The sequence below is a fragment of the Rhodococcus sp. PML026 genome, assembly GCF_000963615.1.
Classification (GTDB): Bacteria; Actinomycetota; Actinomycetes; order Mycobacteriales; family Mycobacteriaceae; genus Rhodococcoides; species Rhodococcoides fascians.
The window spans coordinates 1-227,638 of sequence record NZ_KQ031365.1; the positions used below are offsets into that span (position 1 = coordinate 1).

The 227,638-nt window shown below is 65.0% G+C and carries 232 protein-coding genes, 2 pseudogenes and 2 riboswitches (1 of these 236 cut by a window edge); of the genes and pseudogenes, 151 read left to right on the plus strand and 83 right to left on the minus strand.

All coding sequences use genetic code 11. From position 1 onward, the window contains the following. Positions 1-948: IS110 family RNA-guided transposase (locus tag VF34_RS00005; RefSeq protein ID WP_045840621.1), on the plus strand; the 948-nt coding region annotated here is incomplete at its 5' end. A gap of 35 nt (positions 949-983) precedes the next feature. On the opposite strand, the gene VF34_RS00010 is transcribed toward VF34_RS00005, so the two are convergent. Further along, entirely contained in the window at positions 984-2,369 is a 1,386-nt protein-coding gene (locus VF34_RS00010; protein ID WP_032364954.1) for an FAD-dependent oxidoreductase, read from the minus strand. A 304-nt stretch (positions 2,370-2,673) separates the two neighbouring features. On the opposite strand from VF34_RS00010, the gene VF34_RS00015 reads away from it, so the two are divergent. The 4 genes from VF34_RS00015 (at position 2,674) to VF34_RS00030 (ending at position 5,824) form a co-directional block, all read left to right on the plus strand. After that, complete coding sequence (locus VF34_RS00015; protein WP_032374699.1) at positions 2,674-3,537, plus strand: TauD/TfdA dioxygenase family protein; 864 nt, start codon at positions 2,674-2,676, stop codon at positions 3,535-3,537. 80 nt (positions 3,538-3,617) lie between these two features. After that, positions 3,618-4,145 carry an Rv0361 family membrane protein gene (locus VF34_RS00020; protein WP_032374700.1) on the plus strand — a complete coding sequence of 176 codons (528 nt, stop codon included), beginning with the start codon at positions 3,618-3,620 and terminating at the stop codon, positions 4,143-4,145. A 45-nt stretch (positions 4,146-4,190) separates the two neighbouring features. After that, entirely contained in the window at positions 4,191-4,604 is a 414-nt protein-coding gene (locus VF34_RS00025) for a rhodanese-like domain-containing protein (protein WP_032371475.1), read from the plus strand. Continuing rightward, positions 4,601-5,824 carry an O-succinylhomoserine sulfhydrylase gene (locus tag VF34_RS00030; RefSeq protein WP_032364984.1) on the plus strand — a complete coding sequence of 408 codons (1,224 nt, stop codon included), beginning with the start codon at positions 4,601-4,603 and terminating at the stop codon, positions 5,822-5,824. The genes VF34_RS00025 and VF34_RS00030 overlap by 4 nt, the downstream gene beginning before the upstream one ends. A 5-nt stretch (positions 5,825-5,829) precedes the next feature. Here VF34_RS00030 and VF34_RS00035 read toward each other — a convergent pair whose 3' ends face one another. From VF34_RS00035 to VF34_RS00050, 4 genes are all read right to left on the minus strand, one after another. Beyond that, on the minus strand, positions 5,830-6,903 hold the full coding sequence (locus tag VF34_RS00035; protein WP_032374701.1) for an isochorismate synthase: 1,074 nt from the start codon (positions 6,901-6,903) through the stop codon (positions 5,830-5,832). Continuing rightward, positions 6,903-7,661 (minus strand): HAD-IIA family hydrolase, encoded by a 759-nt coding sequence (locus VF34_RS00040; protein WP_068053998.1) that lies wholly within the window; start codon positions 7,659-7,661, stop codon positions 6,903-6,905. The genes VF34_RS00035 and VF34_RS00040 overlap by 1 nt, the downstream gene beginning before the upstream one ends. A gap of 90 nt (positions 7,662-7,751) precedes the next feature. Then, positions 7,752-8,093, minus strand: coding sequence for a WhiB family transcriptional regulator (locus tag VF34_RS00045; RefSeq protein WP_370878629.1), 342 nt, complete (start codon positions 8,091-8,093; stop codon positions 7,752-7,754). A 100-nt stretch (positions 8,094-8,193) separates the two neighbouring features. Then, positions 8,194-8,595, minus strand: coding sequence for a hypothetical protein (locus tag VF34_RS00050; RefSeq protein WP_032374702.1), 402 nt, complete (start codon positions 8,593-8,595; stop codon positions 8,194-8,196). A 156-nt stretch (positions 8,596-8,751) separates the two neighbouring features. Beyond that, positions 8,752-8,845, plus strand: a riboswitch (SAM riboswitch). A gap of 213 nt (positions 8,846-9,058) precedes the next feature. On the opposite strand from VF34_RS00050, the gene VF34_RS00055 reads away from it, so the two are divergent. The 4 genes from VF34_RS00055 (at position 9,059) to VF34_RS00070 (ending at position 12,323) form a co-directional block, all read left to right on the plus strand. Further along, on the plus strand, positions 9,059-9,919 hold the full coding sequence (locus VF34_RS00055) for an amino acid ABC transporter permease (protein WP_371828125.1): 861 nt from the start codon (positions 9,059-9,061) through the stop codon (positions 9,917-9,919). Further along, positions 9,916-10,713 carry an amino acid ABC transporter ATP-binding protein gene (locus VF34_RS00060; RefSeq protein ID WP_032371471.1) on the plus strand — a complete coding sequence of 266 codons (798 nt, stop codon included), beginning with the start codon at positions 9,916-9,918 and terminating at the stop codon, positions 10,711-10,713. The genes VF34_RS00055 and VF34_RS00060 overlap by 4 nt, the downstream gene beginning before the upstream one ends. A 42-nt stretch (positions 10,714-10,755) precedes the next feature. Further along, positions 10,756-11,730, plus strand: coding sequence for an ABC transporter substrate-binding protein (locus VF34_RS00065; protein WP_032374704.1), 975 nt, complete (start codon positions 10,756-10,758; stop codon positions 11,728-11,730). Between the two features lie 68 nt (positions 11,731-11,798). Continuing rightward, positions 11,799-12,323 carry a GNAT family N-acetyltransferase gene (locus VF34_RS00070; protein ID WP_045840623.1) on the plus strand — a complete coding sequence of 175 codons (525 nt, stop codon included), beginning with the start codon at positions 11,799-11,801 and terminating at the stop codon, positions 12,321-12,323. Positions 12,324-12,391: 68 nt separating this feature from the next. Here the strand turns inward: VF34_RS00070 and VF34_RS00075 are convergent, their stop codons facing one another. Next, positions 12,392-12,724 carry a TfoX/Sxy family protein gene (locus tag VF34_RS00075; protein WP_032374705.1) on the minus strand — a complete coding sequence of 111 codons (333 nt, stop codon included), beginning with the start codon at positions 12,722-12,724 and terminating at the stop codon, positions 12,392-12,394. 146 nt (positions 12,725-12,870) lie between these two features. Next, on the minus strand, positions 12,871-14,733 hold the full coding sequence (locus VF34_RS00080; RefSeq protein WP_052063073.1) for an HNH endonuclease signature motif containing protein: 1,863 nt from the start codon (positions 14,731-14,733) through the stop codon (positions 12,871-12,873). Positions 14,734-15,103: 370 nt separating this feature from the next. Between VF34_RS00080 and VF34_RS00085 the strand changes: the two genes are divergently transcribed. From VF34_RS00085 to VF34_RS00130, 10 genes are all read left to right on the plus strand, one after another. Next, positions 15,104-15,610 (plus strand): hypothetical protein, encoded by a 507-nt coding sequence (locus VF34_RS00085; RefSeq protein ID WP_155289598.1) that lies wholly within the window; start codon positions 15,104-15,106, stop codon positions 15,608-15,610. 103 nt (positions 15,611-15,713) lie between these two features. Further along, positions 15,714-15,807, plus strand: a riboswitch (SAM riboswitch). Between the two features lie 220 nt (positions 15,808-16,027). Continuing rightward, positions 16,028-17,638, plus strand: a complete 1,611-nt coding sequence (locus VF34_RS00090; protein WP_032374707.1) for an ABC transporter substrate-binding protein — start codon at positions 16,028-16,030, stop codon at positions 17,636-17,638. Then, on the plus strand, positions 17,635-18,615 hold the full coding sequence (locus VF34_RS00095; RefSeq protein ID WP_032366702.1) for an ABC transporter permease: 981 nt from the start codon (positions 17,635-17,637) through the stop codon (positions 18,613-18,615). The genes VF34_RS00090 and VF34_RS00095 overlap by 4 nt, the downstream gene beginning before the upstream one ends. After that, the gene (locus VF34_RS00100) at positions 18,608-19,504 is read left to right on the plus strand and encodes an ABC transporter permease (RefSeq protein WP_032366701.1); all 897 of its coding nucleotides are present in this window, start codon (positions 18,608-18,610) and stop codon (positions 19,502-19,504) included. Before VF34_RS00095 ends, VF34_RS00100 begins: the two co-directional genes overlap by 8 nt. Next, complete coding sequence (locus VF34_RS00105) at positions 19,501-21,099, plus strand: dipeptide ABC transporter ATP-binding protein (protein ID WP_032374708.1); 1,599 nt, start codon at positions 19,501-19,503, stop codon at positions 21,097-21,099. Before VF34_RS00100 ends, VF34_RS00105 begins: the two co-directional genes overlap by 4 nt. After that, positions 21,092-22,171: an LLM class flavin-dependent oxidoreductase gene (locus tag VF34_RS00110; protein WP_032374709.1), complete on the plus strand. Its 1,080-nt coding sequence runs from the start codon at positions 21,092-21,094 to the stop codon at positions 22,169-22,171. Before VF34_RS00105 ends, VF34_RS00110 begins: the two co-directional genes overlap by 8 nt. Before the next feature lie 2 nt (positions 22,172-22,173). Beyond that, positions 22,174-23,538, plus strand: coding sequence for an NtaA/DmoA family FMN-dependent monooxygenase (locus tag VF34_RS00115; protein ID WP_032374733.1), 1,365 nt, complete (start codon positions 22,174-22,176; stop codon positions 23,536-23,538). Next, positions 23,535-24,275 carry a DUF1684 domain-containing protein gene (locus VF34_RS00120; protein WP_230595351.1) on the plus strand — a complete coding sequence of 247 codons (741 nt, stop codon included), beginning with the start codon at positions 23,535-23,537 and terminating at the stop codon, positions 24,273-24,275. The genes VF34_RS00115 and VF34_RS00120 overlap by 4 nt, the downstream gene beginning before the upstream one ends. Next, positions 24,272-25,396, plus strand: coding sequence for an LLM class flavin-dependent oxidoreductase (locus tag VF34_RS00125; protein WP_045840624.1), 1,125 nt, complete (start codon positions 24,272-24,274; stop codon positions 25,394-25,396). The genes VF34_RS00120 and VF34_RS00125 overlap by 4 nt, the downstream gene beginning before the upstream one ends. 37 nt (positions 25,397-25,433) lie before the next feature. Next, positions 25,434-26,369, plus strand: coding sequence for an NADP-dependent oxidoreductase (locus VF34_RS00130; protein ID WP_032374712.1), 936 nt, complete (start codon positions 25,434-25,436; stop codon positions 26,367-26,369). Positions 26,370-26,393: 24 nt separating this feature from the next. On the opposite strand, the gene VF34_RS00135 is transcribed toward VF34_RS00130, so the two are convergent. Together VF34_RS00135 and VF34_RS00140 are read right to left on the minus strand one after the other, a co-directional pair. Next, complete coding sequence (locus VF34_RS00135) at positions 26,394-27,251, minus strand: LLM class flavin-dependent oxidoreductase (protein WP_032374713.1); 858 nt, start codon at positions 27,249-27,251, stop codon at positions 26,394-26,396. 1 nt (position 27,252) lies between these two features. Continuing rightward, the gene (locus tag VF34_RS00140) at positions 27,253-28,272 is read right to left on the minus strand and encodes an aldo/keto reductase (RefSeq protein WP_032369853.1); all 1,020 of its coding nucleotides are present in this window, start codon (positions 28,270-28,272) and stop codon (positions 27,253-27,255) included. Between the two features lie 93 nt (positions 28,273-28,365). Here VF34_RS00140 and VF34_RS00145 point away from each other — a divergent pair, with 93 nt between their 5' ends. Next, positions 28,366-28,956, plus strand: coding sequence for a TetR/AcrR family transcriptional regulator (locus tag VF34_RS00145; protein WP_032374714.1), 591 nt, complete (start codon positions 28,366-28,368; stop codon positions 28,954-28,956). Between the two features lie 29 nt (positions 28,957-28,985). Here VF34_RS00145 and VF34_RS00150 read toward each other — a convergent pair whose 3' ends face one another. After that, on the minus strand, positions 28,986-30,800 hold the full coding sequence (locus VF34_RS00150; RefSeq protein ID WP_032374715.1) for an FAD/NAD(P)-binding protein: 1,815 nt from the start codon (positions 30,798-30,800) through the stop codon (positions 28,986-28,988). A gap of 126 nt (positions 30,801-30,926) precedes the next feature. Here VF34_RS00150 and VF34_RS00155 point away from each other — a divergent pair, with 126 nt between their 5' ends. The 4 genes from VF34_RS00155 to VF34_RS00170 all read left to right on the plus strand — a co-directional run bounded on the left by VF34_RS00155 (position 30,927) and on the right by VF34_RS00170 (position 34,499). After that, positions 30,927-31,337, plus strand: coding sequence for a nuclear transport factor 2 family protein (locus tag VF34_RS00155; RefSeq protein ID WP_027494254.1), 411 nt, complete (start codon positions 30,927-30,929; stop codon positions 31,335-31,337). Between the two features lie 327 nt (positions 31,338-31,664). Continuing rightward, the gene (locus VF34_RS00160) at positions 31,665-32,537 is read left to right on the plus strand and encodes an LLM class flavin-dependent oxidoreductase (RefSeq protein WP_032374716.1); all 873 of its coding nucleotides are present in this window, start codon (positions 31,665-31,667) and stop codon (positions 32,535-32,537) included. A gap of 12 nt (positions 32,538-32,549) precedes the next feature. Continuing rightward, complete coding sequence (locus VF34_RS00165; RefSeq protein ID WP_032374717.1) at positions 32,550-33,896, plus strand: LLM class flavin-dependent oxidoreductase; 1,347 nt, start codon at positions 32,550-32,552, stop codon at positions 33,894-33,896. Between the two features lie 78 nt (positions 33,897-33,974). Further along, positions 33,975-34,499 carry a hypothetical protein gene (locus tag VF34_RS00170; RefSeq protein ID WP_027494251.1) on the plus strand — a complete coding sequence of 175 codons (525 nt, stop codon included), beginning with the start codon at positions 33,975-33,977 and terminating at the stop codon, positions 34,497-34,499. A 14-nt stretch (positions 34,500-34,513) separates the two neighbouring features. Here VF34_RS00170 and VF34_RS00175 read toward each other — a convergent pair whose 3' ends face one another. Continuing rightward, the gene (locus VF34_RS00175) at positions 34,514-34,993 is read right to left on the minus strand and encodes a winged helix-turn-helix domain-containing protein (RefSeq protein ID WP_032366689.1); all 480 of its coding nucleotides are present in this window, start codon (positions 34,991-34,993) and stop codon (positions 34,514-34,516) included. 279 nt (positions 34,994-35,272) lie between these two features. Here VF34_RS00175 and VF34_RS00180 point away from each other — a divergent pair, with 279 nt between their 5' ends. Continuing rightward, positions 35,273-35,686, plus strand: coding sequence for a GNAT family N-acetyltransferase (locus VF34_RS00180; RefSeq protein ID WP_080729177.1), 414 nt, complete (start codon positions 35,273-35,275; stop codon positions 35,684-35,686). A gap of 17 nt (positions 35,687-35,703) precedes the next feature. On the opposite strand, the gene map is transcribed toward VF34_RS00180, so the two are convergent. Beyond that, positions 35,704-36,474, minus strand: coding sequence for a type I methionyl aminopeptidase (gene map / locus VF34_RS00185; RefSeq protein ID WP_032366687.1), 771 nt, complete (start codon positions 36,472-36,474; stop codon positions 35,704-35,706). A gap of 103 nt (positions 36,475-36,577) precedes the next feature. Here map and VF34_RS00190 point away from each other — a divergent pair, with 103 nt between their 5' ends. Beyond that, on the plus strand, positions 36,578-37,273 hold the full coding sequence (locus VF34_RS00190) for a GNAT family N-acetyltransferase (RefSeq protein ID WP_094643879.1): 696 nt from the start codon (positions 36,578-36,580) through the stop codon (positions 37,271-37,273). A 436-nt stretch (positions 37,274-37,709) separates the two neighbouring features. Here VF34_RS00190 and VF34_RS00195 read toward each other — a convergent pair whose 3' ends face one another. Beyond that, positions 37,710-38,003, minus strand: coding sequence for a DUF222 domain-containing protein (locus tag VF34_RS00195; RefSeq protein WP_032374718.1), 294 nt, complete (start codon positions 38,001-38,003; stop codon positions 37,710-37,712). Positions 38,004-38,159: 156 nt separating this feature from the next. Between VF34_RS00195 and VF34_RS00200 the strand changes: the two genes are divergently transcribed. From VF34_RS00200 to fgd, 3 genes are all read left to right on the plus strand, one after another. Beyond that, positions 38,160-38,459, plus strand: a complete 300-nt coding sequence (locus tag VF34_RS00200) for a hypothetical protein (RefSeq protein ID WP_231578159.1) — start codon at positions 38,160-38,162, stop codon at positions 38,457-38,459. Beyond that, complete coding sequence (locus VF34_RS00205; RefSeq protein ID WP_027498497.1) at positions 38,456-38,788, plus strand: YidH family protein; 333 nt, start codon at positions 38,456-38,458, stop codon at positions 38,786-38,788. Before VF34_RS00200 ends, VF34_RS00205 begins: the two co-directional genes overlap by 4 nt. Before the next feature lie 63 nt (positions 38,789-38,851). Beyond that, the gene (gene fgd / locus VF34_RS00210; protein ID WP_027498496.1) at positions 38,852-39,865 is read left to right on the plus strand and encodes a glucose-6-phosphate dehydrogenase (coenzyme-F420); all 1,014 of its coding nucleotides are present in this window, start codon (positions 38,852-38,854) and stop codon (positions 39,863-39,865) included. Here the strand turns inward: fgd and VF34_RS00215 are convergent, their stop codons facing one another. Next, entirely contained in the window at positions 39,866-40,390 is a 525-nt protein-coding gene (locus VF34_RS00215) for a nitroreductase/quinone reductase family protein (protein WP_032374720.1), read from the minus strand. 60 nt (positions 40,391-40,450) lie between these two features. Between VF34_RS00215 and pta the strand changes: the two genes are divergently transcribed. Both pta and VF34_RS00225 read left to right on the plus strand, forming a co-directional pair. Beyond that, positions 40,451-42,568, plus strand: a complete 2,118-nt coding sequence (gene pta, locus VF34_RS00220) for a phosphate acetyltransferase (protein WP_179274113.1) — start codon at positions 40,451-40,453, stop codon at positions 42,566-42,568. Then, entirely contained in the window at positions 42,565-43,755 is a 1,191-nt protein-coding gene (locus tag VF34_RS00225; protein WP_032374721.1) for an acetate kinase, read from the plus strand. The genes pta and VF34_RS00225 overlap by 4 nt, the downstream gene beginning before the upstream one ends. Here VF34_RS00225 and VF34_RS00230 read toward each other — a convergent pair. Genes VF34_RS00230 through VF34_RS00240 form a run of 3 tightly spaced genes read right to left on the minus strand, consistent with a single transcriptional unit; the run spans position 43,752 to position 48,519 of the window. Further along, complete coding sequence (locus tag VF34_RS00230) at positions 43,752-46,235, minus strand: serine/threonine-protein kinase (RefSeq protein ID WP_155288429.1); 2,484 nt, start codon at positions 46,233-46,235, stop codon at positions 43,752-43,754. The two genes, VF34_RS00225 and VF34_RS00230, sit on opposite strands and share 4 nt — an antisense overlap. A gap of 11 nt (positions 46,236-46,246) precedes the next feature. Then, complete coding sequence (locus tag VF34_RS00235) at positions 46,247-47,218, minus strand: glutamate ABC transporter substrate-binding protein (protein ID WP_032365120.1); 972 nt, start codon at positions 47,216-47,218, stop codon at positions 46,247-46,249. Further along, a complete protein-coding gene (locus VF34_RS00240) occupies positions 47,215-48,519 on the minus strand; it encodes a hypothetical protein (protein WP_032365121.1) in 1,305 nt (434 codons plus the stop codon). The genes VF34_RS00235 and VF34_RS00240 overlap by 4 nt, the downstream gene beginning before the upstream one ends. Positions 48,520-48,604: 85 nt before the next feature. On the opposite strand from VF34_RS00240, the gene VF34_RS00245 reads away from it, so the two are divergent. Next, entirely contained in the window at positions 48,605-49,441 is an 837-nt protein-coding gene (locus VF34_RS00245) for an NUDIX hydrolase (RefSeq protein WP_032365122.1), read from the plus strand. Between the two features lie 2 nt (positions 49,442-49,443). Here VF34_RS00245 and thiE read toward each other — a convergent pair whose 3' ends face one another. Continuing rightward, positions 49,444-50,136: a thiamine phosphate synthase gene (thiE, locus tag VF34_RS00250; RefSeq protein WP_027498488.1), complete on the minus strand. Its 693-nt coding sequence runs from the start codon at positions 50,134-50,136 to the stop codon at positions 49,444-49,446. 158 nt (positions 50,137-50,294) lie between these two features. On the opposite strand from thiE, the gene thiO reads away from it, so the two are divergent. The 7 genes from thiO to VF34_RS00285 all read left to right on the plus strand — a co-directional run bounded on the left by thiO (position 50,295) and on the right by VF34_RS00285 (position 56,653). Then, positions 50,295-51,347: a glycine oxidase ThiO gene (gene thiO, locus VF34_RS00255; protein ID WP_080733361.1), complete on the plus strand. Its 1,053-nt coding sequence runs from the start codon at positions 50,295-50,297 to the stop codon at positions 51,345-51,347. After that, positions 51,344-51,559: a sulfur carrier protein ThiS gene (gene thiS / locus VF34_RS00260; protein WP_027498486.1), complete on the plus strand. Its 216-nt coding sequence runs from the start codon at positions 51,344-51,346 to the stop codon at positions 51,557-51,559. The genes thiO and thiS overlap by 4 nt, the downstream gene beginning before the upstream one ends. Continuing rightward, positions 51,552-52,304 (plus strand): thiazole synthase, encoded by a 753-nt coding sequence (locus tag VF34_RS00265; protein WP_032374723.1) that lies wholly within the window; start codon positions 51,552-51,554, stop codon positions 52,302-52,304. Before thiS ends, VF34_RS00265 begins: the two co-directional genes overlap by 8 nt. Before the next feature lie 266 nt (positions 52,305-52,570). Next, positions 52,571-53,533: an ABC transporter ATP-binding protein gene (locus VF34_RS00270; RefSeq protein WP_027498484.1), complete on the plus strand. Its 963-nt coding sequence runs from the start codon at positions 52,571-52,573 to the stop codon at positions 53,531-53,533. Beyond that, positions 53,533-54,303 (plus strand): ABC transporter permease, encoded by a 771-nt coding sequence (locus tag VF34_RS00275; RefSeq protein ID WP_027498483.1) that lies wholly within the window; start codon positions 53,533-53,535, stop codon positions 54,301-54,303. Before VF34_RS00270 ends, VF34_RS00275 begins: the two co-directional genes overlap by 1 nt. Before the next feature lie 25 nt (positions 54,304-54,328). After that, positions 54,329-55,795 (plus strand): M28 family peptidase, encoded by a 1,467-nt coding sequence (locus tag VF34_RS00280; protein WP_032374724.1) that lies wholly within the window; start codon positions 54,329-54,331, stop codon positions 55,793-55,795. A 36-nt stretch (positions 55,796-55,831) separates the two neighbouring features. Then, on the plus strand, positions 55,832-56,653 hold the full coding sequence (locus VF34_RS00285) for an adenylate/guanylate cyclase domain-containing protein (RefSeq protein ID WP_032374725.1): 822 nt from the start codon (positions 55,832-55,834) through the stop codon (positions 56,651-56,653). Here VF34_RS00285 and thiD read toward each other — a convergent pair. Further along, complete coding sequence (thiD, locus tag VF34_RS00290) at positions 56,615-57,469, minus strand: bifunctional hydroxymethylpyrimidine kinase/phosphomethylpyrimidine kinase (protein WP_032374726.1); 855 nt, start codon at positions 57,467-57,469, stop codon at positions 56,615-56,617. The two genes, VF34_RS00285 and thiD, sit on opposite strands and share 39 nt — an antisense overlap. Positions 57,470-57,770: 301 nt before the next feature. Here thiD and VF34_RS00295 point away from each other — a divergent pair, with 301 nt between their 5' ends. Then, on the plus strand, positions 57,771-58,097 hold the full coding sequence (locus tag VF34_RS00295; protein ID WP_027498479.1) for a GNAT family N-acetyltransferase: 327 nt from the start codon (positions 57,771-57,773) through the stop codon (positions 58,095-58,097). Positions 58,098-58,211: 114 nt separating this feature from the next. Continuing rightward, positions 58,212-58,568, plus strand: a complete 357-nt coding sequence (locus VF34_RS00300; protein ID WP_045840626.1) for a GNAT family N-acetyltransferase — start codon at positions 58,212-58,214, stop codon at positions 58,566-58,568. Between the two features lie 16 nt (positions 58,569-58,584). Here VF34_RS00300 and VF34_RS00305 read toward each other — a convergent pair whose 3' ends face one another. Genes VF34_RS00305 through VF34_RS00315 form a run of 3 tightly spaced genes read right to left on the minus strand, consistent with a single transcriptional unit; the run spans position 58,585 to position 60,979 of the window. After that, positions 58,585-59,385: an exodeoxyribonuclease III gene (locus tag VF34_RS00305; RefSeq protein WP_027498477.1), complete on the minus strand. Its 801-nt coding sequence runs from the start codon at positions 59,383-59,385 to the stop codon at positions 58,585-58,587. A gap of 11 nt (positions 59,386-59,396) precedes the next feature. Next, a complete protein-coding gene (locus tag VF34_RS00310; RefSeq protein ID WP_441346985.1) occupies positions 59,397-60,368 on the minus strand; it encodes an N-acetylglutamate synthase, CG3035 family in 972 nt (323 codons plus the stop codon). Between the two features lie 8 nt (positions 60,369-60,376). Then, on the minus strand, positions 60,377-60,979 hold the full coding sequence (locus VF34_RS00315) for a peptide deformylase (RefSeq protein ID WP_032365129.1): 603 nt from the start codon (positions 60,977-60,979) through the stop codon (positions 60,377-60,379). Positions 60,980-61,274: 295 nt separating this feature from the next. On the opposite strand from VF34_RS00315, the gene VF34_RS00320 reads away from it, so the two are divergent. The 5 genes from VF34_RS00320 to VF34_RS00340 all read left to right on the plus strand — a co-directional run bounded on the left by VF34_RS00320 (position 61,275) and on the right by VF34_RS00340 (position 65,529). Beyond that, positions 61,275-61,610: a nucleoid-associated protein NapA gene (locus tag VF34_RS00320; protein WP_032365130.1), complete on the plus strand. Its 336-nt coding sequence runs from the start codon at positions 61,275-61,277 to the stop codon at positions 61,608-61,610. Between the two features lie 103 nt (positions 61,611-61,713). After that, on the plus strand, positions 61,714-62,250 hold the full coding sequence (locus VF34_RS00325; RefSeq protein WP_230591907.1) for a LytR C-terminal domain-containing protein: 537 nt from the start codon (positions 61,714-61,716) through the stop codon (positions 62,248-62,250). Between the two features lie 96 nt (positions 62,251-62,346). After that, entirely contained in the window at positions 62,347-63,069 is a 723-nt protein-coding gene (gene sodC / locus VF34_RS00330; protein WP_032365131.1) for a superoxide dismutase[Cu-Zn], read from the plus strand. A gap of 1 nt (position 63,070) precedes the next feature. Next, positions 63,071-64,201 (plus strand): glutamate--cysteine ligase, encoded by a 1,131-nt coding sequence (locus VF34_RS00335; protein ID WP_027498472.1) that lies wholly within the window; start codon positions 63,071-63,073, stop codon positions 64,199-64,201. A 38-nt stretch (positions 64,202-64,239) separates the two neighbouring features. Then, positions 64,240-65,529: a phosphatase PAP2 family protein gene (locus tag VF34_RS00340; RefSeq protein WP_032374728.1), complete on the plus strand. Its 1,290-nt coding sequence runs from the start codon at positions 64,240-64,242 to the stop codon at positions 65,527-65,529. Here VF34_RS00340 and mnhG read toward each other — a convergent pair. From mnhG to VF34_RS00370, 6 genes are read right to left on the minus strand one after another with little or no spacing between them, the layout of a single operon-like run. Then, the gene (mnhG, locus tag VF34_RS00345) at positions 65,495-65,836 is read right to left on the minus strand and encodes a monovalent cation/H(+) antiporter subunit G (RefSeq protein ID WP_032374729.1); all 342 of its coding nucleotides are present in this window, start codon (positions 65,834-65,836) and stop codon (positions 65,495-65,497) included. The genes VF34_RS00340 and mnhG overlap by 35 nt on opposite strands. Continuing rightward, positions 65,833-66,090 carry a monovalent cation/H+ antiporter complex subunit F gene (locus VF34_RS00350; protein ID WP_027498468.1) on the minus strand — a complete coding sequence of 86 codons (258 nt, stop codon included), beginning with the start codon at positions 66,088-66,090 and terminating at the stop codon, positions 65,833-65,835. The genes mnhG and VF34_RS00350 overlap by 4 nt, the downstream gene beginning before the upstream one ends. After that, complete coding sequence (locus VF34_RS00355; RefSeq protein WP_228139369.1) at positions 66,087-66,728, minus strand: Na+/H+ antiporter subunit E; 642 nt, start codon at positions 66,726-66,728, stop codon at positions 66,087-66,089. Before VF34_RS00355 ends, VF34_RS00350 begins: the two co-directional genes overlap by 4 nt. Positions 66,729-66,730: 2 nt before the next feature. Beyond that, complete coding sequence (locus VF34_RS00360; protein ID WP_045840627.1) at positions 66,731-68,374, minus strand: Na+/H+ antiporter subunit D; 1,644 nt, start codon at positions 68,372-68,374, stop codon at positions 66,731-66,733. Beyond that, on the minus strand, positions 68,371-69,057 hold the full coding sequence (locus VF34_RS00365; protein ID WP_080733359.1) for a Na(+)/H(+) antiporter subunit C: 687 nt from the start codon (positions 69,055-69,057) through the stop codon (positions 68,371-68,373). Before VF34_RS00365 ends, VF34_RS00360 begins: the two co-directional genes overlap by 4 nt. Further along, positions 69,054-71,903 carry a Na+/H+ antiporter subunit A gene (locus tag VF34_RS00370; RefSeq protein ID WP_032374730.1) on the minus strand — a complete coding sequence of 950 codons (2,850 nt, stop codon included), beginning with the start codon at positions 71,901-71,903 and terminating at the stop codon, positions 69,054-69,056. The genes VF34_RS00365 and VF34_RS00370 overlap by 4 nt, the downstream gene beginning before the upstream one ends. Positions 71,904-72,151: 248 nt before the next feature. Here VF34_RS00370 and VF34_RS00375 point away from each other — a divergent pair, with 248 nt between their 5' ends. Together VF34_RS00375 and VF34_RS00380 are read left to right on the plus strand one after the other, a co-directional pair. Further along, positions 72,152-72,562 (plus strand): NUDIX hydrolase, encoded by a 411-nt coding sequence (locus tag VF34_RS00375; RefSeq protein WP_027498464.1) that lies wholly within the window; start codon positions 72,152-72,154, stop codon positions 72,560-72,562. 60 nt (positions 72,563-72,622) lie between these two features. Then, positions 72,623-73,375 (plus strand): isocitrate lyase/PEP mutase family protein, encoded by a 753-nt coding sequence (locus tag VF34_RS00380; RefSeq protein ID WP_032365137.1) that lies wholly within the window; start codon positions 72,623-72,625, stop codon positions 73,373-73,375. Between the two features lie 53 nt (positions 73,376-73,428). Here the strand turns inward: VF34_RS00380 and VF34_RS00385 are convergent, their stop codons facing one another. The 6 genes from VF34_RS00385 to VF34_RS00410 form a co-directional block, all read right to left on the minus strand. Further along, the gene (locus tag VF34_RS00385) at positions 73,429-75,612 is read right to left on the minus strand and encodes an AAA family ATPase (RefSeq protein WP_027498462.1); all 2,184 of its coding nucleotides are present in this window, start codon (positions 75,610-75,612) and stop codon (positions 73,429-73,431) included. Positions 75,613-75,633: 21 nt separating this feature from the next. Continuing rightward, complete coding sequence (locus tag VF34_RS00390; RefSeq protein ID WP_027498461.1) at positions 75,634-76,488, minus strand: CDP-alcohol phosphatidyltransferase family protein; 855 nt, start codon at positions 76,486-76,488, stop codon at positions 75,634-75,636. 7 nt (positions 76,489-76,495) lie between these two features. Next, positions 76,496-77,212, minus strand: a complete 717-nt coding sequence (locus tag VF34_RS00395; RefSeq protein WP_027498460.1) for a phosphatidylserine decarboxylase — start codon at positions 77,210-77,212, stop codon at positions 76,496-76,498. A gap of 139 nt (positions 77,213-77,351) precedes the next feature. Beyond that, the gene (locus VF34_RS00400) at positions 77,352-77,621 is read right to left on the minus strand and encodes a GlsB/YeaQ/YmgE family stress response membrane protein (RefSeq protein WP_027498459.1); all 270 of its coding nucleotides are present in this window, start codon (positions 77,619-77,621) and stop codon (positions 77,352-77,354) included. An 88-nt stretch (positions 77,622-77,709) separates the two neighbouring features. Next, entirely contained in the window at positions 77,710-78,174 is a 465-nt protein-coding gene (locus VF34_RS00405; RefSeq protein ID WP_027498458.1) for an SRPBCC family protein, read from the minus strand. Positions 78,175-78,332: 158 nt separating this feature from the next. Next, positions 78,333-79,109 (minus strand): DUF1206 domain-containing protein, encoded by a 777-nt coding sequence (locus VF34_RS00410; protein WP_032373738.1) that lies wholly within the window; start codon positions 79,107-79,109, stop codon positions 78,333-78,335. A gap of 499 nt (positions 79,110-79,608) precedes the next feature. Here VF34_RS00410 and VF34_RS00415 point away from each other — a divergent pair, with 499 nt between their 5' ends. The 5 genes from VF34_RS00415 to VF34_RS00435 all read left to right on the plus strand — a co-directional run bounded on the left by VF34_RS00415 (position 79,609) and on the right by VF34_RS00435 (position 84,404). Further along, positions 79,609-81,264 (plus strand): NAD(P)/FAD-dependent oxidoreductase, encoded by a 1,656-nt coding sequence (locus tag VF34_RS00415; protein ID WP_032373705.1) that lies wholly within the window; start codon positions 79,609-79,611, stop codon positions 81,262-81,264. After that, positions 81,261-82,694 (plus strand): ATP-binding protein, encoded by a 1,434-nt coding sequence (locus VF34_RS00420; protein ID WP_027498455.1) that lies wholly within the window; start codon positions 81,261-81,263, stop codon positions 82,692-82,694. The genes VF34_RS00415 and VF34_RS00420 overlap by 4 nt, the downstream gene beginning before the upstream one ends. Next, a complete protein-coding gene (locus tag VF34_RS00425) occupies positions 82,691-83,035 on the plus strand; it encodes a UBP-type zinc finger domain-containing protein (protein ID WP_027498454.1) in 345 nt (114 codons plus the stop codon). Before VF34_RS00420 ends, VF34_RS00425 begins: the two co-directional genes overlap by 4 nt. An 80-nt stretch (positions 83,036-83,115) precedes the next feature. After that, the gene (locus VF34_RS00430) at positions 83,116-83,793 is read left to right on the plus strand and encodes a GOLPH3/VPS74 family protein (protein ID WP_027498453.1); all 678 of its coding nucleotides are present in this window, start codon (positions 83,116-83,118) and stop codon (positions 83,791-83,793) included. 8 nt (positions 83,794-83,801) lie between these two features. After that, positions 83,802-84,404, plus strand: a complete 603-nt coding sequence (locus tag VF34_RS00435) for a DJ-1/PfpI family protein (protein WP_027498452.1) — start codon at positions 83,802-83,804, stop codon at positions 84,402-84,404. On the opposite strand, the gene VF34_RS00440 is transcribed toward VF34_RS00435, so the two are convergent. Then, on the minus strand, positions 84,384-84,731 hold the full coding sequence (locus tag VF34_RS00440) for a DoxX family protein (RefSeq protein ID WP_027498451.1): 348 nt from the start codon (positions 84,729-84,731) through the stop codon (positions 84,384-84,386). The genes VF34_RS00435 and VF34_RS00440 overlap by 21 nt on opposite strands. A 79-nt stretch (positions 84,732-84,810) precedes the next feature. Between VF34_RS00440 and VF34_RS00445 the strand changes: the two genes are divergently transcribed. Continuing rightward, positions 84,811-85,140, plus strand: a complete 330-nt coding sequence (locus VF34_RS00445) for a winged helix-turn-helix transcriptional regulator (protein ID WP_032373706.1) — start codon at positions 84,811-84,813, stop codon at positions 85,138-85,140. Positions 85,141-85,189: 49 nt separating this feature from the next. Here the strand turns inward: VF34_RS00445 and VF34_RS00450 are convergent, their stop codons facing one another. Continuing rightward, complete coding sequence (locus VF34_RS00450; RefSeq protein ID WP_027498449.1) at positions 85,190-87,052, minus strand: BCCT family transporter; 1,863 nt, start codon at positions 87,050-87,052, stop codon at positions 85,190-85,192. Positions 87,053-87,341: 289 nt separating this feature from the next. Here VF34_RS00450 and VF34_RS00455 point away from each other — a divergent pair, with 289 nt between their 5' ends. After that, positions 87,342-88,259, plus strand: coding sequence for a serine/threonine-protein kinase (locus tag VF34_RS00455; RefSeq protein ID WP_032369820.1), 918 nt, complete (start codon positions 87,342-87,344; stop codon positions 88,257-88,259). 65 nt (positions 88,260-88,324) lie between these two features. Here the strand turns inward: VF34_RS00455 and VF34_RS00460 are convergent, their stop codons facing one another. Further along, positions 88,325-89,806 carry an amino acid permease gene (locus VF34_RS00460; RefSeq protein WP_027498447.1) on the minus strand — a complete coding sequence of 494 codons (1,482 nt, stop codon included), beginning with the start codon at positions 89,804-89,806 and terminating at the stop codon, positions 88,325-88,327. 406 nt (positions 89,807-90,212) lie between these two features. Here VF34_RS00460 and groL point away from each other — a divergent pair, with 406 nt between their 5' ends. Next, positions 90,213-91,838, plus strand: coding sequence for a chaperonin GroEL (gene groL, locus VF34_RS00465; RefSeq protein ID WP_008713461.1), 1,626 nt, complete (start codon positions 90,213-90,215; stop codon positions 91,836-91,838). Positions 91,839-91,904: 66 nt separating this feature from the next. Here groL and VF34_RS00470 read toward each other — a convergent pair whose 3' ends face one another. Then, positions 91,905-92,258, minus strand: coding sequence for a VOC family protein (locus tag VF34_RS00470; RefSeq protein ID WP_027498446.1), 354 nt, complete (start codon positions 92,256-92,258; stop codon positions 91,905-91,907). Between the two features lie 92 nt (positions 92,259-92,350). On the opposite strand from VF34_RS00470, the gene VF34_RS00475 reads away from it, so the two are divergent. Both VF34_RS00475 and VF34_RS00480 read left to right on the plus strand, forming a co-directional pair. Next, entirely contained in the window at positions 92,351-93,139 is a 789-nt protein-coding gene (locus tag VF34_RS00475) for an RsiV family protein (protein WP_032373707.1), read from the plus strand. A gap of 30 nt (positions 93,140-93,169) precedes the next feature. After that, positions 93,170-94,072, plus strand: a complete 903-nt coding sequence (locus tag VF34_RS00480) for an alpha/beta fold hydrolase (RefSeq protein WP_032373708.1) — start codon at positions 93,170-93,172, stop codon at positions 94,070-94,072. On the opposite strand, the gene VF34_RS00485 is transcribed toward VF34_RS00480, so the two are convergent. The 4 genes from VF34_RS00485 to VF34_RS00500 are packed head-to-tail and all read right to left on the minus strand — an operon-like array spanning position 94,069 to position 97,294. Continuing rightward, entirely contained in the window at positions 94,069-94,392 is a 324-nt protein-coding gene (locus tag VF34_RS00485; protein WP_032365151.1) for a putative quinol monooxygenase, read from the minus strand. The genes VF34_RS00480 and VF34_RS00485 overlap by 4 nt on opposite strands. 46 nt (positions 94,393-94,438) lie before the next feature. Then, positions 94,439-95,464: an NAD(P)-dependent alcohol dehydrogenase gene (locus VF34_RS00490; RefSeq protein ID WP_027498442.1), complete on the minus strand. Its 1,026-nt coding sequence runs from the start codon at positions 95,462-95,464 to the stop codon at positions 94,439-94,441. 5 nt (positions 95,465-95,469) lie between these two features. Then, complete coding sequence (locus VF34_RS00495) at positions 95,470-96,249, minus strand: iron-sulfur cluster assembly protein (protein WP_052062957.1); 780 nt, start codon at positions 96,247-96,249, stop codon at positions 95,470-95,472. A gap of 1 nt (position 96,250) precedes the next feature. After that, entirely contained in the window at positions 96,251-97,294 is a 1,044-nt protein-coding gene (locus tag VF34_RS00500) for an amidohydrolase family protein (RefSeq protein WP_032365152.1), read from the minus strand. A gap of 150 nt (positions 97,295-97,444) precedes the next feature. Here VF34_RS00500 and VF34_RS00505 point away from each other — a divergent pair, with 150 nt between their 5' ends. Next, positions 97,445-98,911, plus strand: coding sequence for an AAA-type ATPase lid domain-containing protein (locus VF34_RS00505; RefSeq protein ID WP_045840667.1), 1,467 nt, complete (start codon positions 97,445-97,447; stop codon positions 98,909-98,911). A 72-nt stretch (positions 98,912-98,983) separates the two neighbouring features. Then, positions 98,984-99,931, plus strand: coding sequence for a non-homologous end-joining DNA ligase (gene ligD, locus VF34_RS00510; RefSeq protein ID WP_032373709.1), 948 nt, complete (start codon positions 98,984-98,986; stop codon positions 99,929-99,931). Between the two features lie 68 nt (positions 99,932-99,999). Here the strand turns inward: ligD and argG are convergent, their stop codons facing one another. Then, positions 100,000-101,415, minus strand: a complete 1,416-nt coding sequence (argG, locus tag VF34_RS00515; protein ID WP_032373710.1) for an argininosuccinate synthase — start codon at positions 101,413-101,415, stop codon at positions 100,000-100,002. Positions 101,416-101,437: 22 nt separating this feature from the next. After that, positions 101,438-102,142: a FadR/GntR family transcriptional regulator gene (locus tag VF34_RS00520; protein WP_027498437.1), complete on the minus strand. Its 705-nt coding sequence runs from the start codon at positions 102,140-102,142 to the stop codon at positions 101,438-101,440. 102 nt (positions 102,143-102,244) lie between these two features. Here VF34_RS00520 and aspA point away from each other — a divergent pair, with 102 nt between their 5' ends. From aspA to VF34_RS00540, 4 genes are read left to right on the plus strand one after another with little or no spacing between them, the layout of a single operon-like run. After that, complete coding sequence (gene aspA / locus VF34_RS00525) at positions 102,245-103,684, plus strand: aspartate ammonia-lyase (protein ID WP_027498436.1); 1,440 nt, start codon at positions 102,245-102,247, stop codon at positions 103,682-103,684. 4 nt (positions 103,685-103,688) lie between these two features. Then, on the plus strand, positions 103,689-105,122 hold the full coding sequence (locus VF34_RS00530; protein WP_032373711.1) for an amino acid permease: 1,434 nt from the start codon (positions 103,689-103,691) through the stop codon (positions 105,120-105,122). Continuing rightward, positions 105,115-106,035, plus strand: coding sequence for an asparaginase (locus VF34_RS00535; RefSeq protein ID WP_045840628.1), 921 nt, complete (start codon positions 105,115-105,117; stop codon positions 106,033-106,035). Before VF34_RS00530 ends, VF34_RS00535 begins: the two co-directional genes overlap by 8 nt. 58 nt (positions 106,036-106,093) lie before the next feature. After that, positions 106,094-106,414 carry a hypothetical protein gene (locus VF34_RS00540; RefSeq protein ID WP_027498433.1) on the plus strand — a complete coding sequence of 107 codons (321 nt, stop codon included), beginning with the start codon at positions 106,094-106,096 and terminating at the stop codon, positions 106,412-106,414. Here the strand turns inward: VF34_RS00540 and VF34_RS00545 are convergent. After that, the gene (locus VF34_RS00545) at positions 106,379-107,185 is read right to left on the minus strand and encodes an MOSC domain-containing protein (RefSeq protein ID WP_082079115.1); all 807 of its coding nucleotides are present in this window, start codon (positions 107,183-107,185) and stop codon (positions 106,379-106,381) included. The two genes, VF34_RS00540 and VF34_RS00545, sit on opposite strands and share 36 nt — an antisense overlap. Before the next feature lie 21 nt (positions 107,186-107,206). Between VF34_RS00545 and VF34_RS00550 the strand changes: the two genes are divergently transcribed. After that, positions 107,207-107,779 carry an isochorismatase family protein gene (locus VF34_RS00550; protein WP_032365156.1) on the plus strand — a complete coding sequence of 191 codons (573 nt, stop codon included), beginning with the start codon at positions 107,207-107,209 and terminating at the stop codon, positions 107,777-107,779. A gap of 28 nt (positions 107,780-107,807) precedes the next feature. Here the strand turns inward: VF34_RS00550 and VF34_RS00555 are convergent, their stop codons facing one another. Next, positions 107,808-108,410, minus strand: a complete 603-nt coding sequence (locus VF34_RS00555) for a hypothetical protein (protein WP_032381215.1) — start codon at positions 108,408-108,410, stop codon at positions 107,808-107,810. A 49-nt stretch (positions 108,411-108,459) separates the two neighbouring features. On the opposite strand from VF34_RS00555, the gene VF34_RS00560 reads away from it, so the two are divergent. Beyond that, positions 108,460-109,872 carry a glucose-6-phosphate dehydrogenase gene (locus VF34_RS00560; RefSeq protein ID WP_032399594.1) on the plus strand — a complete coding sequence of 471 codons (1,413 nt, stop codon included), beginning with the start codon at positions 108,460-108,462 and terminating at the stop codon, positions 109,870-109,872. A 162-nt stretch (positions 109,873-110,034) separates the two neighbouring features. Then, on the plus strand, positions 110,035-110,190 hold the full coding sequence (locus VF34_RS24820; protein WP_155288427.1) for a hypothetical protein: 156 nt from the start codon (positions 110,035-110,037) through the stop codon (positions 110,188-110,190). An 80-nt stretch (positions 110,191-110,270) separates the two neighbouring features. On the opposite strand, the gene VF34_RS00565 is transcribed toward VF34_RS24820, so the two are convergent. Next, positions 110,271-110,477: a PspC domain-containing protein gene (locus VF34_RS00565; protein ID WP_027498428.1), complete on the minus strand. Its 207-nt coding sequence runs from the start codon at positions 110,475-110,477 to the stop codon at positions 110,271-110,273. Between the two features lie 281 nt (positions 110,478-110,758). Here VF34_RS00565 and ppk2 point away from each other — a divergent pair, with 281 nt between their 5' ends. From ppk2 to VF34_RS00580, 3 genes are all read left to right on the plus strand, one after another. Then, positions 110,759-111,703: a polyphosphate kinase 2 gene (ppk2, locus tag VF34_RS00570; protein WP_045840630.1), complete on the plus strand. Its 945-nt coding sequence runs from the start codon at positions 110,759-110,761 to the stop codon at positions 111,701-111,703. A gap of 1,086 nt (positions 111,704-112,789) precedes the next feature. Then, a complete protein-coding gene (locus VF34_RS00575; protein ID WP_027498426.1) occupies positions 112,790-113,623 on the plus strand; it encodes an alpha/beta hydrolase family protein in 834 nt (277 codons plus the stop codon). A 127-nt stretch (positions 113,624-113,750) separates the two neighbouring features. Continuing rightward, positions 113,751-114,767: an alpha/beta hydrolase gene (locus VF34_RS00580; protein WP_032373716.1), complete on the plus strand. Its 1,017-nt coding sequence runs from the start codon at positions 113,751-113,753 to the stop codon at positions 114,765-114,767. A gap of 2 nt (positions 114,768-114,769) precedes the next feature. Here VF34_RS00580 and VF34_RS00585 read toward each other — a convergent pair whose 3' ends face one another. Next, positions 114,770-116,839: a prolyl oligopeptidase family serine peptidase gene (locus tag VF34_RS00585; protein ID WP_045840631.1), complete on the minus strand. Its 2,070-nt coding sequence runs from the start codon at positions 116,837-116,839 to the stop codon at positions 114,770-114,772. 114 nt (positions 116,840-116,953) lie between these two features. Between VF34_RS00585 and lpdA the strand changes: the two genes are divergently transcribed. Then, entirely contained in the window at positions 116,954-118,369 is a 1,416-nt protein-coding gene (lpdA, locus tag VF34_RS00590; protein WP_032365160.1) for a dihydrolipoyl dehydrogenase, read from the plus strand. A 70-nt stretch (positions 118,370-118,439) separates the two neighbouring features. Here the strand turns inward: lpdA and VF34_RS00595 are convergent. From VF34_RS00595 to VF34_RS00605, 3 genes and pseudogenes are all read right to left on the minus strand, one after another. Next, positions 118,440-119,489 (minus strand): annotated as a pseudogene (locus tag VF34_RS00595) (M48 family metallopeptidase). A 117-nt stretch (positions 119,490-119,606) separates the two neighbouring features. Beyond that, positions 119,607-120,371: a class I SAM-dependent methyltransferase gene (locus tag VF34_RS00600; RefSeq protein ID WP_045840632.1), complete on the minus strand. Its 765-nt coding sequence runs from the start codon at positions 120,369-120,371 to the stop codon at positions 119,607-119,609. Continuing rightward, positions 120,368-120,928 carry a carboxymuconolactone decarboxylase family protein gene (locus VF34_RS00605; protein WP_032373720.1) on the minus strand — a complete coding sequence of 187 codons (561 nt, stop codon included), beginning with the start codon at positions 120,926-120,928 and terminating at the stop codon, positions 120,368-120,370. The genes VF34_RS00600 and VF34_RS00605 overlap by 4 nt, the downstream gene beginning before the upstream one ends. A gap of 108 nt (positions 120,929-121,036) precedes the next feature. Here VF34_RS00605 and VF34_RS00610 point away from each other — a divergent pair, with 108 nt between their 5' ends. Further along, positions 121,037-121,966 carry an ABC transporter substrate-binding protein gene (locus VF34_RS00610; protein WP_082079112.1) on the plus strand — a complete coding sequence of 310 codons (930 nt, stop codon included), beginning with the start codon at positions 121,037-121,039 and terminating at the stop codon, positions 121,964-121,966. Positions 121,967-121,970: 4 nt separating this feature from the next. Here VF34_RS00610 and VF34_RS00615 read toward each other — a convergent pair whose 3' ends face one another. From VF34_RS00615 to urtA, 6 genes are all read right to left on the minus strand, one after another. Continuing rightward, complete coding sequence (locus tag VF34_RS00615; protein ID WP_045840633.1) at positions 121,971-122,639, minus strand: GntR family transcriptional regulator; 669 nt, start codon at positions 122,637-122,639, stop codon at positions 121,971-121,973. A gap of 11 nt (positions 122,640-122,650) precedes the next feature. After that, positions 122,651-123,343: an urea ABC transporter ATP-binding subunit UrtE gene (urtE, locus tag VF34_RS00620; protein WP_032373723.1), complete on the minus strand. Its 693-nt coding sequence runs from the start codon at positions 123,341-123,343 to the stop codon at positions 122,651-122,653. Beyond that, positions 123,336-124,166 (minus strand): urea ABC transporter ATP-binding protein UrtD, encoded by an 831-nt coding sequence (gene urtD / locus VF34_RS00625; RefSeq protein ID WP_027498416.1) that lies wholly within the window; start codon positions 124,164-124,166, stop codon positions 123,336-123,338. Before urtD ends, urtE begins: the two co-directional genes overlap by 8 nt. Then, the gene (urtC, locus tag VF34_RS00630; protein WP_027498415.1) at positions 124,163-125,254 is read right to left on the minus strand and encodes an urea ABC transporter permease subunit UrtC; all 1,092 of its coding nucleotides are present in this window, start codon (positions 125,252-125,254) and stop codon (positions 124,163-124,165) included. The genes urtD and urtC overlap by 4 nt, the downstream gene beginning before the upstream one ends. Then, positions 125,251-126,135 (minus strand): urea ABC transporter permease subunit UrtB, encoded by an 885-nt coding sequence (gene urtB, locus VF34_RS00635; protein ID WP_027498414.1) that lies wholly within the window; start codon positions 126,133-126,135, stop codon positions 125,251-125,253. Before urtB ends, urtC begins: the two co-directional genes overlap by 4 nt. A gap of 72 nt (positions 126,136-126,207) precedes the next feature. Further along, complete coding sequence (gene urtA, locus VF34_RS00640) at positions 126,208-127,485, minus strand: urea ABC transporter substrate-binding protein (RefSeq protein ID WP_032369802.1); 1,278 nt, start codon at positions 127,483-127,485, stop codon at positions 126,208-126,210. Positions 127,486-127,666: 181 nt separating this feature from the next. On the opposite strand from urtA, the gene VF34_RS00645 reads away from it, so the two are divergent. The 3 genes from VF34_RS00645 to VF34_RS00655 all read left to right on the plus strand — a co-directional run bounded on the left by VF34_RS00645 (position 127,667) and on the right by VF34_RS00655 (position 129,049). After that, entirely contained in the window at positions 127,667-127,879 is a 213-nt protein-coding gene (locus VF34_RS00645) for a helix-turn-helix transcriptional regulator (RefSeq protein ID WP_027498412.1), read from the plus strand. Continuing rightward, positions 127,876-128,397 carry a hypothetical protein gene (locus tag VF34_RS00650; protein ID WP_032373725.1) on the plus strand — a complete coding sequence of 174 codons (522 nt, stop codon included), beginning with the start codon at positions 127,876-127,878 and terminating at the stop codon, positions 128,395-128,397. The genes VF34_RS00645 and VF34_RS00650 overlap by 4 nt, the downstream gene beginning before the upstream one ends. A 223-nt stretch (positions 128,398-128,620) precedes the next feature. Then, the gene (locus tag VF34_RS00655) at positions 128,621-129,049 is read left to right on the plus strand and encodes a hypothetical protein (RefSeq protein ID WP_052053133.1); all 429 of its coding nucleotides are present in this window, start codon (positions 128,621-128,623) and stop codon (positions 129,047-129,049) included. 97 nt (positions 129,050-129,146) lie between these two features. Here VF34_RS00655 and VF34_RS00660 read toward each other — a convergent pair whose 3' ends face one another. The 3 genes from VF34_RS00660 to VF34_RS00670 all read right to left on the minus strand — a co-directional run bounded on the left by VF34_RS00660 (position 129,147) and on the right by VF34_RS00670 (position 133,278). Further along, positions 129,147-131,084 carry a primary-amine oxidase gene (locus VF34_RS00660; RefSeq protein WP_032373726.1) on the minus strand — a complete coding sequence of 646 codons (1,938 nt, stop codon included), beginning with the start codon at positions 131,082-131,084 and terminating at the stop codon, positions 129,147-129,149. Further along, positions 131,081-132,520, minus strand: a complete 1,440-nt coding sequence (locus VF34_RS00665; RefSeq protein ID WP_032373727.1) for a gamma-aminobutyraldehyde dehydrogenase — start codon at positions 132,518-132,520, stop codon at positions 131,081-131,083. The genes VF34_RS00660 and VF34_RS00665 overlap by 4 nt, the downstream gene beginning before the upstream one ends. A 95-nt stretch (positions 132,521-132,615) precedes the next feature. Further along, positions 132,616-133,278 (minus strand): TetR family transcriptional regulator, encoded by a 663-nt coding sequence (locus VF34_RS00670; RefSeq protein WP_052053132.1) that lies wholly within the window; start codon positions 133,276-133,278, stop codon positions 132,616-132,618. A 70-nt stretch (positions 133,279-133,348) separates the two neighbouring features. Here VF34_RS00670 and mqo point away from each other — a divergent pair, with 70 nt between their 5' ends. Both mqo and VF34_RS00680 read left to right on the plus strand, forming a co-directional pair. Next, positions 133,349-134,671: a malate dehydrogenase (quinone) gene (mqo, locus tag VF34_RS00675; RefSeq protein WP_052053131.1), complete on the plus strand. Its 1,323-nt coding sequence runs from the start codon at positions 133,349-133,351 to the stop codon at positions 134,669-134,671. Positions 134,672-134,680: 9 nt separating this feature from the next. Next, the gene (locus tag VF34_RS00680; RefSeq protein ID WP_230593385.1) at positions 134,681-135,676 is read left to right on the plus strand and encodes an MBL fold metallo-hydrolase; all 996 of its coding nucleotides are present in this window, start codon (positions 134,681-134,683) and stop codon (positions 135,674-135,676) included. 26 nt (positions 135,677-135,702) lie between these two features. Here VF34_RS00680 and VF34_RS00685 read toward each other — a convergent pair whose 3' ends face one another. Beyond that, entirely contained in the window at positions 135,703-136,476 is a 774-nt protein-coding gene (locus VF34_RS00685; RefSeq protein WP_032373729.1) for an LLM class flavin-dependent oxidoreductase, read from the minus strand. 17 nt (positions 136,477-136,493) lie between these two features. Continuing rightward, a complete protein-coding gene (gene ramB / locus VF34_RS00690) occupies positions 136,494-137,906 on the minus strand; it encodes an acetate metabolism transcriptional regulator RamB (RefSeq protein ID WP_027498407.1) in 1,413 nt (470 codons plus the stop codon). Positions 137,907-138,054: 148 nt separating this feature from the next. Between ramB and VF34_RS00695 the strand changes: the two genes are divergently transcribed. Further along, positions 138,055-138,459: an SPW repeat domain-containing protein gene (locus VF34_RS00695; protein ID WP_032373730.1), complete on the plus strand. Its 405-nt coding sequence runs from the start codon at positions 138,055-138,057 to the stop codon at positions 138,457-138,459. Between the two features lie 196 nt (positions 138,460-138,655). Here the strand turns inward: VF34_RS00695 and VF34_RS00700 are convergent, their stop codons facing one another. Further along, the gene (locus VF34_RS00700; RefSeq protein WP_032373731.1) at positions 138,656-139,504 is read right to left on the minus strand and encodes a DUF559 domain-containing protein; all 849 of its coding nucleotides are present in this window, start codon (positions 139,502-139,504) and stop codon (positions 138,656-138,658) included. 532 nt (positions 139,505-140,036) lie between these two features. Here VF34_RS00700 and aceA point away from each other — a divergent pair. The 4 genes from aceA (at position 140,037) to VF34_RS00720 (ending at position 143,870) form a co-directional block, all read left to right on the plus strand. Continuing rightward, complete coding sequence (gene aceA / locus VF34_RS00705; RefSeq protein WP_027498404.1) at positions 140,037-141,326, plus strand: isocitrate lyase; 1,290 nt, start codon at positions 140,037-140,039, stop codon at positions 141,324-141,326. Positions 141,327-141,490: 164 nt separating this feature from the next. Continuing rightward, the gene (locus tag VF34_RS00710; RefSeq protein ID WP_032373732.1) at positions 141,491-142,366 is read left to right on the plus strand and encodes a 3-hydroxybutyryl-CoA dehydrogenase; all 876 of its coding nucleotides are present in this window, start codon (positions 141,491-141,493) and stop codon (positions 142,364-142,366) included. An 85-nt stretch (positions 142,367-142,451) separates the two neighbouring features. Continuing rightward, entirely contained in the window at positions 142,452-142,733 is a 282-nt protein-coding gene (locus VF34_RS00715) for a hypothetical protein (RefSeq protein WP_205914000.1), read from the plus strand. A 96-nt stretch (positions 142,734-142,829) separates the two neighbouring features. Further along, positions 142,830-143,870: an NAD(P)-dependent alcohol dehydrogenase gene (locus VF34_RS00720; RefSeq protein ID WP_027498401.1), complete on the plus strand. Its 1,041-nt coding sequence runs from the start codon at positions 142,830-142,832 to the stop codon at positions 143,868-143,870. 79 nt (positions 143,871-143,949) lie between these two features. Here VF34_RS00720 and VF34_RS00725 read toward each other — a convergent pair whose 3' ends face one another. Further along, a complete protein-coding gene (locus VF34_RS00725) occupies positions 143,950-144,807 on the minus strand; it encodes a PPK2 family polyphosphate kinase (protein WP_032373733.1) in 858 nt (285 codons plus the stop codon). Between the two features lie 32 nt (positions 144,808-144,839). Between VF34_RS00725 and VF34_RS00730 the strand changes: the two genes are divergently transcribed. Then, complete coding sequence (locus tag VF34_RS00730) at positions 144,840-145,301, plus strand: PPOX class F420-dependent oxidoreductase (protein ID WP_027498399.1); 462 nt, start codon at positions 144,840-144,842, stop codon at positions 145,299-145,301. A gap of 70 nt (positions 145,302-145,371) precedes the next feature. Here the strand turns inward: VF34_RS00730 and VF34_RS00735 are convergent, their stop codons facing one another. Together VF34_RS00735 and VF34_RS00740 are read right to left on the minus strand one after the other, a co-directional pair. Further along, the gene (locus VF34_RS00735; RefSeq protein WP_032373734.1) at positions 145,372-146,361 is read right to left on the minus strand and encodes an iron-siderophore ABC transporter substrate-binding protein; all 990 of its coding nucleotides are present in this window, start codon (positions 146,359-146,361) and stop codon (positions 145,372-145,374) included. 16 nt (positions 146,362-146,377) lie between these two features. Further along, positions 146,378-146,923, minus strand: a complete 546-nt coding sequence (locus tag VF34_RS00740) for a type 1 glutamine amidotransferase domain-containing protein (RefSeq protein WP_176457040.1) — start codon at positions 146,921-146,923, stop codon at positions 146,378-146,380. A 72-nt stretch (positions 146,924-146,995) separates the two neighbouring features. On the opposite strand from VF34_RS00740, the gene VF34_RS24825 reads away from it, so the two are divergent. Continuing rightward, positions 146,996-147,169: a hypothetical protein gene (locus VF34_RS24825; protein ID WP_155289526.1), complete on the plus strand. Its 174-nt coding sequence runs from the start codon at positions 146,996-146,998 to the stop codon at positions 147,167-147,169. On the opposite strand, the gene VF34_RS00745 is transcribed toward VF34_RS24825, so the two are convergent. Next, a complete protein-coding gene (locus VF34_RS00745) occupies positions 147,166-147,843 on the minus strand; it encodes a TetR/AcrR family transcriptional regulator (protein WP_228139367.1) in 678 nt (225 codons plus the stop codon). The two genes, VF34_RS24825 and VF34_RS00745, sit on opposite strands and share 4 nt — an antisense overlap. Before the next feature lie 140 nt (positions 147,844-147,983). Between VF34_RS00745 and VF34_RS00750 the strand changes: the two genes are divergently transcribed. The 5 genes from VF34_RS00750 to VF34_RS00770 all read left to right on the plus strand — a co-directional run bounded on the left by VF34_RS00750 (position 147,984) and on the right by VF34_RS00770 (position 152,050). After that, entirely contained in the window at positions 147,984-149,258 is a 1,275-nt protein-coding gene (locus VF34_RS00750) for a DUF445 domain-containing protein (RefSeq protein WP_027498395.1), read from the plus strand. A gap of 73 nt (positions 149,259-149,331) precedes the next feature. Beyond that, the gene (locus VF34_RS00755) at positions 149,332-149,799 is read left to right on the plus strand and encodes a helix-turn-helix domain-containing protein (RefSeq protein WP_027498394.1); all 468 of its coding nucleotides are present in this window, start codon (positions 149,332-149,334) and stop codon (positions 149,797-149,799) included. Continuing rightward, entirely contained in the window at positions 149,792-150,586 is a 795-nt protein-coding gene (locus VF34_RS00760; RefSeq protein ID WP_032373735.1) for a heparin-binding hemagglutinin, read from the plus strand. Before VF34_RS00755 ends, VF34_RS00760 begins: the two co-directional genes overlap by 8 nt. Before the next feature lie 67 nt (positions 150,587-150,653). Then, entirely contained in the window at positions 150,654-150,944 is a 291-nt protein-coding gene (locus VF34_RS00765) for a DUF2516 family protein (RefSeq protein WP_027498392.1), read from the plus strand. Between the two features lie 80 nt (positions 150,945-151,024). Continuing rightward, a complete protein-coding gene (locus VF34_RS00770) occupies positions 151,025-152,050 on the plus strand; it encodes an alpha/beta fold hydrolase (RefSeq protein ID WP_080731889.1) in 1,026 nt (341 codons plus the stop codon). Between the two features lie 10 nt (positions 152,051-152,060). Here the strand turns inward: VF34_RS00770 and purU are convergent, their stop codons facing one another. Together purU and VF34_RS00780 are read right to left on the minus strand one after the other, a co-directional pair. Then, on the minus strand, positions 152,061-152,945 hold the full coding sequence (gene purU / locus VF34_RS00775; protein ID WP_032365183.1) for a formyltetrahydrofolate deformylase: 885 nt from the start codon (positions 152,943-152,945) through the stop codon (positions 152,061-152,063). Positions 152,946-152,958: 13 nt separating this feature from the next. Next, on the minus strand, positions 152,959-153,801 hold the full coding sequence (locus tag VF34_RS00780; protein ID WP_032373736.1) for a class I SAM-dependent methyltransferase: 843 nt from the start codon (positions 153,799-153,801) through the stop codon (positions 152,959-152,961). Between the two features lie 58 nt (positions 153,802-153,859). Between VF34_RS00780 and deoC the strand changes: the two genes are divergently transcribed. Next, the gene (gene deoC, locus VF34_RS00785; RefSeq protein WP_032373737.1) at positions 153,860-154,510 is read left to right on the plus strand and encodes a deoxyribose-phosphate aldolase; all 651 of its coding nucleotides are present in this window, start codon (positions 153,860-153,862) and stop codon (positions 154,508-154,510) included. A 61-nt stretch (positions 154,511-154,571) separates the two neighbouring features. Here deoC and VF34_RS00790 read toward each other — a convergent pair whose 3' ends face one another. Then, entirely contained in the window at positions 154,572-155,318 is a 747-nt protein-coding gene (locus VF34_RS00790) for an LmeA family phospholipid-binding protein (protein WP_027498387.1), read from the minus strand. 110 nt (positions 155,319-155,428) lie between these two features. Here VF34_RS00790 and VF34_RS00795 point away from each other — a divergent pair, with 110 nt between their 5' ends. Then, complete coding sequence (locus VF34_RS00795) at positions 155,429-156,016, plus strand: type IV toxin-antitoxin system AbiEi family antitoxin domain-containing protein (RefSeq protein WP_027498386.1); 588 nt, start codon at positions 155,429-155,431, stop codon at positions 156,014-156,016. 3 nt (positions 156,017-156,019) lie between these two features. On the opposite strand, the gene VF34_RS00800 is transcribed toward VF34_RS00795, so the two are convergent. The 4 genes from VF34_RS00800 to VF34_RS00815 all read right to left on the minus strand — a co-directional run bounded on the left by VF34_RS00800 (position 156,020) and on the right by VF34_RS00815 (position 158,884). Beyond that, positions 156,020-156,961 (minus strand): GNAT family N-acetyltransferase, encoded by a 942-nt coding sequence (locus VF34_RS00800; protein ID WP_156158472.1) that lies wholly within the window; start codon positions 156,959-156,961, stop codon positions 156,020-156,022. Positions 156,962-156,987: 26 nt separating this feature from the next. Next, positions 156,988-157,683, minus strand: coding sequence for a class I SAM-dependent methyltransferase (locus VF34_RS00805; protein WP_032372340.1), 696 nt, complete (start codon positions 157,681-157,683; stop codon positions 156,988-156,990). 142 nt (positions 157,684-157,825) lie between these two features. After that, positions 157,826-158,329: a DUF2505 domain-containing protein gene (locus VF34_RS00810; RefSeq protein ID WP_032372341.1), complete on the minus strand. Its 504-nt coding sequence runs from the start codon at positions 158,327-158,329 to the stop codon at positions 157,826-157,828. A gap of 48 nt (positions 158,330-158,377) precedes the next feature. After that, entirely contained in the window at positions 158,378-158,884 is a 507-nt protein-coding gene (locus VF34_RS00815; protein ID WP_032372342.1) for a DUF2505 domain-containing protein, read from the minus strand. A 58-nt stretch (positions 158,885-158,942) separates the two neighbouring features. On the opposite strand from VF34_RS00815, the gene VF34_RS00820 reads away from it, so the two are divergent. The 3 genes from VF34_RS00820 (at position 158,943) to VF34_RS00830 (ending at position 162,932) form a co-directional block, all read left to right on the plus strand. Then, complete coding sequence (locus tag VF34_RS00820) at positions 158,943-159,959, plus strand: UDP-N-acetylmuramate dehydrogenase (protein WP_032372343.1); 1,017 nt, start codon at positions 158,943-158,945, stop codon at positions 159,957-159,959. A gap of 61 nt (positions 159,960-160,020) precedes the next feature. Next, on the plus strand, positions 160,021-161,571 hold the full coding sequence (locus tag VF34_RS00825; protein WP_032372344.1) for an MBL fold metallo-hydrolase: 1,551 nt from the start codon (positions 160,021-160,023) through the stop codon (positions 161,569-161,571). Between the two features lie 122 nt (positions 161,572-161,693). Beyond that, positions 161,694-162,932: a L,D-transpeptidase gene (locus VF34_RS00830; RefSeq protein WP_196249484.1), complete on the plus strand. Its 1,239-nt coding sequence runs from the start codon at positions 161,694-161,696 to the stop codon at positions 162,930-162,932. Between the two features lie 59 nt (positions 162,933-162,991). Here VF34_RS00830 and VF34_RS00835 read toward each other — a convergent pair whose 3' ends face one another. After that, positions 162,992-163,747 (minus strand): SDR family NAD(P)-dependent oxidoreductase, encoded by a 756-nt coding sequence (locus VF34_RS00835; protein ID WP_027498379.1) that lies wholly within the window; start codon positions 163,745-163,747, stop codon positions 162,992-162,994. A gap of 331 nt (positions 163,748-164,078) precedes the next feature. Here VF34_RS00835 and VF34_RS00840 point away from each other — a divergent pair, with 331 nt between their 5' ends. From VF34_RS00840 to VF34_RS00885, 10 genes are all read left to right on the plus strand, one after another. Beyond that, positions 164,079-165,380, plus strand: coding sequence for an ROK family transcriptional regulator (locus VF34_RS00840; RefSeq protein WP_032372345.1), 1,302 nt, complete (start codon positions 164,079-164,081; stop codon positions 165,378-165,380). 11 nt (positions 165,381-165,391) lie between these two features. Further along, the gene (locus VF34_RS00845) at positions 165,392-166,240 is read left to right on the plus strand and encodes an alpha/beta fold hydrolase (RefSeq protein ID WP_032372346.1); all 849 of its coding nucleotides are present in this window, start codon (positions 165,392-165,394) and stop codon (positions 166,238-166,240) included. Positions 166,241-166,307: 67 nt separating this feature from the next. Beyond that, the gene (gene mshA, locus VF34_RS00850) at positions 166,308-167,636 is read left to right on the plus strand and encodes a D-inositol-3-phosphate glycosyltransferase (protein ID WP_032372347.1); all 1,329 of its coding nucleotides are present in this window, start codon (positions 166,308-166,310) and stop codon (positions 167,634-167,636) included. Continuing rightward, positions 167,633-168,139, plus strand: a complete 507-nt coding sequence (locus VF34_RS00855; protein WP_032365194.1) for a type III secretion system chaperone family protein — start codon at positions 167,633-167,635, stop codon at positions 168,137-168,139. The genes mshA and VF34_RS00855 overlap by 4 nt, the downstream gene beginning before the upstream one ends. 57 nt (positions 168,140-168,196) lie before the next feature. Further along, complete coding sequence (locus VF34_RS00860; RefSeq protein WP_045840636.1) at positions 168,197-169,627, plus strand: nucleobase:cation symporter-2 family protein; 1,431 nt, start codon at positions 168,197-168,199, stop codon at positions 169,625-169,627. A gap of 77 nt (positions 169,628-169,704) precedes the next feature. After that, positions 169,705-170,796, plus strand: coding sequence for a BMP family lipoprotein (locus VF34_RS00865; RefSeq protein WP_230593384.1), 1,092 nt, complete (start codon positions 169,705-169,707; stop codon positions 170,794-170,796). Positions 170,797-170,814: 18 nt separating this feature from the next. Beyond that, on the plus strand, positions 170,815-172,317 hold the full coding sequence (locus VF34_RS00870) for an ABC transporter ATP-binding protein (RefSeq protein WP_032372349.1): 1,503 nt from the start codon (positions 170,815-170,817) through the stop codon (positions 172,315-172,317). After that, positions 172,310-173,530: an ABC transporter permease gene (locus tag VF34_RS00875; protein WP_032365197.1), complete on the plus strand. Its 1,221-nt coding sequence runs from the start codon at positions 172,310-172,312 to the stop codon at positions 173,528-173,530. The genes VF34_RS00870 and VF34_RS00875 overlap by 8 nt, the downstream gene beginning before the upstream one ends. Continuing rightward, positions 173,527-174,795: an ABC transporter permease gene (locus tag VF34_RS00880; protein ID WP_027498372.1), complete on the plus strand. Its 1,269-nt coding sequence runs from the start codon at positions 173,527-173,529 to the stop codon at positions 174,793-174,795. The genes VF34_RS00875 and VF34_RS00880 overlap by 4 nt, the downstream gene beginning before the upstream one ends. A 99-nt stretch (positions 174,796-174,894) precedes the next feature. Next, complete coding sequence (locus VF34_RS00885) at positions 174,895-176,484, plus strand: AMP-binding protein (protein WP_032372350.1); 1,590 nt, start codon at positions 174,895-174,897, stop codon at positions 176,482-176,484. 176 nt (positions 176,485-176,660) lie between these two features. On the opposite strand, the gene VF34_RS00890 is transcribed toward VF34_RS00885, so the two are convergent. Then, positions 176,661-177,626 (minus strand): glucosyl-3-phosphoglycerate synthase, encoded by a 966-nt coding sequence (locus VF34_RS00890; protein ID WP_045840637.1) that lies wholly within the window; start codon positions 177,624-177,626, stop codon positions 176,661-176,663. Between the two features lie 36 nt (positions 177,627-177,662). After that, positions 177,663-178,685 (minus strand): alpha/beta hydrolase, encoded by a 1,023-nt coding sequence (locus VF34_RS00895; protein WP_045840638.1) that lies wholly within the window; start codon positions 178,683-178,685, stop codon positions 177,663-177,665. Positions 178,686-178,945: 260 nt separating this feature from the next. On the opposite strand from VF34_RS00895, the gene VF34_RS00900 reads away from it, so the two are divergent. The 11 genes from VF34_RS00900 (at position 178,946) to VF34_RS00950 (ending at position 191,396) form a co-directional block, all read left to right on the plus strand. Further along, a complete protein-coding gene (locus VF34_RS00900; protein ID WP_032399553.1) occupies positions 178,946-180,400 on the plus strand; it encodes a condensation domain-containing protein in 1,455 nt (484 codons plus the stop codon). Next, positions 180,397-181,839 (plus strand): MFS transporter, encoded by a 1,443-nt coding sequence (locus VF34_RS00905; RefSeq protein WP_052718533.1) that lies wholly within the window; start codon positions 180,397-180,399, stop codon positions 181,837-181,839. Before VF34_RS00900 ends, VF34_RS00905 begins: the two co-directional genes overlap by 4 nt. Positions 181,840-181,930: 91 nt before the next feature. Continuing rightward, positions 181,931-183,139 (plus strand): lipase family protein, encoded by a 1,209-nt coding sequence (locus VF34_RS00910; protein ID WP_045840639.1) that lies wholly within the window; start codon positions 181,931-181,933, stop codon positions 183,137-183,139. Further along, positions 183,136-184,887, plus strand: a complete 1,752-nt coding sequence (locus VF34_RS00915; RefSeq protein ID WP_045840640.1) for a CocE/NonD family hydrolase — start codon at positions 183,136-183,138, stop codon at positions 184,885-184,887. The genes VF34_RS00910 and VF34_RS00915 overlap by 4 nt, the downstream gene beginning before the upstream one ends. 34 nt (positions 184,888-184,921) lie before the next feature. After that, a complete protein-coding gene (locus VF34_RS00920; RefSeq protein WP_371828524.1) occupies positions 184,922-186,121 on the plus strand; it encodes a lipase family protein in 1,200 nt (399 codons plus the stop codon). A 158-nt stretch (positions 186,122-186,279) separates the two neighbouring features. Continuing rightward, positions 186,280-186,822 carry a DUF3558 domain-containing protein gene (locus tag VF34_RS24165; protein ID WP_156158473.1) on the plus strand — a complete coding sequence of 181 codons (543 nt, stop codon included), beginning with the start codon at positions 186,280-186,282 and terminating at the stop codon, positions 186,820-186,822. Positions 186,823-186,832: 10 nt separating this feature from the next. Continuing rightward, complete coding sequence (locus tag VF34_RS00930) at positions 186,833-187,240, plus strand: hypothetical protein (protein WP_045840641.1); 408 nt, start codon at positions 186,833-186,835, stop codon at positions 187,238-187,240. 228 nt (positions 187,241-187,468) lie between these two features. Then, positions 187,469-188,632 (plus strand): low temperature requirement protein A, encoded by a 1,164-nt coding sequence (locus VF34_RS00935; protein ID WP_045840642.1) that lies wholly within the window; start codon positions 187,469-187,471, stop codon positions 188,630-188,632. 12 nt (positions 188,633-188,644) lie between these two features. Then, entirely contained in the window at positions 188,645-189,400 is a 756-nt protein-coding gene (locus VF34_RS00940; protein WP_032365206.1) for a phosphoglyceromutase, read from the plus strand. A gap of 137 nt (positions 189,401-189,537) precedes the next feature. Continuing rightward, positions 189,538-190,710, plus strand: coding sequence for a sensor histidine kinase (locus VF34_RS00945; protein ID WP_045840643.1), 1,173 nt, complete (start codon positions 189,538-189,540; stop codon positions 190,708-190,710). After that, the gene (locus tag VF34_RS00950; protein WP_045840644.1) at positions 190,707-191,396 is read left to right on the plus strand and encodes a response regulator transcription factor; all 690 of its coding nucleotides are present in this window, start codon (positions 190,707-190,709) and stop codon (positions 191,394-191,396) included. The genes VF34_RS00945 and VF34_RS00950 overlap by 4 nt, the downstream gene beginning before the upstream one ends. A 69-nt stretch (positions 191,397-191,465) precedes the next feature. On the opposite strand, the gene VF34_RS00955 is transcribed toward VF34_RS00950, so the two are convergent. Beyond that, positions 191,466-192,263 (minus strand): DUF3109 family protein, encoded by a 798-nt coding sequence (locus tag VF34_RS00955; protein ID WP_027498360.1) that lies wholly within the window; start codon positions 192,261-192,263, stop codon positions 191,466-191,468. 33 nt (positions 192,264-192,296) lie between these two features. On the opposite strand from VF34_RS00955, the gene VF34_RS00960 reads away from it, so the two are divergent. The 10 genes from VF34_RS00960 to VF34_RS01000 all read left to right on the plus strand — a co-directional run bounded on the left by VF34_RS00960 (position 192,297) and on the right by VF34_RS01000 (position 200,588). After that, positions 192,297-193,250, plus strand: coding sequence for a Ppx/GppA family phosphatase (locus tag VF34_RS00960; protein ID WP_032365208.1), 954 nt, complete (start codon positions 192,297-192,299; stop codon positions 193,248-193,250). Next, complete coding sequence (locus VF34_RS00965) at positions 193,247-194,476, plus strand: hypothetical protein (protein ID WP_045840645.1); 1,230 nt, start codon at positions 193,247-193,249, stop codon at positions 194,474-194,476. The genes VF34_RS00960 and VF34_RS00965 overlap by 4 nt, the downstream gene beginning before the upstream one ends. Before the next feature lie 12 nt (positions 194,477-194,488). After that, positions 194,489-195,331, plus strand: coding sequence for a sugar phosphate isomerase/epimerase family protein (locus VF34_RS00970; protein WP_032365210.1), 843 nt, complete (start codon positions 194,489-194,491; stop codon positions 195,329-195,331). A 20-nt stretch (positions 195,332-195,351) separates the two neighbouring features. After that, positions 195,352-196,209, plus strand: coding sequence for a thioesterase family protein (locus VF34_RS00975; protein ID WP_032369773.1), 858 nt, complete (start codon positions 195,352-195,354; stop codon positions 196,207-196,209). Between the two features lie 18 nt (positions 196,210-196,227). Further along, on the plus strand, positions 196,228-197,043 hold the full coding sequence (gene proC, locus VF34_RS00980) for a pyrroline-5-carboxylate reductase (protein ID WP_027498355.1): 816 nt from the start codon (positions 196,228-196,230) through the stop codon (positions 197,041-197,043). A gap of 127 nt (positions 197,044-197,170) precedes the next feature. After that, the gene (locus tag VF34_RS00985) at positions 197,171-197,407 is read left to right on the plus strand and encodes a helix-turn-helix domain-containing protein (RefSeq protein WP_008713658.1); all 237 of its coding nucleotides are present in this window, start codon (positions 197,171-197,173) and stop codon (positions 197,405-197,407) included. Between the two features lie 231 nt (positions 197,408-197,638). Next, positions 197,639-197,740: a 30S ribosomal protein bS22 gene (locus VF34_RS24455; RefSeq protein WP_003402602.1), complete on the plus strand. Its 102-nt coding sequence runs from the start codon at positions 197,639-197,641 to the stop codon at positions 197,738-197,740. Between the two features lie 166 nt (positions 197,741-197,906). After that, complete coding sequence (locus VF34_RS00990) at positions 197,907-199,034, plus strand: NAD-dependent epimerase/dehydratase family protein (protein ID WP_228139283.1); 1,128 nt, start codon at positions 197,907-197,909, stop codon at positions 199,032-199,034. Next, a complete protein-coding gene (locus VF34_RS00995; protein WP_045840646.1) occupies positions 199,031-200,080 on the plus strand; it encodes a lysophospholipid acyltransferase family protein in 1,050 nt (349 codons plus the stop codon). Before VF34_RS00990 ends, VF34_RS00995 begins: the two co-directional genes overlap by 4 nt. A gap of 37 nt (positions 200,081-200,117) precedes the next feature. Further along, positions 200,118-200,588, plus strand: coding sequence for a GNAT family N-acetyltransferase (locus VF34_RS01000; RefSeq protein WP_269431362.1), 471 nt, complete (start codon positions 200,118-200,120; stop codon positions 200,586-200,588). An 18-nt stretch (positions 200,589-200,606) separates the two neighbouring features. Here VF34_RS01000 and VF34_RS01005 read toward each other — a convergent pair whose 3' ends face one another. Next, positions 200,607-201,542, minus strand: a complete 936-nt coding sequence (locus VF34_RS01005) for an HAD family hydrolase (RefSeq protein WP_045840673.1) — start codon at positions 201,540-201,542, stop codon at positions 200,607-200,609. A 204-nt stretch (positions 201,543-201,746) separates the two neighbouring features. Here VF34_RS01005 and VF34_RS01010 point away from each other — a divergent pair, with 204 nt between their 5' ends. From VF34_RS01010 to VF34_RS01080, 15 genes and pseudogenes are all read left to right on the plus strand, one after another. After that, positions 201,747-202,028 (plus strand): glutaredoxin family protein, encoded by a 282-nt coding sequence (locus VF34_RS01010; protein WP_027498351.1) that lies wholly within the window; start codon positions 201,747-201,749, stop codon positions 202,026-202,028. Between the two features lie 155 nt (positions 202,029-202,183). Then, complete coding sequence (locus VF34_RS01015) at positions 202,184-202,996, plus strand: redox-sensing transcriptional repressor Rex (RefSeq protein WP_045840647.1); 813 nt, start codon at positions 202,184-202,186, stop codon at positions 202,994-202,996. Continuing rightward, positions 202,993-204,390 carry a glutamyl-tRNA reductase gene (locus VF34_RS01020; RefSeq protein ID WP_032365215.1) on the plus strand — a complete coding sequence of 466 codons (1,398 nt, stop codon included), beginning with the start codon at positions 202,993-202,995 and terminating at the stop codon, positions 204,388-204,390. Before VF34_RS01015 ends, VF34_RS01020 begins: the two co-directional genes overlap by 4 nt. Beyond that, entirely contained in the window at positions 204,387-205,346 is a 960-nt protein-coding gene (gene hemC / locus VF34_RS01025) for a hydroxymethylbilane synthase (protein WP_045840648.1), read from the plus strand. The genes VF34_RS01020 and hemC overlap by 4 nt, the downstream gene beginning before the upstream one ends. A gap of 159 nt (positions 205,347-205,505) precedes the next feature. Next, complete coding sequence (locus VF34_RS01030; RefSeq protein WP_027498347.1) at positions 205,506-207,068, plus strand: bifunctional uroporphyrinogen-III C-methyltransferase/uroporphyrinogen-III synthase; 1,563 nt, start codon at positions 205,506-205,508, stop codon at positions 207,066-207,068. A gap of 112 nt (positions 207,069-207,180) precedes the next feature. Beyond that, the gene (hemB, locus tag VF34_RS01035) at positions 207,181-208,155 is read left to right on the plus strand and encodes a porphobilinogen synthase (RefSeq protein ID WP_032369915.1); all 975 of its coding nucleotides are present in this window, start codon (positions 207,181-207,183) and stop codon (positions 208,153-208,155) included. Beyond that, positions 208,152-208,790 carry a hypothetical protein gene (locus tag VF34_RS01040; RefSeq protein WP_230073313.1) on the plus strand — a complete coding sequence of 213 codons (639 nt, stop codon included), beginning with the start codon at positions 208,152-208,154 and terminating at the stop codon, positions 208,788-208,790. The genes hemB and VF34_RS01040 overlap by 4 nt, the downstream gene beginning before the upstream one ends. A gap of 81 nt (positions 208,791-208,871) precedes the next feature. Beyond that, positions 208,872-209,045, plus strand: coding sequence for a hypothetical protein (locus VF34_RS01045; RefSeq protein ID WP_155288423.1), 174 nt, complete (start codon positions 208,872-208,874; stop codon positions 209,043-209,045). 35 nt (positions 209,046-209,080) lie between these two features. Further along, entirely contained in the window at positions 209,081-209,521 is a 441-nt protein-coding gene (locus VF34_RS01050) for a hypothetical protein (RefSeq protein WP_027498344.1), read from the plus strand. Then, positions 209,511-209,999, plus strand: a complete 489-nt coding sequence (locus VF34_RS01055; protein ID WP_032369770.1) for a hypothetical protein — start codon at positions 209,511-209,513, stop codon at positions 209,997-209,999. The genes VF34_RS01050 and VF34_RS01055 overlap by 11 nt, the downstream gene beginning before the upstream one ends. Beyond that, positions 209,996-210,247 carry a hypothetical protein gene (locus VF34_RS01060; protein WP_032369769.1) on the plus strand — a complete coding sequence of 84 codons (252 nt, stop codon included), beginning with the start codon at positions 209,996-209,998 and terminating at the stop codon, positions 210,245-210,247. The genes VF34_RS01055 and VF34_RS01060 overlap by 4 nt, the downstream gene beginning before the upstream one ends. A 16-nt stretch (positions 210,248-210,263) precedes the next feature. Then, the gene (locus VF34_RS01065) at positions 210,264-210,545 is read left to right on the plus strand and encodes a metal-sensitive transcriptional regulator (RefSeq protein WP_027498342.1); all 282 of its coding nucleotides are present in this window, start codon (positions 210,264-210,266) and stop codon (positions 210,543-210,545) included. 21 nt (positions 210,546-210,566) lie between these two features. Beyond that, positions 210,567-210,770, plus strand: coding sequence for a heavy-metal-associated domain-containing protein (locus VF34_RS01070; protein WP_027498341.1), 204 nt, complete (start codon positions 210,567-210,569; stop codon positions 210,768-210,770). Between the two features lie 85 nt (positions 210,771-210,855). Then, entirely contained in the window at positions 210,856-212,031 is a 1,176-nt protein-coding gene (locus tag VF34_RS01075) for a PQQ-dependent sugar dehydrogenase (RefSeq protein ID WP_032386198.1), read from the plus strand. Beyond that, positions 212,031-212,827: pseudogene (locus tag VF34_RS01080) on the plus strand (cyclase family protein). Before VF34_RS01075 ends, VF34_RS01080 begins: the two are co-directional and overlap by 1 nt. A gap of 14 nt (positions 212,828-212,841) precedes the next feature. On the opposite strand, the gene VF34_RS01085 reads toward VF34_RS01080, so the two are convergent. The 3 genes from VF34_RS01085 to VF34_RS01095 are packed head-to-tail and all read right to left on the minus strand — an operon-like array spanning position 212,842 to position 216,452. Then, positions 212,842-214,809: an acyl-CoA dehydrogenase family protein gene (locus tag VF34_RS01085; RefSeq protein WP_045840649.1), complete on the minus strand. Its 1,968-nt coding sequence runs from the start codon at positions 214,807-214,809 to the stop codon at positions 212,842-212,844. Between the two features lie 43 nt (positions 214,810-214,852). Beyond that, positions 214,853-215,059: a hypothetical protein gene (locus VF34_RS01090; protein WP_027498338.1), complete on the minus strand. Its 207-nt coding sequence runs from the start codon at positions 215,057-215,059 to the stop codon at positions 214,853-214,855. 46 nt (positions 215,060-215,105) lie between these two features. Further along, positions 215,106-216,452, minus strand: a complete 1,347-nt coding sequence (locus VF34_RS01095; protein WP_052718538.1) for a serine hydrolase — start codon at positions 216,450-216,452, stop codon at positions 215,106-215,108. A 72-nt stretch (positions 216,453-216,524) separates the two neighbouring features. Here VF34_RS01095 and VF34_RS01100 point away from each other — a divergent pair, with 72 nt between their 5' ends. The 4 genes from VF34_RS01100 to VF34_RS24170 are packed head-to-tail and all read left to right on the plus strand — an operon-like array spanning position 216,525 to position 220,281. Beyond that, positions 216,525-217,823, plus strand: a complete 1,299-nt coding sequence (locus tag VF34_RS01100) for an adenosylmethionine--8-amino-7-oxononanoate transaminase (RefSeq protein ID WP_045840675.1) — start codon at positions 216,525-216,527, stop codon at positions 217,821-217,823. Positions 217,824-217,862: 39 nt separating this feature from the next. Further along, a complete protein-coding gene (locus VF34_RS01105; protein ID WP_045840676.1) occupies positions 217,863-218,996 on the plus strand; it encodes an 8-amino-7-oxononanoate synthase in 1,134 nt (377 codons plus the stop codon). Then, positions 218,993-219,682 carry a dethiobiotin synthase gene (gene bioD / locus VF34_RS01110; RefSeq protein ID WP_045840650.1) on the plus strand — a complete coding sequence of 230 codons (690 nt, stop codon included), beginning with the start codon at positions 218,993-218,995 and terminating at the stop codon, positions 219,680-219,682. The genes VF34_RS01105 and bioD overlap by 4 nt, the downstream gene beginning before the upstream one ends. Positions 219,683-219,735: 53 nt before the next feature. Next, positions 219,736-220,281, plus strand: a complete 546-nt coding sequence (locus tag VF34_RS24170; RefSeq protein WP_052718539.1) for a hypothetical protein — start codon at positions 219,736-219,738, stop codon at positions 220,279-220,281. Here the strand turns inward: VF34_RS24170 and VF34_RS01120 are convergent. Further along, positions 220,278-220,784 carry a pyridoxamine 5'-phosphate oxidase family protein gene (locus VF34_RS01120; protein WP_045840651.1) on the minus strand — a complete coding sequence of 169 codons (507 nt, stop codon included), beginning with the start codon at positions 220,782-220,784 and terminating at the stop codon, positions 220,278-220,280. The genes VF34_RS24170 and VF34_RS01120 overlap by 4 nt on opposite strands. Positions 220,785-220,901: 117 nt before the next feature. Between VF34_RS01120 and hemL the strand changes: the two genes are divergently transcribed. From hemL to VF34_RS01155, 7 genes are all read left to right on the plus strand, one after another. Beyond that, positions 220,902-222,221 (plus strand): glutamate-1-semialdehyde 2,1-aminomutase, encoded by a 1,320-nt coding sequence (gene hemL, locus VF34_RS01125; RefSeq protein ID WP_032365224.1) that lies wholly within the window; start codon positions 220,902-220,904, stop codon positions 222,219-222,221. Positions 222,222-222,272: 51 nt separating this feature from the next. Next, a complete protein-coding gene (locus VF34_RS01130; RefSeq protein WP_027498332.1) occupies positions 222,273-222,935 on the plus strand; it encodes a histidine phosphatase family protein in 663 nt (220 codons plus the stop codon). Beyond that, entirely contained in the window at positions 222,928-223,518 is a 591-nt protein-coding gene (locus VF34_RS01135; protein WP_045840652.1) for a TlpA disulfide reductase family protein, read from the plus strand. The genes VF34_RS01130 and VF34_RS01135 overlap by 8 nt, the downstream gene beginning before the upstream one ends. Positions 223,519-223,523: 5 nt before the next feature. After that, the gene (locus tag VF34_RS01140; RefSeq protein ID WP_032365436.1) at positions 223,524-224,333 is read left to right on the plus strand and encodes a cytochrome c biogenesis CcdA family protein; all 810 of its coding nucleotides are present in this window, start codon (positions 223,524-223,526) and stop codon (positions 224,331-224,333) included. Next, on the plus strand, positions 224,330-225,949 hold the full coding sequence (gene resB / locus VF34_RS01145) for a cytochrome c biogenesis protein ResB (RefSeq protein WP_045840653.1): 1,620 nt from the start codon (positions 224,330-224,332) through the stop codon (positions 225,947-225,949). Before VF34_RS01140 ends, resB begins: the two co-directional genes overlap by 4 nt. Positions 225,950-225,952: 3 nt before the next feature. After that, entirely contained in the window at positions 225,953-226,936 is a 984-nt protein-coding gene (gene ccsB / locus VF34_RS01150; protein WP_032375566.1) for a c-type cytochrome biogenesis protein CcsB, read from the plus strand. 543 nt (positions 226,937-227,479) lie between these two features. Next, on the plus strand, positions 227,480-227,638 hold the start of the coding sequence (locus VF34_RS01155) for a MinD/ParA family ATP-binding protein (protein ID WP_082079113.1). Its footprint extends 1,104 nt past the window's final position; 159 of the gene's 1,263 nt are visible here — the first part of the coding sequence; it begins with the start codon at positions 227,480-227,482; its stop codon lies off the right edge, out of view.

Here is a 227,638-nt window from a genome sequence, read left to right on the forward strand (position 1 = left end):
CGAGAGTTCCCGGCAACCGGCGCCGGCTACCGCGCACTGCTGGCATGGTTGATCGGGACCGGCATCGTCGTCCGAGTCGGAATCGAAGGCACCGGAAGCTACGGCTCCGCGCTGACCACGGTCCTGCTCGCAGCGGGCCTCGAGGTCGTCGATGTCGACCGCACCGACCGCCGCTCGCGGCGCTTTCACGGCAAGTCCGATCCGCTCGATGCTTACAGTGCTGCTCGCATCGCTGCGGCCGGGCTGGCTCGCACGATTCCGAAGACCCACGACGGGGACGTCGAGGCGATTCGGTTCCTGCACAACGCTCGTCGCTCCGCGGTGAAAGCTCGCGCCGAGGCGATCACAGGTCTCAAATCTGCCGTCGTCAACGCGCCCGAACCGATTCGAGAACAGCTCCGGGGTCTGACAACAGTCGCATTGATCGACGCATGCGCAGCACTGCGGCCGACCGCCGTCACTCCAGGTGCACTGACCGCGGCGATCAAGACTGCACTGCGGTCGGTGGCGCGACGGATCCAGCTCCTCGACGCCGACATCAAAGCACTGGACAAAAATCTCGCAGTGCTCATCGACGATGCCGCCGAAGACCTCGTCGGCCGGTTCGGGGTGGGCTACGAAACAGCAGCACAGTTGCTGATCACCGTCGGTGACAACCCCCACCGCGTCAGCTCCGAAGCAGCATTCGCCAGCCTCTGCGGTGTCGCACCCCTACCCGCGTCCTCGGGCAAAACCACTCGCCATCGACTCAACCGCGGCGGCAACCGGCAGGCCAACCGAGCGTTGCACGTCATCGTCATGGCCCGCCTCAAATACGACACCCGCACCCAGCAATACCGCGACCGACGACTCGCTGAAGGCAAGAGCAAACGCGACATAATCCGCTGCCTCAAACGAGCCGTCGCCCGCGAAATGTTCCAACTTCTCACCCAGAAAACTGCCACTTGACACTCATAGGAGCATCACATGCGGCGCCAGCCGCTCTAGGCCTTGTCAGGCTCGGAGGCCTTCAGCATGTCCTCACGCTCGACGACCTTGACGCGCTCGCGGCCTTCTTCTTCGCCGAGGGAGCGTTCGTGGGCGTCGAGGCGGTACCAGCCGTCCCAGGTGGTGAACGGAACCTGCTTGCCTTCGAGGAACGAGGTGACGGCATCGAGGTCCGGCTCGGCCGCACCGGCGAAGCTCGGCGCATCCTCGAGCAGGTTCGCGACTGTTTCGTTGGCGTCGCCCTTGGTGTGACCGATGAGGCCGACGGGTCCGCGCTTGATCCAGCCGGTGACGTACGTGGCGGGAACGGGCGTGGTGGAGTGCGGCGATTCGACGACGCGTCCGGCCTCGTTGGGGATGGTGCCTGCCTGCTCGTCGAACGGGAGCTGGCTGATGTTCTGGCTGAGGTAGCCCACGGCGCGGTAGACGGCCTGGACGTCCCAGTCGTTGTACTTTCCGGTGCCGCGGACGTTGCCGGTGCCGTCGAGTTCGGTGCGTTCGGTACGTAGACCGACGACCTTGCCGTCCTCGCCGAGTACCTCGTGCGGGGACTCGAAGAAGTGCAGGAACAGCTTGTGCGGGCGAGCGCCGACGTCGCGGATGGCCCAGTCCTGCAGGGTGTTGGCGACCATGTCGATCTGCTTGGAGCTGCGGCGAGCCTGCTCGGAGCCTTCGTCGTAGTCGATGTCCTCGGGGGCGACGATGACCTCGATGTTGGGCGAGTGGTCGAGCTCGCGCAGTTCGAGCGGGGTGAACTTGGCCTGAGCCGGGCCGCGACGTCCGAAGACGTGCACCTCGAGTGCCTTGTTGGCCTTGAGGCCTTCGTAGACGTTGGCGGGGATTTCGGTGGGGAGCAGTTCGTCGCCGGTCTTGGCGAGAACGCGTGCGACGTCGAGGGCGACGTTGCCGACGCCGAGGACGGCGACCTTCTCGGCCTCGAGGGGCCAGGTGCGGGGGACGTCGGGGTGGCCGTCGTACCAGGAGACGAAGTCGGCGGCACCGTAGCTGCCGTCGAGGTCGATGCCGGGGATGTTCAGTGCGCGGTCCGCGTTGGCTCCGGTGGAGAAGATGACGGCGTCGTAGAAGCGACGCAGGTCGTCGAGGTTGATGTCGGTGCCGTAGTCGATGTTGCCGAGCAGGCGAACCTGAGGCTTGTCGAGCACCTTGTGCAGGGCGGTGATGATGCCCTTGATGCGTGGGTGGTCAGGGGCAACGCCGTAGCGAATGAGCCCGAACGGGGCCGGCATCCGCTCGAAGAGGTCGATGCTCACGCCCGGTCCGCTGACATTGTGGTCGGACTTCATGAGCGCGTCGGCGGCGTAGATGCCTGCCGGTCCGGCACCGACGATGGCGACGCGGAGTGGACGAGTCTGATCAGTCATGTGCAGCGAGCTACCTTCTTCGAGGGAAGTGCGGACACCCCAGCATAAATTAAGGACAACCTGAGCTGGGGCAGTGGGCAACTTGCCGTATTCCCCGGGTTCCGGTAGGAATTGACCCGTGCAGACGACATACCTGGTCCGACGGTTCACCGTCGACTTCTGTCGCACCTGCACCAACATGTGTTGTCGGTGACCTGACCCGACGCCCAATCCCTGTTCCCCGACGTCGTCGGGACGGGATCCCTCCCTCGACGGCCGTGCCGCGACCAGTAGGCGCACCGCTGTCTCTCGGATTCGAGGACACATGACCACTCTGGAACAGACAGTTTCGCTCACTCTCGACAAGCTCGGCCCGTCGTTCGGTGCCGAAGTCATCGGTCTCGATGTCGCGTCGGCCTCCGATGCGCAGATCCACGCCGTCCGCCGAGCTCTCGTCGAGCACAAGGTTCTCGTGCTCCGAGGTCAGTCGATCGACGACGCAGGCCACATCGAGTTCGGCCGCCGACTCGGTGACCTCACCGCCGGGCACCCCGTGCACGACAGTGGTCACGTCGCCCCCGAGGTCTATGCCCTCGACAGCCAGGACAACGGTTTCGCCGACGTGTGGCACACCGACGTGACATTCATGGAGCGCCCACCGATGGGGTCTATCCTGCGGCCCGTCGTACTGCCTCCGCACGGCGGCGACACCAACTGGGCCGACAGTCAACTGGCCTACGAGTCCCTGTCCGCGCCGGTTCGCCGAATGATCGACGGGCTCACCGCAATTCACGACGGTAACCGTGAGTTCGGCTACTACCTCGCGCAGAAGCGCGGCGGTAAGGGCAACGTGTGGGACGGCAAGGAAGTGACCGCGCTGGTTCCCGTCGAACATCCCGTCGTGCGGGTGCATCCGGAAACCGGCCGCAAGGGGCTGTTCGTCAATCCGGGTTTCACCTCCCACATCGTGGGCGTCTCGGAGGCGGAGAGCCGCGGAATCCTGGATCTGCTGTACGTGCACCTCACCAAGCCCGAGCACATCGTGCGCCACCGTTGGCGTCTGGGTGATCTGGTGCTGTGGGACAACCGCAGCACCTCGCACTACGCCAACCGCGATTACGGCACCGAGCACCGCAAGATGCATCGCATCACGTTGAAGGGCGACATCCCCGTCGGGCCCACTCGCTGAAGGACCCACTTACTACAAGGACCCACACACTGCAGGACCCAGCTGAACGCAGACCCGTCGGATCGAGGAAGATTGCCTACATGGCGTCGTGGAGTGAACGTAGGCAGCAGTGGGTCGACAGTCGTGAGGAAGCGCGCAACAACGCTTCCAAAGCGGCCGCCGACTCCGGTGAGCAGCGTCCGCCCACCGCGTGGCCGTTCATCATCGCTGCGGGCATCGTCGTCGTGCTGCTCGTCGGCATCTTTGCGGCGTCCAAGTTCGCCCCCGCGGAGGACAACGTGACACAGGCGCAGTTGCTCACCGACGCCGTCGACGGTTTCCTCGAAGCACAGAACACCGGTGACGCGGATCTGCTGCGTGCGAACACGTGCGCCGATCAGGTCGAGCGCCTGATTCCCGGCGACGACGCCCAGTACCGCACCGACCGCGCAGGCGACGTGGAACGCAACGGCGAGACGTCGATCGACGGAGTGCCCACGGGGTACGAGGTCAACGGCGACCGCGGCGTCGTCACGGTACCGCTGAAGGAAGAGAAATCCGGAGCGCGATCCGACGACGAATGGAAGTTCGTCCGGGTGAACGACACGTGGTTGGTGTGCAATGTCTGATCTCGGTATGTGTGACGTAACAGCAAGTGACGGAAGGCTGATCCAGTGACCTACGCAGGTGACATAACCCCGCAGGCGGCGTGGGAGTTGTTGCAGAGCAACCCCGATGCCGTTCTCGTCGACGTCCGCACGCACGCCGAGTGGCAGTACGTCGGCGTACCCGACACCTCCGGCATCGATCGCCCGACCCACCTGATCGAGTGGGTGAGCTACCCCGACGGCGCTCGCAACACCGGCTTCGTCGACGAGCTGAAAGCGGCAGGCGTGGACGGCGATCGGCCGGTGGTGTTCCTGTGCCGCTCCGGTCAGCGATCCATCGGTGCGGCGGAGGCCGCCACGGCTGCGGGAATCGGCCCGTCCTACAACGTGCTCGACGGTTTCGAAGGCGCCACCGATGCTGACGGCCACCGCGGTGCCGTGGGGTGGCGTGCGGTCGGGTTGCCCTGGAGGCAGTCGTGACGAACATTCCCAGAGGCGGGGGTTTTCAGAAGCCGCTACCCGACGGTGTGGGTCAGGGAACGCTGGGAGTTCGCGGCGGTCTGATGCGATCGGGCTTCGACGAGAACGCCGAAGCGCTGTATCTCACTTCGGGTTTCGTCTACGAGAGTGCCGGTGCCGCCGAGCGGGCGTTCACCGGTGACATCGATCATTTCGTGTACTCGCGCTACGGCAACCCGACGGTCAAGATGTTCGAGGAGCGGTTGCGGCTGATCGAGGGTGCCGAGGCGTGTTTCGGCACGTCGAGTGGAATGTCGGCAGTGTTCACCGCGCTCGGCGCACTGTTGAAGGCCGGTGATCGATTGGTCGCTGCGCGTAGCCTTTTCGGTTCCTGCTTCGTGGTGTGCAACGAGATTCTGCCGCGCTGGGGCGTCGAGACCGTCTTCGTCGACGGCGAGGACCTCGAGCAGTGGGAGCAGGCACTGTCGGTGCCGACGACCGCGGTGTTCTTCGAGACCCCGTCCAATCCGATGCAGTCGCTCGTCGATGTCAGGCGGGTGTCCGAGATGGCGCACGCCGCCGGCGCAACGGTGGTGTTGGACAACGTGTTCGCGACGCCTCTGCTGCAGCGCAGTCTCGAACTCGGTGCCGACGTGGTGGTGTATTCCGGCACCAAGCACATCGACGGTCAGGGCCGGGTACTCGGCGGTGCGATCCTGGGATCGAAGGAGTACATCGACGGTCCGGTGCAGACGCTGATGCGGCACACCGGGCCTGCCCTGAGCCCGTTCAACGCCTGGACACTGCTCAAGGGCTTGGAGACGATGCCGGTGCGCGTGCGGCATTCGGTGAACTCCGCGCTGCAGATCGCCGAGTTCCTCGAAGGGCATTCGGCGGTGCGGTGGGTCAAATACCCGTTCCTGCCGTCACATCCGCAGTACGAGCTGGCGACGTCGCAGATGTCGGGCGGCGGCACGGTCGTCACGTTCGAGCTCGATGCCCCCGAGGGCGCAGGCAAGCAGCGTGCTTTCGAGTTGCTCGACGGCCTGAAGATCGTGGACATCTCGAACAACCTCGGCGATTCCAAGACGCTCATCACCCACCCGGCCACCACCACGCACCGCGCGATGGGGCCGGAAGGTCGTGCCGCAGTGGGCATCACCGATGGCGTCGTGCGGATCTCCATCGGTCTCGAGGACACCGAGGACCTGATCGGGGATCTGGACCAGGCGTTGAAGTAGCTGGGTCAGTTCTCGAAGACGCTGAGTACCGTTCTGAACTTTGCCGTGGTTTCGTCCAGCTCGGCGTCGGGGTCCGAGTCGGCGACGATGCCGCCGCCGGCTGTGGCGGTACCGGACAGGCCGTCCGCGGTGAGTTCGATGCACCGGATCGCGACCATCCATTCACCGTCCCCGCTGCCGTCGGTCCATCCGAGCGCACCGGCGTAGAAGCCGCGGGATCCCTCGATCTCGGTGATCGCTCGCATGGCGGCGGCGCGGGGAACACCGGCGACGGCAGCGGTGGGATGCAGCGCCAATGCGAGGTCGAGGGCCGACGTCGACGGGTCGGCCAACGTACCGACGATCGGCGTGGACAGGTGCCACAGCTGCGGAGTGCTGCTCAGCTGAGGTGTCGCGGGTACGTCCAGTGTCTCGCAGAACGGCGCCAATGCCGTCCGGATCTCATCGACGACGAAGCGATGCTCGGCCTGGTCCTTCGCGCTGGCCGCTAGTGCCGCCGAGATACGCGCGTCGTCGTCGGGGTCGGTGGATCGCGCGGCCGTCCCGGCGAAGGGATGGCAGCTGACGACGTTGCCGCGTTTACGCACCAGCAGTTCGGGGCTTGCGCCGACGAGATGTCTGCCGGGCTCGTCTGTGGGCGAGAGGTCTGCGAAAAAGCCGTTTCCCATCGGATCGCGAGTCACCAACGCGCTCAACACCGCTGACGGATCGATGGGCGACTCGGCGGCCAGTTCGATCGCTCGTGCGAGCACGATCTTCTCGGCGACACCGGCTTTCACACGCCGCACGACCTCACGTACCCGTTCGACGTGGACGCCCGGCTCGGGGATCTGGCGTACGACGGTGACGGACGGAAGCGGCGGCTGTGCGTCCGGTACCGCCCACGCACCGGCGCGGCGGTAGAACTCCGCCGGCTCGATCAGCGCGGTGGCGTCGGACATGTCGAAAGGCAGTACCCCAACGACGTTTCGGCCTTGCTGTACCGCCGCGACTGCGTCGGCGACGTCCGGAAACTCTTGCTCCACTCCCAAGCCGACGACGTGATGATCCTGCCGAGACAGAACGAATCGGAGTTTCATCAGAACGGGTTCTGTGTGCGGCCCACCAGGTCTGCGACGGAATCGAGCACTTTCGTCGGACGGTACGGGTACTGCTCGACGGACTGCACGGTCGAAATGCCGGTCAACACCAGAATGGTCTGCAATCCGGCTTCCAGGCCGGACAGCACGTCGGTGTCCATCCGGTCGCCGATCATCAACGTGTTCTCGGAGTGCCCACCGATGGCGCGCAGAGCCGAACGCATCATCAACGCGTTGGGCTTGCCCACGTAGTACGGCTCCTTGCCCGTCGCCTTGGTGATGAGTGCGGCGACCGAACCGGTCGCGGGCAGCGAACCCTCGCGCGACGGACCGGTCGCGTCGGGGTTGGTGGCGATGAAGCGTGAACCCTTCTCGACGAGACGAATGGCGGTGGTGATGGCCTCGAACGAGTACGTGCGGGTCTCCCCGAGCACCACGTAGTCGGGGCTGGAGTCGGTGAGGGTGTAGCCGATGTCGTGCAGCGCGGTGGTCAGACCGGACTCGCCGACGACATACGCACTGCCGCCGGGCCGCTGATTGCCGAGGAAGGTGGCGGTGGCGAGAGCCGAGGTCCAGATCGACTTCTCCGGAATGTCCAAGCCGGTGAATGCGAGACGTGCGCGCAGGTCACGTGGGGTGCGGATCGAATTGTTCGTCAACACGATGAACGGGATCTCGTTGGCCTGCAGCTCGGCGAGGAACGTGTCGGCACCGGGGATTAGGTGATCCTCGTGGACCAGAACTCCGTCCATGTCCATCAGGTACGTCCACGGCAGGGGCTTCTCGATATCGGTCACCCCTCCATTGTGGACCATCCGGCGACCTGCGGACCATCTTCTGGTCGCGGCCTAACTCGCCCGCCGCTCGTGGTCGCGTCGCGAGTTGGCCCGATGCACCAGCCGTTCGCGGGCCGTCATGCCGCCCCACACTCCGAACGGTTCGTTGGCTGCCAACGCGAACCGCTTGCAGGCGTCGAGCACTCCGCAGCCGGCGCACACCTGCTTGGCGCGATCCTCGCGTTGGCGACGCGCCGTTCGCCCCTCACCCGAGGGGGAGAAGAAGATCTCCGAGTCCTGACCCCGGCACAGTGCGTCGAGCTGCCAGTCCCAGGATTCGGCGGCAGACGAGGAAATCCTGCGTTCGATCATGGCAATTGCGGTGTTCTTCGACGGGGCAGATTCGTTCGGCATCGTGGCGACCCATTCCTTTCGTCGACGCTGTCGCTAGGAACCCTTGCCGTGTCGAAGGCGCGAGGCAATGGTTGAAATCAGGGTGATTCGAGACCGCGGTTCAGGACACGTCGGGGGTGTACCGATAGAGGGCGTTCACTCGGTCGTCCAGCATGAACAGCGGAAGGGTCACAGCCTGGATCGCGGCGATCACAGCAGGGAGATAGTCGCCTGCGACGACACACACGAGACTGCCGAGACCGAACAGAATCAGTGTCGTACGGGGAAGGAGCCACGTCGGCTTTCGGTCGGTTCGCCTGAGCGCGTACAGAATTGCGGCTGCGATCGCCACGAGGACGGCGCTGTGAGTGGCCAGACGTATCGAATCGGACGTGTCGGCCGCCTGGAACGTGCCGATCACGACCAGCGAACCGAGAAAGACAACACTCGCTGCGTTCAGCTGCCGATAGCGCGGCGTTCTTCGAAAGCCATCGTCACCGCTCCTGGCTTTCCGCACGTGCATGGGTCGAATTCTCGCACGAGGGTGGTGGAGTTCGTCGACCCTCTACAGATCCAACCCGGGGGCGGTTGCGCCGGTGGCAAGGGTTGAAATCATCGTGATTATAACCGAATGCGCACGTGCACTTGACTTTTCGATAGATTGTTCTGTACGTTCCTGTCACCATCCAGAGCGACCGAGAGACCTTGGCTCGATGACGTCGCAGCAACCCCGCCCTACGGCGTGTGGGTGCTACCGCCAGGACCGATGGAGGCACGACCGATGAACATCTGTATCTGTACGCACGCTTGACCGATCGGCGTACTCACAGCACGAAATCTTCGAAAGGCAACCCAGCGATGATCGCTGCCCATCCGACCCGGCGGTTCCGGTGACTCAACTCGACTCTCGTCCCGTTGTGGATACGACGGACGACATTCCCGACGAACAACTCGTCGTTGCACGCACGTGGCACCCGTGGCGCTGGGTGATCGCGGTCGCAACGCTGATCGTGGTCGGTCAGTTCCTGCACGGCTTCGTCACCAACCCCGGCTGGGATTGGGGCACCTTCGCGCAGTACTTCACTGCACCATCGGTGATGTCGGCGCTGTGGTTGACCATCCAGCTCACCTTCTGGGGAACGCTGATCGGTTTCGCCATCGGTATCGGCCTGGCGGTGGCCCGGCTGTCCGACAATCCTGTGCTGCAGGTTATTTCCTGGTTCTACATCTGGGCCTTCCGTTCCATCCCGTTGATCGTGCAGCTTCTGTTCTGGTTCAATATTGCGTACCTGTACCAGACTCTGTCTTTGGGAATTCCGTTCGGTCCCAGCTTCTTTCAATTCGACGTCAACAGCGTCATCAGTGGATCGACGGCGGCCATCATCGGCCTGGCCCTGCACCAAGCGGCCTACTCCGCCGAGATCGTTCGGGCCGGCATCATCTCCGTGGACCAGGGGCAACTCGAAGCTGCAGCAGCGCTGGGTATTCCGAAAAGGCGGGAGTTCTTCAAGATCGTTCTGCCGCAGGCGATGCGAGGGATTCTCCCCAACGCGGCCAACGAGGTGATCAGTCTGTTCAAAGGCACGTCGATCGTGTCGGTGATGGCCATTGCCGAATTGTTCTATCAGGTGCAAGTCATATACGGACGCAACGGGCGCGTGGTTCCGCTGCTCATGGTCGCGACCGTCTGGTACATCATTCTGACGTCGGTGCTGTCGATCGTGCAGTTCTACGTCGAGCGGCACTACGCCAAGGGCGCGGTACGCAACATTCCGCTGACGCCGATCCAGCAGATACGCCACAAGCTCTCCAACGTCACCTTCGCGCCGAGAGGGGCAACCCGATGACCACTCTCGATGCCTCCACATCCACTGCCGCAACGAGATACGCGGTCGAGGTGCGCGGCGTCCACAAGTCCTACGGCGGGCTCGAGGTGCTCAAAGGCGTCGACCTCCTCGTACGTCCCGGTGAGGTGACCGCGATTATCGGCCCCTCGGGTTCGGGCAAGTCGACCCTGCTGCGCGCTCTGAACCATCTGGAGAAGGTGGATCAGGGCACCGTCCGGATCGACGGTGATCTGGTGGGATATCGGCGCAAAGGCAACAAACTGCACGAACTCAGCAACAAGGAGATTCTGCGGCAGCGTTCCCAGATCGGTTTCGTGTTTCAGAACTTCAATCTGTTTCCTCACCTGACGGTCCTCGAGAATGTCATCGAAGCCCCGATCTCTGCGCAGAAGCGCACGCGTTCCGACGTCGAACCCGAGGCGCTGGCTCTCCTCGAACGAGTCGGGGTGCACGCGAAAGCCCATGATTATCCGCGACGACTCTCCGGCGGACAACAGCAGCGGGTCGCCATCGCGCGTGCACTTGCCCTGCGTCCCACAGTCATTCTGTTCGACGAGCCGACGTCAGCGCTCGACCCCGAATTGGTGGGAGAGGTTCTCGAGGTCATCCGCGGCCTGGCACGCGATGGTGCCACCCTGGTGATCGTCACGCACGAGGTCGGGTTCGCCCGCGAGATCGCCGACACCGTCGTCTTCATGGATGGCGGCGTCATCGTCGAACAAGGCTCTCCTGCAGAGCTTCTCGATTCACCCCAGGAGGAACGCACCAAGTCGTTCCTCGCTCACGTTCTCTAGCTATCACTCTTGCTTCACCTGCACCCACGAACGGGGAAAGTCATGTCCGGATCATCTCGTAGGCTCGCGGTAGTAGCGTCGGCATTCGCTGTCCTGGCACTCACTGCGACAGCATGCAGCGAGCCCACTGCCGAATCTCAGGTCGTCACCGAGGACGGCGGATCGTTCGATCTTTCACCCGAGCAGGCCGACCGCGTTCGCGCCCAGAAGGTCGACGACATCGCAGCGGAAGTGCCGCAAGCGATTCGCGATCGCGGCACCCTGATCGTCACCGGGGCGGGCGGTACCGCGCCACCGCTGCGTTTCTACGCGACCGACGACACCACCATCGTGGGGTCCGAGGTGGACTTCTCGTACCTGATCGCCGACATTCTCGGTCTCGACGTCGATCTTCAGGTCGCAGATTGGTCGCAGAACTTCGTGAAGATCGACTCCGGCGAGAACGACGTGTTCATCTCCAATGTCACCGTCACCGAGGAGCGCAAGGACAAGTACGACTTCGCGACCTATCGACTGGACAACCTCGCTTTCGAGGCGCAGAAGGACACCGATTGGACAGTCGAGAAGCGTCAGGACATCGCAGGCAAGAAGATCGGTGTCGGCTCCGGTACCAACCAAGAGCAGTTGCTGGTCGACTGGAACGAGCAGAACGTAGCCGAGGGTCTGGCTCCAGCCGAGATCGCTTATTACCAGAACACCTCCGATTACTACCTGGCGCTCGGGTCAGGCCGTATCGACGGGTACCTGGGACCCAATCCGTCCGCGGTTTATCACGCGGCAACCGGTGGTGAAACCAAGATCATCGGCACGTTCTCGGGTGCCGGAGATGCGCTGCAGGGTGAAATAGCAGTACTGACCAAGAAGGACAATGGGCTCATCGACGCCGTGCAGGACGCAGTGAACCACGCCATCGAGGACGGCAGCTATCAGAAGGTGATCGATCGTTGGGGCCTGCAGTCCGAGGCAGTGACCGAGTCCGTCATCAACCCGCCCGGGCTACCCCGCAAGGAAGGTTAGACAACTGAGCAGAGTTGACGTCGGCCGGGAAGCTGATCTGGTCGACAGTTAATCGAGACAGGAAGCACATGAGCGCGACGTTCGATGTCAACATTCGCACTGGTGACACGGGTCCAGGACGCGTGGACTTCGTCGAGGTCGATCAGCACGATCGGCTGGCGATGCCCCTGCTGCAAGAACTGGCGATCGAATATTCGTCCCGATACGGCCGGAGCCCCGGTGTCCAATACGAGGAACTGAAGTCCTATCCCGCCCGGGAGTTCGCACCGCCGGGTGGTGTGTTGGTAATTGCCTTGGCCGATGGCGTTCCTGTTGCCGGAGGTGCGTACCGGAAATACGACTCGGAAACCGCAGAGCTCAAACGTATCTGGACATCGAAAGTGCACCGCGGCAGGGGATTCGGCAGACTCGTCGTGGCCGAGCTGGAACGCAGCGCACGTGATCGCGGATATCGCAGGGTCTACCTGACGACCGGCTGGAATCAGCCCGAGGCCGTTGCGCTGTACCTGGCAGCTGGATACACCCCGCTCTACGACCGAAGTCTGCCGTCCAGAACAGTCGGATCGCACCCCTTCGAGAAGAGTCTCGAATGAGCCCGGTTCAGTGATGCCCGACTACGGCCCGAGTGGGGTGCGGTATCGCCGAGCAATGTTTGTCAGCCCTACGTGTCGGCGTGGTGTTCCAGAGCTGCACCGACCCAGAACTGCAGTGCCTGTTCGCTCGTCAGCGCTTCTGCATCGACGGTGATCCAGCCTTCACCCATCGACCGCCCCTTGCCCATGACGGCATGGTGGGCCCCATCGAGCTGGAGGTATTCGGGTTCGCGTACCCCGTCCACACGAACAAGCAAGGCACGGTTTTCGGTGCCGACACACACCACCATTCTGTCTCGCACCATGAACGCGACACCGCCGAACATCTTCTGCTCACGCAGACTCTCCTGGTCCCAGAGAGCGTCGCGGATGCGGTCCGCAAGAAGCTCGTCGTACGCCATGCGCTCGTACTCCTCCTGTGATGGTTGTATCGATGGAACCCCCTGGTCGTGTCGAGCGCAACTGTGGGTCGACGCAATGGGGGATTCGGTATCTGCGTTGCAGTCCTGCCGGAGGCAGAGCTGTGCCGTGGTGGTGGTGTGGGTCTTCAGGCGGGTTGTCGTGGTTCTTCGTCGGCGGTGTCGCCTGTGTCGCGGGTGTCGTGGGTGTTGTCGCTGTGGTGGTCGGGTGGGTACAGCACTTCCTCGGGGTGGTGTGCGTGGTTGATCAGCCCGCGGCGTGTGGGGTCCATTCCGGCGGGTGGGTGCCACAGGGTGCGGCCTGGATAGCGATGTCCTGCTGTGGTTTTGGTGGTGGCCCACTTTCCGGGACCGGTGCCGACGAGTGCGTGGTGCATGTCGCAGGCGAAGGTCAGGGAGTCGATGTCGGTGGGTCCGCCCTCGACCCAGTCGTCGAGGTGATGTGACTGGCACCAGGTCGCGGGGCGGGTGCAGGAGGGGAAGCTGCAGCCGCGGTCGCGGGCGATGAGCACGATGCGTTGGTCGGCGGAGGCGATGCGTTTGGATCGGCCGAGGTAGAGGGCTCTGCCGTTGTCGTCGAAGATGGTGAGGTAGTGGTGGGCGTGCGAGGCCATGCGGATGGCGTCGCGGATCGAGACGCGTGATCCGGTGGCGGTCATGGCGTAGCCGCAGCCTGATTCGAGGTTGTTCGAACTCATGGTGACGATGGCGGTGACGGGTAGGCCGCGGTGGGTGCCGAGGGTGCCGGAGGCGAGGGTGTGCCGGAGCGCCATTTTCAGGGCGTCGTGGCGGCGTTCGTTCTGGGTGCGTCGATCACGTGCGGCGGCAGCGTCGCGAGCAGCGGTGTCCGATGCGTCGGCGTCGGCGTGGCCACCGGGTTCAGCAGTGCTGTCGGAGCCGGCATCGTCGTTGGTGTCCTTGGGTGCCGCTGCGTCCTTGGCTGCAGCTGTGCCGTTAAACCCTGTGCCGCAACCACAGTCGTCACCGTCGCACTCGCCGCAGTCGCCTTCGCAGCAGTCCTCGTCACCGCAGTCGTCGTCACTGCAGTCACTGTCCCCGTTGCGGGTCGTCCCATCCCACAGGCCTGCATCGCTCGACCCGGCATCACCGGACGACGGCTCGGACGTCGGCTCGGGCTGCTCTGCAGTGGACTTGCTGTCAGCTTCATCCTCGTGGACGACCGATGTCGGGTCGGCAGGATTGTTCACACCGGGTTTCGCGGCTTTCGAGAACAGGGCTTCGAGGTAGGCGCGTAGCTCGGAGTCGACGCAGAACTTTCCTTCTGACATGCCGTCGGAACCCTGCTCACCGAGGTAGAAGAACGCATCCCGTTTCCGTGGCCTCGGGTTCGCGTTCTTGTCTTCGTCTTCGTTCTCGTCGAAGTCGCCGTCGGGGTCGAGGATCGAGTCCAGGTGCGCCACCAGCGGTGCGAAGTCGTCGGGCCGTCTGGTCGAGGCGAGACCCACCAACTGCTGTTCGGCGCGATCGCGGGTCTGCGGATCGACACTCGACGGTAGGTGCCGGAAGAACTCACGAATCATCTGCACGTGCTTGGCGTCGAGCAACCCTGCCCGCACCGCTGCAGCGGTGTGTGGCAGCAAAGGCGGTAGCGGTTCGCCGGACAGTGCGGTGCGGTCACCCAACTCTGCGGCCAGACGTACTCGCGCACCGGCTGTTCGTGGGGTGATTCGCAGCATCCATGCCACCGAGCACGGCACCGACCCCGGATACACGTCGAGGCCGTGTTGTGAGATCAGCTCGTTGAGCCAGGTGTGCGAGTACGCCGTCACGGACCGCGACACAGTTTCCATGCGCTGGATCACCGCACGTCGGTCGGCATTCGACCACGCCACCGACCCTTGCCCCGCCAACTCGGCAACCGCCGACTCCACCGCCTCGACCAACCCCGCCAAGACAGGGTCGGACACGACGGGGGCAGGAGGCACCGTTTCGATGCCGTCCACCCCTGATCCGCCGTCCCCCGAAAGCATGAACAGAATCTACCGCGACCCACCGACAAGTATTCGAACGTTTGTTCCCGCATCATTCGGCTGTCGCTGCGGCCCAGCTGGAGTCGGAGCACGGCACTATGCGGCCAATTACATATGGACCAAAAGTGTGACGTTGTCGGTTTTGTGCAACCACGAGTCGCGAAGATGCTGGTGGCGGCGTTCAATATCTCCCAAGGCGGACGTAACGACCACAGCAGCGTTGCTTGCATCGGTGACGAAAGCCACTGCTCGACGGTATCTCCGAACGCGTGTGTCGAGCCGGTGTCCAATGTTGTGTGTTGACCCAGTGGGGATGATCGACATGAACGACTCGTGTGGCTCCGCGCTTTCGTGCAGTTCGCCCAAGGACATGATCACCCGTCTCCAGTTCGGCACCGCCGACCTATGGCCAGAGGACGCGGCGCTTCCTGCCCGCTGGCGCTACATGGCCGATCTGGTCGACTCCGATCGCGGCATTCTCGCTGAGCTCCACGGTTCGGTGTCGACTCCGGTGGCGGATGCTCTCGCTGCGGCTGCGGAACTGTGCAGACAATCGGCCGATGAGCCTGTGACCGCCGGAGACTGGGCGCTACTCGGACGAGCACTGGCGTGGCTCGGCCCCGGCGGTTCCGATATCGATCGCGCGTTGCTTGCTGTGGGAGAAGAATTGACACTGATCGGTCTCGACGGTGCGGAACAGGACTTCTCGGTCGCGACTTGGCTCTGCATGGACGTCCTCGTCCGATTCGCTCATGCCGGCGAAGCGATCGACTACTGGGTGCACCGCGTGAATGCGCCAGAGTTGAACAAATTTGCGTCGCATGATGATTCGAGATCTTGCGCGAGTGGGAGCGCTGGACTGGCGCTGGCCGTCTGAACGGTAGGCGTCGGTCCGACCGCGCTTCTCGCGTCTGTTTTCGGCGGGTTTTCCTACCCCGGTTGGCAACCGGGGCGATGCTCTCGTAGTATCGGAAACTGTAGGACCATCCAGAGCGACCGAGAGACCTGGCTCTATGACGTCGCAGCAACCCCCCGCTCGTCGGGTGAGGGTGCTACCGCCGGGACCGATGGAGGATTGCACGTGAACACCCGAGTTGCCGCAGGCTTCGTCAACGGTTGCCGCCGTCTCCATGTCGATCTGTGCCGCCTCAACGGTTCGACCTGTCGCAGCTGACATTTCGTCACAACTCGTACTTCACACCTCACCTCATCATCTGCGCGCACTCCTTCCTGGGCACACCCAGCTCGGATGCGGGATCGTGCGCGCGATCGACCAGATATCGGAGACACCTACGTGTCCACTCGTCCTGCATTCCTGGTGGCCGGCCTGATCGCCACTACGGCCACAGTCCTCGCCGGATGCGCCGGTGGTGCCGCCACCACGGCCGCCGACGCCGGTCCGGCCCAGCCCGGCGGAACTCTGCGTTACGGCTTGTCCGGGGCCCCGACCTGCTCGGATCCTGCCCAGTCCGGCACCAACCAGACCATCTACGTCACCCGTCAGGTCGTCGATTCACTCACCGATCAGAACCCCGAAACCGGTGAGATCGAACCGTGGCTGGCCGAGCGGTGGGACGTGGGTCCCGATGCGAAATCCTTCACATTCACGCTGAAGGACGGCGTCACCTTCAGTGACGGCACGGTGCTCGACGCGGCGGCGGTGAAGGCGAATTTCGACGCGATCATCGGCCTCGGCGCAGCGAAGGCACCGTTGGCGGCGAGCTATCTGACCGGTTATCAGAGCGCCACGGTGGTCGACCCCTCGACGGTGCGCATCGACTTCGCAGCACCGAATGCGCAGTTCCTGCAGGCGAGTTCGACACCTCAGCTCGGAGTTCAATCCATCGCGACCTCGGCGCAGTCGGCCGAGTCGCGGTGCTTGGGTACCAATATCGGATCGGGACCGTTCACCTACGCGGATTACCAGCAGGACCGTTCAGTGACTCTGGCCAAGCGAAGCGGATACAACTGGGGTTCAGCGGTATTCGGTCATACCGGCGAGGCCTATCTCGATCGCATCGATTTCACCATCGTGCCCGAGTCGGGCGTTCGTACAGGAAGCTTGTCCTCCGATCAGCTCGACGCCGTCAGCGACGCGTTGCCGCAGGACGCTCCGCAGATCGAAGCGACCGGCGGCCGAATTCTGACCACCTCGAACCCGGGAGTCCCGTTCGGCATTCAGCCCAACGTCACTCGCGGTGCGCTACAAGACCCCGCCGTCCGGAAGGCCCTGGTACCGGCGATCAACCGTCAGGAACTCGTCGATACCGTCCTCGGACCCGACTTCCGCACGGCGACAAGCACGTTGGCGAGCGCCACCCCAGGTTACGTCGAGCTCGTCGATGTCACCAACGATCCCGAGAAGTCCAAATCGCTGCTCGACGGCGCCGGCTGGGTTCCCGGTGCCGACGGAATCCGTGAAAAGGACGGGCAGAGGCTGAGTTTCGAGGTCATGTACTCCGCAGTGTTCGCTGGCAACCAGGCGATCCTGGAGTTGACGCAGCAGCAGCTACGTGCGGTGGGCGTCGACCTGCAGCTCGAGTTGGTCTCGACGTCCGAGGCGACAGCACGTCAGGGCACCAAGGACTACGACTCCACGTACTACAACAGCACCCGCGCCGACGGCGACATTCTGCGCACCACGTTCGCCGTGGACGGACGTAACCTGAACGCGCGCGGCCCGATTCCCGATCTGGATGCATCGCTGACCGATCAGCTCTCGACCACCGATCTGACGGCGCGCAACGACATCCTCGCCACCGCTCAGCAGCAGGTGCTCGACAACGGACTGTGGATCCCCACCATCGAGCTGTCGCAGGCCGTCGGCGCGGCGTCGAAAGTGCAGGATCTGAAGTTCGAGGCCTCCGCTCGACTGCAGTTCTTCGATACCTGGCTGAGCGCATGATCCGGTACCTCGGACAGCGCGTACTGCAGGCAGTGGCAGTGCTGTGGGCCGCGTTCACCATCTCGTTCGGCGTGCTGTTCCTGCTGCCCTCGGACCCGGTCAGTCTCGCTGTCGACTCTGCCGGTTCGGGCACACCGGTCGACGCGGCGGCCGTCGCAGAATTGCAGGCCCGCTACGGTTTGGACCAGCCGGTGTGGGTGCAGTACTGGCATTCGCTGACCGGGGCTGTGCACGGCGATTTCGGATTGTCCATCGCCACCGGACAGCCGGTGACGACGGCGATCCTCGATGCCGTGCCGAGCACGCTCGGCCTCGCAGGCACCGCACTGGTATTGGCGGTCGTGTTCGGGTCGGCACTGGCGTACGCCGCGACGTACACCCGAACGCCGTGGCTGAAAAATCTGTTGTTCGCACTCCCGCCGCTCGGGGTGGCTGTACCGACCTTCTGGGTGGGACTGTTGTTACTGCAACTGTTCTCGTTCCAGTTGAGGTGGTTCCCGGCCTTCGGTGACGCCGGAGCGGCTGCACTGGTGTTGCCTGGGGTCACATTGGCATTGCCGACCGGTGCGGTCATCGCTCAGGTGTTGGCCACCAGCATGTCGACTACCTGGAAGCAGCCGTTCGTCGATGTTGCTCGCGCCAAGGGCGTCTCGCGGCTACGGGTGCAAACGCGGCATATAGCGCGGCTGTCGTCCATCCCGGCTTTCACGATCGCGGGTGTGTTGGTGGGGACGCTGCTCGCCGGATCGGTCGTCGTCGAGACGGTCTTCTCGCGGGCCGGAGTGGGACGGCTGACCCAGACCTCGGTGTTGGCCCAGGACATTCCGGTGGTGCAGGGCATCGTGGTGTTGACCTCGCTGGTGTTCGTCGTGGTGAACCTGGCCGTGGACCTGCTGTATCCGCTGATAGACCCGCGCATCGTGCGCGAGTACAAGCCTGCGCGCGCAGTCGCGGAACCGGAGAAAGCTCATGTCTGACATTCTGATTCGTGACCGCGAGGTTCGGGCGGAGGCGTTGCTCGAGGCAGAGCCGGTGCCGTCGACAGCTCGGCGTCGCCGGGTTCTGACGGACGCCCTGAAGCACGTGTGGCTTGCCTTGTCCGCGCTCGTGCTGCTGCTCGCGCTGGGATTCGCACTCTTCCCCTCCGTGTTCGCGAGCGGAGACCCGTTGGTGGGCGTGCCCGCCGACAAGCTCCAGGCCCCCAGTACGGCACATTGGTTCGGCACCGACAACATCGGCCGTGACGTCTTCACCCGCGTGGTGCACGGCTCCGGCCTGTCGTTGACCGCGACACTGCTCGCCGTCGGGATCGCACTGGTCGTCGGATCGCTCATCGGCCTGATCTCCGGGGCCGTCGGGGGACTCGTCGACGCCGTGCTGATGCGTATCGTCGATGTGCTGCTGTCGATTCCGACGCTGCTGCTGTCGCTGGCCCTGGTCACAGCGCTCGGCTTCGGAACCGTCAACGTTGCCATCGCCGTGGGGGTCACCCTCATCGCCAACTTCGCCCGGGTCATGCGGTCGGAGGTGTTGCGTGTGCGTCGATCGCTGTATGTCGAGGCGGCGTACGCCTCGGGTGTGCGATGGTTCGACGTCTTTCGCCGACACATCCTCCGCAACTCGTACGGTCCCGTGATTGCCCTCGCAGCAGTCGAATTCGGTATGGCGGTCCTGGCGGTCTCGGCGTTGAGCTTCCTGGGATTCGGCGCTGTTCCGCCCACACCGGAGTGGGGATCGCTGATCTCCGAGGGTCGGAACTTCCTCGCCACCGCCTGGTGGATGACCACCTTGCCGGGCCTGGTGATCGTGGCAGTCGTGCTGTCCGCGCACCGTCTCGGGCACGCACTCGAGAGGCGATCCGAATGAGCCCCATCCTCGAAGTCGACAACCTCACGGTCGGCTACGGCACGACGACGGCCGTGCGCGGAATTTCGTTCACCGTCGAACGCGGCGAGGTACTGGCCGTCGTAGGCGAATCCGGTTCGGGAAAATCCACCACGGCCCACGCGGTCATCGGCTTGCTGGCCGGCAACGGCCGGATCCGAAGTGGCTCGGTGACCTTCGACGGCCGGCGCCTGGACACCGCATCGGACAAGACACTGAATCGCTTGCGCGGTCGGCATATCGGGCTCGTCCCGCAGGATCCGACCACCTCACTGAACCCCGTCGTACGCGTCGGAGACCAGGTGGCCGAGGTGCTGCGTGTGCACGGGTTGGCAGATCGGCGTACCGCGAAGCTCGAGGCGATCCGCATTCTCACCGACGCGGGCCTCGACAACCCCGAGGTGCGGGCACGCCAGTACCCGCAGGACCTGTCCGGTGGGCAGCGGCAGCGGGTACTGATCGGTATCGCTCTCGCGTGCCGCCCCGAACTGGTGATCGCAGACGAACCGACCAGCGCCCTGGACGTCACCGTGCAACGACGCATCCTCGACCATCTGGACGCCCGAATTGCCGAGACGGGTGCCGCAGTTCTGTTGATCACGCACGATCTGGGCGTTGCGGCCGATCGCGCCGACCGGCTGGTCGTCATGAGTGGTGGTGAGATCGTCGAAACCGGTCCGACTGCAGAGGTGTTGGCGAACCCCACCCATCCCTACACACAGAAGCTGCTCGCGGCCGCGCCGTCTCTGAACTCGACGCTCCGTCCGGCCAGGACGGGTGCGGGCGATCCAATTCTGTTCGTCTCGTCGGTGTCGAAGCGTTTCGCCATCGGACGAGGCGTTCACCTGGATGCGGTGCGAGACGCCACGATCACGGTCGAGCGGGGTCGAACCGTCTCTGTCGTCGGCGAATCCGGTTCGGGGAAGTCCACCCTGGCGCGTATCGCGATCGGCCTGGAAACACCCTCCGCGGGCACGGTCACGTTCGACGGAATCGATGTCACCGGCCTTCGTGGCACGGCGAGGCGGGAGCTGCGGCGTCGAGTCCAGATCGTCTATCAGAACCCGTACGCATCACTGAACCCGAAGTTGCGCGTCGGCGAGATCGTGCGAGAACCGCTGGACGCGTTCAAGATCGGGACGTCCCGAGACCGCTCGGCGCGTGCCGCGGAACTGCTCGACCAAGTGGCTCTGAGCAGTGACCACCTGGCGCGTCGCCCGGCCGAGTTGTCGGGTGGTCAACGTCAACGCGTCGCAATCGCTCGGGCACTGGCGTTGGCACCGGAGGTGGTGGTGCTCGACGAGCCCGTATCGGCCTTGGACGTGTCGGTGCAGGCACAAATTCTTTCGCTGCTCGGCGATCTGCAATCCGAGTTCGGTCTGAGCTATCTGTTCATCTCGCACGACCTGGCCGTGGTTCGCCAGATCAGCGACACCGTGGCTGTGATGCAGTCGGGTGTGATCGTCGAATATGGCAGCACCGCTTCTATATTCGACAACCCCCAGCAGGAATACACCCGCGAGTTGCTCGCGGCCATCCCAGGAACAGCGACACAGAGAGTGGGTACCGGTGTCTGACAAGCTTTTCGTCACGGCAATCGAACCGAGGGGAACCGGCGCACATCCACAGGCGTGGCGGCGACAGGATTCTCGCGCCGAGGAAGTGTTCACCGCGGCATTCTGGATCGAACAACTCCGCGCGGCAGACCGGGCCGGGATCGATCTGGTCTTCCTCGCAGACTCCTTCGCTTCCCGGACCCTCGAGGCGGTTGCCGTGGCAGCCCGGGCTGCTGCGCTCACCGAACGCATCGGTTTGATCCCGACGGTCACCGTCACCCACACCGAGCCGTTCCATATCTCCAAGCAGATCGCGAGTCTGGACTTCGCCTCACACGGTCGCGCAGGTTGGCAGGTCGAGGTGTCCGGCGGCGCGGAGCAGGCAGCACTGTTCGGGCGTAAGGGCGAGCAGAACGAAGAGAGCCTGTGGCAGGAGGCCGACGAGGCCATCGAGGTCGTCGCTCGGCTGTGGGACAGCTGGGAGGACGACGCCGAGATTCGAGACGCTGCGACGGGCCGGTTCGTCGACCGAGACAAGTTGCACTACATCGATTTTCAGGGTGAGCACTTCTCGGTCAAAGGGCCGTCCATCACGCCGAGGTCACCTCAAGGCCAACCGCTGGTGACAGTGCGCGCCCACTCCGCCGAATCCACCGCGGTAGCGGCCGCCAGAGCGGACATCGTGCGGATTGCTGCAGACTCGATCGAGGGCGCAGCTGCCCTCGCGGCGCGTGTTCGACGGGCCGTCGTGGCCGAGGGCCGCGACCCGGTGGACGTGTTCGTGCTACTCGACGTCGAGACCTTGGTGTCGGAGACCGCGGCCGAAGAATTGGCGCAGCTCGAGAACTGGGCAGGTCGGGTACGTACGCCGCAATCGCTGCAGTACGTGGGTGACGTCGCCGGGCTCAACTTGCTTCTCGGAGCGGCCGAATCCGCGGGACTGGACGGGGTCACCCTCGTGCCGCTCGCGCTTCCGTCGGGAGTGAAGACACTCCCGGCCACGGACAGCAGAACCGGAGCGGCGGTGCGTGAGCGCCTCGGCCTGGCTCGTCCGACAAATCGTTTTGCAGCACCCGAAAGGAACAGTCGGTGACGATCTCGAAGCGGACCAAGAAGCAGATCCACCTCGGCGCGCATTTCCCTGGCGTCAACAACACCACCGTCTGGACCGACCCGGCGTCGAAGAGCCAGATCGAATTCGATTCGTTCGTCCACCTGGCCGAGTCCGCAGAGCGTGGGCTGTTCGACTTCTTCTTCCTCGCCGAAGGTCTGCGATTACGCGAGCATCGCAACAAGATTCACGATCTCGACGTCGTCGGCCGCCCGGACACGCTCACGGTGTTGAACGCGTTGGCATCGGTGACGACGAAGCTCGGACTCGCCGGGACGATCAACACCACGTTCAACGAGCCCTTCGAGCTCGCCAAGCAGTTCTCTTCGCTGGACCACCTGTCCGACGGGCGCGCGGCGTGGAACATGGTGACCTCGTCCGACGCGTTCACCGGAGAGAACTTCCGACGCGGTGGCTACCTCGACCGGGCCGACCGCTACGTGCGAGCGAACGAGATCATCGACGTCGCCCGAGAGTTCTGGGATTCGTGGCAGTCCGATGCGTTCGTCGTCGATCGGGATCGAGGTGTCTTCGGCCGAGAATCCGAGATCCGCACGGTCTCGCATTCGGGTCCTCAGTTCGATGTGACGGGCCGCTTCACGTTGCCGCGCAGTCCGCAGGGACACCCGGTGTTGTTGCAGGCCGGCGATTCCGACGAAGGTCGTGAGTTCGGTGCGGCCAAGGCGGATGCGATCTTCACCATCCACGGGACGCTGGAGGACGGGCAGAAGTTCTACACCGACGTCAAGGGAAGGTTGGCCAAATACGGCCGCGAGCACGCAGACCTGAAGGTGCTGCCCGCCGCGACGTTCGTCCTCGGGGACTCGGCCCAGGATGCAGCCGAGAAGGCCGACCGTATTCGGCACCAGCAGGTCAGCGGCAAGACTGCCATCTCGTTTCTGGAGCAGGTGTGGGGACGAGACCTGTCCGAGTACGACCCGGACGGACCGTTGCCCGACGTCGAGCCGAGCGGTGACGTGAGCATCACCCGTGGCCGCGCTCGCCACGGTGACCCGAGAACCCTTGCGCAGCAGTACCGTGAGCGTGCCGAGGCCGAGAATCTGAGCATTCGGGAGCTCATCATCGCGGTGACGACCCGGCAACAGTTCGTCGGAACGCCGGCACAGGTAGCTGAGGACATCGACAGCTACGTCCAGAACGATGCGTGCGACGGGTTCATCCTCGTTCCGCACATCACGCCGGCCGGGCTCGACGAGTTCGTCGACCAAGTCGTCCCAGAACTGCAGGATCGCGGTAGTTTCCGTACCGAGTACACCGGGAACACGCTGCGTGATCACCTCGGTCTGCGTCACCCGTACCAACAGCGTGAAGGAGTGCGAGCATCGTGAGTGAATTCGAGCAGGACTGGAAGCAGTGGCACGCGGACCGGGAAGCGTCCTACGGCGATCCATTGGGATGGTTGTCGCTGACCGGATTGTATTGGCTGACCGACGATTTCGAGATCGTTGCCGATCTGCCCGGCCGATGGCGGGCCGATGCGGACTCGGTGACCGTCGAGGGAGTGGACGGGGTGACGACTCTGAATCCGGTGGAGGGTGCGCCCGGGATCCTCGTCCACGACGGTGAACGCCGTATCGAGGTCATCCGCCGCACCGGCGCGGTGGCGTTGCGGGTCCACGATCCGAAAGCCTCGACCCTGCAGTCCTACAACGGGATACCGGCCTACGAACCCAGCGAGGAGTTCGTGGCCCGCGCCACGTTCACGCCCTACGACGCCCCGGTCACCGTGACGACAGGTGCCGTGGTCGAGGGTCTCGAACACCACCACACTGCGGTGGGCACCCTCGATTTCGAGCTGGCCGGTACAGCCCAGCAGTTGGTTGCGTTCGGCGGCAACGACACTGGTCTGAAGGTTCTGTTCACCGATGCCGCGAGCGGGGTCACCACGTACCCGGCAGCGCGGATCCTTGCTGTGGCGGAACCCGAGGGTGGCTCCGTGGCACTCGATTTCAACCGAGCAGCGAACCTGCCGTGCGCGTTCACCGACTACGCGACGTGCCCGGTCGCGCCGGCGGAGAACCGGCTGACGGTGGCTGTCGAAGCAGGGGAGAAGACGCCCGGATGACGCGCGTGCCGCTGTCCGTTCTCGACCTGGCACCGATCAGCGCTGGGTCGAGCACTGCTCAGGCGCTCCGGAATTCGCTCGATCTGGCACGACAGGCCGAAGAGTGGGGCTACGAGCGCTACTGGGTTGCCGAGCATCACTTCGTCGCTGCGGCCAGTTCTGCGCCTGCCGTACTGGTGGGTTTGATTGCGGCTGCCACCAACCGCATTCGTGTCGGATCGGCTGCGGTCCAGCTCGGTTTCACGACAGCTGCTGCCGTTGTGGAGTCCTTCGGAACGGTGGACGCGCTGTATCCGGGTCGTATCGATCTTGGTGTGGGTCGATCCGGGCAGCGCAGAGCAGCAGCCCTGACCGGTGCACAGCAGGCTGCGCCCGAGCACGCGGTGTCATCGGAACCCGGTGGACTGTTTCCAGTGGCGCCCGCTGCGGCGACCCCGCGAACGACCCCGCTGCTGGCTGCGTCTCTGGCTGCGCTGCAGCAGCCACACGCTGAGGTCCCGGAATTCGTCGATCAACTCGACGACCTTGTTGCGCTGCTTGCCGGTAGCTACGAGCGCGACGGGGTGCCGTTGACGGCACGCCCGGGTGTCGGGGCCGATGTGGCGCTGTGGCTGTTCGGCAGCAGCGCTGGGCCGACTGTCCGTGAGGCCGGTGCCCGCGGTCTGCCGTTCGCGGCGAGTTATCACTTCAGCCCGGGGACGACTCTCGAGGCGATCGACGAGTATCGCCGTGCTTTCGTGCCGTCGGCCCGGTTGCCCTCGCCGTACGTGGCGGTGTCGGCCGATGTGGTTGTTGCAGAATCAGATTCGCAGGCCCGAGAGCTGGCAGAGTCTTTTCCGCAATGGGTGCACAGCATTCGCAGCGGTCGAGGTGCGATCGAGTATCCGGATCCGAAGAACGTGGCACCGCTGACCGGCGAGCAATACGAGCTCGTCGCTGATCGAGTGGACACTCAGATCGTCGGATCTGCGGCGACGGTCGCGGTGAAGCTCGACGCCCTGCAGGAAGCGACCGATGCGGACGAACTCGTGCTCACCTCGGTCACATACGACCATGCGGACCGGCTGCGCTCGTACGAATTGCTCGGTAGGGAATGGGGACTGCCGCGCCTGCGGATCTGAGCGGAACATTTGCGTCGTGGTGACCGTTGTACCGCGCATGACACGAGTTGCAGTTGCAGCGTCCTACGGTGGACCGGACGTCGTCGAGATCGTCGAACGAGAGCTGCCTGAACCGTCCGAGGGCCAGGTTCTGGTCGAGGTCAAGGCGATCGGCGTCAACCCCTTCGACTACAAGAGCTACAGCGGCGCCTTCGGTACCGACGGGTCGAAGCTTCCGATTGCGTTGGGCAGCGAGGCGTCGGGCATCGTGGTGGCGGTCGGAGGAACCGTCGAGGGCCCGGTCGGTCCTGTCGCCGTCGGCGACGCGGTGGTTGTCTCCGGCCAGAACGGTACGTACGCCGAGCGGATTCTGGTTCCTGCGCGGTTCGTGTTCCAGAAGCCGGAAGCGTTGGACTGGAACGTTGCTGCGGGAGTACTCGCCGTGGCTGGAACGGCCTACGACGCACTCGAATCCGTCGATGTCACGAGCGGAGACACTGTTCTCGTGCATGGAGCGGCAGGCGGCGTCGGGTCCGTGGTGGCTCAGCTCGCTCTGGAGCGCGGGGCCACCGTCATCGGGACTGCGCGCCACCAGAACCACGACGCGCTCCGGTCCTACGGTGTCGAGCCCGTCGAATACGGCGACGGACTGATCGACCGGGTACGAGCAGCCGCACCGAATGGGGTGGATGCGGCAATCGACACGGTGGGCACCGACGAGGCCGTCGACGTCTCTCTCGAATTACTGACGGACAGAGCGAGATTGGTCAGCACGGCCGCCTTCGGGCGAGCTTCGGCAGACGGGTTCCTCACCGTCGGTGGGCCGGTGAGTATGGAGCGTCGACGCCTCGCATCCCCGGTGCTGCTGGAGCAGGCGGGTGCAGGCGTATTCGAGGTCACGGTTGCCAAGACCTTCCCGCTCGAGGACGTGGCGAAGGCGCATGCCGAACTGCAGTCGACGCACCCGCGTGGAAAGTTCGTTCTGGTTCCGTGAGGACAAGGCCCGGCGCACGGGTTCTTACGAGCGATCGATGAACGCCTCGGTCACTCTCTGCGCGATGCCGTCGGGATAGGGGCCGGGGAGGATGAGAACGACATGATCGAATCCGGCGGCCACCGCGTCGCCGATGTCGTTTCTCGTTCTCTCGGGTTCTTCGAACGACATCCCGAGCGCGATCGATCGTGTGATCGCCCCTGGATCGCGCCCGATCTCGGCGCAGTACCGGTCCAGTAGTCTGCCTCTGTCCAGTGCGTCGGCCAGGTCCCCACCGGGAATGTTCCATACGTCGGCGTGTTCGGCGACGAGGCGCAGCACTCCTGCCGCCCGGCCGCCGATCACGATCGGCGGGCCCGGTCGCTGAATCGGTTTCGGATTCTGGAACGCCCCGACGAGGTCGACGTGGCTGCCGTGAAAGTCGAAGGGTTCGCTCTCGGTCCAGAGCCTACGAATCACCGTGAGCGATTCACCCAGTCGCGCAACAGCGTTCGCAGCGTCGCTGTAGGGCAGCCCGCTCCCGTCGTACTCCCGTCTCGCCATCGGCACGCTCGGCCGTGATCCGGCACCGATGCCGAAGTCCAGCCGCCCGTGCGAGACAGCGTCGACCGTAGTGGCGATCTTCGCGAGGATCGCGGGTGGACGAATGCGGTTGCTGGTGACCATGATTCCCAATCGCAACCGCTCGGTACGAGCGGCCAATGCGGACAGCATGGTCCAGCCTTCGAAGATCGGGCCGTCGAGGTCACCGCCGATGGGCATGAGGTGATCGAACAGCCACGCGTGCTCGATTTCCGGAATGCCGTCTGCCTCGCGCCACACCCGGAGCAGGTCGGCGTAGGAGACGTTCTGGGGAGGGGTCATGATCCCGTAGCTGACCATGTCAGCGTCTCCGCAGGGAGGCGTCGAGCAGTGCCGGCGGGGTGTCGAACTTGTCGTCCGGCGCGAGATCGACTCCCGGAGCTACGATCTCGTCGATCCTGTCGAGGACATCGGCCGGGAGGACGGTGTCGGCGGCAGCGAGCTGCGAGTGTAGGTGCTCGACGGTACGCGGCCCGACGATCGCGCTGGTGACTCCCGGATGAGCCGTCACGAAACCGAGTGCGAGTTGGATCAGTGTCAGTCCGGCTTCGTCGGCAACACCGACCAGTTTCTCGACGGCGTCGAGTTTGGCCCGTCCCGTGGGAGTGTCCGTGCCGAATCGCTCGGGCATCATCGCCGCGCGGTTGGTGGTGGTCTCTCGCCCGGCCCGGATGGCTCCGGAGAGGAAGCCGCCCGCCAGGGGACTCCACGCCAGAACCCCCATTCCGTACTCCTGCGCGACCGGAAGGACGTGGGATTCGATGCCGCGCTGCAGGATCGAGTACGGCGGCTGCTCGGTGACGAACCGCCCTAGACGGTGCTCCCGTGCGGTCCACTGCGCCTGCACGATTCGGTAAGCCGGATAGGTGGAGGAGCCGAAGTATCGAATCTTCCCGGCACGCTGCAGATCTGTCAGCGCCGAGAGGGTTTCCTCGTCGCTCGTGGTGGGGTCCCAGCGGTGTATCTGGTAGAGGTCGACGTGATCGGTACCGAGTCGGCGCAGACTGTTCTCCAGTTCGGTGACGATCCAGCGGCGGGAGCTGCCCTGATGATTGCGTTCGTCGCCCATGGGGTTGAACACTTTGGTGGCCAGCACGATGTTCTCGCGCCGACCTTCGATCGCCTTGCCGACCATTTCCTCGGATTGTCCCTGGCTGTACATGTCCGCGGTGTCGATGAGGTTGATACCGCCCTCGAGTGCGGCGTCGACGATCGCGGTTGCCTCGTCTTGCGTGGTGCGTCCGATGGCACCGAAGTTCATCGCGCCGAGCGAGAGAGTGCTGACCTGGACGCCGGTGCGTCCCAGTGTGCGGTACTGCATGGGGATCTCCTTGTGGCCTCTGGAGGGGTTACTCTGCGAGTAAGCGGAACAACGTTCCGTAAACAAACATACGGAACGTTGTTCCGTTTGTCGATGGCTGGAGGAACAGTGACCGAGGCCGAAGCCGAGCAGCCCAGAAAGCGGGCGGATGCGAGGCGCAACGAAGCGACCCTGCTCGACGCGGCGGCGGCTGCGTTCGTCGAGTCGGGAGTAGAAGTGCCGGTGCGCGATATCGCCAGGCGGGCCGGCGTCGGCGTGGGAACCATCTACCGGCACTTCCCGACGCGGGGCGACCTCGTCGTCGCCGTCTTCCGACATCAGGTGGAGGCCTGCGCCGTCGCCGGTCAGGAGCTTCTCGCCGGCCGCGAATCACCGCACGCGGCGTTGGTGCTCTGGATCGATCGGTTCGTCGACTTCCTGGTCAGCAAACACGGTCTGGCCCAGGCCATGCAGTCGGACAGCGCCGGATTCGAGACCTTGCACAGCTACTTCCTGAACCGGCTGGTTCCGGTGTGCGAGTCATTGCTCGACGCCGCTGCGGACTCGGGGGAGATCGCCCCGGGGCAGACCGCATTGGAGTTGATGCGGGCGGTCGGCAACCTGTGCATCGGTGCCACGGACAGCCGCTACGACCCGCGCAAGATGGCGCGGGTGCTGATCGCCGGACTGCGCATCGCGCCGTGATCCGGTCCGTTGTCCGGCCGACCGACGGTTCAGCGGCTGTGCCGCAGTAGTTCTGCCGCGAGCTGGTCGTTGTGTCGGAAGAAGCCGGCGTTGGTCCTCGGCCGCGGAAAGGCACTCGACCACGTGTGTCCGGCGACCCATGGACCCACCGCGTAGCGGTTCTCGGCCGCCTCTCCCGACGCGGTGATCAATCGAGAGCGCCCGTCGACAGCTACTTTCGCTGCGCTGTGCTCGGTGGCGCGGATGTCGGTGATGTCGCCGCGCGTATGCAGGGTGCGAAGCAATTCGTCTTCGGCGGCGGCGATGGTTGCGACGGGTAAGCGCGCGTCGATCAGAGTGTCGGCGTGCACCACCACATCGTGTGCAGAGCTACGGGCGACGAACGACCCGTTCTCCGTGGAGAAGGTGACATCGGGGCCGAGGAAGTGAACGATGTCGGCCCGGCTGAGGGCCAGGAGTTGTTCGAGCCGTTCCGGTGGCGGACCGCTCGCGACGAAACTGAAGAACGAGTGCAGCCACCCTTCCACATCGCCTGCGACCGACTGCGCCGAAATGCGCCCGCGTCGCAACAACTCTCCGATGGTCATGTACACCGAGAGCAGTGCCGAGAAGACGGCGGCATCCGAGCTGTAGTAGGGATCTGCTCGACGACGAAGGTCGGTCTCGATGTAGGTCTGCAGCTCGGTACCTACCTCATCGAGTCCCTCGAAACGCCGTCCGGCAAAGGGCTTGTCGAGCCGTGCCAGATCGATGCGGTCCTCGTCCTTCGGAACGAATTGCTCCACGAAGGCGGTGAGTTCCTGCGATCCCCAGGTGATCTCGCTCAATCCGATCTCGAACTCCGGCCAGGAGCCGACTGTTCGCTCGGGGTGGGCCGTGAACAACTCGTAGTAATGAGCCCAGGCCAGTTCTTTGGATGCGAGCGGCCAGATTTCGTCGCGGAAGTGCAGAGGGCCGTGGCCGGGGAAGGCGTCGGCGGTGAAAAACTTCGGGAGGGGCGGGCGCGCCGCGGCGATGTCGTAGGAGATCTTCGCGTGGTACGGAACTCCGCGCCGCGAACCCGCATAGAGAATCGGTTCGCGGCCGGAGGCGGTGTACTCGAGCACGCCGTCCGCGTTGCGGGCGAACGATCCACCGCGAGTTTCCGCGAGCAACACCATCCAGTCGATGAATGCCAATCCGAGCCCGGCAATCAGCACCGGTTCTCCCGCAGGCACTCGGCTGGGATCGAGATCTGCGGTGTATCCGGGGCCGATGTACGTCAGCCCATGGGTTCGGGAGAACTCATCGAGCTGTGATTCACGGTGCGATGCAAGCGCATCCGGATGTCCCTGGGCCAAGAGCACGGCATCGGTGCGGATGGTCGACCCGTCGTCGAGTAGCAGTACCTGGTCGGCGGTCAGGTCCGTCACCCGTGCTCGATGAACGTGAACGTGCGTGTCGGTGTCGGCAACGGCGTGCTCGAACACCCAGCTGAGGTAGCGACTCTGTAAAGTCCGCGACGCGAAGGAATGCGGACCGAAATCGCGCAGTTCGTCCCGCAATTCGAGGTCCTGGCGCAGGGTGTCGGCATGTTCCAGAACCCACTGCGCCAGCGTCGGACCGGGGCGAATCGGACCGTCGACGACGGTGGTGTCGTCGGTGAACATGGTGACGTCGGCGGCCACCGAATTCATCCACAGCAGCGGTGGTTGACTGCTACGCCAGATGCGACCGGCCCCCGGAGGGAACGGATCGACGACGTGGATGTGCAGCTCCGCATCGGACCGGCGCGCCAGCAGTCGTTCGAGTACACCTGTGCCGCGCGGACCCGCACCCACAATGGCGATAGTGAACGATTTCACCGGCGGCCCTCCATCTGACACTGTCCCACTACGAGAAGTATGCACACGCCGAAAGTCGTTGCTGCAGGGGCAAAAAATCACGATGAGCGAATGTCTTGCGTCCTGGCGGTCGGCTACCCTTGCTTCATGAACTCGTCCGCGGACCACTTGGTCGAGCAGTACCTCGATGCACTTCGACGGGCCGACGTCGATGCGGTCCTGACTCTGTTCGCACCCGGTGCGGTTGTGCACTCGCCGCTGTACGGACCGACGCCCGCATCCGACTTCTATCGCGCGCTTTTCGCGGACACCTCGGGTGCGACGCTGACCTCGAAGGGCGTCGCCGAAGGTCGTACGTCCGAGGGCGCTCGACTCGTCACGTTCTGGTTCCATTTCGACTGGAGACTGCCCTCGGGTGTGGCGGCCCCGTTCGACGTGGTCGACGTCGCCGAACTCGACGAGAACGGACGCATTTCTGCACTGTCCATCGTCTACGACACCGTGGATGTGCGGCCGGTCTTCGAGCGCGAAACCGGGTCCTCGTGGAGGTCGACGTAGGTCGCACGACCTGATCGGTGGCAGCACAGGCAGGGGGTCCGGGCCCGCGAAGTGGTGACCTCGTGCTGACACTGCGCGTCTACGTACCGGCGTCTACGTCGTTCGAATCAGCGTGATCGCAACGGGTGTGCTCTACAGCGGATGAACCTAGGGTCCACGTATGACCTGGCTGAAAGCACTGGCGGCGGCGTTGATCGATCGACTCGGAGCTCAGCCTGCCTGCACCGCCGCGGCGCTGGACTTCGGAACTCGTGGTTGAGCCGTCCGGTGAAGATCGTCGGTACAGAGGACGCAGGAACACGACGAGTGCGAAGGGCTGAACCGAGGATGACCGAGACGTTGTACTTCGCCGTCGAACTCGACGGGTTCGACGAGACACCTGCGCTCCTGAAGGAGAACGCGGCCGCCGCCGAACGCGCCGGCTTCACCCTCGTCACCTTCGGTGATTCGCTGGTCTCCTCACGCGAGCGCCTCGATGCAGGTACTCGTGCGGCATTCGTCGCCTCCACCACGTCCACCCTCGGCCTGGCTCCCACGGTCCACACTCTGACGACCGAACCGTTCTTTCTCGCAACACAACTCGCGAGTGTGGACCACGCCTCGCACGGCCGCGGGGCCTGGGTGGTCGGTGTCGACAACAGCGCGGACACTCACGCGGCTGTCGGATCCGAGGTCCGCTCCGAGACCACCGCCGAAGTGCGGGACGTCATCGACGTGGCGGGGCGGCTGTGGGATTCGTGGGAAGACGACGCCGTCGTTCGAGACGCGGAGTCCGGCCGGTATCTCGATCCCGCTCGCGTGCATCACGTGCGCTTCGAGGGCGAATTCTTCGACGTCGTAGGGCCACTGATCACTCCTCGTCCGCCGCAGGGGCAGGTCGTCGTCATCGGCGACGCCGACCTGGGAGTCACCGATCTGCTCGATGTCGCACTCGTACGCGGGGACGGCATCGGCGAGCAGGCCGACACCGCTCGCCGCGACGGGGCCGCGCTGGTGTTCGCCGATATCGACCACCTGTCGAAGGCCGAGGCCCTCGCCGGAGTCGTCGACGGCGTCCGGCTGCACCTCGGTGGTGCGGCGTTGAAAGAGCTTGCGGTACCGGCACATCTGATTCGTCGACCGACGCCGGGACTGTCGCTGCGGGAGAACCTGGGGTTGCCGCGTCCGGTCAGCCGCTACGCCGCGGCTGCGCACGAGTAGAGAAGAGCTGTCATGGGCATCATCGACCATCACCCGGACACCGGCGCACCGTTCGACCCGAACGCGCAGATTCATCTGGGCGTGTTCTATCCAGGGATCGGCGCGCAGACGATCTGGGAGGATTCGCACGCCCCCGATCAAGTGGCCACCGACACGTTCATCGAGGTCGCCGGCACACTCGAACGCGGTTTGTTCGACGCGTTCTTTCTCGGGGACGGTCAACGTATCCGAGAGAACCGTGGCGACATTCTCTCCACCGACATCGCCGGCAGGCCCGACGCCATCACACAACTGGCGGCTCTGGCGTCGGTGACCGAGCGCATCGGACTTGTCGCGACCCAGAACACCACGTACAGCATCCCGGTGGAGTTGGCTCGTCGTTTGGCCAGCCTGGACGCGCTGTCGGACGGGCGCGCCGGATGGAACATCGTCACCACCGACAACGCCTGGACGGGTAGAAACTTCAGGCGCGGAGGATGGTTGGAGCACGAACGCCGTTACGAGCGCGCCACCCAGGTGGTCGAACTGGCGAAGCAGTACTGGGCAGGTTCCCCTGTGGAGTTCCACACCGATCTGCTCGAAGCGGTTGCGGCACCCAACGTTCGGTCCCGTGTGCAAGGTGGGCCGGTGCTGTTCCAGGCCGGCGACTCGCCGGGAGGACGGGACCTCGCGGCCCGGCACGCCGACGTCGTCTTCTCGGCCAACAACGCCTACGACGCAGCGGTGGCCTACGCCAAAGATCTACGTGCCCGGACGGTCGCCTACGGCCGACCCGCCGATGCCGTGAAGATCTTGCCCGGGGTGACCGTCGTACTCGGTGATACCGAAGCCGAGGCCGAAGAAAAGGTTCGGTGGCTTCGATCCAACGCGCACAACGGTGTTCGAGCCATCGCCTTTCTCGAGCACTATTGGGGCAAGGACCTCTCGGCGTACGACCCGGAGGGCCCACTACCCGACATCGATCCGGTGGACGCCGAGCTGGATCCGTCACGCGGCACGCTGTCCATCGACGCTCGGACCGGCAAACTGACTCAGATCGCGCAATGGCGAGCCCTCTCGGAAGAGAAAGGGCTGTCCATCCGAGAGTTGGTGCTCGAAGTGTCGCCGGCGTCGCGCTTCCACTCGGGAACCCCTGCGGCAGTGGCAGACCACTGGGCAGCCCTCGTGCGTCACCGTGTGGTCGACGGCTTCAACATCAACCCGTACCACTTGCGCGACGCCATCGGCGATCTGGTCGACAAATTGGTCCCGGCATTGCAGGAGCGAGGGGTGTTCCGTACCGAATACACCTCGACGACGTTGCGGGGACACCTGGGCCTCGACGGTGACGCTGCTTCCGACCGTGCACGGGCGTCGTAGCGGGCTGGGCACATCCCCATCTAACGATCAGGTCTCGGGTGAGGTCGTACGAGGTGTTCGACGCTCTACCATGGGCCTATGACTGCTGACCCGACCACGCCTGCACCGTCGACCAGCTCGGCGAATTGGAAGCGGCGCGGCATCCTGCTCGGTGCCGGCGTCGTTCTTCTGTTGATCGCTTACTTCGTTCTGGCGGCGTTCCTGCCGCGGTGGTGGAGCCTGCGCGTCGAGAGCCTGGCGGATCGCACGTTCACCAAGGGAATTCTGTGGGGCCTGCTGTTCGGAATCGTCTGCACGTTCGCGCCACTGATGTTCTTCTGGAGTGCGTGGTCGGTCCGAAAGGGTAGGGCGGGAAAGCAGTTGGCGATCGGATCGGTGATTCTCGCAGTCGTCACCGCCATCCCGAACCTGCTGACTCTGACCATCGTTCTGGGTACCAGCAACGCCGCCCACGCCGGCGAACGCACCCTCGATACCAGCGCACCCGGCTTCCGCGGCGCGACGGCACTGGGCGCGATCATCGCGGTGGTTCTGGTCGCGTTGCTCGTGTTCGTGGTGGTACGTCGGAACCGTCGACGTCGAACAGCAGCACTGACGCGGTAGTCGTGTAACTGATCTCAGGCGCTGCGCAGCACCGACGGCTCGGTGATGACGCGGATTCCGGGCTCGGGATCGAATCGGTAGCCGGTGCCGCGGACCGTGGTGATCAGTCGGCCGTACTGCCCGAGTTTGGTTCGCACCCTGGAGAGATGGACGTCGACACTGCGGCCGCCGTTCGAGTCACTCAGCTCGGATCTGTTCACGACGACACGAGGATGCTGGGCGAGATAGGCGAAGATCTCGAACTCGGTGTGGCTGAACCGAACGCTCTTGCCGGCGAGAACGACATCGCGTGCGGGTAGGTCGATGACAAGGGGAGCGTTGAGTTCGTTCACCCGGACGTCGAAACGCGTCAGGATCTTGGCATGTGGTGCATAGCTTTTTGCGGCGACGCGGAGAGCATCGGCGAGGGCGTGCAATTGCGGTCGAGTCAATCCCTGCAAGGATGACGTCCCGGAATCGGAGATGCGAAGAACGACGGTCGCTTCGGTGCTCATGGCTGTGGCTCCTGTGACAAGTGTCGACTGTGACAAGTGTTGTCGACGGTGGGGAGGTCGGATGGTCAGCGTGGGCAGCGACAGTTCGTGTTCACGCTGTCACAGTGCACGACGACGACTGGCCGCACCAGCAATAAACTCACCGTGATTGCAGCGGTTGACGCCGGCCCGTAGCGCGTGGTCCGATCGAGCGTGACCGATGTAGCGCAGTCCCGAACAGACCTCGTCACCCGCGCCGTCGACTGGAACCATCCCGACGCCGAATCGCTCCGTGCCGCAATGGCATCGGAGGTGGGTCCCCGATACGCGGACCGAGCGGCCTTGATGGCGAAGACGCAGGCCAATGCCGTGGACGAAGGCGACGTGCATCGCACGTTCGTCGTCTATCGGTGCGATGCGCAGAACGTCGAGCAGGCCGTCGGGCATGCCGCTCTGCGGTGGAACGGCCCCGACCTCGAACTGAAGCGAATGTTCGTTCATCCTGATCACCGTGGGTCGGGAGTCTCCACCGCGCTGCTGCAGGCGTCCGAGAATGCGGCCCGCGACCAGGGATTGCGGCGTTTGATTCTGCAGACCGGTGATCGTCAGCCCGACGCGGTGCGGCTGTACGAGAAGAGCGGCTACACCCGCATCCCGGTGTTTTCGCCGTACGAACTGCTGCCGTTCTCCAACACTTTCGAGAAGCGTTTGTGACTCCTACCGACGCAGAATCACGAACGTAGGGTCATGATTTCGGCCCCGCTGTCGGTGATGACGACGGTGTGTTCGCTGTGCGCGGTGCGGCAACCGGTGGTGCTGCGCAACGTCCACCCGTCGGGGTCGGTGACCAGCTCATCGGTATCCGCCATCACCCAGGGCTCGAGTGCCAACATCAGGCCGGGGCGAAGGCCGTAGCCGCGACCGGGCCTGCCGGTATTGGATACGTGCGGATCCTGATGCATGGTCGATCCGATTCCGTGACCACCGAACTGAACGTTGATGGGAAAGCCGGCTTCACGAAGAACCGTCCCGATGGCGTGGGAGATATCGCCGATCTTGTTGCCCGGACGTGCCGCGGCGATACCCGCGGCCAACGCTCGTTCGGTGGCATCGATCATCGCCAGGCTCTCTGCCGGCTTGTTCTCGCCGACGACGAAACTGATGGCCGAGTCCGATGCCACGCCGCCGAGGATCACGGCAAGATCGAGGGTCAGCAGATCGCCGTCGGCCAGGTTGTAGTCGTGCGGCAAACCGTGCAGCACAGCGTCGTTGACCGACGTGCAGATGTAGTGGCCGAACGGTCCGCGCCCGAAGGACGGCGCGTAATCGACGTAGCACGACGTCGCCCCCGCCCCGAGGATGATGTCCTTGGTCCATTCGTCGATCTCGAGCAGGTTGGTGCCGACGGTCGCGCGTTCGCGGACGGTCTCGAGAATTTCGGCGACGAGTGCACCGGTTTCACGGGCAAGGGGAATCTTGCTCGGGGGCAGGATTTCGATCACGGAATGCCTTTCGGTTCGATGCGAATAACTATACCGGTATAAGTATTGGTGACGGAGTGGGTCGTGAGCAACTGACCGAGCCCGACATGGGACGCTGACCGACGTGTCTGTTCACCCTCTCGACGATCCCATTCGTACCTCCCTCGGTGGTCCGCTGTCGCGGTTTGCGATCACGCGCGGCCGAGTGATTCGCGCTGATCCCCAGGTCTCGCCCTTTCTGGCGCATCCCGACGTTCTGCAGCCACGGGATTGGGACGACATCGCAGTGCTGTTCGGGCCGCGGAGCATCGTGGGATTGCGGGGGCCGGTGCTGGATGTGCCCGAGGGGTGGTCCGTGGTCGACAGCTTCGGGATCGTTCAACTCGTGGGCACCGAACTCGAGACTCGGCCGTTGGCCGAGGCGGTAGAACTGACAGCCGACGACGTGCCCGAGATGCTCGATCTCGTGCGACGCACCGAGCCGGGCCCGTTCCTTCCTCGCACCCGCGAACTCGGCACGTATCTCGGTATCCGACGAGGCGGCGCTCTGATCGCGATGGCAGGGGAGCGCATGCGTCCGCCGGGGTGGACCGAGATCAGCGCAGTGTGTACCGACCCGGCTCATCGCGGACAGGGCTTGGCCACCGAGCTGGTCCGCGCGGTCGGTCACGGCATCAGGGCCCGAGGCGACGAGCCTTTCCTGCATGCCGCCGCGACGAACATCCGCGCTATCGAGCTGTACCTCTCCATCGGATTCTCTCTGCGCCAGACCTCGCAGCTGACGCTGGTGAGAACGCCGGAACGAGCGGCCGACGTCTGAGGTCAGAATGGCGGCTCCTCGTCTTCTTCGTTGGTCGGTTCTGGCTCGGGGGTCGGGTTGTCGGGGTAGGCGATGACGCCTGATCGTCTGGGTTTGGTGGGGATGTACGGCCGGAGGTCGTTGCCGATGATGGGTACGGCTGTTCCGTTGGCTGGCAGGGTGATTCGGGTGGTCTTCGAGGTGGAGGTCCACAGGATGGCGCCGCCGGGGAGTATGACGGCGGTCCAGTAGCCTGCGGTTTTGACGCTGTGGTGGTATTCGCAGAGGCATTGGAGGTTGTTGACGGTGGTCCAGCCGCCGCCGAGGGGATTGGCGTGGTCGAACGGGTTGACGTGGTCGAGTTGGCAGCGTGTGGCGGGTCGGTGGCAGCCGGGGAAGCGGCAGTGGCGATCGCGTAGTCGTACGGCGGCGGTGGTGAGGGCGTCGGGTCTGTAGATCAGGGCTCGGTCGGTGAGTGGGTCGCGCGGGGGAGGTCGATGTCACCGGCCTCGAATGCGGCTTTCAGCAGAGGAAGCCGGGTGTGCAGGGCCACGCCGACGGACACGTACGCTTCGGCGACGGTGGCGGAGCAGCTCAACGCGAGTGCCATTTCGGTGCGTCCGTACCGGCTGTACTGCCGATGCTTCGCATCCTGCGCGATGCAGGTGAGGTGGAAGTCGTAGCAGGCAGCGATCTTTCGGGCCGCATGCCGATTCTCTTCCCGCGCGGCACTGGTGCAGCCATTTTTCACCCCCCGGTGACCCCCAGTTCAGAACGTGCGTTCGAACCGAAGAAAGAGTATCTCGACCCACCGACAGGTTTCGAGATCACGGTTGCGAGAGCGTCCCGAGCAGGCCTACCGTTAACTATGCGAACAACATCCACGGCCCACTACGACGACGGTCTCGTGCGCGTGGACGATAGCGGGGTCACGTTGCGGCACTACTACTTTCCGTTCGGGATCGAGAAGTTCGTCCCCTACTGCGACATTCGCGCCGTCGACACCGCCGTGCTGGGCAACTGGAACGGACGTTGGCGGCTGTGGGGCGCGTCGACAACCGACCAGTGGCTCCCGCTGGACGTCATGCGTCCGAAGAAGGACACTGCAGTGGTGCTCACCATCCGCCGCGTCTCGCCGGTCTTCACCCCCGACGATCCTGAACTCCTTGCCCGACTCATCCGCGAACGCATCACCGCTCCAGCGTGACGCGCCCCGACGAGCGGTTCACCCTCGCCAGTGAACGCACCTTTCTTGCCTGGCTCAGAACATCGCTCGGGTTGCTCGCCGGCGGGATCGCAATCGTTCACCTGGTTCCCGGATTCAGCACCGGCTGGGTTCGCACTGCACTAGGTCTGATTCTCATCGGCCTCGCGGCCGCCGCACCCGTCATCGGACTACGGCGATGGATGCGTGTACGTGCCGCCCTCGAGAGCGGAGCGCCCATGCCCGAGTCCCGGGACCTGTGGATCTTCGCGGTCGGCATTGGCGCAGTAGCAGTATTGGCTGCGGTGGTCACTGTTCTGGGGATCCAGTAGCACACCGCCAATCGCCACAGGTGCACAATCGAAGTACTAGACGACCAACGACAGGAGTTCGGCGTGGCGCAGGGTCTCAAGCTCGGGTACAAGGCATCGGCGGAGCAGTTCGGGCCGCGGGAGCTCGTCGAACTCGGTGTTCTCGCCGAGCAACACGGTATGGACTCCGCGACTGTCAGTGACCACTTTCAACCGTGGCGTCACGAGGGCGGTCACGCCCCGTTCTCGCTGGCCTGGATGACGGCCGTCGGCGAGCGCACGAAGACGATCCAGCTCGGTACCTCGGTGCTCACGCCGACGTTCCGTTACAACCCGTCGGTCATCGCGCAGGCGTTCGCCACGATGGGCTGCCTCTACCCCGGACGCATCATGCTCGGAGTGGGAACCGGTGAGGCGCTCAACGAGATCGCCACCGGGTTCACCGGCGAGTGGCCGGAGTTCAAGGAGCGTTTCGCACGACTGCGTGAGTCGGTTCGCTTGATGCGCGAGCTGTGGCTCGGCGATCGCGTCGACTTCGAGGGCGAGTACTACACGACCAAGGGCGCGTCGATCTACGACGTCCCCGAGGGCGGCATCCCCGTCTACATCGCGGCCGGCGGACCCGTCGTCGCGCGGTATGCAGGACGCGCGGGTGACGGCTTCATCTGTACGTCGGGCAAGGGCATGGAGCTCTACACCGACAAGCTCCTCCCGGCCGTCGAAGAGGGCGCAGGCAAGGCAGAGCGTGACGCCGGCGAGATCGACAAGATGATCGAGATCAAGATCAGCTACGACACCGATCCGGAACTGGCACTGGAGAATTGCCGTTTCTGGGCCCCGCTGTCGCTGACACCGGAGCAGAAGCACTCCATCGACGACCCGATGGAGATGGAGAAAGCCGCCGACGAGCTGCCGATCGAGCAGGTCGCCAAGCGTTGGATCGTGGCTTCGGACCCGGACGAGGCCGTCGAGAAGGTCAAGCAGTACACAGACGCCGGCCTGAACCACCTGGTGTTCCACGCGCCCGGACACGACCAGAAGCGCTTCCTCGAGCTGTTCGAGAAGGATCTGGCACCGCGCCTGCGCAAGCTCGGCTAGTTACGTCGAAGTGCGGGGATCGGCCGAGAGTGCGAACAATCGCATGTCTCGGTCGGTCCTTGTTTCGTACTCGCCGTACACCTCCACCATCGCGTCGAACTGTCGGTAGATACGCGCCTTCTCATCGCCGGTGATTCGGGTGGCGGTGACCGGTATCTTCCTGCCGCCGATAGTGACGACGGCCTTCGGGTCGGCCAGAAGATTCGACGTCCATGCCGGATGGTGTTGTTGGCCGAAATTGGATCCCACGACGAAAATCCGATCACCCTCCCGGTAGTACAACAGCGGACTCGTCCTCGGCCTACCGGATTTGCGTCCGGTGGTTGTCAACAACACCACCGGAGCAGCGATCGGTCCGAGGACGGTGAATCGGCCGTTCGACTTGGTCAACAACCAGCGGTCGACGCCTGCGAGGTTCCTGATCACCCACGAACCGGGCTTGGTCGACGCGAACTTGACGGCGGGCTTGCGGATGAACGATGTCTCGCTGCCCCAGCGAACATCCGGAAACGGTGATTCGACCATGGCTCATGGGACAACCCGACTGTGCTCGGTGTCAACACCCCAACCATTAAGCTGGCGGGCATGGCTGAGTCCACCGGTGCCGAGACGGCTGACATGTATCCCTCGAGTATTTATGTCGCGTCACCGGAAGGCGACTCCGGCAAGTCCACGATTGCATTGGGAGTGCTGCAGATGCTCGCCGCGACGACGGCCCGGGTCGGTGTGTTTCGGCCTATCGCTCGCTCGACGGAGGAGCCGGATTACATTCTCGAATTGCTCGTCGAGCACACGACCGCCGATCTGAGTTACGAGCAGTCTCTCGGGGTCACTTACGAGCAGGTGCATTCCGATCAGGATGCGGCACTGAGCGAGATCGTCAGTCGGTATCACGAGGTGGCTGCGCAGTGCGACGCCGTGGTGATCGTGGGTAGCGATTACACCGATGTCGGCAGCCCGAGTGAACTCGGATTCAATGCGCGCATCGCGGTCAATCTCGGTGCCCCCGTGCTCCTCGCGCTGCGTGGCTCCGATCGAACCCCCGACGAGATCGCTCAGTTGGCGGCGCTGTGCCAGGCCGAACTGCGGCAGCATCACGCCCATCTCGCCGCGATCGTGGCGAACCGGTGCGATCCGGATCAGTTGGACGCCGTCACCGACGCATTGGCGTCGGTCGACGTTCCTGCGTGGAGCCTTCCCGAGATCCCGTTGCTCGTCGCGCCGACCATGGCGGAGTTGCTCGACGCGGTGGACGGAACGCTCTACAGCGGCGACTCGTCGTTGCTGCAGCGAGAAGCGATGCGGGTGATGGTCGGCGGTATGACGGCCGAGCACATTCTGGAGCGGCTCACCGAAGGTGTCGTCGTCATCGCGCCGGCAGACCGGTCCGACGTACTTCTCGCACTCGTCAATGCTCATGAGGCGGAGGGTTTTCCGTCCCTCGCCGGCATCATCATGAACGGCGGCATCGAACCGCACCCGGCAATCGCACGACTGGTCGCCGGTCTCGGTCCGAGACTGCCGATTCTGACCACCGAGCTCGGAACCTTCGACACCGCATCGGCTGCGGCGCAGACCCGTGGCCGTGTTGCCGTCGGTTCTCAGCGCAAGGTCGACACCGCGCTGGGCCTGATGGAGCAGCGGGTGGACGCCAAAACCCTTCTGGGACGGCTCGATATCGCCATCCCGACCATCACGACGCCGCAGATGTTCGAATACCAGCTGATCCATCGAGCGCGTGCCGATCGCAAGCACATCGTGCTCCCCGAGGGCGGCGACGACCGGATTCTGCGGGCCGCCGGAAGGCTGTTGCAACGCCAGGTCGCGGACCTCACGATCCTCGGCGAAGAAGGCCCGATTCGACGTCGTGCATCGGAACTGGGAGTGGATCTGGATTCGGCGACCATCCTCGACCCCAAGAACTGTGACTACGCCGAGGAATTCGCGCAGGAGTACACGGAACTGCGCAAGCACAAGGGGATGACGATCGAGCGTGCCCGCGAGATCATGGCCGACATCTCCTACTTCGGAACCATGATGGTGCACAAGGGCATTGCCGATGGCATGGTGTCGGGAGCGGCGCACACGACCGCGCACACCATCAAGCCGTCGTTCGAGATCATCAAGACCACCGAGGGCGTGTCGACGGTCTCGTCGATCTTCCTGATGTGCCTGTCCGATCGCGTACTGGCCTACGGCGACTGCGCCGTCGTGCCGGACCCGACGGCCGAGCAATTGGCCGACATCGCCATCTCCTCGGCGCAGACCTCGGCCCAGTTCGGTATCGAACCGCGAGTGGCGATGTTGTCGTACTCCACCGGCGAATCCGGCTCGGGAGCCGACGTCGACAAGGTGCGGCAAGCGACGGCCATCGTGCGCGAACGTAACCCGGAACTGTTGGTGGAGGGCCCCATTCAATACGACGCGGCCATCGAGCCGTCGGTCGCGAAATCGAAGCTGCCGGATTCCGACGTGGCAGGCCGCGCGACGGTGTTCATCTTCCCCGACCTCAACACCGGCAACAACACCTACAAGGCCGTTCAGCGCAGCGCCGGTGCCGTCGCTGTCGGGCCGGTACTGCAGGGCCTGCGCAAGCCCGTGAACGACCTCTCGCGTGGGGCACTGGTCGAGGACATCGTCAACACCGTCGCCATCACCGCCATTCAGGCGCAGGGTATCTCCCAGCAGGAGGCACAGGCGTGAGCATCCTCGTCGTCAACTCGGGTTCCTCCTCGGTCAAATTTCAACTGGTCGATCCCGATTCGGGCGAATCGCTGGCCAGTGGGCTCGTCGAGCGCATCGGTGAATCCGACGGCCGCGTCGAACTCGACCATCGCGGCGAGAGCGTCGAGCGTACCCAGCACATCGAGGATCACGGTGCCGGTCTGGCGCTGGCGTTCGAGATGCTCGCGGACGCGGGAATCGAACTGGGCTCAGACGTCACCGCCGTCGGGCACCGAGTCGTCCACGGAGGAACGGTGTTCTACCGTCCGACGATCATCGACGACGCCGTTGTGCAGCAGATCTCGGACCTGAGCAGTCTTGCACCGCTTCATAATCCGCCGAACGTACTCGGCATCGAGGTTGCCAGGAAGCAGCTGCCGGACGTCCCGCACGTGGCGGTGTTCGACACGGCCTTCTTCCACTCGCTGCCCGACGCAGCCGCGACCTATGCCATCGACGCGACCGTCGCCGCCGAGCACGACATCAGGCGCTACGGCTTTCACGGCACCTCGCACCACTACGTCTCGGACCAGGTGTCGCAGTTCTTGGGACGCGATCTCGCAGACCTGAACCAGATCGTCCTGCACCTGGGCAACGGAGCCTCGGCATCGGCGGTCTCCGGGGGCAAGGCAGTCGACACCTCGATGGGCCTGACCCCGCTCGAAGGACTCGTCATGGGTACTCGCAGCGGCGACATCGACCCCGGCGTCATCATGCATCTGCGCCGCAGCGCAGGTATGAGCGTCGACGACATCGATGCCTTGCTGAACCGGCGGTCCGGACTGATCGGACTGTCCGGGGTCAACGACTTCCGGCAACTACAACAACGGATCGACGACGACGATGCCTCCGCGCGGCTGGCGTACGACGTCTACATTCACCGACTGCGCAAGTACATCGGCGCGTACATGCTCGGACTCGGCCGGCTCGACGTCATCACGTTCACCGCGGGTGTCGGCGAGAACGCGTCCGCCGTGCGTGCCGACGCCCTGGCGAACCTCGAGGGATTCGGCATCGAGATCGACCCGGAGCGTAATGCAGTGCGCAGCAAGCAGGCTCGGGTCATCTCGACCGACTCGTCGACCGTGACCGTGTTGGTGGTGCCGACCAACGAGGAGCTGGCGATCGCTCGGGCGACGGACGATCTGGTTCGTGACGGCGACTAGAACAGTGAACGGGGCCGGATAGCGTTCGCCAGGTCCACCAGTGAGAAGCGATGCGCGCGATCGGTGGCGTTGCGGGCCAACGCCCGCAGCCCCTTCTCGGTGCCACGCCGCAATCCGTCCTCGGTGAACGGGACGCTGAGAATCGGCTCCCGTTCGGCCGTGGCGGCGTGGCCGGAGACGATCCAGTCCAAGGCCATCGCGAGCACCAGCGTCCGCATCTGCAGTGCTCGGCTCTCCGCCTTGGGGAGCAGCGCCACTCGCCGTGCGGCAGAGCGGAAATCGGCCTCGGACAGCTCGGCGCGCGAGCGATCCATCAGCAAGGTCAGCACACTGGTCATCCGTGCCATCGAGTAGTGCCGCGAGCTGATCGGCACCTGGTCCAGTGCCGCGATGGCACCGGTCTGATCACCGCGGCGCTGCAGCTGCCGGGCCAGACCGAACGCCGAGCTGACGATGCCCCTGTTGGTGCGCCACACAGCGCGGTACAGGCCCTCGGCTCTGGCCCGCCATTTCTCGGCGTCCTCGTCGTTGCCGAGCGCGACATGCCCCAACAATTCCGACGTGGCACCGAGCGCGAGTTTGGGCGCGAGCTCGCCGGGCATCGCTCCGAGCACGTTGTCGAAACTCGTGAACGCAGAATCGTATTCGTGGTGCAGCAAGGCGATCAATCCGGCGTACCACTGCACCCGCCACGGATCGGCGGCATGATCCTCGGATTGCACCTTCGACAGGATGTCGGTGGCCTCCACGACGTGCCCCAGATCGAGGTGCGCCTTGACCTCGGCGAGGGTGATCTCCAGGCTCGCTCCCGCGGGCGCGGAACCGGTGGCACCTGACGTACCGGCCGACACCCGCTCGATGCCGTTCCGCTTGGCATGCTGGAGCGAGTCCAGAGTCTGCTGAGCTTCGACGTGCACGGCGGCAGCCAGCAGGGGAGCGCTCGGATCGTTGGGATCTACCAGGGGAACCGGCAGTGCGGCAACCACTTCGGCTGCCGTCATGCGCTCGTGGCGTACTTTGCCGTCGACGTAGGTATCGGTACGACCCACCGACTGCTCCGTACCGAACGTCGTACGCGGCGGGCTGAACACCGCGGACAGGCCGGGCCGCTCGACGCCCGTCCGGATCGCCAGGATCTCGCGCAGTACGCCGGTCGCCTGCCCCGCGAACTCGTCCGCGGACCGGAACCGCCGCGTCGGGTCTGCGTTGGTGGCTCGAAGCAGCAGGCGATGCAGCGACGGGAACTGCTGCAGCACTTCCGATTCTGCGACGGAGGGCAGGCCGTCGAGGTACTTGCCGTTCTTCGACGGCATGTCCAGCGTCAGCACCGCGAGGGTGCGGCCGACGGTGTAGATGTCCGACGCCACCGTCGGCCCGGTCTTCACGATCTCCGGTGCCTGGTACCCCACCGTGCCGTACAGGTAGCCGTAATCCTCGATGCCCGCGACCGCGCCGAGGTCGATCAACTTGATCTGGTCCTCGGAGACCATGATGTTCTCGGGCTTGAGATCGTTGTAGACCAGCCCGATCGAATGCAGATAACCCAGTGCCGGAAGCACTTCGAGTACGTAGGCCAGCGCCTGCTCGACCGGCATGCGGGCGTCGTCACCGCACGCGGTCAGGATGTCGCGCAGCGAACGACCACCCACGTACTCCATGACGATGAAGCCGACGGAAGTGCCGTCGCCGCGGGGTTGTTCGACGAAGTTGTAAATCTTGACGACGCCGGGATGCGCTACCTCGGCGAGGAATTGACGCTCCGCGACCGCGACCGCATGTGCTTCCTCGTCGCCGAAATGCAGTAGGCCTTTGAGTACTACCCAGCGGTCGCTGACGTTACGGTCGATGGCGAGGTAGATCCACCCCAGACCGCCGTGCGCGATGCACCCCTGCACGTCGTACTGGCCCACCACTCGATCACCCGGCTCGAGCAGCGGGGTGAAATCGAAGGTGGTGCCGCAGTGCGGGCACACGCCCACCGAGATGTCGGGCTCTCCCGGTTCGCTGCGCCCGACCTTGGCGTTGCACTTCCAACAGAACCGTTTGTGCTGCGGCACCGTAGGATCCGACATCACCGCGGTCGCCGGATCGATCGGCTCCACCCGCGGAACCTCCACCAGGCCGCCGCCGAGACGGCGCCGAATACCGGTGCTGCGGGAGCGACCGGACCGAGATCGACCGGTTCTGGCCCGAGTGGACGCGCTTTGCGACATGCCGGATTTGGCCGCTGAGGATTTGGCAACCGCAGCTTTCGAGTTGTCTTCACCTACCGGCGAATTCGGCCCCGGAGTCGGTGCGGTCCGGTCGTCGATCGGCGATCGCGAGACCGCCTGCGTGCGTTCGACGCCGTCGGTCGACGTTGCTTCCGGTCGCGCTACCGCCTGCGTGCGTTCGACGCCGTCCGTCGATGTGAGCTGATCCCGTGACACCGCCTGCGTGCGTTGCGCGGGAGCGGTGGGTTGCTGTTCGTCCTCGTCCATGACGTGCGCCTCTAATCGCTGTACGACGCGGTGGGTGGACCGGGGGAGGGGCCGAGCACCGTCAGCCACTTGTTGTAGATGCGGTTCCAGGTGCCGTCGGACCTGATGCGTGCCAACGTTCCGTTGACGAAGCGCACGAGATCCTCGTTCTTCTTGTTGATGCCCACGCCGTACGGTTCCGGGCTCAGACTGTCGCCGACGATCTCGAGGTACGGGTCCTGTGCGGCAAGTCCGGCCAGGATGGCGTCGTCGGTGCTGATGGCGTCGACCTGTCGTTGTTGCAGTACCACCAGGCAATCCGACCACATCGGCACCGTCACCACGGTCGCGGCCGGCTGCACCCGCTGCAGGCGACGCAGCGACGTGGTGCCCTCCACCGCGCACACCCGCTTGCCCGCCAGATCCCCGACCCCACGGATACCCGAGCCCTGCACCACCAGAACTCGGTGCTGCGCTTGGAAGTACACGGTGGAGAACTGGACGTCCTTACGCCGGGCGCACGTGATCGTCATGGTTTTCACCACGATGTCCACCGTCGAGTCCTGCAGAGCTTCGAGGCGCTGTGCGGACGTCAGAATTCGGAAGTCCAACCGGTTCGGGTCTCCGAACAGGTCGCGTGAGATCTCCCGAGCGATGTCGACGTCGAACCCGACCAGCTGCCCGGTCATGGGGTCGCGAAAGCTGAAAAGGTTACTGCCCGTGTCGAGGCCGACGACGAGGCGACCCTTGGCTCGGAGTGCATCGATGGTCGGCTGCGGAGGCAGTGGCGCGTCGGTGCCGGTCGGTAGCGGCCGCAGACTGGCCGTGGGGCGGGCGCACTCGTCGTCCGCCGGTGTTTCGGTGGGCCGAGCCGCGACGGTTGCTCCGTCGGGCAGAGGCGGTTCGGTGAACATCGTATCGCTCTGTGCCGCAATTCTTTCCGGCGGCGAGCATCCGACGAGCAGGGCGGTCGCGACGAGGCCGGCGGCGAGTAGGCGTCTCACAGGTATTCACGCAGCCTCGGGAACAGGCCGACTCCGAACGCCACCGAGGCCACCACCGTGAGCACGTACGCGCCGTTGGACAAGCCCGACAGGACCCAGACCGATCGATCGATATTGGAGCGTAGTTCGCTTCGGGCACTGTCGATCCCGTCGACCAGCACACTGTCGAGAGCGTTGAACGCAGCCGCCGAATCCGAATCACCCGATCCGGTCGCTATCGACACCGCACCGTTGAAGTCGCCCACCTCGAGCGCCGAATCGATGCGCGCATGCGAGGCCGACCAGTTGTTCAGGGCCTCGGTCACCTCGGGGTCGCCCTCGAACATGTCCGCGAGCCGAGAGACGTTGCCGGCGAACGACTGTCCGTAATCCTGGCTGCCACCGCGGCGGGCCAGGTCGAGTGTCTCGTCCGCCCTGGCCTGCTGGGCCAGAATGAACCCCGTCGTGTAGGACTTCAGCGGTGCCACCCCGCGGTCGATCGCGCGGTCGGTGGCGATCGACGAGATCAACCCCACCACCAACATCCACCCGAGCAAGCCCGCCAGAGCGGCCGTGGCACCGAGAAAACCGACATTGAGTGTGCGACGCGTCGTCCGGGACAGATACCACTGGGCGAGACCGGTCATCAGCAACAGAAACACCACCGACCCGATCGCGAAGTACGGGGGACTGGTGAACCTCTCCTGATCGGCCGAGACGCGGGAGGCCTGCTCGGTGTACAACTTCTCGGCCAGCGGCAACAGGCTGGACTGCATCATCGTCGACGCCTCGCCGAGATATGCCGCACCCACCGGGTTCCCGCTGCGATTGTTCGCTCGCGCCGTCTCGACCAGCCCGCTGTACACCGGCAACCCGGTAGCGATCTGAGTCAGCACTGCGCTGGTGGCCTCGTCCTTGTCGGTGACCCCGGCGGACGCGGCGATCAATTCCGACGACGCCTCACCCAATGCCTGCGAGTACCGGTCACGTACTTCGGGTTGCTCGAGCCCACCGGCAATGAATGCCGACGCGGCCGCCGCGTCGGCCACCGACAGGGCACCGTAGAGATTCTGAGCCGAGTTGGCGAACGGCTCGGTGCGCACCAGCAGTGTCCCGAGAGTGTCGACTCGATCGGTCACCGCCGTGGACGCGAGATTTCCGACCGTCAGCGCCAAGACGACCAGCGCGGTACCCATCGCGACCAACCGCGCAGGCGTCGAACGCATCGTGTATCGAACCGGTGGCTTGCCTGCAGCGGCACCGACGTGGGGTGCCGTTGTCGGGGGGACGGCAGCAGAGGGAGTAATGCCGGCCGCGATCACGCATCGAGCATATAAGCAGGCGGACCGCACTGCAGCCACTACAGCACAGTCACTACGGCGAGGCGGTTCACCTAGGGTGGGGAGCATGCGCGGTGACGGGGACGGTTGGGTGATCGGTGAGAACGGTTCTCGGCACTGGGGCAAGCACGGTGCCGCCGGTCTGCTGCTCCGTGCGCCCTCCGATGCGGGCGAACCGATGGTGTTGCTGCAGCACCGCGCGTTGTGGAGTCACCAGGGCGGAACGTGGGCCCTGCCGGGCGGGGCTCGCGATTCGCACGAGAGCACCGAGCACGCGGCGGTCCGCGAGGCGCACGAGGAAGCCGGTATCTCGGCCGAACAGTTGAGCGTGCGCAGCGAGCGTGTCACCGCCGCAGTCCCGAGCGGTTGGTCGTACACCACGGTCATCGCCGACACCGATCACCCGCTGGCCACCGTCCCGAACGGCGAGAGCACGGAACTGCGGTGGGTGCCGGAGTCCATCGTCGGCGAGCTGCCACTGCACCCGGGTTTCGCGTCGAGCTGGCCGTCGCTGCGTACCGAGCCGCTGCGCGTGCTGCTCGACACCGCCAACGTCCTCGGCTCCCGGCCCGACGGCTGGTGGAAGGACCGCGCCGGCTCGACCGGCGCACTGTTGACGTCGCTGGCCGCGACACTGCCGCGCACGGTGGAACTACCCAGCGGCCAGTACGGCTGGCTCACCCGCATCGAGGCCGTGCTCGAGGGGCAAGCGCGCGACGCCGTTGTCGACGATCCGCGCATCCCGGTGATCCTCGCGGACGGCAGTGGCGACGACACCCTCACAGATCAGGCCCACCGATCGACAGACCTGACCGCGCTGGTCACCGCCGACCGCGGACTCCAGAATCGACTGCCCGGCGCGGTGCACGTGCTCTCGCCGTCTGCCGTGCTCGCCTGGCTGTGACGTCAGTTCTGTAGCGCCTGTACCAGCGCGCGCGCAGCGGCCTGCGGATCACGTGCCTCGGTGATCGCCCGAACGACCACGATGCGCTCGGCTCCCGCCGCTCGAACCTGATCCACATTGGTCGCGTCGACGCCGCCGATGGCGAACCACGGGCGCTCCGGCAACGCATCCGCGGTGGCCCGCAGAGTTTCCAGGCCGGCGGCCGAGCGGTTGGGCTTGGTGGGCGTCGGCCACACCGGACCGACGGCGAAGTAGTCGACGCCGTCCTCGATGGCGGCGAGCGAGGACTGCGCGCGGTTCTGAGTCGAGCGTCCGATCACCACGTCCGGGCCCAGAATCTGGCGCGCGTAGTGCACCGGCAGGTCGCCCTGGCCCAGATGCAGGACGTCGGCACCGGACGCCAGCGCCAGATCCGCGCGGTCGTTGACGGCCAGCAAGGCACCGTGACGTTTGGTGGCCGCGAGCAGAATCGCCAGCGCAGCGAGCTCGTCCTTGGCCTCGAGCGGCCCGAACTGGCGCTCACCGGCGGAGTTCTTGTCGCGCAGCTGGATGATGTCGACGCCACCGGACAACGCGGCCTCGGCGAACTGCGCGAGATCGCCCTTGTCGCGTCGGGCATCGGTACACAGGTAGAGGCGAGCGGACGCAAGACGCTCGCGAGGAGTCTGGTTGCGGACGGTCTGAGTTGGGTGCACGAAACGAACTGTATTCTCATGGCAGCCGCGACCGACGACGGAGTGGCCGACATATCGCGGGAGTCCCGGGGATCGTGGGGCTGAGAGTGGGTTCGCCGCCCTTACCGTCAATACCTGAACCCGATCATGCGGGCGCAGGGAGTGAGGACGTGAATCGCGTGCATATCGTCGTTATCGGCGGAGGCGTCATCGGGCTGTCGACGGCACTACGACTGGCGGAGGACGGCCATCGGGTGGTGGTGCACGATCCTGCGCTGGGTCGAGGCGCGTCGTGGGTCGCCGGGGGCATGCTGGCCCCGCTGTCCGAGGGGTGGCCCGGTGAACACGAACTCCTACGGCTCGGTGCCGCGTCGCTCGAGCGGTGGCCGGACTTCGCCGGACGCCTCCCCGGCCCGTCGGTGTTCTCGGCCACCGGATCCATGACCGTCGCCCTCGACTCCGCCGACGCCACCGACCTGCGCACGATCGCCGAATGGGTGGGCGAGCAGGGACACGAGCTCGAGATTCTCGGCCGCGCGCAGGTGCGTGAACTCGAACCTGCATTGGCGCAGAACATTCGGCTCGGGTTGTTGGCACCGACCGAGCTGTCCGTCGACAATCGGGCCCTGGTTACCGCGCTCGAGCAGGGATGTCTCGACGCCGGAGTGGAGTTCGTGGCAACCTCGGTCGACGCAATTCCCGACGCCGATCAGGTGGTCCTGGCCGCCGGTTCTCGCTGCGCCGCACTGTGGCCGACACTGCCGGTCAGACCGGTGAAAGGCGAGATCCTGCGGCTGCGTCGTAGGCCAAGTGCCGCACCGCCACCGCACCGCACGATCCGCGGAACCGTGCACGGCCGACCCGTCTACCTGGTGCCACGCGGCGACGGATTGGTCGTCGGCGCAACACAATACGAATCCGGTGAGGACACCCAGGTCACCGTGGCGGGGGTGCGAGACCTGATCGCCGACGCCGAACGACTCATGCCGAGTATCGGCGAGTACGAGCTGTACGAAACTGCTGCAGGATTACGGCCGATGAGCCCCGACGGACTGCCGTTGATCGGCAGACTCGCCGACAACGTGATCGTCGCTACCGGGCACGGCCGCAACGGCATTCTGCTCGCGCCGATCACCGCCGACGCCGTCGCCGCGCTGGTATCGGGCGACACGCTGCCCGAGGCGAAAGCCGCCACACCCGAACGCTTCTCACAGATCGAAAGGACACCATGACCCAGGTTGCCATCGGGATCACCGTCAACGGCGAGGATCACCTGCTCACCGAGGACATGACCATGCGTCGGCTGCTCGAATTCCTTGGCTTGCCCGAGAAAGGCATTGCCGTCGCCGTCGACGGTGCCGTGCTGCCCAAGAGTCGATGGGACACCACCGACGTCCAAAAGGGTTGGACCATCGACGTTCTCACGGCGGTGCAGGGTGGCTAGCGCACTCACCATCGCCGATCGCACCTTCACATCCCGGCTCATCACCGGCACCGGGGGAGCGGCCAACCTCGCCGTCCTCGAGGAAGCCCTCGTCGCGTCGGGAACCGAACTGACCACCGTCGCGATGCGCCGCGTCGACGCCGCGGGTGGGACGGGAGTGCTCGATCTGCTGCGGCGGTTGAACATCGCCCCGCTGCCGAACACTGCGGGGTGTCGAGGATCGGCCGAGGCCGTGCTCACCGCGCAGCTCGGCCGCGAAGCGCTCGAGACCGACTGGGTGAAACTCGAAGTGATCGCCGACGAGCGAACCCTGCTGCCCGACGCCATCGAATTGGTCAAGGCCGCAGAGCAACTCGTCGACGACGGTTTCCAGGTGCTGCCGTACACCACCGACGACCCGGTACTGGCCAAGCGTCTCGAAGACATCGGCTGCGTTGCCGTCATGCCGCTCGGCTCACCCATCGGCACCGGCCTCGGCATCGCCAACCCACACAACATCGAGATGATCGTCGAGGCCGCAGGGGTGCCCGTGATCCTCGACGCGGGCATCGGCACCGCCAGCGACGCCACCCTCGCGATGGAACTCGGCTGCGACGCAGTGCTGCTCGCCACCGCGGTGACCCGCGCGAAGGACCCGGCGCTGATGGCGTCGGCGATGCGTCATGCGGTGGCCGCGGGTTACCAGGCCCGACATGCAGGCCGCATCCCGAAACGATTCTGGGCGCAGGCCAGCTCGCCGATGTAGCGGCTGCGTCGGCGGCGCGGCCCTTTGTGTGGTGCTGCGTATTTCGCAAACGCGAGCGCGTTTGCGAAACGCGCGCAGAATAGTGGCGAAAATGAGGGCGAATCCCCGCGCATCTGGCAAACGCGCGCGCATTTGCGGCTGCGCTCAGGCGACCGCGTGCCCCAGCCAGGCCTCGGCTGTCTCAGGGTCTGTGTCATCCAAAAGGATGATGCAAGTCGCGACTGTGGGGCGATGTGGACACGCCGTCGATCGGGGACAGTTGTCCCATGATCGAAGTGACAGGACTGACCAAGCAGTACGGAGCGGTGACGGCGGTCGACAACCTCACCTTCACCATCAAACCCGGCATCGTGACCGGCTTTCTCGGACCGAACGGTGCGGGCAAGTCCACCACGATGCGGATGATTCTCGGGCTCGACCGCCCCACCTCGGGGACGGCGACCATCGAGGGCAAGAGCTACAGCCACCTGAAGCAGCCACTGCGTACCGTCGGCGCTCTGCTCGACGCCAAATGGGTGCACCCCAACCGGTCTGCGCGTGCGCACCTGGAATGGATGGCCGCGTCCAACGGCATCCCCAAGTCCCGCGTCGACGAGGTGCTGCGGCTGGTGGGCCTGTCCGAGGTCGCGAAGAAGAATGCGGGCGGATTCTCGCTCGGCATGTCGCAGCGGCTCGGTCTCGCCGGCGCTCTTCTCGGTGACCCCAAGGTGTTGCTGTTCGACGAGCCGGTCAACGGACTCGATCCCGAGGGCATCGTCTGGATCCGAAAGTTCATGCAGCGCTTGGCAGCCGAGGGCCGCACGGTCCTGGTGTCGAGCCACCTGCTCTCGGAGATGGCGCAGACGGCCGAACACCTCATCGTCATCGGACGCGGCAAGCTGATCTCGGATTCCTCGGTGCAGGAATTCATCGACCATGCCTCCGAGGCCTCGGTACGCGTGCGCAGCCCACAGCTCGACGGCCTGCGTCAGGTGCTGACCACCGCCGGCCTCACGGTGCGTGAGCCGGACAAGTCCGACGAACTGCAGCCCTCGCTCGTCGTGCTGAACTCCACCACCGACGCGATCGGCGACCTCGCCGGCCGGGCCGGAATCACATTGCACGAGTTGGCCTCTCAGCGCGGCTCGCTCGAGGAAGCATTCATGAAACTCACCGGAGACACAGTGCAATATCACGGCTCGGGAGCCGAAGACCAGAACACTCAGCAAGCAATGGGCGGTGCACTCTGATGGGCGTCTTGGCAGCAGAAAGAATCAAGTTCACCTCGACCAAGTCGCCGTGGTGGTGCAGCGCGATCGTGGTGGTCTTCGGCCTCGGGTTCGGAGCCATCCTGGGTTGGGCCGCAAAGACCGCCGTCGGCCCGGATGCGCCGGAAGGTCTGCCACCGACCACCGCATACGACGTCGTCGGCAGCGGCGTCGGCGGACTCGGCATCATGGTGCTGATGATCCTCGGTGCACTCACCGTCACCAGCGAATACCGCTTCGGCCTGATCCGAACCACGTTCCAGGCGATCACCAACCGGGCCTCGGTGCTCGGTGCGAAGGCACTGATCGTCGGCGTGTACGGGGCAGTGCTGTCGTTGGTTCTCGCCTTCGGCGCGTTGTTCCTGGCCAAATCCATCGCCGGTGAGGAAGCCGGCGCATTGCTGAGCTTCGACGTCGACGGCACCTGGCGCGTCGTCTACGGCACCGCAATTCTGGCGTTCGTGCAGATCGTTCTGGCCGTTGCCGTGGGTGCGCTGATTCGCCAGTCCGCCGGTGCCATCGCCGTGTTGTTGTTGTGGCCGTTGCTCATCGAGAACCTCGTCGGGATCATCCCGAAGGTCGGCGAGAAGATTCAGCCGTTCCTGCCGTTCAAGAACGCCGACCATTTCCTCGGCGGATCCGCGGGAACGGACTTCCACTGGGGACCCGTCGGCAGCCTGATCTACTTCGTCGTCTTCACCGCGGTGATCTTCGGAGTGGCAGTGTTCGTCGTCAATCGCCGGGACGCCTGACACCTGCCTGGGTAGGGTGTCCGCTATGCGGATTTCCTTGCTTGCAGGTAGCGCCGTCACTGTCCTGATTCTGGCCGGTTGCTCGTCCTCCTCCGGTACGGGGGACGAGGAACCGGCCAGAGTTTTCGCGACACCCGACGGGGCCGGACTGTCGGAAGCGGTCACCGAGGATGCCCTCGTCGGGCACCTGCAGGAATTAGAGGACATCGCCGCCGCGCACGACGGTAACCGCGCGGCCGGGACTGCCGGATACGACGCGAGTGTCGATTACGTTGTCTCCCAACTGGAATCGGCCGGATTCGACGTCACCACTCCCGAATTCGATTTCGACACCTTCGAGGCGCAGACGCAAACCCTCTCGCTCGCGGGCACCGAGATTCCGGTGTTCGCGCTCAGCTACTCGCCCACCACGTCCGCCGAGGGGATCACCGCACGCGTCGTCGGCGCTCCCGCCGGGGCAGACGGGTGCGAGGCAGCCGATTACGCCGGTCTCGACCTGACGGGGGCGGTGGCAGTCGTGCCCCGCGGGGTGTGCCCGTTCGGTGCGAAGCAGACCGTCGCCGCCGAATTGGGTGCGGCGGCAGCGATCATCGTCAACAACGAACCCGGACCACTGGATTCGGGAACGCTCGGCGATTCCGAGACCGCGAAGATTCCGACCGGCGGTGTCAGCCAGGAGGACGGGGCAGCGGTCCTCGCGGCCCCCGAGGTCACGTTGACTCTCGTCACGACGACCGAGTCGACCACGAGCCGCAACATCATCGCGCAGACCACCACTGGCTCGACCGAGAACGTGGTGGTCGCGGGTGCCCACCTCGACAGCGTCCCCGAGGGTCCGGGCATCAACGACAACGGCACCGGCACCTCCGCCGTGCTCGAGACTGCTCTGCAGATGGGTAGTGCGCCCGAGGTGACCAACGCGGTCCGGTTCGCATTCTGGGGTGCCGAGGAAAACGGGCTCGTCGGTTCGACCAAGTACGTCGAGGGCCTGTCCGACGAGGACAAGCGAAACATCGCGCTGTACTTGAACTTCGACATGATCGGCTCGCACAACCCCGGCTACCTCGCCTACGACGGCGACGATTCCGACCAGGTCGGTGAGCCCGCGGGACCGGCCGGATCCGACGCCATCGAGCGCACGTTCGTCGAGCATTTGGCGGCCGACGGTATCGCCGTCGACGGTACGGATTTCGACGGTCGATCCGACTACGGGCCGTTCATCGAGGTCGGCATCCCCGCAGGCGGCGTCTTCAGCGGCGCGGACGAGAACAAGACCGCCGAGCAGGCCGCGAAGTGGGGTGGCACGGCCGATCAGACGTTCGACGAGAATTACCACACCGATCAGGACACCCTGGCGAACGTCGACCGCCCGGCGCTGGCGAAGAACGGTGCCGCCGTGGCGTACGGCATCGGTGTCTACGCGCAGTCGGTGGAAGGCCCCAACGGAGTACCGGTCGGGGCTGCGCGCGAGGCCGCACGCGCCGAAGGGTAAGGGAAGTATGTGTAACCGTGAGTTACGCTCGATCCTGTGAACGCAGTCGTCTCCTCGGTGGTGGAGTGGGTCCGCACCACCAACCGAGCGCCCACCGTCGTCGGGGCGGTTCGGCGTGTGCGTCGCGCATTACCCGGTGACCCCACGTTCGGTGATCCGCTGTCGATCGACGGTCCGGGACGCGCACTGGCCGTCGCGCGCGTGGCGGATCGGTTCCTGGCAGCGAACGGACTCGACGACGAACCGGGTGCCTCCCGCGAACTCGGCCTCGGTGCCCTGCAGGTGTGGCAGGCCATCCTCGAGCGAGCCGGCCGGGGCCGCGGCGACGAGCACGTCACGATCGTCTTCACCGATCTCGTCGGATTCTCGTCGTGGTCACTGCGCGCCGGCGATACCGCCACATTGACGTTGCTCCGTAAAGTCTCCAAAGCCGTCGAACCCGAGGTCGTGTTCCGCGGCGGGCACGTCGTGAAAAGGCTGGGCGACGGCATCATGGCCGTGTTCGCCGATGCGGGCAAAGCCGTCGACGCCGTGTTCGCGGCGCGCGAGGCCCTCACCAGCGTGAACGTCGACGGCTACACCCCGACGATGCGCGTCGGAATCCACACCGGAAGCCCGCGTCAGGTCGGTTCCGACTGGCTCGGTGTCGACGTCACCGTCGCAGCGCGGGTCATGCAGACCGGCGGAAACGGCAACATCATGATCTCGGCCGCCGCACTCGACGCCGTGTCACCAGAGATGCTCGACGCGTTGCACGTGGTCGCCAAGCCCTATCGGCGCAGTTTCTTCGCGCCGAAGATCAAGGGCGCTCCCGACGACCTACGCATTCTCCGACTCGTGCAGTCGCCACAGCGGTGACACCGGGCCGTGGCCCGCACCGAGGTCGTAGGACGCGGCCAGGCAACGGGTGACCCATTCCTTGCCGAACGCCACCGCGTCGGGCATCGAGTATCCGTGGGCCAGCGCCGACGCGATCGATGCCGCGAGGGTGTCGCCGCCGCCGTGATCGTTGCCGGTGTCGATGCGTTCGCTGGTGAATTCGAGGAAGGTGTCGCCGTCGAACAGTAGATCGGTGCTGTGGGTCGAGGTGCGGAGGTGACCGCCCTTGACCAGGGCCCATTGCGCGCCCAATCCGTGCAGCGCCTCGGCGGCGCGACGCGCGCCGGCGTCGTCGACGACATCGATGCCGGTGATCAACCGAACCTCGTCGAGGTTGGGAGTCACCAGCGAGGCGATGGGAAACAGCGTGTGCCGGATGGCGTCGAGCGCCTCGGCGTGCAGTAGGGGGTCACCGTGCATGGACGCGCACACCGGGTCGACGACGAGCGGCACCGGGTGGTCGCGGCCGATACCCACCTCGGTGCACACGGCCGTGACCGCCTCGATGATCGCGGTGGACGCCAGCATCCCGGTCTTCGCTGCGCCGACGCCGATGTCCGATACCACCGAGCGAACCTGAGCCGCGACGATCTCCGGCGGGATCTCGTGGAAGCCCGTCACGCCGACGGTGTTCTGGACCGTCACCGCCGCGACGGCAACACATGCGTGCACGCCCAACATGGCCATCGTGCGACTGTCCGCCTGGATTCCGGCACCGCCGCCGGAGTCGGTTCCGGCGATCGTCAGCGCGCGGACGGGAGTCTCGCCGTTGGGCGTGAGCGGTAGGAACTTCACGAGAGACGACAGTACCGGCGGGCCGCGATCGGCAGGGTCTCGGCAGGCGAGACGCCGGAGGTGAATGTTGGTGAAAACATGGTGACACTTTGAATGTTGTTGTATCACAACGCCGCACGGGGACACTTATGAGCTGTACCAGCATCCGGTTCGGGATCGATGGACAAACCTACGCATCCGAAGGTTTGTTGGTAGAAAAGGTGACAGACCCACCTCGCGCATGTTTAATAGTGGTGCACGTCACATACCGTCTCGGTTCCGAAGTTCCTCCACCACTCCACACCCAGCAAAGGAGGCGTCCATGCTTGCGAGTTCTCCCAGTGCTGATGTCTCGATCAACAAAGACCAGAATCGCTTCGAGCTTCGACTGAACGGCGACCTCGTCGGCATCGTCGGATTCTTCGAAGTCGAAGGAAACGGAGCCCGTGCGACACGCACGCATGTCGTCTCCTTCATGCACACCGTCGTCACCGAGGACTTCGGTCATCAAGGCTTGGCCGGCATTCTGGTTCGCCGCGCCCTCGACAGCGCGCGGTCCTACGGCTGGAAGGTCAAGCCGGTCTGCACCTACGTCCAGCGCTTCGCGGCGGCCAACCCCGAGTACAACGACATGCTCGTCGCTCTCTGAGTACTTGCACTGCCCGGCCGGTCACGCCACGGCTGGTTACGTAAAGGACTCGACTCGGCGTCGATCGGTGCACTTTCCCCGCGACACTCGAGCAACTCTGGTCTCATAAGTGACATGAGTCACATCATTCACCGCCGCTCCGACGCGGCGATTCCGGTCGAGCGCCCCTCGGTCCGCATCGAGGACAACGCCGATCACAACAGATTCGATCTGTTCGTCGACGACGATCTCGTCGGCATCCTCGGCTATCGGTTCGGCGATGGCGACGACGCAGCCGGCGACGAATCGGTCGTCGCGCTGATGCACACGGTCGTCAAAGAGGAATACGGCGACCGCGGCTGGGCAGGAGTGCTCGTGCGCGCATCGCTGAACACCGCGCGCGACCGCGACTGGCGCATCGTGCCGATCTGCACCTACGTCCGTCGCTACCTGGCGCAGCACCCGGAGTTCTTGGACCTGGTCGTCGAATAGCAGAGACGGCCGCGGCTCAGCCGATCTCCACGATCACCGGAGCATGATCGCTGGCACCCTTGCCCTTACGCTCCTCGCGATCGATCGATGCGCCGGTCACGCGAGCCGTCAGGGCAGGTGAGGTCAACGCCATGTCGATACGCAGACCTTGTTTCTTCGGAAATCTGAGCTGGGTGTAGTCCCAGTACGTGAACGTCCTGGGCTCGGGAGTGAACTGCCGCGTCACTTCGGTGAAACCGGCCTCGGAGAATGCCGCGAAGGCATCACGCTCCGGCTGCGAGGTGTGAGTCTTGCCCTCGAACAGGGCGGGATCCCACACGTCGTCGTCGGTGGGAGCGATGTTCCAGTCGCCGACGAGCGCGATCTGCGCCTGTGGGTCCGCCGCCACCCACGCCTGCGCGTCGGCCTTCAGTGCCGCGAGCCACTCGAGCTTGTAGGTGTAGTGCGGATCGGCGAGCTCGCGGCCGTTCGGCACGTACAGGCTCCAGATGCGCACCCCGTTGCAGGTCGCTCCGATGGCTCGGGCCTCGTCTGCGGCCTCGACCTCGGGATCCTTGCTGAACCCGGGCTGGTCCTCGAAGCCGGCCTGCACGTCGTCCAAGCCGACGCGCGACGCGATCGCCACGCCGTTCCACTGACTGAGCCCGACGTGGGCAACCTCGTAGCCGATCTCGGTGAACCGCTCGTACGGAAACTGTGCGTCCTTGCACTTGGTTTCCTGCATCGCCAGCACGTCGACGTCGGATCGCTGCAACCAATCGACGATTCGATCCTGCCGAGAGCGGACGGAGTTCACATTCCAGGTAGCAAAGCGCACGGGAAGGAACCCTATAGAACGCGTCCGACAGGCTCGCGGCCGATCGTGTCGTCCGGGCGCGCGTAGCGATAGCGGTGATGCTCGCCGAATCCCAGATCGCGGTAGAGCGCCTGGGCATCGGTGTTGTCGACGGCCACCTGAAGGTATGCGTGCGTGGCGCCGTTCTCGCATCCCCACCGCACCAGCTCGCCGCACATCAGCGTGCCGAGACCGTTGCGGCGATGCTCGGGGGACACCCAGAGCGCGGTCAAGCCCACCCACGACCGACCGTCCGGGGCCGCGGTGACGGCCGCTCGGCCCACTGCGATCGATCCGACTCCTGCGTTCCCGATCGCGCCGAAACCGAGGGTTCCGTTGCGCACCGCCGAGACCACTTCGGCAGCACCCGTCGTCGCCTCTCGGCCTTGGTAGCGCAGAGAACTCAACCAGTCGGCGGTCGGTTCGGGAGTGACGGTGACAGGCGAGTCGCCCTCGCGTAGAACCAGATTCGAGATATCCGCCGCCATGACGACGGTCTCGTTGAACGTCGACCAACCGGCCGGTGCGGTCGCGAGACGGTCGGGGAGGGCGAGGATCGGCGTCAGTCCTCGTGCGTCGTATCGGGCGGAGATCGCGGCCACCGTCTCGGAATCTGCTGCTGCGCCGGGCTCGAGAGGCACCGCCGAATTGGCGCGCCCGGTGAAGCCGTGCCCGAAACGCAACTGCCAGCCGGTGATCCACTCCTGTTCGACACCCGGCCACCCGTCGGCCGCGGCCGCCTCGAGAGCCCGAATCTCCGAGGTGCGAACAGGTTTGGGGCCCAACGGCTTCAAGGCCACTATGCGATCGGCGGCCACCTGCACCAGAGCGCCGTCCTTGGCGCGGACCGACACCGCGACCGCGTCGGCCGACACCAATTCCCCGATGACGTCCGTCATCGGATGGGTGTGGCCGGGTGGCAGTCGGTACCGCAGCATCACCCGCGTCCCCGGCGGAACGGTCACGGCAGCGATCAGTCCTCGTCCTCGTCGTCGTGGCCGAAGGGGTCGTCGACGGTGCCCGGCACCCAGCTGAGGCCGGGGACGCCCCACCCGGAGCGCTTGATCGCCTTCTTCGCCGCTCGCGCGTGGCGACCGATGAGCACATCGGTGTAGAGGAAGCCGTCGAGGTGACCCACCTCGTGCTGCAACATCCGGGCGAAGAACCCGCGGCCCTCGATGTCCACCGGATCGCCGTTGGCGTCGGTACCGGTCACTCGCGCCCAGTCGGCCCGACCGGTGGGGTACTGCTCACCGGGGACCGAGAGGCACCCCTCGTCGTCATCGTCGGGGTCGGGCATCGTCTCGGGAATTTCGGACGTCTCGAGCACCGGGTTGACGACCTCTCCGCGGCGGCGGAAAACCTTGCCGTCCGCGCCCAGGTCGGGGCAGTCGTAGATGAACAGACGCTTACCGACGCCCACCTGGTTCGCCGCCAGTCCGACGCCGTTGGCAGCCGCCAACGTCTCGTACATGTCGGCGATCAGCTCGGCGAGCTCGGCCGGCGACTCGGTGACGGGATCGGTCGCAGTGTGGAGCACCGGATCGCCGACGATCCGGATGGGAAGAATTGCCATGGTCGACAAGGATAGTGGGTGACGCCCGGCCCACCCACCGGCCCGTCGGGAGCGGAGCCGGTGGACGAGTGTCGCACCGACGGTTCGGTCGTCGACGAACACGCCACGCGCGAGTACCTCGCGGGAGCCGGGTCCGGGCGGTCGAACGTGGTTGAATGATCCCCGAAGTACAACTGTGTAATTCGCTCGAAGTTCGGTCGGTACTCGTACGGGTGCCGGCAGCACTGGGGGAAGCAGATTTCCTCGGGGTCGGTTGTCGCACGGGCCCAGGGGAGTCGAGAAGTCGAGGAGTGGGATGGACGGCGCAGCAGCGCGTGACTCGAACCAGTCTCAGCAACCGGGATCGGACGGCTCTCACGATCCGAACGAAGTCGGTGCGGACGGCTTGAGCCGACGAGAGCACGACATCCTGTCCTTCGAGCGCCAGTGGTGGAAGTACGCCGGGGCCAAGGAAGAGGCGATCAAGGAACTCTTCTCCATGTCGGCAACCCGCTACTACCAGATCCTCAACGCGTTGGTGGATCGTCCCGAAGCCCTTGCCGCAGACCCGATGCTGGTCAAGCGACTGCGCCGTTTGCGTGCGAGCAGGCAGAAGGCCCGCGCCGCACGTCGGCTCGGTTTCGACGTCTGATCCCCCGCGCCGGGTTTCGACTCTGCCGAGAGATGTTGCTCCCTGGGGAAGGTGCAAGCTCCGTTGAAAAGGTCTCGATCGACGGTCGGCTAGGGTCGAGTACGTGAGCAGCCCCAACCCGGAACAGACCGGGCCACCCCTCCGTGCCCTGGCCATGGTGCTGATCTCGCTCGCGATCCTGTTCGCAGCGGTCGGTGCACTGTCTCTGACCGGCTCCGATTCCGAGGATGCCGCCGCAGAGGCGCCCGCTGCCGCGACGACGACGGCTGCCGCTCCGGTGGCGCAAGCTCCCGGTACCCAAGCTCCCGCCGCGCAGGCTCCTGCCGCGTCGTCGACCACGTCCTCCGCAGCAACCACCTCTCGCGCCGCCGCCGATGTCGAGGTGCGCGTGCTCAACAACTCCAACGTCTCCGGGCTCGCCGCCGGCACTGCGAGCACACTCACCGCCGAGGGCTGGACGGTCGCCGAGACCGGCAACTTCAGCGAAGCCCAGTTCGCCCAGACCGCGGTGTACTACGGCACCGACACCGGTGAGCAGCAGGCAGCGCAGACGATCGCCACCCAACTCGGCATTCCGGCCGAGCCCAAACCAAGTTCACTCGAATCCACCGCGGGTGTCGTCGTCATCGTGACGCAGTAACTCGCCGGCATGACAACCTGTCCGGTTCGGCCGAATCGGTCGGCACGTTATGATTTTGCAAGCCCTTCACCCTGCCCGAAAGAGGAGCACTCTTCGATGGACCTGTTCAAGCGACGCACTGCTGCGACCCGCTCTTTGCGTTACGTGGCCCCGGTCCTCGCGATCGCCGCTCTCGGGCTCTCCGCCTGCAGCAACGGCGAGGTCGCGTCCGACACACCCGGCACGGTGCCGCCGGTGTGGACCGGTGAAGCAGACCCGTCCGCGGCCGCAGTCGCCGGTGACGGTCGGGCAGAGAGTGGCTCGGAAGGCAGCTCCGAGAACATGATCGAGGGCGTGCTCCGCAACGCGTCCGGTGCCGAGGTGGGCACCGTGTCGTTCGCGTCGGAGGGCGAGAAGCTCACCGTCACGGCCGAGGTCGAGAACATGACGCCGGGCTTCCACGGCTTCCACGTCCACACCGTCGGGGCCTGCGAGCCCAACTCGGTGGCACCTACCGGCGGTGAGCCGGGCAACTTCCTCTCTGCGGGTGGTCACCTGCAGGTCGACGGACGCACCGAACACCCCTCCAGCGGCGACCTGTCGTCGATCCAGGTGGGCGAGGACGGCACGGGCCGCCTGGTCACCACCACCGATGCGATCACGCTGGACGACCTGCGCGCCGGTGGTGCCGGAACGTCGGTCATCGTGCACGAGGGCGCAGACAACTTCGCCAACATCCCGCCGCGGTACACGTTGCCCGACGGTGCTGCGGTACCCGACATGGCGACCCTGATGACCGGTGATGCCGGTGCTCGGGCGGCGTGCGCGGTACTGAAGTAGTTTGAACGCTCCCCGGATCGACTTCGCGAGTTCTCCGCGACCCACGCTCGGCGTGGAGTGGGAAATTGCGCTGGTCGACAAGAGCACGCGGGATCTCGTCAACTCCGCCGAGGCAGTCATGGACGGCGTTCGTGACCTCGCCGGAGACACGCCTCGGGTGACGAAGGAACTGCTGCGCAACACCGTCGAACTCGTCACCGGAGTGTGCGAGAACGTCGGGGAGGCCATGGAGGACCTCGGCGGCTCGTTGGACCTGGTGCGCCGAGCCGCGGATCCTCTGGGGATCGATCTGTTCTCGGCCGGGACGCACCCGTTCGCGGAATGGTCGACGCAGCAGCTGACCAGCTCCCCGAGCTACGACGAGCTCATCGCGCGTACCCAGTGGTGGGGCCGACAGATGCTCATCTGGGGCGTGCACGTCCACGTCGGGGTGTCCTCTCCCGACAAGGTCTTTCCCATCCTCAACTCGTTGCTGCTGCAATACCCGCATCTGTTGGCACTGTCGGCGTCGTCGCCGATCTGGGCGGGCAACGACACCGGATACGCCAGCAACCGAGCACTGATGTTTCAACAGTTGCCGACGGCCGGTCTGCCGTTTCAGTTCGACGACTGGTCGCAGTTCGAGGGATTCGTTCGTGATCAGCTCAAGACCGGCGTCATCGAGCAGCTCGGGGGCATGCACTGGGACATCCGCCCGGCTCCGAAGTGGGGAACCATCGAGGTTCGGGTGTGCGACGGCGCATCGACCAAGCGTGAACTCGCGGCCCTCGTCGCGTTGACGCACTGCCTGATCGTGCATCTCGACGAACGACTCGAAGCAGGCGAGACCCTGCCGACGATCCCGCCGTGGCACGTCCAGGAGAACAAGTGGCGAGCTGCCCGGTACGGCCTCGACGCCGAGATCATTCTCGACGCCGACAGCAACGAGCGGCTGGTCACCGATGATCTGCACGACTTACTGGAGAAGTTGACTCCGACGGCGGTCCGGTTGAATTGCGTCGACGAGCTTGCCGCGGTGGCCGACATTCCCCGCCTCGGTGCCTCGTATCAACGCCAGCGTGCAGTGGCCGCGAAATCCGGCGGCGATCTACGTGCCGTCGTGGAGTCGTTGGTCACCGATCTCCAATCGTGACCCTCTGTATTTAATTTTGTGTTCACTCAGCGTTTACGATCAACGGCGTGCTGCAGGGGGACGTCGAGAGCGTCGAGGTCGATGCGACACGTGAGGACTCTGTTCGTCCTCTGATCGTCGGTGCGGTCCTTGTCGCAGCGTTTCTGCTGACGCTGCAGGTCGTCGCGTGGAAATGGAACTTCCCCGGCCCGTTGCCGAGCATGTGGAACGACATGTTCGGAACACCGAAGTCGATGTCGCTGCCGTGGGCGGCGCTCGTCCTGGCCACGGTAGGTCTGAACAGCTCGTCCCGCCTGCGCGTACTGGCCGTCGCTGCCGCGCTCGATGCCGTCGTACTGGGCGGCCGGTATCTGTTCGATGTGCCACCGACCGTCGGGAACGGGCCGTCGCTGGTGCTGGTCGCGCTCGCGTTCCATGTCGTCCGGCGCCATGACGCTCGGGCGATGCGCGGCGTCGCCCTCGGCGCACTGTTGCTGCTCGCGACCAAGGCCGGCGATGCCTGGTTGCACATCACGACCTTGGTCCGGCCCTACGTTCTCGACGAATACGCATACGCCGCCGATCATGCGCTGGGAAATCCGTCCTGGGTGCTCGGCAGCATTCTGGACCGACTCGGCCCGGTCGCCGAGGGAACGCTGCACTGGATCTACATTCAGCTCCCCGTCGCGGCGATCATTGTTGCGCTGTACCAACTGCGTGGGGTCGCCGCGGGCTCAGCGTGGCCGAGACACTTCCTGTTCCGCACGTTCCTGCTCATCGGACTCGTCGGACCGGTGTTCTACCTGCTGTTCCCGGTGGTGGGCCCGATGTTCGCGTTCGAGTCGTGGCCGACGCAGTCGGTTTCGCTCTCGGGCAGCCTCGGCGAGATCCCGTTCGACTCGCAGACGCCGCGCAACTGCATGCCGAGCTTGCACACCGCGTGGGCTCTGAGCATCTTCATCCATTCCCGACGCGGCCCCTGGTGGCTGCGCACCGGCGGCACACTGTGGCTGTTGGGAACACTGGCTGCGACGCTCGGATTCGGTTACCACTACGGCGTCGACCTGGTGGCGGGCGCGGTCCTGTGCCTCACCATCGAATCTTTGCTGCGCGACCCGGAACGGGGATGGGACCGCGACCGGATCACGCTGGTGACCTACGGTTGCGTCGCGATGGCCGCCCTACTGCTGAGCTACCGCTACCTCGCCGAGGAATTCGCCGCGAACCCACTGGTGTTCGGTCCGCTCGTGCTCGGAATCCTGATCGGCATGGCGTTCGGATTCCATACCGCGTTCTTCACCGATCGCTCGCGCTTCACTGATCGGGTTCGTTCGGTTCCATCTCGTTGACGATGAGCAGGCCGTCGCGCCCGCGCTGTTCCCGGTAGGCGACGCGTCCCACGGTGTGCGCAATCACCGGAGCAGTGACGAGAGTGAAGATGCCGACCAGCACCAGCATCCAGATGTCGACATTGCCGCGCAGACTGATGATCGCGCCGACCAACACCATGATCAACCCGACCACCTGCGGCTTGGTGGCCGCGTGCATGCGCGAGAGCGTGTCGGGGAAACGCACGATGCCCACGGCGGCCGTGAAGGCCAGCAGAGCCCCCAACAGGATGAAGGTCGAGGCAATGACCTGGGCAATCGTGCTCATTCGTCCCTCACTCTGAACCGTGCGATGCTGACCGACCCGACGAAGCTGACCAGGGACAGCGCAACGATGGCAGGCACCAGCGTGGTGTCGCGGCTGTAGACCGCCCACACGCCGAGCCCACACATCGACACGGCAAGAATGGTGTCCATCGCGACCAACCGGTCCAACGTGCTCGGGCCGTCGAGCAACCGGAATGCGGTGAGGATTGCGGCGGCGATCAGCAGCGCGCCTGCGATCGCCAGTACGACGGTCACGACCAGTCCCCCTTCCTCTTGTCGTCGGTCATCTTGTCGTCGCGCGGGGTATCGAGATCGCCCGATTCGGGATCGTCGCCCAGAACCCCGTGGTACTGCTCGTACTCCTGGTAGTGCAGGGGGCTCGGCTTCCAATCGGAGTCGCGCTCGAATCCCGCGATGAACAGCTTCTCGAGGTTCCGAACGTACGTGTAGAACCCGTCGACTGCCTTCTGTGTGCCCATGTCCAGCACATGCACGTACAGCAGGCGTCGGGTGCGATCGATCTCGAGGACCATCGTTCCCGGAACGAGATTCATCGCGTCGACGAAGAGGGTGAGCACCAGATCGGACTTGATGGCGATGCGGCAGCGCAGCACACCGGTGACCGGCGGTGCCTTCGGGCGGATCGCCAACCATGCCACACTGACACTGGATTCGGCTGCGTAATAAAGGAATACGACTGCGAGCTTGACGAGCGAGAACACGTGGATGCGGCCCTCGACCGGCACCCGCGGCAACGGCAACAGCACCATGATGAGCAGGCCGACCGCGAGTCCGCCGAGGATGTTGGCCGCAGAGACGTTGCCCCACAACAGAACCCAGATAGCCGTCAACCATCCGAGTGTCCAGATCCGCAGCAGGAAGGAACGGTTCATCTTCATCGGGTGCCCTCCTCGTCTGCGCGTGCCTGTTCGTAGGCCTGATCGCCGACGAACTCGGCTCCCCGCACCGCGTCGATGTACACCGAGCGATCCCGCAGATCCGCCGCCGCCCGATCGCTGATGTCGATGATGCGCCCGGCGAACACCGTCATCGCCAAACCGACGACGACCAGGCCGATCGTCGGGATCAACATGAAGGCGGGCATCCGGCCCACATCCTCGCGGTCACCGAACTGGATGTCCGAGGAATCGTCGAGCAGAGCAGAGGGGCTGTTGTCCGCGAGGTCGCCTTCCGGTGCGTCGGCGCGGGCTCGCCAGAACGCCTTGGTCCAGACACGAGCAACCACGTAGAGCGTCAGCAGGCTGGTGACAGTGCCGCCGGCCACGAGCAACCAGGCCAGTACGCTGCCCTGGTCGCTGCCGGCCTGCAGCAGGGCGACCTTGCCGATGAACCCCGAGAACGGTGGAATACCACCGAGATTGAGGGCCGGCACCAGGAATACGATGGCCAGCACCGGGCTGGCCGCGGCCAATCCACCGAGCCGTCGCAGTGACGACGAACCGGCCTGACGTTCGATCAGGCCGACGACGAGGAACAGGGTCGTCTGCACCAGAATGTGGTGGGCCACATAGTAGATCGAGCCGGACAGTCCCGATTGAGTCGACAGCGCGACGCCGAAGATCATGTAACCGATGTGGCTGACCAGAGTGAACGAGAGCAGTCGTTTGATGTCGCTCTGTGCGATGGAGCCGAGGATGCCGACGAGCATCGTCAGCAGGCCACAGACCATCAGCACGTTGTCGAGCGAGCCGTCCGGGAACAACAGCGTATGCGCGCGAATGATCGCGTAGACACCGACTTTCGTCAGCAAGCCGGCGAACACCGCGGTGACCGGAGCCGGGGCCGTGGGGTACGAGTCGGGCAGCCACGTGGACAGCGGGAACACCGCGGCCTTGATGCCGAACGCAACCAGCAACACCGCGAAGATGGCCGTACGAGTGCCGGACGGGATGTCGTCCATCCGCACTGCGATATGGGCCAAGTTCAGTGTTCCGGTGGCACCGTAGACCAGTGCGATGCCGATCAGGAAGATCAGCGAGGAGACCATCGAGACCATCACGTAGGACACGCCGGCGCGAACCCGGTCGGCACTCGCACCGAGCGTCAGCAACACGAACGAGGCGGCGAGCAGTACCTCGAAGCCGACGAACAGATTGAACAGGTCGCCGGCGAGAAACGCGTTGCAGACGCCTGCGGTCAAGGCCAGATAGGTGGGTAGGAAGATCGAGACCGGCTGATTCTCGCTGCCGTCGCGAATACCCTGGCCGATCGAGTACACCATGACGGCCAGCAACACGATCGACAAGACGACGAGCATCATCGCCGACAGCCGGTCCACCACCAGCGAAATGCCCAGTGGTGAATCCCAGCCACCGACCTGCAGCGCGCTGGTCCCATCGCGATCGGCGAGGTAGAGCATCATCGACGAAATCGCGACCACCGCGGTCAGCGCGGCGAGAGTGATGAAACGCTGCGCTCGGGGGCGACGTCCCAGCACCAGCGTCAAGGCCGCGGCGAGCATCGGGATGAGCACGGGCAGCGGCGTCAGGGCATCGATCACGCCCGGGGAGATCGTCACTTGTCGTCTCCCTTCGTGTCGTCGGAGCTGGAGTCGTCGGAGCTGGTGTCGTGAGCGCTGGAGTCGTCAGTGCTGGGGTGCTCCGGTCGGCTGTCGTCTTTCTCGGCCGTGTCGAGTCCGTCGAGACCGCGGAGCTGGGGGTTGTCGTCGTCGTTGTCGAAGTCGCCGTCGTGCAGATCCTCGTAGCACTCCAGGTCTTCGAGGTTCCTGATCTGCTCGAGCGGAATCGGATTGCCCTTCGAGTCGAAAGCGTCGCCGCCGAAGCTCGGCTCACCGGTGACCGGGTCGTCGGAACGGTCGCGGTCGGGTGCTTCGGCCATCGAACGGCGCTGGGAGACCTTGGTGTCCTCGGGGTCGTTCTCGAGGTCGTCCTTGGTGTTGAGCGTGAACGATCGATACGCCAGCGCGAGCACGAAGGCGGCGATACCCATGGTGATGACGATCGCCGTCAGGATCATGGCCTGAGCCAGCGGATCGGCCATGTTCTGGTGCAGCGAGTTGTCTCGACCGACGATAGGCGGGGTACCTGCCGGGCCACCGACGGTGAGCAGCAACAGATTGACTCCGTTGCCGAACAGCAGCAGACCGAGCAGCATCTTGGTGATGCTGCGTTCGAGCAGCAGGTACACACCCGATGCGACGAGAACGCCGACGATGACGAGCATTCCGACATCTGCGGTCATCGGGCACTCACTCGGCCTTGGCTCTGCATTTCCACCTGTGCGTCGAGACGCGCGCCGAGACTGCGGAGCACGTCGAGTACCAACCCGACCACGATGAGATAGACACCGAGGTCGAAGAACAATGCGGTGACCAGCTTGATGTCACCGAGAATCGGCAGTGTCACTTCCAACGTCGCCGACGACAGTGCCGGAGCGCCGAGGAACATCGACGCCACCGCCGTGCCGGCCGCGAAGATCAACCCGAGACCGAGGATCTTGCCTGCGTCGATCGGGACCGCTTCACCGAGCTCGTACCGGCCGCCGGCGAGATACCGCAGCACCAGCGCGAGGCCCGCCGTCAGACCACCGGCGAAACCGCCGCCGGGGGCATTGTGTCCGGAGAAGAAGAAGTAGATCGACAGCACCATGATCGTCGGGAAGATCAACCGCGTCGTGACTTCGAGAATCAACGAACGATGCCGCGGATCGATCAGATCGCCGCCGAGCAGCCACGTCGTCTCCGCCGCGTCGTTCGTGTCCGACGACGATGCGGGGGCGTCGGACACCCGCGGAGCGCTGCCGAACCGCCGGTTGCGGAACACCAGGCTGGCCACGCCCGTCGCGGCGACGAGGAGTACGCAGATTTCGCCGAGCGTGTCCCAGGCGCGGATGTCGACGAGGATCACGTTGACGATGTTCTTGCCGTCGCCGAGCTCGTACGCGGCCTCGGGGAACTGCAGTGAGACCGGCGCGGCACTGCGGGCGTTCATCGCGAACGCGCCGAGCACGCTGACGGTCGCTCCGACGGCGACGGCGAGTGCGGCGCGGGGGCCACGCGAACCTGCCGAGCCCCGGTCGTCGACCTCGGCGGGCAGTTTGCGCAGTACCAGGACGAACACCACGAGGGTCAGCGTCTCGACGAGGAACTGAGTCAGGGCGAGGTCGGGAGCGCCATGGATGGCGAAGATGACGCCGCAGCCGTACCCGGTGAGTCCGACCAAAATGACACTGGCCAGACGGTTGCGCATCACTGTCGCGCCGAGGCCACCCGCGATCATGATCGCTCCGATGACCAGCTGCAGCGGGGTGTTCCACAGCGTGTAATCCAGGCCGGGTTCTTGGCCGACGATCAACACGATGATCGGCAGCAGCACCAGCGTCAGCAGGATCGTGCCCTGAGTGAGGGGGAGCGAACCACGCTGCGTGGTGCCGGTCAAGCGAATGGACAGGGTGTCCATGGACTTGAGCACGTTGTCGTAGATGCGGTCTGCGTTACCGAGCGGCGGATGCTCGAATTTGAGTCGGTTGACCACCCGGTGTGCGATGAACAGCCCGACGCCGCCGGTGACGACGACGACGGTCAGCGCCAGCGGCAGGTTGAACCCGTGCCACAACGCCAGGTGGTAAGGCTCCTGCCCGTACGACGGCAGGGTTCGGGCGTAGGGACTGACGATGTGGTCGACGACCGAGGACGTGAATCCGGCGATCAGACCCAGAACGGCGAGGAACGCGGGCGCGGCGAGGAACAATGCGGAGGGTGCATGCATGGCCCTGACGGACGGGCTCGGACGCCTGAGCTGTTTGCGGGCGAACGCGCCCCAGACGAACCGAATGCTGTAGGTGACCGTCAGAATCGAGCCGATCACCAGGCCTGCGACGACGACAGCCGCGACCGTGGGGTCGAGCGTCGGAGTGCTGATCACGGCCGACAGGGCTGTTTCCTTGCCGACGAACCCGATCATCGGTGGTAGTCCGGCCATGCTCGCCGCCGCGAGCGCTGCAATGGCGGCGAGCCACGGGGCCTTCTTGCCCAGGTGGGCGAGCTTACGAATGTCTCGAGTGCCGGTGGTGTGGTCGATGATGCCGACCACCATGAACAGGGTGGCCTTGAACATCGCGTGCGCGATCACCATCGTCAGACCGGCCAGCATGGCCTTCTCGGATCCGATGCCGACCAGGACCATCAGGAAGCCCAGCTGGCTGACCGTGCCGAACGCCAGAATGAGCTTGAGGTCGAAGGCACGGAGTGCTCTCCAGCCGGCCAGAATCATCGACAGCAATCCGAGGCTGATGACCGTGGCGCGCCACGGACCGGAGTCCGCGAAACCCGGAGCGAGGCGCGCGACCAGGTAAATACCGGCCTTGACCATCGCGGCGGCGTGCAGGTAACCACTGACCGGCGTCGGCGCGGCCATGGCACCGGGCAGCCAGAAGTGCATCGGCACGATGGCCGATTTGCTCAGCGCGCCGATGAGGATCAACACGATCGCCACTCCGGGCAGCCAGCCGCCCGGGGCGTTCGCGACGACGTCGGACAGGTTGTACGACCCAGCGGCCTGGCCGAGGACGATGATGCCCACCAGCATCGCCAGACCACCTGCGGTGGTGACGAGCAGAGCCTGCGTCGCGGCGCGCCGACTCGACGCGCGTTCTGCATAGTGGCCGACCAGCAGGAACGACAACACCGTCGTGATTTCCCAGAAGATGTAGAGCACGAGCATGTTGTCGCTGGTGATCAGACCGAACATGGCTCCGGAGAACGCGACCATCTCGGCGGCGAACAGGCCCAGCCTGGGCTCGTCGTCCTCGAAGTAGCGCGCGCAGTACAGCAGGATCAGCGAACCGATGCCCAGAACGAGCAACGACATGATGGCGGCGAGCGAATCGAAGCGCATGTCGATGTCCATCGACAGGCCGGGAACCCATTCGATGTGCAGCTTCTGGTCGGTGTTCCAGTTGCCGAACACCCAGATCAGGCTGAGCAGTGGCACCAGGGCCAAAGGGAAGAATGCAGTACGTCCCCACCACCGGACGAGAAGCGGAGCGAGCAGCGCGGCGGCAGCGTGCGCAAGAAGAATAGCGAGCAAAAATCACTCCGTCGTCTCGGTCGCCTCGGCTTTCGGGCCGGGGCGGTGGTCGTAGGGCGGCGATGAGTAGGGTCGTGAAATTGTGTGTGAAATCGACCTGGGTCTCCGAAGACTCGGTCTTTGAGAAATAACGAACCGACCACCGAACGGTGGCGGGCACGTTTGTCGGTTTCCATCCTACTTTGCGTGGTCGACGGCGTGCCATGCGGTACAAACCGGACGTTTCCGATAGAGAGAGTCGATCGTCGATGAGTGAACCGAGACCCATTCGCACCGCCGGTCTTGCCTACGTTCGCCACCGCCGCATGCTTCAGACGCGGTCGACGGGCAAATCTGCCTTCTACATGGCCGGCGGCAAGATCGATCCCGGCGAGTCGCCCGAGCAGGCGCTGCACCGCGAGATCAGGGAAGAACTCGACGCCGCGGTCATCGACGTTCGGCTGCTCGGAGTGTTCGAGTGCCAGGCCTGGGGCCATCCGATGGGCACCCCGCTCGAGATCACGTGTTTTCTCGCCGATCTTGCCGACGAGCCGACGCCGACCAGCGAGATCGCCGAGATTCGGTACTTCACTCGCGACGAGTACGCCGCCATGCCCGATGTCGCCCCGGGGTCGTTGATGGTGTTCGACCGAATGAAGGCCCTCGATTTGATCGACTGAATCGCGTATGTTGGATGTGGGAGAACGTACGTTCTCCACAACCGCTGCGAAGGAGTCTCCATGACCGACCTGTCCCAGAAGGCCACCACCCTGCTCGAGCTGCACCAGCCGGGCAACCCGGTCGTCCTGCCGACCGTATGGGACGCCTGGTCCGCCAACCTCGCCGTGTCCGCCGGCTTCACTGCACTGACCGTCGGCAGCCACCCCGTCTCCGACTCGATCGGCAAGCCGGACAACGAGGGCATCACCTTCGACGAACTGCTCACCCGCATCTCCCAGATCTCCGCCGCCGTGGACGCACCGCTCTCGGTCGACATCGAGTCCGGCTACGGAGAAGACCCCAAGCGCCTGATCGACGGACTGATCTCCGCCGGAGCCGTCGGCCTCAACATCGAGGACACCGTCCACAGCGAAGGCGGCCGACTTCGTGAAGCACAGGAACACGCCGACTTCGTCGGAGCCCTCCGCGCGGCATCCGACGCCACCGACGTCCACGTCGTCATCAACGCCCGCACCGACCTGTTCGTCAAGCAGATCGGTGACGAGAACGATCGCGTCGACCGCGCCATCGCACGTCTGAAACTGGCCGCCGCTGCCGGTGCCGACTCGCTCTACCCCGTCGGCTTCCACAACGACGACGACTACAAGCGTCTCGCCGAAGAACTCCCGCTGCCCATCAACGCCATCGCCAACCCCGCCGAGGGCGACCTCTCGCACTTCGCTTCCCTCGGCGTCGGTCGCATCAGCTTCGGCCCGATCTTCCAGATGGTGCTCGCCAAGCGCGCCGAAGAAGTTCTGGCCCGCTGGAAGTGAGAGCGGCTGCGCCGCATGTGAGTGAAACTTCGTAGCCTGCTACGAGTTTCCGCTCACGACCCGTAAGCCCGCAGATGCGCCACCTGCTCGGGATCGAGTGACGGCTTGACCGTCGCCCGAGCGGTGGCGACATCCTCGGCGGTGACGTCCGCTGCGTCCATCGACCGACGCATCGCCGTCAGTGCGGCCTCGCGCAGCAGGGCCGCGCAGTCCGCGGCGGAGTAGCCGTCCAGATCGCGTGCGAGGGATTCGAGATCGACATCCTCGGCGAGCGGGATCGACTTGCCCGACGCCTTCAGGATGTCCACTCGCGCATCGGCATCCGGCGGCGGGACGAAGACCAGGCGCTCGAGCCTGCCGGGCCGCAGTAGAGCCGGGTCGATCAGATCGGGCCGGTTCGTTGCGCCGAGAACGACGACGTCGCGCAGTGGTTCGACGCCGTCGAGCTCGGTCAGCAGTGCCGCGACCACTCGGTCGCCGACACCGGAATCCGAACTCTGCCCGCGACGCGGTACGAGGGCGTCGACCTCGTCGAGAAAGATGAGCGAGGGGGCGGAGTCTCGGGCGCGCTGAAACAGTTCGCGCACAGCCTTTTCCGAGGACCCGACCCATTTGTCCATCAGTTCCGCGCCCTTGACCGAGTGCACGCTGAGCTGGCCCGAACTGGCCAGGGCGCGCACCAGAAACGTCTTGCCGCATCCGGGTGGGCCGTACAGCAGAACCCCTCGCGGTGGCTCGATGCCCAAGCGCGCGAACGAATCCGGATGACGCAGCGGCCACAGTACGGCCTCGGTCAGGGCCTGCTTCGTCTCGACCATGTCTCCCACGTCCTCGAGGGAGAGGCTGCCGATCGCCAATTCCTCGGCACCCGAGCGCGACAACGGCCGAATCACCTGCAACGCGCCGATCAGGTCGTCGTGCATCAGTGAGGCGGCCGTGGCATCGTTCGACGCTCGCGCAGCCGCTCGTAGCGCCGCTTCGCGCACCAGGGCAGCGAGATCGGCGACAACGAAACCTGGTGTCCGTGAGGCTATTTCGACAAGGTCGACATCACCCTGAGGGACCTTCTTCAGTAGATGCTCCAGTAACGCTCTGCGACCGGCGGCATCGGGGAGAGTGAGGGTCAGTTCGCGATCGCACAGATCCTGCCCACGCACTCTGGCGTCGGTGGCCTCGGGATGTGCAGTCGTGACGATCAGTGCGAAGCCGGGAGTGTCGACGGCACGGCGCAGCACATCGAGGACGAACGTCGACGCAGGCTCCGGATCGGACGGCAGCAACGCGTCGACATCGGTGATCAGCAGCACCCCCGCGCCGGTCAGTTCGTCCACCGCAGCAGTGACGCGTTCGACGCGAGCCGACGCCTCCAATGCGCCGATCGACGGCCCGTCCAGCACGACGCATCGCCGTTCGCCGATGACGGCGCGTGCCAACGTCGTCTTGCCCACTCCGCCGGGGCCGGTGATCAGCACACCCAGATGCGGAGATGCGCCGAGGGTGGCGAGCAGTTCCGACTCGTCGAGCGCCAGTCGTAGCCACTCGGTGAGTTTGGCCTGTGCAGTGCTCATACCCACCAGGTCGGCTGCGCTGACGCGTGGCGGGGCCGCAGCTCCGGGCGTCGGAACCGATGTGGCCGAGGCCGATTCGGGTGATCCCGAGGCGACCGTGCCGCGTCCCCAGCTCACCGCAGAATTGGGTTGCACGCTCACGGGACCGCCGGAGGGTTCGACGGCCGAGACCGTCAACAGTTCGGTCGTCCACGCCACCCCGAACGTTCGCGACAGTGCCTGCGTGGCCGTCGACGTCGATGTGCCGGGCCCCAGATCGCGGGGGAGGAGCGACACGGTGTCGCCCACGGTGAGGACCTTGCCGAGGAGCGCTTGGCGCAGGGTGGCGTCGGAAATGGAACCGGTGGCCAGGGCGGACCCGGTGACCGTGACGGTTCTCGCCCCGTAGACCGTCACGGGAGCGACTGACACAGAGGCATTTTCGCGTAGTCCGGCGTTGGAGAGCGTGACGTCGTCGAGCAGCGCGGTACCCTGCGGGATTCCGCTGGGAGCCTCGGCAACCACCGCAGCCGTACGCCGAGAACCGATGAGCGAGACGGCATCCCATTCCCGCAGACCGAGCGCCGCCAAGACCTCGGGATGGAGTCGGACGACGCCTCGCCTGGCGTCGGCAGCCGAGGTGTTCAATCGGGTGGTGAGAACGAGCTCGGGGGTTCGGGATTCGGTCACACGTCCAACCTAATGGGGTCGTCAGCTGCGCGGTCGGCGAAGTCCCAGACGCGCCTGCGACCGGCGCGCGTTGCCGGGCGACCGTCGAATGGCGCGGCGTTCCGCGCGACGCTCGGCCGGCTTCGCATCCCACGTGTACGGGCGTGCAGCCGTCCAGCGCTGCGAGCGCACCGCGAACGGAATGTGCACGAGGTAGGCGAACACCAATCCCATCAGCAGGACCAGCGGGAACGTGATGAGCGCGGCAGCGAGCAGCGCGACCAACACCAGCAAACCGGCGGCCAAGCGCGGTGGCACCGAGACCGTCTTGAGCGCGAGAGTGGGGATGGTGCTGACGATCAGACCAGCGGTGAGGATCGACCAGCCGGCGACGACGTAGAACGAGGCCCACCAGCCGTCGCCGAATTCCTCGAATGCAGCGATCGGGGCGAGCGCGATGAGTGCACCTGCGGGTGCGGGCACCCCGGTGAAGAACTCGCGGGCGTACGCCGGGGTGTCGTCCTCGTCGAGCAGGGTGTTGAACCGGGCGAGTCGGAGCACGATGCTCACGGCGTACACCAGTGCGACGATCCAACCGCCACTACTGCCCTCGAGCAGAGTCACGTAGAGCACCAGGGCGGGCGCGACGCCGAACGAGATTGCATCGGACAGAGAATCCAGCTCGGCACCGATCTTGCTGGTGGCGTCGAGCAGTCGAGCGATGCGGCCGTCCAGTGCATCGAGGATCGCCGCGGCACCGATCATCGCGAGTGCGGTTCCGAGTTGACCGTCGAGAGCGAACTTGACCGCCGACAGCCCGGAGCACAACGCGAGAATGGTGACGACCGACGGAAGCAGACGGATAGCAGCAGGCGGCTTGGCGCGTCTGGTGATCATGTCGTTTCTACTGGGGGAGCTCGGCGAGTACCGTCTCGGCACCGACCGCTCGTTGGCCGCGTTCGACGAGGAGCGTCGTCCCGGCCGGGAAGTAGGTGTCGACGCGGGAGCCGAATCGGATCAGGCCGTACGTGTCGCCGATGGAGAGCACGTCTCCGACCTTCGCGTTGTTGACGATGCGTCGAGCGATGAGACCGGCGATCTGCACCACGCCGACGTGGTGACCGGAATCGGTCTCGATGTGCATGCTGTTGCGCTCGTTGACCTCACTGGCCTCGGCCAGGTCTGCGGACTTGAACTGACCGCGGCGATGTACGACCTCGACCACGCGTCCGCCGACGGGAACGCGCTGCACGTGCACGTCCAGAACGGACAGGAAGATGCTCACTCGTGGCACGGGCTGTGCACCGAGATCGAGCTCGGCGGGCGGGACGGCAGTGTCGACGAGGGTGACCAGGCCGTCGGCGGGAGCGACGACGACGCCGGGACGGTTCGGCGGCACCCGCGACGGGTGGCGGAAGAAGGTGGCGCAGGCTCCTGCGGCGACGAGCCCGGCATTGCGGACCCACTTCGACCGACGGCCGAGCACTGCGACGGCCAGGGGACCACCGACGAAGGGCAGTCCGGCGGGGTGTAGCGGTGGAACCGTTTCGCGAACCAGGTCGACGATGTGAGCCACTCCCGTGCGGGGTGGTTGATCAATCGGGGCGGGACGGCGTGCCACGGTCTCCTCTTACTGTCGGGCGAGCTCGGATGCGGGCAGGGATTGGACGCCGGGGACTGATCGGACGGCGAACAAAACGACTGCCGGGGCCCTCACAGAGTACGTGAGCGGCCCCGGCAGTCGGGAAGTGCGAGTGAAATCAGACGCGGCTGCGACCGGTCACGAGCTTGACCAGGAACAGCAGGATGCATGCACCGAGGATGCAGGTGATGAAGCTGAAGATCAGGCCGCCACCTTCGACGTCGACGCCGAAGACCTTGAGCAGGTATCCACCGATGAGGCCGCCGATGATGCCGACGACGATGTTCAGGATGATGCCCATCTGAGCATCGGTCTTCATGATCTTGCTGCCGATCCAGCCGGCGAGACCGCCGATGATGATCCAGCCGATGATTCCGAGACCCAACATGTGTTGCCCCCACTTTCCGTGTGTATCGATTGCTTGTCGAAACCATGGATGCCCAGGGGTAACAAACCTGAAACCTTCCTGAGAAAAGTTATTTTCGGCTCGACTTTTCGCTTTCGGTCTTGATGCGTCGGAGCGTGCTGTTCATGCCTTCGACCAGCTCGACATCGAACTCGTCGATCCCGCCGAGGATCCGCTTGACCAGCAACGACGACACGGCCGAGGTGCCGCTGGGGGCTTCCCGCTTCTCGACGACGGTGGTTCCGGTTGCGGTCGGAGTGAGCGTGTACGACCAGATCGTCTTGTTCTCGACGATGCGGAACGCCAGTGCCTTGTTCGGCTCGAAGGTGACGACCTTGGCGCTGGTCGGCCACACGAGCAGGCCCTTGCGGTTGATGTTGAGCGTTCTGGTTCCCTTGCCGACGGGTCCGCCGAAGACCTTCATCTTCTTGCACTGTGGGCTCCACTCGCCCATGCGCTGCAGGTCCGAGACGACCGACCACACGGCCTGCGGACTGGCATCGATGTCGATCGTGGCTTCGAGGGTCTTGCTCAACGTGGGCCTCCGGGTTGTAGGAATAGCTGCAACTGATCGTCACACCAATCGTGTGCATCCTATGTGGCCGTGACCACACTCGGCCACCATGTGAGTGGAACCTCGTAGCCCACTACGAACTTTCACTCACATGCGAGCGAAGCGAGCTCCACTCCTGCTCACATGCGAGCGCGGCGAGCCAGTACGAATGCATACAGGCCGTACAACGCGATTCCCACGCCGGCGAGGATCAACAGAACCTGCCCGTACGGCTGGGCTCCCAGGGTCTTGACGGCACCGTCGATTCCGGTGGCCTTCGACGGGTCCGACTGCAGTACCGCTACGACGACGAGGATTCCGGCCCCCACGAGCGCCGTGCCCTTGGCCGCGTATCCGGCGATGCCGAGTTTGACGACCGCTCCGCTCTGGCTGCCTTCGAGGTCGTCGAGGAAATTCTTCGAGACGCCCTTGTAGACGTGGTATCCGCCGACGCCGATGACGACCAGGGCGATGACGATCAGTACGAGCTTGCCGCCACCGGATTCCATCAATCGCGCCGAGTAGCCGGCGTTCTGTTGCCCACTGGACTTACCGGATCCGGTCGCGAAACCGTAGGTAGAGAATGCGAAGGCGATGTAGACGACGGCCAGCGCTGCCGCCTTGAGTCGATCCATCGCGCTGCCCTCGTCGGAATCGGACTTCTTGCCGACGATGGCCTCGACGATGCGCCACAGGGCCAGTGCCACGAACGCGACGACGGCAACCCACAGTGCGATCTTGCCGCCGGGCTTCTCGGCCAGTTCGGCGAGTGCTCCGGACTGGTCGGCGTTACCGCCCTGACCGAACGCCAATCGGATGGCGATGTATCCGATCAGGATGTGCAGCACTCCGCTGACGAAGTGGCCGGCCCGGGCCGCCTTCTCGAATGCACCGTTGTCCTGAACCGAATTGGCCAGTGATTTTCCTGTAGCCGATTTACCTGTTCCCGAATGTCCCGACGTGGATCTTCCCGACGTGTTCACGAACGTTCCCCGATCAGTTGATGTGGGCCGATGTTTACCCCACGTAGAGCGGGGAGAAACGGTCTTTCGGCGCGAAACGCCGTACGAGATCCCAGCCCGGCGTTAACGCCGGGCGGACACTGATCGATGTAGCAAGCGGAGTGTCGGGACCAACGAAGAAATTGTTCGGAGTGATCCACCGTGAAATTACAGTCGATAATGCGTCGTACAAGCAGTGATCTGCCCCTGTTGAAGACCGCCAGGATGAGCGGCAGTCCGCGTACCTGGCCTGCCGAGAAGCTCGAGCGGCTGCTCACCCCGCAGGAGATCGATCTGATCAGGCGCGGCCGAATCTGACCCTGCTGTTCCCAGGCTCGACGCCGTCACTCACCTCCCATAGGGGGTCCGGTGGTGGCATGCTCATGAGGTTGACGAGCACCAGTCCTGGAGGGTCATGAAACCGGTCATTCTCAGCGTCGACGACGATCCCGGAGTATCGCGTTCGGTCGCCCGCGACCTGCGCCGCCGGTACGGCGAGCAGTACCGCATCGTGCGCGCGGAATCCGGTGCCGGGGCGCTCGATGCACTGAAGGAATTGACGTTGCGCGGCACTCCGGTCGCGATTCTGTTGGCCGACTACCGCATGCCGAACATGAGCGGCATGGAATTTCTCGAACAGGCCATGGATCTGTTCCCGACGGCGCGGCGAATCCTGCTCACCGCCTATGCCGACACCGACGCTGCGATCGACGCCATCAACGTCATCGATCTCGACTACTACCTGCTCAAGCCGTGGGATCCACCCGAGGAAAAGCTCTACCCCGTCCTCGACGCTCAGCTCGAAGCCTGGTGTGCGTACGACCACCGGGCCGTGGAGGACACCAAGATCGTCGGTCACCGCTGGTCTGCGCGGTCCTCGGAGATCAGGGAGTTCCTCGCCCGCAATCAACTGCCGTACCGCTGGTACATGTCCGACGAACCCGAGGGTGCGCGGCTGTTGGCCGCGGCCGGAGTGGCAGACGACCGGCTGCCGGTGGTCATCACCACCGAAGGTGACGCGCTGATCGAGCCGTCCGATGCCGAGCTCGGCAACCGCCTGGGGCTGACGGTCTCGCCGTCGGAAGAGTTCTACGACCTCGTCGTCATCGGCGGCGGCCCGGCCGGTCTCGGCGCTGCGCTCTACGGCGCGTCCGAGGGCCTGCGCACCACGTTGATCGAGCGCACCGCGACGGGCGGGCAGGCCGGGCAGAGTTCACGCATCGAGAACTACCTCGGTTTTCCCGACGGCGTCTCGGGTGCACAACTCGCGGAGCGGGCTCGGCGGCAGGCGCTGAAGTTCGGTGCCGAGGTGGTCACCACGCAGGACGTCGTGGCCTTGGAGACCAACGGCGCTGCGCGGACCGTGCGGTTCGCCGACGGCCGAAGCATCAGTGCCCAGACGATCATTCTGTCCACCGGCGTCGCCTACCGCCGGTTGGAGGCCCCCGGAATCGACGACTTCACCGGTCGCGGAGTGTTCTACGGGTCGGCGATGACCGAGGCAGCTCGCTGCGCCGAGCAGGACGTCTTCATCGTCGGCGGCGCGAACTCGGCCGGCCAGGCGGCGGTCTATCTCTCGCGGGGCGCGAGGTCGGTGACGATCCTGATCCGTGCGGCGTCCCTCGAGGCATCGATGTCGTACTACCTCATCAAGCAGATCGAGGAGAACCCGAAGATCAGCGTTCGGCCGTGCACCGAGGTCGTCGGCGTCTCCGGTGACGGGCACCTCGAGCAGATCGTGCTGCACAACAGGGCAACCGACGAGACGACGACGGTGGACGCGCAGTACCTGTTCCTGTTCATCGGCGCTGCACCGCGGACCGATTGGCTCGACGGCGTGCTCGTGCGTGACGATCATGGATTCGTGGTGACGGGCCCCGATCTGGTGGTCGACGGCCGCGGTCCTGCCGGGTGGACCCCCGCGCGGTTGCCGCATCACCTCGAGACGAGCGTGCCGGGAGTGTTCGCGGCCGGTGACGTTCGATCCGACTCGGCCAAGCGGGTTGCCTCGGCAGTGGGAGAAGGAGCGATGGCCGTGATGTTGGTGCACAGATACCTGGCAAATCCGTGAACGCGCCCCTGTGCGATCCGGAGGAGTTGCGGACGCTGTTCTTGTTCGAGCAGCTCACCGACGCACAGCTCGCCGAGCTGTGTCGAGACGGCCGTATCGAAACGATCGAGCCGGGGCCGGTGTACGCGGAGGGCGACCCAGCGACGTGCTTCTACGTGTTGATCGAGGGCTCGGTGGTGCTTTCGAAGCTCTCGGGCGGGGAAGACCTGGTGGTCAATCGCACCTCGCAGCGCGGGGTGTATGCCGGTGCGTGGCAGGCATATCTGGGTGATCGAGTGCCGCAGACCTATCAGGGTTCGATGCGGGTGACCGCGCAGTCCCGGTTCTTCGTCCTCGATGCCGACTGCTTCGCCTCGATCGTGCGCGAGTGGTTCCCGATGGCCCTGCATCTGCTCGAGGGATTGTTCTTCGGAAACCAGAACACCAAGCAGGTCGTCGAGCAACGAGAACGCCTGTTGGCGTTGGGTTCTCTGTCGGCCGGGTTGACGCACGAGCTGAACAACCCGGCCGCGGCCGCGGTGCGGGCGACGTCCGCGTTGCGGAATCGAGTGGCGCACATGCGACAGAAGCTGGCGATGATCGCCGGCGGGACTCTCGATCGCTCGAGCTTGTCGCATCTGGTCGGACTGCAGAACGAGGCCGTGGAGTTGGTGGCCAAGGCTCCGAAGCTCACCGCAATGGAAGCGTCGGACCGGGAGGACGAGCTCGGAGAGTGGTTCGACGACAACGGAATCGACGGGGGATGGGATCTGGCCCCCACTTTCGTCTCGGCGGGTCTCGACGTGCCGTGGCTGGATCGGGTGTCGGCGACGGTGGGGGATCCGGCCATGCTCGAAGGGGCGATCAGGTGGCTCAACTACACGGTGGAAACCGAGTTGTTGATGAACGAGATCTCGGATTCGACCACTCGGATCTCCACTCTGGTCGGCGCGGCCAAGCAGTATTCGCAGATGGATCGAGCGCCATACCAGACGGTGGATGTTCGGGAACTGCTCGACAGCACGCTGATCATGTTGGGGCGCAAGATCGGTGACGATATCCGCGTGGTGAAGGAATACGACCCGTCGGTACCTCCCATTCCCGCGTATGCCGCCGAGCTCAATCAGGTATGGACCAATCTGATCGACAATGCGGTGCAGGCCATGGAGGGCCGCGGCACGCTCACCGTCCGCACACTTCTCGACGACGATCAGGTGCAGATCGAGGTGTGCGATACCGGACCCGGTGTGCCGGAAAACATTCGGTCGCGAATATTCGAGCCGTTCTTCACCACCAAGGCCGTCGGTGAGGGCACGGGGCTCGGTCTGGACATCTCGTGGCGGATCGTGGTGAAGAAACATCAGGGCGATCTGCGAGTGGTGTCCCAGCCGGGGGACACCCGATTCATCGTGCGGCTGCCCGTTCATCCAGCAATCGAGGAGGCATCATGACAATCGACGGTATCGATCCGACAGTCTCGCCGTCCGGCCCGGGCTGCGCGGAGTGCACGCAGACGCAGGGGTGGTGGGTGCATCTGCGGCGGTGTGCGCAGTGCGGGCACATCGGGTGCTGTGATTCGTCTCCGTCGCAGCACGCCAGCAAGCACGCCGAATCCACTCGGCACCAGTTCGTGCGCAGCTTCGAGCCCGGCGAGGACTGGTTCTACAACTACGAGGACGAGCAGATGTACGACGGGCCCGAACTTGCTCCGCCGCAACATCATCCGCTCGACCAGACGGTTCCGGGCCCTCGCGAACGGGTGCCCTCGAATTGGCAGAGTCTGATCAACTGAGTGGGCTGGGCCGACTGAACAGTCGATTTCGCGCTGATGAACACCGCAAATCGAGTGCGCACTGTGGGTAATCTCGCAGCATGACCTTGATTGCGGAGGACCTGCTGCTGTTGTTGCTCGACGACGAATCGGGCAAGCCATCGGCCGATTCCACCAAGTTGCCCCGTGTTCTCGCGGGTGCGCTGGTCGTCGAGCTCGCCCTGGGCGGGTCGCTCCGCATCACCGGTCCCGGTGAGCAGACCAAGAAGGACCACGTCGTCGTCGCGGGAGATCCGCCCGCAGACCCGTTGCTGCGCCGGGTGTTCGATCTGGTGGCAACGGCGTCGCGGCCGATGAAGCCGCAGAAGGTGATCGAGAAGTCGCAGAAGAATCTGGCGAAGGAACTGGCTGCGCGTCTGGTCGCGCAGGGCTTCGTCACCGAGAAGCAGGACAAGGTCTGGGGGCTTTTCCCGACGACGACGTGGCCGGCTCGCGACACCTCGCGGGAGAAGGTGCTGCGGGATGCACTGCGGAGTGCTCTCGTCGACGGCACAACGCCGACGCCGCATTCGGCTGCTCTGATCTCACTGATCTCGGCAGTCGATCTGACGCACAAGGTCATCGTCGATGCCGACAAGAAGGTGCTGAAGACGAGGGCCAAACAGATCGCCGAGGGTGAGTGGGCGGGTGCAGCTGTCCGCAAAGCGGTCTCGGACGTCAATGCCGCGGTGACGGCAGCGATCATGGTGCCCGTCATCGTTTCGACCACGAGCAGCTGAGGGCGGAAATGAGAAGTATTGCGATTCTGTTGTTCGACGACGTCGAGGTGCTCGATGCCTGCGGGCCGTTCGAGGTGTTCTCGGTGGCCAATCGGGTGGCCCAACGTGCCGGTAGCGCGGTGCCTTTCGACGTGACGCTCGTCGGGCTCGACGACGCAGCGGTACGCGCGCGAGGTGGGATGAGGATCGGCGTCGACACTACGATCGACGATCCACGGACCTACGACCTCGTCCTGGTTCCCGGCGGTGTCGTCGACGCGGTCGAAGCGGACGGCCGGGTGCTTCAGTGGCTGCAGCGACTTCGACCCACCGCAGAAGTTGTTGCATCGGTGTGCACCGGTGCTTTCGTTCTCGCCGCGGCGGGCCTGCTCGATTCGCGTCCGGTCACCACGCACTGGGAGGACCTCGACCTGTTGCGCACGCGCTGGCCCGCGCTGGCCGTGCACGAGGGAGTTCGATACATCGACCACGGTGATCTGGCGACGTCGGCCGGTATCAGTGCAGGCCTGGACCTTGCGCTGCATCTGGTCGCGCGGTGGACGAGCGCCGATCAGGCTCTCGCCACCGCGGGCCAGATGGACTACGACTGGTCAGGCGCTGAGCACCCGTAGGACCAGGGCAACGACGGCGAACACGGCCAGGCCTGCCGCCGGCCCGAATTCCTTGTCCTTGACGCGCAGGTGCGCGACGACTGCTCCGACGAAGTACGCGATGACGCCGATGGCTGCCGCGACCCCGATCGGCCATGCGAACAGGCCGACGAGCAGGCCGATGGCACCGAGGATCTCCGCGTAGGCCAACCACGGAATCTTGTCGGCGGGCACGCCCACCTGCTCGAGCATCGGGACGACGGAGGGGTTGCGCGTCAGCTTCCCGACGGCGGAGAACGTGAGTGCCACGGCCAGCAGCACCGACACGACGACTGTTGCGATGAACATGAACCCTGCTTTCATTTCTGAGGCCACTAGTGAAACAGAAGTGGCAAGGCAGACAGTAGCACTTCGGTACGGTGGGGTCATGCCCGCGAACGAACCCACTCACGAACCTCGTGCCTGCGACGGAGCTCTGACCAGAGCGTTCGGCTTCCTCGGCAAGCGATGGAACGGAATTCTGCTGGCCACCCTGATGAACGGGTCGATGGGATTCGCGGACCTACGCCGGGCCGTCGGTGGCATCAGCGATTCGGTCCTGTCCGAACGGCTCGGGGAGCTCGGCAAAGCCGGCCTGGTCCAGCGAACAGTGGACCATGGACCGCCGCTCTCGGTGCAGTACAGCCTGACGCAGTCCGGAGCGGCGCTGCTGCCGTCCCTGCAAGCACTGACCGACTGGGCTTCGAAAAACCTCTGACCCCCGCGAACGTGTCGCGAGGGCCAGAGATCGGTGGGTGAGAAGGTGTTCAGTCGCCGTTCTTGACGTTCTGGCCTTCGGCCGAATCTGCGAACTCCTGGGTGTCGAACACTTCGCCGCCCAGGGGATCGACCGGTGCGTTGTCACCGGAGTACTCGACCGCACCCGTCTCGGGGTGAATCTCGAGTTGTTCGGTGGGCACCTCGTGCACCGCCAGTACGACGCTGCCGTCCGTGCGCGGCGGCGTCACCCCTTCCCGAGACGGCGCCAGGCCGGAGAACGTCGACGAAATCCCGGCACTCACTCGCTTGCGTGCCGCCGGTGACACCGGTGCCGCCTGAGGCTCGTCCTGCCCCACATCGGGTGTCGCGGTGACGCGCAAGTACCGCGGGGTGGTGGCGACGTCGTAGCGGAAGGCCTTGAGCATCGATATGCATGCGAGCACAAGGATGATCGAGAACGGTACTGCCGTGGCTATCGACATCGTCTGCAGGGCCGTCAACGATCCTGTCCCGCCGATCAGGAGCAGCACCGTTGCTGCCACGCCTTCGAGAATCGACCAGTACACGCGGGTGATCTTCGGGGGCTCGAGGTCACCGCCGGTGGAGAGGATGTCGATGACCAACGAGCCGGAATCGGAGGAGGTCACGAAGAAGAACACGATGACGAAGATCGCCAGCACGCTACTGATCGTAGCCAACGGCAACGTGTCGAGCAGCTGAAACAGACTCGTGTTGGTGTCGACGGCACCGTCGACCAGCAGGTCACCGTTGTCCCGCTGACGCAGAATGCCGGCATCACCGAAGATCGTGAACCACAGCGAACCGATGATGGTCGGTGCCAGCAGCACTCCGAACACGAATTCGCGGATGGTACGGCCGCGTGAGATGCGGGCGATGAACATGCCGACGAACGGTGCCCAGCTCATCCACCAGCCCCAGTAGAAGATGGTCCAGGCACCGGCCCAGCCATCGTCGGAGAAGGGCGACGTGCGCAGCATCAACTCGGGCAACGCCTGGACGTAGCCGCCGAGGTTCTGCACCCAGGACTGCATGAGGAACAGGCTCGGTCCAGCGATCAGAACGAAGACGGCCAGCGCCGCGGCCATTCCCATGTTGATGTTCGAGAGCCATTTGAGCCCTCGTGAGACGCCGGATACGACAGAGAACGTGGCGAGGCCGGTGACGCCGGCGATGATGAGGACCGTCACCCAGTTGTTGGTGTCGACCCAACCCAGGTACTCGAGACCGGCCGAAATCTGCTGCACACCGAATCCGAGCGAGGTGGCCACACCGAACAACGTGCCGATGATGGCGACGGAGTCGATCGCATGGCCGATGCCGCCCTCGATTCGCTTGCGTCCCAGCAGCGGCTCGAGCAACCAGCGCACGGACAGTGGGCGTCCTTTGCGGTACGTCATGTAGGCCAGCCCGAGTCCGACCACGACGTAGATCGCCCAGGCGTGCAGACCCCAGTGGAACAGGGTCAGCTCCATCGCCTGACGGGCGGCCGGGTCGGTGCTGCCGGGAATGCCCCCGGCTTCGGGTGGCGTGACGTAGTGCGAGAGAGGTTCGGCGACGCCGTAGAACACCAGGCCGATACCCATGCCGGCGCTGAAGAGCATCGCGAACCAGGACAGGACGCCGAACTCCGGCTTCTCGTCGTCGCGGCCCAGGCGAATGTTGCCGACCCTACTGAGGCCGCAGTACAGCGCGAACACCACAAAACCGGTGGTGGCCAGGATGTACCACCAGCCGACGCCACTGGTGATGGCGTTGTTGAGCTTGTCGAACGCGTCGGCGGCAGTGCCGGCATAGATCACCGAGAAGGTGATCATCACAAAAATGACGATAGATGCGGGGACGAAAACCGGCTTGAGCAGGCCGCCCCACGCTTCCTTTACTGCTTTCACTTACTTGACTTCCTTACAACTCGAGTCGAGGTGATCGGCTGACCACTATCGGTATGCCGTTCTTTTTCCCTTGTTTTGGTCAAGTACCGGTAATCACCATAAACGACGTCGGCGCGGGCGGCGAAACGTGACCGAGCCGGTGAGCTGGGGAGACAGGCCCGCGTCGAAAGTCTGCCGAGTCGCCGCGAGCACCCGAACGGACTACAGTTCTGTCGATGTTGCGGTCTCGCCCGGTCGTCCCCTTGTGGAGTCGATGTGCCGCGAGTAGCACTGCTGCACAGGAGATTCCATGACGCCCGGCCAGCTGCAGCCGGGTTCGGAGTTCGCCGGCTTCCGGGTGCAGCGTCGCCTCGGGGTCGGCGGCATGAGTGAGGTGTACCTCGTACTCGGCCGCGGACACGATCGGCTCGAAGCTCTGAAGATCCTCGACCGCGACGCCTCGCGCTCGCCGCGACTGCGCACCAAATTTCGGACCGAGGCCACGGTGGCCGAGCTGCTGGTGCATCCGAACATCGTGTCGGTGCACGAACACGGTGAGTTCGAGGGCCAGTTGTGGATGTCGATGCACTACGTCGACGGGTACAGCGCGGCGCGGTTGGTCGCTCGCGGTCAGATCGCTCTCGACGTCTCCCGCGTGGCACGCATCGTCGCCGAGGTGGCCAAGGGCCTCGACTACGCCCACTCGAACGGCGTCCTGCACCGCGACGTCAAGCCGTCGAACATCCTCATCTCCACCGAGCGGGTGGACGGGTACGAGCAAGTGTTGTTGTCCGACTGGGGAATTGCGCGTCTGGTCGACGACTCGACGCCGCTGGTCGTCGGCGGAACTGTACTGGCGTCCATCCACTACGCGGCACCGGAACTGCTTCGCGGGGGAGTGCTGAGCGCGCAGACCGACGTCTACGCATTGGGGGCGACGCTGGTCGAATTGCTGACTGGGCGAACGCCGTACCCGTTGGCCACGCCGCTCGCGATCACCGCCGCACATCTGTCGGCCGAACCGCCTGCGGTGACGAGGCGTCGGCGATCATTGCCGCGGGGTCTCGACGCGGTGGTCGCACGCGCGTTGGCCAAGGACCCGGCGGATCGATTCCAGACCTGCGTAGAGCTTGCCGATGCCGTTGCTGCTGCTGTTTCTGCCGGAGTGCCGGAGCCGCCGGCGCGACGCTCACCGTTCACCCGCTCGCGATGGCTCAGGTTTTCTTGACTCCATGAGCAGGGCCCCGCATCGGGCCGATGCGGGGCCCTGGCTCGAGAGGGGGTTGGGAAGGGTCACTCCTCCGGTTCGGTCGGACGGTTGGCCACCACCGGGTACTGGCCGGTGTAGCCCATTCGTTCCTCGGCCACCGAGAGCACCTTGGTGCGCACCAGGAACCAGCCGCCGATCAGTGCGGGGATGATGACGACGAGGGTCGCGATGGTCCACGAGCCGATCGGGGCATCGAAGGCCATCAGGACCAGCACGCCGAACAGGAACACCAGCGTCGCGTAGCTCGTGTACGGCGCACCGAACAGTCGGAACTTGGGCCGCTTCAGGATGCCCTTCTTGGACCAGCGGTACAGCTGAATCTGGCACAGCACGATGGTCGCCCAGCTGGCGATGATGCCCAGTGCGGACATGTTCAGCACGATCTCGAAGGCCTCGCCGGGCGCGATGGCGTTGAGGGCGACACCGAACAACGTGATGAAGCAGGTCAGCAGAATGCCGCCGAACGGTACTCCGCCCTTGGTCATCTTCTTGGTGAATTCCGGTGCGCTGCCGTTCATCGCCATCGACCGCAGAATTCGGCCGGTCGAGTAGAGACCGGCGTTGAGGCTGGACAGCGCCGCGGTGAGCACCACGATGTTCATGATGGTGCCCGCGCCGCCGAGGCCGATGCTCGAGAAGAACGTCACGAACGGCGAGGTACCGGCCTGATATGCGGTGTACGGCAACAGTAGTGCGAGCAGTACCAGCGAGCCGACGTAGAACAGTGCGATACGGGCGATGACCGAGTTGATCGCCCGCGGCATGATCTTCTCCGGGTTCTCGGTCTCGCCGGCCGCGGTCCCCACCAGTTCCACTGCGGCATAAGCGAACACGACACCCGAGATGACGATGACCAGGGGCCACGCGCCGGACGGGAACAGGCCGCCGTTGTCGGTGATCAAGCTGATTCCGGGCATCTCGGAACCGACGGGGATGCGGCCGGCCAGGAAGACGATGCCGACGATCAAGAAGGTCACCAGCGCGATGACCTTGATCATGGCCGCCCAGAACTCCATTTCACCGAACCACTTGACCGACACCAGGTTCAGGCTCATCACCAGAACCAGTGCGACCAGCGCGATGGCCCACTGCGGAATCACCTCGAAACTTCCCCAGTAATGCATGTAGGTTGCGATGGCCGTGACGTCGACGATGGCTGTCATCGCCCAGTTGAGGAAGTACATCCACCCGGCGACGAATGCGGCCTTCTCGCCGAAGAACTCGCGAGCGTACGAGACGAAGCTGCCCGACGACGGGCGGTGCAACACCAATTCGCCGAGGGCGCGGAGAATGAAGAAGACGAAAATTCCACAGAGGGCGTAGGCGAGGAAGAGGCCGGGGCCGGCACTGGCGAGGCGTCCGCCCGCGCCGAGGAACAGGCCGGTGCCGATTGCGCCACCGATCGCGATCATCTGCAACTGTCGAGGTTTGAGGCCCTTGTGGTAGCCCTCTTCCTCGTGGTCCATCGCCGAGTTGTCGTACGACGTGTCGACCGTATCGGACATATTCGATCCTCACTGTCGCTTTTGCGGGGGTTTGTCCGAATTTTTCGGGTGTCGAAACCGTTGTCGTTCAACGGTATTAGCGTCGCGGGTCCGATGCACAGTATTCGGATGTTAACAATGCGTACCGGTGTGAACAGTGTGTGACAGATATCGGCTCGGCCGAGCATCTGCTCGTCACCTGCGTCCCGCGGTGGCGTCGAGCATGGGGGGTGCGGCGGTTCGCCGGCGGCGGACGACCTTGCACTCACCATGGGCGAGTGCTAGAAATGCAGTTGGCACTCTCGACACGTGAGTGCCAGGTCGGGACACGGTGAGGCCGGGGAATCAACGACACCCCTGGTCGTCCGTCGCGGGCACCGAGCTCGGCCAGCAATGTGTCACCCCCAATCCGGAGGATCACTTCGCAATGGCCAAGATCATCGCGTTCGACGAAGAGGCACGCCGTGGCCTCGAGCGAGGCCTCAATGCCCTCGCCGACGCAGTAAAGGTGACGTTGGGCCCCAAGGGTCGCAACGTCGTACTCGAGAAGAAGTGGGGAGCTCCCACGATCACCAACGATGGTGTTTCCATCGCCAAGGAGATCGAGCTCGAAGATCCCTACGAGAAGATCGGTGCCGAGCTCGTCAAGGAGGTCGCCAAGAAGACCGACGACGTCGCAGGCGACGGCACCACCACCGCTACCGTTCTCGCTCAGGCACTCGTCCGTGAAGGCCTGCGCAACGTCGCAGCCGGCGCGAACCCGCTCGGCCTCAAGCGCGGCATCGAGAAGGCTGTTGCAGCCGTCACCGAGTCGCTGCTCGCGTCCGCCAAGGAGATCGACACCAAGGAGCAGATCGCTGCTACCGCTGGCATCTCCGCAGGCGACCCGTCCATCGGCGAGCTCATCGCCGAGGCAATGGACAAGGTCGGCAAGGAAGGCGTCATCACGGTCGAGGAGTCCAACACCTTCGGCCTGCAGCTCGAGCTCACCGAGGGCATGCGCTTCGACAAGGGCTACATCTCGGCGTACTTCGCCACCGATGCAGAGCGTCAGGAAGCCGTCCTCGAAGACGCGTACATCCTGCTCGTCAGCTCCAAGATCAGCACCGTCAAGGACCTGCTGCCGCTGCTGGAGAAGGTCATCCAGTCCGGCAAGCCGCTCGTCATCATCGCCGAGGACGTCGAGGGCGAAGCTCTCTCCACCCTCGTGGTGAACAAGATCCGTGGCACCTTCAAGTCCGTCGCCGTCAAGGCTCCCGGATTCGGTGACCGTCGCAAGGCGCAGCTCGCCGACATCGCCATCCTCACCGGTGGCGAGGTCATCAGCGAAGAGGTCGGCCTCTCCCTGGAGACCGCCGGACTCGAGCTGCTCGGTCAGGCACGCAAGGTCGTCATCACCAAGGACGAGACCACCATCGTCGAGGGCTCGGGAGATTCCGACGCCATCGCCGGTCGCGTCAACCAGATCCGCGCCGAGATCGAGAACTCCGATTCCGACTACGACCGCGAGAAGCTGCAGGAGCGCCTGGCCAAGCTGGCCGGTGGCGTTGCAGTCATCAAGGCCGGAGCGGCAACCGAGGTCGAGCTCAAGGAGCGCAAGCACCGCATCGAAGATGCCGTGCGTAACGCCAAGGCAGCCGTCGAAGAAGGCATCGTCGCCGGTGGCGGCGTGGCACTGCTCCAGGCAGCGCCCGCACTCGACAACCTCAAGCTCGACGGTGACGAGGCAACCGGCGTGAACATCGTTCGCGTCGCACTGTCCGCCCCGCTCAAGCAGATCGCATTCAACGCAGGCCTCGAGCCCGGCGTTGTTGCGGACAAGGTCTCCAACCTGCCCGCAGGTCACGGCCTCAACGCCGCGACCAACGAGTACGAGGACCTGCTCGCTGCAGGCATCAACGACCCGGTCAAGGTCACCCGCTCGGCACTGCAGAACGCAGCGTCCATCGCGGCTCTGTTCCTCACCACCGAGGCCGTCGTCGCCGACAAGCCCGAGAAGGCCGGAGCGCCCGCTGGCGATCCGACCGGTGGCATGGGCGGCATGGACTTCTGAGTCCAGCCCCTCGCTGAAAAAGCCCGACTCCCTTTCGAGGGGGTCGGGCTTTTTCGTGTGCTGTAGTCAGTCCCGGTGATACGCGATGTTGACGACGTTGCCGTCGGGAGCGCGAACGAAGAAGCGGCGCACACCCCACGGCTCGGTCGTCAATGGGTGCACGATCTCGTAGCCCAGTTTCTGCGCTTCGGCGTACGCGCCATCGACATCGTCGGTGTGCACCGACATCACCGAATCCTCGGGTGCGCTCCGATCGCTCGTCACCAGCTGAACGCTGACCGGGCGGTCGGGTGACGACAGCCGCGCGACCCACCCCATATCGAACTCCTCGGATTTCAGACCGAGGAACTCGGTGTAGAACGATTTGGCCTCGTCGACGTCCGGAACCCGCAGGTTGGTGATGATGCTCATTGTTTTCATCGAACTCCCTTTCCGAACGTGGGCCGGTCGGAGACCCGGGAGGTTCGACGCCAGCAGCGGAGTTGTCGGCTGTTCGGTGGTTAGTGTGGGGCATGACGCGAATCCGCTCGATGACGGTCGCACTCGCTCTGGCAGCGGCCCTCGCGGGCTGCTCCACCTCCGGAACTGCCACGCCCGTATCGGCACCGACCACAACCGATGTCACCGCCACCACCGAGCGCGCCGAGCCGACGTCTACAACGCCGACCACTACCTCGAGTGCCGCCGAGCCGTACGTCGTCGGCAGTACGCGCATCACCGGATCGACAGCGCGTGCGACCTACGACGTCGCGATTCCACAGCTGAGCGGCGGCAATCCGGCCGTGACAGCCGAATTCAACGAGTCGATGCGCGCGGCGTTGCAGGATCAGATCGACCGCGATTACGGGAACGACTTCGCTCTCAGCGACGGCTACTCGACGGGTACGACCTATGTCGGGCGGCGCGTGATCAGTGCCGAACAGATCACGAGTTGGATCGCCGTACCGCCCGGAGCGCACGGTAATTCACTGCTTGCGACCGTGACGATCGACGCCGATACCGCACAGCCGATCACTCTCGGTGATGCCTTCACCGACCTCGATGTGGGCCTGTCTCGACTGTCCGATCGAGCAGCGGCAATTCTCCCGTCCACCCGCGCGGGCGGCAGCTTCGAGCGCTCGGGCATCGAACCGACGGTGGCCAACTTCGGGAACTGGACGGCATCGCCGGAAGGTATGAACATTCACTTCGGTGACTACCAGGTGGGGTCCTACGGCATCGGCCTCGTCACGATCACGATCCCCTGGACCGACCTCTCGGATGTTCTCGCTCCCGGCATGCAGGACGTGTTGAGCAGATGACCCTCAGCCCGGCAATGCGAGCATGGACCCATGATGATTCGCGCAGGGGTGCTGGAGGTTGCGTACGACCGCGTCGGTGATCCGTCGGGTCGATCGGTGGTGCTGATGCACGGGTTTCCGTACGACCCGCGCAGTTACGACGACGTCGCCCGGCTGCTCGCTCAGTCCGGCTACGACGTGGTGGTGCCCTACCTGCGCGGCTTCGGACCGACTCGCTTCGTCGACGCCGGCACGATGCGCTCGGGTGAACAGGCTGCGATCGGCCACGACCTCCGCGAGCTGACTATCGCCCTGGAGCTGAACGACCCCATCGTCGCCGGCTACGACTGGGGTGGCCGAGCGGCGTGCGTCGTCGCCGCGCTGTGGCCGGAATTGGTGTCCGGTCTGGTGAGCGTGTCCGGGTACCTCGTGCAGGACATCGAGGCGGCTGTGACCACGCCCGTGCTGCCGCACCTCGAGAAGCGGTATTGGTATCAGTACTACCTGCACTCCGAGCGCGGCCGGGCCGGGCTCGCGGCCTACCGCGCCGAGATCGCGCAGACTCTGTGGACGGATTGGTCGCCGACATGGAGGTTCGGGGACTCCGAATTCACGGCCACCGCGCCCTCGTTCGACAACCCCGATTTCGTGGACGTGTCCGTGCATTCCTATCGGCACCGATACGGCATCGAGGCGGGGGACGTCGCTTACGCCGCGACGCAGGAGTTGCTGACACGGCAACCGGCGATCACGGTGCCCACGGTCGTGATCGATCCGACCGAGGACACCGTCGCCTCGTTGTATGGCCGCACAGACCACACGGCGCACTTCACCGATCTGATCGATGTTCGTCAGGTCGAGTGCGGCCACAACCCGCCCCAGGAGTTGCCGGGGCAGTTCGCCGACGCCGTCATGACACTCGGCCAGGTGATCCGGGATCGCGAAAGGACCTAGTCGACCGCGAGTTCGCCCAGTTCGTTCCAGTCGGTGCCGTCGACTTCCTGGCTGATGATCTTCGGCGTCTCCACCAGGTACGGCGGAAGATCCTTCTGGGCCTGCTTGAAGTGATCCGAATTCACATGGGCGGCACCGGCATCCGGGTCCTTGAATGCCTCCACGAGGACGTACTCGGTGGGGTCGTCGAGGGTGCGCGACCAGAAGTACCAGAGGCAACCTTCCTCGGCCTGGCAGGCTTCGGTGAAATCGCGCGAGATCTCGGGCCAGTTGTCGGCGTGCTCGGGCTTGACCTTGAACTTGGCGGTGATGAAGATCAACGTTGCTCCTCGTAGTTGGAATGGTGCTGGTGGGTACTACCCGATTTCAGGGTACGAGAATCGCGCGGCCGCGAACTCGTCCGTTGTCGAGGTCGTCGATGGCGCTCTGGAAGTCGTCCAGTGCGTATGTCTGCGTGTGCAGGTTGACGGCACCGCGGGCGGCGAGGGACATCAAGTCGCACAGGTCGTTGTAGGACCCGACGAGATTGCCGACGATGTTCTTCTCCGCCGACACCAGGTCGATGGTCGGCACGTCGACGTTCTCTCCGTACCCGATGACGTGATAGTCACCGGCCCGCCTCGTCATGGCCAATCCCTCTGCGGTGGAACCGTTCTCGCCGACGAAGTCGAGTACCACCTCGGCTCCGAAGCCGCCGGTGAGTTCCATGACCTGATCGACCTGACTGCCGTCGGCGACCACCGCATGATCGGCCCCCAAGGTGAGCGCCAGTTTGACGGCGTCGGCATTGCGGTCGATGACGATCAGCTCGGCGGGCGACAGTGCCTCGAGTACCTGAATGCCGATGTGGCCGAGGCCGCCTGCTCCGATGACGACGCACTTGTCGCGGGGAGTCAGACGCCGGGCCGCCTTCGCGGCCGCGTGATACGCCGTCAGGCCGGCATCGGCAAGTGCGGCGACTGCGGACGGTTCGAGTGAATCATCGATCTTGACGACGGTTCGCGCATTGGTCCGCAGATAGTCGGCGTATCCACCGTTGGTGTCGATACCCGGGAAATCGCTCGTCTCGCAGTGGACGTCGTCGCCCGAGCGGCACGCCCGGCACAACCCGCACGTGACGAGTGGATGCAGAATCACCTTGTCGCCCTCGCGGACGTTGGTGACGGCCGAGCCGACGGCGTGGACCCACCCGGCGTTCTCGTGGCCGATCGTGTAAGGCAGTGTGACGCCCGACTTCTCGGCCCACTGGCCCTCGAGGATGTGCAGATCGGTACGGCACACGCCGGCACCGCCGATCCTGACGATGACGTCGAGTGGACCCTGTACTTCCGGAATCGGAACCTCGGTCATCTCCAGATTCTTGTGATATCCGACGACCTGGACGGCGCGCATCGAACTCATGAAACATGCTCCTGTGTAGTGCGGAGGGGGACAGTGAGAGTGGTGAGAGGAACGAACGCGCCCTCTTCGCGAGGGACTTGCTGTTCCTCTGCGCCGGGGTAGCGGGTCTGCAGCAATCCGCGGCAGAAGTGCGCATTACCGTCGATCGAAACGCGGGTGGCGCGGGCGCGTCGCATCACCATCGTCAGGTCGCCGGTGTGTGGACGACCCGCATGATCGACCAATGCCGGTGCCGCCGGATCGGTCCGCAGGCCGAGAGCCTCGCGTCGGCGAAGCAGCGCGGTCGAGGTGCGATCATCCGGTAGGTCTGCGAGAACCACTGCGGCCAGGTCGTTCTCGGTCGAGTCGGGATTGGCGCGCAACCACGCCATGAGCGACCGTTCCATCGCCGCCACGTACGCCTTGCGGCGGAACGTCGCTCGTAGTTCGTCGAGGTCCTCTTCGGCCTCGTGCCCGAAGGTGCCCCGATATCCCGCGTCGGCGGCGAGGCCGGCATTGATCTTGTCCGAGTCGTGGTGATCGTCCAGTTCGACGAGAACGTGCTCGGTCCACGGCAACGCCGTCAACACGTCCTTGGAGTCTCCCGCCATCAGATACGCGAAATTCGGCGAACAGAACGACGTCGGCAGTCGAAGATGAACGTGCACAGTGCCCTCGTCGACCTCGAGCGACCGGACGAACCCGAGATCGGTGATGGGCTCGTCCAATTCGGGATCCAGGACGACGCCGAGCGCGGTGTACGCCTCGTCCTTCCTGGTGGTCACAGCAGTCGTCACGTCACACCGCCGCAAGGTCGGCGCGCTCGGGCTGACGCGGTCCGGTCTCGGTCTCGTTCGCGTCGGGCAACTGCAGTTCGGCCGGCACCGGGATGTCGTAGAGCTTGGCGGCGTTCAGTCCGAGCACCTTCTTCTTCTGTTCGAGCGTGATCGGTGCGTATTCGTCGAGGGACTCGTGGATCTGGAAGTCGACGAACCCTTCGACCAACCACTTGGGCGTCCACAGCGCGTAGTCCGAGGAGAAGAAGATGCGGTCCTCGCCGAGCCAGTAGAGCAGTTCGCCCATGATCTGACCGAAGTACTTCGGCCGCGTGTGCATGAACGGGATGGCCACCGCGAGGCCGGCGTACACGTTGGGCTCCTGGGTGGCGATCCAGCAGAAGTCCTCCAGGCGCGGCAGTCCGCAGTGTTCGACGACGAAGTTCAGATCGGTGAAGTCGGTGGCCACGTGGTCGACGTCTGCGACGTCGAACGCATCGCGATCGAGCGGACGGATGGTGGGTCCCTTGTGCACGTGGATGTTCTTGATGCCGACCTCGCGGCACACCTCGAGGTAACGCCGGGTCCAGTCGTCGTCGAGCTTGTAGCCGCGAGAATCGCCGTGCCAGTCGGCGGTGTAGAGCTTGACGCCCTTGAGCCCGAAGCGTTCTGCGTCCGCACGCAGCTGGTCCAGGCCACGTTCGCCGTTGCGTGGGTCGAAGTGATGGTTGTAGGTCAGCTTGTCCGGGTGAGCTGCAGCGAGCGCCGATGCCTCGTCGGTCTGGCCGAACCCGCGGTGGTAGAACTCGCCCAGGTGAGCGGGCTGGAAGATGGCGTGGTCGACGTATCCGATCTCGAACAGGTCGCGCATCAACCGATCGCCGCCCTGGTAGAGGTACTCCTCGTAACTCCACAGCTCGCTCTCGGGGGAGAGATTGCGGTGGTAGTCGTAGAAGCAGTCGATGAACTGCTTGCCGTGGATGTTGCGTTGGTTCTCCTGCCGCGCATCCCAGAGCGCGACGTGGGCGTCCACGATGAAGTAGTTCTCGCCGTTCTTGCTGTACATGGCTGACCTCCAGAGACTGTGCGTGACGTCTGTCACAAGCGATCTGTGGATGACGGTAGGCGCGGCGAAGGCTCGACGAAGTAGCGCGATGTCTCAATTCGAGACGCTGGTTTCGGATCCATGGTGACCAGCGAATGTAACCTGAATCACATGGCAGATCCCGAGGGTCTCGTACGAGCCCGCTTGCACTCGGAGCCCCTCGCTGCCGTGTCGCATCGGTTGCTCGCATCGTGGCACCGAAGCCAGGAATTCGGAGTGCCACTCGAAGACGTCGTACCAGCATTTTCGGGCACCTACGACGGCGAATCACTGTTCTACCGATGTGGGCGTGAGGTGCTCGACGGACTGCGCGACACGTTGGCGAACGAGCCGGTGTCGATGATGTTGACCGACGCCGACGGTCTGGTGCTCGATCGAGTGAGCGCGGACCGTGAGCTGTTGGCAGCGCTCGACCGTGTGCATCTGGCCCCCGGCTTCTCGTACGGCGAGAACCAGGCGGGCACCAACGGCCTCGCCCTCGCGCTCGCCGATCGAATTCCGGCAGTGGTGCGCGCCTCCGAGCATTACTCGCTCTCGCTCACCGGATACACCTGCGCCGCGGCACCGGTGCTGAACCCGATGACGGGCACCGTGGAGGGCTGCGTCAACCTCACCACGTGGTCGGAGTCGTCGACGGATCTGCTGCTGGCCCTTGCTCAGTCGGCGGCAGGGAACACCGCGGCGATGATGCTCGCGCGAGCGCAGGGACAGCACGCGCGTCCGGCACCACGTGGGACGGTCTTCCGCGTCGAAGCGTCGTCGGGTCGGCCGGGTGCGGGCAGCGTCTCGACGCTGTCGACGCGGTGGAATCAGGCTCTCGCGTCCTCCGAAACAGCTCTCAGCCAACATGATTCGGTCCTGCTGGTGGGAGAACCGGGAACCGGACGTGCCACGATTCTGGCCCGAGCGCTGCGTACCATCCGCCCACGGGGTCGAATTCTGAGTGCCGGAGTCCCGGCGGCACGCGACGTCGACGCCTGGCTGGACCTGTGGACGCCCGAGCTACCCAAGCCGGACACCGCAGTCATCGTCCGCGACGTGGACCGGCTGCCGGCGCGAGGGGCGGACGCGTTGGCGGAACTGATCTCTCGCGTCGGTGACGGCGTGCCCGTCACCCTGACGGCCTCCGATTACGACGCTGTTCCCGCTGCCCTGGCGCAGCTGGTGCGTTCGGTCGTCGAGGTCCCGCCGCTGCGCGATCGGCCCGAGGACATCGCTCCGCTCGCTCGGCATCTGGCATTGCGGGCGCGTGGACGCGAGGTCAGCCTGACCGGAGACGCCGAACGAGCCCTCGTCGGGTATTCGTGGCCGGGAAACGTCACCGAGTTGGCGACGGTGATGCACGAGGCGGCGGTCCGCGCCGACGTCGTCGGCGTCAATCATCTCCCGCCCGAAGTGCTTTCGCGCACCACGCAACGTCTGACACGAATCGAGACGTTCGAGCGCGACGAGATGATTCGAGTACTCAGCCGGCCCGGCATCACGATGAACCAGGCGGGCGAGGAACTGGGAATGAGTCGGGCCACGATCTACCGCAAGCGAGACCGCTACGGCATCACGCTGCGTTCCCACACGTAGCTTCGGTGGACCTGCGAGAAAAACTCCGACTTCCGAGCGCGCGCGGCCGCGGGTACATCTAGTGTCGCTGGTATGGCATCTCCGGCAATAGAACTCGAGGTGGGTACGCGCACGGTGCGCATCTCCAACCCCGATCGGGTGTATTTCCCCGAGAGCGGTGCCACGAAGCTGGACCTGGTGAACTACTACCTGAGCGTCGGCGACGGCATCGTCCGCGCGTTGCGGGAGCGGCCGTGCATGATGCACCGGTTCCCCAAGGGCCTCGCCGGCGAGAAGGTGCACCAGAAGCGGGTGCCGCACGGAGCCCCGCCGTGGTTGGAGACCGTCGAGGTGACGTTTCCCCGCTACAACCGCACCGCGGACGAGCTGTGCGTGACCGAATTGGCGCACGTCGCGTGGGCGGTGCAGATGTCGACGGTGGAGTTCCATCCGTGGAACTCGCGCCGCGCCGACGTCGAGATGCCCGACGAATGGCGCATCGACCTCGATCCGATGCCCGACTGCCCCTTCGATCGGGTGCAACGCGTCGCCGGTGTCGTGCAGGACGTGCTCGATGACCTCGGCGCAGTCGGCTGGCCCAAGACCTCGGGCGGTCACGGCCTGCACATCTACGTTCGCATCGACCCCGCCCACGGCTTCAAGGACTTGCGAAGGGGCGCACTGGCATTCGCTCGGGAGGTGGAGCGCCGCGCACCCGAGGACGTGACGACGACGTGGTGGCGCAAGGATCGCGACCCGTCGAAGTTGTTCGTCGATTACAACCAGAATGCCCGCGACCACACGATCGCCAGCGCGTATTCGGTGCGGGGAAACCCGAGGGCGACTGTGTCGACACCCATTTCGTGGGCCGAGGTGCCTGACGTCGATCCACGCGAGTTCACGATTTTCACCGTACCGGCCAGATACGCCGAACTGGGCGACCTACATGCGGGTATCGACGACGCGGTGTTCGCTATCGACGAGCTACTCGAATGGGCGGAGCGCGACGAGCACCAGGGCCTGACGGAGCCCGAGGAGTAGCCGAACTCGAAGTTATGGACGGAAATCGGCAGAAATCCGTCCATAACTTCGAGTTCGGCAGCCAGAAGTCAGTCGGTGCCGGACTCGATTGCGGCGTGGTCGAGGGCGGCGGAGTCCACGGAGTTCTCGGCGCTGCTGGCGGCGATGGCGTCGGCTCCACCGGGGGCGAGTTCGCCGATCAGGTCGCCCCAGGCGGTCAGCTGATCCTGGGCGGCGTACTGCTCGAGTTTGCTGCGCGAATCCGCGATGTCGAGGTTGCGCATGGTCAACTGGCCGATGCGGTCGCCGGGGAAGAAGGCCTGGCCCTGGCTGCGTTCCATCGACAGTTTCTCGGGGTGGTAGCTGAAGTTGCTGCCCTGGGTATCGACGATGGTGAAGTCCTGACCGCGGCGCAGGCGAACCGTCACGCTGCCGGTCACGACGTTGCCGACCCAGCGCTGCAGGCCCTCGCGCAGCATGAGTGCCTGCGGATCGAACCAGCGGCCCTCGTAGAGCAGGCGTCCGAGTCGGCGGCCCTCGTTGTGGTACGAGGCGATGGTGTCCTCGTTGTGGACGGCGTTGACGAGCCGCTCGTACGTGATGTGCAGCAGTGCCATGCCCGGGGCCTCGTAGATGCCGCGACTCTTGGCCTCGATGATCCGGTTCTCGATCTGGTCGGACATGCCGAGCCCGTGGCGTCCGCCGATGGCGTTGGCTTCCATCACCAGGTCGACGGCACTGTCGAAGGACTTGCCGTTGATCCGAACGGGCCGGCCACGCTCGAAGTCGACGGTGACGTCCTCGGCTGCGATCTCGACCTCGGGATCCCAGAAGCGGACACCCATGATGGGCGAGACGATCTCGAGGGACGTGTCGAGGTATTCGAGACGCTTCGCCTCGTGGGTGGCACCCCAGATGTTGGCGTCGGTGGAGTACGCCTTCTCGGCCGAGTCACGGTAGGGGAGGGTGCGCTGGGTGAGCCACTGCGACATCTCGTGCCTGCCGCCGAGCTCGGCGACGAATGCCTCGTCGAGCCACGGCTTGTAGATGCGCAACTCGGGGTTGGCGAGCAGGCCGTAGCGGTAGAACCGCTCGATGTCGTTGCCCTTGTACGTCGAGCCGTCGCCCCAGATCGAGACGCCGTCCTCCTGCATCGCGCGCACCAGCAGCGTGCCGGTCACCGCGCGGCCGAGGGGAGTGGTGTTGAAGTACGTCTGCAGCGACGATCGGATGTGGAACGCGCCGCAGGTCAGTGCCGCGAGGCCTTCCTCGACCAGCGGTTCGCGGCAGTCGATCAGCCGGGCCTGCTCGGCGCCGTACGCAAGGCCGCGGGCGGGTACGTCGGACAGATCCGGCTCGTCGTACTGGCCGATGTCGGCGGTGTAGGCAAACGGGATCGCGCCGTGCTCGCGCATCCACGCCACCGCCACCGAGGTGTCGAGACCACCGGAGAATGCAATGCCGATTCGTTCACCGACCGGGAGAGAGTTCAATACCTTCGTCACGGCCCGCAGCTTAGTCGTACGGTCAGCTGGGCCGATCGGCGAGCGACTCCACTGCACCACGGACGGCATCGAGGTGGGCGGTCATGGCGCGGGCTGCTGCGTCGTACTCGCCGGATCGGATACCGGCGACGATGGCGTCGTGCTCGACGTTGGACTGCTGCTGCCGGTGGGCGACGAGGTTCAACGTTTCGGACTGCCGCGTCAAGGCGTCCCGGATGTCGACGACGATCGACTCGAACACGCGGTTTCTGCTGGCCCGCGCGATGGCGGTGTGGAACTGCGCGTCCAACAGGACCCAGGCCTCGTGGTCGTCCTCGGAACGCATCTCGTCGGCGAGGCCGGAGAGCACCGCCAACTCGTCGGCGGTACGTCGTTCGGCCGCCCACCCGGCTGCGGGTACCTCGACGTGGGGTCGGGCCTCCATGAGTTCACGGGCCTCGTAATTGCCGATGTCGAGGTCGCCACCCACTCGATCGCGGACGACGAAGGTGCCGAGGCCCGTCTTGGTTTCGGTCAGACCGAGCGCGTGGCACGAGCGCAGAGCCTCGCGGATGACGGAACGACTGACGCTGTGCCTCGCGGCCAGCGCCGCCTCGGACGGGAGCTTCTGCCCGACGGGGAGCTTTCCCGACGAGATCGCGGCACGCAGGTCGGCGAAGACTGCCTCGGCGGCGCTCATGCGGGCATTGGTGGGCGCACTGACTGCCCAGCTGTCCGACAGGTTCATGTAGTGATCCTATCCCGGGGTTGACCGACGAGGTGTTCTACGCCACACTCTACCTGTCAGACAGCCGGACAGCTGGACACCCCTTGAAGGAGCGCACCCACCGTGGCCGATACCCGCATCGAGAAAGACCTTCTCGGCGAACGCGAGATTCCGATGACCGTCTACTGGGGAATCCATACCCTGCGCGCGCTGGAGAACTTTCCCATCACGGGGCGGCCGATCTCCACCAACGCCCACCTCGTCCGCGGGCTCGCAGCCGTGAAGTGGGCGGCCGCGGCGGCCAATCAGGACCTCGGAATCCTCGACGCCACCCGCGGGGAAGCGATCCGGGCCGCGTGCCAGGAGATTCTCGACGGCCAGTGGCACGAGCAGTTCGTCGTCGACGTCATTCAGGGCGGCGCGGGGACGTCGACCAACATGAACGCCAACGAGGTCATCGCCAATCGTGCCCTGGAAATCCTCGGCCACGCGCACGGTGACTACTCGATGCTGCACCCCAACGAGCATGTGAACGCCTCGCAGTCCACCAACGACGTGTATCCGACGTCGGTGAACATCGCGACCATCTTCGCGGTGCACGAGCTGATCGCATCGATGAAGGTCCTGCGAGATTCGTTCTCCCGCAAAGCAAGCGAGTTCGCCACCGTCGTCAAGATGGGCCGCACCCAGCTGCAGGACGCGGTGCCGATGACACTCGGTCAGGAGTTCGGCACCTACGCGATCATGATCGACGAGGACTGCTCCCGGCTCGAGGAAGCCGCGCTGCTGGTGCACGAGATCAACCTCGGGGCCACGGCCATCGGCACCGGGCTCAATGCTCCTGCCGGATACACCGAGTCGGCCGTCGCGCACCTGCGCACCATCACCGGCCTGCCGTTGGTCACCGCAACGGACCTCATCGAGGCAACGCAGGACGTCGGTCAGTTCGTGCACCTGTCGGGTGTGCTCAAGCGCGTCGCAGTGAAACTGTCGAAGATCTGCAACGATCTCCGGTTGCTGTCCTCCGGGCCGCGCGCGGGCTTCAACGAGATCAATCTGCCTCCGATGCAGGCGGGTTCGTCGATCATGCCCGGCAAGGTCAACCCCGTCATTCCCGAGGTTCTCAATCAGGTTGCCTACGAGGTGATCGGTCACGACGTCACCATCACGATGGCCGCCGAGGCAGGGCAGTTGCAGCTCAACGCTTTCGAGCCGATCATCGTCAAATCCCTGTCCGACGGTATGGCGCATCTGAGTGCGGCCTGCCGGACCGTCGCGCATCGGTGCGTCGACGGCATCACCGCGAACGTCGATCTGCTGCGTGAGCGGGTGGAGAACTCGATCGGTCTGGTCACCGCGCTCAGCCCGTACCTCGGGTACGTGGAGTCGACGGCCATTGCGCAGGAAGCGCTGGTCACCGGCCGCAACGTCGTCGACCTGGTGCTCGAGAAGGGCCTGCTGGCGCGAGAAGAGCTGGATCGATTGCTGAGCCCCGAGCATCTCGCGAACCTGCGGGTGGCTCCCACCGAGCATTCCGTTGCTCCCGAGACGTCGACGAGGTAATGCGATGAGCACCGAGAACCCGACCCAGAAGCAGGCCTTCAGCGAAGAGGAGCTGGGGTATCGAAAAGAGCTGGCTCCGCGCCAGATTCAGATGATCGCCATCGGCGGCGCGATCGGCACCGGCCTGTTCATGGGTGCCGGCGGAAGACTGCGTGACGCCGGGCCCGCGTTGGTTCTGGTCTACGCACTGTGCGGCTTCTTCGCATTCCTGATCCTGCGCGCGCTGGGTGAGCTGGTGATGCACCGCCCGTCGTCCGGATCGTTCGTCTCGTACTCCCGCGAGTTCTTCGGTGAGAAGGTCGCGTTCGCGGCCGGGTGGTTGTACTGGATGAACTGGGCGATGACGGCCGTCGTGGACGTGACGGCAGTGGCGCTGTACATGAACTTCTTCAAGAAGTACTGGGCACCGCTGGGCAACGTGGATCAATGGGTGTTCGCGCTGGCCGGCCTGGTGTTGGTTCTCGGTCTGAACCTGGTGTCGGTCAAGGTGTTCGGTGAGCTCGAATTCTGGTTCGCGCTCATCAAGGTCGTGGCGTTGGTGACGTTCCTCGCGATCGGCACCTACTACGTCATCTTCGGCACCCCCATCGACGGTCAGGCTCCGGGTCTGAGCGTCCTCACCGACAACGGCGGTCTCATCCCCAACGGACTGCTTCCGGCGATCGTCGTGATCCAGGGCGTCGTATTCGCCTATGCCTCCATCGAATTGGTCGGTACCGCCGCCGGAGAGACGCAGAACCCCGAGAAGGTCATCCCCAAGGCGATCAACACCGTCATCGTCCGCATCGTCGTCTTCTACGTCGGCTCGGTGCTGCTGCTCTCGCTGTTGCTGCAGTACACCGCGTATCAGGCCGGGGAGAGCCCGTTCGTCACGTTCTTCGGAGCGATCGACGTCGAGGGTGCCGACGCGATCATGAACCTCGTCGTGCTCACCGCGGCGCTGTCGTCTCTCAACGCCGGGCTGTACTCCACCGGTCGCATCCTGCATTCGATGGCGGTCGCCGGTTCAGCACCGAAATTCGCGGCCCGCATGAACAAGCAGGGAGTTCCGTACGGCGGCATCGCATTGACGTCGGTGGTGACGCTGCTCGGGGTCGTCCTCAACGCAGTCGTCCCGGCGCAGGCGTTCGAGATCGTGCTGAACCTCGCTGCGCTCGGCATCATCAGCGCGTGGGCCGTCATCGTGGCGTGCCAGCTCAAGTTCTGGTCTCTGTCCAAGACCGGCGCGGTCACCCGGCCTGCGTTCCGGTTGTTCGGTGCCCCGTACACCGGCTACGCAACGCTAGGCTTTCTGGCGTGTGTACTGGTACTGATGGCCTTCGACAAACCCGTCGGTACGTGGACCGTCGCGTCCATCCTGCTCATCGCGCCGATGCTGATCGCCGGATGGTACATGTGCCGCAACAGAATTCGAGAGGTAGCCGCCCGTAATGACTGAGGAGTGGAGCCTGCCGGAACGACCCGACAGTGCTGAGTTCGTCGCGTTGTTGACTACCGGTGGGACGATCGCCAGTAGTCGCGACGAGCACGGGGTTTCTCGGCCGGTCGCAGGCGTGGGCGTCGACATGGACGGCGTGGTGGTGCGCGAGGTGATGTCGAAGGACAGCTCCGCCCTGGACCTCGCCGATCTCGACGCCATTCGCACTGCCGTGGTCGACGCGTTGGCCGAGGACGGCTGCGCCGGAGTGGTGGTGTTGCACGGCACCGACACCATGGAGGAGTCGGCGTTGTACGTCGACCTGTTCCACGACGACGCGCGTGCGGTGGTGTTCACCGGGGCCCAACGCACCGCCGATCATCCGGACCCGGACGGCCCCGCCAACATCACCGCCGCGGTGACGGCGGCGCGGTCCGAGCAGGGAGTGCTGATCGCGTTCGGCGGACGAGTACTGCCGGCCCGCGGGGCGATCAAGAAGCACACTTCCGAACTCGACGCCTTTCGGTCGGCAGCAGTGCCGAGGCCGGACCCGCTGCGGTGGCAGCCCGTCGCGGGAGTGCGCGTGGACGTCGTGGCCCTGTACCCGGGCGCGGACGGGGTGCAGATCGATGCCTGTCGCGAAGCCGGGGCGTCGGGCATCGTGCTCGAGGCGTTGGGCTCGGGTAACACCAACGCTCTGGTGGTGCACGCGGTGAAAGAGGCCGTTGCTGCCGGGCTGCACGTGGTCGTCACGACGCGGGTGCCGTTCGGTGAGACCTCGCCGACGTACGGCGGCGGAGGCGGCGGCCACGATCTGCTCGACGCCGGTGCGGTGTTCTCCCGCGAACTCCGGGCCGGGCAGGCGCGCATCCAGTTGGCGGCGCTGGTTGCCACTGGAGCCACTGACGTAGTTGTCCACAATTCGTTCGCATAGGCGGGATCCCGCCCACGGAGCCGAATAGTGGACACTCAGCGCACCAGGGAGGCGTGACGTGAGCACGATCGAGATCGAGTTCGCTCCACATTGGGTGAACGCGTCCTTGGTGCGCACGCTGGCGCGGCCGTTCGTGACGATCGACGGCGTGGAGCATCGCCAGTCGTGGTCGGAACCGTCGACCTACGAGCTGGCACCGGGCGGCCACGAGCTCACCGCATTCATCCGCTATCGCGGCACGACATCCGCACTCGGCATCGGGCGGCGACGCGTCGAACTCGGTGCAGAACAGCACCTTCGGCTGCGAGCTCGAAACGGGTGGGCGAACCACATGCCGTTCGAGTTACAGCTCCGACTCGCCCCAGGTCTCGACGCGTAGTTCGTCCCCGACCGAGATGGTTCCTTCCTCGATCACCGAGAACTTCGAACCGAAGGCGACGCCCTTCTGCCGAGCCCGGCGGTAGGTTCCGAGAGTGCGCAGGGGTTCGGGTCCGGTGCGAACACCGGTGCTCTGCTCCACCGTGGTGACGGCGCAGCGGATCGCCAGCTTCGTGTACGCCAATCGTGCGTCGCCGATCGAGATGTCGCGCACTTCGTCCTCGACATGAGCGTCCTGCGAGCCGTCGACGACGATGTTGGGCCGAAATCGGTCGATCGGCAGCGGGGCGTCGAGACGGGAGTTCAGACCGGCCAGCGTGGCGGTCGAGAGGATGTGGACGGCGGCGCTGTCGGCGAAATGGGCCGAGCCGGGACGGATTCCGTCGGTGACGCGGCCGTGATCGCGGGGCGCGGCGACGAGGCGTGAGGGCTCGCCGATGACGTCGGTGAGCCAGGCGGCGATGTCGTCGCCCTGGTCGATGCCCCGCAGCGGCGTGCCGAACATCGTGACCTCGCGGTCCGCGGAATCACGATCGACGACGGCGGTGACGCTCCCTGCGCTCTCGTGGCGCAGTGTCAGTGAGCCGTTTTCCACCGAGCAGCGAACGACGGCCAGTACGGGATCGGTGCGTTGGCTGCGGAACGAGCCGTCCGCGTCGACGATCATGAACGCTCGGTCGTGTTCGAGACCGGATGTGCTCACCCGGGCCGAGTCCAGTGCCGTACCGGCACATCCTTTGACGGGATAGGTCACCAAAGACGACACGCGCACCCGTCGAGGATACTGGGACACATGACTCGTGCTCTGTTGGTAGTCGATGTTCAGAACGATTTCACCGAGGGTGGTGCGTTGGCCGTGGTCGGCGGTGGGGAGGTGGCGCGCAGGATCAGCGCGTACCTCGCCCGGAGCGGCGACGACTACGATCTCGTGGTGTCCTCACGTGATTGGCACGACGGCGACAGCGACAACGGTGGACATTTCGCCACCGACGCTGCCCCGGATTTCGTCACCACGTGGCCCGTGCACTGCGTCGCGGGAACGGTCGGCGCGGAATATCACCCGGATTACCGAACCGGCAGCGTCGACGTGCATGTCTACAAGGGGCAGGGCAGACCGTCGTACTCGGCGTTCGAAGGCGTCACCGAGGACGGAACATCCCTGTCCGAGATCCTGACCGCCAACGAGGTGACGGCCGTCGACATCGTCGGTCTCGCCACCGATTACTGCGTGCTGGCGTCGGCGAAAGATGCAGTGGCACAGCACCTGGACGTTCGGGTTCTCACCGATCTGGTGGCCGGGGTCGCTCCCGAGACCTCCGCAGCAGCTCTCGACGAACTCCGCGAAGTCGGAGCAGCAGTGGTGTGAGACAGCAGTGGTGTGAAACAGCAGTGGTCTACGAGTCGATCGTGGTGGTGATGGACGTGACCGACGGTGCCGCGGGGGTGCTGCCGAAACCGAACGTCACCGGGGGAGTGACGGGCGTCAGCGAGCCGAGGTCCTCTCCTTGCCAGGATGCGACGACGTCGACGACGCGGTGCTGGTGCCTGGCTCCGTAGTATTCGCGCCTGCCTCCGCCGGCGCTGCCGCGAGTTCGCACTCCGCGCAGTATCACTCGGGCGATGGGGTCGCTGATCGTGCAGAACCACGGTGCGGTGGACACGGCGTCGGGGACGAGGCTCAGGGCGCGGCCGAGAACCGTCGGCCCGGCCACTCGGATGCGTACCGACAGATCCCCGGCGACGACGGACCGCCACCCGTCGGGCTGGTCGGAGAAGGTGACCGGTACCAGCTCGGTGGAATCGAACGAGTATGTCGCCGTGACGAATTCACGTACCGCCTCGTTCGGGGCCACGAGTAGGCGTCGACCGTCCGCGAATTGGACCATCACATCGGTGAATTCGCCGAGGGGCGAGCGCGTCCAGTGTCCGACGACGATGCGCACTCCCGACGTCGTACCTACCCCGTAGATCTCTCCGTGAAACCGTGATCTGGTCATCTTCGTGCACTCTCACCTAGGTAGCACTATGCGGTGCATAGTGGAGGTCATGGCGTCCTCGCAACCCACTGTATTCGTCCTGTTCGGCGCGACCGGAGACCTCGCGAAGCGAATGGTTCTGCCGTCGTTCTACCAACTCCACGTCGAAGGCCTGCTGCCGGAGAAATGGATCCTGATCGGCAACGGTCGCAAGGACTCGTCCGACGACGAGTTCCGCGACCACGTGAAAGATGTGCTCGACGAGTTCGCCGAGAACGTGGCCGACGACGATTGGTCGGCGTTCTCGAAGCGAATCCGATTCGCGGGCAACGGCTTCACCGTCGACGATCCCGGCAAGCTCCCCGACGTCGTCGCCGACGCCAGGAAAGAGATCGGTGACGACGCACAGCTGGTGCACTACATCGCGCTGCCGCCGAGCACGTTCGTCGACTACACGAAGGCCCTGGGTGCACACGATCTCGCCGAGGGTTCCCGAGTGGTGTACGAGAAGCCCTTCGGCACCTCGCAGCACAACTTCGAGGAACTCGACAAGGCCGTGCACGAGGTCGTGAAGGAGGAACAGGTCTATCGCATCGACCATTTCCTCGGTAAGGAAGCAACGCAGAACCTGCACGTGCTGCGGTTCGCCAACGGCATGATCAGCGGCATCTGGAACTCCGAGCACGTGGAGCATGTGCAGATCGACGTGCCCGAGACACTCGACATCGACGACCGCGCCGAGTTCTACGACGAGACCGGTGCCGTACTGGACATGCTGGTGACCCATCTGTTCCAGGTGGCCGCCGAGGTGGCCATGGAACCCCCTGCGTCGTTGAAGGCCGAGGATCTTCAGTCGGCTCGCGAAACGGTGATCGGGCAGTTCCGTCCACTCGACACCGACGAGGTGGTTCTGGGGCAGTACGACGGCTACCGCGACGTCGACGGCGTTGCCGAGGATTCGACGGTCGACACGTTCGTGGCCGCGAAGCTGTGGGTGGATACCGATCGCTGGCGTGGGGTGCCGTTCCTGCTTCGTACCGGCAAGATGCTCGGTGCCGGAGCGCAGCGGGTATCGCTGGTGTTCCGCAAGCCCGCCGACAGTCCACTGTCGACGCTGCCCGAAGACGGCGCGGTGCTCTCGTTCGACCTGTCCGGTGACGGCAGCATCGATATCGCGATGACGGTCAAGGAACCGGGACCGGATTTCGACCTGTCCGTCGGGCATCTGTCGTTGCCGCTGAAATCGGTGCCCGACGCGGAGCCGTTGAGCCCGTACTCCCGTCTGATCCTCGATGTACTGAACGGGGACCGATCGCTGTTCACCAGACCCGACGGCCTGGCCCACGTGTGGGAGGTGGCGGCACCGCTGTTGAACGATCCGCCCGCGGTGAAGAACTATGCGCCGGGCTCGATGGGACCGACGGAAGCCGACGATCTGGCAGCGTCCTGCGGTTGGTTGATCACCGGGAAAACCGAGGACTGATCACCGGAACGGCGAAGAACCGGGTCGGCTTTCGAGCCCCGAAACAGCCGGTGGGTCCTTTTTGTCCGAAACGATGGAATGGACCGCGTCTGGAACGTTATGTTCCTGTGGCCTGGTCACCTTCCGACTCGGGCCACGACGTGTCTTTCGAAAGGCTTACCCATGCTCCTCGATCTCCTCACCGGCCTCCTGCCCATCCTCGGCGGCGGCGAAGACGGTGGCATCACCGGACCCATCACCGGTGGCCTCACCGATGGTCTCGGTGAACTCCTCGACGGACTGCTCGGCGGAAGCACCGGTAGCTTCGGCTCCAGCTAGGCCCCATTCCGCGAAGTCCGACGGCAAGGCCCCGTTCCTCCACCGGCGAGGATGCGGGGCCTTTCCGCGGTCGCGGGAGCTCACGGGCGGCGCGGCATCAGCATCAGGGCCGCCAGGTAGATCAGCACGACTGTGCCACCGCTGAGCACTGCACCGGCGACGGTGGCGACGCGAACGAGGTTGACGTCCCAACCGAAGTAGTCGGCTATACCGCCGCAGACGCCTCCGATCATCTTCTGCGAGTTGGACAGGGTGAATTCTCTGGGGGAATTGCTCTCGAATGTCATGGTGAGAAGTCTGCGTCGCCGACGCCTGTGGGCACATCGGGGCTTTCACCCATATCGACCCGGAGAATCGAACGATCGAGAAACGGGTCGCCGAACAAGTTCGGTGACTTTTACGACGCGGACACTCGACCTGTTGTCGGCGCGAGGATTACGGTCGGATGTGTCGGTCGCTTCCGGTCCGTCCCCCTTGCAGACCGGAAGCGTGTCCGATGCGTCCGGTTGCGCTCGGTGTTCACCGAATCGCCATGGACCGGTCACCGATGAGCACTAACTTTCGGCGCATGACCGACTTCGATCTCCGCAACGGCGTGGCTGCACGCAAGAATCTCAGCGACGTGCGGGACATCACGACCGCCGTGGATCTTGCCGATACTTCGGGGTTCGTCGTCGACGACTCCGATGACGACGACCCGGTGTTGCTGACGGTCCCGGGCGGTCACGTCGTCGACACGTGGCGGGAGAACTACCCCTACGACGAGCGTATGACCCGCGCCGAGTACGAACTCGAAAAGCGGCTGCTGCAAATCGAACTCCTCAAGCTGCAGATGTGGTCCAAGGACACCGGACGACGCCACGTCATCATCTTCGAGGGTCGCGACGCCGCCGGTAAGGGCGGCACGATCAAGCGGTTCATGGAGCACCTCAACCCCCGCGGCGCACGCGTCGTCGCGTTGGAGAAGCCGTCGGTGCGGGAGTCGACGGAGTGGTATTTCCAGCGGTACATCGGGCATCTGCCTGCGGCCGGCGAAATTGTGATGTTCGACAGGTCTTGGTACAACCGTGCCGGTGTCGAACGGGTCATGGGGTTCTGCACCGAGGAGCAGCATGCACAGTTCGTTCGGCAGGCACCGCTGTTCGAGCAGATGTTGGTGGACGAGGGCATCAGCTTGACCAAGTTCTGGTTTTCGGTGTCGCAGCACGAGCAGCGCACTCGCTTCGCGATCCGGCAGGTGGATCCGGTACGGCAGTGGAAACTGTCGCCGATGGATCTTGCGTCACTGGACAAGTGGGATGCGTACACCGCTGCGAAGGAAGAGAACTTCCGCGCCACCGATACCGACGTAGCACCGTGGACCGTGGTGAAGAGCAACGACAAGAAGCGCGCGCGGATCAACGCGATGCGGTTCGTGCTCAACAAGTTCGACTACGCCAACAAGGACTCCGAGATCGTGGGCGAAACAGACCCGTTGCTCGTCGGTCGCGCGAAAGACGTGCTCGGAGAATAATTCTGGGCTACTTACCGGGGTCTGCTCGGTGAACGTCCTGCGTCGCTTCGGTATCCGAGCGGCGAGTTCGTGCCGCGTTGTGCACCGCGCCGATGGTTGCGGTAGGAAAGTGGTAGGCCGTATTACCTACGGCTGTACGAAGAGACGAGCATCAGGAGTTCTCATGGGTTCAGCTGCGCAGTTCATCACCGACATTGCAACCGGAGTCTACGACGGCATCGTCGACGCGATCGTCGAGCAGATCGTCGGCGTGCTGACGTCGGGTAGCGCCGCGTAATTCGTCGGTCTACGAGTCGCGGTCGCTGTCGGGGGCGGCCGCGACTTTTCGTCTCTGTGACCGTTTTGTGACAGCTCACCAAGATTTCTGACTTTTCGATGCCAATGCGTGTACGAAACGTTATCCGTTCGGGTAGAAATCTTCATGCAGAGGTAATCGAGTGACGACCGTCACGTTCGATCTGCACATCCCTCGAACAACAAGGAGCCTGTCGCATGTCCGCTGAACTCGGTGACCTCTTGGCAATCTTCATCCAGCTCTTCTCGGGTATCAGTTCTTCCTCCGACTGACATCCCCGGCTCCGCGCCGTAGGCCTCGGCCTGGACGGCCGACCGGAGCCGAATCGATGAACAGTAAGGCTCGCGACGCCGCGTCGGCGGCGAATCCCCCTCTCTCGAAGGAGTTTTGATGGAATTTCTCTCGCTGTTGCTGCAGTTGCTCGCTGTCGGCAGCTCCGAAGGAACAGGTTCGGTCGTCAACATCCCCGGCACGCTTCCCAGCTGAAGCGCGACCCCGGAGCCGGGCCCGACATACCGTCGGGCCCGGCTTTCGTGGTTTCGAAGTGTCATTCGTTCGACCGAAATATCCTCCAGCGGTTGATGATTCGCCGCCGACCGGGTAGACCTGAGCCTCATCGTCGATGCGCTCGGTATCGACGGTAGTAGAGGGGGCACCATGCTCGAAGCCGTAGTCGGATTCATCAACAGTCAATTGTTCTGGTTCAGCTGGTCGACCGGTAGCTACCACCCGATCATCCTGTGAGGTAGTGCCCTGGGGAAGGTGCGGTCGCACCGTCATAGGGTTGGCCGATGCAGACGGTTCCGATTCAGATGCCCGACGGTTCGACGGTGCCGGTGACGCTGTTTCCGAGTGAGGGCCGAGACGATGCGCCCGTCATCGTCGTTCTCCCGGGTCTCGGCATCCCCGGCGGCTACTACCGGCTGTTCGCCGAAGCGCTCGTCGCCCGCGGATTCCATGCTGCGATCGGCGATCTTCGGGGCCAGGGGGACAGTAAGCCGAAGCCGAGTTCGTCGAGCAGGTACGGATATCAGGAATTGGTCTCGGTCGACTTTCCGGCGATCTTCGAGGTGGTGCGCGAGCAGTTCCCCGCCGCAACCCCGTATCTGCTCGGCCACAGTATGGGCGGACAACTGGGCGCGATGTACGCCGCCCGAATTCGAGGCAGGCTCGGTGGCTTGATCCTGGTGGCATCCGGGTCGCCGTACCACCGCGGTTTCGGCACCACTCGCGGGGTCCCGCTCTACTTCGGCGCGGCGGCGATGGCGATCACCAGCAACATCGCCGGGTTCTGGCCGGGGGACCGCATCGGGGTCGGCGGATTCGGTCGTCAATCACGAGTGTTGATCGACGACTGGTCGAGGTTCGCCCGAACGGGCTCGATCGAGCCGGCCGGTGCCGACATCGACTACGAGGAACGGATGGGCCGGCTGACCCTACCGGTGCTGGCAGTGACCATCGAGGGCGACGATCTGGCCCCCAAGGGTTCGATGGAGAATCTGACGGCCAAGCTTGCCAACGCCGACATCACCACCGAACACATCGACGAGCCGCTGGGCCACAACGGGTGGATCCGCAATCCCACCGCGGTGGCCGACCTGGTCGAGCGGTGGATGCACCGCTGACACAACCCCGTGCCGAACGATACGGTCGTTTGGACTAATTCATGCGATAAGTTCCAACTCCGCGCCCGTTCTGGTGTACAACGCTAGTGACTCAACTTCTGTTCTGCCGAAGATAGCGAGCACGTGTATGAACGGCCTGGGGGCTACAGCTCGTCGGATCGGTAGGGCTGTGCTCGTGGCCGCGTGTATCGCTGCGTCGGCCGCGCAGGGCACGGCCCTCGCCGCGCCCGACGCGTCGACGTCGTACGTGGTGCGTACGGAGGAGACCGATGCCGTCGCCATGACGGCGTTCGTGTACTCGGCCGCGATGGAGCGGATCATCCCCCTGAAGATTCTTCGATCGCCGGACCGTGCGGAACCGAGCCCTACCGTGTACCTGCTCAACGGCGCGGGCGGTGGGGTGGACGGTATGGACTGGTACACCCAGACCGATGTCGTGTCGTTCTTCGCGGACAAGAACGTCAATGTGGTCACTCCCGTCGGTGGGGCCTATTCCTACTACACGGACTGGCAGCACGACGATCGCGTGCTCGGCCGCAACAAGTGGGAGACCTTCCTGACCCGCGAACTGCCTCCACTCGTCGACCAGCTGCTGAAGACCAACGGCCGCAACGTCATTGCCGGAATCTCGATGGCTGCTACGTCGGTGCTCAATCTGGCGGCGCACAACCCCGGTCTCTTCCGGGCGGTCGGCTCCTACAGCGGCTGCGCCTCGACCACCGATCCGCTGGGCCGCGCGTACGTCAAGACCGTTGTATCGATGGCGCTCGGAGCCGACGTGAAGAACATGTGGGGCGCGGACGACGACCCCGACTGGGTGCGTAACGACGCCGTCGTCAACGCCGACAAGCTGCGCGGCACCGCGCTGTACATCTCCAACGGCAGTGGCCTGGCGGGGGCATCGGACACCTTCGACGGAACCAACCCCAACGGCCCCGGTTTCGTGCTGCTGAACCAGATGGTGGTGGGCGGTGCCATCGAGGTCGCCACCGGCGACTGCACCCGTCGACTGAAGAGCGCGCTCGAAAAGCTGGACATCCCAGCCCATTTCGAGCTACGGGAACGCGGCACGCACTCCTGGGGATACTGGCAGGACGATCTCCACAATTCCTGGCCGATGTTCGAGCAGGCTCTGGCCGACTGACATCACCGGCTCTCGAGGTGCCGCCACAGGAACTCGTACGTCAGTGCGGTCTTGAACGCCAGCTGCGCATTGTCCGACGCCCCACCGTGGCCGCCCTCGATGTTCTCGTAGTAGCTCACGTCCTGACCGAGCTCGGCCAGCCGCGCAGCCATCTTGCGCGCGTGTCCGGGATGGACTCGATCGTCTCGGGTGGACGTGGCGATGAGTATCGGTGGGTACTTCCGCTCGGACGCGGCCACGACGTTCTGGTACGGGGAGTACTGCGAGATGAACTCCCATTCGGCGGGGTCGTCGGGGTTGCCGTACTCGGCCACCCAGGACGCTCCCGCGAGCAACAGGTGGTACCGCTTCATGTCCAGTAGCGGGACCTGACATACCAACGCCCCGAACAGTTCCGGGTACTTCGTTTCCATGATGCCCATCAGCAGGCCGCCGTTGCTGCCGCCCTGGGCGGCCAAGCGGTCGGCGGTGGTGATCCCTCGGGCCACCAAATCGCGCGCGACCGCGGCGAAGTCCTCGTGGACCAGATGCCGGCCCGCTCGCAACACCTGGGTGTGCCAGGACGGTCCGTACTCGCCGCCGCCGCGGATGTTGGCAACGACGTAGGTGCCGCCGCGCTCGAGCCACGTTCGACCCATCGCTCCGCTGTAGCCGGGCGTCATCGAGATCTCGAAGCCGCCGTAGCCGTACAGCAGTGTCGGGCCGGGGCCTGCGTCGCCGCGTCGGACGACGAAGTAGGGGATCGCGGTGCCGTCGTCCGACTCCGCGAAGAACTGCTGCACCGTCATGCCGTCCGCGTCGAAGAAGGCGGGAGCCTGCTTCAGTACCTCGAGCGCGCCGCCGACCGTGCCGACCAACAGCGTGGCCGGGGTGAGGTAACCCGAGGAGCCGAGGAAGAACTCGTCCCCGTTCTCCTCGGCGTCCGTACCGATGATCTCGGTCGACGCCAACTCCGACAGCCCGTCGACGGTGGCCGTGTCCCACTCCGTCGTGCGCGTTTTGCGCCCCTCCAGGTACGCAAAACGCGCACGAGGGGTGAGCACATGCAGACGAGTGCGGACATCCTGCAGCGTCACCAGCAGCAGATGATTCTCGGTCCAGGCGTACTGATGCAGGGATGTGTGCTCGTCGGGAGTGAACAGAACCGTCAGAGATGCTGTGCCGCTCATGAATTCGTCGAAGTCGGCCGCGAGCAGAGCGCCCGCCGGATGGGTGACACCGTCGTAGGTCCACTCGGTCATCGTCCGAACCAGCAGCCAGTTCTCGTGGACCGACGTCGATGCGTCCGTCGGCGTCGGAATGCGGGTCACCGCCATACCGTCGAGCACGTAGGTCTCGGAGTTGTAGAAGTCGGTGGACCGCTGCACAAAGTCGCGCTCGAATCCCGGCGTGCGGTCGTGCCACGCGGAGATCGAGATGTCCTGGGATTCGCCCTCGTAGACGGTCTCCGCGTCGGCGAGCGGGGTGCCTCGGTGCCATCTCTTGGTGATCCGCGGATAGCCGGATTCGGTCAGGGACCCCGGTCCGAAATCGGTGCCGACGAACACGGTGTCGGCGTCGATCCAGCCGATGTCGGTCTTGGCCTCGGGCAGCGTGAAACCGCCGTCCTCCGCAGCGCGGAACGTGCGGGAGTCGAGATCGAACTCGCGTACCACCGTCGCGTCGGCACCGCCTCGGGACAGCGTCACCAGAGCGCGCAGCTGGTCGGGGCGCAGTACCTGAGCGCCGCCCCACACCCAGTTCTCGCCCTCGTCGGCGGCCAGGGCATCGAGATCGAGCAGGACGTCCCATGCGGGTTCGTCCGTGCGGTACTCGTCCATCGTGGTGCGCCGCCACACCCCGCGGATGTGCTCGGCGTCGCGCCAGAAGTTGTAGAGGAACTGCCCGCGCCTGCGTGCGTACGGGATCCGCGCATCGGTGTCGAGAATCTCGCGTACACCCGCCACGGTGGCGTCGAAACGCTCGCCTGCCAGCGCCTGGATCGTCACCTCGTTCTTCTCGCGTACCCACGCGAGTGCGTCGTCGCCGGTGACGTCTTCGAGCCAGAGGTACGGGTCGTCCGAGAAAGCCATGGCACAGTTCTAGCAGCACACGTGCGGTCGGGTGCAGGACGCGTGCGAGGCTACCGGCTGGTAACGAAGACCAGGTCGAGACAGTGTCGGAGGGCACGACTACGCTGGGGACTCGTGACCTCACACTATGACGTCGTTGTCCTCGGAGCCGGTCCCGGTGGGTACGTCGCTGCTATCCGCGCGGCACAACTCGGACTCAGCACTGCCATCATCGAGAAGAAGTACTGGGGCGGTGTGTGCCTCAACGTGGGCTGCATCCCCTCGAAGGCGCTTCTCCGTAACGCCGAGCTGGCGCACCTCTTCACCAAGGAGGCCAAGCTGTTCGGTATCTCGGGTGAAGCATCCTTCGACTTCGGCGCAGCATTCGACCGCAGCCGCAAGGTCGCGGACGGACGCGTCAAGGGCATCCACTTCTTGATGAAGAAGAACAAGATCCCCGAGTACGACGGCCAGGGCACGTTCACCGATGCCAACACCATCGAGGTCGAACTGTCCAAGGGCGGCACCGAGACGATCACGTTCGACAACGCGATCATCGCGACCGGCAGCACCACCAAGCTGCTCCCGGGAACCGAGCTCAGCAAGAACGTCGTCACGTACGAAGAGCAGATCATGACCAAGGATCTGCCGGGATCGATTCTCATCGTCGGCGCAGGTGCCATCGGTATGGAGTTCGGGTACGTCCTGAAGAACTACGGAGTCGACGTCACCATCGTCGAGTTCCTCGATCGCGCGCTCCCCAACGAGGACAAGGACGTCTCGAAGGAGATCGAGAAGCAGTACAAGAAGCTCGGCGTCAAGGTCATCACCGGCGCGGGTGTGCAGAGCATCGACGACGACGGCTCCAAGGTCACCGTCGAGATCAAGCACAACAAGTCCGGTGAGAGCGAGACCTTCACCGTCGACAAGGTGATGCAGTCCGTCGGATTCGCCCCTCGCGTCGAGGGCTTCGGTCTCGAGAAGACCGGTGTCGAGCTCACCGATCGCGGTGCCATCGGCATCACGAACACGATGCAGACCAACGTCCCGCACATCTACGCCATCGGCGACGTCACCGCCAAGCTCCAGCTCGCCCACGTGGCGGAGGCGCAGGCCGTGGTGGCTGCCGAAACCATCGGCGGCGCAGAGACATTGCCGATCGACGACTACCGCATGATGCCGCGCGCCACGTTCTGCCAGCCGCAGGTTGCCAGCTTCGGTCTCACCGAGGACCAGGCCCGCGAAGAAGCGCAGGCTCGTGGATCCGACATCAAGGTCGCGAACTTCCCGTTCGCCGCCAACGGCAAGGCACACGGCCTGGGCGACGCGACGGGCTTCGTCAAGCTCATCGCCGACACCGAGCACGGTGAGCTGCTCGGTGGCCACCTCATCGGACCGGACGTCTCGGAGCTGCTGCCGGAGCTGACCCTGGCCCAGAAGTGGGACCTGACGGTCAACGAGCTGGCCCGCAACGTCCACACGCACCCGACGCTGTCGGAGGCACTGCAGGAAGCGATCCACGGCCTCGCAGGCCACATGATCAACTTCTGATCTCTGCTGTAGAACGACGAACGGCGGCGACCACCTCGGTGGTCGCCGCCGTTCGCTTAGTTCTGGGGCGCTAGGACTTTCGCCAGTGGTCGAATCGGCCCTTGATGTCCGACGCCACGTCGCCGATTCCGTTGCCGACGGCGTCGACCGCGCCGGTGAAGCCGCTGCCGATGTCGCGGACCGTCTTGATCAGCGGGTCCTCCGACGTGTCGAAGTTGTTCTTGTACGTGCGGGCCGCGTTACGGAACTCCTCCGACACCTTCGCCTCATGGTCGGTGGACCGGCGTGGGTAGTCGCCACGAAGGACCGCCGCGTACTCGCCGCTGTCGACCCACTTCTTCAGTTCCGCAGCTCGCAGCACCGAGAACGGGTGCGAGAGGAGTTCGAGATTGAGCAGCTTGAGCACGCCGTCGCGCAGGTCTCCACTGGCCTCGTACTCGGCGGCCTGAGCGAGGAAGGCGTCGACGTCGATTTCACTGATACGTGCGCCGCCCGCCAACTTGAGCTGCACGCTGATCGCGGTGTGCACGTCCTGTCCGCACAGCAAACCTGCTCTGTCGCCAGACAATTCGGATTTGCGCTGCCATTCCATCAGGCCTGCGATGACTGCGCGCAAGGCCCAGCCGCCCACCGGAACCCAGCCGACCGTGCCGGCGAGGCGCATCAGGTGCATGAGAACGGTGCGGTACACCGCGTGGCCGGACAGGGCGTGGCCCAGTTCGTGGCCGACGACGAATCGCTGTTCCTCGTAGGTCATGATGTCGAGCATGCCGGTGGTCAGGACGATGAACGGTCGATCCATCCCGATGGTGAACGCGTTGACCATCGGCGACTAAACCACGAACAGCTCCGGAGTTTCCTCCGCGCCGAGAATCTGCACACAATCGGCTCGAAGATCGTTCAGATCCTTGAACTGGCGTTCGTCGACGCGCACCGCGGTGGCCAAGTACATCAGGCGATGCTGTCTCTCGCGCAGCAGTCCGGACAGCGTTCGCAGCACCGTGTCGAAGCCCTTGAGGGTACGAAGAGTGACCAAGGCTGCTCGGTCCGAAGGATGTTCCCAAGTGCGAGAGGAGATATCGGGAAACTCGATACGAGTACGGTCCGGTGCGTGTGTCACTGCGTGGCTCCCAGTCTGATCGGTCTGTTTGCCAAAGTATCAGTAAAAAGCCCTTCCGGTTCGTTCTTGACCACGGTCAGGTCTCGCATCGCCGGGGGTACAGCAGGGTCGGTAGCGCTAATTCTTGGTGGCACTGACGAATTGGGCGAGACCGCGGATGTCCTGCTCGATGTCGGTCATGCCCGCAGCAGCGAACATCTCGGTGAACTGCCCCTTCGGGAACATGCGTACCCCGACGGCGGCAGATCCCAGGCCGACGACGGTACGCAGCGGTGCCAGGCCCAGTTCACAGCTGGTCATGATGGCGATGCGTCCACCCGGTCGCAGGACGTGGATGAGCTCGTCGACCACCTGCAGTGGATGTGGCACGAGATACAGTGCGGCATAACAGCATACGGCGTCGAATGTCGCGTCGGCGTACGGGAGTTCGGCCGCATCGCCGCGAACGTATGCCGCACGCGGCCCCCGATTGTCGCGCACTGCGCGAGCGATCATGGCCTCGGAGATATCGAAGCCGACGGCGATACCGTCCTCGGTCAGCTGCTCCGACAGGAACCTGGTGAAGTTGCCGGGGCCGCACGCGACGTCCAGGACTCGCTGTGGCCCGTGTAACCGCAATTCGGCGACGGCCTTGGCGCGTTCGGCGGACATGGGCAGCCCGCCGATGCCCATCATCGATACTCCGAACGGGCGCCACATGTTCTCGTAGATCGCCGCGACACCGCGGTTGTTCATCGCTCGGCTGGCCATCGTCGGATTGGGGGCTTTGGCGTCGCCCATGAGTTCGACGTAGCCGCCGTCGATCCGGGCGCTCGTGCGCACCGACTCCGGTTCGATCATCGCCAGAGCGCGGCGCAGTGCAGTCTCGGGTGTCTCGTTCATCGTCGTGGCGGCCGGTCGCCGTAGTCGCGTTCGACGCGGAGGGTGCCCAATGTGGTTGCCAGCCCGTCGTATTGGGTGACCAGCAAGACGAATTCGATGAGGCGACGTTCGTCGAAGTGGGTCGCCAGTTCGGACCACGTGGCGTCGGTGAGCGTCTTGGTCTCGATCAGCTCGTCGACGGTAGTGAGGATGGTGCGGTAGCGAGTCGACAGCCCAGGGGCGTGCGGGCCGGTCATGATCAGCTCGAGCAGGTCTCGGTCGATGCCGGCTCGACGGCCCAGGCGGATGTGGTGGTCCATCTCGTATGCCGATTCGCGCAGGTGCGCCACCCGGAGAATCACCATTTCCGATTCCTTGCGGGAGATCTTTCCGCCCGGCATCAGATGGCCGCTGTAGAACAGCCACGCCCGGTACAGGCCACCGGTTCGACCGAGAGTGGTGAACAGGTGGGGGTTGGGGACTCCCGCGCCCTTGGCGATGACCTTGCAGATGACCCAGTTGACGGGGCCGAGGGTGCGTGCGGTACCGGACGGAATGCGTGGAGTGGTCACGATCACATCTTACCGACTGGTAGCTCCGCCGTCCGGGGACGAGGTTCGCAACGCGCTAGAGGGTAGGCTAACCTTTTTTGTGTCTCGCATTGTTCAACCCGGAGGTCCCTCGAAGTGGTGCAGTTCAAGCTCGGTCTGACAGCGTTGGCCATCACCGCGCTCGCGGTGGCGGCAGGAGCGACGGCATGCTCGTCGGCCGATACCGCCGACGGGTCCGCCGGCGAAGCGACTCGAACGGTCGAGACCGTTCGAGGCTCGATCGACGTTCCCGACAATCCTCTGCGGGTCGTCACCCTGGAACCGGTGGAACTCGACACCACGGTCGCGCTCGGCATCGTGCCCGTCGGCACGGCGGTGCTCAGCGAAACCGCCGGTGTGCCGGCCTATCTCGGTACGGAAGCGGCCGGCATCGCCACGGTCGGCACGGTGGCCGAACCGACCATCGAGGACATTGCTGCCGCGCAACCCGACCTCATTCTGGGGACGGAGACTCGGCACGCGCAGTACTACGACCAACTCTCCGCCATCGCGCCGACGGTGTTCATCGCCTCCCAGTCCGATCCGTGGCGCGACAGTGTCCGATTCGTCGGGCGTGTTCTCGGCAAGGAGGCGAAGGCCGAGGAACTGCTCACCGCATACGACGACCGGTGCGCCCAGATCGCCGAAAAGCGCGACACCGCTGGGAAGACAGCGCAATTGATCAGGCCGCGCAGTGGTGAGCTGACCCTGTACGGGCCGTCGTCGTTCGCCGGAAGCACACTCGAATGCGCCGGATTCACCACCCCGCCGCGGCCGGAATGGGCCGACGAGATCTCGGTCGACCTCTCGCCCGAGCTCGCGGCTCAGGCGGCCGCGGACCTGATCGTCGTCACCGCCGACAACCCGTCGGACCCCGCCGCCATCCCGGCGTCGATCACCGCTAACGCTGCGACACTGCCCAATCCGCATGCGGTGGACCTGTCGTACTGGATCACCGGCGTCGGGCCCATGGGCGGACAAACCGTGCTCGACGACATCGACCGAATCTTGTCGGATGCCAACTGACGCGTCAGATTCGGACCGCGCCGGCCAGTGCCGCGGCCTGACGGGCGCGCTCGACCACTCGGTCGCGGGACGAATCGATATGTGCAACAAGCATATCCAGCGCCGTGTCCAGCTGCCCGGCCAGTAGGTGCTCGACGATCGCGAGATGTTCATCGATCGCCGAGACCACGGCCGAGGCGTCGAGACCACCGAGAATGCGCACGGGCCGCACCTTGGCGTTGACGGCGCACAGGGCCTCGGTCAAAGCCGCATTGCCCGACGCGGCCGACAACGCGACATGGAACTGCTCGTCCATGGCGACCATGTCGTCGGTGGTCTCCGGTGGGTGCGCACGCAACCCGGCCCACGTCGCCGCCAACGCCGACAAGGCCGCCCGATCGAAGGACTGCGGCGTCGAGCGAGTGATTCCGCGGGACTCGAGAGTCGACCGCAGTTCGTACAGATCCGGTAGGTCGCCGAGCCGGGGACGATAGGGATGCAGACCGGCCTCGTCGCGCACGACCAGACCGTCGGCTTGCAGACGTGCCAGCGCCTCCCGCACAGGCGTGCGCGAGACGCCGTACAGCTCGGCGAGACGCTCCTCGCCGAGCCGTTCCGTGGAGCCGATCGCACCGGAGATCAGATCCCGGCGCAGTGACGAATAGACCTTCTCGCGAAGGTCCTTGCGCGGCACGATACGCCCGGTCAGATCGCCATGGCTGCGCGCACGTCGGCCTCGGAATCGGATCCGCCCACACCGGTGGACGTGATCCGGCCGGCCTCGAGAATGTAGTACTTCTGGGCAGATTCCAATGCGAAGCCGATGTGCTGCTCCACCAACAGAACTCCGAGACCGCCGCGGCGGGTGAGCTCGATGACGGTGCGCTCGATCTCGGCGACGACCGACGGCTGAATACCCTCGGTCGGCTCGTCGAGAATCAGCATCCGCGGTTCGGTGATCAATGCTCGTGCGATGGCGAGCTGTTGGCGCTGGCCGCCGGACAGCAGGCCGGCTCTGCGATTCAGCAATTCCTTCAGCGCCGGAAAGAGGTCGAGTGCCTCGTCGATCAGTGCCTTGCCGCGCTTGCGCCCGTCGGCCACCACCTGCAGATTCTCCGCTGTCGTCAACTGACCGAACGACTGCTGGCCCTGTGGCACGTACGCCAGTCCGCGGGCGACGCGGGCGCTGGGCCGCAACGCACTGACGTCCTCACCGTCGAACATGACCTTGCCCGAGTTCACTTTCAACAGCCCGACCGCCGCGCGCAGCAGCGTCGTCTTGCCCGCACCGTTGTGGCCCATCACCGCCGCGACACCGTCGGCCGGAACCGTCAGCGACGCACCGTGAACGACCTCGCTGCGGCCGTAACCTGTTCTGACGTCGACCAGTTCAAGCATGATCGGCTCCCTCTTCTGCGATGTGCTCGAGTTCCTCGCCCGCCGCGGCGGTGCCGAGGTAGACCTGCTGAACCTTCGGATCGGCCTGCACCTCGGCCACGGTGCCCTCGGCCAGAACGCGTCCGGCCGCCAGTACTGTCACCGAGGTCGCGAACATCCGCATGAAGTCCATGTCGTGCTCCACCACCACCACGGTCCGTTCACCGCCGATGCGTTGCAGCAGCTGGCCCGTCTCCTCACGTTCCTCGTGGCTCATGCCGGCGACCGGCTCGTCGAGAAGGAGCACATCGGCGTTCTGCACCAACAACATTCCGATCTCTAGCCACTGCTTCTGGCCGTGCGCCAGAATTCCTGCGGCCTTGTCTCTCTGGGCCGTCAGGCCGATCGTCTCGAGGGCCTCCTCGATCTGCGGCAGAACCGATGCCCGACGGCGCAACATCGTCAGCACGGATCGTCCGGACCCAGCGGCGATGTCCAGGTTCTGCAGCACCGTCAAATTTTCGAAGATGCTGGCCGTCTGGAAGGTTCGACCGATACCGAGCCGGGCGATCTGATGCACCTTCTTGCCCAGCAGTTCCACTCCGGACTTGGTGACAGAGCCGGTGGCCGGAACGAGACCGGTGATGGCGTCGATCAGCGTGGTCTTGCCGGCTCCGTTCGGTCCGATGAGGAAGCGAAGATCGCCCTGCATCAGCGTCAGATCGACGTTGGTGTTGGCCTTGAAGCCGTCGAAACTGACTGTCAGATCGCGGACTTCGAGGTACTGACTGGACATGCCGGCGTTGCCGCCGAACGTGGGCTGCGGGCCTTCGACATGGATCATCGTGCGAGCTCTTTCTCTGGTTCCGCGCTGGCCTCGGGGACCGATTCGGGCTCTTTCTTTCGCTTGCGCAGTGCGAAGAGTCCGGCGATGCCGGCGGGGAAGAATCCGACGACCACGACGAACAGCAGACCCTGCGCGTACGTCCAACCGGACGGGAACTGCTCGGACAGCGTGGTCTGCGCCCACGCGACTCCGAGCGCGCCGAGAACCGGGCCGAGCAGAGTGGTGCGGCCGCCGATGGCGACGCCGATGAGAAACGCGATGGACGGAACGATGCCGACGTCGTTGGGGGAGATGATGCCGACAATCGGGACGAACAGCGCCCCGGCGAGACCGGCGAAGAACGCTGCGGCGACGTACGCGACGATCTTCACGTTCGCCGGGTCGTAGCCGAGGAAGCGCACTCGCTCTTCCTGATCGCGGACGGCCACCAGTAGTTCGCCGTAGCGCGAGTACATCAGCTGGCGGGTGATGGCGACGACCACGAGCAGTACGCCGGCAGCGATGAAGAACAGCATCTGCTTGTTGGCGGGGTCGTTGAGGTTGAACCCGAAAAACGTGCGGAACCTGTTGAGCCCGTTGGATCCACCGGTGGTCTGCTGTCCGATGAGCAGGATCGCGAAGGCGGCGGCCAGTGCCTGACTGAGGATCGCGAAGTACGCGCCCTTGACGCGACGCTTGAACACGCCGAGGCCGAGCACCAGCGCCACCAGTGCCGGCACGAACAGGATGCCCAGGATCGTCGTGATGGGCGAGGTGAACGGCAGCCAGTACGAGGGCAATTCACGGATGCCGGCGATGGACATGAAGTCCGGTACCGCGTCGCCGCGCAGATCGGCGTCGGAGATCTTCAGATGCATGGCCATGATGTAGGCACCGATGCCGAAGAAGACACCCTGGCCGAGGGTGAGCATTCCGCCTCGGCCCCAGGCCAATCCGATACCGACAGCCACGATTGCGTAGCAGATGAACTTGCCCAGCAGATTCAACCGGAAGTCGCTGAGGACAGCGGGCGCCACAGCGAACAACAGGATTGCGGCGAGCGCGAAACCCAGCAGAGCGCCGCGCTTGGCGATGAACTCGCTCATACCAGGCTCCTTGTCTTGACGGCGAACAAGCCCTGCGGGCGGGCCTGGAGGAAGATCACGATGAGGACGAAGACGATGACCTTCGCGATCGAGGCCGTGGTGCTGTATTCGATGAACGAGTTGAGGATTCCGAGTGCGAAGGCGGCGATCACCGCGCCCTTGATCTGGCCGAGTCCACCGACGACGACCACCAGGAAAGCGTCGATCAGATAACTCTGTCCCACAGTGGAACTCGTGGATCCGATCAGAGTCAGTGCCACGCCCGCGACGCCCGCCAAACCGGAGCCGAGGAAGAACGTCGAGATGTCGGTCCTGCGGCTCGAGATGCCCGACGTTTCCGCGAGATCGCGGTTCTGCACCACCGCGCGGATGCGTCGACCCATGGCGGTCTTCTTCAGCGCGATCGACAGTGCGACAACGGCGACGACCGCCAGCACCAGAATGAAGATTCGGGTCTTGGGCACCACGGCACCGAGAATGTCGACGCCGCCGCTGAGCCATTCCGGGGAGACGACGTTGACCGCCGGGGCACCGAAGATGTCGCGGGCGAGCTGCTGCAGGATGAGCCCGACGCCGAACGTGACGAGCAGGGTGTCCAGTGGACGGTGGTACATGCGCTGGATCAGCGTCACCTCGAGCAGCACACCCATTGCGCCGCCGACGAGGAAGCCGACGATCAGCGAGATGAACAGTGATGCACCGCCGGTCGAGACGATCTGCTGCACAACGTAGGCCGTGTACGAGCCGGCCATGATGAACTCGCCGTGTGCCATGTTGATGACGCCCATCTGACCGAACGTCAGTGAGAGCCCGAGGGCGGCGAGCAAGAGAATGGATCCGATCGACAGGCCGGTGAACAACTGTCCGATCACGACGTCCATGGGGGAGCTCCTTCGGAGCATGTGAGTGGAACTTCGTAGCAGGCTACGAAGTTCCACTCACATGGGTGGTGGTCAGTTGAGGTCGGAGGCCCAGTCGTAGGTCTCGAGGAACGGGTCGGGAGCGATGGCCTCGGGGGACTCCCACACCGTGTAGATCAAGCCGTCGGGCCGGATCTCACCGATGCGGGCGGTCTTGGAGATGTGGTGGTTGTCGCCGTCGATGACGACCTCGCCCTCGGGAGCGGCGAAGCTGACACCGTCGGCTGCAGCCTGAATGTCGGCCACCGCGAACGAATTTGCCTTCTCGACGGTGTTCTTCCACAGGTATACCGAGGTGTACGCGGCTTCCATGGGGTCCGAGGTGGGCTTGTCGGCACCGTACTTCGCCTTGTAGTCGGCGACGAACTTGGTGTTCTCCGGGCTGTCGACGGTCTGGTAGTAGTTCCAGGCAGTCAGCTGGCCCGCGATGTTCGCGGCTCCGATTCCCGCCACCTCTTCCTCGGCGATGGACACCGAGATGACCGGCATGTCAGCAGCTTTGAGGCCGGCGTTGGTGTACTCACGGAAGAATGCGACGTTGGAATCACCGTTGAGCGTGTTGAACACGGCGTCGGCGTCGGCGGAGCGGACCTTGTTGACGATGGTGGAGAAGTCCGTAGAACCGAGCGGGGTGTAATCCTCGCCCTTGATCTCGATACCGTTGGCGGCCGCATATGCCTTGATCTCGCGGTTGGCGGTCTGCGGGAACACGTAGTCGCTGCCCACCAGGTAGAGGGACTTGACGCCCTTCTCCTTCAGGTAGTCCAGGGCCGGGATGATCTGCTGGTTGGTGGTGGCTCCGGTGTAGAAGATGTTCTTCGACGCCTCGAGGCCCTCGTACTGCACGGGGTAGTAGAGGAGTGCGTCGTTGTCCTCGAACACCGGCAGCATCGCCTTGCGCGACGATGACGTCCAGCCACCGAAAACTGCTGCGACACAGTCGCTGCTGATGAGTTTCTCGGCCTTCTCGGCGAACACGGTCGGCTCGGATGCGCCGTCCTCTGCGACGACCTCGATCTGCTTTCCGTTGACGCCACCGGCCGCGTTGATCTGCTCGACGGCCAGTGCGATCGAATCACGCACTGTCACTTCGCTGATCGCCATCGTGCCGGACAGGGAGTTGAGCGAGCCGACCTTGATGGTGTCACCGGAGGTGTCCACACACGAGGTGGACGAGCCTCCGCCGCCCTCGGCGGTGGTGGTGTCGCTCGCCTTGCTACCGCATGCAGTGGCAACCAGGCTCAATGCAGCCAGTGCTGCGGGAACGACCATGACGCGCTTGACGGACATGCGCTTCGAGACAGCAGGCATCTACGGCCCTTTCGGAAAGTGTGTATACGGAGATGTATTCGCGATTGCGAACAGTAAAGGCAACTTATTGCGTTGGTATTTTCTGCGGTGACGAGTCTGTTTCTCGCGTTACGAGTAGGTAAAGGCGAGCGAATGACAAGACTGCTTGACATTTCATGACAAGCAGAGTTGACTTTTTGTCATGCCCGGATCCAACAACGTTCGCGCGCATCGCAAACAGGCACGCATCACGCAGGCCGAACTCGGCACCATCTGCGGAGTCAGCCGGCAGAGCATCGTCTCCGTCGAGGGCGGCGACTACGCACCGAGCGTGTACCTGGCACTGCGACTGGCCCGAGCACTCGACACGACAGTCGAAACACTGTTCGGCGACGACGAAGGGAAACGAACATGAGCGCATTCACCAAAGCTGCCCGCTTCGTGGGAGACCTGGACGACGACTTCTACGCCGACGAACTGCAACGCGACATCTACAACGAGGCCTCGGCCGTCGGCTTGCAGTGTTTGCTGTGGATTGGGTTCATCTCGGCGGCGATCCTGCCGTACGCGGCGGGTGTCACCGGGGCATGGATCGCAATCGGGATCATCGTCACTCTCCTTGCTGTCTCCTACGTGGTAATTGGGTACGCCCGAGCTCGGGGGGTCGAAGTGCAGAGCGCTCAGCAATGGCTCCGCGCGAGATTTGCGGTCTTCATCGTTCTGTACTTGCTGGGTGTGGGTGGAGCGTTCGTACGGCTGCTCGGTCGCTACGTGAGCGGCGATCTCGGGTCCGTCTGGATCGGGGCGGCTATCGGTGTACCGCTGGGGATCGCCGGCGCTGTAGTGGGCGTCAAGCGCAAGCAGCGGAAACAGCGAAAGGCCGAGCATGCTGCGGAGCTGGCCGAGCAGCGGGCTTTCGATACGGACGAATGAATTTGGTCTCGAATGTGTCGCACGATCTGTTACAGGGTGCAAGGATGCGTAAAGGCTTAGGTTGGACCGTCTCCGTTTCGCAGATTTGCAGGCCGGAGGGTATGTTCTGACCGATGACATCGCGATTTCCCGGTGTTGCGGCTGTAGGGGTGCTGTTCGGCGGCGGTTTCGGTAACGCGGACGGATGCACGTTCGATGTAAAGGGAGGCTCGGGTGGACGGCGATGACGACGTGTAATACCAATCCGTCCTCCGTCGCGCCACGAAGTACCAACGAGACCGTGTCGGGCGTCCACCTTCCGGTGGAGCATGCAAACAGGGAAGTCGAGACCGTGCGCAGAGAAAAGAGCTACCTCAGACTCGTAGGGTCGAGCACTCCCACGATCGAGGTTCTGGGCGGCCCCAGAACCATCACCGTCGATGTGGACAACGTTTTTCCGGGTCAGGTATGCGAGGTCCTGCACAACGGCATGCTGTCGCTGAGCCCACGCGTCGTCGTGGAAGACAACGCGACAAGCATCACGATCACCACGTTCGCGCTCAAGCCGGGTGAGTACAACGTCTCGCTGCGTCTGGACGGACGCCTGGATTGCGTCACCGAATCGCAGACTGCTGTCGTCGGCGAGCAGTTCGAGGTTCGGCGCAGCTCCTAAACCTCGGCTCATAGGACAGCGAAGCGGCGCGTAGCTCAGGTGAGCTACGCGCCGCTTCGCTTCGTTGTCGGTCCTCGCTGCCGTCGGGTCGCGCCAGTCAGTGACAGGTGCTGCCGGGATCGGTGTGGCAGTGCTTCGGCTCCGATGGTGCGACGTCGAGCGAGGGGTTGCGGTCGAAGAAGCCGAAAGGCTTGAGCCAGAACGAGACGGTGTCGGACGGCATCACCGGCCAGTCCTCGGGCCTGGTGATGTGATGGATGCCGAAGGTGTACCAGACCACCACATCGGTGTTCTCGATCGAACGGTTCTTCTCGGTCCACTCGGGGAGGCCATGGTCGACGCCACTCTGATTGACGAACTCGCCACTGGGCCAACGCTCGTCGGGTGAATTGGGCGTGACCCATACGGTGTGACCGATCACCTGGGAACGCTGGAAGATCGGCGACGCCGGATCGAACATCGCCGGAATCGCCGAGCCGGGCACCAACTTGTACGCGGGCCGGGTGCCGAGACCGTTGGTGACGTTGTCGTTGACCACCTTCCACGCCTTCTGCGTGTTCCAGTCGTAATCCTGCTTGCCCTCGGACTCGGTGGTGAGCGGGGTGTTCACTTGCGTCAGGGCCAGGCCGTACGGATTGTCGGGACCCATCGGAACCATCTGGGTCTGGCTGGAATAGACGGTGTTCTCGGTGCCGTCGATGTCCAGATCGAGCCGGGCGACCAGGAAGTGCTGGTGGTACGGCGCATACGTGCGATTGTCGATCAGCGTGCCCGACGGATGGGTGCCGCCCTCGTCGAAGTGGGTGACGACCATGATGCCGGTGGCGCGCACCTCGCACTCGATGTTGCCGTCCTGGTAGAAGCGCCAGTAGACGAGATACTCGTAGTTGGCGACGGTGGCGTGGAAGCTGACGGTGAGACGGCGCATCCGACGCACCTCTGCCCCGGCGTCGTGATCGACGTGCTTCCACAGCACCGCGTTGTCTTCCTCGTGGATGCAGATCGCGTTGGTGATCGTGTACGGCTCGCCTTTGCTGTTGTGCAGCACGGCATCGAGGTACCGGATCTCACCGAGGCAGTCGCAGCCGAGCTCGAGCGAGGTGGTCATGAAGCCCAGGCCCCACTCGCCGATGTCGAATGCGGTGCGCCGATAGTGATCCTCGGTGTGGTCACGATACGGAACGATCATCTCCGCGAACGACATTCGGTTCGCGACGGATCGCACGTTCCCGTTGTCGCCGTAGGTGACGGCGTGCAGCGTCATGCCCTCGCGGTAGTTGAACCCCACGCGCAGCGACCAGTTCTGCCACGTCAGCTTGTTTCCGTCCAGCTCGAACGACGGGCCGTCCGGCTGGGTGATCTCGAGCGGCTTCAGCGGCGGACGGCTGCTGGCGTTCCGGATGCGCTCCGGAATATGGCGGGGCACGTACTCGCCCATGATCTCCGGCCGCTCGACACGGTAGGTGTCCTCGATTTCGAGCAGTTCCATCGTGTTGGCGTCGATGACGCAGTGGAAGCCGCCCACCGGCCCCGCGTACGGATTGGCACCCTCTGCGGCTTTGACCCACGTGTCGGACCAGCCCAGGCGTCGACCCTTGTATTTCTCGGGCGTCACCGCCTCGCCGTACGTCCAGGTGTCCATGAACACCAGATCAAGATCGGTGATGCCTCGATCGGCAAGCGCGGCAATCACATCGGGGTGTGCACGCAGCGCCGCGTCGGCCTCTTCCCACTCGTCGACGGTGAAGTTGGGCTGCACGTCCGGGATGTGGGTCCAGGATTCGGTGCTCCTGTTGTCCAGTGACACCACGGCTTTGAACGTGCTGTTCTCGGCGCGGTTCAACACCACCGAGACTGCGCGACGGGCGGGGACTGTACCGTCCGCATCGAATGCGGCGACCTCGGACTTGGACGGTTCGATCATCTCGATCGAGGCGAATCGCCACCCGTCGCCGACACCGTGTTCCCGGCCCAGAACCTCGGCGACGGTAGAGAACTCGTCGCTCGAGAGTGGGTCCAGGGGATGGAATGTCATCGAAGAGTCTCCGTCGAGCTCATCACGTGCTTGATGCGGGTGTAATCGTCCACGCCGTAGGCCGAGAGGTCCTTGCCGTAACCGGAGTACTTGAAGCCGCCGTGCGGCATCTCGGCCACCAACGGGATGTGGCAGTTGACCCAGACGGCACCGAAGTCCAGAGCCGCCGAAATGCGAAGCGTGCGGGCGTGATCGGACGTCCAGACGCTCGAAGCGAGACCGAAGTCGACGTCGTTGGCCAGCTCGATCGCCTCTGCCTCGTCGGAGAACTTCTGCACCGTCAGCACCGGGCCGAACGTCTCCTCCTGCACGATGGGATCGGCTTGCTGCACGCCCGTGATGATCGTGGGCTCGTAGAAGAATCCCTTGTCGCCGATACGCTTTCCGCCGGTGACGATGGTGGCGTGCGCGCCGATACCGTCGACCTTGGAGCTGACCTGGCCGAAGTGGTTGACGTTGTTCAACGGGCCGAGGAAGGTGTCGGGGTCGTCGGGCAATCCGACCTTCAGTGTCTTCGCCTTGGCGACGAGTGCGTCGACGAGCGAGTCGTGTACCGACTCGTGAACCAACACGCGAGTGACCGCCGTGCAGTCCTGGCCGGCGTTGAAGAACGCGGCCTCGGCGATGCCGTCGGCGGCCTTGGTGATGTCGACGTCGTCGAACACGATGGCCGGTGCCTTGCCGCCCAGTTCGAGGTGCGCGCGCTTGAGCTGCTTGGCGGCGGCGACGGCGACGGCGATGCCTGCCCGCACGGAACCGGTGATCGAGACCAGGCCGGGCCTCTTGTGTTCGACGATGGCTGCGCCGGTGCCGCCGTTGCCGAGCACGATGTTCAGCACACCGTCGGGGACGATGCCCTTCGACAATTTCGCCAGCACCAGGGTGCTCTCGGGGGTGGTGTCGCTCGGCTTGAGAACGACGGTGTTGCCGGCCGCGAGGGCAGGCCCGATCTTCCAGATCGCCATCATGAACGGGTAGTTCCACGGCGTCACCTGCCCCACGACGCCGATCGGCTCGCGGCGTACGTACGAGGTGAACCCGTCCATGTACTCGCCGGCCGACTTGCCTTCGAGCATCCGTGCAGCCCCGGCGAAGAACCGAATCTGATCTGCTCCGACGGTGACTTCCTCGGCGGCGATGGTGGCCTTCGGCTGACCGGTGTTACGACTCTGCGCCTCGACGATCTCGTCGCTGTGGGCCTCGATGGCATCGGCGAGCTTCAGCAGTACCTTCTGCCGCTCACTCGGAGTCGTCTTGCCCCAGGTCTCGAAAGCTTTGGCGGCAGCCGACATTGCGGCATCGACATCGGCAGCATCGGAAATCGGGGCTCGAGCGACCACCGACTCGTCCACCGGACTGACGACATCGAGCATCTCGGTACCCGAGGGCGTCACGAATGCCCCGTCGATGTAGTTCTGCAGGACAGGCACCGTCATCACAACCCCTAGCGTCGACTATTTCGGTTCTGCAAAGCCTGCACCCGCGGACGAGACTTTGCCACCCGACAAGATGTACACGACGATGCGAGTAATCAGGACGAAACGTCAGTCTCCTCGGCCAGCGCCCTGACACCGGCGATGTAGGTGTCCAGCCCGAGCTTCTCGAACGCCGTCCGCGCGCTGACGTCGCTCAGATACGAGGCTGCGGCGAGGATATTGGGAAACTCGTCGGGATTGAGGGAGTTCATCGTTTCCGCCACCTCGTGTTCGACGTGTGCCCGACGCTCCGGCTCGACTTCGACACCCGTGAACAGCGGCTCCGTGATCAACGAAATGGCGACTCGAACGCCGTGACGGGCCAGCTGGGTGGCGTCGTACAGGGAGAAACCGGCCTCGCCGAGAAGTTTCAGGCTGAGCTCCATCGCCGCTCTGCTGTTGGGGGAGAACAGCATTCGTGGAACGACGATGGTCGCTGCTCCGGGATGTGCGCGCAAGGCGCGCATGAAGTCCTCGAGCACGGTGCGCAGTTGCTCCCACCACGTCGCCGTGGGGTCGACGGTGATCTCGAGATCCTGGCAGACGCGGTCGCCCATGGCGTCGAGCAGTTCGTCCTTGTTCTTCACATGCCAGTAGATCGCCATGGGAGAGACACCGAGTTCGGTGGCGATCTTGCGGATGGTGAGCGAGTCGAGTCCGCGTCGGTACGCGACTTCGAGCGCGGCGTCGACGACGGCAGTCCTGGTCAAGCGAGGCACCGGCAGAACTATACATGCGTACGAGTCGGTGTTAGCGTGACTTGTACTTAGTACGAGAAAGGGGTGCGCGATGGATGACGTCATCCTCGTCGGCGGTGGGGTGATGAGCGCGACGCTCGGCACGCTGCTGCAACGTGTGGAGCCGACCTGGTCGATTCGGGTCCTCGAACGATTGCCCGAGGTAGCGATGGAAGCCTCCGACGGGTGGAACAATGCCGGGACCGGCCACGCCGGCCTGTGCGAAACCAACTACACGACGGAGAGAGTCGACGGCTCCGTCGATATCGACCGGGCCGTCGCGATCGCCGAGCAGTTCGCCGTGACGCGACGCTTCTGGTCGACGCTGGCCGACACCAGCTTCGTACGTTCGGTGCCGCACATGACCCTGGTGCAGGGGGCGGAGAACGTCCGATCGCTGCAGGCCAGGCATCGAGCGTTGACCGCGCATCCGCTGTTTCGAGCCATGGAGTACACCGAAGATGCTGCGGTACTGGACGAGTGGGCACCGCTGGTGTCGGCGGGACGAACAGGCGACTGGGCCGCCACCCGAGATGCGACCGGAACCGACGTCGACTTCGGTGCACTGACGCGGCAGTTGCTGGGGGACATGAGTGGACGTGGTGCGCGCGTGGAGACCGGGCGGGAGGTGACCGGGATGAGTCAGGAACGGGACGGATCCTGGTCCCTGCGAGTGCGCGGTGGCCGATCGATCGAGCGCGCGCGCTTCGTGTTCGTCGGTGCCGGTGGCTGGGCTCTGAAGCTGTTGCGCACAGCAGGGATTCCCGAGGCCCGCGGTTATGGACTACTACCGATCAGCGGGCAGTTCTTGCGTTGTGATCGGCCCGAGGTGGTCGACAGACACGACGCGAAGGTCTACGGAACTCCGCCCATCGGAGCGCCTCCGATGTCGGTGCCCCATCTCGACACCCGCATCGTCGACGGGCGGCGGTCCATACTCTTCGGACCGTACGCCGGCGCGAATCCTCGGTTTCTGAAACACGGATCGTGGCTCGACTTCCCGACGTCGATCGACCGGCACAACATCGGTTCACTGCTGTCGATGGCAGGCAACAACACGCCGTTGATAGGTCTGCTGCTGTCGGAATTGACGGCCACCCGAGCCAAGAAGATCGCTGCGTTGCGCCAATTCGTACCGAATGCCGATCCGTCGGACTGGTCCGTGGTCCCCGCCGGACAGCGCGCCCAGATCGTCGTGAACGGGCAATTGCGTTTCGGCACGGAGGTGATCGCGTCGCAGGACGGCTCCATCGCCGCCGTTCTCGGCGCATCGCCCGGCGCCTCCACCGCTGTTCCCATCATGCTGGAAGTATTGGGTCGATGTTTTCCGGAGCGCCAGTGGAATGGTCGACTGCAAGAGATGCTCAGCGGATAGCCTGTGGCAGTGCGAAACACCGAGGTGGGATACCAGCAGATCGCCGACGACACCTGGGCCTTCATGCGTCCACCGGGCAGTTGGGGTCAGACCAACACCGGGCTCGTCGTGGCACCCGGCTCGGCGTCGATGCTGATCGACACCGTCTGGGACGTGAACTGGGCCGAGAGGGTTGCCGCCGACACGGCCGAGTTGGTTGCCGCCGCACCGATCACCGAGGTCCTCAACACGCATTCGGACGGTGATCACTGGTGGGGTAACGACAGCGTGCCCGCCTCCGCACGCATCACCACCAGTGCGGCGTCGCTGCACGCGATGAAGGAGGAGACCCCGCCGAAGGGTGTATCCGCATTCGCGTCCTTCGGCAAGGCAGTCGGCTGGGTGCCGGGACCGATCGGTGCGATGGGCTCCTACATGGACCGTGTTCGCGGCGATGCGCTGTTTCCGTCGGCGCTGCCCCGCCTGCCTGATCACACCTTCGAAACCACCGAAACCATCGATGTCGCAGGACGATCGGTACACCTGCGCTACCTCGGTCCGGCGCACACCGAAGGCGATCTCATCGCGCACCTCCCGGACGTGGGGGTCGTGTTCGCGGGCGACCTGCTCTTCATCGACGCCACCCCGGTGCTCTGGCACGGTCCTCTGCAAAACTGGATCGACGCCCTCGACCACCTCCTCGAACTCGACGCCGACGTGTACGTCCCCGGCCACGGACCCCTGTGCGGCACCGACGAAATACGCGCCGTGCGCAGCTACTGGACCTGGGTCGGCGAGGCCGGACGAGCGTGCTTCGACGCGGGCCTCGGCTCCACCGAGGCCGCCCTGAACCTGCTCAAATCACCCGAATTCGGCCATTACGCGCACTGGGATTCGCCCGAGCGACTCATCCTCAGCATGAGCACGCTCTACCGCCTGTGGCGAGGCGAACCCGCTGCGCCACCCACGCTGACGCGTCGAGCACGCGCGTTCGCCGACGCGGGACGGTATCTGCGGGAGCGCTAGTGTCAGCCTTTCGGTGAGACTGCTGGTTACCGGGCTCCGAGCTCCTTCGTCAAGGACGCGGCGTGCGCGAACAGTGGGGTCGGATCCGGTTGTTCTGCAGACGGTTCGAGTACGACAGTGGTCGCGCCCGCATCGATCCAGCGCTGCAGATTGCTCATGGCGGCATCGGAATCGGATCCGACGGCGACATAGACGACGATGTCGTGACCCGACCCCGCGGCGATATGCCCGACGGCAGCCCGCAGCTGATCCGGGTCCGTCTCGCTCGTGAGAATTGTGCCGACACTCCTGCGGCCGCTCAGAGCAAGGGTTTTCGGGCCCGTGGCCCCGACGAGCAGTGGAGGTGCCTGCAGCGGAGGCCAATCGAGCTGCACATTGTCGAGCGAGACGTACCGACCCTGCGTGGTGACGCTCTCGCCCGCGAGGAGAGCGGTGAGGGCTGTCATCTGCTCGTCGAGCAACGTCAGCGGAGACTGCACTCGTGCGCCGATCTGGCCCATCCACGACTGGACGCCGTGGCCGAGTCCCACGCGGAGCCGGCCCGGATGGACCCGAGCGACGGTCGCGATCTCCATGGCCGTCGACGCCACGTTCCGCATCGGAGTGGGCAACACCCCGATGCCGACGTTCACGCGATCGGTGCTCGCGAGAATCAGTGCAGCAGTGGACAGCCCGCCGGAGAAGAAGCAGTCTTCCCACAGCCAGACCTCGTCGACGCCCGCGGCATCGGCTGCGCGAGCCGCGTCGACCAGCGCCTCCGGGGCGATCTCGGGCCGGAGTACAACGCCGATTCGGGTCATGGGAATTCTCTTTCTACTCAGCGAACGAGGTACGGGGACACCGAGCTTCGGTGCTCGTCTATGTCGAGATCCTTGCCGAGCGGCGGAAACGCACGCTGCGGGCAATTCGAGCGTTCGCAGACCCGGCAACCCGCTCCGATCGGAGTTGCGACCGCCGAGCCCTGCACATCCAATCCATCGGCATAGACGAGCCGTCCGGCATGGCGCAGTTCGCAACCGAGGCCGATGGCAAAAGTCTTGCCGGGCTGCCCGTATCGAGCGGCGCGGCGTTCCACCGTCCGCGCGATCCACAGGTAGTTGCGGCCGTCGGGCATCTCGGCGATCTGCGTCATGATCTTGCCGGGATACGCGAACGTCTCGTACACGTTCCACAGCGGGCACGTGCCACCGCTGGACGAGAAATGAAAGCCGGTGGCGGACTGTCGTTTCGACATGTTGCCGGCGCGATCGACTCGGACGAACGAGAACGGAACACCGCGCATCTCGGGGCGCTGCAGCGTGGAGAGTCGGTGGCAGATGGTCTCGTAACTCACCGAGAAGAAGGCCGACAGCCGCTCGATGTCGTATCGGAAATCCTCGGCGACATCGTGGAACTGGTGATACGGCAACACCGTCGCGGCCGCGAAATAGTTGGCGAACCCGAGCACCGCCAATTTCTTCGACGCCTCGCTCGTGAAGTTTCCCTCGTCGGCCATCTTGTTCAACAGATCACCGCATTCGAGATACGCGAGCTCGGCAGCGAACTTGAACACCTTCTGCCCGCCGGAGAGGTGAGGAGAAATCTCCAACACCCGCGTCTGCGGGTCGAACCGATGCAGCACATTCTCACCGAGGTCGATGCGATTGACGATCTGCACGTCGTGCACCGTGCGCAACCGCTTCGCGATCTCACCGCCCACATCGGCGCGATGGAACCGAATTCTCGACGTCAATGCCTCTGCGGCGGTATCCAATTCGTGCAGATAGTTCTGTCGTTGATAGAAGTAGTCGCGCACCTCTTCGTGCGGCTTGCTGATGGAGCCGCTGCCACTGCCATCGGAGAATCGTTCCTCGGTCGCTGCCAACAGCTGAGCCGTCGTATTGCGGTAGCGGCGATGCATATTGACCATTGCCCGGGCCAGCTGTGGGTGCGAGCTGACCATCTGCGCGATCTCGTGCGGATCGGCATCGATGCCCATGTCCTGATCGAGTGCGACTTCGCGCAACTCGGCAACCAACCTGGTGTCGTCCTCGGAGGAGAAGAACGATGTGTCGACGCCGAAGACCTCCGAGATGCGCAGCAGTACCGGAACCGTCAACGGACGCACGTCGTGCTCGATCTGGTTGAGATAGCTGGCCGAGATGCCGAGCTTCTGCGCCAGAGATACCTGGCTCATGCTGCGTTCGCTGCGGAGCTGCCGAAGGCGAACGCCGACGAAAGTCTTGGACACGGTTGCCAGGCTACGCCTGCGAAGATTTGCCTTAACACCGTTCGCAACTAGCTGCTGGGTCACGATTCGGTGACCGTCGGGAACATTAGCCGAAGTAAAGGCGTATACCGATATACGAGCTATTCACCACGCACCTCGAGGAGCGGTCATGTCCAATCGTCAGCGCACATCGGAAATCGTCAGGGACGTCGTCGTCTTCGTCACCGGAGCCGTTCTCGTCGCCTCCACCGTCTGGCTTTCCGTCCAGGGCGACCAAGAAGTCACCGGAGCCATCCTGGTGCTCGGCATCCTCGCGGCATCGTCGGCGCTCTGGGCCATCGGGTCCGCGTCCAGGCAGAGCCACTGGACCCACGTCGGCCTCGGTGTGTTGCTCGCCGTCTCACCCGCGCTGATGGTCTTCCCCTCCGGATTGCTGGCTGCGGACCTGTTCGCCATCGTCGGCGGACTCGTGATCGCCGCCATGGGTGCGCTGGGGGTCATCGCGTCGCGCCGGGCACCGGTCACCTCGCGAGTAGTGGCCTCCAGCAACGAGCGCACCGGCGTTCGCATCTGATCCCTTCTCTGCAACTGATGCTCCACTCCCTGGGGCGTGCGCGATGAATCTCGTGCTCGCCTCGGGAAGTGGAGCATTTCGTGCATTCAGCGCCGGGTCGGTCACTGCGACCGGCCGGATGCGACTGGTGCTCCACTCCCTGGGGCGTGCGCGATGAGACTCGTGCTCGCCCCGGGAAGTGGAGCATTGTGTGCAGTCATCGCCGCGATGCCCGGCGCCGCCTGACAACCGACGCGATTTCGGCAGCCACGTCGTCAGGCGCGGTGAGCACATCGAACGCCGAGTAGCGCAGCACCAACCAGCCATCGAGGATCAGCGCGTTCTGTCGTCGGCGATCCTTGCTGAATACGGCTGCTGCACTGTGAAATTCGCGACCGTCGACTTCGACGATCGTTCGGCTGCGGCGGTCGACGAAATCACACACGAACGGTCCGACTGCAGCGTTCATCTCCAGGCGCAGGCCGAGTCGATGCACTGCGCGGCCCAGGGCGCGCTCGGGCTCCGACGCAAATCTCGATACCGCGAGCCGCACCTGACGAGCCAGCTCGACGTTCCCGTGCCGACCCGGGAATCGGTCGAGTAGGCAGAGCAGCGAAGCCGGGTCCATTCCGAACTTCAGGCGCTCGTCGATCAGCAACTCGGAATCGGGGCGGGGGAGTAGCGCCAGGCAATCGAGCATCGTCTGCGCAGAGATGGTGCAGGGCAGCGCCGCGACCTCGTCGATGAGCGTGGAGTCCATGTCGCGACGGTGCAGCCGAAGCCACGACGGAGGTCTCAGCCGCGCAGTTCGGGGGACGGTGGCGTCGAGCATTGTCGGTTCGGTGGTCCAGCCGCGCAGGTACGCGGCCGATCGATGACTGAGGACGGCGTCGGGTCGCCACAGCGTGATCGCCCGACAACGGTCCGTCGTCGACGGCTCCCCGCGCATATGGACCGTCGGCAGGACGCGCGTGAAGCGACGCGAGATGGTGCTGGGGTGAATCCCTGCGGCGACGAGATCCCCCCAAGTGGTGGGAGTGGAGCCCGCGGAACTGTGGTGTGTCATGGCTGCAGCATCGGTGCGTCGTTGTGAGGTGTTGATCGGTCGACCTGGGGAAATGGAATGGCCTGTGCATGGCCGAATGCTTGTGGATGGTGCAATTCCTGCTCCACTCGACGCACTCGCACGGGGGATTCTCCAACGAGAGATCGCGAGAGGAGCACCTTGTGCAGCGTCCACATCGTGAGACGAAGCGAGTGTGATGTCCATCACTACAGAGTCGTTTTCTGACTCGATTCAGACGCCCGATTCAAACCGTACAAGCGTCCCGTAAAGAATTTTGTTCATTCCGTTCACCAACTGGGGATTCGTCGCTACCGACGAGTAACCACGCTGCCCGATCGGCGAGGTATGTGAGCCCCGAAAATTTGCAGACTTAGCAAAGGGCTCTGGAAAGCTAGCCAAGATTGGCACTAACAACTGGTAGACGCCTGTTTTCGGGTGTGCCATTGTTTTGGAGTACACCAGAAGGGCCTGGCAACGATGTGAAGATTCGTCTCGCGGCAGGCCGAGAAGCAGAGAAGAGACTGGAGCTCCGATGTCGACCACCGGCACCCCGAAGACCACCGCCGAGATTCAGCAGGATTGGGACACCAACCCGCGCTGGAAGGGCGTCACCCGTAACTTCACCGCGCAGCAGGTCTCCGACCTCCAGGGCACTGTGGTCGAAGAAGCCACACTCGCTCGCCGCGGCAGCGAGATCCTGTGGGATCTCGTCAACAACGAGGACTACATCAACTCGCTCGGTGCCCTCACCGGCAACCAGGCCGTGCAGCAGATTCGCGCCGGCCTCCAGGCGATCTACCTCTCCGGCTGGCAGGTCGCCGGCGACGCCAACCTCTCGGGCCACACCTACCCGGACCAGAGCCTCTACCCGGCCAACTCGGTTCCGTCGGTCGTCCGTCGCATCAACAACGCACTCCTGCGCGCCGACGAGATCGCCAAGATCGAGGGCGACACGTCCGTCAAGAACTGGGTTGCACCCATCGTGGCCGACGCCGAAGCAGGCTTCGGTGGCGCACTGAACGCATACGAGCTGCAGAAGGCCATGATCGTGGCCGGTGCTGCCGGCGTGCACTGGGAAGACCAGCTCGCATCGGAGAAGAAGTGCGGCCACCTCGGTGGCAAGGTGCTCATCCCCACCCAGCAGCACATCCGCACCCTGACCTCCGCCCGTCTGGCCTCGGACGTCGCCGACGTCCCCTCGGTCATCATCGCCCGCACCGACGCCGAGGCAGCCACGCTGATCACCTCCGACGTCGACGAGCGTGACCGCGAGTTCCTCGACGGAACCCGCACCGCAGAAGGCTTCTTCGGCGTCAAGAACGGCATCGAGCCCTGCATCGCTCGCGCCAAGGCCTACGCACCGTACGCAGACCTCATCTGGATGGAGACCGGCGTCCCGGACCTCGAGGTCGCCAAGAAGTTCTCCGAGTCGGTTCGCAGCGAATTCCCGGACCAGCTGCTCGCCTACAACTGCTCGCCTTCGTTCAACTGGAAGGCACACCTGGACGACGCCACCATCGCGAAGTTCCAGAAGGAACTCGGCGCCATGGGCTTCAAGTTCCAGTTCATCACCCTCGCGGGCTTCCACTCGCTCAACTACGGCATGTTCGACCTGGCACACGGCTACGCCCGCGAAGGCATGACCGCGTTCGTCGACCTGCAGGAGCGCGAGTTCAAGGCTGCCGAAGAGCGTGGCTTCACCGCCATCAAGCACCAGCGTGAGGTCGGCGCGGGCTACTTCGACCGCATCGCCACCACCGTCGACCCCAACACCTCGACGGCAGCACTGAAGGGCTCCACCGAAGAAGGCCAGTTCCACTGAGCTAGCCCGCCTCCCCGGATCTTCAGCGCACTAGTCAGGCGGCCCCAGCGTTTCGCTGCGGGCCGCCTGATTTGTATCGCCTGGGTTCTGGGCGTACCCCGGAAGGGTTACCCTCATCTCGCTTTAAGCTGTTGTGCTGCAACATTATTCGCTAGGAGTTTGCTGTGACGGTGGAGAGGGTGGGGATCGTCGGAGCCGGACAGATGGGTGCGGGAATCGCAGAGGTCTGCGCCCGCGCGCACGTCGACGTGGCGGTCTACGAACAGACTCGCGAACTGGCGACGGCCGGCCGCAGCCGCATCCTGCAATCACTGGACCGCGGAGTGAGCAGCGGCAAGATCACCGAGCGCGAACGAGAACACGCCGCCTCCCGGTTGCGGTTCACCTGCGACCTCGGGGACTTCGCAGACCGCCAACTCGTCGTCGAAGCAGTCCTCGAGGACGAAGAGATCAAGGCGGCAATATTCGCAGAACTCGACGCGGTGGTGTCCGACGCGAATGCCGTGCTCGCGTCCAACACCTCGTCCATTCCGATCACGACGCTCGCGTCGGCCACCACGGCACCGCAACGCGTCGTCGGACTTCATTTCTTCAATCCGGTTCCGGTATTGCCGCTCGTCGAGCTGGTCACCACGAGTACAACGTCCGATGCGGTGGCCGACCGCGCCGAAGCCTTCGCCGGAGATGTTCTCGGCAAGCAGGTGGTGAGATCCGCGGATCGCTCGGGCTTCGTCGTCAACGCACTTCTCGTTCCGTATCTGCTCTCGGCGATCCGCATGGTCGAGTCGGGATTCGCCACCAAGGAAGACGTCGACAAAGCGACGGTTCTGGGTTTGGCGCACCCGATGGGACCGCTCGCGCTCGCGGATCTCGTAGGTCTCGACACCGTCAAGTCCATTGCCGACTCCATGTATTCGGAATTCGACGAGCCGCTGTTCGCGGCACCGCCGTTGTTGCTGCGCATGGTCGAGGCGGGGCAGACGGGCAAGAAGACCGGGGCCGGGTTCTACCGCTACGAGAACGGCCGCGTAGCAAAGTAGTGGGCGTCTCGGGCGGGTCGCCGCGCAGCGGCCTGCCGAGCGCTATTGTCGGTCTGCCGGTGCAAATCCATCGATCCCAGGGAGCATGTCAGTGAGCAAGTCCAAGAAGTCGAACGGTCTGGTGCCCAAGGCATTCGGAATCGGGTTGGCCGCTACAGGCGCGGCCCATTTCGTCGTGCCGGAGGCCTTCGAGGGAATCACCAAGCTTCCGTTCCCCAAGGACACTCGAACCTGGATCAGTCGTAACGGGGCCACAGAACTGGCCGTCGGCGTGGCGATCGCGTACCCCAAGACCCGCAAGATCGGACTGGTCGGTCTGGCAGCGTATGTTGGATGGCTCGGCGTCAATATCGCCAAGAACAGCTGACGTTACTGTTGCGAACGACTCGTTCGGAGCAGGAATAGCCTGGTCGCAGCGGTAGCTGTGTTGCGCTTACACAGATGCGTAGGTAGCAATGTAGACATGACTTCAGCTACCGCTTACCAGGCCACCGCTCCGGACGCTCCGCTCGAGAAGGCGACGATCGAGCGACGCGCAGTCGGACCGCACGACATCCTCATCGACGTCAAGTTCGCGGGGATCTGCCACTCCGACATCCACACCGCCCGAAACGAGTGGGGCGGCACCACGTACCCCGTCGTTCCCGGACACGAGATCGCCGGCATCGTGGCCGAGGTCGGCTCCGAGGTGACCACCCGCAAGGTCGGCGACCGCGTGGGCGTCGGCTGCTTCGTCGACTCCTGCGGCAAGTGCGAGGCATGTCTCGACGGCGACGAGCAGTACTGCACCAAGGGCGTCGTCCAGACGTACAACTCCACCACCTACGAGGGTGAATTCACCAACGGCGGCTACTCCACCCAGATCGTCGTCACCGAGAAGTTCGTCCTCGGAATCCCGGAAGGCGTCGAACTCGACGTCGCAGCGCCGCTGCTGTGCGCAGGCATCACGCTGTACTCGCCCCTCAAGCACTGGGGAGCCGGCCCCGACAAGAAGGTCGCCATCATCGGAATGGGCGGCCTCGGACACATCGGCGTCAAGATCGCTCACGCCATGGGCGCGCACGTCACCGTGCTGAGCCAGACGGATGCGAAAGAAGCAGACGGCAAGGCCTACGGTGCCGACGAGTACTACGCCACCAAGGACACCACCGCGCTCAAGGATCTGCAGGGCAAGTTCGACCTGATTCTCAACACCGTCTCGGCCAACCTGCCCATGGGCAAGTACCTGGGACTGCTGGCCCGCAACGGAACCCTCGTCGAGCTCGGTGTTCCCGAGAAGCCCCTCGAGGTGCCTGCATTCAACCTGCTGGCCAACCGTCGCTCGTTCGCCGGTTCCATGGTCGGCGGCATTGCCGAGACCCAGGAAATGCTGGACTTCTGCGCCGAGCACCACATCGGTGCCGAGATCGAGGTCATTCCGGCCGAGAAGATCAACGAGGCATACGACCGCGTCGTCAAGTCCGACGTGCGCTACCGCTTCGTGATCGACGCAGCCACGCTGTAACTGTCTCCTTGGACGCGTGAATGGTCCATTGACCTGCCCAGACGGGGGTCGATGGACCATTCTCGCCTTCGACGGGGGTTCAGCTCTCGGCGAGTCGCTGCTTCTCGTATTCGACATCGAAATCGGCTGCGGGCCAATCGAGATCGAGCTTTTCGAGCGCGTCGATGAGAATTTCCGTGACGGCCAGTCTGCTATACCACTTGCGGTCGGACGGGACGACGTACCACGGTGCGTGGTCGGTATCCGTGCGATCGAGAACCCGCTGGTACGCCGTCCGGTACTGCGGCAGGAAACCACGCTCGGTGACGTCGCCCGGGTTGTACTTCCAGTGCTTCTCGGGTCGATCAAGCCGTTCCTGCAGTCGCTTCTTCTGTTCGTCGGCCGAGACGAACAAGGCCACCTTGACGACGACCGTGTCCTCGTCGACCAACTCCTTCTCGAAGGCGTTGATCTCGTCGAATCGCTTCTCCCACACCTGCCGTGGCACGAGGTCGTGGACCGCGACGACGAGAACGTCCTCATAATGGGACCGATCGAACACCCCGATTCGGCCTGCGCGCGGAAGAGCTTTGCGGATGCGCCACAGGTAGTGGTGTTGCTTCTCCTCCTGGGTCGGTACCCCGAACGACGCGAGGTCGACGCCCTGCGGATCGACCATCCCGATGACGTGCTTGACCATGCCGCCCTTGCCCGCAGTGTCCATGCCCTGCAGCACGAGCAGAACCGACTTGGTGCCGCCTGCGCGCCCGTGGGCATAGAGCTTTTCCTGGAGCGCCGCAAGGACCGCACCGCGCTGCTCGAGGACGTCGTTGCCGTGTGCTTTCGCGCCGTCGAACCCCGGAGTGGCGGTGAAATCGATGTCCTCCACACGAGGAGAGGCACTGGCGCGCAGCACATCGACGGGAGAGAGCGTCCACAGTTTCGACTTGTCGGCCATAGGCGGAAGACTACTTCTCTACCATGGGATTCATGGCCCCTACCATCGCAAAAGCCGAGACTGTGTCGCGTGAGCAACTGCTCGAATTCGTATCTCCGCGGCACCACCACACCCTGATCACGCGTAAGCGCGACGACGGTCTGCAGGTCTCCCCGGTGTCCGCAGGCGTGGACTCGGAAGGCCGCATCGTCATCGCCACCTACCCCGAGCGCGCCAAGGTGCACAACATCCGCCGCACGCCGGCCGTCACCGTGTTGGTGCACAGCGACGACTGGAACGGCGACTACGTCCAGGTCGACGGGACGGCCGAGATCATCGATCTCCCCGACGCCGTCGAGCCTCTGGTGGAGTACTTCCGCAGCATCGCCGGCGAGCACTCGGACTGGGACGAGTACCGCGCGGCGATGGTGAAGCAGGGAAAGTCGTTGATCCGCATCACGATCGACACCTGGGGCCCGATCGCCGCGGGTGGCTTCCCGCCCGGGAGAGTGTGACAAGCCCCCGGGAAGAGTGTGACAAGCCCGCCCGGGAAGAGTGTCGCAAGCCCTCCCGGGCGGGTGTGAGCTAGGCCTTCAGTGGTGCTGCGAACAGTGGCACTGCGTTGTCGAGTGCATATCGGGTTCCCGCGACCGAGGCGGCCGAGAATGCGTTGGACAGGTCGGTGTCACCGAGCACGACGAGGCGTCCGTCGCGGGCCGACGGGAGTCCCTGGATGAGCGGGTTCTCGGTGATGACCTCGGGTCCGCTGCCGATGGGGAACATGACCGTCAGGTCGGCGTCGAGGTTCGCGATGTTCTCCTCGGAGAGGTCGACGCTGAACTTCCCGGATTGGGCGAGGCCCTGGATGGCCGGGGCGTTCGACAGTCCGAGTGCTTCGAGGAAGTCGACTCGGGTGTCGCCGCGTACGTAGGCCCCGCTCTGGCCGCTGTACAGCGTGCCGACGGCGACGGACTTGCCGGCGAATTCCGGGTTGGCAGCCACGGTCTCGGCGAATTGGGTCTTGGTGTCGTCGATCAGCTTTTTGCCTTCGTCGACTTTTCCGAGCGCCTCGGCGACGATCTCGGTCTGCCCGTCCCATGTGGTGCCGTAGGCGACGTCGGTTCCCGGAGGTGCCGCGACAGTGGGGGCGATGTCGGACAGCTGGTCGTACACGGCCTTGTCGTTGGTGCTCCGGGTCCACAGGATCAGGTCCGGTGCCAGGGCGGCGACCGATTCGACGTCGATGTCGTAGGTGGCCAGGATTGTCGGGTCGGTGTCGTACTTTTCGGTGACCCAGGGGCCGAGGCCGTTGCCTCCGACGCCGAGCCAGTCACTGGCTCCGACGGGCTGCACGCCGAGAGCCAGTGCGGTTTCGGCGTCGGACCAGCCGAGTGCAACTACTCGCTGGGGGTCGGCCGGCACCTCGACCTCCCCGAACATGTCGGTGACGACGGTGCCTTCAGCAGCCGAGTCGGCCGAGTCGCCGCCGTCGGAATTACCGGATCCGCACGCGGTCAGGGTCAGAGCGAGGGCCACGGCTGCCGCAGGCAGGGCCAGAGATCGAGAAATGCGCATAGGGCACGCTAACCTATCAAGCGCGGAAGTGCTCCACGATCTTCGCGCAGAAGGCAGGCAGGTCGTCGGGGTTACGACTTGACACCAGGTTGCCGTCCACGACCACTTCCTCGTCGACGACAGTCGCACCGGCGTTGCGCAGGTCGGTCCGAATGCTCGGGTAGGACGTCAGCGTGCGGCCTTTCAGTACGTCTGCTTCGGCCAACGTCCACGCGCCGTGGCAGATGACTCCGACCGGTTTGCGCGCCTGAACGAATGCGCGCACGAACTCCACTGCGTCCGCATCCACGCGCAGTTGATCGGGATTCGTGGTGCCGCCGGGCAGGATCAACGCGTCGAAGTCGTCGACCGATACCTCGCCCGCGATCTTGTCGACACTGAACGTGTCGCCTGCGTTCACGTCGCTGTTCATGGCTTGGATGTCGCCGTGATCGAGCGACACCAATGTGACTGTGGCACCAGCATTTTCGACGGCTTCACGAGGCTGCACCAATTCGACCTGCTCGACACCGTCGGTGGCGAGAACGGCAATGCGGCGTCCGGACAATGTTTCGTTGCTCATGCTCGTTCGGATTACCGGCGCGATCGAGTTTCAAACGAGAACCGTGTGCGCGGCAGTGGTACGAATGGACACATGAGCGAATCACCGATCGAATCTCCGACCGAGGATCGCGTCGAGCAGAATCTGCCGATCGCGGACGAACCGGACGAGCCGGATGCGGGCGATCTCCCCGTCGAGGCCGACGCCACGGACGTCATCGAACAACGCACCGAAGTTGCGCTCGACGACGAATACGACGAGCGCTAGGACTTACCCGGCTCGTCGTCCACCAGAGGATGCGGCTGCGACTTGAACTTGGCCGGTGAGCCGTCGGCCATGGCCACGCCGTGGATGCCGCCCCACATCATCATGCAGAGGTAGTCGATCAGGTCATCGGCGGACATGGACTTGTTCGAGATCCACCAGTGCGTGGCCAACTGGACTGCGCCGACGATGGCGAACGCCCACGGCACCGAGCCGCCCGAATCCATCTCGCGTTGGCGCAGCCGCTCACCCAACACGGTGGAGAGGAGTTCGGCGATCATGCGCTCGGACTCGGCCACCACGTCCCGGTTGTTGCCGGCGTTGTTGGCCATCACGTAGAGGTACACCTCGGGATCGGTGGCCACCGTCTCGACGTAGGCGGTCACCACCACCCGGGTCAGCTCGTACTCGTCGAGCTCGTGGGAGATCGCGGAGTAGATGCGCGGCGCGAGGGTGGTTTCGACGTACCGGGACATCGTCGCGCTGGTCAGATCGTTCTTGTCGGTGAAATACCGATAGAGCACCGTCTTCGAGATACCGATCTCCGACGCGATCTCGTCCATCCCGATCTCGCGACCACGCAGCCGGATCGCGGCCAACGTACCGTCGACGAGCTCCTCGCGTCGGGCAATCTTGTGCTCTCGCCATCGACGCTTGCGGCCGTCCGGCTTCTCGATCTTGGGCTTGTCCGCGTCCGCCTCGGGGGCGTCCTCCGAGGCTGCCGCCGCACTATTTTTCACCACGTCACCCACCTTATGCGTCGGGTACGACACAGGAGGGGGCCGTGCCCGGTTGATCGGTTGCGATTCTGGGCACAATGTCGGGTGTGCAGCTCATGAACTTCGACGACGAGACCAAGCGTCGCGACCTCCGCAAGATGAAAACCGTCGCGACGGGATTCCTCGTCTTCGCCTCGATCGTCTATCTCTTCTGCCGCTGGCAGGAATCCACCGGGGCCGGGGCATGGGTGGGGTACGTCCGAGCGGCGTCGGAGGCGGGCATGGTGGGCGCGCTGGCGGACTGGTTCGCAGTGACGGCCCTGTTCAAGCATCCGCTGGGCATTCCGATTCCGCACACGGCCCTGATCAAGAAGAAGAAGGACCAGCTCGGTGCCAGCCTGAGCTCGTTCGTCGGTAGCAACTTCCTCGCGCCCGAGGTCGTCTCGGAGAAGGTCGCGTCGGCTCAGGTGCCGTTGCGGCTCGGCACCTGGCTCGCCCAACCCGACAATGCGGAACGGGTGGCGGCCGAGGCGGCAACGGTGCTGCACGGCGTGGTCGACGTGCTCAACGACGAGGACATCACCGCCGTCATCGACAGCACCATCGTGCGCCGACTGGCCGATCCGCAATGGGGGCCGCCGATCGGCCGCATCCTCGACGAGCTGCTTCGCGAGAACCGTCAGCTTCCGCTGATCGACATGCTGGCCGAGCGGGCTCATCAGTGGGCATTGGGCAGCCAGGAAATGATCGATCGTGTGGTCGCCCGGGACTCGCCCAACTGGTCGCCGAAGTTCGTCGACACACTGCTGGGGGAGAAGGTCTACAAGGAACTCGTCGAGTTCACGTGGAAGATCCGCTCCAATCCCGAACACGAGGTGCGCCTGGCGGCGAACAAGTTCCTCGTCGACTACGCCAACGATCTGCAGAACGATCCGGCCACCATCGAGAAGGCCGAGAAGCTCAAGGCACAGATCATGGGCCGCGAGGAGATCACCGGGCTCGCCGCGTCGACGTGGAAGGTGGCCAAGCGTCTGATCACCGAGTCGGTGGACGATCCGACGAGTACTTTGCGCAACAAGATCAAGGAGAACACGGCCAACTTCGGCATTCGACTGCGCGACGACGACGAACTGCGCGGAAAAGCCGACGGATGGCTGCTGGGTGGGGCCCGTTACATCGCTGCCAACTACGCGGACGAGATCACGACGATCATCGGCGACACCGTCGCGCGCTGGGACGCCGAGGAAGCGAGCAGGAAGATCGAACTGCAGGTCGGACGGGATCTCCAGTTCATCCGGATCAACGGCACCGTCGTCGGTTCCATCGCAGGCCTGGCGATCTACACCGTCTCCGATCTGATCTTCGGGCACTAGTGCTAGCAGAGTGCTTGCAATAGTTAGCACCCTTCGGTACCGTCCAGTAGGACACCGAAACCAGGAGGCCGAGATGGCCGAGAACGAGGGGGATCTGGTCGCCAAAGCGACCGAGGCGACGCAGGTGGTCGCCGAGGCCGGAGACCTTGTCGCCGCAGTCGTCACGACTGCAGCCCAGGACATCGGAAGCTACATCCGGTCTCAGCGAGAAGCCGCACAAGTATCCATGCGGCAGCTCGCGAGCAGGGCCGGAGTGAGCAACCCGTATCTGAGCCAGATCGAACGCGGACTACGCAATCCGTCCGCAGAAGTGCTTGCGCAGATAGCCAAGGGTCTGCGCGTCTCCTCCGAGGTGCTGTACGTCCGGGCCGGGATCTTGGAAGCGCGTCCCCACGGTCCGGTGCGCGAAGCTCTGCTCGGCGATGAGCACATCACCGAACGGCAGAAGCAAGTGCTGATCGAGATCTACGACTCGTTCTGTCGTGAGAACGAGTCGACGCAAGAGCCCGAAACCGACGAACAGGAGACACCAGATGTCTGATTCCAAGAACTTCGAGAACGTCAAGACTCCGATTTACGCAGCTGTCGGTGCCGGCGACGCAGTCGTCCAGGCCGTCGCAGATGTCGTGGCACAGGTGCGCTCGCGCGCCGAGAGCCGGACCAGCGAGGTCAACGCCCGCATCGCAGACCTCTCCGACGAGGTCACCGAGGGCGTCGAGTCGCTCCGCGAGCGCCTGACGAACCTGCCCGCAGAGCTGCCCGACGAGATCGCCGAGCTCCGCGAGCGCTTCACCCCGGACGAGCTTCGCAAGGTAGCCGAGGCGTACCTCAAGGTCGCGTCCGACCTCTACACCTCGCTCGCCGAGCGCGGCGAAGAGACCGTCGAGCGCATCCGCCGCACCCCGGCAGTCGAAGAAGGCTTCGAACGCGCCAACTCCGCCGCCAACGACGTCGTCGACCTCACCGAGCACGCTCTCGGAACTGTCGCATCGCAGACCCGCGCGGTCGGCGAGCGCGCCGCAGCTCTGGCCGGCATCGCGTCGGACAAGGTTCGCGAAGGTGCCGACGAGATCTCCGAGGCCGCCGACGAGCTCGCCGAGAACATCGACGAAGCCGGCGACGAAGCCAAGGACAAGGCCGTAGAGGCGTCCGACAAGGTGAGCGGCGTGGCAGGCAAGGTCGAATCCAAGACCCGCGGCACCGCCGACGCACCCATCAAGAAGGCTGCTCCGGCACCGGCCAAGAAGACGGCACCGGCACCGGCCGCCAAGAAGACCGCACCGGCACCGGCTGCCAAGAAGGCTCCGGCCAAGAAGACCACCAGCTAAAGCACTCGTAAAGAAAACGACCCCTGCACCGCACGGTGCAGGGGTCGTTTCTCGTACACTGGGCGACGTGATTGCGAGCAGCTTCTCCCAGACGATCTTCCTGATCCTGCAAATCATCTCGATTGCAGGGGCTGCGTACGCAATCTTCCACGCGCTACGCCAACGTGCCGACGCTTTTCCGGCCACCGGCAAGCTGACCAAGAACGCCTGGCTGGGCATTCTGGCCGTCGGGCTGCTGCTGACGCTGATCGGCCCGATCGTCATCATGTTCTGGATCATCGGAGTCGTCGCGATCGCGGTGTACCTGGTGGACGTGCGTCCCAAGATCGACGGAATTCAGCGCGGACCGCGCTGGTAGAGGGGCTTGAAGCACCCGTTCGGCGCTGGGCGTAACCTCTACCGCACCCGCTCGGGGGTCACAGGTAGAGGGGAATATCAGTGGTTTCACGCAAGGTAATCGAACGTTCGCTGCTCGGAGTCGGAGGCATCGCCGCTGCCGCGAGCATCGGGGCCTTCGTCGTTCGGCGACGTCGACTGCATTCGTTCACCAAGACCACGGACGTGCAGCCGGACGAGTTGCTGCAGCATCCCACGGCCGAGCCGACCGTCACCGAAGTCGTCACCGACGACGGCGCACACCTGCACGTGCGCAGCTACGGTGACCCCGATGCCGAACCCGTCCTGTTCAGTCACGGTTGGACCTGCTCGGCCGATTATTGGTTTCCGCAGATCAATGCGCTCGCAGGTCGCTACCGCGTCATCGTCTACGACCAGCGCGGACACGGGCGCAGCGACGTCGGAACGCGTCCGCTGAGCCCTGACGTACTGGCCGACGACCTGTCGGCCGTTCTCTCGGCCACCGTCACCGAGGACAACAAGACCGTCCTGGTGGGGCACAGCATGGGCGGCATGTCGATCATGGCGTGGGCCGGAAATTACCCCGATCAGGTCGACCGCCTGGTCAGCGCCGTGCTGCTCGCCAGCACGGCTACGGATTCCCTCGTCCGAGAGACCACCGTCATCCCGTTGCCGCAGCGCTTCCCCCGGGTGCCCGCCCCCGTGGGACGCGCTGTGCTGAGTTCCGCGCTACCGCTACGGCCGTCCCCGGTGACCCGCCAAGCCATCAAGTACATTTCGATGGCCCCCGGTGCCACGCCCGCCGAGGTAGCGTTCTGCGAGAAGATCGTGCTCGAGTGCGCGCCGCGTACCCGGGGTATCTGGGGCGCTGCGCTGAGCGACCTCGACATCCGCGAGGCGCTCGAGAACATGTCCGTGCCCACCAGCGTGCTCGTCGGATCTGCGGATCGACTGACCCCGCCCGTGCATGCGCGCAAGCTCGCCCGAGCACTCGACGACCACGACCACCTGAGCCGACTGATCGTGATCCCCGGAATCGGCCACATGAGCTCGGTGGAAGCGATCGACGACTTCAACGCCGAAGTGGTTCGTCTGCGGAACCTGTGACCCGAACGGTCTAGCTGAACACCACGGTCTTGCGTCCGTGCACCAGGACGCGATCCTCGAGGTGCCAGCGCAGGCCGCGGGAGAGCACCAGCTTCTCGATGTCGCGCCCCTGACGCACCATGTCGGTCACCTCGTCGGAGTGGTCGACGCGGATGACGTCCTGCTCGATGATCGGACCTGCGTCGAGCTCGGCCGTCACGTAATGGCACGTCGCGCCGATGAGCTTGACGCCACGGGCGAACGCCTGGTGGTACGGCCGAGCACCGACGAACGACGGCAGGAAGCTGTGGTGGATGTTGATGGCGCGACCGGCCCAGTGCTCGCACAGCGACTCGGGCAACACCTGCATGAAACGCGCCAACACGACCGCGTGCGGGTCGTAGGAGTCGACGAGCGACCGAACTTCCTCGAAGGCCGGTCCGCGCTCGGACGGGTCCTTCGCGAACTCGACGTGATGGAAGGGTGTTCCGTGCGCCGCAGCGACGGGCTCGAGCGACCTGTGGTTGCCGATCACCGCCGAGATCTGAGCGGGTAGCTCCCCGCCGGCCGCGCGGCCCAGGAGATCGTGCAAGCAATGCGCTTCCTTGCTCACCAGCAGTACGACTCGCTTGGGTGCGCCCGAATCATGCAGTGCCCATTCGGTTTCCGGGCCGAGCTCGGCAGCCACCTCGGCGAAGCGGGCACGCAGATCCTCGACACTCATGCTCACCGACGAGGCCCGCACGGCCTGACGCGTGAAGAACCAACCGGTATCGGGATCGGCGTGATAGGCGGCCTCGACGATCCAGCCGCCGACCTCGGCGAGAAACGTGGAGATACGGGCGACGATGCCCGTCTTGTCTGGGCAACCGAGGGACAGAACGTAGCGGCGATCCTCGGACACGGAAGAACTCATGAGGGCAATTCTCTCAGGGCGCTCGCAACCCGGTTGCCACCAGTGTCCCGAGATCGATCGAATCGATGCCGCGCTCGGTCAGCGACGCGAACAAGTCCGCTCGAATCCGCCCGACGGCTGCCTCGTCGAACGGGGTGAGGGCACCGCGCAGAGCACTGCCCAACACGAAGCTCCACACGAACGACTCCGTGGCGGGTACATGATTGCTCAGCTCGGCCACCCGGACGTCCGTCGTACCCGCCGCCGCAAGCCACTCACCGAGCAGATCGGCCGTCTCCATCCGCCGGATCGGGTGCTTGTCGTACCCCTCCTGCGCGAGGCGGCCCACCTGCTCGGTGGACGGTGAATGTGCTGCGATCACCTCGAAGTACGCACGGGAGAACGCCTCGATTGCGCCCTGACGCCACACCGTCACCCCGACGCCGCCACCAGGCCGGACCAGCGACACCAGACGCGAGAAGTCCCGCTCGGGATTCGGCAGGAAGAAGATGCCGTACGAACACGTCAGGGCGTCGTATCCGGCGTCGGGAACGGTCGACGGCGGTTCCCAGGCCGTGGCGTCGGCGACGACGAAGTCGATGTTGCGCAGGGCGCGCTCGGTGGCGTTCACCCGGCCCACCTCCAGCAGGTCGTCGGCGAGGTCGACGGCATGGACCAGGCCGTCCGGGCCGACGGCTGCCGCGGCGGGGAGCGCGGACGCCCCCGTGCCGGAACACACGTCCAGTACGGCGTCGCCGGATCGCAGCCCGAGAGCGAACGTCAGCGACTGCCCGGCCGGGCCCCAGACCAGCGGCGTCACCGCGTCGAACTCCCTGCTGGTGGCGTTGAACGTGTCGGCGAGCGAGGCTGCGTCCATAGCCGAGAATGGTAGACCGACAGGGCCGCGACATGCGGTGCTGTGAAAAGCTGGGTTCATGACACTCACCCGCGCCGCCCTCGCCGGAATGGTCGATCACACCCTGCTCAAGCCGGAGGCCACGGCCGCCGATGTGGAGGCCCTCATCGAGGAAGGCCGCGAGCTGGGAGTGCTCGCCGTGTGCGTCTCCCCGTCGATGCTGCCGATTCGCGCCGAGGGAATGCTCACCGCTGTGGTGGCCGGATTCCCGTCGGGTAAGCATCATTCGTTGATCAAGGGATCCGAGGCGCGACTGGCGGTGCAGCAGGGGGCCGACGAGGTCGACATGGTGATCGACGTCGGCGCGGCCATTGCCGGGGACTACAACGCCGTGCTGGCCGACATCGTGACCGTCCGCGAAGGCATCGGCGACGCCGTACTCAAGGTGATCATCGAATCGGCAGCGCTGTCCGACGAGGCGATCGTCGAAGTGTGCCGCGCCGCCGAGAAGGCCGGAGCTCACTTCGTCAAGACATCGACCGGATTCCATCCCGCTGGCGGCGCGAGCGTCGAGGCGGTGCGGCTGATGGCCGAGACCGTCGGCGGACGATTGGGCGTCAAAGCCAGCGGCGGCATCCGCACCACGGACGCTGCCCTGGCCATGATCGACGCCGGTGCCACGCGGTTGGGGCTATCGGGGACCCGTGCGGTGTTGGACGGGTTGGACTAGAGCGACTGCGTCGCACGTGCACGGAAACTCGTAGTGGGCTACGAGTTTCCGCTCACATGGTTTACGCAACCAGGGAGCAACCCTCGGGCGTCTGCTGATTCTGGTTCTGCTGGGTGGCCGGGATGGTGTACTGGCCGCCTTCGAGGGCGAGTTCGATGCCGGAGTCGGTGACGGTCAGCGACGTCGGAGCCATGTCCAGCGGGTACGCCTGCAGGCTGTCGGTGAGCACGCCGACGACGGAATCGACCAGATCGGTGGGGATTCCCAGGCCCAGAATCGATGCGTCGACGGTTTGGACGTCGACCTTGCCGCCCGTGACCTGGGGCTTGACGGTCAGCTTCGCAAGCGCGCCGACGGCGAACTCCAGGGTGCCCGCCGACGCGTCGGACGTGACCCCGGAGACGATGGCACCGATGCCCTGGCTCTGCAGGGTGCGGGTGATGCCGTCGGTCGACCACGAGATGTCGGCACTCGAGCTACCGATGGTGCCGCCGGAGTCGGCGCTCTGGGTCAGATTCAGATCGTTCGCCTCGGCGTGCACGACCATGCCCTCGGCAGGGCCGAATCGAGCATCGTCGCTGTCGACGGTCACCGACGAAACCTTCTTGTCGACCAAGGACAGCAAGACCGGCTTGAAGCCGAGACCCACCTCCACCTGGCTGCCCAGCTCGGACTCGAGCTGGCCGGCGAGGCAGGATTTGATCTGCTGCCGAACGAACAGTTCTCCGCCGATGACGGCGACGAGGAGGACGACAACAACGGAGACTGCGATCAGCGGTACTGTGCTGCGCCTGGCTGAGGATGTCATTCCCGGCAGTCTTCCCGAAGTTTCTGAGCAAGCTCTGTGAAACTCGCCGAGTCCGGGGATTCGATTCGAAAGTTTGTGATGTGTAACACATTCTGACGTACTCTTGCTGAATGAGCACGATAGGACCGAGTGTGCAGGAGCTGCACTCGCTCGCTACCCGGCAGGACGGCTACTTCACCGCCGAACAGGCCGGTGAACTCGGCTTCGACTCTGCGATGGTGCGCGTCAACCTGGCCACGTCCACGTGGACTCGCGTCGAGCGCAACCTGTTTCGGCTCGGGCAGTGGCCGCACAGCGAACTCGAAGTGTTCGCCATGTGGTGCGCGTGGTTCGGCGGCGAGGCAGTGATCTCACACCAGAGCGCCGCCGAATTGCACGGTTTCGGACACCTGCACCCGCAGTTCGTACATCTCTGCGCGTTCGGAGACCTACGACTCACCGACACTCGCCTGGCAGTGCATCGACTGCGGCTCGAGCCGCGTGACGTCGAATCGGCCGGCACGTTCAACATCACCACTCCCGTACGCACGGTCCTCGACCTCGCCGCAGGTGGCATCTCGCAGATCACCCTCGACGAGGTGGTGGGCGACGCCGTGGCCATCGGTCGCGTCGACCCGCAGGCGCTGTACTCCGAGGCCGGCAGCAGCACCGATCGAGTGGCCGAACGCGTCGAACTGGCGCTGTCCGCCTGTACGTGATCGCTAGCCCGCGTGCACGATGCGGGTGCGGGTGACGACGAAGCCTGCGCGCTCGAAGGCTGCTCGCATGGGTGCGTTTGCTGCATCGGTGGTTCCGACTATGCGGTGCTGCCCGTCGTCGTGGTGTATCCGGACCATCTCGGACAGTAGATCGTCGACATAGCCCTGACCACGATGCTCGGGGAGCACCCCGAGATAGCTGATGGCCGCGTCGTAGGCATTTCTCGTCGGCACGACGAAGCCCACCGTCGTGCCGTCCAGTCGGCCCGCGATCTGCCAGGACTCCCGCCGCCCCGGTAGCGAACCGTAGAAGGCGAGATCGTCCGCGGCGAGTGCGGCGACGCCGTGCTCGGCGACCATCTCTCGAGTGTGGGAGTCCAGGCTTCCGGCTGCGACGGCCTCGAACACTTCGAGGAACTCTGCATCGGTGCCCGCCGAGAAGCGCAGGCGGGTCGACGTCTCGGGCCGCGGGTTGTCGGCCGTCCGGGCGAACGAAACGCGTTCGGTCGTGCGGGTGAAACCGCCCCTGTGTGCAGCCGATGCGCGCCACTCCAACGCCCGGGACAGAGAGTGGTCCATCGAGTTCCCCACCGGCACATCGACATTGAACTCCAGTGCGGTGCTGTGATCGAACGCTGCACGGGCGGCACCGACCAGGGCAGCGCCGACGTCGTCCGGTCTCTCCTCGTTCGGGGCGACCGACAGGCAGTCGAGGGTGACCGGGCTGGTTGCGTCGGAACGGCCCCACCACACCGCGCGCCCGACCGGACGGCCGGCGCGTTCGGCCAGCCATATCCACTCGAACCGGTAATTGCCCGATGCCATGTCCGCGCGGAGGCGAGCTGAATCGACCCACTCGACTGGTTCCGCAGTGCGCCACTGCTCGAGGACCTCGAGGTCGCCGGGCTCGCACGGCCTCACAGTGAGAAGATCAGGGACGTCCATGCGGATCTCCTTCGCAGCAGGATCGGTCACGTCGGGGCGACCGTGGACCAGGGCACCGTGAGCACGTTGTCTCGCATGCGGCGGCGGGGGAGTGCAACCGGGAGTCCTTGCTCGGCAAGCACTTTCAAGGCCGCCCGCCACCGCAGTCGGGGTCCGAACGGTGCCAGTGGTGCCGAGACCGACCACGCGCGGTCGGCGCGGCGGAGCACATCGTGGATCAGCTCGCCCTCGATGTTGCGGTGTATCAACACTTTCGGAAGCCGCTCCGCGATGTCCGACGGCATCTCGACATCGAACGGGTCCCAGGCCAGGGTCAGAGATCGCGGCCCGTCGGCGTCGAGCAGCACCCATGCGCAGCGTCGACCGAGTTCGTCGCACGTGCCGTCGACCAGCAGGCCGCCGGGTGCCAGGCCCGACAGAATGCGGTGCCAGGCACCAGGAACCGCGTCCTCGGGATATTGCCGCAGCACGTTGAAGGCCCGCACCAGATTCGGTCGCAGTCCGGCCAACTCGAAACCGCCACGGGCGAATTCGACGCCGTCGCTTCCTTCGACGACCCGCGCGGGATCGATTTCGAGACCGGTGACGCGAACATCGGGCCGAATCGTGCGGAGGCGTCCGGCGAGTTCGAGGGTGGTGTTCGGCATCGCCCCGTACCCGAGGTCGACGACGAGGGGATCCGGTGACTCGAGCAGGACGCGTCGCACATCGGGATCGTGCATCAACCACCGGTCGCTGCGACGCAACCGGTTGATGCCGGTGGTGCCGCGAGTGATGACGCCTTCAGCAGGAGTGGAGCCTGCGGAACGACCCGGATGGGGAGTGGAGCCTGCGGAACGACCCCGGTGAGGAGGCTTCAGTGGGCTAGGCGTTCTTCTCGAGCCAGGTCGCGGTCACTTCGCCCTCGCCGCGCCACAGGTCGATGAGGTTGACGAGCATCAGCTGTTCGAGTTTGCCGCCGATGAACGGCAGGAACACCTTGGCCTCGGAGGACGTGCGCAGCGTCGAGCCACCGTTGGTGGGGAACAGCGAGGTGGTGCCCTTGAGTGAGCCGGGTCCGGCCGGAATCGACGCGTCGTAGTGCCCCGCCGTGGTTTCCCCGTACGCGTCGAAATGCACGTTGCGGGTGATGACCATGTCTTTCTTCATCACCGTCTGTGCGATGTCGGGTAATTCGGTACGGGGAATGACGTGGTGCATCACGATGTCGATTCCGGCGTCGGACACCTCGAAGCTCTTCAGCTCGTTCTCCGAATACTTACGCATCTCCTCGATGCGCGCGTCCCAGTGATCGCGACTGGACAGCGCTGCATAGACCTGCTGCGTCGAGTGGGTGAACCGGGCAGAGTAGTTCATTCGGCGAGCCATAGTGCGCCAGGTTACCCAGGAGTGGAGCCTGCGGAACGACCCGGTTGCTCAGTTCGTGTTCGCGGCAATCCAGTTACCGGTGAAGTCCTGCTCGTTGTCGATGAGCGAGAGGACCTGCTCGCTGATCATCGCTTCGATCTTCCCGCCGAAGATGGGGACCTTGACCTCGGTGGTGCCGGCCAGAGCGACGGTGGTCGTCTCGCCCTTGCCGTCGAGGGTGGTGGTGCCGGTGATGCGCGCGGGTGCTCCTTCGACGGTGGCTCCGAAGGTGCCCGCGGCGTGGGTGCCGTCGAACTGTCCCCAGCTCTCGGTGCGTTCGATGATGAGGTCGCCCTTCTTGAAGGCGGTGACCGCGGACGGCAGCTCTTCTTCGGGGACCGACTGGGTCATGACGACGTCGATGGTGCCGTCGCCGACGGTGACGCTCTTCAAGCTGGCACCGGGGCCGCCGATCTGCTCGATGCGGTCCTTCCAGTACTGCTCGGACGTCAGCGCTGCGTGGACCTTGTCGGCGGAGGCGGGCACAGTCGAGCTGTGCTCAATAGGGCGAGGCATCCCCGCAGGTTACCGGGTGACTGAGGACGTTCGTGCGCGACCGGTAGCGTGAGAGTCCGTGCCTACTGCAATTTCCGAACTCACCACCATCCGGGTGGGCGGCCCAGCCCGTGAATTCACCGTCGCGACGAACGCTGACGAGTTGGTCTCCCTGGTGCGTGACGCGGACCGTGCAGGGACGGATGTGCTGGTCATCGGCGGCGGATCCAACCTGGTCGTCGGCGACGACGGGTTCGACGGCCGGGTGGTTCGGGTGACCGGCTCGCGGTTGGAGATCGACGGCGAGCGGGTGACCGTCGACGCCGGTGTCGAGTGGGATGCCGTCGTACGGGCGACTATCGATGCCGGGCTGTCCGGTATGGAAGCGCTGTCGGGGATCCCGGGCACCACCGGCGCGACGCCGATTCAGAACGTCGGGGCCTACGGTGCGTCGACGTCGGAATTGCTGCACAGCCTCACCGTCTACGACCGGCAGACGCAAGAGACGGCAGTGTGGACGCCGGAGCAGTGCGGATTCGGAACACATCGGTCGTCGGTGTTCAAGCGATCGTCGCGCTACGTGATTCTGGACGTGACGTTCGCGCTGAAGAAGACCACCGAATCGCTGCCGGTGCGCTACGCGGCGTTGTCCGAGCGGCTCGATGTGCAGATCGGCGACGTCGTTCCGGTGCCGGACGTCCGCGCAGCAGTGCTCGCGCTGCGCGGTGAGCGTGGGATGGTGCTCGACGCGGCCGATCACGACACGTGGAGCGTGGGGTCCTTCTTCCTCAACCCGGTGTTGCCGGAGGTGCCGGAGCAGGCAACCCACGCGCCGAGCTTTCCCGACCCGGCCGGCACGAAGATTCCGGCCGCCTGGCTCATTCAGAACTCGGGATTCCCGCGGGGCTACGGCACCGAGTTCGGCCGCGGTACCGCGGCCCTGTCGACCAAACATGTACTCGCGATCACCAACCGGGGTGGGGCCACCGCGTCGGACATCATGGCTCTTGCCGCGCACGTTCGAGACGGTGTGCGAGAGAAGTTCGGGGTCACGCTGACCCCCGAGTGTGACCTCGTCAACTGCGCTCTGGGTTAGGGACGCTCGAAACGGCGCATACGATGGAGATTCGAGAGTTCGGCTCGTAGGAGGTAAGTCAGTGCAGGTCACCAGCGTGGGGCACGCGGGATTCCATATTCGGACCGAGGCGGGGAGCATCCTGTGCGATCCGTGGGTGAACCCGTCCTTCTACGCGTCGTGGTTCCCTTTCCCCGACAACTCGGGCCTGGACTGGGACGAGTTGGGTGATTGCGATTACCTCTACGTCTCGCACCTGCACAAGGACCACTTCGATCCGAAGAACCTGGCCGAACACGTCAACAAGGACGCGACGGTGTTGCTGCCGGACTACCCGGTGCTCGATCTCAAGCACGAGCTGGAGAAGCTCGGCTTCCACAAGTTCTACGAGACCACCGACTCGGTCAAGCACACGCTGACCGGGCCCAAGGGCGATCTCGACATCATGATCATCGCGCTCCGCGCGCCTGCCGACGGCCCGATCGGCGACTCCGGCCTGGTGGTGTCCGACGGGAAGACCGTCGCGTTCAACATGAACGACGCGCGGCCGGTGGACCTGGACATGATGACCGAGCAGTTCGGTCCCGTCGACGTCCACATGCTGCAGTATTCGGGCGCGATCTGGTACCCGATGGTCTACGACATGGTCTCGCGGGCGAAGCGAAACTTCGGTATCCAGAAGCGTCAGCGACAGATGGATCGTGCGCGTCAGTACATCGAGCAGGTCGGGTCCACGTGGGTCATTCCGTCGGCGGGCCCGCCGTGTTTTCTCGATGACGAACTGCGCTCGCTCAACGACGTCTACGGCGACCCGGCCAACGTGTTCCCGGACCAGATGGTGTTTCTCGAGCAGATGCGCCTGCACGGTCACGACAAGGGTCTGCTGATGATTCCGGGCACGACGGCCACGTTCGAGGGCGCGGATCTGAAGTCCCACGAGCATCCCATCCCCACGGCCGACGCCGAAGCCATCTTCACCACCGGCAAAGCCGACTACATCGAGGCCTACGCCCAGCGTCAGGCGTCGGTCATCGCAGCCGAGAAGGCAGGCTGGGCACCGGCCGAGGGAGAGCCGCTGCTCGAGCCGCTGCGCGGACTCTTCGAGCCGATCATGGCGCAGACGGATCTGATCTGTGATGGCATCGGCTACCCCGTCGGGATCACGATGGGTGACGAGACGGTTGTGCTGGACTTCCCGAAAAGGATTGTCCGAGAACCGATCTCGAACGAGAAGTTCCGATACAGCTTCACCATCCCGCCGGAACTCGTACGCACCGCAGTGCGTGATCAAGAGCCGGACTGGGTCAACTCGATCTTCCTGTCCACGCGGTTCCGGGCCCGACGCGTCGGCGGGTACAACGAGTTCCTGTACACGTTCTTCAAGTGCCTCACCGACGAACGCATCGCCTACGCCGACGGCTGGTTCTCAGAGGCGCACGACGACACGGCCACCATCACGATGGGCGGCTACGAAATTCAACGTCGCTGCCCGCACCTGAAGGCGGACCTGACGAAGTTCGGCATCGTCGAGGGCAACAAGCTCACCTGCAACCTGCACGGCTGGGACTGGAACCTGGACTCGGGCCGGTGCCTGACGTCGAAGGGACACGAGCTGCGCTCGCAGAAGCTCTGACTCGTCGTCGACGGTTCGCTGTGAGACTGCCCCCAAAAACAGTGGGAAATGTGGGGTAGTTCGCAGACGCAGGTACGTTGGACAACGTGCATGAGCAGGTAGAACAGACAAAACGGACGCGCATGGTGTGGTTGGTCACCGTGCTCGTCGCACTGGTTGCGTTAGTAGCCGGCTGCACCGTCGGATCGGGCGACAAGAGCCCCGGTGCTTCGGCACCGACGACCGAGGCAGCGCCCGTCGCACAGATCACGCAGAACCCGGCCGAAGGTGCCACCGACGTCAGCCCGGTGGCACCGATCTCGGTGTCGGTGACGAACGGAACGCTCACCCAGGTCGAGTTGACGAACCCGGGCGGCAAGATCGTTCAAGGTGCGCTGGCACCCGACAAGGCGTCCTACGCCGTCACCGAGCCACTCGGGTACGGGGTGAAATACACGTGGTCCGGTTCCGCCGTCGGCGCGGACAACAAGACCGTGCCGATCGAGGGCAGCTTCACCACCGTCGAACCGGACAGCCGCACCTCGGTGAGCACCAACATCGGCGACGGCCAGGAAGTCGGCATTGCAGCGCCGATCATCCTGCAGTTCGACTCGGCGATCGAGGACAAGGCAGCCGTCGAGAAGGCGCTGACCGTCACCACCAACCCGCCGACGCCCGGTGCCTGGGCGTGGTTCCCCGACGACAACGGCTCGCGCATCCACTGGCGTCCCACCAACTACTGGACGCCCGGCACGACGGTCTCGGTGAACGCCAAGCTCTACGGCGTGAACTACGGCGACGGTGCCTACGGGGCCGACGACGTCACCCTCAACTTCAGTATCGGACGCAGCCAGGTCGTCGTCGCCGACGCCACCAGCCACCGCATGCAGGTGGTGCGTGACGGCGCGACGATCATGGACATTCCCGTCAGCTACGGCGAGGGCAACGAGGATCGCAACGTCACCCGCAGCGGCATCCACGTCGTCACCGAGAAGCACGAGGACTTCCTGATGTCGAACCCGCCGTTCTACGAGAACGTGCGCGAACGCTGGGCGGTGCGCATCTCCAACAATGGCGAGTTCATTCACGCCAACCCGCTGACCACCGGCGTGCAGGGCGCATCGAACGTCACGAACGGATGTATCAACCTCTCGACGGAGGACGCGCAGCAGTACTTCGGCACGGCGATGTACGGCGATCCGGTGGAGGTCACCGGCACCCGCATCGACCTCTCCGCAGCGGACGGTGACCTGTACGACTGGGCCATCGACTGGCCGACGTGGGAGTCGATGTCGGCGCTTCCTGCCGGCGGAGCAGCAGCAACGACGACGCCTGCGACAACGGCACCCGCGACGACAACGGCACCTGCGCCCGCGGGGTAGAGCGCTGCGCGCATGTGAGTGGAACCTCGTAGCCCACTACGAAGTTCCACTCACATGGGTTACTTACGGGAGAAGCGCCCCGGACCGGCCTGATCGCGTGGCTTGATGATGATCTGGTCCAGGTTGACGTGCGACGGGCGGGAGGCGACGAAGCCGATCACCTCGGCGATGTCGCTCGCGACCAACGGCGTGATGCCCTGGTAGACCGCGTCGGCCTTGGCCGCGTCGCCGTCGAAGCGGACCAGTGAGAATTCGGTTTCCACCGCGCCCGGTGCGACCTCGGTCAACCGCACCGGCTTGCCGAGCAGCTCGCCGCGCAGCGTCCGATGCAGTACGGCCTGAGCATGTTTGGCGGAGGTGTATCCCGAGCCGTTGTCGTAGGCCTCGAATGCCGCGACGGAGGTGATGGTGACGATCAGGCCGTCACCGGAATCGATCAGCTTGGGCAGCAACGCTTTCGTGACGCGGAGTGTGCCGAGAACGTTGGTCTCCCACATCCAGCGCCAGTCGTCGAGGTCGGCGTCGATCACCGGGGCCAATCCCTTTGCGCCACCGGCATTGTTGATCAGGACGTCGACGCGGGGGATGACAGCGGTGAAGGCGGCCACGGAATCCTCGTCCGTCACATCGAGTTCCAGGGCGGTGCCGCCGATCTCCGAGGCCAGTTCTTCGAGTCGGTCGAGCCTGCGTGCGCCGATGACGACGTGGAATCCGTCGGCGGCGAGTTGGCGCGCAGTGGCCGCGCCGATGCCGGAACTCGCTCCGGTGACGACGGCGATGCGGGTATCGGGTGCGATGTGTTCGGGCGAGGTCATGCAGAAATTCTAGTTCGGTAGAAACAGTGCATCCGGACGGGCCCGATTGGACAATCGGGCTTCGAGTGCTAATTTTGGGTTCATGTCCGCCAGCGAGACCACCGCGATGCGGGTCACCTATGTGACCGCGTCCCTCGGGTCTCGCCTCCCGCTTCCTCGGGAATTGTGTTGTCTCGGCCAAGGAACCTGTCTCTAGCATTCTCGCGCTATGGGCAGTCGATTCGCGTGACGTGGACCTCCCCGGTCTGCCTCACCCTTGACCTGCATCACTTCGCTCTTTCGTCGACGTTGCACACGAGACGAAGGTTTTCACTGCTGAGGAACACGACGGATGTCCGTATCCACGCTGCACCACCACTCTCGCCCCACCGCGTTGCGCTCGCCGGCGCGGTCCGCCTCCCACACCCCGCTGCGATCGCGGGTCCAGCTCGTCGCGCCCGATCTTCGGATTGCCGACAGTCCCGCGGCGTCGGTACTGCGGGTCGCGTGCGTCGAAGGCCCGATCTCGCGTGACAGTGCGGCTCGCACAACGGGTTTGAGCATTGCCACGGTCAATCGTCAGGTGTCTGCTCTGCTCGGCGTCGGATTGCTGCGCGAGCGCGCAGACCTCACGGCCGCCGGTGCGATCGGACGCCCCCGCGTGCCGTTCGAGGTCAATCACGAGCCGTTCTCGACCATCGGGATCCATATCGGTGCCGTCGTCACCGGGATCATCGTCAGCGACCCGCGCGGAAAGATCCTGGGGGCTGTGGAGATTCCCACGCCCAGCGGGTCCGCCGATGCGGCGCTCGCCTCGATCACCCGCAGCGCCGGGGCCTTCGCCGGCAGATGGCATCGGCGCACCCCACTGTGGGTGGGGGTTGCCCTCGGCGGCCGTGTCGACACGACGACCGGCACCGTCGATCATCCGCGTCTGGGCTGGGAGAACGCCCAGGTGGCGGGCGTCATCGGCGGTGGGTTGGGGCTACCGATCTCTGTTTCCGGCCACGTCGAAGCGATGGCGGCGTCGGAACTTCTGCTCGCGCCCCGCGTATCGGACGTCGCTGCTCCGCCGAGCAGCACCGGCACCTCGCTCTACTTCTATGCACGCGAAAGCGCAGGTATGGCGCTGACGATCGACGGCCGCGTGCACACTCCGTCCAGCGGACCCGGGTCGATCGCTCACCTACCCACCGGCTCGTCGGTGCTGTGCAGCTGCGGCAACCGGGGATGCCTCGAAGCGGCCGTCAGCGATCGCGCGATCGTGACCGCGGCGATCGACCGCAAAATTTTCGCGAGCGTAGCCCGCGGAGCCCGGCCGACTATCTCCGCCGTGTACCGAGCCGCGACCGACGGCTCGGAGGCGGCCCGGGAATTGCTCGTCGAACGCGCCGTCACGTTGGGTCGGACGGTCGCCCTGTTACGCGACATGTTCAATCCGGATCGAGTGGTACTCGGTGGCCAGGCGTTCACGGCGTATCCCGCCGGGATTCCGCACGTGGGGGAGGCCTTCGCCGCCAATTCGACGTTGCCGCGCAGGGACATTCGGGTCACCGGATTCGGCGACAGGGTGCAGGAGTTCGCCGCAACGGTGGTTTCGCTCAGTTCCCTGTACTCGGATCCACTGGCCTCGATGCGCCGAGCAGCCGCGTAAGTTGACCCCACATGAGCACCCCTGCAGCAGGACCGGTTCGGCAGGCCACCGGCATCGACGGAACGAACATCGTCTATCGCGTCACCGGTGACCCGGCGGCGAGACCGCTGGTTCTGCTGCACGGGTGGGCGCAGAGTTCGTCGTGTTGGGGCGACGGGCTGCTGGCCGATCTTTCGTCGCGCTACCGCGTCGTCGCCGTCGACCTGCGTGGCCACGGTTACTCCGATGCCCCCGAGGCCGGATACGACGACTCGAAGATCTGGGCCGGGGACGTGGCCGCGGTGCTGGACGCCGAGAACATCACGGCGGGCGCAGTGCTGCTGGGGTGGTCGTACGGCGGGCTGGTGATCTGCGATTATCTCGCGACTCACGGCTCGGACGCGATCGCGGGCATCGTGCTCGTGGGCGCGATCACGAGTATCGGCAGAGGCGAGGCAGGCGGACGGGTGGGCACGGCCATGCGGGCGGCGATCCCCGGGGCGATGGCGGAAGAACCGCGTATCGCGATCAAGGCGCTGGGTAGTTTCGGTAACGCGTTGACGGGCCCTGTCGAGGGAAAGGGCACCGAGGCGCAGGCCCTGTTCGGGCTGACCCTGTCCACCCGGCCGAGGGTTCGCGCCGCGTTGTTCGATCGCACCGTCGGCCACGACGAGCTGCTGCGCAACCTCGATGTCCCCGCCTTCGTGCTGCACGGAACCGACGACACCGTCGTCGATGTCTCGGCCGGTCGGCACGCCGCGGACCTCATTCCCGAAGCCGGCGCGTCGTACTGGGACGGCGTCGACCACGGCCCGTTCGTCGCCGATCCCGAGCGCTTTCTCGGCGAGGTGAGCGAATTCGTCGACGGTCTGGACGGGTGAGCAAAAGCGCAGGCCGTGCGAAGCGGCAGACGTGGCGACGTAATGTGGAGGCGTGCACGCTGAAGAAGTGACTGGACGCCGGCTGAACAGGGTCGCTGCGTTGTCCTTGCATACCTCCCCGCTGGCGCAGCCCGGAACGGGCGATGCCGGGGGAATGAACGTCTACGTACTGCAGAGCGCCAAGCAGTTGGCCGAACGCGGCGTCGAGGTCGAGATATTCACCCGCGCGACGTCGTCGAGCGACGCGCCGGTCGTCGAGGCCGCTCCCGGGGTGCTGGTACGCAACATCGTCGCGGGGCCGTTCGAGGGTCTGGACAAACACGACCTGCCCACTCAACTGTGTGCGTTCGCGGCCGGGGTCCTCCGTGAGGAAGCTCGGCACGAGCCCGGCTACTACGACCTGGTTCATTCGCACTACTGGCTGTCGGGTCAGGTGGGGTGGTTGGCGCGTGACCGCTGGGGAGTGCCGTTGGTGCACACGGCGCACACCCTCGCCGCCGTCAAGAACGCGTCCCTGGCTCAGGGCGATGCACCCGAGCCCGCGGCCCGTCAGATCGGTGAGCAGCAGGTGGTCGCCGAGGCCGATCGATTGATCGCCAACACCACCGAGGAAGCGAAATCGCTCGTCGAGATCTACGGGGCTCGGCAGGAGTCGATCGACGTGGTTGCCCCGGGAGCCGATCTGGCGCAATACAATCCGGGAGACAAGCGGGCCGCACGCGCCGCACTCGGACTCTCGCAGGACGAGGCCGTCGTCGCGTTCGTCGGGCGGATCCAACCGCTCAAGGCCCCCGATGTTCTGGTCGCAGCGGCTGCCGAAGTGCTGCAACGACATCCGAGCATGCCGCTGCGGATCCTGATCGTCGGCGGGCCGTCCGGCAGCGGGTTGGACCGACCCGACAGTCTGATCGATCTGGCCGATACGCTCGGGATCACCCCGCACGTCACCTTCATGCCGCCGCAGCCGTCCGCTCGCCTGGCGCAGGTGTACCGAGCCGCCGATCTCGTGGCGGTGCCGAGCTACAACGAATCGTTCGGTCTGGTGGCGATCGAAGCCCAGGCCTGTGGAACACCGGTTCTCGCAGCAGATGTCGGCGGGCTCGGTGTCGCGGTGCGATCCGGTGAAACCGGGCGACTGGTGCAGGGACACCGCATCACGGACTGGGCCGACGGATTGGCGTCGATGCTCGTCGATCGAGCGGCGTTGTCCGAGATGGCAATTGCCGCACCCCTCCATGCGCGAAACTTCTCGTGGGAACACACCGCGGACGGCCTGATCGAGAGCTACCGGCAGGCCCGATTCCACTTCGATCGAGGCGAGGCACCGAGTGAATTCTCGCCGCGTCGAGTCCGAGGATTGTCGAAATTGCGCAGATCGGGAGCAGTGACTGCATGAGCGAAACCGCCGAACTGATCGACCGGGTCCTGAAGGACCGCGAACTGGACTACACGCGGCGCGGCGAGGTGTTCACCGTCGAACTGCCCGGGGAACGCAAACTGAAGACAACGACGATGTTGACCGTCGGACACCACGGGGTGCGCATCGAGGCGTTCGTCTGCCGCAAGCCCGACGAGAACTTCGAGGGCGTCTACAAATACCTGCTGCGTCGCAACCGTCGGCTGTACGGAGTGCATTACACGATCGACAAGGTCGGTGACATCTACCTGGTGGGCCGAATGTCGTTGCGCGCCGTCGACGGTGACGAACTCGATCGGATCTTCGGTCAGACCCTCGAGGCCGCCGACGGCGACTTCAATGTGTTGCTCGAGCTGGGTTTCGCGGAGTCGATCAAGCGCGAATGGGCCTGGCGTGTGTCACGCGGTGAATCGCTCGCGAATCTGAAGGCGTTCGAGCACCTGGTGGCCAGTGGCAGCAGCGACGAGCCGGAACATCCGTAACTCGCCGGAAACGGCTGGGTATTGCCCTCGGTAACGTCCGGTTCCTAGCCTGAGGTCATGACCAGGCCCGAGGACACTCGCCCGCCGCTGCTGCAGATGTTCGGTTACGGCATGCAGCACATCCTGTCCATGTTCGGCGGTGTCATCGCCGTCCCGATCATCGTGGGCGGAGCAGCGGGACTGTCCGGGGCCGATCAAGCGCTGCTCATCTCGTGCGCGCTGTTCGTCAGTGGCGTCGCGACCGTGCTGCAGACCGTCGGAGTTCCGTTCTTCGGCTCGCAACTGCCGCTGGTGCAAGGCATCTCGTTCGCATCGGTGTCGACGGTGCTGACCATCATCGGCAGCGCGGAGGACGGTAGAACCGGGCTCCGCACGGTCCTCGGGGCCGTCCTGGTGGCCGCGCTGATCGGCTTGGCCATCGCCCCGTTCTTCTCGAAGATCGTCCGCTTCTTCCCACCCCTGGTGACCGGAAGCATCATCACCGTCATCGGGCTGTCGCTGATGCCGGTCGCCGCACGCTGGATCACCGGCCAGGAGATGGTGGGCGGTGCGCCGAACCCCGAGTACCTGGACCCCGGCAACATCGGACTGGCGATGTTCACCCTGCTCGCGGTGCTGGTGATGACCAAGATCAAGGTGCTCTCGCGCCTGTCCATCCTGCTCGGGCTCGTCGTCGGGACGATCGCAGCACTGATCGTGGGCAAGACGGACTTCGGCGGCGTCGGGGACGCCGCGGTGGTCGAGGTACCCACCCCGTTCGCCTTCGGCTCGCCGATCTTCGCCGTCGGCGCGATCGTGTCGATGACGATCGTGATCCTGGTGGTGATGGTGGAGACCACGGCCGACATCCTGGCCGTGGGAGAGGTCGTCGGAACCGACGTCGACTCCCGACGTGTCGGCGACGGTTTGCGCGCAGACATGGTCTCCTCGGCCGTCGCCCCCATCTTCAACACGTTTCCGGCCACGGCGTTCGCACAGAACGTGGGACTGGTCGCGATGACCGGCATCAAGAGCCGCTTCGTCGTCGCCCTGGGCGGCGGCGTGCTTGCGCTGCTGGGTCTTTCGCCGGTTCTCGCGGCGGTCGTCGGCGTCGTTCCGTTGCCCGTGCTCGGCGGCGCCGGAATCGCCTTGTTCGGAACCGTCGCCGCCAGTGGAATCCGCACCCTCGGCAAGGTGAACTACGACAACAACGCCAACGTCGTCATCGTGGCGGTGACCTTGGCTTTCGGTCTCATTCCTGTTGTTGCGAGCGACTTCTGGGACGAGTTCCCGGACTGGTTCGTCACGGTGTTCCATTCCGGAATCAGTGCCGCAAGCATTGTCGCAGTGGTGCTCAACGTATTCTTCAACGTATTCAAGCCCGGTACGCCGTCGAATCCATCGGTGGTCGCCGCGGGCCCGGCAGTGATGGTGCGCGAGGACGAAGCACGGGTACTCGGCGAAGGCGGAACCTTGCCCGGCAAGGTCACGCCCGAGTCCGATACCTGAGTGAAATCCTGCGCACCCAGGTTCGCGCGAGTACCGTCCCGAAACAGACGAAACACACATCGATATTGGAGGACATCTTGTCATTCGTTACCCGCACGAGTACGCGGAAGGCAGCACTCGGCGGCGTCGCGTCGCTCGGTGCCATCGCCCTGATCGCAGGCTGTGGATCCGCACCCGAGAACGAAGGATCGGGCGGGGGCGGCTCGGGTGACTTCCTGCCCTGCATGGTCTCCGACAGCGGCGGATTCGACGACAAGTCGTTCAACCAGCTCGGATTCGAGGGACTCACCGAGGCTGCAGGCGAGCTCGGCGTCGAGCCGCGCACCGTCGAGTCCACGTCGCCCACCGACTACGCCCCCAACATCAACAACCTCGTCGATCAGGGCTGCAACCTGATCGTCACCGTCGGATTCGACCTGGCCGACGCCACCAAGGTCGCGGCCGAGGCGAACACCGACATCGATTTCGCGATTATCGACGACTCCTCGATCGATCTGCCGAACGTCAAGCCGCTGACCTACGACGCGTCGCAGTCGGCATTCCTGGCCGGTTACGCCGCCGCCAGCTACAGCAAGACCGGAGTCGTCGGCACCTTCGGCGGCTCGCAGCTGCCGACCGTCACCATCTTCATGGACGGTTTCGCCGACGGTGTGAACTACTTCAACGAGCAGAAGGGCAAGGCAGTCCGCGTCATCGGCTGGGACGTGCCTTCCCAGAACGGCTCGTTCACCGGTGGATTCACCGCCAACGAGGTCGCCAAGAACACCGCCCAGGGCCTGATCGACCAGAACGCCGACGTCATCTTCCCGGTCGGTGGACCCATCTATCAGAGTGCGGCGCAGGCCATTCGGGACTCCTCTCGTCCGGTCGCGCTGATCGGTGCGGATGCCGACGTCTTCGAGTCGGACCCGTCGGTCGGCGACCTGCTGCTCACCTCGGTGACCAAGGGCCTCAAGACCAGTGTCGACGAGGTAGTGGCCAACTCCGGTGCAGACAAGTTCGACAACAGCCCGTACGTGGGCACCCTCGAGAACGACGGCGTCGGCATCGCGCCGTTCCACGACTTCGAGTCCCAGGTCGACCCCGCGCTGCAGGGCGAACTGGACACGATCAAGGCCGGCATCGTCGACGGGTCCATCACCGTCGAATCGCCGTCGGCACCCAAGTAGCCTCGGTCGTAAAGGGATATGAAGCTCGAACTTCGCGGTATAACCAAACGATTCGGCTCGTTGATCGCCAACGATCACATCGATCTGACGGTCGAATCCGGCGAGATCCACTGCCTCCTCGGTGAGAACGGTGCTGGCAAGTCCACGTTGATGAACGTGCTGAGCGGCCTGTACCGCGCCGAGGAGGGCCAGATCCTGCTCGACGACGTCGAGCAGAACTTCGCCGGACCGGGCGAGGCGATGACTGCAGGAATCGGCATGGTGCATCAGCACTTCATGCTGATTCCGGTGTTCACCGTGGCCGAGAACATCGTGCTCGGCAACGAAACCACCTCGCTCGGTGGACGACTCGACCTCGTGGCAGCACGAAAGCTGGTACGAGAGATATCCGCGAGGTTCGGCTTCGACCTCGACCCCGATGCTCTCGTCGACGATCTCCCCGTCGGCGTTCAGCAGCGGGTCGAGATCGTCAAGGCGCTCTCTCGAGAAGCCAAGGTGCTCGTGTTCGACGAGCCGACGGCCGTGCTGACGCCGCAGGAAACCGACGATCTGATGCGGATCATGCGGGAACTTGCGGCGTCGGGCACCACCATCGTGTTCATCACCCACAAGCTCCGTGAAGTACGCGAAGTAGCAGACAAGATCACCGTCATCCGGCTCGGCAAGGTCGTCGGCGAAGCGAAGCCGACGGCAGGCAACACCGAACTCGCCGCGTTGATGGTGGGACGTGATGTGCAGCTGACAGTTTCGAAGGAACCGGCCGAGCCGGGTGCTGCCGCATTGGTCGTCGAGAACCTGTCGGTGTTCGACGCCCAGGGCAACAAGACCGTCGACGACATCAGTCTCGAGGTCGCCGCGGGAGAAATCCTCGCCATCGCCGGCGTGCAGGGCAACGGGCAGACCGAATTCGTCGAGGCGCTACTCGGTTTGCAGGAGAACGTATCCGGAAAGATCGCCCTCGACGGCCGCTCGCTCGTCGGGGCGACAGTTCAGCAGGTGCTCGACGCCGGCGTGGGGTTCGTGCCCGAGGACCGGACCGTCGACGGCCTGGTGGGGGAGTTCTCGATTGCCGAGAACCTGATGCTCGACCGCTCCATCAGCGAGCCGTTCGTGCGGCGCGGAGCGGTACAGCGGGAGTATCTCGACACGTTCGCGTCGGAGAAACTGACCGAATTCGACGTGCGGGCACCGGGAATCGGAACCGCTGTCGGACGCCTGTCCGGTGGTAACCAGCAGAAGGTGGTACTCGCACGCGAACTGAGCCGCGATCTGCGACTGTTCGTCGCCGCGCAGCCCACTCGCGGAATCGACGTGGGATCCATCGAATTCGTACACAAGCGCATCGTCGCCACCCGGGATTCGGGGATCCCGGTCATCGTGGTGTCGAGCGAACTGGACGAGGTCGCCGCACTGGCCGACCGCATAGCCGTCATGTATCGAGGAGCAATCGTGGGAATCGTCCCCGGGGATACGTCCCGCGAAACACTCGGATTGATGATGGGCGGCGAGCGCGGTGAGTGAGACCGAGCAGCCGTCGAAAGCTCATGTCGTACTTCGGCAGATCTTCACCGGCAGTGCGATCATCTCGGTTCTCGCGGTCCTGCTTGCGCTGATCGTCGGTGCCGTCCTCATTGCCGCGACCAACTCCGGCGTCCAGGAATCGGCAGGCTACTTCTTCTCCCGTCCGTCGGACATGCTGACGGCGATCTGGGATTCGGTGTCCGGCGCGTATTCGTCGCTGTTCCAGGGGTCGGTGTACAACTTCCGTCGTCCCGGGTTCGAGAACGGCATCCGGCCGTTGACCGAGACGTTGACATTCGCGACACCGCTCATCGTCGCCGGACTCGGTGTGGCCCTTGCCTTTCGAGTCGGTATGTTCAACATCGGTGGTCGTGGCCAGATGCTGATCGCCGCCGCATGCGCGGGCTGGGTCGGTTTCGGGGTGAGCCTGCCCGCCGGCATCCATCTGCTGGTGGCCGTTGTCGCAGGCGTTGTCGGCGGCGCGGTCTGGGGCGGCATCGCCGGATTCCTCAAGGCCCGCACGGGTGCTCACGAGGTGATCGTCACGATCATGCTCAATTACGTTGCGTTCTATCTCATCTCGTACCTGCTGCGTACTCCCGGTGCGCTGCAGGCTCCGGGATCGAACAATCCCAAGACGGCCCCCATCGAATCGACGGCCGTGTTCCCGAAGCTGTTCGGCGACAAGTACAACCTGCATCTCGGGTTCGTGCTAGTGATCCTCGTGACGGTCGCGGTGTGGTGGCTGCTCGAACGATCGAGCCTCGGATTCCGGTTCCGTGCCGTCGGTGAGAACCCGCACGCGTCACGCGTCGCCGGCATGAACGTCAACCGTATCTACCTCTACGCGATGATCCTGTCCGGAGCTCTCGTCGGACTGGCCGGTGTAGCTCAGGTGCTCGGTACGGTCACCACCGGTTTCAGTGCCGACATCGACGCCGGTATCGGATTCGACGCCATCACCGTGGCCCTGCTCGGGCGATCCAAACCGTGGGGCGTCTTCTTCGCGGGAATCCTGTTCGGCGCGTTCAAGGCCGGCGGGTTCGCCATGCAGGCGGCCGAGGGCGTACCCATCGACATCGTGCTCGTCGTGCAGTCGGTGATCGTGCTGTTCATCGCCGCACCGCCGTTGGTGCGAGCGGTGTTCCGATTGCCCAAACCCGGTGAAGAGAAACTCGCCAAAGCCGAGACCGCGAAGGTGGGTGCACTGTGACCACCTCCGTCGACTCACCCGCAGAGACGGTCCTCGGTCGTAGTTGGAAGGTGCCCACGATCCTCGGGGTCGTGACACTGCTGGCGTTGGTGCTGTTCGTGGTCCGAAAAGGCTCGGGCACCAGTACATTCGCGCTGGCCTCCGAAGACGACTTCTTCGCACTGCCCGCCGTCGGCGTACCGTCGTACGGTGCCGGCCTGGTCGTGGTCGTATTGCTGGCCGTCATCACCGGCTACGCGGCCCTGTTGGCGTCGCGTTACCGGTCGACGCCGCTGTGGCTGCTCGCCGTGTTCGCAGTGCTGTTCGTGTTCGGATTTCTCGCGTGGGCCGCGGACGGGGAGACGATCCCCGTACCCGGATTGCTCATCGGCGCAGTCGCTTTGAGCACACCGCTGATCTTCGGTGCGATGGGCGGAGTGATCTCCGAGCGTGTCGGCGTCATCAACATCGCCATCGAGGGGCAGCTGCTGGCAGGGGCTTTCGTCAGCGCCGTCGTCGCGTCGATCACCGGTTCGACCTACGTGGCGCTGCTCGCAGCTCTGGTCGCCGGCGCACTGACCGCGTCGCTGCTGGCGGTGTTCTCGATTCGCTATTTCGTCAATCAAGTCATCGTCGGTGTGGTGCTCAACGTGCTTGTCGTCGGACTGACGAGCTTCCTGTACTCGGTGGTGCTCACCAAGAACGCCGAGACGCTGAATTCGCCACCGCGCTTCGCGCGCATCGACATTCCGGTGCTCTCGCAGATTCCGATCCTCGGTCCGGTGCTGTTTCGACAGACACTGATCGTCTATTTGATGTACATCGCCGTGGCCCTGGTGTTCTTCGGTCTGTTCCACACCAAGTGGGGTCTGCGACTACGTGCCGTCGGTGAGCATCCGCAAGCCGCCGACACCGTCGGAATCAACGTGGCCCGAACGCGGTTCTGGAACGTCTGCCTCGCCGGTGCCATCGCCGGGCTCGGCGGTGCGTATTTCACGCTCGGGTCCGTCGGAGCCTTCGGCAAGGAGATGACCGCAGGTGCCGGCTACATCGCACTCGCCGCGGTCATCTTCGGCCGATGGGATCCGGTGCGTGCCACCCTGGCCGCATTGCTGTTCGGCTTCGCGTCGAATCTGCAGAACGTACTGGGCATCATCGGGTCCCCGGTGCCGAGCGAGTTCATGCTGATGCTGCCGTACGTGGTCACCATTTTCGCCGTCGCCGGCCTGGTGGGCCACGTGCGAGGACCGGCCGCAGCGGGCAAACCGTACGCGTCCAGGAGTTGACGGTTTCGCCATCTGACTCAGCGGTAGGGTCGCTGTCCGATGTGACCGCTTTCACTGTAAGGTTCGATCATTGTTGCCGCAGTTTTTCGAAGGAGAGCCATGAGCTTCCGCAGTCCCTTTCCCGACGTCGAGATCCCGAATCTGAGCGTCTACGACTTCCTGTTCGGGTCCATCGCCGAGTCCGATCTGGACAAGCCTGCGCTCATCGACGGCACGTCGGGTGACGTCACCACCTACAAGAGCCTGATCGGCCAGGTCGACGCGATCGCCGGGGCGCTCGCTGCCCGTGGGCTCGAGGTCGGCGACGTCGTCGGACTGCATTCGCCGAACGTCCCCGCATTCGCGTCGGTGCTGCACGGCATTCTGCGTGCCGGCGGAACTGCGACGACGATCAATGCGCTGTACACCGCCGAGGACATCGCCAAGCAGCTCACCGGCTCGGGCGCGAAGTTCCTGTTCACCGTCTCCCCGCTGTACCCGCAGGCCAAGGCCGCCGCGGACAAGGTGGGCATCGACGCCGATCACGTCATCGTGCTCGACGGCGCCGAGGGCCACCCGAGCCTGCGCGACCTGCTCACCCAGGGCGCACCTGCTCCCGAGGTCTCGTTCGATCCGGCCACGCACGTTGCCGTGCTGCCGTACTCGTCCGGCACGACGGGTGTGCCCAAGGGCGTCATCCTCACGCACCGCAACCTCGTCGCCAACGTGGCCCAGATGGAACCGCGCGTGGGCATCGACAGCAACGACGCGATCCTGGCGCTGCTGCCGTTCTTCCATATCTACGGCCTGACGGTGCTGCTCAACATCGCCCTCAAGCTGCGCGCGCACCTGGTGACGATGCCGAAGTTCGACCTCGTCGAGTTCCTTCGCATCATCCAGGACCAGAAGCTGACCTACCTGTTCATCGCCCCGCCGGTGGCCGTCGCGCTCGCCAAGCACCCGATGATCGATCAGTACGACCTCTCGAGCGTGCACACCATCTTCTCCGGCGCGGCCCCGTTGGACGAGGAGCTCGGCAAGGCCGTCGCCAAGCGCTTGAACACGCGGGTGCGTCAGGGCTACGGCATGAGCGAGCTCAGCCCGGTCAGCCACGCGATCCCGTTCGATCGCGACGACATGCCGCTCAGCTCGGTGGGCCAGCCACTGGCCAACACCGAGAACAAGCTCGTCGACCCGGGCACGCTCGAGGAAATCGAGCTGCCCACAGAGGGATTGAGCAAGCCGGGCGAGCTGTGGGTCAAGGGACCGAACGTGATGGCGGGATACCTGAACAATCCCTCCGCCACCGCGGAGACCCTCGACTCCGACGGTTACCTGCACACCGGCGACATCGCCGTCGCCGACAACGAGGGCGTCGTCTACATCGTCGACCGCCTCAAGGAACTGATCAAGTACAAGGGCTATCAGGTGCCCCCGGCGGAGCTCGAGGCGCTGCTGCTCACGCACGAGGAAATCGCCGACGCGGCCGTCATCGGTGTTCTCGACGACGAGGGCGAGGAAATCCCCAAGGCGTTCGTCGTCCGCCAGCAGGGTGCCACGATCGACGAAGAGGGCATCATCGCGTTCGTCGCCGAGCGCGTCTCCCCGCACAAGAAGGTTCGACGCGTCGAGTTCATCGACATCGTGCCGAAGTCTGCGGCCGGCAAGATTCTTCGTAAGGATCTGCGGGCAGCGGAGGCTGGAAAGTAAAACTCCGTTCCACGACAACACCCCGTCTCACACTCAGTGGGGCGGGGTGTTGTGTTGTGGCGCAGACGTTTCGATAGTGCACACCCCTTTTTCCGACCGCGCGACCCTCCTCGGGCGCAAACATGGGCGCTCAGTCGGTAGCAGGGGTGTGAGGTTGTCGTGGAACCGCGCTCGAATCAGCCGGGTGCACTCATCGCCGGGCATCGGGTGAGGCGGTTGTATTCGTCCAGGGTGGTCAGTGGGGGACGGTCGACGAGAGACAACGGTGCCACGCTCATCGAGAGCTGAGTTCCGGTGGTGGAGAACGTGGTGAACCCGGCTCCGGAATCGCTCAGGCCCAGGCGCGAGAACATCGTGGCGATGATCTGCCGACTCATGACAGCCAACTCCGACGTCGGCCGATTTCGATGCCGTCGGGTTCCCAGTCCGACCTGGCCGATCGCGCCGATACCCAACCGGTCGCACGTATCGAGCAGTACACCGATCTCGACTCCGTAGCCGGGGGCGAACGGAAGTGCTTCCAGGAGGCGACGAGTCGCGGCGTATTCCCCGCCCAACGGTTGGAAGACGCCGGCGAGTTCGGGCCGAAGCGCCGTCAGCAGCGGTCGTACCGTCAGCTGCGTGACGCGGCCGCCGCCGTCCTCGTCGGTGGTGTCACCGATCGTCAGCGGCCGACGGTAGAAGCCTTTGACCAACTCGACGTCGTCGGACATGACCAGCGGCCCGACGAGGGAGGGAACGAAGTGCGAACCGGGATCGACCAGATCGGAGTCGACGAACACCACGAGGTCGCCCGAGGTGGCGGCCACGCCGCGCCACAGCGCTTCACCCTTGCCGCGAACCACGGGTGTGCCGGGTAGGGCGTCCTCCCTGGAGACGACGGTGGCACCGGCGCAGCGGGCCCGCGCCGCGGTGCGGTCGGTCGACCCCGAATCCAGCACCACCAGCTCGTCGATCAGGCTGCCCAGATGGGGAGTCATCGAGGCGATGACGCCGGCGACGGTGTCTTCCTCGTCGAGAGCGGGCAGCACGACCGAGACGGTCCGGCCACGTTTGGCCCGGATGATGTCTGCCAGTGGCCACGGAGAGCGGGTCCAGGTGGCAGCCAGAGCCGGAGTGCCCGCAACGTCGGTTCGGTTCATCGCTTTTCCTTCGTCATCGCTCGAGGAGTGCACGGCTCAGGACGGGCCGGTCGGCAGCCCCAACGACGGTGCGATCACCGACCACGAATCGTGCAGATCCTGTTGCCAGTAGGCCCAGGAATGGGTCCCGTTGGGTCGGAAGTTGTAGGTGGCCTCGATGTTCAACTCCTGCAACCGTTTCCGCATCTGTTGCGAGCACACATCGGTCGTCGCCTCGATCACTGCGCCGACGGCGAGTTGCTGGGCTAGCTTGCCGTAATCGCTGCCGATACCGGGGCCGCCCGGCACGTCGAACTCACCGGGCGCTCCCGTTCCGGACGAGATGTAGACGGCCATGCCGCGCAGCCCCTCGGCATTGACGTAGGGGTCGTTGGCAATCCAGTCGGCGCTGCCCTGTGGTCCCCACATGTTGGCGGTCGACCCACCGCCGCGGGCCTCGACGACGGACCTGACGTACATGGCACCCACCGGGTCGCTGGTGCGTGCGCATCCACTGAACGCGGCGACGGATCGATACACCGAGGGATGGGCGATGGCCAACTGCAGAACGGACGTGCCTGCCATCGATATACCGGCGACCGCATTGGCCCCGTTGCCGTCGAGCAGAGCATCCATCACCGGAGGAAGTTCGCGACCGAGAAAGGTGGACCACATGTTTCGGCCCAGTACCGGATCGTCGTGCAACCAGTCGGTGTAATAGCTCGCAGCGCCGCCCCGCGGAACCACCACGTTGACGTTCTTGTCTCCGAAGAAGCCGGCGATGTCGGTCTGATCGAACCAGCTGCTTCCCCCGTCACCGCCCGCCGCTCCGTTGAGTAGATAGAGCGTGGGTGAACCGGGCTGCGCCGACCGAAATACGTCGAGCTGGATATCGCGGTCCATGGCTGCCGAATGCACCCATACGATGTCTCGTCGGTCGGCAACTCCCTCGACGCCGACCACCGACGAGACGGTGTCGGCGGAAGACGACCCCGCCGTAGTCGATAGGAGAACGACGACGGTAGCGAGCACACTCAGCGCCGACAAGGTCGCCTGACCGAGGCGAAATCGACTGGGCATCAACGGTTCCTGACATTGTGGGAGCCACGCACGACTAACCTCCGGCGAGCGCGATGTGCCTTTGGACGGTAATGCGAATCACTGGTGCCGACAACAATGTTGACGATCCTTCAGTTCTGACACAGATATCCCGCGAATCGTTGTCAATTTTCCAAAATGCTCGTCGACGGGGTTTCTCGGCCTCTGCCCGGGTGATGCACTGGCCCCTCCGACGCACCTCGCCGCGTCGAATCGCTCTGTCTCCTTCGAAAGGTTGTGTCGTGGTCGCATTCGGACTCATCGACGAGTGGAAGCCCGCTCCAGGACCGCTCACCACGTGGTCACCCACCGTCGCCTCACGAGCTGCTGCCGCGGCTGCGCCCGTTCACCCGGCACCGCCCTCGCACATCCAGCAGGCGTATCTCGAAGCCGCCTACCGCAACCGGGGATCGTCGTTCCGATTCTCCCGGCTGTGCTTGGTGACGTTCAAGATCGAAGGCGCACTGGACCGCACCGCGATGGGACGAGCATTCAACACGTTCGTCACCCGACACGATTCGTTCCGTAGCTGGTTCTCGACGACGGCCGAGGGTTCGACGCGCCACCTCGTCGACGTCGCCGACATCGCGCTCGAAGCGACCGATTTCGGAACGCCTGCGGACTCCGAGGCCATTCGACGTCACGTGCAGGACAGCACGCCCGGCCCCGAGAGCTGGGACTGCTTCTCGTTCGGAACGATCGAACACGACGATCACTTCGTGGTGTACGCGGCAGTCGATCACCTCGACACCGATGGCATCTCGCAGGCCCTGACCTACTACGAACTGCGCCAGCTCTATCGCAACGCGGTGACGGGGGAATCCGACGGCCTGTTCACCCCGGGTAGCTACCTCGAGTACTGCCAGCGCGAACGTCTCGAGAGCGACGCTACGACTCTCGAGAGCCCTGCGGTTCGGACCTGGATCGACTTGGTCACCGACAACGGGGGAGATCTGCCGACGTTCCCACTTCCGTTGGGACGCAACAGCGCCGACTACACGCGGACCTCACACAGTTCGTTCCCGTTGTTCGACGGTGCCACCGCGCAGGCAGTCGACGAGGCGTGTGCAGCCGTGGGAGTCAAGTTCATCGGCGGAATCTTCGCCGCCGCAGCTCTGGCAGAGTACGAGCTCGCCGGCCGGGGCAGCTACCTCGGTCTGACGCCCAAGAGCACTCGGGCGACCCCGGGCGAATTCGCGTCGATCGGGTGGTATTCGAGCCTGATTCCGGTGCAATTCGACCTCGGTGAGCAGCCGACGTTCCGTACCCTCGCAGTGCTCGCACAGGCAGCATTCGACTCCGGAAAGTTGCTGGCGAACACCTCGTACCACCGGGTGCTCGAGCTGGCCTTGCCGGAACACGGAATCACGACGCAGCCGGGATGGACCGCGCCGATGATCTCGTACGTCGACGTTCGCAAGTTGCCGGGCGAAGCCGAATTGGATGCGGCGGGAGCGGGTCTGTACGGCAACCGCGGCAGTTCCGAGGAAGTCTTCATGTGGATCAACCGCTTCGAGGACCACACCGGCGTCGAGTTCCTGTACCCGGGCACGGACGAGGCCGATCGTTCGATCGACCTGTACTTCTCCAAGATCTCCGAAATCTACGCCGCCGTGGTCGACAAGGGTGACTACATCCCACAGCCACCCGAGGCTCACGTGTTGGCCCACGAGCTTCCGGACGTCAGCAGGGTATGACGCTCCCTCGCCGCGGGTCGTGGCTGACGCTGGGTGCCTGCCTGCTGGCCGTCACGATGCAGATGATCGACGTCACCGCCGTCACCGTGGCGTTGCCGACGATCGCGCGTGACCTCGACGCGTCGGGCACCCAGCAGGTCTGGATCCCGACGGCGTATCTGCTCGCCTTTGCCTGCGCGCTGCTCACGATGGCGCGCGCAGGTGAGGTGTTCGGGCGCAGAACGGTATTCGTCACGGGCACTGCACTGTTCGCCGTGACGTCGGTGCTCTGCGCCTATGCGCCCACCGTCGAACTGCTCGTCCTCGCCCGCGTGCTGCAGGGGCTCGCGGGAGCGGCGATGTCGGCGCAGACGGTGGCGATCGTGACAGCGGCCTACTCCGGCACGCGGCGCACCACCGCGTTCGCGCTGTACGGTGGCACCGCGGGGCTGGCCGGACTCGCCGGGCCGTCCATCGGCGCAGCGCTGCTGCACCTCGACATCCTCGGAACCGGTTGGCGAGCACTGTTTCTGATCAACGTCCCGATCGCGGCGGCGGCGATCGTTCTCGGCCGCAGGTTCGTGGCATCGGGTACCGAGCAGGTCCCGGCCGGACACGGCGGACGGTTCGACCCGGTCGGTGCCGTCCTGTGGTCGATCGGGGCCCTGCTGATCGTCTGTCCCGTCATGATCAGCTCGAGTGTCGCCGCAGCGTTGCCCGCGGTTGCGCTCGGTCTGACAACACTGGCCGGGTTCGCGATGTGGGAGCGTCGTCGACGTGCTGCAGGAGCACACGTCATGGTGAACATCGGCGTCTTCGGTGAGCGAGGATTCTCCGTGGGATGCGCCGTATCGGCGCTCGTGTACGGGACCTTCACCGGGTTCGTTCTGACGATGTCGGTGACACTGCAATCCGGACTGGGTGAGAGCGCGTCGACGGTGGGAGTGATCACTGTTCCCTTCGCTCTCGGGGCGGTGCTCGCTTCGGTGGCCGCGCCGATCTCGTTCCACCACTGGGATTCTCGCGTCGTTGCGGCCGGCGCGGCCGCCATGGGACTGGCTCTGCTCGTTCTCGGCGTCACCACCGAATATCTGGACCGTGCCGGCTTTCCCTGGTGGGCGGTCGTGCCGCTCGGGATACTCGGCGCGGGTCTCGGGTCGGTGATCGCGCCGTTGCAGAGCACCATCGTCGCGGGGGTGGCCCCGCACGCCATCGGCTCGGCATCGGGAATTCTGCCGACCGTCCAACAAGTGGGATCGGCTGTGGGAACCGCGGTGACCGGGGCCCTGTACTTCGGTCTGCTTCCTGCGGAGCCGGTTGCCGCGGACTATCTGGCGTCTCAGCGGACGGTGTTGTTCGGGCTGGCCGCGACCATGGTGGTGGCCACCGCAGTCGCGGCCGCGCTGCCCCGCGGCGTCGTCGAACGCAGCTCGTCGGTGGTCTCCCAGGGTGTGCCGTGAATATTCGTAAGTGATTGTCCCGCAACAGTATCCAACAATATCTCACCCGGACCAGGAGTTCGGGCCGATCGAAATCGAGAAGAGTTACACCATGTTTCGCACCCTCGTGACCTCGACACTCGTCGTCGGGTTGATGTCGCTGTTGTTCGTATCTGCTCCCCATGCGTCGGCTGCGCCCGGTGATCCGGCCCCGGTACCCGGCACGTTGTATGCGGCGGCTGCGGACCTGAACGGGAAGAACAACGGCGATGTCGTTGCCAGTCGGCGGTTTTCGAGCCCCCTGTATCCCGCTGCCGACATCTGGCAGCTCCAGTACCGGTCGTCCGATTCCCGAGGCGACGCCATCGCCGCAGTGACAACCGTTCTGGCACCGATGAACCGCGCACCCGGTGGGCCTCTGCTGTCGTATCAGCCGTTCGTCAATGCGCTCGGATTGCAGTGCGCACCGTCGGAGTCCCTGTTCGGTGCCGACCCGACGACCGGTGTGCAGGAACGCGAATTTCTCAACCTCGCGCTGATGCGTGGATGGACCGTGGCGGTACCGGACCACCTCGGGCCGAAAAGTGCGTACGGCGCAGCCAAGTTGGGCGGTCAGATCACGCTCGACGGCGTCCGCGCCGCACAGCGCGTGCCGGAACTCGGTTTGGCAGCGAGCCCGGTAGGTATGGCCGGTTACTCCGGCGGCGGTATGGCGACGGCCTGGGCCGCGGCGCTCGCTCCCAGCTATGCACCCGAGCTGAACATCGTGGGCGCCGCAGCCGGAGGTGTGCCTGCGGATCTGGACAACATCGCTCGCGCGTTGGGTTTTCAGCCCCATCAGGCATTCGGTCTCGCGTTCGCGGCCGCCCTCGGACTCGAACGCGAATACCCGGATCGCCTGCCGATCACCGCGCAGCTCAATCCCACCGGTCTGGCGTTGAAGGATCAGGTGTCGAATGCGTGCACGCCGGTGATTCTTGCGACCGGAGCCTTCAAGAGTGCGCTGGCGGTCTCGACCACTACGTCGTTGGTGGACAGCCCCGAGGCGCAGCAGATCATCGACGAGAACAGTCTGGTCAAGTACGCCGGTGTGCCGACGGCACCCACACTTCTGTGGGGAAGCGACAACGATCCGCTCATTCCGATCGGTGCGTTGCGGGACACTGCTGCTCGGTACTGCGCGAGTGGTGCCACACTGCAGTTCGACGTCGTGCACGCACCGCAGCACATCCAGGCTGCGTTCGAGGGCCTTCCCGCGGCACTGACATTCCTGGACAACAGGTTCCGGGGTGTCGCGCCGCCGACGAACTGCCTCCGATGAGACGACTGGCAACCGTCGTCGCTGCTGTGACGACGGCTCTGGTCGCAGCTTCCACGCCCGGATATGCAGCGGATCTCCCGGTCCTGGCACCGCAGACGCTCGGCGACTTCTCGGTGCAGACTCGATACTTCGACGTCGCAGTGGGGCTCGAACACGATCAGCACTGCACTGTCGTCGGAGATGTCTACGTTCCTGTCGGGCTGGGACCGGACCACCGAGCTCCAGCCATTCTGACCAGCAACGGTTTCGGCGGATCCAAGGACGACCAGGCCGGTGCCGCTGCCAGATTCGCCACTCACGGCTACGTGGTTCTGACGTACTCGGCTCTGGGTTTCGGCGGCTCGACATGCAAGATCTACTTCGCCGATCCCGATTACGACGGCATGGCCGCATCGGCTCTGATCGGCTATCTCGCCGGTGAGAGCGGCAGGGTGTTCACCGATCCCGCACGGACGGTGGCCGCCCCGGCACTGGATGTGGTTCGCCTCGACGCTCCGGGTGACCCGCGCGTCGGCTACCTCGGCGGTTCCTATGCCGGCGCAACGGGATTGGCGACGGCGTCGGTCGATCCACGATTGGACACCGTCGCGTCGATGATCACCTGGAACGATCTGGCGCGGTCGTTGGCACCGGACGGGGCCGGCCGCAGATCCGTCGGGCCGGTCAAGAGCGTGTTCGGTTCGGCATTTCTGGCCGCCGGTGCCGTTCTGACCGGACCGGGCGGATACGCCGTGGATCCGGCACGGGCACAGGGGTGCCCGAACTACGCCCAGTGGGTGTGCGACGCCGCGTCCGCCTTCACGGCCAATCGCGAACCCGACCCGGGAACTCTGGCGGCGATGCGTCATGTCTCACCGGTGGACTATCTCGATCGAGTCGATGTGCCGGTGTTGCTCACGCAGGGGCAGAAAGATTCGCTGTTCAGTCTCGACGAGGCCGCAGCTACATTCGAGGCCCTGCGGGCGCGGGGAGTGGAAACGTCCATGGTCTGGCACTCGTGGGGACACAACGATCGCAAGGGTTATCCGGGTGAGTTCGACATCAAGGCCCCCGACCCGTTCACTCAGCACGAAGCGGCACTGGTGGGCAATTGGCTCGACCGACACCTCAAGGATCGTGACGTCGACCCAGGACCGGCTTTCACCTACTTCCGGGACTGGGTGCCCTACACCGGCGTCGCGTCGCCGGCCTACGTCGAATCCGAGACATTTCCCGTCGGTGCTCGCCGCACGTTCCGTTTGTCGAATGGATCACTGGCGGAGGGGGATTCGTCGAACGAAGTGTGGACGCAGACGATTCGGGGTGCAGGTGCGTCGATGCCCACCACGTTCGGACTGCCGAATCTCGCGGCCGAGTTGCCCGTGCCGCGGGTCTCGCTACCCGGATCTGCCGAGAACTGGACGACGCCGCCACTGGCCGAGCCCATCGACGTCGTCGGCGCCCCGGAACTGTCCATCGGTCCCACGGTGTCCGGTCCCGCGACCGTCTTCGTCACCGTGCTCGACGTAGCACCCGACGGTGCGCGAAGCCCGATTCACGGACTTCTCGCACCCGCCGTACTCACCGGATCCGGTGAACCGGTGACCATCTCGCTGCCCAGCATCGTCCATCGATTCGACCGCGGTCATCGCGTCGCCGTCGAGATCACCGCGTCGGATCCGTCCTTCGCAGGTGGGCCGGGCCCAGCGGACGTCACCGTGTCCTCGACGGATCCGATCAACCAGTTCTCTCTTCCCGTAGTTCCGTGATCTTCGATTTTGCTCACCCGAAAGGCTCGCTGTGATCCGAAAGTTCTTTACCCTGGGGTCCATCCTGGTGGCACTCTGCGCGTCCCTGTTCGCAGTGGGCACAACAGCTTCGGCGGCTCCCGCGCCGACGGCCCCGGATCCGGACGTCTTCTACGCGGCACCGGCCGACATCGCCGATCACGCGCCGGGTGACATCCTGGCCAGCCGACGGGCCGACGCCTGGATGTACCCCAACACCGACATCTGGCAACTCAAGTATCGGTCCACCAACTCCGCAGGTGCACCCGTCGCCGCGGTGACGACCGTGCTGATGCCGCGAGGCAAGGGCGCGGGAACCCCACTGGTGTCCTATCAAGCCGTCATCAATGCCCTGGGCGTCAAATGTGCTCCGTCGCATGGTCTTTTCACGTACGAGATCGGTGAAGCGCCGAGCCTGTACGTCGGTATGGTCGCCCGCGGTTGGGCGGTTGCGGTGCCGGATTACCTCGGCCCGACCGGAGCCTACGGAGCCGCGGAGTACGAAGGTCGCTTGACGCTCGACGGGGTGCGGGCCGTGCAGAACTTCGAGCAGTTGCCGCTGAAAGACAGTCCCGTTGCTTTGTTGGGTTACTCGGGAGGCGCACTGGCGACCTCGTGGGCCGGTGCCATGGCACCCACCTACGCGCCGGAGCTGAACATCGTGGCCAGCGTGCACGGTGGAACCCCGGCCGACCTGGGATTGATCGCACAGAACCTGGGTTACAGCGCGATTCCCCACCCCGCCTTCGGAATGGCACTCGCGGCATCACTCGGACTCGAACGTGAATATCCGACCGAATTCCCCGTCTCGGAGAACCTGAATGCAGCGGGCCTGGCCCTGCGAGATCGCGTGAGCAACGAATGCAGGCGCCCCATCATCATCGGCGGAGCGTTCAAGAGCGCAAGAGATCTGTCGAACGTCGACATCGCGTCCCTGCCCTCTGCGCAGGCGGTACTGAAGAAGAACAGTCTCGTCGACTACGACGGCGTCCCCACGGCCCCGGTGTACATCTGGCATGGAATCAACGACTTCATCACCCCCTACGCACCGGTGAAGGAGACGGTCGACCGCTACTGCGCAGCCGGGGCGACCGTGCAGTTCCGGGCGTATCCACTCGCCGAGCACTTCAGCGGATCGATCGTCGGACTGCCCGAGGCCTACGCCTACGTCGACGCACGATTCCGAGGGGAGCCGGCACCGTCGAACTGCGGCTGATGTCCGCTCGGTGGTGACCTCACACCGCATTTGTCGACTGCGCGCCCTTGCTCCTCAGAGAGTGGGGGCGCGCAGTTGGTAGTAAGTGTGTGAGGTTGCCGGGGAACCGAGTCGGGGCTCGCCGCGTCCAACCAGTTGTGAGAGCAACGGGGCGCTGGGTGACGGGTGTGGTCGGACTGATGATGCTGGTCGCCGGATGTGGTGAGTCGACGCCGAGTGCACCGAATGCTGCGTTGCCGACGTCGACCAGCGTTGCGCCGATCGCCACCGAGCCCTGGGATCCCTGCACCATCCCGGACAATGCCATCGAGGCCGCGGGATTGGATGTGGGGAGCAAGACCACAAATTTGTTCGGAGACGCCCCGCTGTCGAACGACTGGAAGACGTGTATCTGGACAGACCCTGACCCTGGGTCGTGGTACTTCCTGGGTGTGTTCTCGGGCTTCCACTCACTGGACGATTTGCGAAGAAACGATCGATTCGGCCAATTCTCGAAGGTCGACGGTCTCGGCGGATACCAGTTCTTGCGCGCTGACCGTCCGGTCGGACGAAGTTGTGGCATGGCATTCGAGATGGAGAAGGGTCTGGTGTATTTCGTCCTCGACACTCGCGCGGCGAGCGAGCCAGCAAGAGATCCGTGCGTGGAAATCGAGAATATTGCGCGCACCACGCGCGCATCGCTCCCACCTATATCGAACTGAACTGGAGGGTATGACTGTGGGACAAGACCCCGGGGATCTGTTCGACTCGATGCAGAACTGGAGGCGCTTGTCGGATCAGGCCGCAGCCGGAATTTTGGATATACCGGAAGGTGTTGCGGCGCAGTGCGACGCTGCATGCGTCACGTACATCGCCCACCTGGAGGGCATGGTGCAGCAGACGGAGTTTCTCGTCGATCTCGACGCATTCGGCACGCTTCCTTCAGCTCGACAGCTGGGTCGCAAGTTCAAGCGACTGGCCGATGGTGAGGAACGGTCGGCGGCTGTTGCGATCAGGCAACACATCGAGGTCATCGAATTGATGCGCTCGGTGTTTCGGCGCTATTTCGTCGACACCGAAGAGGTTGATCAGAGCGTGGGAGCTCGGGTCGGCGAGATCGGGGCGGCGCTGGGGGAGTAGTCCCGCAACCTCACAGCCTTTCTCCGGACCTCGCACCCCCGCTATGCGCGGAACCCCGGCGCGCGGTCGTCAAAAAGGGTGGGAGGTTCCGTACATTGCCAACGCCATACCGTCGACCCTGCCCGAAATGTCCGTAAAGGCAACTACGGCAACGCAATCACGACAACATTCGCGAATCGGATGCCTTACTCTGCCTTCGTGAATCTTTCCACGGCCCGGCTGGTACAGATGCGTCCGCGCGATCCGAACGAACCGCATCGCGCGGCGAGTCCACTCGAATTGTTCTTCGACCTCGTCTTCGTCGTGGCCGTCAGTATCGCGGCGGTGCAACTCCATCACGCGCTCACCGAGAACCACGTCGCCGACGGCCTGCTCAGTTACGCCCTCGTGTTCTTCGCGATCTGGTGGGCGTGGATGAACTTCACGTGGTTCGCCACCTCCTTCGATACCGACGACTGGCTCTATCGAACGCTGACCGTCGTACAGATGGCCGGCGTGCTGGTGCTCGCCGCCGGAGTCGAATCGGCGTTCGTGGACAAGGATTTTGCGGTCGTAGTGCTCGGCTACGTCGTGATGCGCGTGGCGATGGTGACGCAATGGGTTCGAGCGTCTCGGACCGGTGACTACAAGAAGACCGCACTGACATACGCGACAGGCATTGCGGGCGTTCAAGTTCTGTGGATTCTCTGGCTGGTGCTGTTCGACGGCACAGCCGCCGTCGTCTTGTTCTTCGTGTTGGCAGCCGCGGAAATGGCGGTTCCGTTGATCGCCGAACGCAGCGGGTCGACGCCATGGCACCCGCATCACATCACCGAACGCTACGGGCTGTTCACGCTGATACTGCTCGGCGAGAGTCTGCTCGCATCGGCCAACGCCATCATCGAAGCGCTGCACGACGAGACGGCGCTGGCACCCTTGATCTCGATTTCCGTCCTCACCCTCGTCGTCACCGCGAGTCTGTGGTGGATCTACTTCTGGCCGCCGCATCACCGGGCCATCGGAAAGTTCGGCAACTCGCTGATCTACGGCTACACGCACTACTTCATCTTCGCCGCGGCGGGCGCGTTCTCGGCCGGCATCGAGGTCGAGATCGATGTGCTCACCGACCACAGCAAGCTCGGGGACGTCGCCGCGTCGTTCACCGTCACGGTGCCGATTGCGATATTCGTCCTCGGCGTCTGGCTGATCGCCATCCGCGCCCACGCGGATCGCGTCGTCAACATCGCGGTTCCGGTCGGTGCCGTGCTCGTCTTGTTCGACCCGATCATTCCCATCCCGATCACCCTCACCGCGGTCGTCATGATCGTCGTCGTCGGCGTGCTCGTCGCACGCGGGCCACGACCCCCAGCGTTAGGTCGTTCCGCAGGCTCCACTCCCCAGCGTCCCGCATGAGAAACTGACCACATGAGTATCGGAACCCTGATTCTGCTTCGTCACGGCGAGAGCGAATGGAACGCGTCCAACCAGTTCACCGGCTGGGTCGACGTGCGACTGACCGAGAAGGGCGAGGCCGAGGGCAAGCGCGCCGGCCAGCTCCTCGCCGAGGCGGGCGTACTGCCCGACCTGCTGTACACCTCGCTGCTGCGCCGCGCGATCAGCACCGCGAACCTCGCGCTCGACGCGGCCGAGCGGCATTGGATCCCCGTCGTGCGCGATTGGCGTCTGAACGAGCGGCACTACGGCGCACTGCAGGGCTTGAACAAGGCCGAGACCAAGGACAAGTACGGCAACGAGCAGTTCATGCTGTGGCGTCGTAGCTACGACACCCCGCCACCCGCCATCGAGGTCGGCAGCGAATTCAGCCAGGATGCCGATCCCCGTTACGCCGACCTGGACAGCGTTCCGCTGACCGAATGCCTCGCCGACGTCGTCGAACGGCTCATCCCGTACTTCGAGGAGACGATCGTCGCCGATCTGAAGGCCGGCAAGAACGTGCTCGTCGCCGCACACGGCAACTCGCTGCGTGCACTCGTGAAGTACCTCGACGAGATCTCCGACGCGGACATCGCCGAACTGAACATCCCCACCGGCATCCCACTGCAGTACGACCTCACCGAGGTCGACGGCAAGCTGAAGCCGACCAATCCGGGTGGCACCTACCTGGATCCGGAAGCAGCGGCTGCGGGTGCGGCTGCCGTGGCAAACCAGGGCGGTAAGTAACTCCGCCACGCACAAACCGGCAGTTTGTCGAAACTGCAGGTGAACGAACGAAGAACACTGCCGACGAGGGCTATGACGACCAGGGAAATGCCTGCACCCTGCGTATGTGAGCCGTCCATCGAACGTACGATTCCGGTGTGAGTGTTGCATCGGCCGTACTACTGGCAATTGCCGCGGCCTTCGTGGGATACCTCGTCGGCGGTGTTCTGATCCCGTACCTCAACACTCGACACTCGGAGCGCCGCCGCGCCACCTCCGGATTGACGATGTCGCAGGTACTGGACCTGATCGTGCTGGCGTCGGAGAGCGGTATTGCCGTCGTCGATCAATTTCACGACGTGGTGCTGTCGAATCCCCGGGCCGAGGAGCTCGGCCTGGTGCGTAACCGTTCCATCGACGAGCGGGCGTGGGCCGCGGCGACGAAAGTGCTGTCCGACGGCAATCCCGTCGAAGTCGATCTCAGTGCCAAGGCCCCCCGGCCCGGCCGCGACAAGATCGCCGTCCGGTGCGTCGCGAGACTGCTCAGCAAAGAGGACCGACGGTTCGTCGTTCTCTTCGCCGACGACGATTCCGAGCAGGTACGGATGGAGGCCACGCGTCGCGACTTCGTGGCCAACGTCAGTCACGAACTGAAGACACCGGTCGGTGCGATGAGCCTGCTGGCCGAGGCGCTGCTCGAATCCGCGGACGACCCGGACTCCGTCCGGCACTTCGGCAGCAAGGTCGTCGCCGAATCCAAACGCCTGGGCAACATGGTGACCGAGCTGATCGCACTGTCGCGTCTGCAGGGGGCCGAGAAACTGCCCGACCTGGAAGTGGTCGACGTCGACACCGTCGTCAACGAGGCGATGGACCGGTCCAAACTCGCTGCCGAGAACGCGGGCATCTCCGTCACCACCGACCACCCGAGCGGGCTCGAAGTACTCGGCGACCAGGCGCTCCTGGTGACGGCCCTGGCCAACCTCATCCAGAACGCGATCGCGTACTCCTCCGACGGTTCACCCGTCTCGGTCAGTAGGGCACTGCGCGGCTCCAACGTCGCGTTCGCCGTCACCGACCGCGGAATCGGTATCGCCAAGGCGGACCAGGAACGCGTCTTCGAGAGATTCTTCCGCGTCGACAAAGCTCGGTCGCGGGCCACCGGCGGCACAGGCCTGGGCCTTGCCATCGCCAAACACGTCGCAGCCAACCACAACGGCAGCATCTCGCTGTGGAGCAAGCTGGGCACCGGATCCACCTTCACCCTCCAGATCCCCGCGTACTTCGAAGAAGAAGACGACGCCGCGGTTACAGAAAGAGAGAATCAGTGACCAACGTTCTGATCGTGGAAGACGAAGAGTCGTTGGCCGATCCACTGGCCTTCCTGCTCCGCAAAGAGGGGTTCGAGGCCACCGTCGTCGGCGACGGACCGTCGGCTCTGGCCGAATTCGATCGTGCCGGCGCGGACATCGTGCTGCTCGACCTGATGCTTCCCGGAATGAGCGGCACCGACGTGTGCAAGCAATTGCGTTCGCGCTCAGGCGTTCCCGTGATCATGGTGACCGCGCGCGACAGTGAGATCGACAAGGTCGTCGGGCTCGAACTCGGTGCCGACGACTACGTCACCAAGCCGTATTCGGCTCGTGAGCTGATCGCTCGTATCCGCGCCGTACTGCGCCGCGGCAGTGACGCCGAGGTCGACGGCGGCGCCGACACCGGAGTGCTCGAAGCCGGTCCGGTGCGGATGGACGTCGAACGCCACGTGGTGATGGTCGGATCCGATCAGATCACGTTGCCGCTCAAGGAGTTCGACCTGCTCGAATACCTGCTGCGCAACTCCGGCCGGGTACTGACTCGGGGCCAGTTGATCGACCGAGTGTGGGGTGCCGACTACGTGGGCGACACGAAGACCCTCGACGTGCACGTCAAACGACTGCGGTCGAAAATCGAGACCGACCCGGCCAAGCCGGAACACCTCGTCACCGTGCGAGGTCTGGGCTACAAGCTCGAGGGGTAGAGCCTGCGGCATGTGAGTGGAAAAGCGTAGTGGGCTACGAGTTTCCACTCACGTGCGGCGCCAGCCGCTCTACCGGCGCTGGGCCTCACGAGTGGCCGGATGTACGGCGATCAGACCGAGGCCACGACGACGCTTGCACAGGGACGCCAACTCCTCGTACGCGGCCTTGCCGAGCAGCTCGGTCAATTCCGGCTTGTACGACTCGAACACCTGCTTGGCTCCGACGTGCGCGTCGGGTGAGCCGGAGCAGTACCAGTGCAGATCGAGTCCGCCTTCGCCCCAACCGCGTCGGTCGTACTCGCCGATGGTGGTCTTGAGAATCTCGGAGCCGTCGGGACGCGTCACCCAATCCTGGGTGCGCCTGATGGGCAACTGCCAACACACGTCGGGCTTGACTTCGAGCGGCTCGATGCCTTTGCGCAGCGCCATCGAATGCAATGCGCACCCGATGCCACCCTCGAACCCGGGTCGGTTCTGGAAGATGCACGCACCCTTGTACCGCCGCGTGCGCAGAGATTGCTCGTCGTCGAGATCGTCGTATTCGACGTATCCCTTCTTGCCCAGACCCTTGTCCATCAGCTGCCAGTCCTGCGGCGTGAGCAACTTCACCGACTCGTCGAGCTTGCGTTTGTCGTCCTCGTCGGACAGGAACGCGCCGTGCGAACAGCATCCGTCGTCGGGGCGACCCTCGACGGTGCCCTGGCAGGCGGGGGTGCCGAACACGCAGGTCCAGTTGGACAACAGCCACGTCAGATCGGCGGCAATGACATGTTCGGCATTGTCGGGGTCGGGAAACTCGACCCATTCTCGCGGGAAATCCAACTCGACCTCTGCAGCGAACGACTGCTGCTCACGACCTGCTGTCACAAACGACGACGGTAGACCCAGTACCGTGGGGTTGTGCGATTAGGGGTGCTCGACGTCGGTAGCAACACGGTGCATCTGCTCGTAGTGGACGCACACCGTGGCGCACACCCGACGCCGATGAGCTCGAGCAAGGCGACGTTGCGCCTGTCGGAGAACACCGACGCGTTCGGCAACATCACTCCTGCGGGTGCCGATCGGCTCGTCGACGAGGTGCGTGAGTTCGCCGCCATCGCCGCCCGGTCGGGTTGCAGTGAACTGATGGCGTTCGCCACCTCCGCGGTGCGCGACGCCTACAACTCCGACGACGTTCTCGCGCGGGTTCTCGCCGAGACCGGAGTGGCCCTGGAAACCCTGTCCGGCGTGGACGAGGCCAGATTGACGTTCCTGGCCGTGCGCCGCTGGTACGGCTGGAGCGCCGGGCGCATCCTCGGACTCGACATCGGCGGCGGATCGCTGGAACTGACCAGCGGCAGCGACGAGAATCCCGACGTGGCGTTCTCCCTGCAGCTCGGTGCCGGCCGCCTCACTCGGGACTGGCTCGACGAGGATCCTCCGGGAAAGCGTCGTATCGCCGTGCTTCGTGACTGGTTGGATGCCGAACTCGCGACACCGGCCAAGGAACTGTTGGCTGCGGGCGATGCAGACCGCGCGGTGGGAACGTCGAAGACATTTCGTTCGTTGGCTCGCTTGACCGGTGCTGCGCCTTCCGCAGCCGGTCCGCGAGTGACGAGAACGCTGACGGCGAGCGGTCTGAGGCAACTCATCGCGTTCATATCGCGGATGACGGCCGCCGACCGTGCAGAATTGGAAGGCATCAGTGCCGACAGGTCACCACAACTGGTGGCCGGGGCGCTGGTAGCGGAGGCGAGCATGCGGGCACTGTCGGTGGAATCACTCGAGATCTGTCCGTGGGCGCTGAGGGAAGGTTTGATTTTGAGGAAGCTGGACACCGAAGCCGACGGCGATCTGGTGGGGAGTTCGAGATGAGCGACGCCAACCCGGAAGACACCGGGCAGATCTCGGTCGCCGAGCTGTTGGCCAGAAACGGCCAGAAGACCAACCTGACGGCAGGAGGGCGACGCCGGCGAGGCGTCAAGGGCGGCATCTCCGTGGCCGAACTGACCGGGGAGATTCCCGTCGTTCGTGACGAACCCGGCGACCGCAGCGCACCCGTCGTCGACGAGCCGCAGGACGAAGCTCCCGATACCGCTGCGAACGAGCCCACGAGCAGTGCATCCGACGGCAACACGACCACGTCGTCCAAGCCGCAACCGGCCCGGCCCCAGAGCACCCGCCCGACCCCGTACCAACCGGCAGGCAAGCGCGACAAGCAGCAGCCCGAACCGGAACTGCTGTCGGGCTCCACGACCGTCGCCGGAGACCTGCTCAATCGATCGCACGACGACACCGCGCGCGGGTTGCGGCCCGCTGCTCCTGCCGCGCAAGGATCGGAGCGTCGTCCGTACGGGTCGACCCAGGCCGAGCAAGGACGGGCCCGTCGATCGGCGGGATTCCAGCCGCCGCGTTCGACCGAATCCGCCGAACCCAAGACCGACGTCACCTCGCGTGCGCCGCTGGTGGAGAGCCCACATGCCGCTCTCGTCGAGGTGGACGACCTGGCGAAGACTGCGGTCACCCCGCGCATCACGCGCGGCAACGAGGTCGACGACAAGAAGACCGCCGACAAAAAGACCGCTGTTAAGAAGATCGCGGACGAGAAGGCCACTGACGAATCGGCCGACGAGGCCGGCACTCAGGTCATACCCGAGGTGGTCGACCTCACGAAGCCGACCACCGACGACGACCCTGCCGACTCGACGACCGCCGACCCGAAGACCGCCGACACCGCGAGTACCGGCTCGCGTGCCGATCGTCGCAAGTCGGCGAGTAAGGACACGGCGAGCAAGGACACGGGAAGCAAGGACAAGTCCCCGGTCAAGGGCAAGGGCGGCGCGGTTCGGCAGTGGCTGGTGCTCATCGGGCAGGCAGTGGTGTCGATCGTCGTCGGTGCGCTGCTGTTCAAGGGCTTCGAGCAGCTGTGGGACGTGCTGCCATGGGTGGCACTGGTGCTGTCTGTGCTGGTCATCGTCGGTCTCGTCGCGGTGGTGAGGATTCTCCGGCGTACCGACGATCTGGTCTCGATCGTCATTGCCATAGCCGTCGGTGTGTTCGTCACGCTCGGTCCGTTGGCCTTCCAGCTCAGTACCGGCTGAGTTTCGACAACGATGGCGGCGAAGCGAATCAAGGTCGGATTGTCCACGGCCTCGGTGTACCCGCAGAACACCGAGGCAGCGTTTCGCTATGCCGCCGATCTGGGTTACGACGGCGTCGAACTGATGGTGTGGGCCGAATCGATCAGTCAGAACGTCGATGCGGTGGCTGCGCTGTCACGTGAGTACTCGATACCGGTGCAGGCCATCCATGCGCCGTGTCTGCTGATCTCACAGCGGGTGTGGGGATCGGATCCGATCGTCAAACTGGCCCGGTCGGTCGAAGTGGCAGAGAAGCTGGGTTCGGCGACCGTCGTCGTGCATCCGCCGTTCCGCTGGCAGCGCAAGTACAGCGACGGATTCGCCGATCAGGTGGCGGAACTGGAATCGAACTCCCACGTCGTGGTCGCAGTGGAGAACATGTTCCCGATGCGTGCCGACAGATTCTTCGGGCGCAAGGAGAAATCCGCCCAGCGGCTGGAACGACGCGGAGGCCCGGGAGCGGCGCTGTCGGCGTTCTCGCCGTCGTACGACCCGACCGATGTCGGTCACGGCCACTACACACTCGACCTCTCGCACACCGCGACGGCGGGCTCCGACGCACTCGAGATGCTCGACCGTATGGGCGACGGGATAGCGCATCTGCATCTGGCCGACGGCCGCGGCGCGTCCGTGGACGAGCATCTGATCCCGGGGCACGGCAGCCAGCCCTGCGCCCAGGTCTGCACCGAACTGGTGCGGCGTGGATTCGACGGCCAAGCAGTCATCGAGATCAACACTCAGAATGCGCGCACGGTGCCCGAGCGTTCGTCGATGCTGGACCAGGCGCTGCAGTTCGCCCGCGCACACCTGTCCTGACTGCCGGTAAGTTGTCCGGAATGAGTTCCACCAGCCCGTTCCGGGCCGCAACCACACTGGTCCCACTCGACGTCTCCGCAGACACGGCGTCCTTCGCCGGTGCGATCGATTCCACCTGGACCATCGGCCCCAAAGTGCACGGCGGGGCGATGCTCGCCATCTGCGCGGCCGCGGCGCGTCAGCAGATCGTGCTGATCGACCCGGCCCAGGTCGAGATCCAGCCGTTGGCCGTCAGCGTCAGTTATCTGGCCGCGCCCGATCCCGGCGAAGTGGCGCTCACGACGATCGTGCGCAAGCGCGGCAGGCAGGTCTCGCACGTCGACGTCGAGCTGACTCAGGCCGGACGCGTCGCAGTGCGGGCGGTGGTCACCCTCGGTCGGCCCGACTCGGAGGAACCGAACCACGAAACCCCGTTGTCGCTGACGTCGATGGCCGCGGAGCCTCCTGCGGACACCCTCGCGGTGGCAGGCGATCACCCCATGGCGTCGATCGTGCACGTCGCCAAGGGCTGCGAGATGCGGATCGAACCGTCGTCGGCATCGTTTCTCACCGGTCAGCAGGGTGAGGCCGAAATTCGACTGTGGGTGCGCCCCTTCGCGGGCGACGAAGCCGACGCCGACACGTCGGTGCTCTTCGCGTTGATGGCAGGCGACATCTCGGCCCCGGTGACGATGAACCGCGGAATGTTCGGCTGGGCGCCGACGGTCCAGCTGACGACATATCTGCGTCGCCGCCCGGCTCCGGGGTGGCTGCGAGTGGCAGCGACCAGCTCCGTCATCGGCAGCACCTGGTTCGAGGAGGACCACCTGATACTCGACTCGACCGGTGCCGTGGTGGTGCAGAGCCGACAGTTGGCGATGGTGCCGCGCTCGAACTGACATGGCAGGCTTGGCCGTATGACGAGAATTGCAGTGATCGGTGGCGGACGGATCGGCGAGGCATTGATTGCGGGACTCCTCGAGGCCGGTCATGCCGTGCGCGACCTCGTGGTCGCCGAGAAGTCCGAGCCGCGCGCCAAAGAGATCGCGAAGGACTTCGGAGTGCTGACCGCCAGTGTCGCCGACGCGGCCGAGGGAGCCGACGTCATCGTGCTGGCGGTCAAGCCGGCCGACGTCGAGGGCGCACTGAATCAGATCACCAAGATCGAGCTCGACGGTGACCGCGAACAACTCATCGTCTCGCTCGCCGCAGGCGTGCCCACCGCCAAGTTCGAGCCCAAGCTCCCCGCCGGATTCCCGGTCGTACGGGTCATGCCCAACACCCCCATGCTGGTGGGGGAGGGCGTCAGTGTGCTGGCGCCGGGGAAGTACGCCCGCGCCGAGCACCTCGAGCTCGTGCGTTCCATCCTCTCGGCCGTCGGCAAGGTCGTCGTCGTCAAGGAACATCAGCTCGATGCGGTGACGGCCGTGTCCGGGTCCGGTCCGGCCTATTTCTTCCTGGTCGCCGAGGCCATGATCGACGCGGGAGTGGGCCTGGGATTGAGCCGGGATGTCGCGTCTGCACTCGTCGCACAGACGATGGTGGGGTCGGGAGCGATGCTGGATCGCTCGGACGAGTCCGCCAGCGAGCTTCGGTATGCCGTGACCTCCCCGGGCGGAACGACCGCCGCGGCGGTACGCGAATTGGAGCGAAACGGCCTCCGAGCTGCGTTTTTCGATGCTCTCGGTGCAGCCAACGCCCGATCGATTGAGATGGGCATCACAGCAGAATAAAAAATCTTTTCCCCACACCCGTCGCAGTAACCCCATCTGTCCCTATAGGCTCGGGGGCAGCACGTGCGTGTCTGTTCGGCAGGAGGGGAAGCCTGCCGCATGAGACGTGCCGGAGGTAAGTGGATTGATGGCGTCTATAAACAAGCCGTCCAAGGGTTCGTCCCCGGACGGTCAACCGGCTCTGGCCGGAACACAGTTCCTCACTGTCGCCGAGGTGGCGACTCTGATGAGAGTTTCGAAAATGACCGTGTACCGACTGGTGCACGGCGGAGAGCTGCCCGCAGTACGGGTGGGTCGATCTTTTCGTGTGCACGCCAAGGCGGTACACGACTATCTCGAGACCTCGTATTTCGACGCAGGCTAGTGCACGTAGCTAGGTCGTAAGACCGGGCCGGTTTCGTAAGTCACGGCTCACACCGGTAGGATTGGCGTTCGTCGTGCCAGCCAGCCGGTGTGCAGCCGTGGGCGAGTACGTGGCCCCAGCGCCAGCTCGGTGACCAAGGTTGTTGGCTCGAAGCCTTCGGGCTTGGTTGTCAGGTAGGCGTACGCAAACGGCGTGCGCGAAAACGCTAGAGAAGAACGTGAGGACACCCGCATGGGTTCAGTGATCAAGAAGCGTCGCAAGCGCATGTCGAAGAAGAAGCACCGCAAGCTGCTTCGTCGTACCCGCGTGCAGCGCAGGAAACTCGGCAAATAAGCCTGCCGTCATCTGCTTCACGGCCGAGCCCGTCACCATCGGTGGCGGGCTCTGCTCGTTCGAAGGCGAGTTGCATCTCTCCTTCCAGGCCTCCTTTCCTTTCAGACCTCGCGGAAACCTGTCGATCCAGTAGGCTCGGCACGGGAGCCGAAGTTGGGGAGGCGCAGTGAGTCCGAGCGATCGTGGTGTTGCCGCGCCCCGGGTGGTGCTCGTGACCGGTGCCAGTCGATTCCTCGGCGGATACCTCGTGACCCGGCTCGCTCAGAATCCTCGCATCGAACGTGTCATCGCCGTCGACGAGAAATCTCCGAGCAAAGATCTGCTGCGACGTATGGGTCGCGCGGAATTCGTTCGTGCCGACATTCGAAACCCGTTGATCGGCAAGGTGATTCGTAACGCCGGCGTCGATACCGTGGTGCATGCGGCCACGGTCGCCAAGCCCCCGAAATCCGGCGGCCGCGCGACGATGAAAGACCTCAACGTCATCGGAGCCATGCAGCTGTTCGCGGTGTGCCAGAAGTCGCCGACCGTGGAGAAGGTGGTCCTGCGGTCGTCGTCCTCGGTGTACGGATGCAGCGCCAAGGATCCGGTGAAATTCACCGAGGAGATGAGTGCCCGACGCCCACCGAGCGGCGCGTACGCCAAGGACACCATCGACATCGAGGGCTACATTCGCGGACTCGGTCGTCGTCGCCCGGACATCGCGGTATCGATCCTGCGTATGGCCCCACTGATCGGCCCGCGGCTCAACGGCACCATCTCCCGGTACATGACGTCACCGCTGATCCCGAGCATCGTCGGACGCGACGCGCGCATGCAGTTGTTGCACGAGGAGGACGCCCTTGCGGCCCTCGAACGCGCGACCATCGGCGGGCCGGCGGGCACGTTCAACATCGGTGCCGACGGCACCATCATGCTGTCGCAGGCGATTCGACGTGCCGGTCGCGTGCAGGTTCCGGTGCCGTTTCCACTGTTCAAGAGCGTGGGGCGGGCGCTCATGGGCGGAATGATGCGCGAATTCACGACCGAGCAACTCGATTACTTCCATTTCGGCTGCGGGCTGGACACCACACGGATGCGGTCCGTGCTCGGGTTCGAGCCTCGGTGGACCACAGTCCAGGCGTTCGACGACTTCGTGCGCGGCGCGGCTCTTCGGCCGGTCGTCCGAACCGAATGGGTCGACGCGATCGAGAATCGGCTGCTCGGGGCCGTCGACACGGGGGCGTCCGCGGCGCGCGTACTGGCCTCGCTCGGCAGTGCCGACACGGCGCGAGAATCCGGAGCGGACAGGTGAGCGACGTGGCCAAAGTCATTCCCTTGCACGGCGGCGCGTCCGCCCGGTCCGCCCGCGCAGCGCAGGGTTCACGCGAGCGGCACCCATCGGCCTACGCCGATCCACGTGAGCCGACGCCGCTGGTGGACCCGACCCCCGCCGCTTCTGCGGCCACGATCTCCGCAGAAGCGGCACCCGTGCTGTCGATGATCGACGACACCAAGACCGCGATCGTCGACCAGATCTCCTCGGTCGCCGAGTTCGTGCGTCGACGCCTGGCCGGCGACTACAGCGTCGACGAGTTCGGCTACGACTCGCACTTCGCCGATGCCGTGTGGCTGCCGCTGCTGCGTCCGCTGTTCGACAAATGGTTCCGCGTCGAGGTCAAGGGCATCGAGAACATCCCCGCCGAGGGAGGTGCGCTCGTCGTGGCCAACCACGCCGGAGTCGTACCGGTCGATGCGCTGATGACGTCGGTTGCCGTGCGCGATCATCACCCTGCCCACCGGCCGTTGCGAATGTTGGCTGCCGACATGGCATTCGAGATGCCCGGCGTCGGCACGATCGCCCGCAAGGCCGGGCATACGCTGGCGTGCAATCCCGACGCGGAGCGGCTGCTGCGCACCGGGGAAGTTGCCGCCGTGTTCCCGGAGGGCTTCAAGGGCATCGGCAAACCGTTCAGTGAGCGGTACAAGTTGCAGCGGTTCGGCCGCGGCGGGTTCGTCTCGGCTGCACTGCGAACGGGTGCGCCGATCATTCCGTGCTCCATCGTCGGGTCAGAGGAGATCTACCCGAAGATCGGCGACATCGCCCCGCTGGCACGACTGATGGGGATGCCGTACTTCCCGGTGACACCGTTCTTCCCGCATCTCGGGCCGCTGGGCCTGATTCCGTTGCCGTCGAAGTGGTACATCGAGTTCGGCAAGCCCATTCACACCGACTCCTACGACGCCACCGCGTTCGAGGATCCGATGGTGCTCTTCGAGCTGACCGACCACGTGCGCGAAACCATTCAGCACACGCTGTACCGACTGCTTGCCAAGAGACGCAACGTCTTTCTCGGATAGCTCGGGTTATCCTCTGCCAGTGCATATTCGCGACACCATGGTAGAAGACCTCCCCGACATTCTCGACATCCACAACGATGCGGTCGCCAACACCACCGCCATCTGGGACGAGGAACAGGTGGACCTCGCCGATCGCACAGCGTGGTTCGAGGGACGGATCGCTGCCGGGTACCCGGTACTCACCGCGGAGGTCGACGGGCGGGTCGCCGGCTACGCGTCGTACGGACAGTGGCGAGTCAAGAGCGGCTACCGGCACTCGGTGGAACATTCGGTGTACATCCACCGCGACTTCTATCGCCGCGGCCTGGCCAGTGCCTTGCTGAGCGAATTGATCGACCGCGCCCGAGGCGGCGACATCCACGTGTTGGTGGGGTTCATCGAATCCGAGAACACCACGTCCATCGCACTGCACGAGAAGTTCGGATTCGTTCGCGTCGGACAGATGCCGGAGGTGGGGGTCAAGTTCGGGCGCTGGCTGGACCTGACCCTGATGCAACTGACGCTCTGACCCGACGGACGGGCGAGGTCAGGCCTTGCGGCGACCGATCACCGCGGCGAGACCGCCGCCCACCGCGCCGAGGGCCAGCGCAGTGGGAACACCGATCTTGGCGGCCTTGCGTCCGGTGCGATAGTCGCGAATTTCCCAGCCGCGGTTCTTCGCCAGCTCACGCAGGTCCGGATCGGGGTTGATCGCGACCGCGGTACCGACGAGAGAGAGCATCGGCACGTCGTTGTGGCTGTCCGAATACGCGGTGCACCGCTTGAGGTTGAGGCCTTCACGTACGGCCAACGACCGCACCGCATGAGCTTTGCCGATGCCGTGCAGGATGTCGCCGACGAGACGGCCGGTGAAGACGCCGTCCTTACTCTCGGCGACAGTTCCCAGCGCGCCCGTCAGGCCCAGCCGCTTGGCGATGATCTGCGCCAGTTCGAGGGGAGTGGCGGTGACCAGCCACACCTGCTGACCTGCGTCGAGGTGCATCTGGGCGAGGGCACGGGTGCCCGCCCAGATCTTGTCGGCGATCATCTCGTCGTAGATTTCCTCGCCGAGCCGGCTCAGCTCGGCAGTGGGGCGACCGGTGATGAACGAGAGCGCCTTCTCGCGGCCACTGGCCACGTCCTCGCTGTTCTCCTTGCCGCTGACCCTGAATTTGACTTGCTGCCAAGCGAATTGGGCGACGTCGCCCGTGGTGAAGTACTTTCGGGCGGCGAGTCCGCGCGCGAAGTGGATGATCGACGCGCCCTGGACCATGGTGTTGTCCACGTCGAAGAAGGCGGCTGCGGTCAGATCGCGGGGAACCGCTCCCTCGGACTCGACCTGCAGGGCGAGAGCGGCATCGGCGCTCGCTTCACCCGCGACGTTGGCGCGGACCTCCGCATCGGACGGGCCGAACGGATTGCGAATCCGGCGAATACGCCGCTTGCGCTGCTTGTCCCCGTCCGGATCGTTCGTGTCGACCATGTCGACATCGGGCGTGTCCTCGATCGGCAGGTCTGTGCCCCCGTCAGTCACCACGTCCACCTCCCTCGCCAGTACGTCACTCGCAGCCTAATGCGTGCGTCCGACACGAGCGTCGCACGACGGCACCTACCGACGATGAACAGTTCCCGACGCACCGCGCAGCTGTGACCTTCGTCTCTGTTACCGGCATGTCAGAGTGGACGGATGGAAACGACTCCGTCCGGCGTGGCACTTCTCACCCGCGCAGGCTGCCATTCCTGCACCCACGCGTCCGCGGTGCTCCACGAGGTGTGCGCCGAATTCGGCGTCGCCGTGACGGTCATCGACGTGGACGAGGCCGCAGCCGAATCGCCTGACCTGCGCGCGGAGTACGGCGACCGAGTGCCCGTGGTGCTACTCGACGGTGTCGAGCACAGTTACTGGGAGGTCGACGTGCCCCGATTGCGGGCCGATCTGGGCCGGGCAGGGCACCCTAAGAACGTGTGATTGCTCTCCGTGTGCAGGTGAGGGCCGGTATGCGCAACTTTGTTCATTCGTTCACAAGCAGTTACCGTGGTGTGAACAGCATTCGTGAAATAGACACGAACGCAGGATCAGCGTGAAGACCGGCATCGACGCCGTTCGGACGAGGAGCCCCAGACGTGACCGAAGAGCGCCCGTCGCCCAGCGGCGTAGAGCGGGTCATCCCTCAGGCTACGGTCACTCGTCTGGCGACATACCTGCGGGTCCTCTCGATCCTTGCAGACGAAGGCGTTCTCATCGTCTCGAGTGAAGAGCTTGCCACCGCAGCAGGCGTCGGATCTGCGAAATTGCGCAAAGATCTCTCGTTCCTCGGACCCAACGGTGTGCGCGGAGTCGGTTACGACGTCGCGCGCCTGCGCGCCAAGATCGACAGTGCTCTCGGGCTCGACCGTGGCCACCGCGTCGTACTGGCCGGTGTGGGCAACCTCGGTCAGGCCCTCGCCGGATACGGCGGCTTCGCACGTCGCGGATTCACCATGGTCGGCCTGTTCGACAACGACCCCGCGCGAGTCGGCACCGAGGTCGAGGGACTCACCGTTCGGCATATCGACGAGCTCGAACACGCCTGCCGCGAACTCGAGGCGACCATCGGTGTCATCGCCACTCCCGACGAGGCCGTCCACCAGGTGGCGGGCCGGTTCGTTTCGGGCGGAGTCGAGTGCATCCTGAGTTTCTCGCCGATGGTGCTCGACGTCCCCGACCACGTCGAAGTACGCCGAGTGGACCTGGCCGTCGAGATGCAGGTTCTGTCCTTCAACAGCTCCCGCAACGTGTCCGGGCCGACGATCGTGACGGCCCCGGTGCCGACGCCCGTGTCGGCGTCACCACTGCCCTCCACCTCGCGTCTGGGTCGCAGTCACGGCCCGCGCATCGCCGGTAATCCAAGCCCAGTCAACAGTTCGACAAGAAACGGATCGGTGATTGCACCGTGAGTGTCCTTCTCGTCGGGATATCGCACCGTAGCGCTCCCGTCGCAGTCCTCGAGCGTGTCGCCATCACGGACACCGATCGCCCGAAACTGACCGACAAACTGATGGCCAGCGGAAACATCTCCGAGGTCATGGTGGTCTCCACGTGCAACCGCGTCGAGATCTACGCGGTCGTCGACGCGTTCCACGGCGCACTGACCGCCGTCGGCGAAGTTCTCGGTGAGCACTCCGGCCTCGAAATCGCCGACCTGACCAAGCACGCCTACGTTCGGTACAGCGAGGCCGCCGTCGAGCACCTGTTCGCCGTGGCCAGTGGCCTGGACTCGATGGTCATCGGAGAGCAGCAGATCCTCGGCCAGATTCGATCGGCCTACGCCGCCTCGGACGGTCAGCAGGCATCGGGCCGCGTCATGCACGAACTCGCGCAGCAGGCTCTGCGAGTCGGCAAGCGCGTGCACAGCGAAACCGGCATCGACGCCGCCGGAGCCTCGGTGGTGTCCGTCGCTCTCGACCGCGCCGCAGACGTGTTCGGCGGCTCGCTCCGCGGCCGCACCGCGGTGGTCCTCGGCGCAGGAGCGATGGGCGGACTCGCCGTCGCACACCTGGGCCGCGCCGGAATCGACTCGCTGACCGTCGTCAACCGCACCCGCGAACGAGCCGACCACCTGGCCGAGAACGCCGTCTCGAACGGAATCACCGCCTCCTCGGTTGCGCTCGAGAACCTGGCCGACGCAGTGGCCGCCGCCGACATCCTCGTCACCTGTACCGGTGCGGTGGGGGCCGTCGTCTCCATCGCCGACGCCCACCTCGCACTCGCCCGCCGCGACGCAGACCGGCCGCTCGTGATCTGCGACCTGGGACTGCCGCGCGACGTCGACCCGGCCGTCTCCGGTCTGCCGGGCATCACCGTCTTCGACATGGAATCCCTGCAGCGCGACCCCGCTGCCGGAGCTGCCGCGAACGACGCGTCGGCCGCACGCGAGATCGTTTCCAACGAACTCTCGGGTTACCTTGCGGGACAACGACTTGCCGAGGTCACCCCCACCGTCACAGCGCTGCGCCAGCGCGCCGCCGAGGTGGTCGAGGGGGAACTGCTGCGGCTCGAGTCGCGGCTGCCCGGGCTCGACTCCCCGCAGCGTGACGAAGTGGCCCGCACCGTGCGCCGCGTCGTCGACAAGTTGCTGCATTCACCGACGGTGCGCGTCAAGCAGCTCGCCAGCACTCCCGGCGGAGATTCCTATGCTGCGGCGCTGCGCGAATTGTTCGAGCTCAGCCCCGGTTCGGTCGAGGCCGTGGCGACTCCCATGGAAATCGGCTCCCTGGAGTTGGTCGACGACTTCACGGCGAGCCGTACCGATCTTCGCCCCGGAACCACCGCCGAGGGGGATCAGGAATGACCGGCGTCGTCAAGATCGGTACTCGCGGAAGCCTTCTCGCGACCACTCAGGCCGATACGGTTCGGGTGACTCTCGCAGCGGCGGGAGTCGAAGCCGAACTGGTGATCGTCAAGACCGCAGGCGACCTGTCGGCAGCACCGGTGCAGACCATCGGCGTCGGAGTGTTCACCGCGGCGTTGCGTGAGGCCCTGGCCGACGGCACCGTCGACATCGCCGTGCACTCGTACAAGGATCTGCCGACCGCCGCCGACGAGCGCTTCACCATCGCTGCCATTCCGGCGCGTGAAGATCCCCGCGATGCACTGGTGGCCCGCGACGGGCTCGTGCTCGGTGAGCTGCCCGCCGACGCGAAGGTGGGTACCTCCGCACCCCGCCGAATTGCTCAATTGCGTGCTCTCGGACAGGGATTGGACGTTCGACCCCTGCGCGGCAACCTCGACACCCGCATCGGCAAGGTGGCCTCGGGTGAGCTCGACGCCGTCATCGTCGCGCGGGCAGGACTGGCCCGTATCGGCAGGTTGGACGTCGTCACCGAAGCGCTGGATCCGGTGCAGTTGCTGCCGGCTCCCGCACAGGGTGCACTGGCCGTCGAATGTCGCAGTGGCGACACCGATCTCGCCGCCTCCATCGCCACACTGGACGATGCACATTCGCGGGCCGCAGTGGCCGCCGAACGCGGACTGCTCGCCGAACTCGAAGCCGGCTGCACCGCGCCGGTGGGTGCCATCGCCGAGGTCGTCGAGTCCATCGACGAGGACGGCCGCATCTTCGACGAGTTGTCGCTGCGCGGCTGCGTCGCGGCCATCGACGGCAGCGACACCATTCGCGCGTCGATCGTCGGGTCACCCGACCGGGCCGAGGAACTGGGCCGCGAACTGGCCCGCGAACTACTCGATCTCGGTGCACGCGAACTCGTTTCGGTCACCGAACCAGCACAGGGCGGATCTCATGTCTAGGGCAATAACGGCACCCGTTCGCGGACGCGCCAAACGCGCGGCGACCCGTCCCGTAGTGCGAAGAGAGTCGATCGCCACTGCCCGGCTGATTCCCAAACGGGGCACCGCAACCCCGATAGAACTGCAGTACCCATACAAGACAGCACTGGAGAACAACCGATGAGCCCAGTCCGCAAGAACACCAACGGACGGATCCTGTTCGTGGGATCCGGGCCCGGTGACCCGGCTCTGCTCACGGTCCGGGCACGGGAAGTGCTCGGAGCGGCCGAGCTCGCTTTCACCGATCCCGACGTCGACAAGGGTGTCACCGCTCTCGTCGGTGCCGACGTCCCTCGCGACGCCGAGACGGGTGAGAACGGGGTCGAGGTGCGCCCGGCACTGGGTGAGCCCGCCGAGGTCGCCAAAACCCTTCTCGCCGAAGCCAAGAACGGCCACGATGTGGTGCGTCTGGTCTCGGGAGATCCGCTGACCACCGACTCGGTGATCGCCGAGGTCAGTGCCGTGGCCCGCACTCACGTGCCGTTCGAGGTGCTGCCCGGTCTGCCTTCGGGCTCCGCGGTACCCAGTTACGCAGGCATGGCACTCGGCTCCGGCCACACCGAAGCGGACGTTCGCGGCGAGGTCGACTGGGCTGCACTCGCGGCTGCTCCCGGCCCGCTGGTGTTGCACGCCACGGCGGGGCACCTGGCCGAAACCGCCAGTGCCCTCGTCGAACACGGCCTGGCACCGCAGACACCTGCAGCCATCACCGTGCGCGGCACCACCCGTCAGCAGCGCACCGTCGAGGCCACACTGGCCACCCTCAACGACGCGGGATCCGAGCTCGTCGGATCTCTGGTGGTCACCGTCGGCAAGGTCGTCTCCGGACGAAACAAGATGTCCTGGTGGGAGTCTCGCGCACTGTACGGCTGGACCGTGCTGGTGCCGCGCACCAAGGACCAGGCCGGCGAGATGAGCGATCGCCTCGTCACCCACGGGGCCATCCCCATCGAAGTTCCGACCATCGCCGTCGAGCCCCCGCGCAGCCCGGCTCAGATGGAACGGTCCGTCAAGGGCCTGGTCGACGGCCGCTACCAGTGGGTCGTGTTCACCTCGACCAACGCCGTTCGCGCGGTGTGGGAGAAGTTCGAGGAATTCGGCCTGGACGCGCGTGCGTTCTCCGGCGTCAAGATCGCCTGTGTCGGTGAGGCAACCGCGGCCAAGGTGCGCTCGTTCGGCATCAATCCCGAACTCGTTCCGTCGGGGGAGCAGAGCTCGCTCGGACTGCTCGAGGACTTCCCGCCGTACGACGAGGTCTTCGACCCGGTCAATCGAGTTCTGTTGCCGCGCGCCGACATTGCTACCGAGACGCTCGCCGAAGGGCTGCGCGAACGCGGCTGGGAGATCGACGACGTCACGGCCTACCGCACCGTCCGGGCAGCGCCGCCCCCCGCCGAGACCCGCGAGATGATCAAGACCGGTGGATTCGACGCGGTGTGCTTCACCTCGAGCTCCACCGTGCGGAACCTGGTCGGCATCGCAGGTAAGCCGCATGCTCGCACGCTCGTCGCGTGCATCGGCCCGAAGACCGCCGAGACGGCCGTCGAGTTCGGTCTGCGCGTGGACGTGCAGCCGGAGTCGGCTCAGGTCGGACCGCTGGTCGAGGCACTGGCAGAACACGCGGCTCGGCTGCGGGCCGAGGGTGCACTGCCGCCACCGCGCAAGAAGTCACGCAGGCGGTAAGAAGTCACGCAGGCGGTAAGAAGTCACGCAGGCGCTGAATGCGCCTCGTGCGCGTTGTGCGTAGCTCCGGCCACACACAACGCGCACGACGAACCAAGTGAGGCAGGTTCGCTTGTTCCCCACCGACCGTCCCCGACGCCTTCGCCGCACTCCGGCACTGCGCCGCCTCGTGGCCGAAACGTCGCTGCAGCCACGGCATCTGGTGTTGCCGATGTTCGTCGCCGACGGCATCTCCGAGCCCCGCGCGATCAGCTCGATGCCCGGAGTGTTCCAGCACACGCTGGACTCGCTGAGCAGGGCCGCCGAGGAAGCAGTCGCAGCCGGTGTCGGCGGCGTGATGTTGTTCGGTGTCCCCAAGGTCGAGGACAAGGACGAGAACGGTTCGGGGGCAACTGATTCCGACGGAATTCTCAACCGGGGCCTGGCCCGTCTGAAAGCCGATCTCGGTGACTCGACGGTCATCATGGCCGACACCTGCCTCGACGAGTTCACCTCGCACGGCCACTGCGGTGTGCTGAGCGAGAACGGCTCGATCGACAACGACGCGACGTTGCTGCGGTACGTCGACATGGCCGTCGCGCAGGCGGAATCCGGAGCGCACCTGCTCGGGCCGAGCGGCATGATGGACGGCCAGGTCGGTGCCATTCGTGCTGGACTCGATGCGGCCGGTCACGTCGAGGTGGGGCAGCTGGCGTATTCGGCCAAGTACGCGTCTGCGTTCTACGGACCGTTTCGTGAAGCGGTCGGCTCGTCGCTGCAGGGTGACCGTCGGACGTATCAGCAGGACGCGGCCAACCGCCGTGAGGCGACCCACGAGGTCGAGCTCGATCTTGCCGAGGGTGCCGACATGGTGATGGTCAAGCCGGCGATGTCGTATCTGGACATTCTCCGCGACGTGGCCGAGATGTCACCGGTTCCGGTTGCGGCGTACCAGATTTCGGGGGAGTATGCCATGATCACCGCCGCTGCCCAGAACGGGTGGATCGACCGGGATGCCGCCGTCCTCGAATCGCTCGTCGGCATCAGGCGCGCCGGTGCAGATGTCGTACTGACCTACTGGGCAACCGAAGTGGCGGGCTGGCTGTGAACGATTTTCCTCCGAGCAACAACGCGGACGGTAGCAATCCTGACAGCAACGTGCCGAACAATCCTCCGTTGCAACCGGACTGGCAGCGCTGGGAGCTCGAACACGGCTTCCCTCAGTCCGGTCCCGAGCTCGAGCCGTCCGCTCGCCCGGCACCGGTGGATGTGGAGACTGCCCGGCACCTGTGGTGGGGAGTTGCGCTGATCGGTGCGATCTCGGCGCTGTACTCGGTGTGGACGCTGTTCGGCGCACGCGCGGAATTCGCGCAGTCTTTGCTCGACGACCTCGCAGCACAGGGTGCGGCGGCGGACATGACCGTCGAGTCCACGCAGTCGATGGTGACGGTGATGCTCGTCGTGACGCTGTTCGTCGTCGTGGGATTCGGTGCCCTGTTCCTGTTCTGGGTGAAGCGGATGCGTGCCGGCAAGATGTGGGCGCGCATGCTGCTGACCGTCATCGGCTCGATCACTGTGTTCACCACGATTCTCGACCTGTTCGCGATCGCATCGAGTACCGGTGCGATGAACATCGTCATGAGCGTGCTGAGCATCGGCCAAGGTGTGCTTGCTGCGGGTGCGATCTACCTGATGCACCGCAAGGAATCCAACGAGTACTTCCTGTCCTCGCGGAAGCGCTGATTTCGAGCGTGTTCCGCGCGCTGAGCCCGCCGGTGTGACTACCATCACTTTCGATAAACGTATCGAGTGATCGGATCGAACATGGCAGAGAACATTCCGGTGCCGCCCAGTCGTGCCCTCCCGGAGTCGATCGCGGCGGCCGAGAGCAACGCGTGTCCCGCCGAGAACGGCAGGCCCGGGTGGGCATTGCTCGGTCTGCTGCTCGCCGTGTCGGCGGCCATCGCCATCATGGCGCTGGGAATCTCTGCCGGCTGAACTCCGTGCCACCGCGCGGTGGCAGTATGTCGAGCGTGAGTGCTGACATTGACGAATCGATGGTTCGTCCCCGGGTGGTCTCCACCGCGTACTGGTTGTGGTTGGCGTCGGCAGTGATGCTGATCGTCGTCTGCATGATCGCGCTCACGCTGCCCGTCGATCAGATCCGCGCGTCGTTCACCGACGGCGGTGCGAGCGACGAACAGATCGACTCCTTTCTGACCGTGTTCCGAGGTCTCGGTGTCATCTTCGGCGTGGTCGGCCTGGCAGTGGGGCTGATGTCGGGCCCCGTCCGAGGTGGCGACCGACGGTTCCGACGGGCGTTGGTGGCGCTGTCCGGGGCCACCGCGCTGCTCTTGACCTTCGCCGCGCTGGTCTTCCCGTTCGTGTTGCTGATCATCACGATCGCACTGGTCGTTGCATCGGTGCTGGTGTATCGACCGTCGGCGCGAGAGTGGTTCGTCCGTGAGCAATGATCCCGGCGGCACCGATCCCGTTCTGTTCCACGAGCCCGGTGGTCGTTGGCGCGCCCTGCTGTGGGGCCCCGCGTTCTGTCTGGTGGTGCTCGCGGTCGAGCTGGCGTCGGGACCGGTGATCCACTGGTTCGCCCTGGCGCTGTTCTCGCTGATTCTCGTCGGACTGACCTACGTACAGCTCCGCGCGGCCCGCATGCATGTCAGCGTCGAGCTGACCACTCGGCAGCTGCGGCAGGGGACCGAAACCGTCGACGTCGCCGAGATCACGGAGATCTTCCCGCCTGCCGAGTACGAGGACGGCGAATACGAGCCGAAGAAGTGGGAAACCGCACGCGTTCTCGGTGAGCTCTCGGGGGTGCCGCGCAAACGGCACGGCATCGGGCTGCGACTGGTCGGTGGCGGTCTGGTGCAAGCGTGGGCGAAGGACGACGACGGTCTACGCGCCGCACTCGAGACGGCGAAGCAGGAGTACGTGTGAGGAAGTCCGTCGGCTGGGTGGAACTGGTCCTCGCAGCGGTCGCGGTGATCTGCGCGATGGTGTGCTGGAAGGCAGGCGTACGCACCACCGAATTCGCCGCCGTTCCCGACGTGTCTCCGGCGTACACGGGCACGTACTATTCGGGGTCGTGGATTGCGGTCGCCGCCCTGGCGGTGATCGTCGGGGGACTGGTTGCCATCGATGGCGTCCGTCGACTGCTGACGGACGAACCTCCCCATACCGGGTAGGGGTATGATCGACGGCATGAGCAGCTACAGCGCCGAACAGGACGACCTGCTGAAAAGACTGCGTCGCATCGAGGGGCAGGTGGCCGGCATTTCACGCATGGTCGCCGACGACCGGTACTGCATCGATGTTCTCACCCAGGTATCCGCGGTGACGAAGGCGTTGCAGTCCGTCTCGCTGAAGCTGCTCGACGCCCACCTCGCCGGGTGCGTCGTCGACGCCGCGCGGCAGGGCGGACCCGAAGCAGACGCGAAAGTCAAAGAGGCGTCCGAGGCCATTGCGCGTCTCGTACGTTCCTGACCAGGCACAGGAGGCAACAAAATGCAGACGACCTACTCCGTCGAAGGTATGACGTGCGCGCATTGCGCAGCGTCGGTGAAAGAAGAAGTGTCCGAGGTTCCGGGCGTCACGGGCGTCGATGTGGACGTCGACACCGGAGCCGTCGTGATCAGCAGCGACGCGGAACTCGACGCTGCTGCCGTCGACGCCGCGATCGAAGAAGCCGGCTACCGAATCGCGTCCTGACTGCGTCGGCCATCTCCTCGGTGTGTTTATGATCGTGTGATACCGGTCATATCGGGCTGGTGGCCGATCGTCGTCAGGAGTGTGGATGAACAAGCTGGTGTCCAGTTCCGGAGTACTCGCCGCCAGCGTCTTCCTGACGCTGGCATGCTCGACGGGCGCGACGGCACAGGCCGATCCACTGCCCGACCTGACGGTCACCACCGTGCTCGACGGGCTCGCGAAACCGTGGGATGCCGTGGTTGCCCCCGACGGGACGGTGCTGACCGGCGAGCGAGCGGGGCGATTCGTCATTCGTGATGTCGGCGGTGCCACTCGCGAGCTCGAAGCGGATCTCGGCGACCTCTACGCGTCGGGCGAGACAGGCCTGATGGGCATCGCACTGGCGACGGACTTCGCCACATCCAGAACCATCTACACCTGCCAGGGCGTGCAGGGTCAGGGAACAGGTGCCGGCAGTGCGGGCACCGGTAGTGCGGGCGGGGGCACCGACAACCACATCGCCGTGGTGTCGTGGACCGTCGACTCTGCATGGACCGAGTTGACGCGCACCGGCACACTCGTCGACGACATCCCCGTCGCCGACGGTGGTCGCCACGGCGGCTGCCGCATCTTGGCCCACCCCGACGGCACCCTGTACATCGGAACCGGCGACACCGCGTCGCCGTCGGTGCCGCAGGATCGAAACTCGTTGGGCGGGAAGGTTTTGCACATCAACGCCGATGGCTCGGCGGCGGCCGATGCACCCGGCCGCGTCTTCACGCTCGGTCATCGCAATGTGCAGGGGCTCGCAATACGACCCGGCACTCAGGACATCTACGAGGTGGAGCAGGGCACCACCAGGGACGACGAACTCAACCTGTTGGTCCCCGGCGGCAACTACGGCTACCGGCCGGATCGGCTGCCGTTCGTCTACGACGAGTCGGTGCCGATGACCGATCCCACCCGGGTGCCCGGGGCCCGCGCGGCGGTGTGGAGTTCGGGTAGTCCCACGATCGCAACCCCCGGCCTGACGTTCGCGAACGGCGCGGGATGGGGTTCCTGGAACGGTGCCGCAGTGGTGTCGAGTCAGCAGGGCGAGAAGCTCGTGTTCCTGAAGCTGTCCGAGGACGGCACGGACTACGTCGACGAAGCCGACGCCCTGGTGGGTACCTACGGTCGGCTGCGCTCGCTCACCAGCTTCGGAAGCGACGGGGCCTTCCTGCTGACCACCGACAACGGATCCGACGACAAGGTTCTGCTCGTCACCCCCGCTGCCGACTGATGTGCGGCCCCGAGGTCGTCGAAACTGTTCACCGCAGAATCGGACGTAGGGCGCTGTTCGGGTCGTTGGGGGCAGCTGCCCTGACGGTTGCGGCCGGCGGTGCTGCACACGCCGCACCGGCGGTCGTACCGGCGATCCCCGCGGGTCGACTGATCGATCTGACGCACACGTTGAGTCCGACGTTTCCGGTGTGGCCGGGTAACGAACCGTTCTCGATGCACCCGGTCGCCGCCTACGAGTTGGGTGGCTTCCTCGTCAACAAGCTCTCGTACTACGAGCACACGGGCACGCACATCGATGCCCCCGCACACCGAGTGCGCGGCGGTGCGACGGCCGACATCCTGCCGCTGGAAGACCTGACGCCCCGCTGGTCGTGCTGGACATCTCCGCGCGGGCCGCGTCGGATCCGGAATCGGTCGTGACGACCGAGGACATCGCTCGATGGGAGCTCGAGCACGGACGCATACCCGATCGCACGCTGGTGGTCATGCACAGTCGATGGCAGGGCCGGCTCGCCGAACGTGCCGCACCCGGGTTCGGCGGTGACGCGGCACAGATGCTGGTGCGCGAGCGCAACGTCGTCGGAATCGGGGTCGACACGCTCAGTCTCGATCGGATGAACGACCGCGACTATCCAGCGCACACAGCGGTACTCGGCGCAGGCCGATACGGAGTGGAGGCACTGGCGAATCTGGATGCCGTGCCCCCGACAGGGGCCACGGTCGTCGTCGGCGCACCGAAGCACGCGGGCGCGACCGGTGGTCCCTGCCGGGTCTTCGCGATCTCTCCCGGCTGAACCCCGATTACGCGTCAGTGCGCGTGGCTGGGGTTTCCGGCCGGTTCTTCCTCGGTACCCGCTCCGGGCTCGCCGAGCATTGCTGCACCGACGAGAGCCTCGGGCACTCCGAAGCCGTCGACCAGCAACTCCGCATGCGGACGCAGGGTGCGGCACCGCTCGTTGATCGCGCGAGTCACTGCCTTGGAGCGCTCGGTGGACAGGTAGCGATGCTCGATGAACCAGGCCTTGTCGTCCTCGATCACCGACAGGGCGTAGAGATCGCAGACCTCCTCGAGCAGGTCCTTGGTGGTCGCATTTTCACACGACTCGATACCGGCGATGAAGGCCTCGAAGATGATGCGGTCGATGTGGGCGCTCGCAGCGTGCAGAACGTGGTCCTGTACCGCGTTGAACGCGTCGAACGAACTGCTCTCCTTCGACTTCGACTGCAGACGGCGCGCGACCGTGGACAGCAGATACTCCTCACGATCCTCGAACATCTTGACCTGGGTGCCGCGGTTGAACAGCGACCCCTCCTCTTCGTTGTCCTGACGCCGATCGAGAATGGTCTGCATGATCGCCTGCGCCGCAGTGCGTTTGACGACGCGATCGCCGACCATGTCGGCTGCGAACTTGACCCACTCGACCGGGCTCATCGACTTCACGTCGTCGGCGTACGCGGTGAGCAGTTCCTTGGCCACCAACTGCGTGAGCACGTGGTTGTCGCCCTCGAAGGTGGTGAACACATCGGTGTCGGCCTTGAGTGAGATCAGCCGGTTCTCGGCCAGGTAGCCAGCGCCGCCACATGCCTCGCGTGCTTCCTGGATCGCGGCAGTGGCGTGCCAGGTGTTGGCGGCTTTGAGGCCGGCGGCACGCGACTCGAGCTCGCGCTGCTCCTCGGCATCCGGGTTGTCCGCAGTCTGCAGCTCGTGCATCTTCGACACCAGCTCGTTCTGCGCGAACTGCAGTGCGTACGACTTGGCGATGAGCGGGAAGAGTCGACGCTGATGCACCAGGTAGTCCATGATCAGCACTTCCTGATCGGAACCGGGGGCAGCGAACTGCCTGCGCTGCAACGCATATCGCGTCGCGATGTCGAGGGCGACACGAGCTGCGGCCGCAGCGCTGCCACCGACTGTGACGCGCCCGCGGATCAACGTGCCGAGCATCGTGAAGAACCGCCTGGACGGATTCTCGATGGGGGAGGTGTACGTGCCGTCGGCAGAGACGTCGGCGTACTTGTTGAGCAGGTTGTCCCGCGGAATGCGGACATGGTCGAACATCAGTCGGCCGTTGTCCACGCCGGGGAGTCCGCCCTTGTACTGACAATCCGAGGTCGTCACGCCGGGGAGATCGTCGCCGTTCTCGTCCCGCAGCGGTACGAAGAAGCAGTGCACGCCGTGGCCCTCGGGCTCCTCGCCCGGCCCTGCGGTGATCAGCTGCGCGAAGACGGCAGCGACGGTCGCGGTCTCGGCGGCACCACCGATGTAGTCCTTGCGGGAGGACGGAGTGGGTGAGTTGATCACGAACTCGTCGGTCTTCGGGTCGTACGTCGCCGTCGTCTCGAGAGACTGCACGTCACTGCCGTGTCCGGTCTCCGTCATGGCGAAGCAACCCAGCAACTCGAGGTTGATGATCTTCGGTACGTACGCCTCGTGGTGCCGCTCGGTACCCAGGTTCTCGATGGCACCGCCGAACAGTCCCCACTGGACCCCGGCCTTGACCATCAACGACAGGTCGCTCATCGCGAGCATTTCGATCATCGTCACCGCGGCACCGACGTCTCCGGTACCGCCGTGTTCTTTCTTGAATCCGTTGTCGGCAGCCCCGGCCGCGGCGAGAAGCTTGAGCTGCTCGAGCGCCTTGGTGCGGGCGATGACGGTATTCGGTGTGTAATGCGGGCGGAACTCGTCGCGCGCGAGTTGCTTGCGCGCCTCGTTCTTCACATCACGCCAGCGGCCGTCCAGAGTGTTCCGAAGGTGATCCGTTGTGGTTGCCATACTCGACGGTAACCTTTTGCCGCGGCCCGTGAGGCCCGGAACTTCAGACCGGCCAGACGAATTCTCGGAACACGGCCCGGAAGGTCCGCCAGAAGCCGGATCTGCCGTAGGGACCGTCGTGGAACAGCGACGCGCAGTTGTCCTCCATGGCCCTGGTCACCAGGGGACTGAAGTCGGTGAACTCGCAGACCAGGAACTCTTTGAAGCCCGTCGGCCACGCCTGCTGAGCCGGTTCGTGTTGTGCCTCCACGGGCACGAGTGTAATCCAGCGGTAACACCAGTGTTACAAATTCCACTCACTTCAACAGAGCGAAAGCTTCCTGCGCAACCAGGAACGCGTAGCTGGACGGGATCAGGTCGATGGCACCGTCCGCCCGGAACTGCTCGGTGACGATCCAGTCCTGCCCCGAGGCGTCGGTTGTCAGGAACGCCGCGGCGAGGTCGCCAGGAGCGTTTCCGCCTTTGAAGCCGGAGTACGGCCACCGAGCGGGATCGAGCTGCACACCCGGGGTGATGGCCAGGATCCGACGATTCTCCTCCGCCGACGGGCCGGTCGCCAGGTACCCCACGGCCGCACACACGTCCTGCGCGTTGGCGAACCACTCCACGCCGTCGGCCGATGCCGGGTTGTCGAGAAAATTCTCGAAGTCGATGTCCAGCGGCCGGGAATCGGCTTGCTCGAGGAGTTGCTCGCGAGCGTCGGCATCCGCGTCCGCCCATTCGGAACGTAGATTCGGATTCCCGAACCCGATGACGAAGAACTGTCGGGTGTCCATCATCGGCGTCATCGCCGCGGGATCGTGATGACCCATCGTGGCGAGCTGAGCCTCGACGCGGTCCCGACCGAGGCGTTCCATCAGCAGGTCCGTGGCGGTGTTGTCGGACAGCGAGATCATCTTCTCCGCGGCCTCGCGTACCGACACCGTCGTGCCGTCGCGGCGATTCTGCAGCTCACCCGATGGCGCACTCTTGTTCTCGTCGCGGATGGTGAGCTGGTCGTCCCATCGCACGCTGCCCGCCTCGATCTCGTCGGTCAGAGCGCCGAGAACGTACAGCTTGAACACCGATCCCAGCGGAAGCATCGCGTCGGCATTGACCGAGTACACCGACTCGCACTCACCGCCGTTCAGACGAGACGCACTGTAGGAGTAATTCGGAGCCACCTTCGACAGGGCGGCATCGAGCTCGTCGAAGGACGAGATCTTCGGAGTTTCCGGACTGGCCAGAATGCCGTCGAGCGTGCCGTCGGCACCGAGAGAAGTGGTGATCGTGGCCGGAATGCCGGCGGTGGTGAAGCGAAGAACGGCGCTGTCCGGGCCGGCCTCGAAACCCGTCGCCACGTTCGGCGCCCCGGCGCGCAACTGCTCGAGAGGGGTGACGAGCCCGCCCATCGGGGCGAGTGCTGCCGCCAGCTCCGCGCCGGTGACGGCGTCCACCGCCGCCGGATCCGGGGCGGCGTCGGCGTTGATCCACTGCAGAATTCGGTCGTTGATCGCGCCCAGCGGCGTCGAGGTGTCGATCGCGAACGCCGGTGCCGTGGTGGTTGTGGGCGTCGGCGTTTCGGACGGTCCCCCGCAGGCGGACAGCGTCAGAGTTACGGCCACGACCACCCCTGCCAGTCTCGTCACGGTGCGCGTCGTCATGTCGCAATGCTAAAGGATTCGGACATTTCGCCACCCGCCCAGTCTCGGTACGGACGGTCGGGTGCTGTGGCAGTGTGCTCTGGCGTGCTGACTTCAGACGACGTCCGTCGAATAGATTCCGAGCATCTCTGGCATCCCTACAGCGGGTTTCCGTCGACGACGACACCGTTGGTCGTCGACAGCGCGTCCGGGGTTCGACTGACGTTGGCCGACGGCCGCCAACTCGTCGACGGGATGAGTTCGTGGTGGGCGGCGGTGCACGGCTACCGGCATCCGGTGCTGGACGCGGCAGCGCGAGACCAGCTCGACCGCATGAGTCACGTGATGTTCGGAGGCCTCACTCATGCGCCGGCGGCGCGATTGGCGGAGCTGCTGGTCTCGATCACGCCGGCCGGGCTGGACAAGGTGTTCCTCGCAGATTCCGGGTCCGTGTCCGTCGAAGTCGCGGTGAAGATTGCATTGCAGTACTGGCGTGGACGGGGTGAGAGCGGGCGTACGAAGTTGCTGACGTGGCGGGGCGGCTATCACGGGGACACGTTCGCGCCGATGAGTGTCTGCGATCCGGACGGCGGGATGCACAGGTTGTGGACCGGTGTGCTGGCGCAGCAGGTGTTCGCGCCCGCGCCACCCGCCGCGTCCGTTGGGGCGGGTATCGCCGCCTACGTCGCCGAGTTCGAGCAGGTGCTCGCGGCGCATTCGAACGACGTAGCCGCGATCATCGTCGAGCCGATCGTGCAGGGTGCCGGCGGAATGCGCTTCCACGACGCACGTCTGCTGCTCGCACTGCGCCGACTCGCGGACGAGTACGGCGTGCTGTTGATCTTCGATGAGATCGCCACCGGGTTCGGCCGCACCGGTGAGCTGTTCGCCGCCGATCACGCGGGCATCGCACCCGACATCATGTGTGTCGGCAAAGCGTTGACCGGCGGCTACATGACGCTGGCGGCGACGCTGTGCACCACCGAGGTGGCGGAGACGGTGTCGAGCGGTGAGGCGGGCGGTCTGATGCACGGGCCCACGTTCATGGGCAATCCACTGGCCTGCGCGATCGCGGTGGCGTCGGTGGAGCTGCTGCTCTCGCGTGACTGGCGCGCCGAGGTCGCCGCCGTCGCAGACGTGCTGACCGAACGGCTCGAGCCGGCCCGGTCGCTCCCGGGCGTGGCCGACGTGCGCGTGCTCGGCGGAATCGGGGTGATCGAACTGACCGGCGCGGTCGACATGGCACGTGCGACGGCCGTCGCCGTGGACGCAGGTGTGTGGCTGCGGCCGTTCGGCAGGTTGGTCTATGCGATGCCGCCGTATGTCTGTACCGAGGCCGATGTGGCAGCCATCGCCGACGCCATGGTGGCGGTGGCGCGCGACCATACTTGAACACCCATACTTGAACACTGTTCAAGTATGGTCGTGGACATGAGTGCACTCGATTGGCTCGACGCCGCCGCATACGACCGTCGCGCGGCCGGGCTCGAGCGCGTCGTCCACGCTCGCAGTCCCGAGGATTCGACACTCGACCTGGCGTCGAACGACTACCTCGGCCTGTCTCGACATCCGCACGTCGTCGACGCGGCCTGCGCGGCCACGCGTCGGTGGGGCGCCGGGTCCACCGGATCTCGACTGGTCACCGGCACGACCACCGCCCACGAACAGCTCGAGCAGGACCTTGCCGACTTCGTCGGTGCCGAGACCGGACTGGTCTTCTCGTCCGGCTACACCGCCAATATCGGAGTCGTCACCGCGCTCGCCGACCGCGACTCCGTCGTGATCTCGGACGCCGCGTCGCACGCGTCGTTGATCGATGCCTGCCGTCTGTCTCGGGCGCGGGTGGCCGTGGCGCGGCATCGCGATGTCGAGCACGTCGAGCAGTTTCTCCGCAAACGAACGGAACCCCGCGCGCTCGTGGTGACCGACTCGATCTTCAGCGCCGACGGCGATCTCGCGCCGCTGCACGAGCTGTACGCGGCCTGCCGGAGATGGAACGCGGTGCTGGTCGTCGACGAAGCCCACGGGCTGGGCGTCCGAGGTGACGGTGGGCGCGGTGCCGTGCACGACGCCGGTGTGGCGGGACTGCCGGACCTGGTGATCACCGCGACGCTGTCCAAGGCGCTCGGATCGCAGGGCGGGGTGGTGCTCGGGCCGGCGTCGGTACGGCACCAGGTACTGCACAGTGCGCGCAGCTTCGTCTTCGATACCGCACTCGCCCCGGCCGCGGTCGGCGCGGCATCGGCAGCGCTGGCGGTGCTGCGCAGCGAACCCGATCGGGTCGCTGCGATCGGTCGGCGGGCAGGGCAATTGGCCGCGGCCGCCGGTGTTTCGCCGACGGCGTCGGCGGTGGTTCCGGTAGTACTCGGCGACGCCGTGCGTGCCGTCCGCGCGGCCGGGGAGTGTCTTGACCTGGGCGTGCACGTCGGGTGCTTTCGGCCGCCGTCGGTTCCCGCGAACGCATCTCGGCTGCGCTTGACCGCGCGCGCCGACCTCAGCGACACCGATATCGACCGTGCCACGTCCGTTCTCTCGACGGTGTTGCGTGCGGCGGTGTCGGGATGACGGTTCTTCTCGTCACCGGAACGTCGACCGGCGTCGGCAAGACCGTGGTGACCGCGGCGCTCGCGGCCGCAACCCGGGCACATGGACGGACGGTGGCGGTGTGCAAACCGGCGCAGACCGGAGTCGGTGACGACGGCCTGGACGAGTCGGATATGGATGTGGTGGAACGTCTTTCGGGAGTCCGCGGAATCGAGCTGGCGCGGTACCCCGAGCCACTCGCGCCCGACGTCGCAGCACGCCGTTCGGGTCGGTCGATGCTCGAACTCGACCACGTCGTCGACGCGGTGCGAGTGCTCGACGAGGCCCACGATCTCGTCGTGGTCGAGGGTGCGGGCGGGGTAGCGGTGCGCCTGGGTGCCGGCGGGTTCACTGCACTCGATGTCGCCGGTGCCGTCGGCGCACCGGTCCTGATCGTGGCAGGGGCGGAGCTGGGGACGCTCAACCACAGCGCGCTGACCGTCGCCGCGGTGCGCGCAGCGGGTGTGGCATGTGCGGGCCTGGTGATCGGATCGTGGCCGGCCGAACCCGATCTGGCGGCGCGGGTCAACGTGGAGGAGTTGCCGCTCGTGACGGGCGTCGAGCTGCTGGCGTGTGTGCCGAACGGGGCCGCCGCGCTGGACGCAAAGAACTTCGGTGCGCTCGCCTGGACGATGTTCGGCGAGTTTGCCGGCTCATTACTCGGGTAACCGGCTCGGAACGTCTGCCACTTCGGCAGTCGGAACAGATCGGGAGTTCCATCATGAGCACCGCAGTGTGGATCATCGTTGCAGTAGTAGTCGTAGTGTTGGTCGTTGCCGTCGCCCTGGTTGTGGCACGCAAGGGCAAAGAGCGAAAGAGGCTGGAAGCGAACCACCTTCGCGAGAAGGCGGCCGATCAGGCGACCGTCGTCGAGGAGCGTGAACTGCAGGCCCGCGAGAGCGAGGCCAAGGCACGTCGCGCCCAGGCGGAGGCGGACGTCAAAGCTGCCGAGGCAGAGAAACTTGCTCAGCAGGCCCAGTCTCACCAGGGAGTCGCGGCGGCATCGCGCGACGAAGTGAACTCACAGTTCGAGCGCGCGAACCACATCGATCCGGATGTGAAGGGCGACCGCAAGGTGACCGGTGACCACAACGTCGGCCGCGACGCGGGCGTGGATCGGGACTTCGGTGCGCAGCACAACGCGAATGTCGATCGGAACGCGAGTGCCGATCGGAACGCGAGTACCGACCGGTCCGAGGCAGGACCGCATGGCGTGACCGGTAATCCGGACCTGCCCCCGACGGCAGCCCGGCACGAGCGGAACTAGCTCGTCGAGGTATTGGGCAGTTCGAGTTCGACCACGTCGTGCTCGCCCAGGTTCGGACGCTCGTGGGTGACCTTCGCCTTGGCGTAGGCCAGCAGGGTCGACACCTTCGAGCCCGGGGTGGACCAGTACTCGGCACCTTCGGCGGCCACGTGGATCAGAGCGACCTCACGTGAATCGGGGTTCTTCTCGAACCACGCGGCCGCCCGAGAATTCCACAGCTCCTCCGCCTTGGCCTTGTTCTCGACGACCGCAGCAGTACCGGACAGTGACACCCAACCCTGACCGGATTGGAACGAGACGTTGACCGTCGGGTCGGCGGCGATGTCGCGTACCTTTCTGGAGTCCTGCGCTGCGAAAAACCACAGGTCCCCGTCGAACTCCGCTTCCTGCAGTGCCATCGGACGCGAGATGAGGTGGCCGTCCAGGCCCACGGTGGTGAACATGCACAGTCCGGCTTCGGACATCAATTCGGCGACCTTGGTGACGCCATCGGTGTTTGTCATCGAAAGTAAATACCCGGGGCGGGGGTCTTCAATCGCCGAAACCAGGCCGACTCCCTGTTTCGGTGATTATTACGCCCTGTAGTTGGTGATTTCGCAGAACCTGGGACACTGGAAGTCGTGACTGTTCCTGACGGCAACGACGCCCCCGTATCGGCCCAACTCTTCGCCCGCGCGAGCACAGTGATTCCAGGTGGCGTCAACTCTCCGGTGCGTGCGTTCGCATCGGTCGGCGGCACTCCACGCTTCATCACGCAGGCCAGCGGATACACGATGACCGACGCGGACGGGAAGTCCTACGTCGACCTCATCTCGTCCTGGGGTCCGATGATCCACGGACACGCGCATCCGGCCATCGTCGAGGCAGTCCAGAAGGCGGCCGCAACCGGACTGTCGTTCGGCGCACCCACCGAGCGCGAAATCGAACTCGCCGAGGAAATCGTGCGCCGCGTCGGCCCCGTCGACCAGGTTCGCCTTGTGAATTCGGGCACAGAGGCCACGATGAGCGCGGTGCGTCTGGCGCGCGGCTTCACCGGCCGCACCAAGATCCTCAAATTCTCCGGCTGCTACCACGGCCACGTCGACGCCCTACTGGCCGACGCGGGCTCGGGACTGGCCACCTTCGGACTGCCGACGTCACCCGGAGTGACCGGCGCTCAGGCGTCGGACACCATCGTCGTTCCCTACAACGACCTCGACGCCGTCACCGCCGCGTTCGACGCCAATCCCGGCGAGATCGCGTGCATCATCACCGAGGCCGCCGCGGGCAACATGGGCGCGATCCCGCCGGTCACCGGCTTCAACGAGGGACTACGCCGACTCGCGACCGAGCGCGGCGCATTGCTGATCATGGACGAGGTGATGACCGGATTCCGTGTCAGCGCCGCAGGCTGGTACGGCATCGACGGTGTCGCCGGCGACCTCTACACCTTCGGCAAGGTCATGTCCGGCGGGCTACCGGCCGCAGCATTCGGTGGCCGCGCGGACGTCATGGCCTACCTCGCACCGGCCGGGCCGGTGTACCAGGCGGGCACCCTCAGCGGAAACCCCGTCGCCGTCGCAGCCGGCCTGACGAGCCTGCAACTGGCCGACGCCGCCGTCTACGAGAAGCTGCAGACCAACTCACAGCGACTCGGAACACTGCTCGGCGATGCTCTCACCGCCGAAGGCGTCCACCACCACGTGCAGTTCGCGGGCACTATGGTGAGTGTGTTCTTCGCCGATGGACCCGTCACCGACTACGCGCAGGCCAAGGCTGCCCAGACGTGGCGCTACCCGGCGTTCTTCCACGCGTTCCTCTCTCGCGGGGTGTACCCGCCGCCGAGCGCATTCGAGGCATGGTTCGTCTCGGCTGCTCTCGACGACCGAGCTTTCGAGATCATCGCCGACGCGGCCCCGGCTGCCGCGAAGGCTGCGGCAGCCGCTGTAGCACCACTGTGACGTCCACTCAGAAGTGATCACCACCCGACTAGCGAGAAACAGGACCCCGACGTGACCGAGGCCCCCGCAACACATCCGCACTCGACGACGCGCACCATCGTGCACGTCCTCCGGCACGGCGAGGTGCACAACCCCAAGGGCATCCTCTACGGGCGGCTGCCCGGCTTCAAGCTGTCGGTCACCGGCCAGTCCCAGGCCAAGGCCGTCGCAGATGCGCTCGCCGGTCACGACATCACCCACGTCGTCGCGTCGCCGTTGCAACGCGCCCAGGAGACTGCCGCCCCGATCGCGGCAGCCCACGGCCTGACGGTGTCCGAGGACGAGAACCTCATCGAGGCGGGTAACGAGTTCGAGGGGCTGCGCGTTGCCGTCGGCGACGGAGCCCTGCGTAGGCCTCGGCACTGGTGGAAGCTGCGCGACCCGTTCACCCCGTCCTGGGGCGAGCCGTATCTGCAGATCGCGCACCGCATGCTCGCGGCCGTCAACGCGGCCAGAGTCGCAGCCGTCGGGCACGAGGCCGTCTGCGTGAGCCACCAACTCCCGGTCTGGACGCTGCGCCGGTTCCTCCAGGGCGACCGGCTCTGGCACGACCCGCGCAATCGCCAGTGTGGACTCGCATCGCTGACGTCACTGGTCTACGAGGGCGATCAGCTCGTCGATCTCGTCTACTCCGAGCCAGCAGGAGCATCCGACCCGAGGATCACCGGTGCGTAGGTTACTGCTCGCGGTTTCCGCTGTGGCCCTCGTCGCCGGCTGTTCGACCGGCACCGACGCGGTTGCTCAGGGCGGAACCTTCCAGTTCGTCTCGCCCGGCGGAAAGACCGAGATCTTCTACGATCCGCCGTCCGACCGCGGCGCACTCGGCGAACTCTCCGGGCCCGACCTCATGACCGAGGGCAAGACGACCTCGCTGTCGGACTACGAGGGTGACGTCGTCGTCCTCAACGTCTGGGGTCAGTGGTGCGGACCGTGCCGCGGAGAAGCGGACGACCTCGAGAAGGTCTACGAGGCCACCAAGGCCTCCGGCGTCGAATTCCTCGGCATCAACGTGCGCGACGAATCACAGACCGCAGCACAGGATTTCGTCGTCAGCAACAACGTCACGTACTCCTCGATCTACGACCCGCCGATGCGCACCCTGACCGCGCTCGGTGGCGTTCCGACCTCCGTCATTCCGACGACCATCGTGCTCGATCGACAGCACCGCGTCGCCGCCGTGTTCCTGCGTGAACTGCTCGTCGAGGACCTGCAGCCCGTCGTCGAGCGCGTGGCAGCCGAGGAGCCTGTGCAGCCGTGAGCGAGATGTACCTAGCCGGCGTCGGCGCGAGTTTCCAGGAAGCTGCGGCCTCCGGGCCGCTGATTCTGGCCCTCGGAGCCTGCGTCCTGGCCGGGCTCGTCTCCTTCGCATCACCGTGCGTCGTACCGCTGGTTCCGGGATATCTGTCGTACCTCGCCGGGGTCGTCGGAGCCGACGCACCGGCGGTCAGCGCCGACGAAGCGGCCGTCAAGACGAAGGTGCGCAGCGGTCGGCTGCGCGTCGCGGGAGCCGCGGGGCTGTTCGTCCTCGGATTCACCGTGGTGTTCGTTCTCGCCACCGCGTCGGTGTTCGGCGCAATTTCGGTACTGGCGATCAACCGCGAACTGCTCATGCGAATCGGCGGCGTCGTCACCATCGCCATGGGCCTGGTGTTCGTCGGACTGATTCCCGCGCTGCAGCGCGATGTGCGGTTCGAGCCGAAGCAGATCGGCTCCCTCGCCGGAGCGCCCTTGCTCGGGGGAGTGTTCGCACTCGGCTGGACCCCGTGCCTCGGGCCCACCCTCGCCGGCGTCATCTCGCTCGCCGCGGGCACCGACGGTGCCACGGCTGCGCGCGGAGTCACCCTCATCGTGGCGTACTGCCTCGGTCTGGGATTGCCGTTCGTCATCCTCGCGTTCGGATCGGTCAGCGCACTGCGAGGCGTCGGCTGGCTACGTACACACGCACGACAGATACAGGTGTTCGGCGGAATCATGTTGATAGCGGTAGGAATTGCACTGGTCACCGGTGCCTGGGATCAATTCGTCGGCTGGGTGCGCGACGCCTTCGTCTCCGATGTGGTGTTGCCGATATGACCACCGAGACCGAGGAGCGGACAGAAGCGTCGCCGCCGCACAAGCAATCCGTACTCGGTAAGGCCGTGGCCGTGGTGCGCAACACCTGGCGCGGGCTCACCAGTATGCGGACCGCACTGGTGCTGCTGTTCCTGCTGGCCTTCGCCGCCGTGCCCGGTGCCCTGGTACCGCAACGCAGCCTCAACGCGGGCAAGGTCGACCAATACATCGCCGACCGTCCGACCCTCGGCCCCATCATGGACAAGCTCGAACTGTTCGACGTGTTCGGCAGCTTCTGGTTCACCGCGATCTACGCACTACTGTTCGTCTCCCTGATCGGCTGCATCCTGCCGCGGTGCATCGAGCACGCAAAACAGTTGCGCACCAAGCCCGTTCGTGCGCCGCGGAACCTCTCGCGCCTGCCGCACCACACCCGGTACGACGTCGCCGGAGGACCCGAGGAGATCGCAGCCCAGGTCCGTACTCAGCTGCGTGGGTGGCGCGTCGCGCAACGGTCCGAGGGCAGCGGGGCAGTGACGCTCTCGGCGGAGAAGGGCTACGTTCGCGAACTCGGCAACCTCGTGTTCCACCTCTCGCTCGTCGGACTGTTGGCCGCGATCGCCATGGGCAAGCTGCTCGGCTACGAGGGAAACCGCATCGTCATCGCCGACGACGGCCCCGGATTCTGCACTTCCACGCCCGCCAACTACGACTCGTTCCGGGCGGGCAACCTCGTCGACGGCACCGACCTCGAGCCGTTGTGCTTGCGAGTCAAGGATTTTCAGGCGGACTACCTCGACAACGGCCAGGCGGAAATGTTCACCTCGAACATCCAGTACCAGGCCGGCGAAGATCTGGCGAACGACGACTGGCAGGACGACCGACTGCAGGTCAACCATCCGCTGCGGGTCGCGGGCGACCGCGTCTACCTGCAGGGCCACGGCTACGCGCCCACGTTCACGGTGACGTTCCCGAACGGCGAGACCCGCACCGACACCATCCAATGGCAGCCGACGGACGCGACCACATTCCTCTCCAGCGGGGTACTGCGAGTCGACCCACCCGGTGGCCTCTACCCCGACGCGCTGGACCGGCGTAAGAACCAGATCGCCATCGAAGGACTGTTCGCCCCGACGGCGTCGTTCCACGGCAGTCTGCTGTCGTCGAGCTTCCCGGCGATGAACGACCCCGCCGTCGCCATCGACATCTACAAAGGCGACACCGGACTCGACACGGGACTCCCGCAGTCCATCTTCTCGCTCGATCAGGAAATGATCGCCCAGGGCAGGCTCGTCAAGCAGGACCGCGTCAACCTCATGCCCGGGGAGTCGGCCACACTCAGCGACGGCACCGTCGTCAGATTCGACGGGGCGAAGGAATTCGTCAACCTGCAGGTCTCGCACGACCCGGCTCAGACCTGGGTCCTGGTGTTCGCGCTGACGATGATGGGCGGACTGCTCGTCTCACTGGTGATCAAACGTCGCAGAATCTGGGTCCGACTCACCGCCGACGGCGACTCACGACGTACTGTAGTAGAACTCGGCGGACTTGCACGCACCGATCAGGCGGGGTGGGGCGAAGAGTTCGACCGCCTGTGCACCCGCCTGCTCGGCGACACCTCGAAACAGGAGAACTGACCGATGCCGATCAACGAGACACTCTCGCAGTACAGCGACTGGTCGTTCGAATCAGCCTTCACCATTTACGTGCTCGCATTCGTCCTGCTCATCGCCCAGTACGCCTCCGCCAAGGCGACGGCCGCTCAGGCCAAGGAACTCGTCGGTGCCGGAGCCCCCGTGACCGCGTCGTCGGTGGCTGCGTCCTCCGGCCCGGGACGCGTCATCGAGGCACCCAAGCGCCCGCTGTCCGAACGCCTCGCAGGTATGGGCTTCGCGCTGCTCGCACCGGCCCTCGTCCTACACATCGCCTCGGTCGTGCTCCGCGGATTCGCCACCCACCGATTCCCGCTGGGCAACATGTACGAGTTCGTCACCATGGCAACCGCTGCCGCAGCACTGACCTCCGTGGTGGTGCTGCGCAAGAAGACGATGCGCCCGATGCTGGTGTTCGTCCTCGCACCCATCATCGTGCTGATGTTCTTCGCCGCCACCAAGCTCTACGCCGATGCCGCACCCGTCGTCCCGGCACTGCGCTCCTACTGGCTGCCCATCCACGTCACCATCGTCAGCGTCGGCAGCGGCATCCTGCTGGTCTCCGGTGTCGCGAGCCTGCTGTTCCTGCTGCGCATCAAACAGCCCCTCGGCGAGGAAAGCGTGGGATTCTGGGGCCGCTTCGCCTCCAAGCTCCCTGACGCCCAAGCCCTCGACCGACTCGCCTACAAGACGACCATCGTCGCCTTCCCGCTGTTCGGAGCCGGCGTCATCCTCGGCGCGATCTGGGCCGAGGCCGCATGGGGACGTTTCTGGGGCTGGGACCCCAAAGAAACGATGTCCTTCATCACGTGGATCATCTACGCCGCTTACTTGCACGCCCGCGCCACCTCCGGCTGGCGAAACACCCGCGCCGCGTGGATCAACGTCGGTGGATTCACTGCCATGCTGTTCAACCTCTTCATCATCAACATGGTCGTCTCCGGTCTGCACAGCTACGCAGGACTGAACTGACCTCTGCGCGTTCCACACGCTCCGCTGCCGACGCGCAGCTGGTAGCGTCCGATCCGGCTCGATGGGGGAGACATCCGAGCCGGCACTCGACGCGGGACGCACAGTGGGGGGAAATCGGTCATGGCCGATCGGCACGGAAACAATTGGCAACCCGTCCGACCGATGGACGACGACGAACCCCCGAACACGCCGGAGCCGGTGGTGACCGAGACCCCGGTTCCCGGGCCTGCCGGGGTTGGGGAAGTTTCGGGGGTTGCGGGGTCTGCCGAGCCTGCGGGGTCTGCTGAGACTGCGGGGCCTTATCGGGTTGTGGGGGAGTCTCGGGTTGTGGGGGAGCGTGAACCGTTCCGATCCACCCCCATCGCCATGCCGCCCGCGGATGCCCCGAGCCCGACTCCTGTTGTCGCGGCAATGTCGACTCCACCCGTCGAGGTGACGCCACCGACCGATGAGATGCCGACGATGCTCGAAGCATCGGGTCCACCGGTTGTGCCACCTGTTTCGTCCGACACGGCCATGCCCCCTGGTCCGCCGACTCGGCCCATGGGCGAGCCGCAGCCGCCTGGGCAACAGGGTCAGCACCCTGTCCAGCCGCAGAACGGGGTGGTGTTGCCCCAGAATGCTGTGGTGCCCCAGCAATATTGGCAGCCGAACAACGAGTGGGCAGCCCAGAATCAGTGGCAGGCCCAGAACGGCTGGCCG

What these genes read in the sequence shown, in the direction of transcription:
- resB (WP_045840653.1), top strand. Translation starts at nt 224,330, where the DNA reads ATGACCACCGAGACCGAGGAGCGGACAGAAGCGTCGCCGCCGCACAAG.
- VF34_RS00160 (WP_032374716.1), top strand. Translation starts at nt 31,665, where the DNA reads ATGACCGAGACGTTGTACTTCGCCGTCGAACTCGACGGGTTCGACGAG.
- VF34_RS00075 (WP_032374705.1), bottom strand. Translation starts at nt 12,724, where the DNA reads ATGGCGTACGACGAGCTTCTTGCGGACCGCATCCGCGACGCTCTCTGG.
- VF34_RS24825 (WP_155289526.1), top strand. Translation starts at nt 146,996, where the DNA reads ATGAGCGAATCACCGATCGAATCTCCGACCGAGGATCGCGTCGAGCAG.
- VF34_RS00145 (WP_032374714.1), top strand. Translation starts at nt 28,366, where the DNA reads ATGGCTGGAGGAACAGTGACCGAGGCCGAAGCCGAGCAGCCCAGAAAG.
- VF34_RS00600 (WP_045840632.1), bottom strand. Translation starts at nt 120,371, where the DNA reads ATGAACGAGACACCCGAGACTGCACTGCGCCGCGCTCTGGCGATGATC.
- VF34_RS00135 (WP_032374713.1), bottom strand. Translation starts at nt 27,251, where the DNA reads ATGGTCAGCTACGGGATCATGACCCCTCCCCAGAACGTCTCCTACGCC.
- proC (WP_027498355.1), top strand. Translation starts at nt 196,228, where the DNA reads ATGACGAGAATTGCAGTGATCGGTGGCGGACGGATCGGCGAGGCATTG.
- VF34_RS00155 (WP_027494254.1), top strand. Translation starts at nt 30,927, where the DNA reads ATGAACTCGTCCGCGGACCACTTGGTCGAGCAGTACCTCGATGCACTT.
- VF34_RS00910 (WP_045840639.1), top strand. Translation starts at nt 181,931, where the DNA reads ATGTTTCGCACCCTCGTGACCTCGACACTCGTCGTCGGGTTGATGTCG.
- VF34_RS00010 (WP_032364954.1), bottom strand. Translation starts at nt 2,369, where the DNA reads ATGACTGATCAGACTCGTCCACTCCGCGTCGCCATCGTCGGTGCCGGA.
- VF34_RS00140 (WP_032369853.1), bottom strand. Translation starts at nt 28,272, where the DNA reads ATGCAGTACCGCACACTGGGACGCACCGGCGTCCAGGTCAGCACTCTC.
- VF34_RS24820 (WP_155288427.1), top strand. Translation starts at nt 110,035, where the DNA reads ATGCTCCTCGATCTCCTCACCGGCCTCCTGCCCATCCTCGGCGGCGGC.
- VF34_RS00500 (WP_032365152.1), bottom strand. Translation starts at nt 97,294, where the DNA reads ATGTACAGCAAGAACGGCGAGAACTACTTCATCGTGGACGCCCACGTC.
- VF34_RS00070 (WP_045840623.1), top strand. Translation starts at nt 11,799, where the DNA reads ATGAGCGCGACGTTCGATGTCAACATTCGCACTGGTGACACGGGTCCA.
- VF34_RS00390 (WP_027498461.1), bottom strand. Translation starts at nt 76,488, where the DNA reads ATGATCACCAGACGCGCCAAGCCGCCTGCTGCTATCCGTCTGCTTCCG.
- VF34_RS00700 (WP_032373731.1), bottom strand. Translation starts at nt 139,504, where the DNA reads ATGACACACCACAGTTCCGCGGGCTCCACTCCCACCACTTGGGGGGAT.
- VF34_RS00970 (WP_032365210.1), top strand. Translation starts at nt 194,489, where the DNA reads ATGGCGGCGAAGCGAATCAAGGTCGGATTGTCCACGGCCTCGGTGTAC.
- VF34_RS00795 (WP_027498386.1), top strand. Translation starts at nt 155,429, where the DNA reads ATGAGCACGATAGGACCGAGTGTGCAGGAGCTGCACTCGCTCGCTACC.
- VF34_RS00315 (WP_032365129.1), bottom strand. Translation starts at nt 60,979, where the DNA reads ATGGCAATTCTTCCCATCCGGATCGTCGGCGATCCGGTGCTCCACACT.
- VF34_RS01000 (WP_269431362.1), top strand. Translation starts at nt 200,118, where the DNA reads ATGGTAGAAGACCTCCCCGACATTCTCGACATCCACAACGATGCGGTC.
- VF34_RS00535 (WP_045840628.1), top strand. Translation starts at nt 105,115, where the DNA reads ATGACTGAGGAGTGGAGCCTGCCGGAACGACCCGACAGTGCTGAGTTC.
- VF34_RS00715 (WP_205914000.1), top strand. Translation starts at nt 142,452, where the DNA reads ATGTCAGTGAGCAAGTCCAAGAAGTCGAACGGTCTGGTGCCCAAGGCA.
- VF34_RS00295 (WP_027498479.1), top strand. Translation starts at nt 57,771, where the DNA reads ATGCTTGCGAGTTCTCCCAGTGCTGATGTCTCGATCAACAAAGACCAG.
- VF34_RS01140 (WP_032365436.1), top strand. Translation starts at nt 223,524, where the DNA reads ATGTACCTAGCCGGCGTCGGCGCGAGTTTCCAGGAAGCTGCGGCCTCC.
- VF34_RS00380 (WP_032365137.1), top strand. Translation starts at nt 72,623, where the DNA reads ATGACCGACCTGTCCCAGAAGGCCACCACCCTGCTCGAGCTGCACCAG.
- VF34_RS00430 (WP_027498453.1), top strand. Translation starts at nt 83,116, where the DNA reads ATGACCTTGATTGCGGAGGACCTGCTGCTGTTGTTGCTCGACGACGAA.
- VF34_RS00860 (WP_045840636.1), top strand. Translation starts at nt 168,197, where the DNA reads ATGACCAGGCCCGAGGACACTCGCCCGCCGCTGCTGCAGATGTTCGGT.
- VF34_RS00730 (WP_027498399.1), top strand. Translation starts at nt 144,840, where the DNA reads ATGGCCCCTACCATCGCAAAAGCCGAGACTGTGTCGCGTGAGCAACTG.
- VF34_RS00905 (WP_052718533.1), top strand. Translation starts at nt 180,397, where the DNA reads ATGACGCTCCCTCGCCGCGGGTCGTGGCTGACGCTGGGTGCCTGCCTG.
- pta (WP_179274113.1), top strand. Translation starts at nt 40,451, where the DNA reads ATGGCTGAGTCCACCGGTGCCGAGACGGCTGACATGTATCCCTCGAGT.
- VF34_RS00940 (WP_032365206.1), top strand. Translation starts at nt 188,645, where the DNA reads ATGAGTATCGGAACCCTGATTCTGCTTCGTCACGGCGAGAGCGAATGG.
- VF34_RS00165 (WP_032374717.1), top strand. Translation starts at nt 32,550, where the DNA reads ATGGGCATCATCGACCATCACCCGGACACCGGCGCACCGTTCGACCCG.
- VF34_RS00355 (WP_228139369.1), bottom strand. Translation starts at nt 66,728, where the DNA reads ATGAACCGTTCCTTCCTGCTGCGGATCTGGACACTCGGATGGTTGACG.
- VF34_RS00855 (WP_032365194.1), top strand. Translation starts at nt 167,633, where the DNA reads ATGAGCGAAACCGCCGAACTGATCGACCGGGTCCTGAAGGACCGCGAA.
- VF34_RS00035 (WP_032374701.1), bottom strand. Translation starts at nt 6,903, where the DNA reads ATGAAACTCCGATTCGTTCTGTCTCGGCAGGATCATCACGTCGTCGGC.
- VF34_RS00020 (WP_032374700.1), top strand. Translation starts at nt 3,618, where the DNA reads ATGGCGTCGTGGAGTGAACGTAGGCAGCAGTGGGTCGACAGTCGTGAG.
- mqo (WP_052053131.1), top strand. Translation starts at nt 133,349, where the DNA reads ATGGATGACGTCATCCTCGTCGGCGGTGGGGTGATGAGCGCGACGCTC.
- VF34_RS00580 (WP_032373716.1), top strand. Translation starts at nt 113,751, where the DNA reads ATGAACGGCCTGGGGGCTACAGCTCGTCGGATCGGTAGGGCTGTGCTC.
- VF34_RS00985 (WP_008713658.1), top strand. Translation starts at nt 197,171, where the DNA reads ATGGCGTCTATAAACAAGCCGTCCAAGGGTTCGTCCCCGGACGGTCAA.
- VF34_RS00060 (WP_032371471.1), top strand. Translation starts at nt 9,916, where the DNA reads ATGACCACTCTCGATGCCTCCACATCCACTGCCGCAACGAGATACGCG.
- VF34_RS00365 (WP_080733359.1), bottom strand. Translation starts at nt 69,057, where the DNA reads ATGACCGCAGATGTCGGAATGCTCGTCATCGTCGGCGTTCTCGTCGCA.
- VF34_RS00810 (WP_032372341.1), bottom strand. Translation starts at nt 158,329, where the DNA reads ATGGCTCGCCGAATGAACTACTCTGCCCGGTTCACCCACTCGACGCAG.
- VF34_RS00915 (WP_045840640.1), top strand. Translation starts at nt 183,136, where the DNA reads ATGAGACGACTGGCAACCGTCGTCGCTGCTGTGACGACGGCTCTGGTC.
- VF34_RS00130 (WP_032374712.1), top strand. Translation starts at nt 25,434, where the DNA reads ATGACACGAGTTGCAGTTGCAGCGTCCTACGGTGGACCGGACGTCGTC.
- VF34_RS00245 (WP_032365122.1), top strand. Translation starts at nt 48,605, where the DNA reads ATGCGCGGTGACGGGGACGGTTGGGTGATCGGTGAGAACGGTTCTCGG.
- VF34_RS01065 (WP_027498342.1), top strand. Translation starts at nt 210,264, where the DNA reads ATGAGCAGCTACAGCGCCGAACAGGACGACCTGCTGAAAAGACTGCGT.
- VF34_RS00175 (WP_032366689.1), bottom strand. Translation starts at nt 34,993, where the DNA reads ATGAGCACCGAAGCGACCGTCGTTCTTCGCATCTCCGATTCCGGGACG.
- VF34_RS01085 (WP_045840649.1), bottom strand. Translation starts at nt 214,809, where the DNA reads ATGGCAACCACAACGGATCACCTTCGGAACACTCTGGACGGCCGCTGG.
- VF34_RS00655 (WP_052053133.1), top strand. Translation starts at nt 128,621, where the DNA reads ATGACGACGTGTAATACCAATCCGTCCTCCGTCGCGCCACGAAGTACC.
- VF34_RS00755 (WP_027498394.1), top strand. Translation starts at nt 149,332, where the DNA reads ATGGCCGAGAACGAGGGGGATCTGGTCGCCAAAGCGACCGAGGCGACG.
- VF34_RS00530 (WP_032373711.1), top strand. Translation starts at nt 103,689, where the DNA reads ATGAGCACCGAGAACCCGACCCAGAAGCAGGCCTTCAGCGAAGAGGAG.
- VF34_RS00650 (WP_032373725.1), top strand. Translation starts at nt 127,876, where the DNA reads ATGAGCGCATTCACCAAAGCTGCCCGCTTCGTGGGAGACCTGGACGAC.
- VF34_RS00050 (WP_032374702.1), bottom strand. Translation starts at nt 8,595, where the DNA reads ATGCACGTGCGGAAAGCCAGGAGCGGTGACGATGGCTTTCGAAGAACG.
- VF34_RS00585 (WP_045840631.1), bottom strand. Translation starts at nt 116,839, where the DNA reads ATGGCTTTCTCGGACGACCCGTACCTCTGGCTCGAAGACGTCACCGGC.
- VF34_RS00435 (WP_027498452.1), top strand. Translation starts at nt 83,802, where the DNA reads ATGAGAAGTATTGCGATTCTGTTGTTCGACGACGTCGAGGTGCTCGAT.
- VF34_RS00180 (WP_080729177.1), top strand. Translation starts at nt 35,273, where the DNA reads ATGGCATCGGAGGTGGGTCCCCGATACGCGGACCGAGCGGCCTTGATG.
- VF34_RS00490 (WP_027498442.1), bottom strand. Translation starts at nt 95,464, where the DNA reads ATGCGCGCCGTCCAGGTCGTCGGATATCACAAGAATCTGGAGATGACC.
- VF34_RS00015 (WP_032374699.1), top strand. Translation starts at nt 2,674, where the DNA reads ATGACCACTCTGGAACAGACAGTTTCGCTCACTCTCGACAAGCTCGGC.
- VF34_RS00375 (WP_027498464.1), top strand. Translation starts at nt 72,152, where the DNA reads ATGAGTGAACCGAGACCCATTCGCACCGCCGGTCTTGCCTACGTTCGC.
- VF34_RS00935 (WP_045840642.1), top strand. Translation starts at nt 187,469, where the DNA reads ATGCGTCCGCGCGATCCGAACGAACCGCATCGCGCGGCGAGTCCACTC.
- groL (WP_008713461.1), top strand. Translation starts at nt 90,213, where the DNA reads ATGGCCAAGATCATCGCGTTCGACGAAGAGGCACGCCGTGGCCTCGAG.
- VF34_RS01120 (WP_045840651.1), bottom strand. Translation starts at nt 220,784, where the DNA reads ATGACAAACACCGATGGCGTCACCAAGGTCGCCGAATTGATGTCCGAA.
- deoC (WP_032373737.1), top strand. Translation starts at nt 153,860, where the DNA reads ATGACACTCACCCGCGCCGCCCTCGCCGGAATGGTCGATCACACCCTG.
- VF34_RS00415 (WP_032373705.1), top strand. Translation starts at nt 79,609, where the DNA reads ATGAAACCGGTCATTCTCAGCGTCGACGACGATCCCGGAGTATCGCGT.
- VF34_RS01005 (WP_045840673.1), bottom strand. Translation starts at nt 201,542, where the DNA reads ATGGTCGACACGAACGATCCGGACGGGGACAAGCAGCGCAAGCGGCGT.
- VF34_RS00835 (WP_027498379.1), bottom strand. Translation starts at nt 163,747, where the DNA reads ATGACCTCGCCCGAACACATCGCACCCGATACCCGCATCGCCGTCGTC.
- VF34_RS00760 (WP_032373735.1), top strand. Translation starts at nt 149,792, where the DNA reads ATGTCTGATTCCAAGAACTTCGAGAACGTCAAGACTCCGATTTACGCA.
- VF34_RS00930 (WP_045840641.1), top strand. Translation starts at nt 186,833, where the DNA reads ATGACTGTGGGACAAGACCCCGGGGATCTGTTCGACTCGATGCAGAAC.
- VF34_RS01070 (WP_027498341.1), top strand. Translation starts at nt 210,567, where the DNA reads ATGCAGACGACCTACTCCGTCGAAGGTATGACGTGCGCGCATTGCGCA.
- VF34_RS01010 (WP_027498351.1), top strand. Translation starts at nt 201,747, where the DNA reads ATGGAAACGACTCCGTCCGGCGTGGCACTTCTCACCCGCGCAGGCTGC.
- VF34_RS00575 (WP_027498426.1), top strand. Translation starts at nt 112,790, where the DNA reads ATGCAGACGGTTCCGATTCAGATGCCCGACGGTTCGACGGTGCCGGTG.
- VF34_RS00645 (WP_027498412.1), top strand. Translation starts at nt 127,667, where the DNA reads ATGCCCGGATCCAACAACGTTCGCGCGCATCGCAAACAGGCACGCATC.
- VF34_RS00685 (WP_032373729.1), bottom strand. Translation starts at nt 136,476, where the DNA reads ATGACCCGAATCGGCGTTGTACTCCGGCCCGAGATCGCCCCGGAGGCG.
- VF34_RS00085 (WP_155289598.1), top strand. Translation starts at nt 15,104, where the DNA reads ATGATCACCCGTCTCCAGTTCGGCACCGCCGACCTATGGCCAGAGGAC.
- VF34_RS00095 (WP_032366702.1), top strand. Translation starts at nt 17,635, where the DNA reads ATGATCCGGTACCTCGGACAGCGCGTACTGCAGGCAGTGGCAGTGCTG.
- VF34_RS00440 (WP_027498451.1), bottom strand. Translation starts at nt 84,731, where the DNA reads ATGTTCATCGCAACAGTCGTCGTGTCGGTGCTGCTGGCCGTGGCACTC.
- VF34_RS24455 (WP_003402602.1), top strand. Translation starts at nt 197,639, where the DNA reads ATGGGTTCAGTGATCAAGAAGCGTCGCAAGCGCATGTCGAAGAAGAAG.
- VF34_RS00105 (WP_032374708.1), top strand. Translation starts at nt 19,501, where the DNA reads ATGAGCCCCATCCTCGAAGTCGACAACCTCACGGTCGGCTACGGCACG.
- VF34_RS00455 (WP_032369820.1), top strand. Translation starts at nt 87,342, where the DNA reads ATGACGCCCGGCCAGCTGCAGCCGGGTTCGGAGTTCGCCGGCTTCCGG.
- urtE (WP_032373723.1), bottom strand. Translation starts at nt 123,343, where the DNA reads ATGCTTGAACTGGTCGACGTCAGAACAGGTTACGGCCGCAGCGAGGTC.
- VF34_RS00065 (WP_032374704.1), top strand. Translation starts at nt 10,756, where the DNA reads ATGTCCGGATCATCTCGTAGGCTCGCGGTAGTAGCGTCGGCATTCGCT.
- VF34_RS00100 (WP_032366701.1), top strand. Translation starts at nt 18,608, where the DNA reads ATGTCTGACATTCTGATTCGTGACCGCGAGGTTCGGGCGGAGGCGTTG.
- VF34_RS00830 (WP_196249484.1), top strand. Translation starts at nt 161,694, where the DNA reads ATGGTGTGGTTGGTCACCGTGCTCGTCGCACTGGTTGCGTTAGTAGCC.
- VF34_RS00740 (WP_176457040.1), bottom strand. Translation starts at nt 146,923, where the DNA reads ATGAGCAACGAAACATTGTCCGGACGCCGCATTGCCGTTCTCGCCACC.
- VF34_RS00805 (WP_032372340.1), bottom strand. Translation starts at nt 157,683, where the DNA reads ATGCACGATCCCGATGTGCGACGCGTCCTGCTCGAGTCACCGGATCCC.
- mnhG (WP_032374729.1), bottom strand. Translation starts at nt 65,836, where the DNA reads ATGAGCACGATTGCCCAGGTCATTGCCTCGACCTTCATCCTGTTGGGG.
- VF34_RS00870 (WP_032372349.1), top strand. Translation starts at nt 170,815, where the DNA reads ATGAAGCTCGAACTTCGCGGTATAACCAAACGATTCGGCTCGTTGATC.
- VF34_RS00975 (WP_032369773.1), top strand. Translation starts at nt 195,352, where the DNA reads ATGAGTTCCACCAGCCCGTTCCGGGCCGCAACCACACTGGTCCCACTC.
- ppk2 (WP_045840630.1), top strand. Translation starts at nt 110,759, where the DNA reads ATGACCGACTTCGATCTCCGCAACGGCGTGGCTGCACGCAAGAATCTC.
- VF34_RS00790 (WP_027498387.1), bottom strand. Translation starts at nt 155,318, where the DNA reads ATGACATCCTCAGCCAGGCGCAGCACAGTACCGCTGATCGCAGTCTCC.
- VF34_RS00890 (WP_045840637.1), bottom strand. Translation starts at nt 177,626, where the DNA reads ATGAACCGAACCGACGTTGCGGGCACTCCGGCTCTGGCTGCCACCTGG.
- VF34_RS00695 (WP_032373730.1), top strand. Translation starts at nt 138,055, where the DNA reads ATGTCCAATCGTCAGCGCACATCGGAAATCGTCAGGGACGTCGTCGTC.
- VF34_RS00215 (WP_032374720.1), bottom strand. Translation starts at nt 40,390, where the DNA reads ATGGTCGAATCACCGTTTCCGGATGTTCGCTGGGGCAGCGAGACATCG.
- VF34_RS00965 (WP_045840645.1), top strand. Translation starts at nt 193,247, where the DNA reads ATGAGCGACGCCAACCCGGAAGACACCGGGCAGATCTCGGTCGCCGAG.
- VF34_RS00040 (WP_068053998.1), bottom strand. Translation starts at nt 7,661, where the DNA reads ATGGACATGGACGGAGTTCTGGTCCACGAGGATCACCTAATCCCCGGT.
- VF34_RS00780 (WP_032373736.1), bottom strand. Translation starts at nt 153,801, where the DNA reads ATGGACGCAGCCTCGCTCGCCGACACGTTCAACGCCACCAGCAGGGAG.
- VF34_RS01075 (WP_032386198.1), top strand. Translation starts at nt 210,856, where the DNA reads ATGAACAAGCTGGTGTCCAGTTCCGGAGTACTCGCCGCCAGCGTCTTC.
- VF34_RS00170 (WP_027494251.1), top strand. Translation starts at nt 33,975, where the DNA reads ATGACTGCTGACCCGACCACGCCTGCACCGTCGACCAGCTCGGCGAAT.
- VF34_RS00280 (WP_032374724.1), top strand. Translation starts at nt 54,329, where the DNA reads ATGCGGATTTCCTTGCTTGCAGGTAGCGCCGTCACTGTCCTGATTCTG.
- VF34_RS00270 (WP_027498484.1), top strand. Translation starts at nt 52,571, where the DNA reads ATGATCGAAGTGACAGGACTGACCAAGCAGTACGGAGCGGTGACGGCG.
- VF34_RS00400 (WP_027498459.1), bottom strand. Translation starts at nt 77,621, where the DNA reads ATGTTGGGTCTCGGAATCATCGGCTGGATCATCATCGGCGGTCTCGCC.
- VF34_RS00735 (WP_032373734.1), bottom strand. Translation starts at nt 146,361, where the DNA reads ATGCGCATTTCTCGATCTCTGGCCCTGCCTGCGGCAGCCGTGGCCCTC.
- VF34_RS00750 (WP_027498395.1), top strand. Translation starts at nt 147,984, where the DNA reads ATGTCGGGTGTGCAGCTCATGAACTTCGACGACGAGACCAAGCGTCGC.
- VF34_RS00840 (WP_032372345.1), top strand. Translation starts at nt 164,079, where the DNA reads ATGTCCGTATCCACGCTGCACCACCACTCTCGCCCCACCGCGTTGCGC.
- VF34_RS00505 (WP_045840667.1), top strand. Translation starts at nt 97,445, where the DNA reads ATGGCAGATCCCGAGGGTCTCGTACGAGCCCGCTTGCACTCGGAGCCC.
- VF34_RS00080 (WP_052063073.1), bottom strand. Translation starts at nt 14,733, where the DNA reads ATGCTTTCGGGGGACGGCGGATCAGGGGTGGACGGCATCGAAACGGTG.
- VF34_RS00475 (WP_032373707.1), top strand. Translation starts at nt 92,351, where the DNA reads ATGACGCGAATCCGCTCGATGACGGTCGCACTCGCTCTGGCAGCGGCC.
- hemC (WP_045840648.1), top strand. Translation starts at nt 204,387, where the DNA reads ATGACCGGCGTCGTCAAGATCGGTACTCGCGGAAGCCTTCTCGCGACC.
- VF34_RS00425 (WP_027498454.1), top strand. Translation starts at nt 82,691, where the DNA reads ATGACAATCGACGGTATCGATCCGACAGTCTCGCCGTCCGGCCCGGGC.
- VF34_RS01045 (WP_155288423.1), top strand. Translation starts at nt 208,872, where the DNA reads ATGGCAGAGAACATTCCGGTGCCGCCCAGTCGTGCCCTCCCGGAGTCG.
- VF34_RS00460 (WP_027498447.1), bottom strand. Translation starts at nt 89,806, where the DNA reads ATGTCCGATACGGTCGACACGTCGTACGACAACTCGGCGATGGACCAC.
- VF34_RS00445 (WP_032373706.1), top strand. Translation starts at nt 84,811, where the DNA reads ATGCCCGCGAACGAACCCACTCACGAACCTCGTGCCTGCGACGGAGCT.
- VF34_RS24170 (WP_052718539.1), top strand. Translation starts at nt 219,736, where the DNA reads ATGAGCACCGCAGTGTGGATCATCGTTGCAGTAGTAGTCGTAGTGTTG.
- VF34_RS00815 (WP_032372342.1), bottom strand. Translation starts at nt 158,884, where the DNA reads ATGCCTCGCCCTATTGAGCACAGCTCGACTGTGCCCGCCTCCGCCGAC.
- VF34_RS00045 (WP_370878629.1), bottom strand. Translation starts at nt 8,093, where the DNA reads ATGCCGAACGAATCTGCCCCGTCGAAGAACACCGCAATTGCCATGATC.
- VF34_RS01030 (WP_027498347.1), top strand. Translation starts at nt 205,506, where the DNA reads ATGAGCCCAGTCCGCAAGAACACCAACGGACGGATCCTGTTCGTGGGA.
- VF34_RS00725 (WP_032373733.1), bottom strand. Translation starts at nt 144,807, where the DNA reads ATGGCCGACAAGTCGAAACTGTGGACGCTCTCTCCCGTCGATGTGCTG.
- VF34_RS00470 (WP_027498446.1), bottom strand. Translation starts at nt 92,258, where the DNA reads ATGAAAACAATGAGCATCATCACCAACCTGCGGGTTCCGGACGTCGAC.
- VF34_RS01105 (WP_045840676.1), top strand. Translation starts at nt 217,863, where the DNA reads ATGAGTGCACTCGATTGGCTCGACGCCGCCGCATACGACCGTCGCGCG.
- purU (WP_032365183.1), bottom strand. Translation starts at nt 152,945, where the DNA reads ATGAGTTCTTCCGTGTCCGAGGATCGCCGCTACGTTCTGTCCCTCGGT.
- VF34_RS00560 (WP_032399594.1), top strand. Translation starts at nt 108,460, where the DNA reads ATGGCGTCCTCGCAACCCACTGTATTCGTCCTGTTCGGCGCGACCGGA.
- VF34_RS00230 (WP_155288429.1), bottom strand. Translation starts at nt 46,235, where the DNA reads ATGGACGAGGACGAACAGCAACCCACCGCTCCCGCGCAACGCACGCAG.
- VF34_RS00660 (WP_032373726.1), bottom strand. Translation starts at nt 131,084, where the DNA reads ATGACATTCCATCCCCTGGACCCACTCTCGAGCGACGAGTTCTCTACC.
- VF34_RS00555 (WP_032381215.1), bottom strand. Translation starts at nt 108,410, where the DNA reads ATGACCAGATCACGGTTTCACGGAGAGATCTACGGGGTAGGTACGACG.
- VF34_RS00480 (WP_032373708.1), top strand. Translation starts at nt 93,170, where the DNA reads ATGATGATTCGCGCAGGGGTGCTGGAGGTTGCGTACGACCGCGTCGGT.
- ligD (WP_032373709.1), top strand. Translation starts at nt 98,984, where the DNA reads ATGGCATCTCCGGCAATAGAACTCGAGGTGGGTACGCGCACGGTGCGC.
- aceA (WP_027498404.1), top strand. Translation starts at nt 140,037, where the DNA reads ATGTCGACCACCGGCACCCCGAAGACCACCGCCGAGATTCAGCAGGAT.
- VF34_RS00275 (WP_027498483.1), top strand. Translation starts at nt 53,533, where the DNA reads ATGGGCGTCTTGGCAGCAGAAAGAATCAAGTTCACCTCGACCAAGTCG.
- VF34_RS00320 (WP_032365130.1), top strand. Translation starts at nt 61,275, where the DNA reads ATGGACGGCGCAGCAGCGCGTGACTCGAACCAGTCTCAGCAACCGGGA.
- urtB (WP_027498414.1), bottom strand. Translation starts at nt 126,135, where the DNA reads ATGGACGTCGTGATCGGACAGTTGTTCACCGGCCTGTCGATCGGATCC.
- VF34_RS00895 (WP_045840638.1), bottom strand. Translation starts at nt 178,685, where the DNA reads ATGCCCAGTCGATTTCGCCTCGGTCAGGCGACCTTGTCGGCGCTGAGT.
- VF34_RS00125 (WP_045840624.1), top strand. Translation starts at nt 24,272, where the DNA reads ATGACGCGCGTGCCGCTGTCCGTTCTCGACCTGGCACCGATCAGCGCT.
- VF34_RS00845 (WP_032372346.1), top strand. Translation starts at nt 165,392, where the DNA reads ATGAGCACCCCTGCAGCAGGACCGGTTCGGCAGGCCACCGGCATCGAC.
- VF34_RS00550 (WP_032365156.1), top strand. Translation starts at nt 107,207, where the DNA reads ATGACTCGTGCTCTGTTGGTAGTCGATGTTCAGAACGATTTCACCGAG.
- sodC (WP_032365131.1), top strand. Translation starts at nt 62,347, where the DNA reads ATGGACCTGTTCAAGCGACGCACTGCTGCGACCCGCTCTTTGCGTTAC.
- VF34_RS00300 (WP_045840626.1), top strand. Translation starts at nt 58,212, where the DNA reads ATGAGTCACATCATTCACCGCCGCTCCGACGCGGCGATTCCGGTCGAG.
- VF34_RS00565 (WP_027498428.1), bottom strand. Translation starts at nt 110,477, where the DNA reads ATGACATTCGAGAGCAATTCCCCCAGAGAATTCACCCTGTCCAACTCG.
- urtC (WP_027498415.1), bottom strand. Translation starts at nt 125,254, where the DNA reads ATGAGCGAGTTCATCGCCAAGCGCGGCGCTCTGCTGGGTTTCGCGCTC.
- VF34_RS00520 (WP_027498437.1), bottom strand. Translation starts at nt 102,142, where the DNA reads ATGAACCTGTCGGACAGCTGGGCAGTCAGTGCGCCCACCAATGCCCGC.
- VF34_RS00885 (WP_032372350.1), top strand. Translation starts at nt 174,895, where the DNA reads ATGAGCTTCCGCAGTCCCTTTCCCGACGTCGAGATCCCGAATCTGAGC.
- VF34_RS00720 (WP_027498401.1), top strand. Translation starts at nt 142,830, where the DNA reads ATGACTTCAGCTACCGCTTACCAGGCCACCGCTCCGGACGCTCCGCTC.
- thiS (WP_027498486.1), top strand. Translation starts at nt 51,344, where the DNA reads ATGACCCAGGTTGCCATCGGGATCACCGTCAACGGCGAGGATCACCTG.
- VF34_RS00665 (WP_032373727.1), bottom strand. Translation starts at nt 132,520, where the DNA reads ATGACGGTGCCTGTCCTGCAGAACTACATCGACGGGGCATTCGTGACG.
- VF34_RS00800 (WP_156158472.1), bottom strand. Translation starts at nt 156,961, where the DNA reads ATGGACGTCCCTGATCTTCTCACTGTGAGGCCGTGCGAGCCCGGCGAC.
- ccsB (WP_032375566.1), top strand. Translation starts at nt 225,953, where the DNA reads ATGCCGATCAACGAGACACTCTCGCAGTACAGCGACTGGTCGTTCGAA.
- bioD (WP_045840650.1), top strand. Translation starts at nt 218,993, where the DNA reads ATGACGGTTCTTCTCGTCACCGGAACGTCGACCGGCGTCGGCAAGACC.
- urtD (WP_027498416.1), bottom strand. Translation starts at nt 124,166, where the DNA reads ATGATCCATGTCGAAGGCCCGCAGCCCACGTTCGGCGGCAACGCCGGC.
- urtA (WP_032369802.1), bottom strand. Translation starts at nt 127,485, where the DNA reads ATGCCTGCTGTCTCGAAGCGCATGTCCGTCAAGCGCGTCATGGTCGTT.
- VF34_RS01095 (WP_052718538.1), bottom strand. Translation starts at nt 216,452, where the DNA reads ATGACGACGCGCACCGTGACGAGACTGGCAGGGGTGGTCGTGGCCGTA.